The sequence below is a fragment of the Sulfitobacter sp. OXR-159 genome, from assembly GCF_034377145.1.
GTDB lineage: Bacteria > Pseudomonadota > Alphaproteobacteria > Rhodobacterales > Rhodobacteraceae > Sulfitobacter.
Genome location: NZ_CP139707.1, coordinates 617,945 through 839,845, shown reverse-complemented (window position 1 = coordinate 839,845; position 221,901 = coordinate 617,945). Strand labels below are relative to the sequence as shown.

230 protein-coding genes (2 of these 230 only partly in view) are annotated in these 221,901 nt (G+C 62.1%); 102 read left to right on the top strand and 128 right to left on the bottom strand.

Annotated elements, in window-relative coordinates; translation table 11 throughout:
• The 10 genes from T8A63_RS04150 to coxB form a co-directional block, all read right to left on the bottom strand.
• Nucleotides 1–1,072: the 5' portion of an FAD-binding oxidoreductase gene (locus T8A63_RS04150; RefSeq protein ID WP_322345056.1), read on the bottom strand. The gene continues 344 nt to the left of window position 1, outside the view; only the first 1,072 of its 1,416 coding nucleotides appear in the window; its start codon is at nt 1,070–1,072; its stop codon lies off the left edge, out of view.
• 135 nt (nt 1,073–1,207) lie between these two features.
• Nucleotides 1,208–1,792 carry a GNAT family N-acetyltransferase gene (locus T8A63_RS04145; protein WP_067621886.1) on the bottom strand — a complete coding sequence of 195 codons (585 nt, stop codon included), beginning with the start codon at nt 1,790–1,792 and terminating at the stop codon, nt 1,208–1,210.
• On the bottom strand, nt 1,792–3,054 hold the full coding sequence (locus T8A63_RS04140) for a M16 family metallopeptidase (RefSeq protein ID WP_067621889.1): 1,263 nt from the start codon (nt 3,052–3,054) through the stop codon (nt 1,792–1,794). The genes T8A63_RS04145 and T8A63_RS04140 overlap by 1 nt, the downstream gene beginning before the upstream one ends.
• On the bottom strand, nt 3,051–4,439 hold the full coding sequence (gene thrC, locus T8A63_RS04135) for a threonine synthase (RefSeq protein ID WP_067939899.1): 1,389 nt from the start codon (nt 4,437–4,439) through the stop codon (nt 3,051–3,053). Before thrC ends, T8A63_RS04140 begins: the two co-directional genes overlap by 4 nt.
• Nucleotides 4,440–4,443: 4 nt before the next feature.
• Nucleotides 4,444–5,130 (bottom strand): SURF1 family protein, encoded by a 687-nt coding sequence (locus T8A63_RS04130; RefSeq protein ID WP_132444370.1) that lies wholly within the window; start codon nt 5,128–5,130, stop codon nt 4,444–4,446.
• Between the two features lie 95 nt (nt 5,131–5,225).
• Nucleotides 5,226–6,032 carry a cytochrome c oxidase subunit 3 gene (locus T8A63_RS04125; protein WP_067621899.1) on the bottom strand — a complete coding sequence of 269 codons (807 nt, stop codon included), beginning with the start codon at nt 6,030–6,032 and terminating at the stop codon, nt 5,226–5,228.
• A 35-nt stretch (nt 6,033–6,067) separates the two neighbouring features.
• On the bottom strand, nt 6,068–6,643 hold the full coding sequence (locus tag T8A63_RS04120) for a cytochrome c oxidase assembly protein (protein ID WP_067621902.1): 576 nt from the start codon (nt 6,641–6,643) through the stop codon (nt 6,068–6,070).
• Nucleotides 6,643–6,810, bottom strand: a complete 168-nt coding sequence (locus T8A63_RS04115; RefSeq protein ID WP_067621905.1) for a cytochrome C oxidase assembly protein — start codon at nt 6,808–6,810, stop codon at nt 6,643–6,645. The genes T8A63_RS04120 and T8A63_RS04115 overlap by 1 nt, the downstream gene beginning before the upstream one ends.
• A complete protein-coding gene (cyoE, locus tag T8A63_RS04110) occupies nt 6,810–7,745 on the bottom strand; it encodes a heme o synthase (RefSeq protein ID WP_067939903.1) in 936 nt (311 codons plus the stop codon). The genes T8A63_RS04115 and cyoE overlap by 1 nt, the downstream gene beginning before the upstream one ends.
• 60 nt (nt 7,746–7,805) lie before the next feature.
• Nucleotides 7,806–8,723 carry a cytochrome c oxidase subunit II gene (gene coxB, locus T8A63_RS04105; RefSeq protein WP_322345055.1) on the bottom strand — a complete coding sequence of 306 codons (918 nt, stop codon included), beginning with the start codon at nt 8,721–8,723 and terminating at the stop codon, nt 7,806–7,808.
• Nucleotides 8,724–8,903: 180 nt separating this feature from the next.
• Here coxB and tldD point away from each other — a divergent pair, with 180 nt between their 5' ends.
• The 6 genes from tldD (at nt 8,904) to T8A63_RS04075 (ending at nt 16,659) form a co-directional block, all read left to right on the top strand.
• Nucleotides 8,904–10,325 (top strand): metalloprotease TldD, encoded by a 1,422-nt coding sequence (tldD, locus tag T8A63_RS04100; protein WP_322345054.1) that lies wholly within the window; start codon nt 8,904–8,906, stop codon nt 10,323–10,325.
• A 96-nt stretch (nt 10,326–10,421) separates the two neighbouring features.
• The gene (gene dprA, locus T8A63_RS04095) at nt 10,422–11,582 is read left to right on the top strand and encodes a DNA-processing protein DprA (protein ID WP_322345053.1); all 1,161 of its coding nucleotides are present in this window, start codon (nt 10,422–10,424) and stop codon (nt 11,580–11,582) included.
• A gap of 242 nt (nt 11,583–11,824) precedes the next feature.
• Nucleotides 11,825–14,497, top strand: a complete 2,673-nt coding sequence (gene topA / locus T8A63_RS04090) for a type I DNA topoisomerase (RefSeq protein ID WP_322345052.1) — start codon at nt 11,825–11,827, stop codon at nt 14,495–14,497.
• A gap of 151 nt (nt 14,498–14,648) precedes the next feature.
• Entirely contained in the window at nt 14,649–15,236 is a 588-nt protein-coding gene (locus T8A63_RS04085) for a L,D-transpeptidase (protein WP_322345051.1), read from the top strand.
• 95 nt (nt 15,237–15,331) lie between these two features.
• On the top strand, nt 15,332–16,036 hold the full coding sequence (locus tag T8A63_RS04080) for a CoA transferase subunit A (protein WP_067621994.1): 705 nt from the start codon (nt 15,332–15,334) through the stop codon (nt 16,034–16,036).
• Nucleotides 16,036–16,659: a CoA transferase subunit B gene (locus T8A63_RS04075; protein WP_322345050.1), complete on the top strand. Its 624-nt coding sequence runs from the start codon at nt 16,036–16,038 to the stop codon at nt 16,657–16,659. The genes T8A63_RS04080 and T8A63_RS04075 overlap by 1 nt, the downstream gene beginning before the upstream one ends.
• Before the next feature lie 55 nt (nt 16,660–16,714).
• On the opposite strand, the gene T8A63_RS04070 is transcribed toward T8A63_RS04075, so the two are convergent.
• Nucleotides 16,715–17,530, bottom strand: coding sequence for a lytic transglycosylase domain-containing protein (locus tag T8A63_RS04070; protein WP_322345049.1), 816 nt, complete (start codon nt 17,528–17,530; stop codon nt 16,715–16,717).
• A 358-nt stretch (nt 17,531–17,888) separates the two neighbouring features.
• On the opposite strand from T8A63_RS04070, the gene T8A63_RS04065 reads away from it, so the two are divergent.
• The 16 genes from T8A63_RS04065 (at nt 17,889) to T8A63_RS03990 (ending at nt 33,966) form a co-directional block, all read left to right on the top strand.
• Nucleotides 17,889–18,092 (top strand): Flp family type IVb pilin, encoded by a 204-nt coding sequence (locus T8A63_RS04065; protein WP_067940472.1) that lies wholly within the window; start codon nt 17,889–17,891, stop codon nt 18,090–18,092.
• 105 nt (nt 18,093–18,197) lie between these two features.
• Complete coding sequence (locus T8A63_RS04060) at nt 18,198–18,365, top strand: hypothetical protein (protein ID WP_322345048.1); 168 nt, start codon at nt 18,198–18,200, stop codon at nt 18,363–18,365.
• 142 nt (nt 18,366–18,507) lie between these two features.
• The gene (cpaB, locus tag T8A63_RS04055; protein ID WP_322345047.1) at nt 18,508–19,368 is read left to right on the top strand and encodes a Flp pilus assembly protein CpaB; all 861 of its coding nucleotides are present in this window, start codon (nt 18,508–18,510) and stop codon (nt 19,366–19,368) included.
• Between the two features lie 206 nt (nt 19,369–19,574).
• Nucleotides 19,575–21,002, top strand: a complete 1,428-nt coding sequence (locus T8A63_RS04050) for a type II and III secretion system protein family protein (RefSeq protein WP_067940469.1) — start codon at nt 19,575–19,577, stop codon at nt 21,000–21,002.
• 4 nt (nt 21,003–21,006) lie between these two features.
• Nucleotides 21,007–21,681, top strand: coding sequence for an OmpA family protein (locus tag T8A63_RS04045; RefSeq protein ID WP_236627384.1), 675 nt, complete (start codon nt 21,007–21,009; stop codon nt 21,679–21,681).
• 289 nt (nt 21,682–21,970) lie between these two features.
• A complete protein-coding gene (locus T8A63_RS04040) occupies nt 21,971–23,215 on the top strand; it encodes an AAA family ATPase (protein WP_067621975.1) in 1,245 nt (414 codons plus the stop codon).
• A gap of 23 nt (nt 23,216–23,238) precedes the next feature.
• Nucleotides 23,239–24,717, top strand: a complete 1,479-nt coding sequence (locus T8A63_RS04035; RefSeq protein WP_067940463.1) for a CpaF family protein — start codon at nt 23,239–23,241, stop codon at nt 24,715–24,717.
• 11 nt (nt 24,718–24,728) lie between these two features.
• Complete coding sequence (locus tag T8A63_RS04030; RefSeq protein ID WP_067621969.1) at nt 24,729–25,691, top strand: type II secretion system F family protein; 963 nt, start codon at nt 24,729–24,731, stop codon at nt 25,689–25,691.
• A 10-nt stretch (nt 25,692–25,701) separates the two neighbouring features.
• The gene (locus T8A63_RS04025) at nt 25,702–26,679 is read left to right on the top strand and encodes a type II secretion system F family protein (protein ID WP_260010018.1); all 978 of its coding nucleotides are present in this window, start codon (nt 25,702–25,704) and stop codon (nt 26,677–26,679) included.
• The gene (locus T8A63_RS04020) at nt 26,679–27,278 is read left to right on the top strand and encodes a tetratricopeptide repeat protein (protein ID WP_322345046.1); all 600 of its coding nucleotides are present in this window, start codon (nt 26,679–26,681) and stop codon (nt 27,276–27,278) included. The genes T8A63_RS04025 and T8A63_RS04020 overlap by 1 nt, the downstream gene beginning before the upstream one ends.
• 27 nt (nt 27,279–27,305) lie before the next feature.
• Nucleotides 27,306–28,157, top strand: coding sequence for a tetratricopeptide repeat protein (locus tag T8A63_RS04015; RefSeq protein ID WP_322345045.1), 852 nt, complete (start codon nt 27,306–27,308; stop codon nt 28,155–28,157).
• A gap of 3 nt (nt 28,158–28,160) precedes the next feature.
• Nucleotides 28,161–28,655, top strand: a complete 495-nt coding sequence (locus T8A63_RS04010) for a prepilin peptidase (protein WP_067621963.1) — start codon at nt 28,161–28,163, stop codon at nt 28,653–28,655.
• Between the two features lie 128 nt (nt 28,656–28,783).
• Nucleotides 28,784–30,091 (top strand): ATPase, encoded by a 1,308-nt coding sequence (locus T8A63_RS04005; protein WP_322345044.1) that lies wholly within the window; start codon nt 28,784–28,786, stop codon nt 30,089–30,091.
• A gap of 45 nt (nt 30,092–30,136) precedes the next feature.
• Nucleotides 30,137–32,590 (top strand): ligase-associated DNA damage response DEXH box helicase, encoded by a 2,454-nt coding sequence (locus tag T8A63_RS04000; RefSeq protein WP_322345043.1) that lies wholly within the window; start codon nt 30,137–30,139, stop codon nt 32,588–32,590.
• A 285-nt stretch (nt 32,591–32,875) separates the two neighbouring features.
• A complete protein-coding gene (gene pdeM, locus T8A63_RS03995; protein WP_300054541.1) occupies nt 32,876–33,547 on the top strand; it encodes a ligase-associated DNA damage response endonuclease PdeM in 672 nt (223 codons plus the stop codon).
• Complete coding sequence (locus tag T8A63_RS03990; RefSeq protein WP_322345042.1) at nt 33,544–33,966, top strand: PaaI family thioesterase; 423 nt, start codon at nt 33,544–33,546, stop codon at nt 33,964–33,966. Before pdeM ends, T8A63_RS03990 begins: the two co-directional genes overlap by 4 nt.
• Here the strand turns inward: T8A63_RS03990 and folD are convergent.
• From folD to ruvC, 17 genes are all read right to left on the bottom strand, one after another.
• A complete protein-coding gene (gene folD, locus T8A63_RS03985; protein ID WP_322345041.1) occupies nt 33,963–34,853 on the bottom strand; it encodes a bifunctional methylenetetrahydrofolate dehydrogenase/methenyltetrahydrofolate cyclohydrolase FolD in 891 nt (296 codons plus the stop codon). The two genes, T8A63_RS03990 and folD, sit on opposite strands and share 4 nt — an antisense overlap.
• A 74-nt stretch (nt 34,854–34,927) precedes the next feature.
• Nucleotides 34,928–36,604: a formate--tetrahydrofolate ligase gene (locus T8A63_RS03980; protein WP_322345040.1), complete on the bottom strand. Its 1,677-nt coding sequence runs from the start codon at nt 36,602–36,604 to the stop codon at nt 34,928–34,930.
• A 111-nt stretch (nt 36,605–36,715) separates the two neighbouring features.
• Nucleotides 36,716–37,300, bottom strand: a complete 585-nt coding sequence (locus T8A63_RS03975) for an MOSC domain-containing protein (RefSeq protein WP_132444356.1) — start codon at nt 37,298–37,300, stop codon at nt 36,716–36,718.
• Nucleotides 37,301–37,345: 45 nt separating this feature from the next.
• A complete protein-coding gene (locus tag T8A63_RS03970; RefSeq protein ID WP_322345039.1) occupies nt 37,346–37,999 on the bottom strand; it encodes a hypothetical protein in 654 nt (217 codons plus the stop codon).
• Nucleotides 38,000–38,147: 148 nt separating this feature from the next.
• Nucleotides 38,148–40,064 (bottom strand): ATP-dependent zinc metalloprotease FtsH, encoded by a 1,917-nt coding sequence (gene ftsH, locus T8A63_RS03965; protein WP_067942389.1) that lies wholly within the window; start codon nt 40,062–40,064, stop codon nt 38,148–38,150.
• 101 nt (nt 40,065–40,165) lie between these two features.
• Nucleotides 40,166–41,437, bottom strand: coding sequence for a tRNA lysidine(34) synthetase TilS (gene tilS, locus T8A63_RS03960; RefSeq protein WP_322345038.1), 1,272 nt, complete (start codon nt 41,435–41,437; stop codon nt 40,166–40,168).
• 6 nt (nt 41,438–41,443) lie between these two features.
• On the bottom strand, nt 41,444–42,304 hold the full coding sequence (gene ybgF, locus T8A63_RS03955) for a tol-pal system protein YbgF (protein WP_322345666.1): 861 nt from the start codon (nt 42,302–42,304) through the stop codon (nt 41,444–41,446).
• 73 nt (nt 42,305–42,377) lie between these two features.
• Nucleotides 42,378–42,908, bottom strand: coding sequence for a peptidoglycan-associated lipoprotein Pal (gene pal, locus T8A63_RS03950; protein WP_067624244.1), 531 nt, complete (start codon nt 42,906–42,908; stop codon nt 42,378–42,380).
• Between the two features lie 100 nt (nt 42,909–43,008).
• On the bottom strand, nt 43,009–44,355 hold the full coding sequence (gene tolB / locus T8A63_RS03945) for a Tol-Pal system beta propeller repeat protein TolB (RefSeq protein WP_322345037.1): 1,347 nt from the start codon (nt 44,353–44,355) through the stop codon (nt 43,009–43,011).
• Between the two features lies 1 nt (nt 44,356).
• Nucleotides 44,357–45,535, bottom strand: coding sequence for an energy transducer TonB (locus T8A63_RS03940; RefSeq protein WP_322345036.1), 1,179 nt, complete (start codon nt 45,533–45,535; stop codon nt 44,357–44,359).
• Between the two features lie 3 nt (nt 45,536–45,538).
• The gene (gene tolR / locus T8A63_RS03935; protein WP_067626442.1) at nt 45,539–46,012 is read right to left on the bottom strand and encodes a protein TolR; all 474 of its coding nucleotides are present in this window, start codon (nt 46,010–46,012) and stop codon (nt 45,539–45,541) included.
• Nucleotides 46,013–46,015: 3 nt separating this feature from the next.
• Complete coding sequence (gene tolQ / locus T8A63_RS03930; protein WP_067942529.1) at nt 46,016–46,711, bottom strand: protein TolQ; 696 nt, start codon at nt 46,709–46,711, stop codon at nt 46,016–46,018.
• Nucleotides 46,712–46,828: 117 nt separating this feature from the next.
• Entirely contained in the window at nt 46,829–47,227 is a 399-nt protein-coding gene (locus tag T8A63_RS03925; protein ID WP_322345035.1) for a YbgC/FadM family acyl-CoA thioesterase, read from the bottom strand.
• Nucleotides 47,224–47,841, bottom strand: a complete 618-nt coding sequence (locus T8A63_RS03920; protein ID WP_067942537.1) for a hypothetical protein — start codon at nt 47,839–47,841, stop codon at nt 47,224–47,226. Before T8A63_RS03920 ends, T8A63_RS03925 begins: the two co-directional genes overlap by 4 nt.
• A gap of 30 nt (nt 47,842–47,871) precedes the next feature.
• On the bottom strand, nt 47,872–48,891 hold the full coding sequence (gene ruvB, locus T8A63_RS03915; RefSeq protein ID WP_322345034.1) for a Holliday junction branch migration DNA helicase RuvB: 1,020 nt from the start codon (nt 48,889–48,891) through the stop codon (nt 47,872–47,874).
• Between the two features lie 46 nt (nt 48,892–48,937).
• Nucleotides 48,938–49,615: a Holliday junction branch migration protein RuvA gene (ruvA, locus tag T8A63_RS03910; RefSeq protein WP_322345033.1), complete on the bottom strand. Its 678-nt coding sequence runs from the start codon at nt 49,613–49,615 to the stop codon at nt 48,938–48,940.
• Complete coding sequence (gene ruvC, locus T8A63_RS03905; protein WP_067916382.1) at nt 49,612–50,118, bottom strand: crossover junction endodeoxyribonuclease RuvC; 507 nt, start codon at nt 50,116–50,118, stop codon at nt 49,612–49,614. Before ruvC ends, ruvA begins: the two co-directional genes overlap by 4 nt.
• A 353-nt stretch (nt 50,119–50,471) precedes the next feature.
• Between ruvC and T8A63_RS03900 the strand changes: the two genes are divergently transcribed.
• Nucleotides 50,472–50,690 (top strand): DUF1127 domain-containing protein, encoded by a 219-nt coding sequence (locus T8A63_RS03900; protein ID WP_269346704.1) that lies wholly within the window; start codon nt 50,472–50,474, stop codon nt 50,688–50,690.
• Nucleotides 50,691–50,787: 97 nt separating this feature from the next.
• Here T8A63_RS03900 and T8A63_RS03895 read toward each other — a convergent pair whose 3' ends face one another.
• The 4 genes from T8A63_RS03895 to T8A63_RS03880 form a co-directional block, all read right to left on the bottom strand.
• Nucleotides 50,788–51,132 (bottom strand): hypothetical protein, encoded by a 345-nt coding sequence (locus T8A63_RS03895; protein WP_067628411.1) that lies wholly within the window; start codon nt 51,130–51,132, stop codon nt 50,788–50,790.
• A 110-nt stretch (nt 51,133–51,242) separates the two neighbouring features.
• Nucleotides 51,243–52,115: a 50S ribosomal protein L11 methyltransferase gene (locus T8A63_RS03890; RefSeq protein ID WP_322345032.1), complete on the bottom strand. Its 873-nt coding sequence runs from the start codon at nt 52,113–52,115 to the stop codon at nt 51,243–51,245.
• Nucleotides 52,116–52,197: 82 nt separating this feature from the next.
• Nucleotides 52,198–53,430: an MFS transporter gene (locus tag T8A63_RS03885; RefSeq protein WP_322345031.1), complete on the bottom strand. Its 1,233-nt coding sequence runs from the start codon at nt 53,428–53,430 to the stop codon at nt 52,198–52,200.
• A gap of 258 nt (nt 53,431–53,688) precedes the next feature.
• Nucleotides 53,689–55,878, bottom strand: coding sequence for a primosomal protein N' (locus T8A63_RS03880; RefSeq protein WP_322345030.1), 2,190 nt, complete (start codon nt 55,876–55,878; stop codon nt 53,689–53,691).
• A 122-nt stretch (nt 55,879–56,000) separates the two neighbouring features.
• Between T8A63_RS03880 and fsa the strand changes: the two genes are divergently transcribed.
• Nucleotides 56,001–56,654: a fructose-6-phosphate aldolase gene (fsa, locus tag T8A63_RS03875; RefSeq protein WP_322345029.1), complete on the top strand. Its 654-nt coding sequence runs from the start codon at nt 56,001–56,003 to the stop codon at nt 56,652–56,654.
• A gap of 63 nt (nt 56,655–56,717) precedes the next feature.
• Here fsa and T8A63_RS03870 read toward each other — a convergent pair whose 3' ends face one another.
• Nucleotides 56,718–57,638, bottom strand: coding sequence for a nitrilase-related carbon-nitrogen hydrolase (locus T8A63_RS03870; protein ID WP_162931871.1), 921 nt, complete (start codon nt 57,636–57,638; stop codon nt 56,718–56,720).
• A gap of 269 nt (nt 57,639–57,907) precedes the next feature.
• Between T8A63_RS03870 and T8A63_RS03865 the strand changes: the two genes are divergently transcribed.
• From T8A63_RS03865 to T8A63_RS03855, 3 genes are all read left to right on the top strand, one after another.
• The gene (locus T8A63_RS03865; RefSeq protein WP_067623124.1) at nt 57,908–58,615 is read left to right on the top strand and encodes a DUF484 family protein; all 708 of its coding nucleotides are present in this window, start codon (nt 57,908–57,910) and stop codon (nt 58,613–58,615) included.
• Complete coding sequence (locus T8A63_RS03860; protein WP_322345028.1) at nt 58,612–59,556, top strand: tyrosine recombinase XerC; 945 nt, start codon at nt 58,612–58,614, stop codon at nt 59,554–59,556. Before T8A63_RS03865 ends, T8A63_RS03860 begins: the two co-directional genes overlap by 4 nt.
• A 107-nt stretch (nt 59,557–59,663) precedes the next feature.
• Nucleotides 59,664–60,092 carry a PACE efflux transporter gene (locus T8A63_RS03855; RefSeq protein ID WP_322345027.1) on the top strand — a complete coding sequence of 143 codons (429 nt, stop codon included), beginning with the start codon at nt 59,664–59,666 and terminating at the stop codon, nt 60,090–60,092.
• On the opposite strand, the gene meaB is transcribed toward T8A63_RS03855, so the two are convergent.
• Nucleotides 60,089–61,063, bottom strand: a complete 975-nt coding sequence (meaB, locus tag T8A63_RS03850) for a methylmalonyl Co-A mutase-associated GTPase MeaB (protein ID WP_322345026.1) — start codon at nt 61,061–61,063, stop codon at nt 60,089–60,091. The genes T8A63_RS03855 and meaB overlap by 4 nt on opposite strands.
• Before the next feature lie 80 nt (nt 61,064–61,143).
• Between meaB and hrpB the strand changes: the two genes are divergently transcribed.
• On the top strand, nt 61,144–63,567 hold the full coding sequence (gene hrpB / locus T8A63_RS03845; protein ID WP_322345663.1) for an ATP-dependent helicase HrpB: 2,424 nt from the start codon (nt 61,144–61,146) through the stop codon (nt 63,565–63,567).
• A 54-nt stretch (nt 63,568–63,621) separates the two neighbouring features.
• On the opposite strand, the gene msrB is transcribed toward hrpB, so the two are convergent.
• The 4 genes from msrB to T8A63_RS03825 all read right to left on the bottom strand — a co-directional run bounded on the left by msrB (nt 63,622) and on the right by T8A63_RS03825 (nt 66,149).
• Nucleotides 63,622–64,104, bottom strand: a complete 483-nt coding sequence (msrB, locus tag T8A63_RS03840; RefSeq protein ID WP_259945823.1) for a peptide-methionine (R)-S-oxide reductase MsrB — start codon at nt 64,102–64,104, stop codon at nt 63,622–63,624.
• Nucleotides 64,105–64,186: 82 nt separating this feature from the next.
• Nucleotides 64,187–64,741 carry a fasciclin domain-containing protein gene (locus T8A63_RS03835; protein WP_322345025.1) on the bottom strand — a complete coding sequence of 185 codons (555 nt, stop codon included), beginning with the start codon at nt 64,739–64,741 and terminating at the stop codon, nt 64,187–64,189.
• A 170-nt stretch (nt 64,742–64,911) separates the two neighbouring features.
• Complete coding sequence (locus T8A63_RS03830) at nt 64,912–65,604, bottom strand: anti-sigma factor domain-containing protein (RefSeq protein WP_322345024.1); 693 nt, start codon at nt 65,602–65,604, stop codon at nt 64,912–64,914.
• Nucleotides 65,601–66,149 carry a sigma-70 family RNA polymerase sigma factor gene (locus tag T8A63_RS03825; RefSeq protein WP_120351664.1) on the bottom strand — a complete coding sequence of 183 codons (549 nt, stop codon included), beginning with the start codon at nt 66,147–66,149 and terminating at the stop codon, nt 65,601–65,603. The genes T8A63_RS03830 and T8A63_RS03825 overlap by 4 nt, the downstream gene beginning before the upstream one ends.
• Before the next feature lie 240 nt (nt 66,150–66,389).
• Here T8A63_RS03825 and T8A63_RS03820 point away from each other — a divergent pair, with 240 nt between their 5' ends.
• From T8A63_RS03820 to T8A63_RS03805, 4 genes are read left to right on the top strand one after another with little or no spacing between them, the layout of a single operon-like run.
• Nucleotides 66,390–67,592 (top strand): FAD-binding oxidoreductase, encoded by a 1,203-nt coding sequence (locus T8A63_RS03820; RefSeq protein WP_322345023.1) that lies wholly within the window; start codon nt 66,390–66,392, stop codon nt 67,590–67,592.
• On the top strand, nt 67,589–68,368 hold the full coding sequence (locus T8A63_RS03815) for an HpcH/HpaI aldolase family protein (protein ID WP_322345022.1): 780 nt from the start codon (nt 67,589–67,591) through the stop codon (nt 68,366–68,368). The genes T8A63_RS03820 and T8A63_RS03815 overlap by 4 nt, the downstream gene beginning before the upstream one ends.
• Nucleotides 68,369–68,380: 12 nt before the next feature.
• Nucleotides 68,381–69,223, top strand: coding sequence for an NAD-dependent epimerase/dehydratase family protein (locus tag T8A63_RS03810; RefSeq protein WP_243262425.1), 843 nt, complete (start codon nt 68,381–68,383; stop codon nt 69,221–69,223).
• A 23-nt stretch (nt 69,224–69,246) separates the two neighbouring features.
• A complete protein-coding gene (locus tag T8A63_RS03805) occupies nt 69,247–70,479 on the top strand; it encodes a mandelate racemase/muconate lactonizing enzyme family protein (RefSeq protein WP_322345021.1) in 1,233 nt (410 codons plus the stop codon).
• An 88-nt stretch (nt 70,480–70,567) separates the two neighbouring features.
• On the opposite strand, the gene T8A63_RS03800 is transcribed toward T8A63_RS03805, so the two are convergent.
• Together T8A63_RS03800 and T8A63_RS03795 are read right to left on the bottom strand one after the other, a co-directional pair.
• A complete protein-coding gene (locus T8A63_RS03800) occupies nt 70,568–72,748 on the bottom strand; it encodes a thiamine pyrophosphate-dependent enzyme (protein ID WP_322345020.1) in 2,181 nt (726 codons plus the stop codon).
• A gap of 130 nt (nt 72,749–72,878) precedes the next feature.
• Nucleotides 72,879–74,102, bottom strand: coding sequence for an acyl-CoA dehydrogenase (locus tag T8A63_RS03795; protein ID WP_067630156.1), 1,224 nt, complete (start codon nt 74,100–74,102; stop codon nt 72,879–72,881).
• A 97-nt stretch (nt 74,103–74,199) separates the two neighbouring features.
• Between T8A63_RS03795 and T8A63_RS03790 the strand changes: the two genes are divergently transcribed.
• Both T8A63_RS03790 and T8A63_RS03785 read left to right on the top strand, forming a co-directional pair.
• Nucleotides 74,200–75,099: a LysR substrate-binding domain-containing protein gene (locus T8A63_RS03790; RefSeq protein WP_300054604.1), complete on the top strand. Its 900-nt coding sequence runs from the start codon at nt 74,200–74,202 to the stop codon at nt 75,097–75,099.
• Between the two features lie 89 nt (nt 75,100–75,188).
• On the top strand, nt 75,189–75,518 hold the full coding sequence (locus T8A63_RS03785; RefSeq protein ID WP_067630150.1) for a hypothetical protein: 330 nt from the start codon (nt 75,189–75,191) through the stop codon (nt 75,516–75,518).
• Nucleotides 75,519–75,601: 83 nt separating this feature from the next.
• Here the strand turns inward: T8A63_RS03785 and T8A63_RS03780 are convergent, their stop codons facing one another.
• Nucleotides 75,602–76,015, bottom strand: a complete 414-nt coding sequence (locus tag T8A63_RS03780; RefSeq protein ID WP_120351671.1) for a VOC family protein — start codon at nt 76,013–76,015, stop codon at nt 75,602–75,604.
• Between the two features lie 141 nt (nt 76,016–76,156).
• Nucleotides 76,157–77,713, bottom strand: coding sequence for a bifunctional metallophosphatase/5'-nucleotidase (locus T8A63_RS03775; protein WP_322345019.1), 1,557 nt, complete (start codon nt 77,711–77,713; stop codon nt 76,157–76,159).
• 129 nt (nt 77,714–77,842) lie between these two features.
• On the opposite strand from T8A63_RS03775, the gene T8A63_RS03770 reads away from it, so the two are divergent.
• From T8A63_RS03770 to arsC, 3 genes are read left to right on the top strand one after another with little or no spacing between them, the layout of a single operon-like run.
• The gene (locus T8A63_RS03770) at nt 77,843–78,193 is read left to right on the top strand and encodes a DUF952 domain-containing protein (protein ID WP_067630142.1); all 351 of its coding nucleotides are present in this window, start codon (nt 77,843–77,845) and stop codon (nt 78,191–78,193) included.
• Nucleotides 78,193–79,233, top strand: coding sequence for a quinone-dependent dihydroorotate dehydrogenase (locus T8A63_RS03765; RefSeq protein ID WP_322345018.1), 1,041 nt, complete (start codon nt 78,193–78,195; stop codon nt 79,231–79,233). Before T8A63_RS03770 ends, T8A63_RS03765 begins: the two co-directional genes overlap by 1 nt.
• A complete protein-coding gene (gene arsC / locus T8A63_RS03760) occupies nt 79,230–79,571 on the top strand; it encodes an arsenate reductase (glutaredoxin) (protein WP_322345017.1) in 342 nt (113 codons plus the stop codon). The genes T8A63_RS03765 and arsC overlap by 4 nt, the downstream gene beginning before the upstream one ends.
• Here arsC and T8A63_RS03755 read toward each other — a convergent pair.
• From T8A63_RS03755 to T8A63_RS03745, 3 genes are read right to left on the bottom strand one after another with little or no spacing between them, the layout of a single operon-like run.
• Nucleotides 79,568–80,905, bottom strand: a complete 1,338-nt coding sequence (locus tag T8A63_RS03755) for an MATE family efflux transporter (RefSeq protein WP_322345661.1) — start codon at nt 80,903–80,905, stop codon at nt 79,568–79,570. The genes arsC and T8A63_RS03755 overlap by 4 nt on opposite strands.
• A 37-nt stretch (nt 80,906–80,942) precedes the next feature.
• Nucleotides 80,943–81,455 carry a PaaI family thioesterase gene (locus T8A63_RS03750; RefSeq protein ID WP_067938682.1) on the bottom strand — a complete coding sequence of 171 codons (513 nt, stop codon included), beginning with the start codon at nt 81,453–81,455 and terminating at the stop codon, nt 80,943–80,945.
• Nucleotides 81,452–81,874 carry a PaaI family thioesterase gene (locus tag T8A63_RS03745; RefSeq protein ID WP_322345016.1) on the bottom strand — a complete coding sequence of 141 codons (423 nt, stop codon included), beginning with the start codon at nt 81,872–81,874 and terminating at the stop codon, nt 81,452–81,454. Before T8A63_RS03745 ends, T8A63_RS03750 begins: the two co-directional genes overlap by 4 nt.
• A 118-nt stretch (nt 81,875–81,992) precedes the next feature.
• Here T8A63_RS03745 and T8A63_RS03740 point away from each other — a divergent pair, with 118 nt between their 5' ends.
• The gene (locus tag T8A63_RS03740; protein WP_322345015.1) at nt 81,993–82,373 is read left to right on the top strand and encodes a MerR family DNA-binding transcriptional regulator; all 381 of its coding nucleotides are present in this window, start codon (nt 81,993–81,995) and stop codon (nt 82,371–82,373) included.
• A 9-nt stretch (nt 82,374–82,382) separates the two neighbouring features.
• On the opposite strand, the gene T8A63_RS03735 is transcribed toward T8A63_RS03740, so the two are convergent.
• Both T8A63_RS03735 and T8A63_RS03730 read right to left on the bottom strand, forming a co-directional pair.
• Nucleotides 82,383–82,607: a hypothetical protein gene (locus tag T8A63_RS03735; RefSeq protein WP_322345014.1), complete on the bottom strand. Its 225-nt coding sequence runs from the start codon at nt 82,605–82,607 to the stop codon at nt 82,383–82,385.
• Nucleotides 82,608–82,707: 100 nt separating this feature from the next.
• Entirely contained in the window at nt 82,708–83,475 is a 768-nt protein-coding gene (locus T8A63_RS03730; protein WP_322345013.1) for a helix-turn-helix transcriptional regulator, read from the bottom strand.
• A gap of 182 nt (nt 83,476–83,657) precedes the next feature.
• Here T8A63_RS03730 and T8A63_RS03725 point away from each other — a divergent pair, with 182 nt between their 5' ends.
• The 7 genes from T8A63_RS03725 to T8A63_RS03695 all read left to right on the top strand — a co-directional run bounded on the left by T8A63_RS03725 (nt 83,658) and on the right by T8A63_RS03695 (nt 91,577).
• Nucleotides 83,658–84,059, top strand: a complete 402-nt coding sequence (locus T8A63_RS03725) for a MerR family transcriptional regulator (RefSeq protein ID WP_067630105.1) — start codon at nt 83,658–83,660, stop codon at nt 84,057–84,059.
• A 69-nt stretch (nt 84,060–84,128) separates the two neighbouring features.
• Entirely contained in the window at nt 84,129–85,910 is a 1,782-nt protein-coding gene (locus tag T8A63_RS03720) for an acyl-CoA dehydrogenase C-terminal domain-containing protein (protein ID WP_067630102.1), read from the top strand.
• Between the two features lie 50 nt (nt 85,911–85,960).
• Nucleotides 85,961–86,173: a hypothetical protein gene (locus tag T8A63_RS03715; RefSeq protein WP_067630099.1), complete on the top strand. Its 213-nt coding sequence runs from the start codon at nt 85,961–85,963 to the stop codon at nt 86,171–86,173.
• A 17-nt stretch (nt 86,174–86,190) separates the two neighbouring features.
• Entirely contained in the window at nt 86,191–87,342 is a 1,152-nt protein-coding gene (locus T8A63_RS03710) for an acyl-CoA dehydrogenase family protein (protein WP_322345012.1), read from the top strand.
• Between the two features lie 137 nt (nt 87,343–87,479).
• Nucleotides 87,480–88,118, top strand: a complete 639-nt coding sequence (locus tag T8A63_RS03705) for a glutathione S-transferase family protein (protein WP_067630093.1) — start codon at nt 87,480–87,482, stop codon at nt 88,116–88,118.
• Nucleotides 88,119–88,136: 18 nt separating this feature from the next.
• A complete protein-coding gene (locus tag T8A63_RS03700) occupies nt 88,137–89,351 on the top strand; it encodes an acetyl-CoA C-acetyltransferase (RefSeq protein ID WP_067630090.1) in 1,215 nt (404 codons plus the stop codon).
• A gap of 21 nt (nt 89,352–89,372) precedes the next feature.
• Nucleotides 89,373–91,577 (top strand): 3-hydroxyacyl-CoA dehydrogenase NAD-binding domain-containing protein, encoded by a 2,205-nt coding sequence (locus T8A63_RS03695; RefSeq protein WP_322345011.1) that lies wholly within the window; start codon nt 89,373–89,375, stop codon nt 91,575–91,577.
• 201 nt (nt 91,578–91,778) lie between these two features.
• On the opposite strand, the gene T8A63_RS03690 is transcribed toward T8A63_RS03695, so the two are convergent.
• Nucleotides 91,779–92,420, bottom strand: a complete 642-nt coding sequence (locus T8A63_RS03690; protein WP_322345010.1) for a sulfotransferase family 2 domain-containing protein — start codon at nt 92,418–92,420, stop codon at nt 91,779–91,781.
• Nucleotides 92,417–93,349: a DMT family transporter gene (locus T8A63_RS03685; protein WP_260010091.1), complete on the bottom strand. Its 933-nt coding sequence runs from the start codon at nt 93,347–93,349 to the stop codon at nt 92,417–92,419. Before T8A63_RS03685 ends, T8A63_RS03690 begins: the two co-directional genes overlap by 4 nt.
• Before the next feature lie 94 nt (nt 93,350–93,443).
• Here T8A63_RS03685 and T8A63_RS03680 point away from each other — a divergent pair, with 94 nt between their 5' ends.
• Together T8A63_RS03680 and T8A63_RS03675 are read left to right on the top strand one after the other, a co-directional pair.
• Nucleotides 93,444–95,069 (top strand): AMP-binding protein, encoded by a 1,626-nt coding sequence (locus T8A63_RS03680; RefSeq protein ID WP_322345009.1) that lies wholly within the window; start codon nt 93,444–93,446, stop codon nt 95,067–95,069.
• Nucleotides 95,070–95,153: 84 nt separating this feature from the next.
• Entirely contained in the window at nt 95,154–96,167 is a 1,014-nt protein-coding gene (locus T8A63_RS03675; protein ID WP_322345008.1) for a hypothetical protein, read from the top strand.
• A 76-nt stretch (nt 96,168–96,243) separates the two neighbouring features.
• Here T8A63_RS03675 and T8A63_RS03670 read toward each other — a convergent pair whose 3' ends face one another.
• The 5 genes from T8A63_RS03670 to T8A63_RS03650 all read right to left on the bottom strand — a co-directional run bounded on the left by T8A63_RS03670 (nt 96,244) and on the right by T8A63_RS03650 (nt 101,401).
• Nucleotides 96,244–97,710 carry an SPOR domain-containing protein gene (locus tag T8A63_RS03670; RefSeq protein WP_322345007.1) on the bottom strand — a complete coding sequence of 489 codons (1,467 nt, stop codon included), beginning with the start codon at nt 97,708–97,710 and terminating at the stop codon, nt 96,244–96,246.
• A gap of 87 nt (nt 97,711–97,797) precedes the next feature.
• The gene (upp, locus tag T8A63_RS03665; RefSeq protein ID WP_322345006.1) at nt 97,798–98,439 is read right to left on the bottom strand and encodes a uracil phosphoribosyltransferase; all 642 of its coding nucleotides are present in this window, start codon (nt 98,437–98,439) and stop codon (nt 97,798–97,800) included.
• A 70-nt stretch (nt 98,440–98,509) separates the two neighbouring features.
• Complete coding sequence (locus T8A63_RS03660; RefSeq protein ID WP_322345005.1) at nt 98,510–99,700, bottom strand: phosphopentomutase; 1,191 nt, start codon at nt 99,698–99,700, stop codon at nt 98,510–98,512.
• Nucleotides 99,700–101,004 carry a thymidine phosphorylase gene (locus T8A63_RS03655; RefSeq protein ID WP_322345004.1) on the bottom strand — a complete coding sequence of 435 codons (1,305 nt, stop codon included), beginning with the start codon at nt 101,002–101,004 and terminating at the stop codon, nt 99,700–99,702. Before T8A63_RS03655 ends, T8A63_RS03660 begins: the two co-directional genes overlap by 1 nt.
• Nucleotides 101,005–101,008: 4 nt before the next feature.
• Nucleotides 101,009–101,401 (bottom strand): cytidine deaminase, encoded by a 393-nt coding sequence (locus tag T8A63_RS03650; protein ID WP_322345003.1) that lies wholly within the window; start codon nt 101,399–101,401, stop codon nt 101,009–101,011.
• A 220-nt stretch (nt 101,402–101,621) separates the two neighbouring features.
• Between T8A63_RS03650 and T8A63_RS03645 the strand changes: the two genes are divergently transcribed.
• Entirely contained in the window at nt 101,622–103,895 is a 2,274-nt protein-coding gene (locus tag T8A63_RS03645) for an NADP-dependent malic enzyme (protein ID WP_067940135.1), read from the top strand.
• A 58-nt stretch (nt 103,896–103,953) separates the two neighbouring features.
• Here the strand turns inward: T8A63_RS03645 and T8A63_RS03640 are convergent, their stop codons facing one another.
• The gene (locus T8A63_RS03640; protein WP_067267274.1) at nt 103,954–104,064 is read right to left on the bottom strand and encodes a malic enzyme; all 111 of its coding nucleotides are present in this window, start codon (nt 104,062–104,064) and stop codon (nt 103,954–103,956) included.
• Nucleotides 104,065–104,206: 142 nt separating this feature from the next.
• Nucleotides 104,207–104,968 (bottom strand): MipA/OmpV family protein, encoded by a 762-nt coding sequence (locus T8A63_RS03635; RefSeq protein WP_082849434.1) that lies wholly within the window; start codon nt 104,966–104,968, stop codon nt 104,207–104,209.
• 189 nt (nt 104,969–105,157) lie between these two features.
• Between T8A63_RS03635 and T8A63_RS03630 the strand changes: the two genes are divergently transcribed.
• The 3 genes from T8A63_RS03630 to T8A63_RS03620 all read left to right on the top strand — a co-directional run bounded on the left by T8A63_RS03630 (nt 105,158) and on the right by T8A63_RS03620 (nt 109,633).
• Nucleotides 105,158–107,050: a propionyl-CoA synthetase gene (locus tag T8A63_RS03630; RefSeq protein ID WP_322345002.1), complete on the top strand. Its 1,893-nt coding sequence runs from the start codon at nt 105,158–105,160 to the stop codon at nt 107,048–107,050.
• Between the two features lie 227 nt (nt 107,051–107,277).
• Complete coding sequence (locus T8A63_RS03625; protein WP_322345001.1) at nt 107,278–108,372, top strand: carboxynorspermidine decarboxylase; 1,095 nt, start codon at nt 107,278–107,280, stop codon at nt 108,370–108,372.
• A gap of 19 nt (nt 108,373–108,391) precedes the next feature.
• Nucleotides 108,392–109,633 carry a saccharopine dehydrogenase family protein gene (locus T8A63_RS03620; protein ID WP_322345000.1) on the top strand — a complete coding sequence of 414 codons (1,242 nt, stop codon included), beginning with the start codon at nt 108,392–108,394 and terminating at the stop codon, nt 109,631–109,633.
• 66 nt (nt 109,634–109,699) lie between these two features.
• On the opposite strand, the gene T8A63_RS03615 is transcribed toward T8A63_RS03620, so the two are convergent.
• Together T8A63_RS03615 and T8A63_RS03610 are read right to left on the bottom strand one after the other, a co-directional pair.
• Nucleotides 109,700–109,897 (bottom strand): CsbD family protein, encoded by a 198-nt coding sequence (locus T8A63_RS03615; RefSeq protein WP_067937510.1) that lies wholly within the window; start codon nt 109,895–109,897, stop codon nt 109,700–109,702.
• A gap of 142 nt (nt 109,898–110,039) precedes the next feature.
• A complete protein-coding gene (locus T8A63_RS03610) occupies nt 110,040–110,801 on the bottom strand; it encodes an NAD kinase (protein ID WP_067915860.1) in 762 nt (253 codons plus the stop codon).
• Nucleotides 110,802–110,982: 181 nt separating this feature from the next.
• On the opposite strand from T8A63_RS03610, the gene glyA reads away from it, so the two are divergent.
• Nucleotides 110,983–112,260 (top strand): serine hydroxymethyltransferase, encoded by a 1,278-nt coding sequence (gene glyA, locus T8A63_RS03605; protein WP_322344999.1) that lies wholly within the window; start codon nt 110,983–110,985, stop codon nt 112,258–112,260.
• Between the two features lie 269 nt (nt 112,261–112,529).
• On the top strand, nt 112,530–112,928 hold the full coding sequence (locus T8A63_RS03600) for a cupin domain-containing protein (RefSeq protein WP_067916484.1): 399 nt from the start codon (nt 112,530–112,532) through the stop codon (nt 112,926–112,928).
• Between the two features lie 18 nt (nt 112,929–112,946).
• Here T8A63_RS03600 and T8A63_RS03595 read toward each other — a convergent pair whose 3' ends face one another.
• On the bottom strand, nt 112,947–113,321 hold the full coding sequence (locus T8A63_RS03595) for a hypothetical protein (protein WP_067631224.1): 375 nt from the start codon (nt 113,319–113,321) through the stop codon (nt 112,947–112,949).
• Nucleotides 113,322–113,374: 53 nt separating this feature from the next.
• Between T8A63_RS03595 and T8A63_RS03590 the strand changes: the two genes are divergently transcribed.
• The gene (locus tag T8A63_RS03590) at nt 113,375–114,160 is read left to right on the top strand and encodes an alpha/beta fold hydrolase (protein WP_322344998.1); all 786 of its coding nucleotides are present in this window, start codon (nt 113,375–113,377) and stop codon (nt 114,158–114,160) included.
• A gap of 156 nt (nt 114,161–114,316) precedes the next feature.
• Nucleotides 114,317–117,676, top strand: a complete 3,360-nt coding sequence (gene carB / locus T8A63_RS03585) for a carbamoyl-phosphate synthase large subunit (protein ID WP_322344997.1) — start codon at nt 114,317–114,319, stop codon at nt 117,674–117,676.
• Between the two features lie 54 nt (nt 117,677–117,730).
• Here carB and T8A63_RS03580 read toward each other — a convergent pair whose 3' ends face one another.
• Genes T8A63_RS03580 through T8A63_RS03570 form a run of 3 tightly spaced genes read right to left on the bottom strand, consistent with a single transcriptional unit; the run spans nt 117,731 to nt 120,500 of the window.
• Complete coding sequence (locus T8A63_RS03580; protein WP_067631232.1) at nt 117,731–118,294, bottom strand: TadE/TadG family type IV pilus assembly protein; 564 nt, start codon at nt 118,292–118,294, stop codon at nt 117,731–117,733.
• Nucleotides 118,291–118,821, bottom strand: a complete 531-nt coding sequence (locus T8A63_RS03575; RefSeq protein WP_067631235.1) for a TadE/TadG family type IV pilus assembly protein — start codon at nt 118,819–118,821, stop codon at nt 118,291–118,293. The genes T8A63_RS03580 and T8A63_RS03575 overlap by 4 nt, the downstream gene beginning before the upstream one ends.
• Nucleotides 118,818–120,500 carry a Tad domain-containing protein gene (locus T8A63_RS03570; protein WP_322344996.1) on the bottom strand — a complete coding sequence of 561 codons (1,683 nt, stop codon included), beginning with the start codon at nt 120,498–120,500 and terminating at the stop codon, nt 118,818–118,820. The genes T8A63_RS03575 and T8A63_RS03570 overlap by 4 nt, the downstream gene beginning before the upstream one ends.
• A 418-nt stretch (nt 120,501–120,918) precedes the next feature.
• On the opposite strand from T8A63_RS03570, the gene T8A63_RS03565 reads away from it, so the two are divergent.
• Both T8A63_RS03565 and T8A63_RS03560 read left to right on the top strand, forming a co-directional pair.
• Nucleotides 120,919–122,043 carry a beta-ketoacyl-ACP synthase III gene (locus T8A63_RS03565; RefSeq protein WP_067631241.1) on the top strand — a complete coding sequence of 375 codons (1,125 nt, stop codon included), beginning with the start codon at nt 120,919–120,921 and terminating at the stop codon, nt 122,041–122,043.
• Between the two features lie 87 nt (nt 122,044–122,130).
• Nucleotides 122,131–122,712 carry a thymidine kinase gene (locus T8A63_RS03560; protein ID WP_269346804.1) on the top strand — a complete coding sequence of 194 codons (582 nt, stop codon included), beginning with the start codon at nt 122,131–122,133 and terminating at the stop codon, nt 122,710–122,712.
• Here T8A63_RS03560 and T8A63_RS03555 read toward each other — a convergent pair.
• The 5 genes from T8A63_RS03555 to T8A63_RS03535 all read right to left on the bottom strand — a co-directional run bounded on the left by T8A63_RS03555 (nt 122,709) and on the right by T8A63_RS03535 (nt 125,888).
• Nucleotides 122,709–123,659, bottom strand: coding sequence for a D-glycerate dehydrogenase (locus T8A63_RS03555; RefSeq protein ID WP_322344995.1), 951 nt, complete (start codon nt 123,657–123,659; stop codon nt 122,709–122,711). The genes T8A63_RS03560 and T8A63_RS03555 overlap by 4 nt on opposite strands.
• Nucleotides 123,656–123,994, bottom strand: a complete 339-nt coding sequence (locus T8A63_RS03550; RefSeq protein ID WP_067935119.1) for a tRNA-binding protein — start codon at nt 123,992–123,994, stop codon at nt 123,656–123,658. The genes T8A63_RS03555 and T8A63_RS03550 overlap by 4 nt, the downstream gene beginning before the upstream one ends.
• Nucleotides 123,987–124,802 carry a pyrroline-5-carboxylate reductase gene (gene proC, locus T8A63_RS03545; RefSeq protein ID WP_322344994.1) on the bottom strand — a complete coding sequence of 272 codons (816 nt, stop codon included), beginning with the start codon at nt 124,800–124,802 and terminating at the stop codon, nt 123,987–123,989. Before proC ends, T8A63_RS03550 begins: the two co-directional genes overlap by 8 nt.
• 31 nt (nt 124,803–124,833) lie before the next feature.
• A complete protein-coding gene (locus T8A63_RS03540; protein ID WP_067622761.1) occupies nt 124,834–125,334 on the bottom strand; it encodes a YbjN domain-containing protein in 501 nt (166 codons plus the stop codon).
• A gap of 311 nt (nt 125,335–125,645) precedes the next feature.
• Nucleotides 125,646–125,888 (bottom strand): accessory factor UbiK family protein, encoded by a 243-nt coding sequence (locus T8A63_RS03535; protein ID WP_322344993.1) that lies wholly within the window; start codon nt 125,886–125,888, stop codon nt 125,646–125,648.
• 94 nt (nt 125,889–125,982) lie between these two features.
• Here T8A63_RS03535 and lgt point away from each other — a divergent pair, with 94 nt between their 5' ends.
• The 5 genes from lgt (at nt 125,983) to T8A63_RS03510 (ending at nt 130,081) form a co-directional block, all read left to right on the top strand.
• Complete coding sequence (gene lgt / locus T8A63_RS03530; RefSeq protein ID WP_120351707.1) at nt 125,983–126,867, top strand: prolipoprotein diacylglyceryl transferase; 885 nt, start codon at nt 125,983–125,985, stop codon at nt 126,865–126,867.
• Nucleotides 126,864–127,922 carry a class I SAM-dependent methyltransferase gene (locus tag T8A63_RS03525; RefSeq protein ID WP_322344992.1) on the top strand — a complete coding sequence of 353 codons (1,059 nt, stop codon included), beginning with the start codon at nt 126,864–126,866 and terminating at the stop codon, nt 127,920–127,922. The genes lgt and T8A63_RS03525 overlap by 4 nt, the downstream gene beginning before the upstream one ends.
• A complete protein-coding gene (pgeF, locus tag T8A63_RS03520) occupies nt 127,919–128,674 on the top strand; it encodes a peptidoglycan editing factor PgeF (RefSeq protein WP_067622772.1) in 756 nt (251 codons plus the stop codon). Before T8A63_RS03525 ends, pgeF begins: the two co-directional genes overlap by 4 nt.
• A 270-nt stretch (nt 128,675–128,944) precedes the next feature.
• On the top strand, nt 128,945–129,088 hold the full coding sequence (locus T8A63_RS03515; protein ID WP_162931872.1) for a hypothetical protein: 144 nt from the start codon (nt 128,945–128,947) through the stop codon (nt 129,086–129,088).
• A 273-nt stretch (nt 129,089–129,361) separates the two neighbouring features.
• The gene (locus tag T8A63_RS03510; protein ID WP_322344991.1) at nt 129,362–130,081 is read left to right on the top strand and encodes a Hint domain-containing protein; all 720 of its coding nucleotides are present in this window, start codon (nt 129,362–129,364) and stop codon (nt 130,079–130,081) included.
• 1 nt (nt 130,082) lies between these two features.
• On the opposite strand, the gene T8A63_RS03505 is transcribed toward T8A63_RS03510, so the two are convergent.
• Nucleotides 130,083–130,583, bottom strand: coding sequence for an Lrp/AsnC family transcriptional regulator (locus T8A63_RS03505; protein ID WP_040700523.1), 501 nt, complete (start codon nt 130,581–130,583; stop codon nt 130,083–130,085).
• A gap of 215 nt (nt 130,584–130,798) precedes the next feature.
• Between T8A63_RS03505 and trxB the strand changes: the two genes are divergently transcribed.
• Nucleotides 130,799–131,803, top strand: a complete 1,005-nt coding sequence (gene trxB, locus T8A63_RS03500) for a thioredoxin-disulfide reductase (protein WP_322344990.1) — start codon at nt 130,799–130,801, stop codon at nt 131,801–131,803.
• A 193-nt stretch (nt 131,804–131,996) separates the two neighbouring features.
• Nucleotides 131,997–133,709 carry a bifunctional sulfate adenylyltransferase/adenylylsulfate kinase gene (locus T8A63_RS03495; RefSeq protein WP_300054686.1) on the top strand — a complete coding sequence of 571 codons (1,713 nt, stop codon included), beginning with the start codon at nt 131,997–131,999 and terminating at the stop codon, nt 133,707–133,709.
• 59 nt (nt 133,710–133,768) lie between these two features.
• Here T8A63_RS03495 and T8A63_RS03490 read toward each other — a convergent pair whose 3' ends face one another.
• The 3 genes from T8A63_RS03490 to T8A63_RS03480 form a co-directional block, all read right to left on the bottom strand.
• Nucleotides 133,769–134,647: a PhzF family phenazine biosynthesis protein gene (locus T8A63_RS03490; protein ID WP_322344989.1), complete on the bottom strand. Its 879-nt coding sequence runs from the start codon at nt 134,645–134,647 to the stop codon at nt 133,769–133,771.
• 79 nt (nt 134,648–134,726) lie between these two features.
• Complete coding sequence (locus tag T8A63_RS03485) at nt 134,727–134,945, bottom strand: DUF1150 family protein (RefSeq protein ID WP_007119022.1); 219 nt, start codon at nt 134,943–134,945, stop codon at nt 134,727–134,729.
• 4 nt (nt 134,946–134,949) lie between these two features.
• Nucleotides 134,950–135,363 (bottom strand): Hsp20 family protein, encoded by a 414-nt coding sequence (locus tag T8A63_RS03480; protein ID WP_067267324.1) that lies wholly within the window; start codon nt 135,361–135,363, stop codon nt 134,950–134,952.
• A 163-nt stretch (nt 135,364–135,526) separates the two neighbouring features.
• On the opposite strand from T8A63_RS03480, the gene T8A63_RS03475 reads away from it, so the two are divergent.
• The 3 genes from T8A63_RS03475 to T8A63_RS03465 all read left to right on the top strand — a co-directional run bounded on the left by T8A63_RS03475 (nt 135,527) and on the right by T8A63_RS03465 (nt 137,395).
• Nucleotides 135,527–135,751, top strand: coding sequence for a YdcH family protein (locus T8A63_RS03475; RefSeq protein WP_067267347.1), 225 nt, complete (start codon nt 135,527–135,529; stop codon nt 135,749–135,751).
• Nucleotides 135,752–135,846: 95 nt separating this feature from the next.
• Nucleotides 135,847–136,332 carry a 5-(carboxyamino)imidazole ribonucleotide mutase gene (gene purE / locus T8A63_RS03470; RefSeq protein ID WP_322344988.1) on the top strand — a complete coding sequence of 162 codons (486 nt, stop codon included), beginning with the start codon at nt 135,847–135,849 and terminating at the stop codon, nt 136,330–136,332.
• Nucleotides 136,325–137,395: a 5-(carboxyamino)imidazole ribonucleotide synthase gene (locus tag T8A63_RS03465; protein WP_322344987.1), complete on the top strand. Its 1,071-nt coding sequence runs from the start codon at nt 136,325–136,327 to the stop codon at nt 137,393–137,395. Before purE ends, T8A63_RS03465 begins: the two co-directional genes overlap by 8 nt.
• A gap of 2 nt (nt 137,396–137,397) precedes the next feature.
• Here the strand turns inward: T8A63_RS03465 and T8A63_RS03460 are convergent, their stop codons facing one another.
• Nucleotides 137,398–138,540, bottom strand: a complete 1,143-nt coding sequence (locus T8A63_RS03460) for an alpha-D-ribose 1-methylphosphonate 5-triphosphate diphosphatase (protein WP_322344986.1) — start codon at nt 138,538–138,540, stop codon at nt 137,398–137,400.
• Nucleotides 138,527–139,327, bottom strand: coding sequence for an alpha/beta fold hydrolase (locus T8A63_RS03455; RefSeq protein ID WP_150119971.1), 801 nt, complete (start codon nt 139,325–139,327; stop codon nt 138,527–138,529). Before T8A63_RS03455 ends, T8A63_RS03460 begins: the two co-directional genes overlap by 14 nt.
• A gap of 63 nt (nt 139,328–139,390) precedes the next feature.
• On the opposite strand from T8A63_RS03455, the gene T8A63_RS03450 reads away from it, so the two are divergent.
• Nucleotides 139,391–139,855 (top strand): NUDIX domain-containing protein, encoded by a 465-nt coding sequence (locus T8A63_RS03450; protein ID WP_067622796.1) that lies wholly within the window; start codon nt 139,391–139,393, stop codon nt 139,853–139,855.
• On the opposite strand, the gene T8A63_RS03445 is transcribed toward T8A63_RS03450, so the two are convergent.
• From T8A63_RS03445 to T8A63_RS03435, 3 genes are all read right to left on the bottom strand, one after another.
• Nucleotides 139,821–140,669: a DMT family transporter gene (locus T8A63_RS03445; RefSeq protein WP_322344985.1), complete on the bottom strand. Its 849-nt coding sequence runs from the start codon at nt 140,667–140,669 to the stop codon at nt 139,821–139,823. The genes T8A63_RS03450 and T8A63_RS03445 overlap by 35 nt on opposite strands.
• A 195-nt stretch (nt 140,670–140,864) precedes the next feature.
• Nucleotides 140,865–141,605, bottom strand: coding sequence for a sensor histidine kinase (locus tag T8A63_RS03440; RefSeq protein WP_067940563.1), 741 nt, complete (start codon nt 141,603–141,605; stop codon nt 140,865–140,867).
• A 70-nt stretch (nt 141,606–141,675) separates the two neighbouring features.
• Complete coding sequence (locus T8A63_RS03435) at nt 141,676–143,124, bottom strand: ABC transporter substrate-binding protein (protein WP_322344984.1); 1,449 nt, start codon at nt 143,122–143,124, stop codon at nt 141,676–141,678.
• Nucleotides 143,125–143,153: 29 nt separating this feature from the next.
• On the opposite strand from T8A63_RS03435, the gene T8A63_RS03430 reads away from it, so the two are divergent.
• Nucleotides 143,154–145,223 (top strand): sensor histidine kinase, encoded by a 2,070-nt coding sequence (locus T8A63_RS03430; RefSeq protein ID WP_322344983.1) that lies wholly within the window; start codon nt 143,154–143,156, stop codon nt 145,221–145,223.
• 23 nt (nt 145,224–145,246) lie between these two features.
• Nucleotides 145,247–145,675, top strand: a complete 429-nt coding sequence (locus tag T8A63_RS03425; RefSeq protein WP_067629591.1) for a response regulator — start codon at nt 145,247–145,249, stop codon at nt 145,673–145,675.
• A 112-nt stretch (nt 145,676–145,787) separates the two neighbouring features.
• On the opposite strand, the gene groL is transcribed toward T8A63_RS03425, so the two are convergent.
• From groL to T8A63_RS03410, 3 genes are all read right to left on the bottom strand, one after another.
• A complete protein-coding gene (gene groL, locus T8A63_RS03420; RefSeq protein ID WP_067629590.1) occupies nt 145,788–147,431 on the bottom strand; it encodes a chaperonin GroEL in 1,644 nt (547 codons plus the stop codon).
• Between the two features lie 64 nt (nt 147,432–147,495).
• Nucleotides 147,496–147,783: a co-chaperone GroES gene (gene groES / locus T8A63_RS03415; RefSeq protein WP_067267338.1), complete on the bottom strand. Its 288-nt coding sequence runs from the start codon at nt 147,781–147,783 to the stop codon at nt 147,496–147,498.
• A 166-nt stretch (nt 147,784–147,949) separates the two neighbouring features.
• Nucleotides 147,950–148,630, bottom strand: a complete 681-nt coding sequence (locus tag T8A63_RS03410; protein WP_322344982.1) for a DUF2161 domain-containing phosphodiesterase — start codon at nt 148,628–148,630, stop codon at nt 147,950–147,952.
• A gap of 64 nt (nt 148,631–148,694) precedes the next feature.
• Between T8A63_RS03410 and T8A63_RS03405 the strand changes: the two genes are divergently transcribed.
• A complete protein-coding gene (locus T8A63_RS03405; protein WP_322344981.1) occupies nt 148,695–149,099 on the top strand; it encodes a hypothetical protein in 405 nt (134 codons plus the stop codon).
• A gap of 107 nt (nt 149,100–149,206) precedes the next feature.
• Here T8A63_RS03405 and T8A63_RS03400 read toward each other — a convergent pair whose 3' ends face one another.
• Nucleotides 149,207–150,238 carry an IS110 family transposase gene (locus tag T8A63_RS03400; RefSeq protein ID WP_095587668.1) on the bottom strand — a complete coding sequence of 344 codons (1,032 nt, stop codon included), beginning with the start codon at nt 150,236–150,238 and terminating at the stop codon, nt 149,207–149,209.
• A 185-nt stretch (nt 150,239–150,423) separates the two neighbouring features.
• On the opposite strand from T8A63_RS03400, the gene T8A63_RS03395 reads away from it, so the two are divergent.
• From T8A63_RS03395 to T8A63_RS03365, 7 genes are all read left to right on the top strand, one after another.
• Nucleotides 150,424–150,606, top strand: coding sequence for a hypothetical protein (locus T8A63_RS03395; protein WP_322344980.1), 183 nt, complete (start codon nt 150,424–150,426; stop codon nt 150,604–150,606).
• Nucleotides 150,607–150,704: 98 nt separating this feature from the next.
• Nucleotides 150,705–151,625 (top strand): manganese-dependent inorganic pyrophosphatase, encoded by a 921-nt coding sequence (locus tag T8A63_RS03390; protein WP_322344979.1) that lies wholly within the window; start codon nt 150,705–150,707, stop codon nt 151,623–151,625.
• Nucleotides 151,626–151,675: 50 nt separating this feature from the next.
• Nucleotides 151,676–152,548 (top strand): TIGR01459 family HAD-type hydrolase, encoded by an 873-nt coding sequence (locus tag T8A63_RS03385; RefSeq protein ID WP_322344978.1) that lies wholly within the window; start codon nt 151,676–151,678, stop codon nt 152,546–152,548.
• A gap of 89 nt (nt 152,549–152,637) precedes the next feature.
• Entirely contained in the window at nt 152,638–153,081 is a 444-nt protein-coding gene (locus tag T8A63_RS03380) for a MaoC family dehydratase (protein WP_067940580.1), read from the top strand.
• Between the two features lie 62 nt (nt 153,082–153,143).
• Complete coding sequence (locus T8A63_RS03375; protein ID WP_322344977.1) at nt 153,144–154,076, top strand: bifunctional riboflavin kinase/FAD synthetase; 933 nt, start codon at nt 153,144–153,146, stop codon at nt 154,074–154,076.
• Nucleotides 154,073–154,543 carry a YcgN family cysteine cluster protein gene (locus T8A63_RS03370; protein ID WP_067629579.1) on the top strand — a complete coding sequence of 157 codons (471 nt, stop codon included), beginning with the start codon at nt 154,073–154,075 and terminating at the stop codon, nt 154,541–154,543. Before T8A63_RS03375 ends, T8A63_RS03370 begins: the two co-directional genes overlap by 4 nt.
• A complete protein-coding gene (locus T8A63_RS03365; RefSeq protein ID WP_322344976.1) occupies nt 154,543–155,577 on the top strand; it encodes a threonine aldolase family protein in 1,035 nt (344 codons plus the stop codon). Before T8A63_RS03370 ends, T8A63_RS03365 begins: the two co-directional genes overlap by 1 nt.
• A gap of 4 nt (nt 155,578–155,581) precedes the next feature.
• Here the strand turns inward: T8A63_RS03365 and T8A63_RS03360 are convergent, their stop codons facing one another.
• Nucleotides 155,582–156,379: an alpha/beta hydrolase gene (locus tag T8A63_RS03360; RefSeq protein WP_322344975.1), complete on the bottom strand. Its 798-nt coding sequence runs from the start codon at nt 156,377–156,379 to the stop codon at nt 155,582–155,584.
• A complete protein-coding gene (locus T8A63_RS03355) occupies nt 156,376–156,972 on the bottom strand; it encodes a 2-hydroxychromene-2-carboxylate isomerase (RefSeq protein ID WP_120351728.1) in 597 nt (198 codons plus the stop codon). The genes T8A63_RS03360 and T8A63_RS03355 overlap by 4 nt, the downstream gene beginning before the upstream one ends.
• Before the next feature lie 102 nt (nt 156,973–157,074).
• Here T8A63_RS03355 and T8A63_RS03350 point away from each other — a divergent pair, with 102 nt between their 5' ends.
• Entirely contained in the window at nt 157,075–158,094 is a 1,020-nt protein-coding gene (locus tag T8A63_RS03350) for a ribose-phosphate pyrophosphokinase (RefSeq protein ID WP_067629570.1), read from the top strand.
• Between the two features lie 80 nt (nt 158,095–158,174).
• On the opposite strand, the gene T8A63_RS03345 is transcribed toward T8A63_RS03350, so the two are convergent.
• The 7 genes from T8A63_RS03345 to T8A63_RS03315 all read right to left on the bottom strand — a co-directional run bounded on the left by T8A63_RS03345 (nt 158,175) and on the right by T8A63_RS03315 (nt 164,569).
• The gene (locus T8A63_RS03345) at nt 158,175–158,525 is read right to left on the bottom strand and encodes an H-type lectin domain-containing protein (RefSeq protein ID WP_322344974.1); all 351 of its coding nucleotides are present in this window, start codon (nt 158,523–158,525) and stop codon (nt 158,175–158,177) included.
• Between the two features lie 110 nt (nt 158,526–158,635).
• Nucleotides 158,636–159,076 (bottom strand): F0F1 ATP synthase subunit epsilon, encoded by a 441-nt coding sequence (locus T8A63_RS03340; protein ID WP_067629565.1) that lies wholly within the window; start codon nt 159,074–159,076, stop codon nt 158,636–158,638.
• 12 nt (nt 159,077–159,088) lie between these two features.
• The gene (atpD, locus tag T8A63_RS03335) at nt 159,089–160,513 is read right to left on the bottom strand and encodes a F0F1 ATP synthase subunit beta (protein ID WP_067629563.1); all 1,425 of its coding nucleotides are present in this window, start codon (nt 160,511–160,513) and stop codon (nt 159,089–159,091) included.
• 18 nt (nt 160,514–160,531) lie between these two features.
• Complete coding sequence (locus tag T8A63_RS03330) at nt 160,532–161,413, bottom strand: F0F1 ATP synthase subunit gamma (protein WP_067629562.1); 882 nt, start codon at nt 161,411–161,413, stop codon at nt 160,532–160,534.
• A gap of 15 nt (nt 161,414–161,428) precedes the next feature.
• Nucleotides 161,429–162,967, bottom strand: coding sequence for a F0F1 ATP synthase subunit alpha (gene atpA, locus T8A63_RS03325; protein ID WP_322344973.1), 1,539 nt, complete (start codon nt 162,965–162,967; stop codon nt 161,429–161,431).
• The gene (locus T8A63_RS03320; protein ID WP_067937220.1) at nt 162,968–163,528 is read right to left on the bottom strand and encodes a F0F1 ATP synthase subunit delta; all 561 of its coding nucleotides are present in this window, start codon (nt 163,526–163,528) and stop codon (nt 162,968–162,970) included.
• A 294-nt stretch (nt 163,529–163,822) separates the two neighbouring features.
• Nucleotides 163,823–164,569: a methyltransferase domain-containing protein gene (locus tag T8A63_RS03315; RefSeq protein ID WP_300054933.1), complete on the bottom strand. Its 747-nt coding sequence runs from the start codon at nt 164,567–164,569 to the stop codon at nt 163,823–163,825.
• Between the two features lie 63 nt (nt 164,570–164,632).
• On the opposite strand from T8A63_RS03315, the gene gloB reads away from it, so the two are divergent.
• From gloB to T8A63_RS03300, 3 genes are all read left to right on the top strand, one after another.
• On the top strand, nt 164,633–165,400 hold the full coding sequence (gloB, locus tag T8A63_RS03310) for a hydroxyacylglutathione hydrolase (RefSeq protein WP_322344972.1): 768 nt from the start codon (nt 164,633–164,635) through the stop codon (nt 165,398–165,400).
• A gap of 175 nt (nt 165,401–165,575) precedes the next feature.
• Nucleotides 165,576–167,897: an ATP-dependent Clp protease ATP-binding subunit ClpA gene (clpA, locus tag T8A63_RS03305; protein WP_067629557.1), complete on the top strand. Its 2,322-nt coding sequence runs from the start codon at nt 165,576–165,578 to the stop codon at nt 167,895–167,897.
• On the top strand, nt 167,894–168,844 hold the full coding sequence (locus T8A63_RS03300) for a M23 family metallopeptidase (protein WP_322344971.1): 951 nt from the start codon (nt 167,894–167,896) through the stop codon (nt 168,842–168,844). Before clpA ends, T8A63_RS03300 begins: the two co-directional genes overlap by 4 nt.
• A gap of 16 nt (nt 168,845–168,860) precedes the next feature.
• On the opposite strand, the gene T8A63_RS03295 is transcribed toward T8A63_RS03300, so the two are convergent.
• The 3 genes from T8A63_RS03295 to T8A63_RS03285 all read right to left on the bottom strand — a co-directional run bounded on the left by T8A63_RS03295 (nt 168,861) and on the right by T8A63_RS03285 (nt 172,599).
• Nucleotides 168,861–170,798: a peptidoglycan -binding protein gene (locus tag T8A63_RS03295; protein ID WP_322344970.1), complete on the bottom strand. Its 1,938-nt coding sequence runs from the start codon at nt 170,796–170,798 to the stop codon at nt 168,861–168,863.
• Nucleotides 170,798–171,997, bottom strand: a complete 1,200-nt coding sequence (locus T8A63_RS03290; protein ID WP_067941511.1) for a biopolymer transporter ExbB — start codon at nt 171,995–171,997, stop codon at nt 170,798–170,800. Before T8A63_RS03290 ends, T8A63_RS03295 begins: the two co-directional genes overlap by 1 nt.
• 71 nt (nt 171,998–172,068) lie before the next feature.
• On the bottom strand, nt 172,069–172,599 hold the full coding sequence (locus T8A63_RS03285; protein WP_067629545.1) for a gamma-glutamylcyclotransferase: 531 nt from the start codon (nt 172,597–172,599) through the stop codon (nt 172,069–172,071).
• 66 nt (nt 172,600–172,665) lie between these two features.
• Between T8A63_RS03285 and T8A63_RS03280 the strand changes: the two genes are divergently transcribed.
• Nucleotides 172,666–173,673, top strand: coding sequence for a DUF2125 domain-containing protein (locus tag T8A63_RS03280; RefSeq protein ID WP_322344969.1), 1,008 nt, complete (start codon nt 172,666–172,668; stop codon nt 173,671–173,673).
• 7 nt (nt 173,674–173,680) lie between these two features.
• Here the strand turns inward: T8A63_RS03280 and T8A63_RS03275 are convergent, their stop codons facing one another.
• The 5 genes from T8A63_RS03275 to T8A63_RS03255 all read right to left on the bottom strand — a co-directional run bounded on the left by T8A63_RS03275 (nt 173,681) and on the right by T8A63_RS03255 (nt 178,021).
• A complete protein-coding gene (locus tag T8A63_RS03275) occupies nt 173,681–174,475 on the bottom strand; it encodes an extensin family protein (protein WP_322344968.1) in 795 nt (264 codons plus the stop codon).
• Nucleotides 174,472–175,392, bottom strand: coding sequence for a prephenate/arogenate dehydrogenase family protein (locus T8A63_RS03270; protein WP_322344967.1), 921 nt, complete (start codon nt 175,390–175,392; stop codon nt 174,472–174,474). The genes T8A63_RS03275 and T8A63_RS03270 overlap by 4 nt, the downstream gene beginning before the upstream one ends.
• Nucleotides 175,392–176,474 carry a histidinol-phosphate transaminase gene (hisC, locus tag T8A63_RS03265; protein WP_322344966.1) on the bottom strand — a complete coding sequence of 361 codons (1,083 nt, stop codon included), beginning with the start codon at nt 176,472–176,474 and terminating at the stop codon, nt 175,392–175,394. The genes T8A63_RS03270 and hisC overlap by 1 nt, the downstream gene beginning before the upstream one ends.
• A gap of 188 nt (nt 176,475–176,662) precedes the next feature.
• Nucleotides 176,663–177,283, bottom strand: coding sequence for a 30S ribosomal protein S4 (gene rpsD / locus T8A63_RS03260; RefSeq protein WP_007118979.1), 621 nt, complete (start codon nt 177,281–177,283; stop codon nt 176,663–176,665).
• 168 nt (nt 177,284–177,451) lie between these two features.
• The gene (locus T8A63_RS03255) at nt 177,452–178,021 is read right to left on the bottom strand and encodes a DNA-3-methyladenine glycosylase I (protein WP_300054903.1); all 570 of its coding nucleotides are present in this window, start codon (nt 178,019–178,021) and stop codon (nt 177,452–177,454) included.
• 103 nt (nt 178,022–178,124) lie between these two features.
• On the opposite strand from T8A63_RS03255, the gene T8A63_RS03250 reads away from it, so the two are divergent.
• From T8A63_RS03250 to phbB, 3 genes are all read left to right on the top strand, one after another.
• A complete protein-coding gene (locus tag T8A63_RS03250) occupies nt 178,125–178,967 on the top strand; it encodes an EAL domain-containing protein (protein ID WP_067629534.1) in 843 nt (280 codons plus the stop codon).
• Nucleotides 178,968–179,131: 164 nt separating this feature from the next.
• Nucleotides 179,132–180,307: an acetyl-CoA C-acetyltransferase gene (locus tag T8A63_RS03245; RefSeq protein ID WP_067629601.1), complete on the top strand. Its 1,176-nt coding sequence runs from the start codon at nt 179,132–179,134 to the stop codon at nt 180,305–180,307.
• A 76-nt stretch (nt 180,308–180,383) separates the two neighbouring features.
• Nucleotides 180,384–181,106, top strand: a complete 723-nt coding sequence (phbB, locus tag T8A63_RS03240) for an acetoacetyl-CoA reductase (RefSeq protein ID WP_067942768.1) — start codon at nt 180,384–180,386, stop codon at nt 181,104–181,106.
• A 188-nt stretch (nt 181,107–181,294) separates the two neighbouring features.
• Here phbB and T8A63_RS03235 read toward each other — a convergent pair whose 3' ends face one another.
• The 3 genes from T8A63_RS03235 to T8A63_RS03225 all read right to left on the bottom strand — a co-directional run bounded on the left by T8A63_RS03235 (nt 181,295) and on the right by T8A63_RS03225 (nt 182,539).
• A complete protein-coding gene (locus T8A63_RS03235) occupies nt 181,295–181,459 on the bottom strand; it encodes a YdcH family protein (protein WP_082849498.1) in 165 nt (54 codons plus the stop codon).
• A gap of 100 nt (nt 181,460–181,559) precedes the next feature.
• Nucleotides 181,560–182,327, bottom strand: coding sequence for a tRNA1(Val) (adenine(37)-N6)-methyltransferase (locus tag T8A63_RS03230; RefSeq protein ID WP_067629532.1), 768 nt, complete (start codon nt 182,325–182,327; stop codon nt 181,560–181,562).
• Nucleotides 182,324–182,539, bottom strand: a complete 216-nt coding sequence (locus T8A63_RS03225) for a DUF2007 domain-containing protein (RefSeq protein ID WP_067629600.1) — start codon at nt 182,537–182,539, stop codon at nt 182,324–182,326. The genes T8A63_RS03230 and T8A63_RS03225 overlap by 4 nt, the downstream gene beginning before the upstream one ends.
• Before the next feature lie 55 nt (nt 182,540–182,594).
• Between T8A63_RS03225 and T8A63_RS03220 the strand changes: the two genes are divergently transcribed.
• Nucleotides 182,595–183,593, top strand: coding sequence for a polyprenyl synthetase family protein (locus tag T8A63_RS03220; RefSeq protein ID WP_067629597.1), 999 nt, complete (start codon nt 182,595–182,597; stop codon nt 183,591–183,593).
• On the opposite strand, the gene T8A63_RS03215 is transcribed toward T8A63_RS03220, so the two are convergent.
• The 4 genes from T8A63_RS03215 to soxR form a co-directional block, all read right to left on the bottom strand.
• Nucleotides 183,590–184,462, bottom strand: coding sequence for a 4-(cytidine 5'-diphospho)-2-C-methyl-D-erythritol kinase (locus T8A63_RS03215; RefSeq protein ID WP_300054889.1), 873 nt, complete (start codon nt 184,460–184,462; stop codon nt 183,590–183,592). The two genes, T8A63_RS03220 and T8A63_RS03215, sit on opposite strands and share 4 nt — an antisense overlap.
• On the bottom strand, nt 184,459–186,168 hold the full coding sequence (locus T8A63_RS03210; protein WP_322344965.1) for a tetratricopeptide repeat protein: 1,710 nt from the start codon (nt 186,166–186,168) through the stop codon (nt 184,459–184,461). The genes T8A63_RS03215 and T8A63_RS03210 overlap by 4 nt, the downstream gene beginning before the upstream one ends.
• 168 nt (nt 186,169–186,336) lie before the next feature.
• On the bottom strand, nt 186,337–187,989 hold the full coding sequence (locus T8A63_RS03205; protein ID WP_322344964.1) for an electron transfer flavoprotein-ubiquinone oxidoreductase: 1,653 nt from the start codon (nt 187,987–187,989) through the stop codon (nt 186,337–186,339).
• Between the two features lie 126 nt (nt 187,990–188,115).
• Nucleotides 188,116–188,571, bottom strand: coding sequence for a redox-sensitive transcriptional activator SoxR (gene soxR / locus T8A63_RS03200; RefSeq protein WP_322344963.1), 456 nt, complete (start codon nt 188,569–188,571; stop codon nt 188,116–188,118).
• A gap of 84 nt (nt 188,572–188,655) precedes the next feature.
• Here soxR and T8A63_RS03195 point away from each other — a divergent pair, with 84 nt between their 5' ends.
• From T8A63_RS03195 to T8A63_RS03185, 3 genes are all read left to right on the top strand, one after another.
• Nucleotides 188,656–189,036 (top strand): VOC family protein, encoded by a 381-nt coding sequence (locus tag T8A63_RS03195; protein ID WP_322344962.1) that lies wholly within the window; start codon nt 188,656–188,658, stop codon nt 189,034–189,036.
• A gap of 142 nt (nt 189,037–189,178) precedes the next feature.
• Complete coding sequence (gene greA, locus T8A63_RS03190) at nt 189,179–189,649, top strand: transcription elongation factor GreA (protein WP_067624274.1); 471 nt, start codon at nt 189,179–189,181, stop codon at nt 189,647–189,649.
• Nucleotides 189,650–189,663: 14 nt separating this feature from the next.
• Complete coding sequence (locus T8A63_RS03185) at nt 189,664–190,731, top strand: hypothetical protein (RefSeq protein ID WP_322344961.1); 1,068 nt, start codon at nt 189,664–189,666, stop codon at nt 190,729–190,731.
• A gap of 9 nt (nt 190,732–190,740) precedes the next feature.
• On the opposite strand, the gene T8A63_RS03180 is transcribed toward T8A63_RS03185, so the two are convergent.
• From T8A63_RS03180 to T8A63_RS03170, 3 genes are read right to left on the bottom strand one after another with little or no spacing between them, the layout of a single operon-like run.
• Nucleotides 190,741–192,504, bottom strand: a complete 1,764-nt coding sequence (locus tag T8A63_RS03180) for a bifunctional molybdopterin-guanine dinucleotide biosynthesis adaptor protein MobB/molybdopterin molybdotransferase MoeA (RefSeq protein ID WP_322344960.1) — start codon at nt 192,502–192,504, stop codon at nt 190,741–190,743.
• A complete protein-coding gene (mobA, locus tag T8A63_RS03175) occupies nt 192,501–193,103 on the bottom strand; it encodes a molybdenum cofactor guanylyltransferase MobA (protein WP_271693039.1) in 603 nt (200 codons plus the stop codon). The genes T8A63_RS03180 and mobA overlap by 4 nt, the downstream gene beginning before the upstream one ends.
• Before the next feature lie 4 nt (nt 193,104–193,107).
• Complete coding sequence (locus T8A63_RS03170; protein WP_416153230.1) at nt 193,108–193,992, bottom strand: formate dehydrogenase accessory sulfurtransferase FdhD; 885 nt, start codon at nt 193,990–193,992, stop codon at nt 193,108–193,110.
• Between the two features lie 55 nt (nt 193,993–194,047).
• Here T8A63_RS03170 and T8A63_RS03165 point away from each other — a divergent pair, with 55 nt between their 5' ends.
• Both T8A63_RS03165 and T8A63_RS03160 read left to right on the top strand, forming a co-directional pair.
• Complete coding sequence (locus tag T8A63_RS03165) at nt 194,048–194,773, top strand: AzlC family ABC transporter permease (RefSeq protein ID WP_067940609.1); 726 nt, start codon at nt 194,048–194,050, stop codon at nt 194,771–194,773.
• The gene (locus T8A63_RS03160) at nt 194,770–195,096 is read left to right on the top strand and encodes an AzlD domain-containing protein (RefSeq protein WP_067940611.1); all 327 of its coding nucleotides are present in this window, start codon (nt 194,770–194,772) and stop codon (nt 195,094–195,096) included. The genes T8A63_RS03165 and T8A63_RS03160 overlap by 4 nt, the downstream gene beginning before the upstream one ends.
• 9 nt (nt 195,097–195,105) lie before the next feature.
• Here the strand turns inward: T8A63_RS03160 and T8A63_RS03155 are convergent, their stop codons facing one another.
• From T8A63_RS03155 to T8A63_RS03135, 5 genes are all read right to left on the bottom strand, one after another.
• Nucleotides 195,106–195,714, bottom strand: coding sequence for a hypothetical protein (locus T8A63_RS03155; protein WP_067940613.1), 609 nt, complete (start codon nt 195,712–195,714; stop codon nt 195,106–195,108).
• 33 nt (nt 195,715–195,747) lie between these two features.
• Nucleotides 195,748–195,882, bottom strand: coding sequence for an aa3-type cytochrome c oxidase subunit IV (locus T8A63_RS03150; RefSeq protein WP_067625061.1), 135 nt, complete (start codon nt 195,880–195,882; stop codon nt 195,748–195,750).
• A gap of 155 nt (nt 195,883–196,037) precedes the next feature.
• A complete protein-coding gene (locus tag T8A63_RS03145) occupies nt 196,038–196,496 on the bottom strand; it encodes a DUF6173 family protein (RefSeq protein ID WP_067625065.1) in 459 nt (152 codons plus the stop codon).
• Nucleotides 196,497–196,499: 3 nt separating this feature from the next.
• Nucleotides 196,500–197,576 carry an MBL fold metallo-hydrolase gene (locus T8A63_RS03140; RefSeq protein WP_322344959.1) on the bottom strand — a complete coding sequence of 359 codons (1,077 nt, stop codon included), beginning with the start codon at nt 197,574–197,576 and terminating at the stop codon, nt 196,500–196,502.
• Nucleotides 197,576–199,303, bottom strand: a complete 1,728-nt coding sequence (locus T8A63_RS03135; protein ID WP_322344958.1) for an acyl-CoA dehydrogenase — start codon at nt 199,301–199,303, stop codon at nt 197,576–197,578. The genes T8A63_RS03140 and T8A63_RS03135 overlap by 1 nt, the downstream gene beginning before the upstream one ends.
• A gap of 158 nt (nt 199,304–199,461) precedes the next feature.
• Between T8A63_RS03135 and T8A63_RS03130 the strand changes: the two genes are divergently transcribed.
• Entirely contained in the window at nt 199,462–200,394 is a 933-nt protein-coding gene (locus T8A63_RS03130; protein WP_322344957.1) for an L-threonylcarbamoyladenylate synthase, read from the top strand.
• On the opposite strand, the gene T8A63_RS03125 is transcribed toward T8A63_RS03130, so the two are convergent.
• Nucleotides 200,391–200,945: a YqgE/AlgH family protein gene (locus T8A63_RS03125; protein WP_067628926.1), complete on the bottom strand. Its 555-nt coding sequence runs from the start codon at nt 200,943–200,945 to the stop codon at nt 200,391–200,393. The genes T8A63_RS03130 and T8A63_RS03125 overlap by 4 nt on opposite strands.
• 164 nt (nt 200,946–201,109) lie before the next feature.
• Between T8A63_RS03125 and T8A63_RS03120 the strand changes: the two genes are divergently transcribed.
• Nucleotides 201,110–201,922, top strand: coding sequence for a protein-disulfide reductase DsbD domain-containing protein (locus tag T8A63_RS03120; protein ID WP_322344956.1), 813 nt, complete (start codon nt 201,110–201,112; stop codon nt 201,920–201,922).
• Nucleotides 201,923–201,931: 9 nt separating this feature from the next.
• Here the strand turns inward: T8A63_RS03120 and moaB are convergent, their stop codons facing one another.
• The 3 genes from moaB to T8A63_RS03105 are packed head-to-tail and all read right to left on the bottom strand — an operon-like array spanning nt 201,932 to nt 203,842.
• Complete coding sequence (gene moaB, locus T8A63_RS03115) at nt 201,932–202,474, bottom strand: molybdenum cofactor biosynthesis protein B (RefSeq protein WP_067628922.1); 543 nt, start codon at nt 202,472–202,474, stop codon at nt 201,932–201,934.
• Complete coding sequence (locus T8A63_RS03110; protein ID WP_067938287.1) at nt 202,471–203,085, bottom strand: LysE family translocator; 615 nt, start codon at nt 203,083–203,085, stop codon at nt 202,471–202,473. The genes moaB and T8A63_RS03110 overlap by 4 nt, the downstream gene beginning before the upstream one ends.
• Nucleotides 203,078–203,842: a uracil-DNA glycosylase gene (locus T8A63_RS03105; protein WP_322344955.1), complete on the bottom strand. Its 765-nt coding sequence runs from the start codon at nt 203,840–203,842 to the stop codon at nt 203,078–203,080. The genes T8A63_RS03110 and T8A63_RS03105 overlap by 8 nt, the downstream gene beginning before the upstream one ends.
• A gap of 108 nt (nt 203,843–203,950) precedes the next feature.
• Here T8A63_RS03105 and T8A63_RS03100 point away from each other — a divergent pair, with 108 nt between their 5' ends.
• The 4 genes from T8A63_RS03100 (at nt 203,951) to plsY (ending at nt 207,628) form a co-directional block, all read left to right on the top strand.
• The gene (locus T8A63_RS03100) at nt 203,951–204,898 is read left to right on the top strand and encodes an aspartate carbamoyltransferase catalytic subunit (protein ID WP_322344954.1); all 948 of its coding nucleotides are present in this window, start codon (nt 203,951–203,953) and stop codon (nt 204,896–204,898) included.
• A 56-nt stretch (nt 204,899–204,954) separates the two neighbouring features.
• Entirely contained in the window at nt 204,955–205,488 is a 534-nt protein-coding gene (locus T8A63_RS03095; RefSeq protein WP_322344953.1) for a hypothetical protein, read from the top strand.
• Between the two features lie 251 nt (nt 205,489–205,739).
• Complete coding sequence (gene pyrC, locus T8A63_RS03090; RefSeq protein WP_067938283.1) at nt 205,740–207,020, top strand: dihydroorotase; 1,281 nt, start codon at nt 205,740–205,742, stop codon at nt 207,018–207,020.
• Nucleotides 207,020–207,628 (top strand): glycerol-3-phosphate 1-O-acyltransferase PlsY, encoded by a 609-nt coding sequence (plsY, locus tag T8A63_RS03085; protein ID WP_322344952.1) that lies wholly within the window; start codon nt 207,020–207,022, stop codon nt 207,626–207,628. The genes pyrC and plsY overlap by 1 nt, the downstream gene beginning before the upstream one ends.
• A 34-nt stretch (nt 207,629–207,662) precedes the next feature.
• Here the strand turns inward: plsY and T8A63_RS03080 are convergent, their stop codons facing one another.
• From T8A63_RS03080 to T8A63_RS03070, 3 genes are all read right to left on the bottom strand, one after another.
• Nucleotides 207,663–209,033, bottom strand: coding sequence for a glutamate--cysteine ligase (locus T8A63_RS03080; RefSeq protein WP_067628909.1), 1,371 nt, complete (start codon nt 209,031–209,033; stop codon nt 207,663–207,665).
• A 96-nt stretch (nt 209,034–209,129) separates the two neighbouring features.
• Nucleotides 209,130–209,660: a hypothetical protein gene (locus T8A63_RS03075; RefSeq protein ID WP_322344951.1), complete on the bottom strand. Its 531-nt coding sequence runs from the start codon at nt 209,658–209,660 to the stop codon at nt 209,130–209,132.
• A gap of 16 nt (nt 209,661–209,676) precedes the next feature.
• Nucleotides 209,677–210,396 (bottom strand): 16S rRNA (uracil(1498)-N(3))-methyltransferase, encoded by a 720-nt coding sequence (locus T8A63_RS03070; RefSeq protein ID WP_322344950.1) that lies wholly within the window; start codon nt 210,394–210,396, stop codon nt 209,677–209,679.
• Between the two features lie 12 nt (nt 210,397–210,408).
• Between T8A63_RS03070 and ubiA the strand changes: the two genes are divergently transcribed.
• The 4 genes from ubiA to T8A63_RS03050 are packed head-to-tail and all read left to right on the top strand — an operon-like array spanning nt 210,409 to nt 214,098.
• Nucleotides 210,409–211,383, top strand: coding sequence for a 4-hydroxybenzoate octaprenyltransferase (gene ubiA / locus T8A63_RS03065; protein ID WP_300054846.1), 975 nt, complete (start codon nt 210,409–210,411; stop codon nt 211,381–211,383).
• Between the two features lie 59 nt (nt 211,384–211,442).
• Nucleotides 211,443–213,368, top strand: coding sequence for an OmpA family protein (locus tag T8A63_RS03060; RefSeq protein WP_322344949.1), 1,926 nt, complete (start codon nt 211,443–211,445; stop codon nt 213,366–213,368).
• Nucleotides 213,355–213,678 (top strand): hypothetical protein, encoded by a 324-nt coding sequence (locus T8A63_RS03055; RefSeq protein ID WP_007118939.1) that lies wholly within the window; start codon nt 213,355–213,357, stop codon nt 213,676–213,678. The genes T8A63_RS03060 and T8A63_RS03055 overlap by 14 nt, the downstream gene beginning before the upstream one ends.
• Before the next feature lie 24 nt (nt 213,679–213,702).
• Nucleotides 213,703–214,098, top strand: coding sequence for a VOC family protein (locus tag T8A63_RS03050; protein WP_322344948.1), 396 nt, complete (start codon nt 213,703–213,705; stop codon nt 214,096–214,098).
• Nucleotides 214,099–214,107: 9 nt separating this feature from the next.
• Here T8A63_RS03050 and T8A63_RS03045 read toward each other — a convergent pair whose 3' ends face one another.
• The 9 genes from T8A63_RS03045 to T8A63_RS03005 all read right to left on the bottom strand — a co-directional run.
• The gene (locus T8A63_RS03045) at nt 214,108–214,551 is read right to left on the bottom strand and encodes a molybdenum cofactor biosynthesis protein MoaE (RefSeq protein ID WP_322344947.1); all 444 of its coding nucleotides are present in this window, start codon (nt 214,549–214,551) and stop codon (nt 214,108–214,110) included.
• Between the two features lie 3 nt (nt 214,552–214,554).
• Complete coding sequence (moaD, locus tag T8A63_RS03040; RefSeq protein ID WP_067937887.1) at nt 214,555–214,800, bottom strand: molybdopterin converting factor subunit 1; 246 nt, start codon at nt 214,798–214,800, stop codon at nt 214,555–214,557.
• On the bottom strand, nt 214,800–215,465 hold the full coding sequence (gene pgsA / locus T8A63_RS03035) for a CDP-diacylglycerol--glycerol-3-phosphate 3-phosphatidyltransferase (RefSeq protein ID WP_067628893.1): 666 nt from the start codon (nt 215,463–215,465) through the stop codon (nt 214,800–214,802). The genes moaD and pgsA overlap by 1 nt, the downstream gene beginning before the upstream one ends.
• Before the next feature lie 78 nt (nt 215,466–215,543).
• Nucleotides 215,544–217,412: an excinuclease ABC subunit UvrC gene (gene uvrC / locus T8A63_RS03030; protein ID WP_322344946.1), complete on the bottom strand. Its 1,869-nt coding sequence runs from the start codon at nt 217,410–217,412 to the stop codon at nt 215,544–215,546.
• A 285-nt stretch (nt 217,413–217,697) separates the two neighbouring features.
• On the bottom strand, nt 217,698–218,477 hold the full coding sequence (locus T8A63_RS03025; protein ID WP_322344945.1) for an SDR family oxidoreductase: 780 nt from the start codon (nt 218,475–218,477) through the stop codon (nt 217,698–217,700).
• Between the two features lie 12 nt (nt 218,478–218,489).
• Complete coding sequence (locus T8A63_RS03020) at nt 218,490–219,449, bottom strand: calcium/sodium antiporter (protein WP_416153229.1); 960 nt, start codon at nt 219,447–219,449, stop codon at nt 218,490–218,492.
• 167 nt (nt 219,450–219,616) lie between these two features.
• Entirely contained in the window at nt 219,617–220,414 is a 798-nt protein-coding gene (locus T8A63_RS03015) for a S49 family peptidase (RefSeq protein WP_322344943.1), read from the bottom strand.
• A gap of 60 nt (nt 220,415–220,474) precedes the next feature.
• Complete coding sequence (locus T8A63_RS03010; protein ID WP_067629772.1) at nt 220,475–221,236, bottom strand: ABC transporter permease; 762 nt, start codon at nt 221,234–221,236, stop codon at nt 220,475–220,477.
• Nucleotides 221,233–221,901 carry the 3' portion of an ABC transporter ATP-binding protein gene (locus tag T8A63_RS03005; protein WP_300054828.1) on the bottom strand. 261 nt of this gene lie beyond the right edge of the window, so only the last 669 of its 930 coding nucleotides appear in the window; the start codon falls outside the window, past its right edge; its stop codon occupies nt 221,233–221,235. Before T8A63_RS03005 ends, T8A63_RS03010 begins: the two co-directional genes overlap by 4 nt.

Here is a 221,901-nt window from a genome sequence, read left to right as displayed (position 1 = left end):
GGATCGCGCCGAGGGGCACTGAGATGTCGTGGCTTGAGACCGAGCCGATCAGGCGATTGGCCTCGGGGATGGTTTCGCGGATGGTCCAGAAGTCTTGGGCCTGCTGGGCGTTCTGCGCGATGAGGCCGTCGGAGACGAGGCCCGCGTCAAGCGCTGCGGCGAAGAGCGCCTCTAGCGCGGCGTCGGTGTCGATCTCTCCGGGGGTGCCGATGTCGATCAAGACGCTCCATTGCGGGGTTTCGGCGAAGGGTTGGCGGATGTTGGGCAGGGTTTCGTTAAGGAAATCGAAACCTCTGCGGTGCATCAGTTCGAAAGCGCTGATCATTTCGCCCAAGTGGTCCCGCGCGAGGGAGAGGAGCGTCAGCGCCGCGGCTGGGCTTTCGACGACCATCAACGCGGTGCCACTGCGGGCGGGGCGCGCATAGAGTTTGAGGGCGGCGGCGGTGATCACGCCGAGCGTGCCTTCGGCACCGATCAGCAGGTTGCGCAGATCGTAGCCGGTGTTGTTTTTGCGCAGGCGGGTGAGGCCGTGCCAAACTTGGCCGTCAGGCAGGACGGCTTCGAGGCCAAGGCAAAGGTCGCGGGCATTGCCATAGCGCAGCACGCCAGTGCCGCCTGCGTTGGTCGAGAGTGTGCCGCCGATCCGCGCGGTCCCTTCGGCAGCGAGGGACAGGGGAAAGAGGCGGTTTGCCTCTTCGGCGGCGGCTTGGACATCGGCGAGGATGACGCCCGCTTCGGCGACCAGTACGTTCTCTTCAGGCAGGACGGCGCGGATGCGGTTCATGCGCTCAAGGGAGAGGATCAGCGGTGCCGGGCCATCGCTGCTGATCTGCCCGCCAACAAGCCCGGTGCCGCCGCCATAGGGCACGACCGGCACGCGGGCGGCATGGGCGGCGCGGATCAGGGAGGCGACCTCTTCGGTGGTGCGCGGCAGGGCCAAGACGCCACCCTGCCCTGCATAACGGCCGCGGGGTTCTTCGAGGTAGCGCTGCTCGGGGTCGCGCAGCACATCGTCTGGCAGTTGTGCGCGCAGGGCGTCGATGAAGGCGGTGTCGGCGGGATTCAGTGTCATGGGCCTTTGATCCTGCGCGGGGCGCGCGGATGCAAGGGCAAAGCGCCGGAACGGCTGGGAGAATGCGGGGCGTGAGGCGGGGCAATAATGCCCCGGCGATGCTTGTATCAGCAGCGGAGCGCTCCGCGCAGAGGCTTAGCCTACGTCCGTGCGCCCGCGCCGATCTTTGCGCAGGGAGGCGTAGAGCACATGGGTCCGCCAGCGGCCATCGATTTGCAGATAGCTCTGCGCGACGCCTTCGTATTTAAAGCCCGCCTTTTCAAGCAGGCCGCGGGAGGCTTGGTTTTCTGGCAGGCAAGCGGCCTCGATGCGCGACAGGTCGAGCCGGGTGAAGGCCTGATGCACCGTCGCCTCTATCGCCTCGCGCATGTAGCCTTGGCGGGCGAAGGGTTCGCCCGTCCAATAGCCCAAGGTGCCGGATTGAGCAGGACCGCGGCGGATGTTGTCGAGGGTGATCGCACCGACGAGATTTTGATCGCTGCGCCGGATCAGGAAGAGCGGCATGGCGTTGCCCGAGGACACCGAGCGCTGCGCCCAATATACACGGTTGGTAAAAGCCTTGCGGGTCAGGTGATCCTCGGCCCATGTCGGCTCCCACGGGCGCAGGTAGTCGTTGCTGGCGCGGCGCAGGGCGGACCAGGCGCGGAAATCGGCATGGATCGGCGGACGCAGGGTCAGCCGTTCCGTTTCGATCCGCAGTTTGCGTCGCCCCAGCAGCATCAGGCGGCGCGTCTGCTGTGAAGCTCGTCGAGCGTTGGTGCGCTGTCGACCGGGCCGTAGAGGGCCAACGCCGCCGGAGCTTGGGTCGCCATGCGCTCGGCGAAATCGCGCACATCGCCGGTGGTGACGGCGTCGATCTGGGCCACGGTCTCTTCGAGGGGCGGAACGCGGTCCCAGATTTGGATGAGGCGGGCCAGACGTTCGGCGCGGTTCGAGGGGCTTTCCAGCCCCATCAGCAGCCCGGCTTTCATCTGGGCGCGGGCGCGGGCGACTTCGGCGGGGGACATGTCAGAGGCCGCGCGTTTCATCTCGTCGATGGTGATGTTTGCCAGTTCGGGCAATTGCTCGGCGCTGGTGCCGGCGTAGATCGTGGTCATGCCCGTATCGGCATAGGCACCGGCTTGGGCAAAGATCGTATAGCAAAGGCCGCGGTTCTCGCGGATCTCTTGGAACAGGCGCGAAGACATGCCGCCGCCCAAGGCAGAGGCGTAGATTTGGGCGATGTAGATGTCATCCGAGCGGTAGCCGGGGCTTTCAAAGCCAAGGGCGAAATGGGCCTGTTCAAGCTGCTTGACCTGCCGGAACTCGCCCCCGCCGAAACGGGCGCTGTCGATCTGGTAGAGCTTTTTCGAGGGCATGTCGCCAAAGAGGCTTTCGGCTAGTTTTACGATCTTGTCGTGGTCCACGGCACCGGCAGCCGAGAGGATCATCTGCTCGGGGCCGTAGTGGTCCGCGATGAAGCGTTGCAGATCGTCGCGCGAGAAGGCCGAGACACGTTCGGACGGGCCGAGGATGGTGCGGCCGATGGGTTGATCTGGATAGGCCTGCTCTTGGAGCCAGTCGAAGATCACATCGTCGGGCGTGTCGAGGGCTTGGCCGATCTCTTGCAGGATCACGCCGCGTTCGACTTCAACCTCAGAAGGGTCCAGCACCGGGTTGCGCAGTATATCGGCGATCACGTCGAGGCCGAGCGCCACGTCGTTTTCCAGCACGCGGGCGTAATAGGCGGTGACTTCGCGCGAGGTATAGGCGTTGATATAGCCGCCCACGTCTTCGATCGCTTCGGCGATTTGCAGCGACGAACGGGTGGCGGTGCCCTTGAAGGCCATGTGCTCAAGGAAATGCGCGATGCCGTTTTGTTGAGGCGTTTCGTGCCGTGCGCCTGCGTTCACCCAGACGCCGATGGCGGAGGAGGCGAGCCCCTCCATATGTTCGGTGACGATCCGGAAGCCGTTGGGCAATGTGGTCTGTTTGAGGCTCACGCGGGGAGGTTTCCTTTGATATGCGCTTTCAGCGCGTCGAGGTCATTGGGCAGCCGGGTGAAACGTTCTTCCCGGTCGAAAAGGTCCGCCATGCGCGGCGGCAGGGGCGGGCGAATGCCGGTGGCGGCTTCCACCGCGTCGGGGAATTTGGCCGGATGCGCGGTGGCCAGCGTGACCATCGGGGTGGCCGGATCGCGCAGCTCATCTGCGACTTTCACGCCAACGGCGGAATGTGGGCAGAGCAGCTCGCCCGTGGTGCGGCGGCGGTCGGTGATGGTGGCACTGGTTTCTTCTTCCGAGGCGCGGCCCGAGCGGTAGGTGTCTTGCAGCGCCTGCATGGCGCCTTGGGAGACATCGAAACCGCCCTGCCCCAATTCGTCCATCAGTTGCGCCACGGCCCCGGCGTCGCGGTCGTATGCATCAAAAAGGGCGCGTTCGAAATTGGACGAGACCTGGATGTCCATCGAGGGGCTGATTGACGGGGTTACGCCGCCTTTGTGGTAGCCTTGGCCTGAGAGACAGCGGTGCAGGATGTCGTTTTGGTTGGTGGCGACGACCAGATCGGCAATGGGCAGGCCCATGCGTTTGGCGATGTAGCCAGCAAAGATGTCACCGAAGTTGCCGGTGGGCACGGTGAAGCTGATTTCGCGGCCCGGTGCGCCGAGGCTGGTAGCGGCTGTGAAGTAGTAAACCACCTGCGCCAGCACCCTGCCCCAGTTGATTGAGTTCACCCCTGCCAGCCGCACGGAATCGCGGAAGTCGAAATCGTTGAACATGTCTTTCAGGCGCGCTTGGCAGTCGTCGAAATCGCCATCGATGGCCAGCGCGTGGACGTTGGACTCCGCTGGCGTGGTCATCTGGCGGCGCTGCACGTCAGACACCCGACCATGCGGGTAGAGGATGAAAACATCGACGTTATCAAGCCCCTTGAAGGCTTCGATCGCGGCCGAGCCGGTGTCGCCCGAGGTCGCGCCGACGATGGTCACCCGCTCGCCCTTGCGACCCAGAGCGGCCTGAAACATCTGGCCGATCAACTGCATGGCGAAGTCTTTGAACGCCAATGTCGGGCCGTGGAAGAGTTCTAGCAGGAAGTGGTTCGGAGCCAATTGCACCATGGGTGCGCGGGCGGTGTGGCCGAAACCCTCGTAGGCGCGGGCGATGATGGCGCGGAATTCGTCGTCGGTAAACGTGTCGCCGATGAAGGGGCGCATAACCGTAAAGGCGACCTCTTCGTAGCTTTGGCCCTGCATGGCGTTGATTTGCTCAGGCGTAAGCGTCGGGATGGTTTCGGGCACATAGAGCCCGCCGTCACGGGCAAGGCCGGTCAGCATCGCCTCTTCGAAGGACAGAACGGGGGCGGAGCCACGGGTAGAGATATAGCGCATAGGGTCAGTCGACTTTCGGCGTTGCAGGGGCGCGGCGGCGGCGCAGGAAAAGAACGGTCATCGCCAGCCAGATGGCGGCGAGGGAAAACCAGGTGATCGCATATTGCAAGTGATCGTTGGGGATACGGGCGGTATCCACGGGCAGCGGCGTGATCTTGGGGTCCGGCCCGCTGCCGTCGCGGACCACGACGAGGAGCGGCTCGGTGTTAAGCGTGTCAGCCATGACCTCCACATCCCGGGCGAACCAGATGTTGCTTTCGGTGTCGGCTTCGGGCGTGAAACTGTCGACCTCTTGGGGCCATTGCAAGTTGCCGGTCAGGGTGGCGCTGCCCGCGGGGGCGATGGCGTCTTTGTTCGCTGTGGCGGTAAAGCCGAGGTCGACGAGGATGCGGCGGCTATCCTCCAAGGTCATGGGCGCGATGACACGGTAGCCTGCGCCTTTCTGCTTCTGGCTGACCAGCACATGCAGCGCCTCGGCCCCGATCTCTCCGCTGACCGTGACGGGCAGATAGGCGTCGGCTTGTGGGTCAGGATCGCGGGGCAAGGCCACCGGAGCGGCGGTGATCCGGGCGTTGATATCGGCGATGATCGCCTCTTTCCATGCCAGTCGCTGCACCTGCCAGACCCCGAGTGCAACGAGGATGGCTGCCCCGCCAAGGCCGACGATGATGAAGAACAGGCTGCGCCGCATTCGAATCTCTCTGGCTGAAACGACAAACGCGCGAAGAGGGCTTCGCGCGTTTGGGTTTTACGGGTGTGGGGCGCGGATGCAACCCCGCCTTATGTTTAGGGCTGGCCCCACATGTAGACGGCAAAGAAGAGGAACAGCCAGACCACGTCAACGAAGTGCCAGTACCACGCCGCCGCCTCGAAGCCGACGTGGCGTTCGGGGGTGAAGTGGCCGCGCATGGCGCGCAGCAGGCAGACGAAGAGGAAGATCGTGCCGATCACAACGTGGAAGCCGTGGAAGCCGGTCGCCATGAAGAAGCTGGAGAAATACATATCGCCGCCGAAGGTCCAATCGTCATGGACCAGCAGTTCGTAGTATTCGTAAGCCTGCAACGCGGTGAAGAGCACGCCGAGGATCACGGCGATGGTCAGGCCCGAGATCAGGTCCCTGCGGTTGTTCTCATGCGCCAGCGCGTGGTGGGCCCATGTCACGGCACAGCCCGACAGCAGCAGCACCAGCGTGTTGATCAGCGGCAGGTGAAAGGCGTCAACCGCGTGGATTTCGGGCTGGACGTACTCTGAGCCGACATACTCATACATCGGGTAAAGGGCCTGTTTGAAGAAGGACCAGAACCACGCGACGAAGAACATGACTTCGGACATGATGAACAGGATGAAGCCATAGCGCAGGCCGATCCGCACCACACCGGTGTGATCGCCCACTTCGCTTTCAGAGACCACTTCGGACCACCATGCGAACATGACGTAAAGTGTGGCGACCAGCCCGCCCAAGAAGACGAAGGGCGTCATTCCGTGCATCCACAGGACGGCGCCCGCCAGCATGGCAAATCCGCCTACCGACCCCAAAAGCGGCCAGGTCGAGGGGGGGAGAATATGGTAGTCGTGGTTTTTTGCATGGGCCATGGTTGCGGGTCCCTCACCTTTGTTTAATCAGGTCGTTAATTCGTTGTTGTGGCGCTGTCCTGATCGAGGGCGGCATAGCCCTCGGGCAGGTCAATTTCGTAGAATGTATAGGACAGAGTGATGGTATGTACAAACTTCCCATCGCGGTCTTCGACCATTTCCGGATCGACGAAGAAGCTTACCGGCATCTGCACGCGCTCGCCCGGTGCCAGCACCTGTTCGGTAAAGCAAAAGCAGTCGATCTTTTCGAAAAACGGCCCGGCGGTATAGGGGGTCACGTTATAGCTCGCCTGCCCTGCGACCGCATGGTCGGTGGGGTTGTAGGCTTCATAGAAGGCCAGTCCGGTCTCGCCGATCCGCACTTCCATTTCACGCACCACGGGTTTGAACTCCCACGGCATGCCGTCGTTGAGCGAGCCGTCAAAGCGGACCTTGACGGTCTGGTCCAGCACATCCGCGCTGCCTGCCGATACCTGCCCCGGCGTCCCGCCGAAGCCTGTCACGCGGCAGAACCAATCGTAGAAAGGGACAGATGCCCAAGCCAAACCGCCCATCAGCACCACGACACTCACGGTTTGCATTACTGTTTTTTGAGGACCGGAAAGCGCCATTACTGGGTCACCTCACGCTGATTGGCCGGCAATTCAAAATCCGTTTGCGTGATCTTGACGTAGGTCAGCGCCATGATCAGCACCACGAAGGCACCCAGCATCAGGCCTACGCCGATATTGCGGCCCCGGCGGCGCTTGTGCAGTTCATGCTCAGGACGAAAGCTCATCACCAGCCCCCCAAACCAAAGGTACGCAGGGCGGCTTCGCCCAGAATCGCCCCGAAGTGCAAAAAGAGATAGGCCAGCGACAGGCGGAAGAACTTGCGCTCTTCGGCATAATCGTCACCCTCGGCCATGACCTCGTCCCGCTTCCAGATGCGGTAAGCGCCCAGCAGGAAGGCGGCGTTCAAGATCAGCGCCACGGCGAAGTAGAAGATCCCACCGATGGCGGTGAAGGCTGTGCCAATGGCCAGTGCGGCCAGCAGAACCGTGTAGACGAAGATGTGCAGCCGCGTCGCCGGACGGCCGTGGGTCACGGTCAGCATGGGCACTTTGGCATCGTCGTAGTCAGAGCGCATGAAGAGCGCCAGCGCCCAGAAATGCGGCGGGGTCCACATGAAGATTAGCGCGAACATCAGCCATGCCTCGACCGAGAAGCTGCCCGTCGCGGCGACCCAGCCGATCACCGGCGGAAAGGCCCCGGCGGCGCCGCCGATGACAATGTTCTGCGGCGTCAAACGCTTGAGCCACATGGTGTAGAACACGGCGTAGAACAGGATGGTAAAGAGCAACATCCCCCCCGCCAGAAGGTTGGTCGCCAGGCCCAGCATCATCACCGACAGACCCGACAGCGCCACACCGAGGGTCAGCGCCTCTCCGGGTTGGACCCGGCCCGAGGGGATCGGGCGCCCGCGCGTGCGGCGCATCACCGCGTCGATATCGGCATCCCACCACATGTTGAGCGCGCCCGAGGCGCCGCCGCCGATGGCGATGAATAAGATCGCGCAAAAGCCGATGACGGGATTGACCGAGACCGGCGCGGCCAACAGCCCCACGAAGGCCGTGAAGACGACAAGCGACATGACGCGCGGTTTCAGCAGGGCGAAGTAATCCCCCAGCTGCGCGTCGTATTCACGTGTTGGCGTATTGGTGATGTCAGTCATCCCGAACCTTCCAAGGGTAAACACGGGGCACGGGCCTGCGCCCTGCCCCGTGGCACTGGCTTACTTAGAGGCGACGGTCAGCGGCTGTTCGATGCCCGCATATTCCGCCTTGGCGTTGCCAAGCCATTCCGCATAGGCCTCTTCCGAGACGACTTTGACGGTGATCGGCATATAGGCGTGGGCCTGACCGCAAAGCTCGGAACACTGACCGAAGTAGACGCCTTCCTGTTCGGCGGTGAACCACAGTTCCGCCAAACGGCCCGGCACGCCATCCTGTTTCACGCCGAAGGCGGGAATGGTCCAAGAGTGGATCACGTCGCTTGCCGTGACCTGCACGACAATGGTCTTGCCCACGGGGATCACCACCGATGTGTCGGTGGCCAGCAGGAAGTCTTCGCGGGCATAGCCTTCGTCTTCGAGCTTGGCGACCATCGCGTCGTTCAACACGAAGGGGGTCACATCTTCGTCGCCGTCACCCAGCGTGGCCGGGGCACCGATCATGTAGCTGTCAAAGGCAATCTCTTCGTCGACATATTCATAGGTCCAGTACCACTGGTTGCCGATCGCCTTGATGGTGATGTCCGCTTCGGGGATTTCCTGCTGGCGGAACAGGATCGGCAGCGAATAGGCACCGATCAGCACAAGGACGAGAATCGGCAGGATCGTCCAAGCGATCTCAATCGGGGTGTGGTGCGTGAAGGACGAGGGGTTCGGGTTCCGCTTTTTGTTGTAGCGGATCATGACCCAGACGATCAGACCGGTCACGAAAATGGTGATCAGCGTGATGATCACGAGAATCAGGTAATCCAGATCGTGAATATCCTGCGCCAACCGCGTCACAGCGGGTTGAAAGCCTGTCTCGCCGTCAACAGGTCTGCCGATGACATCAAGCCCGTCAATGCGCAGGCTGTCCTGTGCCAATGCAGGCAGGGCGGCAAGGCTGGTCAAAAGACCGGAAAGGGGGAGTAGATGTTTCATATGTCGTCCTGATCTTGTGACCATTAAGAAGCCGATAAGGCACCCCAAACCGCTGCTGCGATCCGGTGCCGTTGTAATCCTGGGTGCTTACAATCATATTCTGCCTACAAGATAAAGTCACATGCTTGCGTCATAGAGCCGCGCGAGACAGTTTTGTGACAGCAAGCAAGGATACCCCCAATGAGCCGCGCGCATTTCACCCCCTTCGAGGCCGATCTGGACCGAGAAACCGCTCTGAGCGTGCTGCGCGAGGCTGTGGCCGGTGCCGATGACGGGGAATTATTCCTCGAACGCCGCCGCTCAGAGGCGCTGGTGTTCGACGACGGACGCCTCAAAACCGCCAGCTACGATGCCGCCGAGGGCTTTGGCCTGCGCGCCGTGCGTGGCGAAGTGGCAGGCTATGCCCATTCGACCGAACTGAGCGAAGCCGCCCTGCGCCGCGCGGCAGAAACGGCGCGGCTGGCGGTGGGCGATGGCGGCGGCACTTGGGCGGATGCTCCGCAGGCCAGCAACAAGCGGCTTTATACGGACGAAGACCCGATCGCGGGCCATGCCTTTCCGGTCAAGGTCGATACCCTGCGCGAGATCGACGCCTATGCCCGTAGCCTTGATGCCCGCGTGGTTCAGGTGAGTGCTACGATTGCCGCCAGCATTCAGGAGGTCGAGATCCTCCGCCCTGAGGGGCATTCAGTGCGCGACGTGCGCCCGATGACACGGGTCAATGTCTCGGTCATCGTGGAGCAAGACGGTCGCCGCGAGAGCGGCGGTGTCGGCGGCGGCGGGCGGATTGGGCTTGATGGTATGTTGGCCCCCGAAGACTGGCAGGCCAAGGTCCGCGAAGCCCTGCGCATCGCCTGCGTGAACCTCGAAGCCGTTCCTGCCCCCGCCGGCGTGATGGACGTGGTGCTTGGCCCCGGCTGGCCCGGCATCCTGCTACACGAAGCCATCGGCCACGGGCTGGAGGGCGATTTCAACCGCAAAGGCTCCAGCGCCTTTGCCGGGCTGATGGGCCAGCAGATCGCCGCAAAGGGCGTGACCGTGCTGGACGATGGCACGATCCCCGACCGACGCGGCTCGATCTCGGTCGATGACGAGGGCACCCCCTCGGCGCGCAATGTGTTGATTGAGGACGGCGTGCTGGTGGGCTATATGCAGGACCGTCAGAACGGGCGGCTGATGGGCGGAGCCTCGACCGGGAACGGACGGCGGCAATCCTATGCGCATATCCCGATGCCGCGCATGACCAACACCTATATGCTAGGCGGCGATGCGGCACCGGAGGACATCGTGGCCGACCTCAAAGATGGGATTTATGCCGTCGGATTTGGTGGCGGTCAGGTGGATATCACCAACGGCAAGTTCGTATTTTCCTGCACCGAGGCCTACCGCGTGCAAAACGGCAAGATCGGCGCGCCGGTCAAAGGGGCCACGCTGATCGGCGACGGGGCCACGGCGCTGCAGCAGATCCGCGCCATCGGAAATGACCCGACGCTGGACCCCGGAATGGGCAACTGCGGCAAGCAGGGCCAATGGGTGCCGGTGGGCGTGGGCCAGCCGACCCTGATGATCGGTGGGCTGACCGTGGGCGGGGCCGCGACCTGACGACACGCCTAAGTTGAATCGAATGGGTTGGAGAAAATTCATAGGTTGTTAAGCACTAAATCCTATACCTGATTCTGCAACGGACGGAGCTTCGGGATGACTGACAAGGACCTACATCCTTCTTCCACTCACCCCCCACTCCCACCCACCCAGGAAGATGAACAGTTTGCCCGGCTTCGTCTGTTGCGCTCACGCAGGGTGGGCATTTCCACCTACCGGCGTCTGCTGGATGAACATGGCTCTGCGATCAATGCGCTGAACGCCTTGCCCGAAGTGGCGCAGGCCGCAGGCATTTCGAACTATCGCATTTGCCCCGAAGGGGTTGTTCAGGCCGAACTCAATGCCGCCCGCACCGCCGGGGCACGGCTGCTGGTTCATGGACAGGCGCCCTACCCCGACCTATTGAATGATCTCGACGATGCCCCGCCCTTTTTGTGGGTGATCGGTGACCCATCCCTCCTCACCCGGCCTATGATTTCATTGGTCGGTGCGCGGAATGCCTCCTCGCTTGGGCTTCGCATGGCACGCACCCTCGCGGCAGAGCTTGGGGAGGCCGGGTTTGTCGTCGTCTCCGGCCTTGCGCGGGGCATCGACGCCGCTGCCCATTCCGCCGCGCTGGCCCATGGCACCATCGCCGTGCAGGCGGGCGGGGTCGACATTATATACCCAAGCGAAAATGCAGAACTGGCGGAACAGATCGCGGCGCAGGGGCTGCGCCTGTCAGAGCAACCAATGGGGCTGCAACCGATGGCGCGGCATTTCCCACGCCGCAACCGCATCATCTCTGGCCTGAGCCGGGCAACCGTGGTGGTTGAGGCGGCGGCCCGCTCGGGCAGTTTGATCACCGCACGCGATGCATTGGATCAGGGGCGCGACGTGCTGGCGGTGCCCGGCCACCCGATGGACGCGCGCGCGGCGGGCTGCAACATGCTGATCCGCGATGGCGCAGTGCTGGTCCGCTCCGCCGCTGACGTGTTGGAGGTTTTGCCGGAGTTGGCCACGCAGGGGCCCGAATTACCCCGACGCAAGCCCGCGCCGCCCCCACTTCGGGCAAAAACGCCTCCGCCAAACCGCGGCCCCGTCGCAAAGCTCCACGCGCAGATCCTCGCCCGCCTCGGCCCCGCCCCGGTCGCAGAGGATCAGTTGATCCGCGATCTGCAAGTGCCCAGCAGTGACGTGGCCCCTGCCCTGCTTGATCTTGAGATGGAGGGGGAAATTCAGCGTCAGCCGGGCGGGTTGCTAAGCCGTTCCGCCTGACGGCGTCGCACATTTCGGCCCGCTCAAACCATAGCTGCGCCGTGGCGCCTCCGCGAGGCACAGCCCCGGCCAAGGCGCCGCCGAAAGCCGCCCGTCAATAGCGGCAATACGGCCCATCCGCCCTGCCTAACCCCTGCGCGCCAAACCCCTCATCCGCAGCAGCCGCATTGACAAACACCCCCGCCATCCCACATGAGACAGCGCAAAGCCGCCCTCATTTTTGATCTAAGGTGCCTGTATTTATGCCCGTCGTCGTTGTCGAATCCCCAGCCAAGGCCAAAACGATCAACAAATATCTGGGCGACGATTACACCGTTCTCGCCTCTTACGGCCACGTCCGGGACTTGCCGCCAAAGGACGGATCGGTCGACACCGACGCCGATTTCGACATGAAATGGGAAGTCGCCTCCGACAGCAAGAAACACGTCAAAGCCATCGCCGACGCGCTGGCCAAAGACAACGCACTGATCCTCGCGACTGACCCCGACCGCGAAGGCGAGGCGATCAGCTGGCACCTGCAAGAGGCGCTGACCAAGCGCAAGTCGATCAAGAAAGACACGCCCGTTAGCCGCGTCGTCTTTAACCAGATCACCAAAAAGGCCGTGACCGAGGCGATGCAGAACCCGCGTCAGGTCGACATGCCGCTGGTCGAGGCCTATCTCGCCCGCCGCGCGCTGGACTATCTGGTGGGGTTCAACCTCTCTCCCGTGCTTTGGCGCAAACTGCCCGGCGCGAAATCCGCCGGACGTGTGCAATCGGTCACCCTGCGCCTGATCGTTGAGCGTGAGATGGAGATCGAGGCTTTCCGCGCCCGTGAATACTGGTCGGTAAAAGCTCTGCTCTCTACGCCGCGCGGCCAAGAGTTTGAGACACGCCTTGTTTCGCTTGCAGGCAAAAAGCTGGATCGCTTCGATCTGGCCGACGCCACGCAGGCCGAGATGGCCGTGCAGGCGATCACCAGCCGCGCGCTGAAAGTGATGAACGTCGAGGCGAAACCGGCCAGCCGCAACCCCTCGGCCCCTTTCATGACCTCGACCCTGCAGCAGGAAGCCAGCCGCAAATTCTCCATGGGCGCGCGCCAGACCATGTCGACCGCGCAGCGCCTTTATGAGGCCGGGCACATCACCTACATGCGGACCGACGGCATCGACATGGCGCCCGAAGCGGTGAGCATGGCGCGTGATGCGATCGCTGACCGTTTCGGCGCGGATTACGTGCCGAAAGAGCCGCGCATCTATAAAAACAAAGCGAAAAACGCTCAGGAAGCGCACGAATGTATCCGCCCCACGGATATGACCAAAGACGCGAAGACACTGAAGCTCGATGCCGATCAGGCGAAGCTTTATGACCTGATTTGGAAACGCACGCTGGCCTGCCAGATGGAAAGCGCCCGGCTGGAGCGCACCACGGTTGAGGTCGGCAGCGATGACGGTCAGGTTGGCCTGCGCGCCAATGGTCAGGTCGTGCTGTTCGACGGGTTCTTGCGGGTCTATGAAGAAGGCCGTGATGATGTGGTCGATGAGGACGACAAGCGTCTGCCACAGATCAGCCAAGGCGACGCGATGGACAAACGCGCCGTCACCCCCGAGCAGCATTTCACCCAGCCGCCGCCGCGCTATACCGAAGCCACGCTGGTTAAACGCATGGAAGAGCTCGGCATCGGCCGCCCCTCGACCTATGCCAGCATCGTCACCACGATTCAGGACCGCGAATATGTTCGCAAGGACGGCAACCGTCTGATCCCCGAGGATAAGGGCCGGCTGGTCACCGCATTTCTCGAAAATTACTTCCGCCGCTACATCGGCTATGATTTCACCGCCGATCTCGAAGACCAGCTTGATAAGGTCAGCGCGGGCGATGCCGCCTATAAGGAAGTGCTGCGTCGCTTCTGGCGTGATTTCTCGGCGGCGATTGCAGAAACATCCGAATTGCGCATCACCGAGGTCTTGGAGAAGATCAATGAGGTGCTCGAGCCCCATCTTTTCCCGCCGACCGAAGACGGTGGCGACCCCCGGCTTTGCCCCAATTGCGAGATTGGCCGCCTGTCGATGCGCACAGCGCGCTCGGGCGGGGCCTTTATCGGCTGTTCGAACTACCCCGAATGCCGTTACACCCGCCCCTTTGGCCCGCCCGATCCGGAGGCCGAAGCCTCGGCCATTCCGCCTGATGGCAAGCTTTTGGGTGAGGATCAGGGCGACGAAATCCGCGTTTTCAAGGGCCGTTTCGGGCCTTACGTCCAGCGCGGGCCGGTGACCGAGGAAAACAAAAAACCGCCGCGCCAGTCGATCCCCAAGGATTGGGTGCCCGAGGATTTGACGCTGGAACAGGGCGTGATGCTGCTGTCGCTCCCGCGTGAAATCGGCCCCCACCCCGAGGACGGCGTGATGGTCTGGGCCAATATCGGCCGCTACGGGCCTTACATCAAACACGCCGAAAGCACCTCGGACCGGGGCGGCACCAATGCCAACCTTGAGGGCATCGATGAGGTTTGGACCGTGGGCATGAACCGCGCGGTGCAGCTTTTGGCCGAGAAGGTTGCCAGCCGTGGTGGCCGTGGCAAGGCCGCAAAACCGATCCGCGAGATGGGCGATCACCCGGATATGGGCGGCGCGGTCAATGTCATGGAAGGCAAATACGGGCCTTACGTGAAGTGGGAAAAGGTCAACGCGACGATCCCGAAAGAGATCGAACCGGCAGACCTGACCATGGAACGCGCGGTCGAGTTGATCGAAGAGAAGCTCGCCAAGTCCCCCGCCAAACGCAAGGCGGCGACCAAGAAGGCACCGGCGAAGAAAGCCGCGGCCAAAAAACCCGCGGCAAAGAAGGCGGCAGCCAAGAAAGCGCCCGCCAAAAAGGCTCCGGCCAAGAAACCCGCCGCGAAGAAGCCGGCGGCGAAAAAGGCCGACAGCGCGTAATTACGCCGCCAGACCACAGCGGCCGCGCCGGGGATCGGCGCGGTTCCGCCTGTGGGCGGCGTTTACATCCAACATCATGAATATGTGATTTGCCATCTCCCTTCGATTTTCCGATCAGGGAGCCGGCAAGACCAATATGAAAGGCAGATAGATGTCAGGCATTAAATTCACCCGACGTGGCGTGATCGCCGCGAGCGGTGCGGCGCTGATGACCCCGCAGATCCTGCGCGCGCAGGAGTTTGGCCAAGCGGCCCGCGAGTTTTCCAACGAAGCCCCTGTTTCGCGCAATGCGTCGAGCTTTGCCACGCAGCGTTGGCAGGACCACTTTGACAGTCTTGGCAAAGGCGCGATCGTGGCCGACACCATCAGCCGCGCCCTGCATTATTGGAGCGCCGACGACCAGACCTACAAGGTCTACCCGACCTCCGTGCCCGCCACCGAAGAGCTGACCAAACGCGGCTACACCGAGATCGTGCGCAAGAAAGAGGGCCCCGATTGGACCCCCACCGCGTCGATGATGGAACGCTTCCCGCACTATAAATACATGCCGCCCGGCCCCGATAACCCGCTTGGCACCCATGCGATGTATCTCAGCTGGCCTGCCTATATCATCCACGGCACCCATGACACGCGCAAGATCGGACGCCGCTCCTCGGACGGCTGCATCGGTCTCTATAACGAGAAGATCGAAGAGCTTTTCGGCATGTGCCCCGTCGGCACGCAAGTGCGTATCATCTGACCCTTCTGGGCGGCCTCGCTGCGTAGCACCACGTAATTGACACTGCGACGACGCAGGGTCACATATGGCGCAACGAAACCAGAGGGAGGTCGCCCGTGAACAAAATCTATGGATCCGCCGCCGAAGCGCTGGAAGGCGTTCTGTCGGATGGCATGCTGATCGCCGCGGGGGGCTTTGGCCTTTGTGGCATTCCGGAATTGCTGCTGCAGGCGATAAAGGAAAACGGGGCCAAAGACCTCACCTTTGCGTCGAACAACGCGGGCGTCGATGATTTCGGCATCGGCATTCTGCTGCAATCGCGGCAGGTGAAAAAGATGATCTCCTCCTACGTGGGCGAGAACGCCGAGTTCATGCGCCAGTACCTCTCCGGTGAGTTGGAGTTGGAGTTCAATCCCCAAGGCACTTTGGCCGAACGCATGCGCGCGGGCGGTGCGGGCATCCCGGGTTTCTATACCAAGACCGGCGTCGGCACCCAGATCGCCGAGGGCAAAGAGGTCAAACAATTCCGGGGTGAGGATTACATCCTCGAAGAGGGCATCTTTGCCGATCTGTCGATCGTGAAAGCGTGGAAAGCCGACGACACCGGCAACCTTGTCTTCCGCAAGACCGCGCGCAACTTCAACCCGCCTGCCGCGATGTGCGGTAAGGTCTGCATCGTCGAGGTCGAAGAGATCGTCCCGCGTGGCAGCCTCGACCCCGATAAAATCCACCTGCCGGGCATCTACGTGCATCGCATCATCCAAGGCGATCACGAAAAGCGCATCGAAAAGGTCACGACACGCAAGCGGGAGGAAGCATAATGCCTTGGGATAGAGATCAGATGGCGGCGCGGGCCGCAGAGGAACTCGAAGACGGCATGTATGTGAACCTCGGCATCGGGATTCCGACGCTGGTGGCGAACTACGTTGGCGACAAGGACATCACCCTGCAGTCGGAAAATGGCATGCTGGGCATGGGCCCTTTCCCTTTTGAGGGCGAAGAAGACCCCGACCTTATCAACGCTGGGAAACAGACCATCACCGAGCTCAGCCGCACCGCCTATTTCGACAGCGCCATGTCCTTTGGCATGATCCGCGGCGGCAAGATCGCGGCGGCGATCCTCGGTGCCATGGAAGTGGCCGAGAACGGCGATCTGGCGAACTGGATGATCCCCGGCAAACTAGTCAAAGGCATGGGCGGCGCGATGGACCTTGTCGCCGGCGTCAAACGGGTCATCGTGGTGATGGACCACCAGAACAAAGCGGGCGAGTCAAAGGTGCTAAAGGAATGCACCCTGCCGCTGACCGGCAAGGGCGTGGTTGACCGGATCATCACGAACCTTGGCGTGCTCGACGTGGTCGAAGGCGGTCTGAAGATCGTTGAATGCGCCGATGGCGTGACCGAGGACGAGCTGCGCGCCGCGACCCAAGCGACCGTCGTTTAACAACCGCCCCGGCGGCCCCCCTCGGCGGCATCCGCCGGGGGCACAGCTTTCGCGATCAGTTCATCGCGGCAAAGACGCAGCCATCGCTGATCAGTTCCGGCGGTGTCAGGCAAAGCCCCTGCGCGACTTGAAAAGCGGCCAGCACCTTGGGCACGTAGTCGCGCGTCTCAGCAAAAGGCGGCACGCCCGCATGTTTGCGCACCGACCCCTCCCCCGCATTATAGCCCGCCAGTACGAGAATCGGATCGCGGTCGAACTCCCCCATCAGCCAATTAAGGTATTTGACCCCGCCTGAGATATTCTCGGCCGCGACCATACTGTCGCCCACGCCAAAGCGGGCAGCGGTATCGGGCATCAATTGCATCAGTCCAGCCGCCCCGGCCCGGCTTACCGCATCGGTACGGCCCGCCGATTCCACGCTGATCACCGCCAACACCAGTGCCGGAGAGACATTCGTGCCGACCGTGGCGCGCAGGATGTCCACCCCATTGCTGCGCGCGATATCTTGCAGGTGCTGCAGGCGCGGCGCGGGCACCTTGCCCGTTGAAAGCGCCGCCATCGCAGGCGCCAACCGCCCCGCCCCGCCGCGGTCTGCTGCGGGAGAGACCTTATCCCAGAACCATTCGAACTGCCCCGCATTCAAAGGCGCAATCGCGCCGCTTGGCGTGGCGGCCACGGCGGGGCCCGTGTCGACCTTTGCCGCGGCAGCTGCGCGTGCGGCTGGGTCGATTTGCACTGTGATGCGTTTGGCCCCCGTCTTGGGCGGGCCGACCCGTTTGGCGGAAAACTCAGGAAAGGGTTTCGGGCCCTCTGCCACAACGGCGGGGGCCATAAGGGCCGTGACCAGCGAGAATGCCAATATACGATACATGCCTGCTCTACCTTGCGTCTGACGCGCCTTTGTTCGGCAATATCTCACGAATCGTGGAATCGGGCCAGCGTTTGAGGCGGGGATCATGGCGATTTCGCCGCAATTACCCTCTCAGACGACGGGAAAGCGCAGCAGGAAGCTGCGGTATAACAAATAAACCTAGACTAAACAGAGGGTTAATAAGTTTCTGCAAGAAAAATGAGAACGGTCTGAAAAAGGCGCAGTTGCTGCCAAATTCGCGCCCCAATCTGACGGCTATATAGGGTCATACCAAGTCGGACAGCCTCAATGAGAGAACGAGGCAAACCGGACGGCGAGGTTAAAACCTTTTACTCAGTGATCCTTGGAGGGACATGACATGATGAACTTTATCAAAAACTTCCGCAAAGACGAAGACGGTGCCGTGACAGTTGACTGGGTCGTTCTGACCGCTGCAATCGTTGGTCTGGCTATCGTCGCGTTCAACGCAATTGGCGACAGCACAGGCACAATGGCGGGCAATATTGCTCAAGACATTACGACTTTTGAAACCACTGCCGATCGCACACCAGCGGCGAACTAAGCAGATCAGAGCTGGTCGGCTCTACGAACAATTGGGACCGCTTCCCAACCTGGGAAGCGGTCCTTTTGCATACCTAACGGTGTCGCTCAGCAAGCGGAGATACGCATGCGCAGCCATTTCAAGAAATTCTTCTGTGACCAAAACGGCGCCGTCAGCGTTGATTGGGTTGTCCTGACCGCCGGACTGGCGGGCCTAGCGATCTTGGTGCTGGGCCTATTCTCCGACAGCCTTGACGGGCTTGTCGAATACATCCGGGTCCAGCTGACCGCTTAAGACAACGGCGCCGTAAAAACGCACCACGGCAAGCTTCATCGCATCGCCGCCGTGGCGACCAAATCTCGCCATATTCGGCGGCTATTCTGCCGAGGTGATCAAAGCGGGCCAAGACTCGCTTCCATAGCAAAGAGGTGACGACATGCGAGCCGTATTCGGATTGGTTCTTTTGGTGGGCATAGCGCTTGCCGGCGGGGCCGTTTATCTGGCGAAAGACCGGATTTCACAGTATCAAACCGCGAACGCGCAGGCCCAAGCTGCGCTGGCGCAAGTGGTGCCAACCAAAACCGTTTGGGTGGCCGACAAGCCCCTGAAATACGGTCAGCCCCTCACCCGCGAAGATGTGCGCGCCGTGAAATGGCCCGAGAATGCCATCCCCGAGGGCACATTCTTTGAGGAAACCGTGCTGTTTCCGGAAAACACCAAAGAACAACGCATCGTGCTGCGCAACATCGAGAAAGATGAAGCGATCATGGCTGTGAAGGTGACCGAACCGGGCGAAGATTCCGGTCTGACCTCGCGTCTGGCACGCGGCATGCGCGCCTTTGCTCTTAAAGTCGACGTTTCCAGCGGCGTGTCGGGCTTCCTGCGTCCCGGCGACCGGGTGGATGTCTATTGGACAGGCCGCGTGAACGTGGGCAACCAATCCAGCAACGGCGATGTAACCAAACTGATCGAATCGGCTGTGCAGCTGATCGCCATCGACCAAAGCGCAGATGCGCTGGTGATGGGCGAAGCCTCAATCGCCAAGACCGTGACCGTGGCCGTGAACCCTCAACAGGTCGCCGCCCTTGCCCAAGCGCAATCAACTGGCCGTCTGTCCCTTGCTCTCGTCGGTACGAATGACGACACCGTGGCCGAGGCCATCGAAGTCGACCAACGCTCGCTTCTGGGCATCGAAGCGCAGGAAACCATCGCAGAGGTCGCCAAAGAAAAGGTCTGCACGATCCGCACCCGCCGCGGGGCCGAAGTGGTCGAACTGCCGATCCCCTGCACAAATTGATCCGATAACAACCTCTTGCTAAGCTAAAAAAGACGCCGCAGTCCCCCTGCGGCGTCTTATCCATTTTTCTGTTATGTTGCGAATAGCCCACATGCACAGCACCCCCGAAGAGCTTGATTCTTGCAATAAAATTTGAATTGCCGCAGAGTGCTGCCAAACGAGGGCGAAAAGACCCATCCCGAGGCGTGATCAAAAAGGCAGGTCACATGAAAATCGATAGATTTCTAAAAGCGGCCCTGCTGGGGCTGACACTGGGCGCGATGCCGATGGCATTGACCCTGCCCAGTTCAGCTGGCGCCGACACGCTGCGCGTCGTAAAACGCGGCACCAATTCCAGCCTCGACGTTCCGATGAACCGCGCTGTGGTGGTGGAAAGCGACATCCCATTCGCGGAGCTTAGCATTGCCAACCCCGGCATCGCGGATATCTCATCTTTGTCTGACCGCACGATCTATGTGCTGGGCAAATCTCCGGGTCTGACCACGCTAACGCTGCTAGACGCCGGGGGGCAGTTGATTACCAATGTCGATGTCCGCGTCGCAGCGGATGTGTCTGAATTCAAAGAACGTCTGCGCCAAATCCTACCGGGTGAGAAGATCGAAGTGCGCACCGCCAATGACGGCATCGTGCTGTCGGGCATCGTTTCGTCGACGCAGCGGCTACAACGCGCGCTTGATCTGGCCGAACGCTATGCGCCCGAGCGGGTCAGCAATCTGATGAGCGTCGGCGGCATTCAGCAGGTCATGATGAAGGTCCGCTTTGCAGAGATGCAGCGCAACGTGTCGAAATCGCTCGGCTCTTCGCTGGCCATCAATGGCGGGTCCGATTTCAGTGCGGGCACCGGCAGTACGAATACTTCGGGCGGGGTCGCAACCTCGCTTGGCGGCTCGATCCCTGGGTCGAACCAAAACGCAGGCGCGGTGCTTTTCGGCTTCAACGCAGGCTCGACCCAAGTGGGCATCCTGTTGGAAGCACTGGAAGAAAAAGGCGTCGTGCGGTTCTTGGCCGAGCCGAACCTCGTGGCGCTTTCGGGGCAAGAGGCCAAGTTCCTCGCCGGGGGTGAATACCCCGTCCCCGTGGCCCAGACCGGTGACACCATCGCCGTGGAGTTCAAACCCTTCGGCGTAGAGCTCGCCTTTATCCCGCGCGTCGTGGACAAGGATATCATCAACCTTGAAATGAACGCCGCCGTGTCCGCCATTGATGCCAGCAACAGCATCGCTTTGGGCAACGGCATCGAGATTTCCGCCTTCACCCGCCGCGAAACATCGACCACGGTCGAGATGCGCGACGGTGAAAGCTTTGCCATCGCGGGCCTTCTGACCGACGATTTCACCGACAGCACGCGGCAACTGCCGTGGATCGGCGATGTGCCGGTGCTGGGCGCGCTGTTCCGTTCGGCGGATTACCAGCGCAGCCAGACAGAACTGGTCATCATCGTCACCGCCCATCTGGTCACCCCGACCCGCGGCGAAGCGCTGGCCCTGCCCACGGACCGCATCAAGCCACCCTCTGAAAAAGACCTGTTCCTGCACGGGCGCACGGCGGACGGCACGCGCACCCCGAGCCGGGGTGCTGCGGGCGAGGTCGCCAAACAGGACTTCCGCGGCTCCTACGGTTATGTACTGGATTGATCCGATGACACACAGACATATCACGTTGATCGCTGGCACCGCGGCCCTCGCCGGGCTCACCGCCTGCTCTCCCAGCAATGATCCGGTCTATACACAGTTCTACCGCGAGGCAGGGTCGATCGTGGACACGGGCCAGTTCGGTAATGCCACGCTGCACAACCGGCAGGTCATGACAGGCGAAAAGCGTGTAACCTTTGATCTGGCGAATCGCTTTGCCAGCGAAGTCCGCTCTACCGTGACTTTCGCCTTTAACTCCGACCGGTTGGACGCCAATGCGCAGGCGATCCTGCGCCAGCAGGCCGGGTGGATTCGCCAATTCCCCGAGATGCGCTTCCGCGTCTATGGCCACACCGATTTGGTCGGCTCGCAGACCTATAACCGCGCCCTCGGGCTGCGCCGCGCGCAGGCTGTGGTGCGCTATCTCTCGACCTTGGGAATCAGCCCCAGCCGATTGGAAGCCGTTGTTTCCTTTGGTGAAACGCAGCCCCTGATCGTGACCCAAGGCCGCGAGCGCCGCAATCGCCGCACCGTGACCGAGGTCAGCGGCTTTGTGCACGGCCACCCGATGTTGCTGGATGGCAAATATGCGCAGATCATTTACCGCGAGTATGTGGCCAGCGCCGTGCCCCCCTCGCAACTGAGCGCCAGTGCCACCGTCGCAGGTGGTGGCGGAGAGTAGGGCAAGCCCTTCTTTCGACAAAAGAATATCCCCCCGCACCTTCGGGCCGCGGGGGTTTTTCGTCCCAGCCCGTCCATGGTCAATCGGGCGTGAATGAGCAGATCGTTTCAAGATACCCAACAATAGAGGCTTTTTGGCCCCAATCTCGCCCCAGTTGGGGGTGATATTCGATACAGAAGGATAAATGTGCCCGGCTCAAGGGCCGCGCATGAGGCAGAGGTCAGAGCGATCGCGGCGACAGAATATTGCCGCCCTCCGGCCAAACCGTTGATGTAAAGGACAAAAGGTCATGAGCAGCACTATGCCCCAACCCGAAGCAGCGCCGATCGTTGCCTGCACAATCAGCCGTGATGTACAGAACTTCGACCTCTTGATCGAAGACATGGAGGCCACTCTGGGCGAAAGCTGGGGCGATCTGGGATTCGCCGAAGCGCTGGCGTTCTTTGGCCAGCCCGAGGCTGAGGCGATGGAATTTGTCGCCCTCGCCATGGATGAGACCGACGAAGACAACCTCGTTTTGATGACTGAGATCATCACGCAGGCCAAGGCCCGCGACATCCGGGTGATTCTGATTGCCGAAGACATGACCCCTGCCGCGCTGCATTCGCTGCTGCGTCAGGGTGCGGATGAATTCGTCCCCTATCCGCTGCCCGAAGGCGAGTTGGCCCAGGCCATCGCCCGCGTCCGCGCCGGAGAGAACGCGCCCCCTGCCCCCGCAGCCGAGGCCAGCGCCCCGCAACTGAAGGCCGGCGCGCAAAAGGATGGCGCCCTGATCGTGGTGCACGGGCTGGCTGGTGGCACCGGGGCCACGACCCTTGCCGTGAACCTTGCGTGGGAGCTGGCCAATGCGGACAAGAAAAATCCGCCCTCGGTCTGCCTGCTGGATTTCGACCTGCAATACGGCTCTGTCGCGACCTTCCTTGATCTGCAACGGCGCGAAGCCGTCTATGAGATGATGTCCGACACGGAATCCATGGACGAGGAAATCTTTGGCCAAGCGTTGCAAACCTTCGAGGACAAGCTGCATGTGCTGACCGCCCCGGCGGAGATGCTGCCGCTCGATATCGTGACCAACGAAGACATTGACCGTATCCTCAACATGGCCCGCAACCAGTTCGACTATGTGATCGTCGACATGCCTTCGACGCTGGTGCAGTGGTCCGAAACCGTGCTGACCAGCGCGCATGTCTACTTTGCAATGCTGGAACTCGACATGCGCTCGGCCCAGAACGCGCTGCGCTTCAAACGGGCGCTGCAATCCGAGGAACTGCCCTTTGAAAAGCTGCGCTATGTGATGAACCGCGCGCCCAAATTCACCGATCTCAGCGCCAAAAGCCGGGTGAAACGGATGGCCGAATCGCTCAGCATCTCAATTGACGTGCAGCTGCCCGATGGCGGCAAAGCGGTGACGCAGGCCAATGACCATGGGCTGCCGCTGGCCAACTCCGCCCCGAAAAGCCCCCTGCGGCGCGAAATCGCCAAGCTGGCAAGCTCCATCCACGATCTCAAGGGCGAGCAGGCCAAAGCGGCCTAAGCCCCTAGCGAAAGAGCGTACCGATGTTCTCTAAATACAAAAAGCCAGCCTCCGCGACCGCGAAAGCCGCTGCTCCGGTCCGAGAGGCCAAGCCTGTCAAAAAGGTCGAGCCTGCCCCCGCGGCCCCGGCCACCGCGACTGCCGCCCCCGTCGAGGCGGCCAAACCGGTGTCGATGCGCCGGGCGGTCAAACCCGCCGCCGCTTCGCCCGAGGATCGCGAGGTCAAGCGCAAGCAGCGGATGAGTGAGATCAAGCTCGAACTGCACCGCGCCCTGTTGGACAACCTCAACCTCGCCGCGCTAGAGCATGCCTCTGAGGCCGATTTGCGGCAGGAAATCAACGATATCGCCGTCGAGGTTCTCTCGGAAAAGAGCATCGTGCTTAACCGCGAAGACCGCATGACGCTGAACTCCGAACTCTATGATGAGGTGACCGGCCTTGGCCCCCTAGAGACGCTGCTGAAAGACGACAGCGTCAACGATATTCTGGTGAACGGCCCGCAGCAGATTTTCGTCGAGCGGGACGGCAAGCTGCAGTTGACCGACGTGACGTTCAAGGATGAAAAGCACCTGCTGCGGATCATCGACAAGATCGTCTCGGCAGTGGGTCGGCGCGTGGATGAAAGCAACCCCTACGTCGACGCGCGCCTGAAAGACGGCTCGCGCTTCAACGCCATGGTGCCCCCCGTCGCGGTGGACGGCTCCTTGGTGTCCATTCGTAAGTTCAAGAAAGACAAGCTGGGCATCGACGATCTGGTGAATTTCGGGGCCTTCTCGGAAGAGATGGCCGCCTATTTGCAGGCCGCCGTGGCGACACGCCTGAACATCATCGTCTCAGGCGGTACGGGTTCGGGTAAAACCACTACGCTCAACGCGCTGTCGTCGTTCATTGCCAATGATGAGCGCATCCTGACCATCGAAGACACCGCCGAACTCCAACTCCAGCAGACCCATGTGGGCCGGATGGAAAGCCGCCCGCCCAACGTCGAAGGCAAGGGCGAAGTCTCTCCCCGCGACTGTCTGAAAAACGCCCTTCGGATGCGTCCAGACCGGATCATCGTTGGCGAGACGCGCGGCGAGGAGGTGATCGACATGCTACAGGCGATGAACACCGGGCACGACGGCTCCATGACCACGATCCACGCCAACTCGGCCCGCGATGGCGTCAGCCGTTTGGAAAACATGATCGCCATGGCCGGGATCGAAATGCCGCTCAAAGCCATGCGCAGCCAGATTTCCTCGGCTGTGAACCTGATCGTGCAGGCCAGCCGCTTGCAAGATGGCTCGCGCCGGATGACCTCGATCACCGAGATCACAGGCATGGAAGGCGAGGTGATCTCGATGCAGGAGATTTTCCGGTTCCAGCGCGTGGGCCTGACGCCCGAGAACAAGATCATCGGCCATTTCACTGCCACCGGCGTGCGCAGCCACTTCTCCGAGCGGTTCCGCATGTGGGGCTATGACCTGCCCGCCTCCATCTATGAACCCGTGGCGGCCCAGTAAGGATTGATGCAATGAGTGCCGAACCAATCATCTATGGTCTGATCTTCATCGGCGTCCTGGTGCTGGTCGAAGGGCTGTACCTTGTCGCATTCGGCAAATCCATCAGCCTCAACAGCCGCGTGAACCGCCGGTTGGAGATGCTGGAGAAAGGGGCCCGCCGCGAAGAGGTGCTCGACAAGCTGCGCAAGGAAATGCAGCAGCATATGAACGCCAAGTCGATCCCACTCTATTCTCTGCTGTCAGAACGTGCGCAGAAGGCCGCGATTGCCTTCACGCCGCAGCAACTTTTGATGATTATGGCCGGTTTGGCCGTCTTGGCCTTTCTGGGGCTGACCATCGGCACCGATACATCGGTGCCGGTGCGCGCCATGATGTCCGTCGGCATGGGCGTCGGCGCGGTGTTCTTTTGGGTGTCCCATAAAGCGGGCAAACGCATGGCGATGATCGAAGAGCAGCTTCCCGATGCAGTGGAACTGATGGTGCGCAGCCTGCGGGTGGGCCACCCGTTCTCCAACGCGATCTCGATCGTGTCGAAGGAAATCCAAGACCCGCTCGCCTCCGAATTCGGGGTGATCGCGGATGAAGCCGCCTATGGCCGTGATCTGGGCGAGGCGCTCAAGGATATGGCCGAACGGCTCGACATGCAGGATTTGCGCTTTCTGGCCGTGGCGGTGACCATTCAACAGCAATCGGGCGGCAACTTGGCCGAGATCCTCGCCGGTCTGGCCAAGGTGATCCGCGCCCGCTTCCGTCTGTTCCGCCGTGTCAAAGCGATCACGGCCGAGGCGAAATGGTCGGGCAAGTTCCTCTCAGGCTTCCCGCTGGCCGCGCTGGTGGTGATCAACCTTGGCGATCCGCATTACTACGACGAAGTGCGCGATCACCCCTACTTCATTCCTGCCTGTTTCCTTGTGGGCATCTTCCTTGTGCTGAACCTGTTTGTGATGCGCATCCTTACAAATATCAAAGTCTGAGAGGCCGATGATGGAATTTCTCAATCAGCTTAACGATCAGATCAACCAAGCCTTGGGGCCGATGGGCCTAATCATCATCGTCGGCACTTTGGGCGTCACCTTGGTGGCGATCACGCTAATGCTGATGCTGCGCCAGCCCGAAGACCCGCTGACCAAGCTCAAACGCACCAGCACGGCCCCCACGGGCGATAGCGCGCGCGAGAAGCTGCGCCAGTCCGACCAGAACGCGCAGTTGCAAAAGTTCGCCAAGTTTCTTGAGCCCGAAGACGTGGCCGAACTCAGCGCCAAACAATTGATGCTGCGTCAGGCGGGCTACCGGTCGCGCGATGCGGTGCGGCTCTACTACTTCGCGCAGTTTGCCCTTGGGATGCTTGGGCTGGTGGGCGGCCTGATCTACACCAATGTCTTGGGCGGCGGCGAAGGGATGACCACGCAGCAGACCATGATGTGGGCCATTGGCCCCGGTGCGATTGGGTATTACCTGCCCAAATACTGGGTCAAACGCCGTGTCGATTCCCGCAAAGAAGAGATCACCCGTGGCTTTCCCGACGCGCTGGATATGATGCTGGTCTGCGTCGAGGCGGGGCAATCGCTGGACCAATGTATCGTCCGCGTCGCCCGTGAGCTGCGCGCCTCCTACCGGGCCCTGTCTGAAGAGTTCGAGATGGTCGCCTATGAGATGAAGGCCGGCAAGGACAAGGTGTCGGTGCTCCACGACATGGGCGAGCGTTGCGGCGTGCAGGATGTCTCCTCCTTTGTGACCGTGCTGATCCAATCGGCGGCCTTTGGTACATCCATCGCAGACGCCCTGCGCGTTTATGCCGAAGAGATGCGCGACAAACGTGTGATGCGGGCCGAGGAAGCGGCAAACAAGTTGCCAACCAAGATGACCCTTGCCACTATGGGCCTTACCGTACCGCCGCTGTTGATCATTCTGGTCGGCCCCTCGGCACATGGCATCTCGAAATTGGGTCAGATGGGGAATTAATGACGGAGAAAATTCGGCGCAGCCTCGCCCGCGCTGTTTTTATCGGGCCGATCTTTGGCCTTGCTCTGGCCGCCTGTTCAACAGGCGGCTTTTCCGCGTTGCGCGGGGATCAGAAGCCCGAAAGCCTCTATGCCCCCGGCGTGAACCCGCGCGCAGAAGCTGTCGACGGCATCGAAGTGGGCCACAGGCTTATCGCGGCGGGACAGTATGAGCTGGCCATCAAATCCTTCAACCACGCCGCGCTGGATCACGGGCTAACGGGGGAAGTCCTCTCGGCTTTGGGCAGTGCCAACCTTGGGCTGGGGCGTTTGGGTCAGGCCGAAACCCTGCTGCGCCGCGCAGTTGAGAAGGACGCCGCCGAACCGGAAGTCTGGAACAACCTTGGCGTTGTGCTGATGGAAAGCGGCCAGACCGCCGAGGCCGAGCAGATTTTCCGCAAAGCCTATGCCCTCGATAATGGCGAAAGTGACGCAATCCGGGACAATCTGCGCTTGGCGCTCGCAAAAACGGAAAAATCTGTTATAACAGAAGTCAATGAAGATAATTACAAATTGGTGCGGCGCGGCAGCGGGGATTACCTGATCCGTCCGACACCATGACCCGGCAGAGCAGTAAAAGGACGCAAAATGCGCCATCCAATCATTCTGGCCGTCTGCATGGCAGGCGTCACCGCCCTTGCTGGCTGCGGTGAAAAAGATGCGAATGCCACCGTTGAGCGGGCCTTCAAGGACGTCAATGTGGTGGATGAAACCAACCTCTCCGACGTGATGCTTACCGTGGCCGACCCCAATGAGGCGGTGAGTTACTTTGCGCGGTCTGTCAAGGAAAGCCCCGACCGGATCGACCACCAGCGCGGGCTTGCCGCATCGCTCGTGCGGGCCAAACGCTCCACCGAAGCTGTGGGCGCATGGGACAAGGTCACCAAGATGAAGGGCGCCACGCCCGAAGACAGTGTGCAATTGGCCGATGCGCTGATCCGCTCGGGCAACTGGGCGCGGGCTGAGACGGTCCTCAACAGCATCCCCCCCACCCATGAGACATTCGCCCGCTACCGGCTCGAAGCCATGGTTGCCGACAGCAAGGAACAGTGGAGCCGCGCCGACAGTTTCTACGAAATCGCCGTTGGCCTGACCACGACCCCTGCCGCCGTGATGAACAACTGGGGCTACTCCAAACTAACCCGCGGTGATTACCCCGAAGCCGAGAGGCTTTTTGGCGAGGCGATCCGTCAGGACAACACGCTTTTCACCGCCAAGAACAACCTCATCATGGCCCGCGCCGCACAGCGCGATTACACCCTGCCCGTCATGCCGATGGAGCAATCTGAGCGCGCCCAGCTTTTGCACACGATGGCCCTGTCGGCGATCAAACGCGGCGATGTGGAAAACGGCAAGGGCCTGCTGCGCGAAGCGATCGATACGCACCCGCAGCATTTCGAAGCCGCCGTCCGGTCTTTGCGCGCGTTGGAAAACGGCTGAGCCATGGCGATCTCTGCCACGGCGGCCCTGTGGTTTCTGCCCTTCGTCCTGCCGATCTGCCTCTATGTCGCTTTCACCGACATGAAGCAGATGCGCATTACCAATCAGGCGGTCTTGGTGCTCATCGCGATCTTCGTGGTGTTGGGTCTGTTCCTGCTGCCCTTTGAAACCTATCTCTGGCGCTTGCTGAGCCTCGTCATCGTGTTGGTCATTGGCATCGTGCTGAACGCCGCTGGCGTCATGGGCGCAGGAGACGCCAAATTCGCCGCGGCTGCCGCGCCCTTTATCGCCATGGGTGATCTGCGTCTTTTGATGATGCTTTTCATGGCCACCCTTCTGGCCGCCGCTGCCACGCACCGCGGGGTGAAATACACCCCCCTGCGCCGCCTCGCGCCCGATTGGCAAAGCTGGCAGGAAACCAAGAAATTTCCCATGGGCCTCGCCCTTGGCACCACGCTGGGGCTCTATCTCATTCTGGGGGCGCGCTACGGAGTCTGAACGCGCCCTGCCCGCCGCAACTTTCTTTTATTGCGGAATAAGCGTCCACATTCACGCCATATTCAAGATTTACCCTGCAGTCTGACCGACAAGCCGCACCGCCGCATGCTTTGCCAAGGAAGCCATTGATGAACGCCCCGACCAGCACAGTGCTTGCCCCGCCGCCCCCCAAGCGGTTGGAGGATATGAAACTGCCCATCGTGATGATGCGCGACATCCTTCTGAAGACGATTTTTCGCAAGAACGTCGAAATGGTCAGCGATCTGGCCCAAGCGCTCTGCCTGCCGACCCAAGTCACGCAAGAAATGGTCGATCAAGCCCGCGGCCAGCGCCTGCTAGAGGCGACAGGCACGCTCAGCGCCACCAGCGGCAATGAAATGGGCTATCAACTGACCGATGCTGGCAAGGCGCGCGCCTTGGATGCGCTGGCGCAATCGGAATATTTCGGTGCCATGCCCGTCCCGCTTGAGGTTTACCGCGAGCAGGTCAAACGCCAATCCGTACGGAACCTGCAGATCACCCGCGATCAGCTCACCGGAGCCATGGGCCATCTGGTGCTGCCCGACAGCCTGCTGGACCACCTTGGCCCTGCCGTCTCTGCCGGGCGGTCGATCCTGATGTACGGCCCGCCGGGAAACGGGAAGTCGAGCATTTCCAACGGGATCCGCGACGCGCTTGGTGATAAGGTCTATGTCCCCCGCGCCATTGAATACGCGGGCCAAGTCATCACCGTCTATGATCCGATCGTGCATTCCTCCGCCGAGGCGGAGGTCCAAGACCCGACCTCCCTGCGCCGTATCACCCGTTATGACGCCCGCTATGTCTGCTGCGAACGCCCGACGGTCATCACCGGCGGTGAGCTGACGCTCGACATGCTCGATCTGGTGTACAACCCCACGGCGCGGACCTATCAGGCCCCGCTGCAACTCAAGGCCACGGGCGGTATTTTCATCGTCGACGACCTTGGCCGTCAGCAAGAGCCACCGCAAAGCATCATCAACCGCTGGATCGTGCCGCTTGAGGAAAGCAAAGACATCCTCGCCCTGCAGTCGGGTGAAAAATTCGAGGTGCCCTTCGACACGCTGGTGATCTTCTCCACCAACTTCCACCCGAATGAGATTTTTGATCAAGCAGCCCTGCGGCGTATCTTCTTCAAGATCAAAATCGACGGCCCGAACCAAGAGAACTTCCTCAAGATCTTTGCCATGGTCGCCCGCAAACGCGGCATGCCGCTGGACGAGGCGACGCTGGTCCATCTGCTCAAGGTGAAGTACCCAACCATCGACAACGTCTATGCGAACTATCAGCCGAACTTCCTAATCGACCAGATGATCGCGATCTGTGATTTCGAAGGCATTCCCTATCAGATGAACCCCGATCTGGTGGACCGCGCATGGGCCAATATGTTCGTTCGCGATGAGGTGATCGTTAAATAGCCCCAGCCGCTGGCACCGCGCCCTGCCGATGCTACATTGGGTGTCATGCGCGCCCTACCCACCAAATTCGCCGATTGGTTTGCCCAGAACGGCTGGTCCCTGCACCCGCACCAGCAAGAAATGCTGGACCGTGCCGATGCCCCCGCCCTGCTGCTTATCGCGCCGACAGGCGGTGGTAAAACACTGGCCGGTTTTCTGCCCACCCTCGTTGATCTGGCCGAGCAAGAGCACGAGGGGATGCACACGCTCTACATCTCCCCCCTCAAAGCGCTGGCTGCGGATATCAAACGCAACCTGACCCGCCCGGTTGAGGAAATGGGCCTGCCCATCCGTATCGAAGACCGCACCGGCGACACCTCGCAATCGCGCCGCCGCCGCCAGCGCGCCGACCCGCCGCATATCCTGCTGACCACGCCGGAAAGCCTCGCTCTGCTGACTTCCTACGAGGACGCGGCCCGCACCTTTCGCGGGCTCAAGCGGGTGGTGATCGATGAAATCCACGCCCTCGCCGAAAGCAAACGCGGCGACCAGCTGATGCTGGCGCTCACCCGGTTGCAGGCCATCTGCCCCGGCCTCAAACGGGTGGGCCTCTCGGCCACGGTCGAAGACCCTTCGGCCATCGCCCACCTCATGGCCCGCCACCCCGACCCTTGCGAAGTGCTGCTCGCCGATCCGGGCCCCGCCCCCGACATCCAGATGCTGCACACCGAGGAAGCCCCGCCTTGGGCCGGGGGCGGCGCTGCCTATTCAATTCCAGCGGTGCTTGAGCAAGTGCGCCAACACAAGACGACGCTGATCTTTCACAACACCCGCGCGCAGGCCGAGATTTTCTTTCACAACCTCTGGCTCGCCAATGAAGACGCCCTGCCGATCGCCATCCACCACGGGAGCTTGGATCGCGCCCAACGCGAAAAGGTCGAAGCCGCCATGGTGCGCGGCGATCTGCGCGCCATCGTCTGCACCGGCACGCTTGATCTTGGCATCGACTGGGGCGACGTCGATCTCATCATCCAGATCGGCGCCCCCAAAAACGTAAAGCGGCTGGTCCAACGCATCGGCCGCGCCAACCACCGCTACAACGCGCCCTCCAAGGCGCTTTTGGTGCCTGCCAACCGCTTTGAGGTGGTCGAATGCGTGGCCGCGCTGGAGGCTGTCCTCGAAGGCGCGCTCGACGGCGACCCGCGCGGCCCCGGCCCGCGCGATGTGCTGTGCCAACATATCCTCATCGCCGCCTGCGCAGGCCCCTTTGACGCTGACGACCTCTTCGCACAGGTCCGTTCCGCCGGGGCCTACGCCGCCCTGTCCCGCGCCGACTTCGACGCCTGCCTCGACTTCTGTGCCACCGGCGGCTACGCCCTGCGCGCCTACGACCGCTGGCAACGCCTGCTGCAACGCCCCGACGGCCAGTGGCAACTGCGTGACCCGCGCGCCGCCCAACGCATCCGCATGAACATCGGTACGATCCAAGATACCGATAAGCTGAAGGTCCGCATGAAACGCAACCGCGGCGGCAAACCCTTAGGGGAGATCGAAGAAGGCTTTGCCGCTACGCTGACCAAGGGCGACACCTTTCTAATCGGCGGTCAGATCGTCCGCTACGAAGGCCTGCGCGAAACCGTTGTCGAAGTCAGCCGCAACGCCGCAAAAAAGCCCAAGGTGGCCACCTTTGGAGGCACGAAATTCGCCACCTCCACCCAGCTTTCGGCCCGCGTGCAACAGATGTTCACCCAAGACAGTTGGCCCGAACTGCCGCGCCACACCGCTGAATGGCTGACCTTGCAACGTGAGGTCAGCCAATTGCCACAGCCCGGCACGCTGCTGGTCGAAAGCTTTCCCCATGACTTTGCCGAACAAACGGTCTTCTACGGTTTTGCCGGCCGCAACGGTCAGCAAACGCTGGGCCTTCTGCTGACCAAACGCATGGAAGACCTCGGCCTGCGCCCCTTGGGCTTCGTAGCAACAGACTATGCCACGCTCATCTGGGGCCTCTCCCCCGTCGACGACCCCGCGCCGCTGCTCGACCCCAGCGTGCTGCACGAGGGTCTCGACAGTTGGCTTGCGGGCAATGCCGTGATGAAACGCACCTTCCGGGCCGCGGCGACCATCGCAGGGCTAATCGAACGCAACAGCCCCCAAACACGCAAATCCGGACGACAAACGACCTTTTCCAGCGATATCCTCTACGACACGTTGCAGCGTTATGAGCCGGATCATCTGATGCTCGACATCACCCGCGAGGAAGCCTTGAGTGGTCTGGTGGATTTCGGCAGGATCGAAGAGATGCTGGACCGCATCGCCGGGCGCATCACCCACCGCAAACTGACCCGCGCAAGCCCGCTCGCTGCACCGCTGTTTCTGGAAATGGGCCGTGTGCCTGTCGAAGGCGCTGGACAGGAACGCATGCTGGCGGAAGAAGCCGAACGACTGATGGAAGCCTCCGGCCTCGCGCAGCTCACCCCGCCGTCCTCGGATCAGCCGCCTTGGCGAGATAGGCGTTGAACACCGAGGTTTCGCGGGCGGAAAGGGTCTGCAAGGTATTTAAAAAAGGATGAAGATATTAAGAGTTCTTTAACCCACGCCGCGCATGTTGATCCCGCGGTACAGGCTGAGGAGCCGATGACCGCAAAGGATGAAGGCGCGTCTCCGGTCAGGTTAACGCCCGGCTGCGGGGCGCGTTTTCTACCTTTCATCCTTTCTTAAATACCACTGCGCTGCCGTTTCCGGTCTTCTGACAATCGCGTTTGACCCCTTGCCAAATCAGCAGCGATCTCCGATGAACAAAGGATGAACGGACTTAAGTTTTCATTCGCCGGGGCGGGGCTGACTGCGCTTGGTTCTGGCGCGCTTTGGTGGCGCGAAAGAGATTTGCTTTGTGTGAGCGACCTTCATTTGGGCAAGTCGGAAAGGATCGCGCGGCGCGGCGGGTCGGCATTGCCGCCTTATGAGACCCGCGATACGTTGAACCGTCTGGCAGCGGATCTGTCCTTTACGCAGGCGCGGCATGTGATCTGCCTTGGCGATAGTTTCGACGACCTTGGCGCGGCGCAGGCGCTGCCGGAGGAAGAACGGTTGTGGATACTGGGCCTCCAAGCCGGACGGCGGTGGGATTGGATTGAGGGCAATCATGATCCCGGCCCCGTAGGCTTGGGCGGCACGCATTTGGGAGAGATAGCGCTCGGCCCGCTGACCTTTCGGCATATCGCCGCGAGCGAGGGCCGGGGCGAGGTGTCGGGGCATTATCATCCTAAGGCATCGATCCGTGCGCGGGGCCGCAGCATCTCGCGTCCGGCCTTTCTGTTTGACAGCAAGCGGCTGATCCTGCCTGCATATGGCACCTATACCGGCGGGCTGCGCAGCCAGTCGCGGGTGCTTTGTGATTTGATGGGGCCGGAAGCCTGCGCGGTGCTGACAGGCGCGCAACCAGTGGCGATCCCCATGCCCGGAAAGGCGCGATGATGGACCAGATTGAACGCCGGGTGCGGGAGAGCTTTGCCAAGCAGACCATGATGCAAACCTTGGGGGCGGAGATTATCGACGTGCAGCCCGGTTTGGTCCGGGTCACGGCACCGGTCCTGCCCGGCGCGATGCAGCAGCAGGGTTTTGGCCATGCGGGACTGACATTTTCCATCGGCGATTCCGCGGCTGGTTATGCAGCGTTGAGCATGCTGCCGCCGGAGGTTGATGTCGTCACGTCTGAGATCAAGATCAACCTGCTGGCCCCCGCCCGTGGGGACCGGCTGATTGCCACGGGCCGGGTGGTGAAACCGGGCCGGCGGCTTTGCGTGGTGACCGCAGAGGTGCATGCGGAAACGGATGGCGCGGCCAAGCTCATCGCCATCCTGCAGGGCACCATCGTGCCTGTGCCTGCCGCTTAGGCGGTCAGCCCTTCGGGTTCTTCCAACCCGTTGGCGCGGCAGCAGGCGGTGACCGTATTGGCCAGCAGGCAAGCGATGGTCATTGGCCCGACGCCGCCCGGCACGGGGGTGATGGCCCCGGCGCGTTGGCTGGCACTGTCGAAATCCACGTCGCCGACCAGTTTGGTTTTCTCGCCAGTCTCAATCCGGTTGATGCCCACGTCGATCACCGTGGCGCCCTCTTTGATCCAATCGCCCGGCACCATTTCGGGGCGCCCCACGGCGGCGACGACGATATCGGCGCGGCGCACCACCTCTGGCAAGTCGCGGGTGCGGCTGTGCGCGATGGTCACGGTGCAGCTATCCTTCAAGAGCAACTGCGCCATCGGTTTACCCACGATGTTTGAGCGGCCGATAACCACCGCGTTCATCCCCGACAGATCCCCATGGTGGTCCCGCAGCATCATTAGGCAGCCAAGCGGGGTGCAGGGCACCATGCTTTTCTGCCCCGTGCCCAGCAGCCCGACGTTGGAGATGTGGAAACCGTCCACGTCCTTGGCGGGCGAGACGGCATTGACCACGCGGGCTTCATCAAGATGATCCGGAAGCGGAAGCTGTACGAGAATGCCGTGTATCTCGGGGTCGTTGTTCAGCGCGTCGATCAGCTTGAGCAGGTCGTCTTGATCCACAGTCGCGGGCAGCTTGTGTTCGACCGATTTCATGCCGACCTCGCGGGTCATTTTGCCCTTGGAGCGGACGTAGACCTGGCTTGCCGGGTCTTCCCCCACCAGCACCACGGCAAGGCCCGGCGTGATGCCGTGATCCGTCGTCAGCCGGGCGACATGGCCCGCCACCTTGTCACGCACCGTTGCTGCAAAGGCTTTGCCGTCGATGATTGTCGCTGCCATATCCGTCTCACTTTCGCTCGCTGCAGGTTGAACACGCCCTACATCACCGCGACGGCGGGTCATTGCAACCCGCCTTAGAACAATCCCTCCACATCGCCATCGGCGTTGAGCTTGATTGCCTCCGCAGATGGCACCCGAGGCAGGCCCGGCATGGTCATGATCTCTCCGCAAATCACGACAACGAACCCGGCCCCCGCCGAGAGCCGAACCTCGCGGATGGGCACGCCGAAGCCTGTGGGCGCGCCGCGCAGATCGGGGTCGGTCGAGAAGCTGTATTGGGTCTTGGCCATGCAGACTGGCAGGTCGCCATAGCCCTGTGCCTCCCAGTCTTTCAACTGATTGCGCACCTTCTGATCGGCCAGCACCTCGTCGGCGCGGTAGATGCGTTTAGCGATGGTCTCGATCTTTTCGAAAAGCGGCATCTCGTCGGCATAGAGCGGGGCAAAGTTCGCGTGATCACCATCGGCAATCTCGGCCACGCGGGTGGCAAGATCGGCAGAGCCTTCGGAACCCAACTCCCAATGGCGCGACAGGATCGCCTCGGCCCCTTGGGCCGCGACATAGTCTTTGACCGTGGCCACTTCGGCGTCGGTGTCGGTGACGAAATGGTTGATCGCCACGACCACGGGCACGCCAAAGGATTTTACGTTCTCGATATGGCGGCCAAGGTTGGCGCAGCCTTTTTGCACCGCCTCTACATTTTCCGTCCCGAGATCCGCTTTCGCCACGCCGCCGTTCATCTTCATCGCCCGCACCGTGGCCACAACCACGACCACCGATGGCGCGAGCCCCGCCTTGCGGCACTTGATGTTCATGAATTTTTCGGCCCCGAGATCGGCACCAAAGCCCGCCTCTGTCACCACGTAATCCGCCAGTTTCAGCGCTGTGGTCGTGGCAATGACCGAGTTACAGCCGTGCGCGATATTGGCAAATGGGCCGCCATGCACGAAGGCCGGGTTATTCTCCAGCGTTTGGACGAGGTTGGGTTGCATTGCGTCTTTCAAGAGCACAGTCATGGCCCCATCCGCCTTGATGTCGCGGGCATAGACCGGGCTGCGGTCGCGGCGGTAGGCCACGATCATCGCGCCGAGGCGCTCTTGCAGATCGCTGAGGTTCTTGGACAGGCAGAGGATCGCCATGACCTCGGAAGCGACGGTGATGTCGAACCCCGTCTCGCGCGGGAAACCGTTGGGCACGCCGCCCAAGGATGCGGTGATCTGGCGCAGGGCGCGGTCGTTCATGTCGACCACGCGCCGCCAAACGACGCGGCGGGTGTCGATCTCAAGCTCGTTCCCCCAGTAGATGTGATTGTCGATCATCGCCGCCAGCAGGTTGTGAGCGCTGGTGATGGCATGAAAGTCGCCGGTGAAATGGAGGTTCATCTCTTCCATCGGCACGATCTGGGCATAGCCGCCGCCTGCTGCCCCGCCCTTCATCCCAAAGTTCGGCCCGAGGGAGGCTTCGCGGATGCAGACCGCCGCCTTTTTGCCGATCCGGTTCAATCCATCGCCGAGCCCAACAGTGGTGGTGGTTTTGCCCTCTCCCGCTGGCGTGGGGTTGATCGCGGTGACGAGGATCAACTTGCCGTTCGGCCGGTCTTGGACGGAATCGATGAACGTCTGGCTTACCTTTGCCTTGTCATGGCCATAGGGCAGCAGGTCGTCGCTGGAGATGCCCAGCTTTTCGCCGATCTCTTGGATAGGGCGTTTCGCCGCTTCGCGGGCGATTTGAATGTCGGTTTTGAAAGCCATGAGAATCCCCTGTTGCCGTTAGTGGCGATTTTTATTCCTTAGCCATAGCGCGACAAGGCCCCGACGGGGGGCCGTGTTTCCGACACTCAAGCATCGCGAAACGGCGCGCGGTCAGCCGAGGTGCGGCCAGACGGGCTGGTTCGGCACGAAAAGCGTCAACCTGTCGCCCACGGCCAGCGGCCCTTCCCGCTCGACCCAAGCGGTCACGCCGCGTTTGCCCTGCGCGGCGGGTTTGAAGCCCTTGCCATGGCCGGGGGCGTCAACCTCAATCTCACGCGCGGGCAGATTGCAGGGGCCATTTTCGATATCCACCACCAAGGTGGCGCCATGGGCGTTTTGCAGCCGCGATCCGGGCGGGACGAGCGTAAAGTCCGGGATGCCTTTGAGGATAATCGACGCGCCCAGCAGGGTCGGGTCAAGCTCAGGCAGGTCCATGGCGGCGGCAATCTGCGCCATCTCTTCGGCCGAGAGGATAGACAACTGGCGGGTATTGCGAATTTCCGTGCCCTTAGGATGCAGGTTGCGCACGCGGACGCAGGCCGGACGGGTCAGCCCGGCGTGGAAATCCCCCTCAAAGCCTGCATAGGTCGCCCGCGCCTGATCCATCGCGACCGAGCGGATGTTTTCGCGATCCTGAGGGACCATGCCCAGCCAAGTGATTTCGGCGACATGGTCTGTCTTGCGTAGCTCGGGCATCGTGCGGTCCTTCGGGGTGGTTTGGGTGACTGCTGAACCCTAGGCTCACTGTCGGATCAAATGCACCTTAAATCCGCCACCGCTCAATGAGGCCTTGGTGAGGGTGCCCGCGGTATAGACAAGCGCCATCCCGAAGGATTTTAGATAAAAGGGAGAGACATAGCCCGGCCCCATGACAACGCGGTAAGACATATCGCAATGCACGGCAGGGCCTTCCTCACGGACCTCTTGGGTCGCGACTTGGACCACGCGGCGGCCATCGTAGAGCGCCAGCGGAGAGGGGCAGCTATTGCCGGTGGCAAGGGCGGCGAAAAGCTCAGGCGGGAAAAGAACGCCGGGCGGCACCGCTTTGGCATCCGACAGTTCCGTCATTTCCGAAGACGGCGTGATTTCAACCGAAGTGACCCGCCCCGCCGTTCGGTCAATCGCGATATCGCGCGTCTCGCTGCCCCGGTTCGCACCCAGATAGCTGGCCGTGTTCCCGTTAGATTGGGTGACCGCGTTGAAGCTGCCGTTCTTGATGCCGAAAGGAGCGTTGTTGAGAGACAACAAAAACGCGGCGTTCCGGCTTTGACCGTTGAACTGCAACGTGCCCAACTGACGCCCGCCCAATGCCACGGCGTAGGTTAGCGGATCGGCCCAAGCCGGACCGCCAGTAACCGCAAAGAGAACGGCAAGGGCAGAAAGGATGCGGCGCATAAGACCCCCGGCAGGTTAGGAATTCCACCCCTGTCTAACGCGCTGGCGGCTGTGAAGCGATAGGGGAAATTCCGCCCATTGCCCAAGGGTCAGCCCAAAACGAAAAAACCCCGCCGAAGCGGGGTTTTTCATAGGGTCGCAGGCCGGATCACACCGAAGGTTCAGGCTCCATTCCGCCATCCTTCGGCGGGGTTTTCTTGCCCTTCGCCTTGGGGATCGCGGTGACGCTGGGTGCGCTGCCCGCGTCGGAGTTGTCGTCATCGGAGTCTTCGGCAGGCGGCAGACCATCCATGACACGTTTGATCTCATCGCCGGTGAGGGTCTCATATTCCAGCAGACCTTGGGCCAGACGCTCGAACTCCACCTCTTTCTCCGAGATGATTTTCATCGCATGGTCATAGCCGTCTTGGATGAACTGCTGCACCTCTTTTTCAACCAACTCCTTGGTGTTGGCCGAGACGGAGAACCCAGCGGTATTGCCCTGATAGCCCTGCGCGGCTTCGGAATAGTCGATGTTGCCGACCTTATCGGACATGCCCCATTGCAGCACCATCGCACGGGCCAGAGCGCTGGCCTGCTGGATGTCGCCCGCCGGGCCGTTGGACACGGAATCGGGGCCGTATTTGTGGATTTCCGCCGCCTTGCCGGCCATGGCCATGGCCAAACGCTGGTGGCATTCGTCCTTGAACATGTTCAGCCGGTCGATTTCGGGCAGGCTCATCACCATGCCAAGCGCGCCGCCGCGCGGGATGATCGTGGCTTTGTAGACCGGGTCGCATTTCGGCAGCGTCATGCCGACCAGCGCGTGACCGGCTTCATGATAGGCGGTCATCTCCTTCTGCTCGGCGGTCATCACCATCGAGCGGCGCTCTGGCCCCATCATCACCTTGTCCTTGGCCTGTTCGAAATCGACCATGGTGACGAAACGGCGGCCGACACGGGCAGCCATCAGAGCGGCCTCATTCACCAGGTTCGCCAAATCCGCGCCCGAAAAGCCCGGCGTGCCGCGCGCGATGATGCGCAGGTCAACATCCGGCCCCAGTGGGGTCTTGCGCGCGTGGACCGAGAGGATCTTCTCGCGACCTTTGATGTCGGGGTTCGGCACGGTCACCTGACGGTCGAAACGGCCCGGACGCAGCAGCGCGGGGTCAAGCACGTCACGGCGGTTGGTCGCGGCGAGGATGATGACACCTTCGTTGCTCTCAAAACCGTCCATCTCGACCAGAAGCTGGTTCAAGGTCTGCTCACGCTCGTCGTTGCCGCCGCCATAACCGGCACCCCGGTGGCGACCCACGGCATCGATCTCGTCGATGAAGACGATACAAGGGGCATTTTTCTTGGCCTGTTCGAACATGTCGCGCACGCGGGACGCGCCGACGCCTACGAACATCTCGACAAAGTCGGAGCCGGAGATAGTGAAGAAGGGCACGCCCGCCTCACCCGCGATGGCGCGGGCCAGCAGCGTCTTACCGGTGCCCGGAGGGCCCACCAGCAACGCGCCTTTGGGGATCTTGCCGCCAAGGCGCGAGAATTTCTGCGGGTTGCGCAGGAATTCGACGATTTCCTCAAGCTCTTCCTTGGCCTCATCGATGCCCGCCACGTCGTCAAAGGTCACGCGGCCCTGCTTTTCGGTCAGCATCTTGGCCTTGGATTTGCCAAAGCCCATCGCCCCGCCTTTGCCGCCGCCCTGCATGCGGTTCATGAAGTAGATCCACACACCGATCAGCAGCGCGATGGGCAGAAGCGACATCAGGAAAGTCTGGAAACCAGACTGTTGCTGCGGACGCGCTTTGACCGGAATATCGTTGGAGATCAAAAGCTGGGTCAGCTCGGCATCGCCGGGTTTGATCGTCAGGTAGTCGGCGCCATCCGCCTTGCGGAACCGAACCTGCTCGCCATCCAATGTCACATTACGGACATCACCATCCTGTACGGAGGTGACGAATTCGGAATAGCTGACCTCGTTGTTTTGCAGCGACCCGCTGGACCCGCTGAACAGGTTGAACAGCGCCAGTACCAGCAACATCAGGACAACCCAGAAGGCGAGGTTACGAACATTTCCCAAGGGAATTCTCCTAAATTCACACGGCCGCGGGCAAGTCCCGCGACCCAAGGGGCGCCCGTTCGGGCAACCACCACACTAAGATAGACATGATGCGCTCATGTTCAATGCGATAATGGCGCGGTTTCGTTGCATTCCGCGCCGCTTTCGCGCTGGACATGCCATTTCTCGACCAGCCCGGCAAGGGGCGCTGCAAGCAGGCGCGCGCCCTCCCAGATCGCCGGGGTCGACAACAGCATAGCACGGGGCCGCCCAAGGCGGCGCCAATCGGGGCATTGGGCAAGGCCCTCGGCCCCCAAGGCCCGCAATTCAGCGCCCTGCGGCAGCCCCTCTGGGGGCGTCGCACGCCAGCGCCGGTCCCAAAGCTGATCCGCAGGCACCCGCAGGTCGCGCACCGCGTTATATTCCCGAAAGACCCAGATTTCACCGCGCCGAAGCAGCGCCTGACAGCCCCCCAGCGTGGCCGCCTGCCCCTCGGCCAACCCCGCGATCAGGGCCGCCACGGGGCCGCGGCGCGGGGGGTAGGTGCCGCCGTTGACCTGCCCAAGCGCATGAATCATCAAGCGGCGGCGGATCTCTTCGGGCGCGGCAAAAAAGCCCTCGGCCTGCATCACCTGTGCGCCCGCCTCCATGCGCAGAATATCGCCTGCCGTTCTGTCGGTCTGGCTTTTCAGCGCCTCCCGGGCGGTGGCCATGTTGCGCGCCACCTCGGCCAAGGCCTCTACGTCGATGCCAAGCGGCGCGAGGGCGGCAAGACTTTGACGGGTTTGAATGCGGGCGAAACGCGGGTCATCGTTGCTGGGGTCGTCGACCCACTCAACGGCCGCGCGCCTCAGATGCCCTCGCAATGCCTCACGTCGGGCAAAAAGCAGCGGGCGCAGCCATATGATGCCGTGCCGCTTGCTGCGCGGCGCCATGGCCGACAGGCCGTCCACCCCCGACCGGCGGGCCAATCGCATCAGCACCGTTTCGGCCTGATCGTCCGCCGTATGGCCAAGCGCCACGCAGGGCAGCCCGCGCCGCTCTGCCCAATCGGCCATCAGCCGATATCGCGCCTCACGCGCCGCGTTTTGCAGGTTGCCTTGCCCGTCCCACCCCCGCCAGCGCAGTGTTTCATGCGACAAGCCCAGAGCGCTGGCACGTCGCGCGACGAAGGCGGCCTCTCCGGCGGCTTCGGGGCGCAGACCATGGTCGACAGTCACGGTTTCAAGATCTGTGCCCGCCGCTGCCGAAAGCCCATGCAACAGCGACAGCAGAGCCATGGAATCGCCCCCGCCCGAGACTGCAACGCCTAGGCGAGGGGGCAGCGTACCGCCCAGCCCCGCCAGCAGCCCCTTGGCCAGCGCTGCATCAGCCGTCGCGGCAGGCGCAGTCATCAGCGGTTAGGAACAACCCAGCGTCTGGCGCTGCGCTTCGGCTTGGCTCACCTGCGGGGCGCCCGGGAAACGCACGGCAACCTCCGCGAGGGTCACGCAGGCCTCTTGTGTTTGCTCCAACACGCCAAGCGCGCGCCCCAACTCAAACAGCGACTTGGGGGCCACTGGCCCTTCGGGATCGGTGCTGAAGGCCGCGAGATAGGCACGAGCCGCTTCGCGGTTGTCGCCCAAACCGGTCAGCGCTTCGCCGCGGCGCATCTCGGCTTCGGCGGCTAGCGGACCACCGGGGTAGGTCTGACTGAAGGTCGCAAAGAGATCGGCGGCGCTGCGAAAGTCACCGTTTGCGAGCGCCCCCTGCGCCCGCTCGAAATCGGTCTTTTCGCTGACCGCCAGCTCTGCCTCGTTGATGGGGGTGATGATGCCGTTTGAAGGTGCTGCGCCACCGCTGCCGGGGGTCATCTCAACCACCTCGCGGTCGGCTTCGGGGGCGGGTGCGACCACGGTTGGAGCCTCCCCTCCGCCGAGGGTCGAGGTCTCTCCGAGCGCGCCCAGATCGCCGCCTTCAAGCTCGACCAAACGGTATTCCAGATCCCCGATCCGGTTGGTGCCATCGGCCACGATCCGGTTGATCCGGTTCTCCATCTCCTCGGTCTTGGAGGTGAGGCGTTGCAATTCGCTTTCCATGGTGCCGACACGCTCAAGCACAGAGCTGCCGCCGGTCTCAACCGAGCCGCCGCCCGTGGTCGAAAGTTCGCGGCGCAGCTTTTGCACCTCGACACTGAGCACGGTCAACTGCTGGCGGATGTCCGCCAGCGTCTGATCGTTGTCCTGCGCCATAAGCGCGGCGGGGGCGGTCATCAGCCCCATCACCGCCACGAAGATATATCGCTTCAGCACATCGGCCTCCTTGGATTGGTCATTGCTTGGGCTGGCGCCGCAATTAGCTGGTCAGTGCGCCACCGGCCAGAACGGTCACGGCACGGCGGTTTTTGGCATAGCAGGCCTCTTCCGAGCAGATCTCGATCGGGCGCTCTTTGCCATAGCTGATGGTCTTGAGGCGCGATGCCGCAACACCGCGGGAAATCATATACTCGCGCACGGCATTGGCACGACGACCGCCAAGCGCGATGTTGTATTCACGGGTGCCCTGCTCATCCGCGTGACCTTCGATCACGGCTTGATAATCCGTATTGGTCTGCAGCCAAGCCACCTGCCCGTCGAGCGTGGCACGGCCTTGGTCGGTCAGCGTGGATTGGTCCACGAGGAACAGCACCCGGTCGCCGACAGCCTGCTGGAAATAGGCGGTGGAGGTGGGGTCGTTCGCGCTGCCCGGCACCACGCCGGCGTTGACCCCTGCGCCTGCATTGGCCCCGGCGCCGCCCATGCCATCGGCACCAAAACGGTCGGGGTTTGTACAGGCCGACACGGCCAATGCGGAAATCAAAAGCGTGCTGGTCAAAATGCGTTTCATGGGGGTCTGCCTTCTCTGTGGTGGCGTTGTTGTTGCTGGTGTTAACACAGGCGCGAGATCATTGGAATTGCCCGCGCCCGTATGGGAGGTCTGGAAAACGTTACTGCTGCAGCGGTGACCAAGAGGGGTCAGAGCCGCCTTCGGGCGTGCGCACCGGCTTGAGGTTGCGCCCCGAAATATCGACCGAATAGAGCGAGGACGACCCGCCCGCCCCTTGGGTTTCGCGGGCGAACATGATCACCCGGCCATTGGGCGCCCAAGTCGGACCTTCATCAAGGAAGGACGCGGTCAGCAGGCGCTCTTCGGAGCCATCAAGACGCATCACGCCGATGTGGAAACGGCCCTTGTTCTGCTTGGTGAAAGCCACCAAATCCCCGCGCGGCGACCAAACGGGCGTGCCATAACGCCCTTCGCCAAAGGAAATTCGCGTCGCCTCTCCGCCTGTGGCGGGCATGACGTAAAGCTGCGGACTGCCGGAACGGTCGCTCTCAAAGACGATCCTGCTGCCATCGGGAGAGAAGCTGGGCGCGGTCTCAATGGCGGGGGTATTGGTCAGCCGCACTGACTGGCCGCTGTTGATATCCATCGAAAAGATGTCGGTATTGCCGCCTTGGCTCAGCGAATAGACAACCGTTTGACCACTGGGCGAGAAGCGTGGCGCAAAGGCCATGGAGCCTTCGGCGCTTTGCAGCGCGCGGCGTTGGACGGTGCCGATGTCCAGCACATAGATGCGCGGAAAACCGCTTTCATAGCTGGTGTAGAGCACCCGGTCACCGCTGGGAGAGAATCGCGGGGCAAGCACGATGGAGCCTGAATCGGTCAGGTACTTCAGGTTGGCCCCGTCGTAGTCCATTACCGCCAAACGCTTCTGGCGGTCGTCCTTCGGCCCGGTTTCGGAAACAAAGACAACACGGCTGTCGAAATAGCCGCCCTCGCCGGTGATCCGGCTGTAAACCGCATCGGCCACCTTATGCGCCATGCGGCGCCAGCCATCGACGGTGCCGCTGAATTGCAGACCGCCCTGCCCGTTGCTGTCGAGCAATTCCTCGCCCGAGAAGACATCGTAGACGCGGAACTTCACATTCACGCTGTTGCCGGTGACATTGACCGCCCCGGTGATCAGCGCCTGCGCGTTGATCGCTTTCCAGTCGGCATATTCCACCGGCGCGTTAAAGTCGCTGACGGTCGAGATATAGGCGCTGGCCGGGATTTCGCGGAAAAGGCCCGTGCCGGTCAGGTCTTCTGAGACGACGCGCGCCAGATCGACGGCCAGTTGCCCGGCCTCACCGCTTTCAGGCTGAAAGCTGGGCACGGCAAAGGGCAAAGGCTCAATCGTCGGGTCGTCGATCACGATGCGCAGCGGTTGGGCCTGCGACGCATTGGGGGCCAGGGTGAACGTGGCCGCCGTGGCGCAGAGCGCCAGTAGTCCCAGAAGTCTAGTCAGCATGTTATCGGCTCCTCATTGGGTCGAATGTCATCTCGATGTCTTGCCATTGGCTGTATTTTTCCTGCGGCAGTTTGTAACCGCTGCTGCCGCAACGAATGACCGCGCGTTTCGCGGCTTCAAAGGCCTGACGTGCGGCGGTGTCGCTGCCACCGCTGGAACTCAGCAGGCGGATCGAACTGGCCACGGGCGTGCCGTCGGTGTTCATCTGCATGCCGACAACGACCGTGGTACGCGCCGCTTCGGTCGACAGCGCGCCGATGTTCCAGCAGGCCGATACCGCGACGCGCAGAGACTCGCGCTCACCCGATGACAGCGGCGGGCCGCTTGGCACAGGCGCGGTTGTCTCAGGCTGGCCCAAGACTTCGCTCAGCGCATCCGCGATGGCATCTTCGGTCGAGCTGGAGGTCGTGGGTTCCTCAACGGGCTCCGGGGTTGGCTCAGGCTCGGGCGTTGGTTCGGGCGTCGGGGCGGGCGCTGGCGTCTCGGCGGGTTCTTCCGGTGCCTCGGCCACCTCGACAGGCGGCGGCGGTGTCGGGCGGCGGCCCGGCGGACGCGCAGAAGCCGCCGGCGCTTTGTCGGCTTCGGTGACGATCTCGGTCGTGCTGTCCTCAGGCGTGCGGGCCTCTTGCGGCTCTTCCACGACGGTTTCCGCCTCGGCTTCGGCATCTGGTGCTACGGCGGGCTGCTCGTCCAGATCGGGGCGCAGTTCGGGGTCAGGCTGCTCTACCGGTTCTGGGGCCACACGCGGCGCTTCGCGCGGGCGGGCTTCGGGCGCGATTTCGGGCACCAGCACGGCGGTATCGCCCACCGGCTCGTTCATCTCGGGCGGCGTGTCATCCACTTGGGTCTGCGGCGGCAACTCCAGTTCCGTCACCTCGGGGGGGAGGTCTTCGGGCGGGGTTTCGGTCTGCACCGGCTCTGGCTGTTCGATCTGCGTGTCCGGCTCTGCCGTCACTTCGGGGGTCTCTTCGCTTACCTCCGGCGGCGCGGGCTGGGCCACTTCGGTGGCCGACGCGGGCGGCTGCTGGGCCGCGACCAGCGCGTCATATTCGGCGGCCGAGATCACCGAGACCTCGGTCATCTCAACGGGCTCAGGCTCGGAGGTGAAGATGCTTCCAAACAACAGCCAGCCGATAAGACCCAGATGCCCGGCACCTGATATGTAATGCCCGGTATGCACCGCTCAGCCACCCGACGTGTCGCTGCCGTCCAACGCCGGGCCACCGATGTCGGTCACCAGACCGATGTTGGAAAAGCCGCCTGCGTTGAGCGCGCCCATGACTTCCATGACCTGCGCATAAGACACTTTGCCATCCGCGCGCAAAAACACCCGGTCGCTGGCCCGTTCAGAGGCGATCGCCCGCAGTTTGGTGATCAGTTGGTCGCGGGGCGTGTCGGTGGTTTGGATTTGCACGGCCCCCTCGGCGGTGAGCGTAACGGTCAGCGGCTCTTCCTGCTCGGATGGCAGGGCCGTGGCGGCGGTCTTGGGCAATTCCACCGGCACGCCCACAGTCAGCAGCGGAGCCGCGACCATGAAGATGATCAAGAGCACCAGCATCACATCGACGAAAGGCGTGACGTTGATCTCGGCCATCGGCTGTGCGCGTCCGCGACGCCGCCCCTTGCCACCTTGTTTTTTCATGACACCTGCGCCCATGGCTTAGCTGTCCAACTGGCGGCTGAGGATGGTGGCGAATTCGTCCGAGAAGGCCTCGTAATTGCCAAGGATGCGGTCGCTGTCGGCGCTCAGTTTATTGTAGAACACAACCGCCGGGATCGCGGCCAGAAGGCCGATACCGGTCGCCAGCAGTGCCTCGGCAATACCGGGGGCGACGACGGCGAGGTTGGTGTTTTGTTGCGCGGCGATCTCAATGAACGAGTTCATAATGCCGAAGACCGTCCCGAACAAGCCGACAAACGGTGCAGTTGAGCCCACCGTCGCCAAGACCGGCAGCCCCTTTTGCAAACGCTCAGCTTCTTTTGAGATCGCCACATCCATGGAGCGGTCAATCCGTGCGGTGGCGCCGGGGATCAACGCGCCATCTTCGCGGTGCGAGCGGCGCCATTCCGACATGCCAGCGGCGAAGATTTTTTCTGAGGGTCCATCCGGGTCAGCGCCGATGGTGTCAAAGAGCCCGTCGAGCGGCTCGCCCGACCAGAACGCCTGATCGAACTGCGCGGCCTCAGCACGGGCTTTGCGGTACTGGATGGTCTTTTGAACGATGATCGACCAAGACCAGAAAGAGGCCCCGATCAGCATGATCATTACAAGTTTGACCGTGACTGTCGCCTTCGCGAACAGACCCCACAGGGAGAAATCAATCCCCTGTGCCAATGCCAGCGTCTCTGCTTCCATTTAACTATGCTCTTTTACTGCCGCCCCTTTGGGGCATTCTGCCTCTGGGCCCTATTTTCCGGCCTCTATTTGGAGCAAAGCTAACGGACTGCAACCGAGATTGCCAGAATTATGGTATCAGGCCGCAGGATCGCCGTCCGACAGGCGGAGTTTCGCTGGCAAACGGGTGGGTTTCCCGGCCGTGGTCATGCAAACGGCGGTGACTTTGGCGCGAAAGATGACCTTGCCATCGCGTAGCACGTCTTGGTCAAACACCCAACGCACCGGCCCTTCGGCCTGATGGGTGGTCTGCACCTCCAACCGGTCGCCAAAGCGTGCAGCACCCAGATAATCCGCCTCTACCCGCGTTACGACAAAGACCAGCCCTTCGTCTCGCATGGCGCGTTGATCAAGGCCAATCTGTTCGACGATATCCGACCGAGCCCGTTCGATATAGCGCAGGTAGTTGGCGTAGTAGACCACGCCCGCCATGTCGGTGTCTTCGTAGAAAATGCGGACCGGAAAGCTATGGCTCATGCCGACACCCGCGCGGCGAGGCGCAGCGCATGGCTTGCGTCATTGGCGGCGGGCGGCATCACCGGATCATAGGCGGCGCGGATCACGTCGGCCACTTCGGGGCGCAGCACCAGCGCCTCATCGGCCAGCGCCAGCGGCGACTGCTCGGCAAAGGCGTCCTCGGACCAGAGCAGGATGACCTGCACCGCTTGGCTCAGCGCCAAGACTTGCGCCGACATCTCGCGCAAACTGTCGTCCATGCGCAGGAAGACAAAGGCCGCCTTGATCGCGCCGTTTTCTTCAAAGCGGAAGAAACGGTACTGATTGGCCCCAGCGGCCTGCAAGCGTTCGACCTGCCCTGCGAGATCGGGCACCAGCCCGTCCATCCCCGGCACGTCCAAAAGCTCTGCCCAATCGGCGAAGAAGAACATCATCAGATTGCTGCCCAGTTCGGGATCGGTCTCGACCATGTCGTGTCCGGCGAGCTTGGCAACAGCCTCAAGCGCGCCTTTCACCACTGGCAGCGCCGCCTCTTCGATCCCAAAGGCCACCGGCGCAATGGGGCGGCCCCAGCGGGCAAAGGCGAACTGCCCATCGCGGCGGGTGAAAAGGGTCTCGATCTGCTCTGCGGTCATCGTCATCTGTCTTACCTTCGCTCCGGGGCGTCAGTCAAAAAGGTCGCTCTGCCCTTTGGGCGCGGCCATGCCGAGATGGCTCCACGCCTTGGCCGCCAACATTCTGCCGCGCGGGGTACGCTGGATCAGCCCTTGCTGCAACAGGAACGGCTCGATCACCTCCTCCAGTGCGTCACGGCTTTCCGACAGCGCGGCGGAGAGGGTTTCGATCCCCACCGGGCCGCCCTGATAATTCTCTGCGATCAGTTTGAGGTAACGGCGGTCCGCGCCATCAAGGCCCAGATGATCGACCCCGAGCCGCGTCAGGGCCATGTCGGCCAAATCGCGGGTCACGCGGCCATCGCCCTCAACCACCGCGAAATCCACCACCCGGCGCAGCAGGCGGCCCGCGATGCGCGGCGTGCCGCGGGCGCGTTTCGCAATCTCGCGGGCACCGCCTTCGTCCGCGGGCGCACCCAGTTTGCGAGCATTGCGGTCGACGATGATGTAAAGCTCGTCTTCGGTGTAGAATTGCAGCCGGGTCGGGATGCCGAAACGGTCGCGCAAAGGCGTGGTCAGCAGGCCCATGCGGGTGGTGGCCCCGACCAGCGTGAAGGGCTGCAACTCAATCCGCACGGTCCGCGCGGCGGGGCCTTCGCCGATCACCAGATCAAGCTCGAAATCTTCCAGCGCGGGGTAAAGCACCTCTTCCACAGCGGGGTTCAGCCGGTGGATCTCGTCGATAAACAACACGTCACGCGCTTCGAGGTTGGTCAGGATCGCCGCCAGATCGCCCGCCTTGGCCAATACCGGGCCAGAGGTCATGCGAAAGCCCACGCCCAATTCCCGCGCCATGATCTGCGCCAGTGTGGTTTTACCTAAGCCCGGAGGCCCGTGAAACAACGTGTGATCCATCGCCTCGCCACGCTGGCGGGCGGATTGGATGAAGACGGCAAGGTTCGCCCGCGCCTCGGCTTGGCCGACAAATTCCGCCAGCATCTGTGGCCGCAAAGCGCGGTCAAAGTCTTCGGGCATCGGCTCGGGCCGCACGGTGGGGTCAATGTCGGTCATAGGGCCTCGTTATGGCGCAGGGCGGAGGGTTCTGCCAGAGGGGGTATCACCCCTTGGGCGCCAACAGCTTGAGCGCCGCGCGGATCAGCGTCGGCGTGTCCGCCTCTGGCATCTCGCCCGCCGCCTGCGCCACAGCGCCCGCCGCGTCACCGGGACCGTAACCAAGGTTGCCAAGCGCCGAAAGCGCCTCGGACTGAGCCGAAGCATTCGGCGCGGCGGCTTTTGGCGCGGGGCGTGGGGTGGCGGCTTCGATCACGGTCTCATCGGCGGCGGCCTGCGCCTCTCCCAGAGCGTCGGCCACGGTGCCGGTCATCGCCATCACGCCGGGAGCCTTGTCCTTGAGATCAAGCACCAGGCGCTGTGCGATTTTGGGGCCAATGCCCTTGGCGGCCTTTACCGCGTTCCAATCGCCAAGCGCGATTGCGCGGCTCACGCCATCCGGGCCGAGCGTTCCGAGGATTGCCAGCGACGCCTTTGCCCCGACCCCCTGAACCGAGGTCAGCAACCGGTGCCATTCCTTTTCCACCAGCGTTTGAAAGCCAAAGAGTTGCATCAGGTCTTCGCGCACCACCAGATCGGTATAAAGCGCCACGACTTCGCCCACACCGGGCAGCGCGGCCATGGTCCGGTCAGAGACATAGACAAGGTACCCCACACCGCGCACGTCGATCAGCACATGGTCGGCGGCACGGTAGTCAATGCGGCCCGAGAGTTTGCCGATCATGCGCTCGCCCTCGCCACCGCTTGCGCGAGGGTGCTGGCCCCGCCGTGATGCGCGTGACAGATCGCGATGGCCAGCGCATCGGCGGCATCCGGGCCTGCAATCTCGATCCCCGGCATCTGCATCTTCACCATATGCGCCACCTGTCCCTTATCCGCGTGGCCCACGCCGACCACCGTTTTCTTGACCTTGTTGGGGGCATATTCGCCCACCGTCAAACCAAACTGCGCGGGCACCAGCATCGCGATGCCCCGCGCCTGACCCAGCTTCAGGGTCCCGGCCCCGTCTTTGTTCACGAAAGTCTGTTCAACCGCCGCCGCCTGTGGCTGCCACATGGTCAGCACGCGCGTCAGCTGCCCGTGCAAAGACAAAAGCCGCGCGCCAAGGTCGTCGCCTTCGGAATGACAGATGCCATTGGCCACATGGGCGATTCGGCTGCCCGACACGTCGATCACGCCCCAGCCCAGATTGCGCAGCCCCGGATCTATGCCGATCACCCGTATCATCTCTGCCCTCGATAAAATTGTTGCTTTTTTGGTGCACTAGCACGAAACGCGAACATCGCAAAGCCCTGATGCGCGGCGGGCGCTTTACGACATGCATCCTGTCGCTTTTGAACCGCGGTGTCGGATTGCGCCTCTCCATGCTGCAAAACCGACATCAGGAAGCCGGAAATTTTCCCGTAAAGATAGTGGGTTAGCCGTCATTTCGACCTATGCACAAAACGCAAGGCACGCTGTCGTTTTTGAGGGATTGCGCGGGGCGCTTTTCAGGCATAATTGCCGAAAATCACGTTTTGCAGGTCGCGCTTTCCTCCCCCCCTGCAGACACAACCGACGATCAAACAAAGGACGGCCCCATGGCAGCTTTCGACACCACCCGCACCGCTTACGGCTCCACCTCGGCCGTCACACGTATTTTTGGTTTTTTCGGCGCGTTCTTCGCGGCGGTCGAAGATTGGCAAGACAGCCGCGCGACCCGCAAGGCGCTGTCGGACCTGACCGACCTTGAATTGCAGGACATCGGCTTGATCCGGGGTGACATTGACCTCGTCGCACAGAACCACTTTGTTCGCTAAGCCTGCGCCCTGCCCGTATCGAAACCTACCCGAACAAAAAGCCGCAGCGGAAGGCATCCGCTGCGGCTTTTTTATGTCAAGAATCAGTGACTTAAGATCACCGCATGATCGGGCCGGTCAGCCCGGCTACTGTCTTGGTCAGCGGGTCGATGGCCATCATTTTGGCGCCGATCTGCTCTAGGTTTGAACCATTGGCCAGCCGCGACAGGCGTTCGTTATAGGTCACCGGGCCGATCGCGGCGAGTGTGAAGGCTTTGAAGCCGAAAAATACCAGAACGATCAGGAAAAACCCCATCATCGGGAAACCCCGACGGGCACGTTTCGGCAAGACGGAGATCAACCCGTCGCGCCCGACGCGGGTGACATATCCCCGTTCCATCTTCCGATGCTTGCGCCCCAGAAGTTCGATCCGTTTCGCGAATTGAGCGTGTCCTTCAGCCATCACAGCCTCCGTAGCAATCCGGCCCCCACCGTTTGCTGCCAATTTGAATAAAGGCAAATTGTGGCAACAAAGCGGCAAAAGGGTCAAATGCAACGAAAATGAGGCGTAAATTATGCGTTATTTTGCAACGTTAGTGTCGTCCAGTCACCAATGCTCTCACGGTGCATCAGATTGATGCCAGATCGTGCATAAACCTCGATCACCTCATCGGCCTGCTCGTTCAGAAGGCCCGAGAGAATCGCATAGCCCGCCGGTTGCAGCGCCCCGGCCAAATCCGGGGCCAAGGCGACCAGCGGCCCTTTGAGGATATTGGCAAAGACCAGATCAAAGGGAGCAGCTTCGGCCAATTGAGGATGATCAAAGCCTGCGGCCTCGACACAGGTCACGCGGCCCGACAGATTGTTCGCATCGACATTGGCCTGCGCCACTTCGACCGCGACCTCATCGATGTCACTGGCCAATACCGGCTCGGGCCAGATGCGCGCGGCGGCCATGGCCAGCACGGCAGTGCCGCAGCCGATGTCGACAACCTTCTTGCCATGGAACCCCTCGCCAGCCAGACGGTCCAGCGCGCGCAGGCAGCCCAATGTCGTGCCGTGGTGCCCGGTGCCAAAGGCCATGGCGGCTTCGATCAGCAGCGGCTCGCAGCCTTCGGGCACCTTGTCAGCATCATGGCTGCCGTAGACGAAAAAGCGGCCCGCCTCGACGGGGGCCAGCTCGCGGCGCACATGGGCGACCCAGTCGGTTTCGGGCAGTTCAGAGACGGTGAAATCCTTCGCGCCCATCGCCTTGGCCAGCACCGCCAGCGCGGCCGTATCGGGTGCTTCTTCGAAATAACCGCCGACTTCCCACAGGCCCGAGCCGTCTTCGACCTCAAACACGCCAACGCCGGTGGGCTCGGGGATTAGCCGCTCCATCGCTTCGCCCAACGCATAGGCGGGGTCGCGGCCCGTGAGGGTAGTGAGGGCGGTAAAAGTGGGCATGGCGCGGTCCTTTGCTGCGGTGCGGTTGTGCTTCGCCTAGGGCCGCGCGCGTGTCGGGTCAAGCCATGCTGGGTTTCGCGGCCTATTCGGCGGCCTGCGGCACAGCAGTTTGAAAGATCGTCTCATGCCCCGGTGCCGGGTGGCGCGGGATCAACAGTGACAGCATCAGCGACACTGCCGCCATCCCTGCGGCAAGGAAGAACACCGCCGCAGGCGAGACGAGCCAAAGCAGGCCGAGCCCGACTGGCAGGAACACCGCCGCGATGTGGTTGATGGTAAAGGCCACCGCCGCCGTTGGTGCGATATCTGCGGGGTCTGCGATCTTTTGAAAATAGGTCTTCAGCGCCAATGCGAGGGCAAAGAACATGTGATCCAGCACATAAAGCGTTGCCGCAATCACCACACCCCAGCCAAGGTAATAGACGCCGCCGTAAGCAAGGAAGACGATGATCAGCCCGACATATTCAACGGTCAGCGTCCGGCGCTCGCCGAAATGACCCACCGCGCGGCCCATCAGCGGGGCAAAGATCATATTGGCGACAAGGTTGATGAGATAGAGCATGGTGATCTCATGCACTTCAAAACCGAAGCGTTCGACCATCATAAAGCCCGCGAAGACCACGAAAATCTGCCGCCGCGCGCCTGACATGAATTGCAGCGCGTAATAGAGCCAGTAGCGCTTGCGCAGGATCATCTTTTTGTTCTGCACCGTGGGCGCTTCGAACTGTGGATAGGCCAGCATGGCGATGATGGCCACGGCAACGGTGACGCCGCCGCCGATCATGTAAACGATGCTGTAGCTGAGGTTCAGCGTTTCCCACAGCGCCATGATCGCCAGATAGGCCACCAGCGTCGCCAGCGATCCAGCCGCCATAAGCCAGCCGATCATGCGCGGCGCGTCTTCGATCTTAAGCCATTGAAGTTGCAGCGATTGATTCACCGTCTCGTAGTAATGAAAGCCGATCGAGCTGAGCATGGTGATCGTCAGGATGCCGCCCATGGAGGGGAAATATGCGGTAATCGCGGTGGCTGCGCCGAGCAGGACCAGCGACACCAGCCCCAGCACCTGTTCGCGCACAAACAGCAGAATCGCGATAACCCCGATGGCCAAAAAGCCGGGAATTTCGCGCACCGTGTGCAGCAGGCCAATGTCGGACCCGTCGAAGTCTGCCACCTCGATGACGAAGTTATTCAGCAGCGCCGACCACGTGTTGAACGCGATGGGCATGGCCAGCGCCATGAGGAACAGCAGAGCCACGGGGCGGCGCCAGAACGGCAGGCGCTTGGCCTCTTCGAGGGTGATATAGCGGGTCATGGGAATTTATTACGCCGGGGTTTTGGGAATGGCGAGAGAAAAGGCGGGGCTCTAACGCGTCTTTCTTCCCCCAGCTCGGAATCAAGCCGCAGGCGCCGGGCCATCGCCTGCCCCCCCCCGGGTAGGCGATTTGGTGAGGCTGGGTGGGACATTGCCAAAGCACATCATGTCGAGCCATAAAGTGGCAGCGACAAACGGTTGGATCGCCGACCCGCGGGCAGGCGCTGGCCCTCGTTTCCAACCCACCGCCTTTGAGCCTCAATAAAAACTCTGCGGATCGATATCCACGGCCAACCGCAAATCCCCCTTCAGCCGCAGCGCACCAACCCACTTGCTCAGCGCCTCCTGCAGCGCCACGCCCTTATCCGCCTTGACCAACAACCGCACCCGATGCCGCCCGCGCACCCGGGCGATCGGCGCGGGCGCGGGGCCAAAGACCTGCGCCCCCACCGCCCGCAACGGCCCGTCATGCCGCGCCAGATGGTTGCCCAAATCAAACACCGCTGCCGCATCGCTGCCGCTGAGGATGATCCCTGCCATACGGCCGTAAGGCGGCACCCCGGCCTGCCGTCGCTCGCCCGCCTCGGCGGCCCAGAACTTCTCCTCCTCGCCCGCCAAGATCGCCCGGATCACCGGATGCTCGGGCTGATAGGTCTGCAACAAGGCCGCCCCCGGCGCTTCGGCCCGCCCTGCCCGGCCCGCCACCTGCCGCATCAGTTGAAACGTCCGCTCCGCTGCCCGCAGGTCCGACCCGGTGAGTCCGAGATCAGCATCAATCACCCCCACCAGCGTCAGCTTGGGAAAGTTGTGCCCCTTGGCGACCAGCTGCGTGCCGATGATGATGTCCGCCGCCCCTTCGGCGATGCCCGCGATCTCGGCCTTCAGCGCCCGCGCCGAGCCGTACATGTCCGAACTCAGGGTCGCGATCCGCGCGTCGGGCCAGAGCGCAGCCGCTTCCTCTCCCAGCCGCTCTACGCCGGGGCCGATGGGGGCGAGCTTGCCTTCGACCTCGCAAGAGGGGCAAACCTCGGGCATGGGCTTGGTCTCGCCGCACTGGTGACAAACGAGGCGTTTCAGAAACCGATGTTCCACCATCCGCGCATCGCATTGATCGCAACCGATCTGTTCGCCACAGGCGCGGCAGAGCGTGATCGGCGCATAGCCGCGACGGTTGATGAACAGCATCGCCTGTTCGCCGCGCTCCAGCCGCGCATCGACCTCGCGCTTCATCTCGCCCGAGATCCATTTATCCCCCGGCAAACCCGCCTGCCGCATGTCAATCGCGCCCATCTTCGGCATCACCGCCGGACCAAAGCGCGAGGTCAGTTCCAGCCGCCGATACTTGCCCGCCTCTGCATTGGCCCAAGTCTCAAGACTGGGCGTCGCACTGGCCAGCACCACCTGCGCCCCGCAGATTGACGCGCGCAGCACCGCCATGTCGCGGGCGTTATAAAGCACCCCATCCTCTTGTTTGTAAGACGTGTCATGCTCTTCATCCACGACGATCAGCCCGAGGTTCTGGAACGGCAGGAACAGCGCCGAGCGCGCACCGATCACCAGTTGCGCGTTGCCCTCGCCCACCATGCGCCAGATGCGGCGGCGTTCGGTCATGGTGACACCGGAATGCCATTCGGCAGGCTTCGCGCCAAAGCGCTCCTCGACCCGGTCGAGAAACTGTTCGGTCAGCGCGATTTCCGGCAGGAGCACCAGCGCCTGCCGCCCGGATTGCACGGCGGCGGCGACGGCTTCGAGATAGACCTCAGTCTTGCCCGATCCGGTGACCCCGCGCAGCAGGGTCGTGCCATAGGTCTCTGCCTTGATCCCTTCGCGCAAAACCGCCGCCGCTGTCGCCTGATCCTCGGTCAGTGCCTTGCCGGGCAACGATGGATTCAGCCGCCGAAACGGCAGATCGCGGGGGCTTTCCTCTTCGCGCACGGCACCTTGATCGACCAAACCTTTGACCACCGAAGAGGTGACCCCGGCCATCTCCGACAACTCCTTCAGCGTGAAGGCCAGATCGCTATATTCTTCCAGCACCGCCATAACCCGCTGGCGCGCGTCGGTCATGCGGGTCGGCACGCCGTCGCCCGCGCGGTAGATCTTGCGCATCGACGGCGGATCGCCCAAGCCCGGCGCACGCGTGGCCAGCCGCAGCATCGCGGGCAGCGGGGTCAGCGTATAGGCGGCGGACCGCAGCAAAAACTCGCGCATCTCATCGCGCATCGGCGGGGCGTCCAGCACGCGGATCACATGGCGCACCTTGTTGATGTCATAGTCCCCGGCCCCCGGCCCCCAGACCACGCCCATCACCTTGCGCGGGCCCAATGGCACCTCGACAAACGCCCCCGCATGGCAGCCACCTTCGGGCGCGCGATAGTCCAGCGCGCGGCCCAAAGGCTGGGTGGTCATCACCGACAGCAACTCGCCATGATGGTAGAATTCAGCCATGTCTGCCGCATGCTCCGTGTCACTTGGGGGAATTGAGGCTTTAAGCATCGCAGATCATGCGGTAAAGCCAAGGCAAGCAATTGACCTGTTAGCGATCACATTCCAACCCGGAAGGAAAGCCCATGAAATTCTTCGTAGATACCGCCGAGATCGACGCCATTGCCGAACTCAATGACCTTGGCATGGTCGACGGCGTGACAACTAACCCCTCCCTGATCCTGAAATCAGGCCGCAACATCCTTGAGGTCACCAAAGAGATTTGTGACCTCGTCGACGGCCCCGTCTCTGCCGAAGTGGTGGCGCTGGAAGCCGACGCGATGATCGCCGAAGGCCGCAAACTGGCCGAGATCGCCGACAACATCACCATCAAACTGCCGCTGACATGGGACGGGCTGAAAGCCTGTAAAGTGCTGTCCGGCGAAGGCCGTATGGTGAACGTCACGCTCTGCTTCTCGGCGAACCAAGCGTTGATCGCGGCCAAGGCGGGTGCGACATTCATCTCGCCCTTTATCGGGCGTCTGGACGACATCAACCTTGATGGCATGGAGCTGATCCAAGACATCCGCACCGTCTATGACAATTATGGGTTTGAGACACAGATCCTCGCCGCCTCCATCCGCAGCCCGAACCACGTGCTGGAAGCCGCGCGCATCGGTGCCGACGTGATGACCGCGCCGCCAGAAGTGATCAAGAAACTCGCCGCGCATCCGCTGACCGACAAAGGTCTGGAGCAGTTCATGGCCGATTGGAAAAAGACCGGTCAGAACATCCTCTGATCCGGCCTTCGCGCCAAGACATCAAACCCCTTCCGCCCTTGGCGGAGGGGGTTTTTCTTTGCCCTATGCGGCGTTGCCTTCGACGGTCAGGTGATCGCCCGACCACAGGCCGGGGCGCACCTCGGCCTCGGCCGCGCCTGCGCGGATGCGACGGCACTGCCCCACGGGAATCGCCGGAGCCTGCAACACCAGATCCATGCCCTGCGCCGCCGTCTGGGGCGGCAAGGCCGCGTGCATCCCGTCCAAGGCCACCGACACATCGCAGGGCAGATAGACGCTCGCCCCGCCCACGCCGGTATCCTCTTGCCAGGGGGTCAACGGCGCGCCGACCGCGCCGACACAGCACACGGCGGTTTGCAATTCGATCGCCCGCGCCCGTGCACAGCTAAACACGCGGTTGTAGCCGGTGATCATGTCGGTCTTGGCGGGGATGATCACCAGATCAAGGTCCAGCTCGCCCAGTTTCGACCAAAGCGCGGTATATTCCGCATCCAGACAGATCGCGATGACACAGCGCAGCCCGTTCCAGTCGAACAGGTTGATCCCGGTGCCCGCGATGGTCACGCCGCTGGCGCCATTTGCCTCAAGCGGCGTCAGGCTCAGTTTGTTTTGAACTTGCATCCCACCATCCGGCGTCAGGAACCACGCCTGATTGAGATACCCCTCGGGCGCGTCGACCGATGGAAAGGCCACAGGAAATGTGCCGGGCAGCAGGGCGACGCCTGTCTGCTCCACCATGCGGCGCATCGGGTCGAGCGCCAGCGCGGCGGTCTGCGCGAGCCAGCCCAGTTGCTGCTCTGCGGGCAGGTCCGCCGGGGCAAAGCTCAGCCATTGTGCGCAGCAAAACTCAGGCATCACCAAAAGCTGCGCCTCGCGCGCGGCGGCTTGTTGCAGACGCAGTTCCACACTGGCAAGCCAGCTTTGCAGCGAATCCGGCGTGACCTGAAGGTTGGCGGCCCAAAGATCGACAGAGACATGTTCCATGTAAGATTTCCTCTCCCGGCAAGGGCCATTTCGCCGCATCCGGGGGTATGCAGCAGGCTTCGATCAGGCGCGCGTGCCTTGCGGCTGAAATCCGCGCGTCGACCGGGGCCAACACACCCGCGCCGCTTTTGTTCCCGTGGGCTTCGTTCTACATCCCGGCCTGACGCAAGGCGGCAACAAAGACCGCAGGCGTCAAGACCCGTGACCAATTGGGGGCAGATCTTGACGCCCCACCATGCTATGACACCGCAAATCAAAAAGAGACGCCCATGAGCAGCAGCCCCAAAATCGACGACGCCCTGCGCGAGGCGATCATCTCCGCGCCCGATGTCATCCTTGACGACAGCGATGTGATGCAGGCGTTGATTGCAGCGAATGAGAAGGCCATGGGCGGCAACATCGTCGACCTGCGCGGCATCGCGATGGAGCGTTTGGAAACCCGGCTTGATCGGTTGGAAGACACCCACCGCAGCGTCATCGCCGCGGCCTATGAAAACCTCGCCGGGACCAACCAGATCCACCGCGCGATCCTGCAAATGCTGGACCCGGTGGAGTTTGAGACCTTTCTGCGCAATCTGGGTGGCGAAGTTGCCGACATTCTGCGCGTCGACGCGGTAAAACTGGTGCTGGAATCGACCCAGAACGACAATGATCCGGCAGTGCAGCGTTTGGGCGATGTGCTGACCGTGGCCGAGCCGGGCTTTATCGACGACTATCTGTCTCAAGGGCGCGGCGGCATGGTGCGTCAGGTGACCCTGCGCGCACTTCAAGACGGTTCTGAGGCGCTGTATGGCACCAAGGCGGGCTGGATCCGTTCTGAGGCCTGCCTAAAACTCGATTTCGGCACAGGCCGCCTGCCCGGCCTTCTGGTCATGGGGGCCGAAGACCCGCATATGTTTGGCCCGCAGCAAGGCACCGATCTGCTCACCTTCTTTACCGGCGTGTTGGAACGCACCATGCGCCGCTGGCTGTCTTGAGCGAGAAGGCAAATCCGCTACTGATCAGCCCCGCCGCGCGGGACGCGCTGCAAACGTGGCTGGCGCATCAGAGCGCCTTGAAGGACGCAGCGGAGAATACGATCATCGCCTATCGGGGCGATGTGACCGAGTTCTTAACCTTCATGACCCTGCATAAGGGCGACACCCAAGGCCTTGGCGCGCTGGCGAAAATCACCATCAGCGACATGCGCGCTTGGATGGCCAGCACGCGCAGCGGCGGTGTCGGCTCTCGCTCCGTGGCGCGCAAGCTTTCGGCGGTGAAAGCCTTTTATCGCTGGCTGGCCGAGCGAGAGGGGTTCGAGCCCACCGCCGTTCTGCTTGCCCGGTCGCCCAAGTTTCAGAAAAAACTCCCCCGCCCGCTGGCCGAAGACGCCGCCCGCGCGCTGATCGACTGCGTCGAAACCCAAGCACGCGCCCCATGGGTCGCGGCGCGCGATGTGGCTGTGCTGACGATGCTGTGGGGCTGCGGCTTGCGGATTTCCGAGGCGCTCGCCCTTAAAGGTGGCGATGCGCCCCTGCCAAATAGTCTGCGCATCATCGGCAAAGGCGGTAAGGAACGGGTTGTACCGGTCTTGCCCGCCGCCCGTGCTGCCGTCGAAGATTACCTCGCCCTCTGCCCCTACCCGCAAGAGCCGCAGTCCCCGCTGTTTCGTGCCATTCGCGGCGGCGTTTTGGGCGCGCGGGCCGTGGCGCAGGTGATGGCCGATGCGCGGATGCAACTGGGCCTTCCGGCGACGGCCACCCCCCATGCCATGCGCCACAGCTTTGCCACGCATCTGCTCGACGCGGGCGGTGATCTGCGCGCGATTCAGGAACTGCTGGGCCATGCGTCGCTGTCGACCACGCAGGCCTATACTGCCGTGGATACCGCGCGGCTGATGGAAGTCTATAACAATGCCCACCCCAAGGCGGGGCGCTGACCCTCTTGCACCCTGCGGGCCAATCGCCATATTAAGCCCAAGCGAGGACGACCTCCCCCATTTGGGCAGCCACTCGGGACGACCCGACCAATACCGGGACCGCCCCCATGCGCAGTACTGCAGACCGCATCCGCCACGCCATCAGCTTTGAAGTTCTCGCCCTGTTGATCGTCACGCCCATGGGCGCTTGGCTGTTTGACAAGCCACTGCATGAGATTGGCGTCGTCACCATCGTCAGCGCCAGCATCGCGACGGGGTGGAACTACCTTTACAACCTTGGGTTCGACCACGCGCTGCGCCGCCTGCGCGGCACGGTGCGTAAGACGGTGCCGATCCGGGTGCTTCACGCCGTGACCTTCGAGATCGGCCTGCTATTTGTGCTGATGCCCTTCATCGCGTGGTACCTGAGCATCTCGCTGATGGAGGCCTTCCTGATCGACGTGAGCTTTGCGCTGTTCTACCTGATCTACGCCTTCGTCTTTAACTGGGTCTACGACGTGATCTTCCCGGTGCCGGAGCCTGTCCGCCCGTCCTAATCGGCCCGCAGGCGGCGGACGAACTCAGCCGCCGCCTCTGCCGGATCGCGCGCGCCCTCGGCCACGGCGTCACTGAGCCGTGCCAGATCGTCCTTCGCCTGTGGTGTCTCCAACTGCGCCAAAAGTCGGTGCTTCACATCCTGCTCGAACCAATAGCGCGCCTGTGCGGCGCGGGTTCGGTCCCAAAAACCATTTGCGCGCCGCCATTCGATTAACTCCTGCAGCGCGGCCCAAGTCTCGTCCAGCCCGTTTTCCTCCAACGCCGAAACCGCCGTGGCGCGGGGAAAGCCTTCTGGGTCTTGCGGGCGTTTACGCAGCAGGCGCAGGGCACCGGCGTAGTCGGCCCGGGTGCGCGCGGCGGTGGACTTCAGATCACCATCTGCCTTGTTGATCACGATCAGATCGGCAATCTCCATAATGCCGCGTTTCACGCCCTGCAACTCATCCCCGCCCGCTGGGGCCAGCAGCAAAACGAATGCGTCCGACATCTCGGCCACCACCGTCTCGGACTGGCCAACGCCCACAGTCTCGATCAGCACCACGTCGAAACCCGCCGCCTCGCAAAGCCGCACCGCTTCGCGCGAACGGCGCGCGACGCCGCCCAAATGCGTCTGGCTGGGCGACGGCCGAATGAAAGCGCGCGGCTCACGGCTGAGCCGGTCCATCCGCGTCTTGTCACCCAAGATCGACCCGCCAGTGCGCGCCGAACTGGGGTCCACCGCCAGCACCGCCACGCGCTTGCCCTGCCCCGTCAGCGTCATGCCAAAGCTTTCGATGAAGGTGGATTTGCCCACCCCCGGCGTGCCTGAGAGCCCGATGCGCAGCGCCTGCCGGTCGGTCGGCAGCTTCGCCAGCAGGTCCGCCGCCGCCGCACGGTGATCCGCACGGCCCGATTCCACCAGCGTGATCGCCCGCGCCAGCGCGCGGCGCTCGCCTGCTATGATGCCCTTGGCCAGATCGTCGATATCCATGGGCCAACTTTTGCGGGGGTGGCGCGGAATTGTCCATCCCCACCCTTGGCGCGGCGGCGGCTTTGCCCGATAACCGCGCCATGTCCAACGCTGATTTCGCCCTGCCCATCGACGCCGTTCTGCCTGACGTGATCGCCGCCCTGCGCGACACGGGCCGCGTGGTGCTGCAAGCGCCCCCCGGTGCGGGCAAGACGACCCGCGTGCCGCTGGCGATGCTCGACGCTCGCCTGACCAAGGGTCGCATCCTGATGCTGGAGCCGCGCCGCCTCGCCGCCCGCGCCGCTGCTGCGCGTATGGCGGAAAGCCTTGGCGAAGAGACCGGCCAGACGGTCGGTTTTCGCGTGCGCGGCGCTTCGGCGGTGTCGAAAAATACCCGCATCGAAGTCGTCACCGAGGGAATCTTGACCCGCATGTTACAAGACAACCCCGATCTGCCCGGCATCGGCGCGGTGATCTTTGACGAGTTCCACGAACGCTCCCTCAACGCCGATCTTGGCCTCGCGCTTTGCCTCGAAGTCGCGGGTGCCTTGCGGGACGATCTGCTTCTCGTCGCCATGTCCGCCACACTTGATGCCGCCCCGGTGGCAGAGTTGATGGAAGCCCCCATCGTCACCTCCGAGGGCCGCAGTTTTGAGGTGGTGCCGCGCTGGCTCGACAAGCCGATGGGCAAGCAACGGCTTGAGAATGCGGTGGCCGACCTGACGCTGACGGCGCTCGCCGAAGCCCCCGGATCGGCGCTGGTCTTCTTGCCGGGCGAAGGTGAAATCAAGCGGGTCGAGGCGCTGTTGCGTCCTGCGCTGCCGCCGGATTGCACCTTGGCCCCGCTCTTCGGCGCGCTGGAATTCAAAGCGCAGCAGGCCGCCATCGCGCCTGTGCGGTCGGGGCGGAAGGTCGTGCTGGCGACCTCCATCGCGGAAACCTCGCTCACCATCGAAGGCATTCGCATCGTCGTCGACGCTGGCCGCTCGCGCCGCGCGCTGTTCGACCCGGCCTCTGGCATGTCGCGGCTGGTGACCGAACGTGTGAACCGCGCCGAGGCCACCCAACGCGCGGGCCGTGCCGGACGGGTCGAAGCGGGTGTGGCCTACAAGCTCTGGACGCGCGGCGAAGAAGGCGCGCTCGCCGCCTTCCCCCCAGCCGAGATTGAGGCGGGGGACCTCACCGGCTTCGCGCTGGAACTGGCGCTTTGGGGCGCGCAGGCCGAAGAATTAAGCTTTGTCACCCCGCCCCATCCGGGCCGTTTGGCCGAAGCGAAGGCGGTTTTGCGGATGCTCGGCGCGTTGAACGACACGGGCCGCATCACCGACCATGGCCGCAAATTGTCCAAGCTGCCCCTGCACCCCCGTCTGGCGCATATGGTGGCCCGCGGCGGGCCGCGTGCGCCGCTGCTGGCCGCACTTTTGGCAGAGCGTGACCCGATGCGCGGCGCGCCGGTGGACCTGTCGCTCAGGATGGATGCATTGGACGGAAAGCGCAGCGCCACCCCGCCCCATGCCCCGACACTGGCGCGGATCAAGGCCGAGGCCAAGCGGCTGGGCCGGATGACAAAGGGCGACGGACCGGACGGACTGGGCGTGCTGGCGGCCCTTGCCTATCCAGACCGCGTTGGGCTGCGCCGCAAGGGCGAGGCGCCGCGCTATGTCCTATCGGGCGGCAAGGGCGCGATCCTGCCCGCGGCCGACCCGATGGCAGGCACGCGATTGCTGGTGGCCACCGACCTTGACGGCGACCCGCGAGAGGCGCGTATCCGGCAGGCGGCGCTGATCTCGGACGCTGAGTTGCGCAGCACTTTTGCCGACCAAATCCATTGGCAGGAGGTCTGCATCTGGTCGCGCCGCGAGGGGCGTGTGCTGACCCGGCGGCAGGAGGTGTTCGGTGCGCTGGTACTCGAAGACCGCACATGGCCCGATGCGCCCGCGGATGCGGTGGCGGTCGCGATGCTTGACGGTGTGCGGCAATTGGGGCTGAACCCCGGCAAGGCGGCGGCGCTGTTTCTGGCCCGCGCCCGGTTGATGCCCGCGCCCTTCCCCGATTTCAGCGAAGCGCATCTGATGGACACGCTGGACGACTGGCTGCTGCCGCATCTGGCCGGTGTGCGCAGCACTGGCGATTGGAAAGCGTTCGACATCACCCCGGCGCTCAAGGCGCGGCTGACGTGGGAGCAACAGCAAGAGTTGGACCGCAACGCGCCCGCGCATTTCGAAACCCCATTGGGGCGGCGCGTGGCGATCGACTACAGCGGTGAGACCCCCGGCATCGCCCTGCGCCTGCAAGAGATGTTCGGCGTTACCCGGCATCCAACGGTCGGCGGGCAGCCATTGCAGGTCACCCTGCTGTCCCCCGCTCAGCGCCCGGTGCAGGTCACGATGGACATCCCCGGATTTTGGGCAAGTTCCTACGGCGATGTGCGAAAAGACATGCGCGGGCGCTATCCCCGCCACCCGTGGCCCGAAGACCCCACGGTCGCGGACCCGACCCTGCGGGCCAAACCGCGCGGCACCTGAAACGACAACGCGCGCCGAAAGCGGCGCGCGGTCTAATCGTCAGAGCGTCCGTACTCAGGCGGCGGTGAATTTCAACGAGACGCCGTTAATGCAATGCCGCTTGCCCGTAGGCTCGGGCCCGTCATCAAAGATATGGCCCAGATGGCTGCCGCAACGGTCGCAATGCACCTCGGTCCGGCGCATGAAAAAGCTGTTGTCGGACATCGTCTCGACCGCATTTTCTAGCGGTTGGTAAAAGCTCGGCCAGCCGGTGCCGCTTTTGAACTTAGTCGCGGCATCGTAGAGCGGCTGGTCACAGCCCTTGCAAATGAACGTCCCGGCGCGCGTCTCATCATTCAGGGGGCTGGTAAAGGCGCGCTCCGTATCGCCTTCGCGCATGACCGCATACTCGGTATCGCTCAGCATGGCGCGCCACTCGGCCTCCGTTCGCTCAACCTCAAAATCGCCTTCGACATAGGCTGCCAAAGCGCCGCGTGCGCCCAATCCGATGGCGGTGGCGCCCAGAAAGGTCGATGTCAGAAAATGACGTCTGTTCATGGTGTTACTCCTCGCGTTCGGATTAGGTCAACGCCGGACCAGCATGGAGGTACTGGTCCAGCCACATCGTGCGGGTTGCCTATTACTTGGGCACCAGCACGCTGTTTACAACATGGATGACGCCGTTGGACTGGTTCACATCTGCGATAGTCACGCGCGATGCATTGCCGCTCTCGTCGATGATGTAGACGTTGTTACCCTTCACCTGCGCCGACAGCGCGTCGCCGGACACGGCGTTAAAGTGGTAGAACCCATCGCTGGAGGCGCGCGCCTTGGCGGCGATGTCGGCAGCAGACCAGTTGCCCGCGACCACATGCGCAGTCAGCACTTTGGTCAGCATGTCTTTGTTCTCGGGCTTGAGCAGCGTGTCGACGGTGCCAGCGGGCAGCGCATCAAAGGCGGAATTGACCGGGGCGAAAACGGTGAAAGGACCTTCGGAGGCCAGCGTGTCGACCAGACCGGCGGCCTTCACAGCGGCGACCAGTGTGGTGTGATCGGCGGAGTTCACGGCGTTCTCGACGATGTTCTTGTTCTCGAACATGGGCGCGCCGCCCACTTCGGGATTGGCAGCGACGGCACCGGTGGCCAACAGGGCGACAGTGGCGGTCGCGGCGGCAAATGTCTTGAGCGTTTTCATCTGGTTTCCTCCTCAGATGCCCCCCGTTGTGGGCGGCGATACTGGACCCACGGGCCAAGAGTGAGAGGAGTTTCAGAATGGTTCAAAAAATTCGAAATAAAGTTGTAGCGCGTTGTTTCACCCTAGAAAATCGAAACGCCCCACTCGATCAGAGAAGGGCGTTTCGGGGTCTAAAGTTCGGCGACGGTACCGGCAGCCATGATGGTGCCGGTGGGGGCGCCGTCAGGTGCGCCGCCCGGTGGCTCATCCGTGATGGCCAGTGTGATTTGCGCGGCCTCGGGTGCCAAATCGGCGGGCAAGACCACGCGGTTGACTTCACCCTCAGGCAACACGCCCAAAGAGATCGGCGCGCGGTCCGGCAGGATGGCCCAAAGCTCCAGCACGCGGCCTTCGGGTGCGGTGCCCGAGACCCGGCGCAGCGCGATATCGCCGCGCGACATGTCCATGACGGCCAGCAGTTCCAGCGCGCTGTCTTCGGCGGCCATGCGGGTGGCATAGACCTCGCCCGGCGACTGAACCGGTGCCTCGCGCAGCACCGGCAAGGCAAGGAAGGCCACGGTGGCGAGTGCCGCAACCGATATCACTTGCCAGAGCCAGAGGCGCTGCATCAACGGCACCTGCCGCGCAGCGAAAAGCCGCGACATCAGCGTGCGGCGTAGTTTCGCAGGCGGGGCGACGGGCGCGATATCGTCGGTCATCGCCACGAAACGCTCCTGCCAATCGGCGACGCTGCGGGAAAAATCACGGTCTTGAAGTAGGCGCGCGCGCGCCGCCACACGGTCTTCGCCTTCCAGCAGGCCCAAGGCCACTTCGGCGGCCAGAAGATCGTCGTCTCCGGCTGGAATGATGGGGGTGTCACTCATGCGCTCATACACTCCCGCAGGCTCATCAACCCGCGACGCAGCCAAGTGCGCATGGTATTGAGCGGCACGTTGAAACGCTGCGCAAGGTCGGCATAGCTGTCGCCGTCGAGATAGGCACCGCGCACTGCGGCACTGCGATCTGCCTCAAGGTCGTCCAGACAGTTGCTGAGGCGCGTGGCCTCGGACGCGGCCACGGCGGATTGCTCGGGGTTCGGCCCCGGCGCGGCCAGTTCCAGCCCCGGCGTATCAATATTCTGATGGCCTTTGCGGGTGGCGCGCAGCCGGTCGATCGCAGTGTTGCGCGCAATGGTGATCAGCCACGTCATCGGCGACAGGCCATTGGCCTGATAGCGGTCGGAATGGTTCCAGATTTTGACGAAACTGTCCTGCATGGCGTCCTCTGCTGCGGCCCGTGTATCCAACACACGCAGGCAGACCCCGAATAGTTTCGCAGACACCCGATCATAAAGCGCCTCAAAGGCGGCACGATCCCCCAATGCAACCTGTGCAATCAGACGCTCAATCTCTTCACGGTCGCTGTCCAAGGGCCACTCCTTCGGGCGGTGATGTCTTTTGCGGCACAGCAATCATGGTGCGACAGCCGCTACAAAAGTCAACGATGCAATAGAACCGCATCTTTCGAATGCCACCCTGCCCCATCCTTGGGCCGTCGCGCAACCCATCGCGGAAAAACGAAAAATCGCCCTGCCGTTCACAAAGATTGCAGGCTCTGGATGCTTAGGCTACCCACAATTCAGAGGGGAATGCGCAAAGGGAGACTGTGCATGCAAAACGCGCTTGAGACGTCATATGACGTGGTGATCGTGGGCGGGGCCATCTACGGCTCGGCACTGGCTTGGTGGCTGACCAACACGCCGGGATTTGACGGCGAAGTGCTGGTGGTGGAGCGTGACCCCACCTATGAGTTTGCCTCAACCAGCCACACAAATTCCTGCATCCGCCAGCAGTTCACCGCGCCGGTAAACATCCAGATTTCGCAGTTCGGGGCCGAGTTTATTAAGAACTTCCGCCACTTCATGCATGACGATCCCGAGGTGCCGGAACTGACGCTGCAAAGCTTTGGCTACCTCTACCTTGCCGACACGCCCGAGTTTGCCCAGACCCTTCGCGAGGCGCAGAGTATTCAGGCCTCCATGGGCGCGCATACCCAGCATATGACCAAGGATGAAATCGCCGCGCGCTATCCGTTTTACATGCTCGACGACGTGATCGCGGGCAACCACAACACGGTGAACGAAGGCTACTTCGACGGCGGCACCATGTTTGACTGGTTCAAACGTATGGCCAAGCGGCGGGGCGTGACCTTTATCCATGACGAGGTGACGGGCATGACGCTGAACGCGGCTGGCAGCGCCGTGTATGCGGTAACGTTGAAATCCGGCGCAAAGGTCTCCTGTGGCACGGTGGTCAACGCCTCTGGCCCCCGCGCGGCAGCGACGGCGCAGATGGCGGGCATCACCCTGCCCGTCGTGCCACGCAAACGCTACACCTTCATCTTTGACGCCGCCGAGCCGCTAGAGATGGACCTGCCGCTGACCATCGACCCCAGCGGCGTGCATATGCGCCAAGAGGGCAAATATTATATGGCCGGTTGCCCGCCCGAAGATGACTATGACGCGGCCTATGACGATTTCACCTTCGACCATTCGATCTGGGAGGAAAAAGTCTGGCCCATCATCGCCACCCGCGTACCGGCCTTTGAGCGGGTTAAGGTGATCAACGAGTGGGTCGGCCACTACGCCTTCAACACTGTGGATCAAAACGCAATCGTCGGGCGGCACGACAAGGTCGAAAACTTCGTCTTTATGAACGGATTTTCCGGCCATGGGTTGCAGCAAGCCCCCGCCATCGGGCGCGGCACGGCTGAGTTGATTACCCATGGCGCCTATCGCACGCTAGACCTCACGCCGCTGGACTACGCGCGGATCGTGCGTTCCGAGAAATTCATCGAAAAGGCCGTGATATGAAGCACCCCGAGAATACATTCCTGACGGCCATCCGCGCCGGGAAAAAGCAACTGGGCCTCTGGGTCTCCCTCTCGGATGGCTATGCCGCCGAGGTGGTGGCCCATGCGGGCTATGACTGGGTGATGCTGGATATGGAGCACGCGCCGAGCGACATGAAATCGGTGCTGGGGCAGCTACAGGCATTCTCGGGCAGCGACACAACGGCGATGGTGCGGCCCGATTGGAACGATGCGGTCAAGGTCAAACGCCTGATGGACCTCGGCGCGCCGGGGCTGCTGTTTCCGATGGTGCAATCGCCTGAAGAGGCCCGCGCCGCCGTGGCCGCCTGCCGCTACCCGCCGCGCGGTGTCCGGGGGGTGGCCGGGCTGAACCGCGCCAACCAGTTTGGCCGGGTCGAGGATTACAACACCGAAGTTGAGAACCAGACCGCCATCCTGATCCAGCTTGAAACCCGCGCCGCCGTCGAAAACGCCGCCGCCTTTGCTGAGGTTGAGGGGATCGACGGCATCTTCTTTGGCCCCGCCGATATCGCTGCTGACATGGGCCATCTGGGCCAGACCCTGCACGCGGAGGTCTGGGAGGTGATCCGCCCCGCAGCCAAGCTGCTGATGGACAAGGGCATTCCCGTGGGCACGCTGGTCACCGACCCCGATTTCGCCGCCGAACTGCTGAACGAAGGCTTCACCTTTGTCGCCTGTGGCACGGATGTGGGTCTTTTGGCCAAAGGGGCCGATGCCCTGCGCGCCCAAGTGCGCGACAAGATTTCTGAGACGTGAAAGGAAGATGTTATGAAATTTAAGAAACTGGTCCTGACAGGTGCTGCCGGTCGGCTTGGCTCTTACCTGCGTGAGCCGCTGGCCGCGATGTGCGAAGAATTGGTCAGCTCCGACATCGCCGAGGACATCGGCAAACTCTATGACGGCGAGCGCTATCAGAAGGCCGATCTGGCAGAATACGATCAGGTCGCCGCCCTGATGGAAGGGGCCGACATGGTGGTGCATTTCGGTGCCATCGTGGACGAAAAACCCTTTATGGAGCTGCTCGGCCCGAACTTCGTCGGCTCTTACAACGTGTGGGAAGCGGCCTATCAAGCAGGCGCACGCCGCGTCGTCTATGCCTCCTCGATCCATGCCGTGGGGATGCACAAGAAATCCGATTTCATCGGCATTGACGCCCCCCACAAGCCTGACACATTCTACGGCCTCGCCAAATGCTTCACCGAAGACCTCGGCTCAATGTATTGGGACAAACGCCAGCTTGAATCCGTGCATCTGCGCATCCTGAGTGCCGCGCAGGTCAACAACTCCCGCGCGCTCGGCTCGTGGCTAAGCTATGACGATCTGATCCAACTGGTGACCCGCGCGGTCGACACCCCCTCGGTCGGTTTCTCGGTCATCTACGGTGTGTCGAACAACGACCGCGCGCCGGTAGACAATTCCAAGGCGTCCTTCCTCGGCTACCGGCCCAAGGACAACGCCGAGCAATTCGCCGAAAAAGTGCTGGCCGAAGAAGGCCCTGTCGACATCACCGACCCCGGCCAGATGTGCCACGGCGGCCCCTTCGCCAAGGTCGATCTGGGCGAAAGCGGCATCGCGCAGATGACCATCGTCGACGACAAAAAAGAGACCTGATCAGGCTCCGAGGAGGGACCGTCATGAAGCTACAAGACCTCGATATCATCGTGACGGCCCCGCCCGCCCCCGGCTGGGGCGGGCGCTATTGGATACTGGTCAAAGTAACCACCGACACCGGCGTGACCGGCTGGGGCGAATGCTATGCCGCCAGCGTCGGGCCCGACGCGATGCGCGCGGTGATCGAGGATGTCTTTGCCCGCCACATGCAGGGCGAAAACCCCGAGAACATCGAGCTGATGTTCCGCCGCGCCTATTCATCGGGCTTCACCCAGCGGCCAGACCTGACCGTCATGGGCGCGTTTTCGGGGCTAGAGATCGCCTGTTGGGACATCCTTGGCAAAGACCGCGACCGTCCGGTGCATGCGTTGATCGGCGGGCGCACCAATGACCGGGTGCGCGGCTATACCTACCTCTACCCGCTGCCGCATCACAGCATGGCGGAGTTTTGGACCTCGCCCGAGATGGCAGCGGAATCGGCGGCAGATTGCGTGGCACGCGGCTATACGGCGGTGAAATTCGACCCCGCTGGCCCCTATACGCTGCGCGGCGGGCATATGCCTGCGATGTCGGATATCAGCACCTCGGCGGCGTTCTGCAAAGCCATCCGTGAGGCCGTTGGCGACCGTGCCGATCTGCTCTTTGGCACCCATGGACAGTTCACCACCGCAGGCGCGATCCGGCTGGGCCAAGCGATCGAACCCTACAGCCCGCTCTGGTACGAAGAGCCGATCCCCCCAGACGCGCCTGAGCAGATGGCCAAGGTCGCGCGCGGCGTGCGCATTCCTGTGGCAACGGGCGAGCGGTTGACGACAAAGGCCGAGTTCGCGCCTCTGTTGCGCGCCGGTGCGGCAGAGATTTTGCAACCGGCGCTTGGCCGCGTGGGCGGTATCGCCGAGGCCAAAAAGATCGCCGCCATGGCCGAGGTCTATAACGCGCAGGTGGCACCGCATCTCTATGCTGGGCCGGTGGAATGGGCGGCGAATGTGCAGCTTGCTACCGCGATCCCGAATATCCTGATGTGCGAATGTATTGAGACGCCGTTTCATGACCAGCTGATCAAAGGGTCAATCCGGGTGGAGGATGGCTTCATCACCGCCCCCGATGCGCCCGGTCTGGGGATCGAGGTTGATGAAGACCTTGCCCGCGCGCATCCCTACACAGGCGATGGCCTGCATCTTGAGATGCGCGAAGCGCCTTGTGACTATGTGAATGGGAATAATTTTCAGGGCGGTGCGCCTGCAGAGAGCCACTAGGCGCGCAGGGCTATGGGCCACGGAAGACCGAGGGCCATAGCCTGCCTGCGGGTCGGCGCCTGCCGCTTGAATCCGGTCCGGGTGGCACCTACGCCCTCCCCAACAACTCCCGCGCCGCTGCAACGATCCCCTCGCGCGAGGGCAGGGTCGCCGCATAGGCCGGACCCGTGGCGATAAAACTGTCCTCCGCCGTTAGCCGCGCAAAGCGCTCAACGCCGCGCTCTGCCATCAGCGCCATCAACGCTTCGGCCTGCCCGCCCGTCCTGCGGCATTCGTCGACGATCAGCACAGGCCGATCCCCGATTGCTGCCAACAGTGCCTCTTCCGGCAGTGGGGCCAACCAACGCAGGTCTATCACCCGTGCCTTGACGCCTTGCTCCGCCAAATCATGCGCAGCCTGCTGGCTCAGATAATGCCCGTTGCCATAGCTCACGATCGCCAAATCGGCCCCCTCGCCCGTGACACCAACCTCGCCCAGACCAATCCGCTGGTCTGGTGCCGGATAATTCCGCATCCAGCCGCCGTCCCCGGCCTCCAACAAATCCCGCATCGGGTAGAGCGCAATCGGCTCGACAAAAACCACCACCCGCTGCTCCTCGCGCGCCAAACGGTGCGCCTCGCGTAGCATCATCGCGGCGTCATCCCCAGCCGAGGGGCAAGCAATGATGATCCCCGGAATGTCACGCAGCACGGCCAGCGAGTTGTCATTGTGGAAATGCCCGCCAAAGCCTTTCTGATAGCCCAAACCGGCGATGCGCAGTACCATCGGATTGGTCCATTGCCCGTCCGAGAAGAACGGCAGGGTGGCCGCCTCGCCGCGCAACTGGTCTTCGGCATTGTGCAGATAGGCGAGGAACTGGATCTCAGGCATCGGCACGAAACCGTTATGCGCCATACCGATAGCGAGACCCAGAATGCTCTGTTCATCCAACAGCGTGTCGATCACACGCCCCGGCCCAAACCGGCCCTGCAACTTTTGTGTCACGCCATAGACCCCGCCCTTACGGCCGACGTCCTCGCCCATCAACATGGTCTCGGAATGCGAGAGCATCAGATCATGCAGCGCCCAGTTGATCAGCCGCGACATCGGCTGCGGGTTGTCCATTTGCGCCATGTCGCTGCCAAAGGTTTCGGCCCGCACTTCCGCGCTCGGCCCATTGCTCGGCGCGCAGTCGCGTTTGGGCGGCACGAGGCTCGCCATCACATCGGATGCCGTCTTGAGACGCGGGCGTTTGATCACCTCTGCCGCCGCTTTCGCCACGGCATCTTGGGTCTCGCGGTAAATCTCCAGCGCCTCATCGGCGTTCATTCCGGCCTCCACCAACAGGCGCGCGGAATGCAGCAGCGGATCATTCGCCTCATCGGCCTCGACCTCTGCACGCGGCAGATAGGAAGTCGCCACATCCGCCCCCGCATGACCATAAAGCCGCACGGTGCGCAGATGCAGGAAGGCAGGCTTGCGGTGCACCCGCACGTAATCCGCCGCCTCTTTCGCCGCTGCATAGGCCGCATGAAGGTCCAGCCCATCGCCCTCAAAATACTTCAAGCCCGGACGGGCAGACATGGAGGCCTTGATCCATCCCGTCGGTGTCTTGGTTGAGATCCCGATGCCATTGTCCTCACAGACGAAAAGCAGCGGCAGCGGCACGCCCTGAACGGCGGTCCAGCAGGCGGCATTGATCGCGCCCTGCGCGGTGGAGTGGTTTGCCGAGGCATCGCCGAAACTACACATGGCAATCGCATCGCGTGGCAAGATTGCGTGCTCGGGCCGGTTGCGCCGTGCCATGCCGATGGAATGCGCGGCCCCCACGGCCTTGGGCAGGTGGCTGGCAATGGTCGAGGTCTGCGGCGGGATCATCAGCGGGCGCGAGCCCAGCACCTTGTGCCGCCCGCCACTGATCGGATCCTCAGCCGAACAGGCGAAACTCAGGAGCATATCGCGCAGCATGTCCTGCCCCTCGGCCTGATCGGCCCGGGCGATCTGGAACGCCGCATCACGGTAGTGCAGGAAGGCGATGTCATCGACCCGCAGCGCCGCCGCCACCGCCGCCATGCCTTCGTGCCCGGACGAGCCGATGGTGTAAAACCCCTGCCCCTCTTTCTGCATCACACGGCTTTGCAGGTCGAGCGCGCGGCTCAGCACCTGCGCGCGGTACAACTGCTCTAGCGCGGCACGATCAAGCGCCTTTTTGTCGGAGGTGGAAACGGGAAAATCCCCCGCCGCGACGCGACGGAGGAAGTTCTCATGAACGATGGCAACGCGGTCCATGGGGCCTCTTGGAATAGGAAGTAATCGCACTCGGCGAAAGCATTTCGGCCAGAAAGAAAGGCGCCGCCTCTCGTTCTGGCCATAAGTATTTGAGAGTGGCCGGGGGAACAGTTCCCCCCATTGCCGGTCTTTAGAAGAACGCCTGCAGGCCAGTCTGGGCGCGGCCCAAGATCAGGGCGTGCACGTCATGGGTGCCCTCATAGGTGTTCACCGTCTCAAGGTTCATCATGTGACGGATCACTTGAAATTCACCCGAGATGCCGTTGCCGCCGTGCATGTCACGCGACATGCGCGCCACGTCGAGCGCCTTGCCACAGTTGTTGCGCTTGACGATCGAAACCATCTCAGGCGCGGCATTGGCGGCATCCATCAAACGACCCACTTGCAGCGAGCCCTGCAGGCCGAGCGAAATCTCGGTCATCATGTCGGCCAGCTTCTTCTGGAAAAGCTGGGTCTGGGCCAGCGGCTTGTTAAACTGTTTGCGATCCAACCCGTATTGCAGCGCGGCGTGCCAGCAAAATTCCGCAGCACCCATCGCACCCCAAGAGATGCCGTAGCGCGCGCGGTTCAGACAGCCAAACGGCCCCTTCAGCCCCTGCACGTTGGGCAGCAGCGCGTCTTCGCCCACTTCGACGCCATCCATCACGATCTCGCCGGTGATCGAGGCGCGCAAGGACAGCTTGTTGCCCACTTTCGGCGCGCTCAGGCCCTTCATGCCCTTCTCCAGCACGAAGCCGCGGATCTTGCCGTCATGCGCCTCGGACTTGGCCCAGACCACGAAGACATCGGCGATGGGGGAGTTCGAGATCCACATCTTGGAGCCGGTCAGCTTATAGCCATTCTCGGTCTTCACGGCGCGGGTTTTCATGCCCGCAGGATCGGAACCCGCGTCAGGCTCGGTCAGACCAAAACAACCGATCCATTCGCCCGAGCAGAGCTTCGGCAGATACTTTTGGCGCTGCTCTTCGGAGCCATAGGCATAGATCGGATACATCACGAGGCTCGCCTGCACCGACATCATCGACCGGTAGCCGCTGTCGACCCGTTCAACTTCGCGCGCGACGAGGCCGTAGGAGACATAGCTGCCGCCCAGCCCGCCGTATTCCTCGGGGATGGTGACACCCAAAAGGCCCATCTCGCCCATCTCGCGGAAGATTTCGGGGTCGGTCTTTTCCTCGGCAAAGGCTTCGATGACGCGCGGTTGCAGCTTTTCCTGCGCATAGGCACGGGCGCTGTCGCGGATCATGCGTTCGTCTTCGCTCAACTGGCTGTCGAGGCGGAAGGGATCCTGCCAATCGAAGGTGCCAAGATCGGGTTTGTCCTTGGCGCGCAGCTTGGGGGCGTCTGCAGTCATGATGCATCCTTTCGGGTGATGTGATTTGCGGCAGTATTGCAAATTGGCGGCGCAAACTCTATCGCTGCTTTGTCCTGAGTTCATGAGAAAAAGTCATATGATCGCGCCGCGCCGCTTCCTGCCTTCGATCTCGGCCCTGCTGTCTTTCGAGGCTGTGGTGCGGCTGGGCACCGCCACGGCGGCGGCGCAGGAATTGAACCTCACGCAGAGCGCGGTAAGCCGCCAAATCAAAACGCTGGAGGAACAACTGGGCGTGTCGCTGATGATCCGACAGGGGCGGCGGCTGAGCCCGACGCAGGCGGGATTAGATTATGTAACGCAGGTGCGCGACATCCTGAACCGGCTGGCGCAGGCCTCGGTTTCGGCCCGGACGAACCCCACGGGCGGCACGCTGGATCTGGCGATCTTGCCCGCCTTCGGCATGCATTGGCTGGCCCCCCGGTTACGCGATTTCGCAAGAGATCATCCTGAGGTGACAGTCAACCTCTCAACACGGTTGCGGCCCTTCGCCTTTGCAGGCAGCCGATTCGACGCCGCCATTCATTTTGGTCATGAAGACTGGCCCGGCGTGCGCTATCTGCCGCTTTTGCCGGAAACGGTGGTGGCCGTCTGTGCGCCTGATTTACTGGCCGAACCTTTGGAGGATGCGCGCGATGTGCGGCATCTGCCGTTGCTGCATCTGGAAACCCGCCCGCGCGGGTGGGCGCGGTGGCTATCATCGTTGGGGGTAACCGATGAGCCGCCCGGCGGGATGATGTTCGACCAATTCTCGACCATGGCGCAGGCGGCGATCCACGGGCTGGGGGTGGCACTGCTGCCGACCTTTTTCGCCCGCCCCTACCTGCGCGACGGGCAATTGGTGCTGGCCGCGTCGCAAACCACGCAGAGCATCGGCAATTACTATCTCGTCTGGCCCGAAGACCGTGATGAGACCGCCGCCCTCGGGTCTTTCCGCGGCTGGCTCGCCCAGCAGGCGGAGCCCGCGACAGAGAAATAATTCAGCCCGAACCGGCCAAAGTTATGCCGCATTTACCTCGTATAAAACCGGCTAACCTGCCCGCATCGGGCGATCCAAAGGAGCAGATGATGCTAAGTTCATATCGCAAAAGCGCCGGTGCTCTGGCCCTCGCCCTGAGCGTTTGCGCAGCCAGCGCCATGGCCGAGAACCGCAATGTGCTGATTGTTGACGGTGCCTATTTCCCAGCGCTTTCACATGTGCAGCCGGGCGATCAAGTGGTCTTTACCAACAATGCCACGGGCAGCCACACGATCACCGGTGAAGGCGATGCCTGGACCAGTGACGCGATCCCCGTGAACGGGAGCTACACGCTTGACATCACGGCAGAGACCCCGACGACCTTCAGCGGCCAGACCTTGGAAGAGCCTGCCTTTGAAGGGGCGATCAGTTTCGACTAACCGGCCCCGCGGTTGCGCGGCCCATTCAGACCTACCAAAGCCCCGCCCTCAACCGCGGGGCTTTGGTGTTTCATCGCTGAGCCTTACTGAGCAAAGACACGTTCCATATCGGCAAAGCCTTTGACCTCGATCGGGTTGCCCGAAGGGTCGCGGAAGAACATGGTCGCCTGCTCGCCCGGCTCCCCTTCGAAACGCAGCGACGGTTCGATCACGAAATCAACCTTCGCGCCTTTCAGCCGCTCGGCCAGCGCCTTCCAATCGTCCATCTGCAAGACCACCCCCAGATGCGGCATCGGCACCATATGCTCGCCCACCTTGCCGGTGGCTTCTGTGGCGAAAGGCTCCCCCAGATGCATCGAAATTTGGTGGCCAAAGAAGGAATAATCGACCCAAGTCTCGGTCGAGCGGCCCTCGGTGCAGCCCAGCACATCGCCGTAGAAGGCGCGGGTCTCATCAAGGTCGCGGACGTTATAGGCAAGGTGGAAGGGGGTCAGCATGGGTGGTCTCCTATCTATCTGCTGCCCTGTGTAGCCTGCCCGGTAGAAGGTGCAAGAGCGCGACGTTCCTCTCGGATCATCAAATTAAAAGGGCGCGCCCCTTGCAGGACGCGCCCTTTCCGGTCAGGTCATAACCTGTCGTTACTTCATGGTGATACGACCGTCGGGATAGGGCTTATAGGTGCCATCCTTGGCCAGATACTCAGCCGTGACATCCGCCAGATCAGGGCCATAGTCATAGGCATTGGCGGCGTCCTTGAACATCGCGTAACCATCGCCGCCATTGCGAACGTAGTTGTTCGAGACTGCCCCATAGGTCTTTTCGAGGTCAATCGGCTCACCTGCCACCATCACATCGCTGATCCGGCTGCCAGCTTCGGCCTTGGGGTCAAAGGCAAAGGACATGCCCGCCACTTGCGGGAAACGGCCGGCCCCCTCTTCATGCTGGCTCACGCCGTTTTCCAACGCCTCGATCAGCTGCGCGCCGGTGACTTGGAAGGTTGACAGCGTGTTTTGGAACGGCAGCACGGTGAGGACTTCGCCCATGGTCACCTCACCCGCGTCGATGGAGGCACGCAGCCCGCCCGAGTTCGCAATCGCCACGTCGATGCCCTGATCCTTCACCCGGTCGAGCATCGCATCAGCCACAAGGTTGCCCATTGAACATTCCTGTGCGCGGCAGTTGCCGCGTTCACCATCAATCGCCTCAGCGGTTTCAGCGACGACGCGATTGCGGATTTCCTCAAGCGGCTTGGCAGCTTCGGCGATACGGTCAACGGTGGGCTGATCCTCGGTCACAGCCGCGTCCATGATCAGCGGCTCGCCCTCGGCCTTGGTGATATTACCCTCATCATCGAAGGTCACATTCAGCTCACCCAAGAATTTGCCGTAGGCATAGGCCTGCACGATCGCGGTCTCACCCACCATCGTCGGATAGGGGCCCTCGGCACGCTCGTTCGTGTTGCTAAGCAGCGTGTTGGTGTGGCCGCCCACTATCACATCGACGCCCGTTGTTTCTGCCGCAACCTTTTGGTCGACGCCATAGCCCGAGTGGCTGAGCACGATGATCTTGTTCACGCCTTTGGCGATTAGCAGATCGACCTCCCCCTGCACCGCTGCGACCGGGTCAGAAAAGGTGACATTGTCGCCGGGGCTGGCGAGCTCATGGGTATCCTCTGGGGTCAGACCGATCAGGCCAATTTTTTCTCCCCCCTTCTCGATCACGGTGGATTTGGCCAGCTTGTCGGCCAGAAGCGGTTCGCCCGAGACATCGGCGTTGGACATCAGCACCGGGAATTCCACCGCATCCATAAACCCGCGCAGAACTTCGGGGCCATCGTCGAATTCATGGTTGCCCACGGTCATCGCGTCATAGCCCATCTGGTTCATCATCTCAGCGGCGAGTGTACCCTTGTACTGGGTGTAAAATAGTGTGCCCTGAAACTGGTCACCGCCATCCACAAGGATACTGTTGCCCGCCCGCTCGCGTGCCTCGGCGATCGCGGTCATCAGACGGGCAGAGCCGCCGAAACATTCGCCAGCGGTATTGTCCTCGGCGCTGCAGGGGCCGTCATATTTGCTGATCGGCTCAAACCGATCATGGAAATCATTGGTGTGTAAAATGGTCAGATTATATTCAGCCGCCGCCATGCCACTGGTCAAAGCCAGCGCTGCGGTCGCGGTCAGGAATTGTTTCATGATAGTTCCCCTGTTGGTTGTTATGCCGGTATCGTGGCGCGGGGTTTGGTCTGTGTCAAAGGTCATATCACCTGCCCTATGGTCACCCGCGGGTCTTGACCCCGCCCCGCCCGGCGGGCATCAGAAGTCATGCTGATTTTTAAGATATTCCGCGCCGACGAATGGGCGGCGCTGCGCAAGAACGGGGTCTCTGACGGGGCGCCGATTGATGTCACCGATGGCTACGTGCATTTCTCCACCGCCGAACAGGCCGAGGAAACCGCCGCCAAGCATTTCAAAGGCGAAGAGGGTCTGTTCCTACTCGCTCTTGAGGCCGAAAGCTTGGGCGATGCGCTGAAATGGGAGCCGTCGCGGGGCGGTGCGCTTTTCCCGCATCTCTACCGCCCGCTCAAGATCGAAGACGTGGTCTGGGCACAGCCCCTGCCCTTGGTGGATGGCGCTCATGAATTCCCCGCCGGTCTGGGCGCAGCAAGCGCATGATGCCGGTGATCGAAAAAATGGGCCTTAACGCGCTGCACCGGATTGACCCCGAAGCGGCGCATGGGCTGGCGATCCGGGCTTTGCGGGCGGGTTTGGCCCCGGCCCCCGGGCCGCAGACCTCTGCACGCTTACACACAACGGTTGCTGGGCTGGATCTGCCGAACCCCGTCGGGCTGGCCGCGGGTTTTGACAAGAACGCGACCGCGGTCGCCCCGCTTTCCCGCGCCGGTTTCGGCTTTATCGAAGTGGGCGCCGCCACGCCCCTGCCCCAGCCCGGCAACCCGCGCCCGCGTCTGTTTCGCCTGACCGAAGACCGCGCCGCGATCAACCGCTTCGGCTTTAACAACGAGGGGATGGAGGCGATCTGCGCCCGGCTTTCGCGCCGCGGCGCCGGTGTGCCGGTGGGGCTGAACCTTGGTGCGAACAAGACCAGCCCAGACCGCGCTGCCGACTTTGCCCGGGTGATGACCGCCGCGCGCAATCACGTCGATTTCGCGACGGTCAACGTTTCCTCCCCCAACACCGAGAAGCTGCGCGATCTTCAGGGCAAGGCGGCGCTTTCCGCCCTGCTCGAAGGGGTGATGGACGTGCGCGGTGCCACGCCCGTTTTCCTGAAAATCGCCCCCGATCTCAGCGAAGCCGAGATTGAGGATATGGCCGAGGTTGCTCAAAATTCAGGCGTCGCTGCCATCATTGCGACCAATACCACGCTCGACCGGACGGGTCTTGCCAGCGCCCATGCGGCTGAGGCGGGCGGCCTCTCAGGTGCGCCGCTGTTTGAGCGGTCGACTCGCGTCTTGGCGCGGCTGGCGGGGCTAACGGATATTCCGTTGATCGGCGTTGGCGGGGTGTCGGATGCGCAGACCGCCTATGCCAAGATCTGCGCCGGTGCCTCGGCGTTGCAACTCTACACCGCGCTAGTCTTTGGCGGTCTTGGACTGGTGCGCGAGATCACCACGGAGCTTGATGCGCTTTTGGCGCGCGATGGTTTCGCCACCGTGGCCGAGGCCGTGGGCAGCAAACGCGAGGATTGGCTTTGATCACCCTGTGGCACAATCCGCGCTGTTCGAAATCGCGGCAGGCGCTGGCCTTGATCGAAGAGGCGGGCGTGGACGTGAGCCTCCGGCATTACCTCGAAGACGCCCCGACGCGGGATGAGATCATCGCCGCCCGCGACGCTCTTGGCCTCCGCGCGATTGAGATGATGCGGACTGGCGAGAAGGTGTTCAAAGAGATGGGTCTGACCAAGGACAGCCCCGAAGAGACGCTGATCGACGCCATGGCCGCCCATCCAATCCTGATCGAACGCCCCATCGCCTTTGGCCAAAGCGGCGCCGTGATCGGGCGACCGCCGGAAGCGGTGCAAAGGCTGCTCTAGCCCGCCGCGCGTTCCAGTGCCGGATAGCGCAGCCCGAGTGTGATGCCCCGCACCACGAAGGACACCAAGAGCGAAATCCACAGCCCGTGATTGCCCATACTTGGCACCAGCAGCAGCGCCACGGCGACATAGAACAGGAACGACACCAGCATCATATTGCGCATATCGCGCGACCGGGTGGCCCCGATAAAAATTCCATCCAGCATATAGGCCGCGCAGCCCAAGATCGGGGCCGCAACCATATAGGGCAAATAGACCCGCGCAAGGTCTTGCACCTGTGGCGCCTTGGCCATCAGATCAATGATCCCCCCACCCGAAACGGCAAAGACCAGCGCCAGCGCCAAGCTGACCAGCAGCGCCCAAGCGGAGGTCAGCACCGCCCCGCGCCGCAGGACATCACGCTGCCCCGCGCCGCAGGCCCGGCCAATGATCGCCTCGGCGGCAAAGGCGAAACCGTCCAGCCCGTAGGAGGTGATCATCAGGAATTGCAGCAGCACCTGATTGGCCGCCAGCGTCACATCCCCCAAGCCCGACCCCATGAAGAGGAAGGAGACAAAGATCGCCTGCAACAGCAGTGAGCGGATCAGGATGTCGGTATTCACCCGCATCATGCGCGTCCAGCGCGGTCCGTCAAAGACCTGCACCCAATCGCGCCAGGCAGGTTGCGCAAAGGCGGCACGGCAGAACCACAGCCCCAAGGCCGCCCCGCTCCATTCCGCGAGGAAGGTGGCAATCGCCACGCCCTCGACACCCCAGCCAAGGCCCAGCACGAACCACAGGTCCAGCAGAATGTTCAGCCCGTTCATCCAGACCTGCAGTACCAGCACCGCACGGCTGCGCTCCTGCGCGATGAGCCAGCCGGTGATCGCATAGATCGAGATGGCAGCAGGCGCGGACCAGATGCGGATCGCCATATATTGCCGCGCCAGCCCCTCCACCTCCGGTGATCCGGGGGCGAGTTGAAACGACGCCCAAAAGAGCGGCAGTTGCAGCGCCATCAGCGCCAGTCCGGCGCCCGCGCCGATCAGCAGCCCGCGTGTCAGCAGCGCCGCGACCTCGCCCTCTTCGCCATTGCCCGCCGCCTGCGCGGCCAGGCCAACGGTGCCCATCCGCAGAAAGCCAAAAATCCAGTAAAGCGCCGACAGGATGATCGCCCCCAGCCCCACCGCGCCGATGGGTGCCGCGGCCCCCATCTGCCCGACCACGCCGGTATCGACCGCGCCGAGGATCGGCACGGTGGCGTTGGAAATGACAATGGGAACGGCGATCTTAAGCACGCGGCGATGGGTCACCACATCGCGCGCCACCAGCGTGCCACGCTTAACCGCGCGCACCTCTGCCTCGCTGAGCGGCTCGGCTTCGGCTTTAAGGTCAGCCACGCCGCTGCGGCATCAGGAAATGGCCCGTGGCCTGAGCGAAAATGCGGCTGCGGTTGTCCTGCCACGCCTCAACATGAACAGAGGCATAGCGCCGCCCCGACCGGTTGATCCGCGCCCGTGCATAGGCATCGCGCGGCAGACCGGAGCGCAGGTAATCCACGGTGAAATCGATCGTTTTGGGCAGCCGGGGCAAATGATCGGCATCCAGATTGTCCAGATCAAGCGCGCCGCTTTCCATGTCCTCCCAGATCAGCCCCCAGCTTAGGGTGATGATCGCGGTCACCTCCAAGAAGGCCGCCGTTGCCCCGCCATGCAACGCAGGCAGGATCGGGTTGCCGATCAACTGTTCGGAAAAGGGCATGATGCCTGTCAGCTCATCCCCACGGCGCTCAAACTCGATGCCCAGAAAGCGGATATAGGGCACACCTTCGACCATGGCGCGCAGCACCCCGTCGCGGCGTTGCTTGATCACCTGAACCGGCTCTGGCTTGCGATGTTTGGTCATTTGTGGCCCTCCACGGTGAAGGTTCCGGTGGCAGTGGCGACAAGGTTCTCGGCATCCTCATCCGTCGCCGTGGCGCGCACAAAGGCGACCGAGCGGGTCACGTGATAGCAGGTCGCGCGGGTGGTGATCGTCTGGCCCGGCGTGGCGGCGCGCAGGTATTCGATCCGCAGATCCATGGTGGCGGTGGCCGAGGGATTGCTGGGGTGGCTCATCACCGCCGCGCCACAGCAAGTATCCATCAGGGCCGAGACCGCCCCGCCGCTGATCACCCCGGTTTTGGGGTCGCCCACCAGTTTGTCATCATAGGGCATGGTGATCACGGCAGAGCCATCGCCCAACTCCTGCAACTCCATCCCGAGCGCCATGGAATGGGGCAGCGCCTGAATGAACTGTCGCGCCATTTTCAACTTGTCTGACATGCAGCCCACCCCTTTGCGTCTGGTTTTGACCTTTATCATGGGGGGATGGCGAAAGGGCAAGACCACCTGTTGCGCATCCCCGCGCGTGACCATAGTTTGCCTGAAGGGAGTAGATGCTTTGGACGATGAACGCCTGACATTCAAAGAGATGTGCGCGGCATTTGACGTGACGCCACGGACGTTGCGCTATTACGAGTATATCGAATTGCTGCAACCGCAACGCGAGGGGCGCTCTCGGTTCTATGGCCCGCGCGAACGCGCCCGGATGAAGCTGATCCTGCGCGGCCGCAAGTTCGGCTTTGCGCTGGAAGACATCCGGCAGTGGCTGTTGATCTATGAAAAAGAGGGGACCGAGGCGCAGATGCGCACGTGGGTCACCATGGCAGATGGTCAGCTAGAAGAACTGGCCGAGCAGCGCCGCCAGTTGGACGAAGCCATGGCGGAACTGCAAAAGCTGCGCGACGACACCGCCGCGGCAATCGCTTCGAAAGAGGGCTGACCTGCAGCCTCAGCGGCTGCCGGGCTGCGACAACTGCGCGATCAGCATCTGCAAATCCGCGGTGATGCGGATGAGGTCTGAAACCACATCGGGGCTCGCATCGCCCGCCAGATCGAATGCGCTGTTCTCGATGGTTTCGGAAGCGGCTTTCAAATCCGCGACCACGCGTAGGCGCGTCTGCGCATCGGAACCGTTGCCAGCCCCATTCCCTGTCTGTTCTTGTTTTTGTGACATGCTTCGAACCTCTTTGGGTGAAGGACCCGCACCTACAGCCGGTCCGACGCAGGGTCATGTCACGCAGTCACGCGACAATGACGCGGGGTCAGCATACCGCCTAGGGCGGGCCTTCCTTCGGACGGCGCAGCAGCCCCGCGCCCAAGCCCCGGATGGCGGCGGTGGTGCGGTCGTTCACATCAAGCTTGGAGAAGATCCGCCGCACGATCGTATCGACCGTATGAGGCGAAATCCCCAGTATTTCGGCAATGACGCTGTTGCTCTTGCCGGTGGCGATCCACTCCAGCACCTCAACTTCGCGCGGAGAAAGGCCGAAATCGCGTGCCGATTGGCTTTCGGCCAAGGCGCAATAGCGCAGATGCGCGATTTGGGCCGCGCTGAGAAGTTTGTACAAGGCCCCCGGCGACAGACGCGCCTGTTTGGCGGCAAACCCCAGCCCCACAACGGCGGAATCCCCGCCCGGGCCATGCACTTTGAGGGAGATGCCGTCATTCGGGTAGCGCCGCATGAACCCCTTCATATAGACGCTTTCCGCAGGGGTCAGCCGCGCCGCGCCCGCCACATCCGACCAGTACAGCGGCATCACCTGTTGTCGGGCCAGCGCTTCGACAGGGCTTTCGCGCAGCTTCTCTACATCCAGAAATTGCGAATGCCACTGCGGCCCCTCCGCGCCGTTGCCGTTGCCGTTGAACTTATAGAGGATCGCAGGCGCGCCGGGGCTGTCCCCGTGATAGCTGACCAGATCAATCCCAAGCCCTTGATAATAGCCTAGACCACAGGCCAAAATACCCGCAGCGGAGGTGGCGTTCTGCGCGCAGTGGACCAGTTCGTCCAGCGTTTTCGGCCCGTTTTGATCGAGGTTTGCCATCTCCTACCCACTTTGATGCCCAAGCCCATCGGGGGCGGGGGCGCCCCGCCTGTCCCAACCTACAGGAAATCCCCCGCGTATAAAGTGACGCAACGTATCGCTTACGTCAACGTCAACTCCCGTTGTATCAGCAAGGTCAGCCCCCAACTGAAGTCTCGAAACGACGATTGGAGAGTGAAGAGATGACCGCCGACACGCTGACCATTCGCCAGATGTGCGACGCTTTTGAAGTGACCCCGCGGACCCTGCGGTTCTACGAAGCGAAAGAGCTGCTCTTTCCGTTGCGCGAGGGCCAAAAACGCCTTTTTACCAAAAGCGACCGTGCCCGGCTCAAGCTGATCCTGCGCGGCAAACGCTTTGGTTTCAGCCTCGAAGAGATCCGTCAGTTGCTCGACCTCTATCACATGGGCGACCAGCAGCAGACGCAAATCGCCGCAGCCTATGAAATCGCCCGCGCCCGTCTGGCCGACCTCGAATCGCGCCGCGAAGAGCTGAATGAAGCAATCGAAGACCTTAAAGACCAGTTAAAATGGGGGGAAAAGATGATCTCCTCCATGAACCAACCCCGCCGCGCCGCTGAATAAACGCAGCCGAATAACCCCGGCGGCAAGGCCCGCACCCACATCCATAAAAAGACGACCCGGAGAGCAAAGATGCCCAGTTACACAGCCCCCACCAAAGACCTGCAATTCGTTCTGCACGACGTGCTGAAAGTGACCGAAAGCAAGACCCCCGGCTATGATGAGCTGGAGCCTGATTTCACCTCCGCCATTCTTGAAGAAGCAGGCAAGCTGACCTCCGAAGTCCTCGCCCCGCTGAACGCCGTGGGTGACCAAGAAGGCTGCCGCTTGGAGAACGGCGTCGTCTATACGCCCAAAGGGTTCAAAGAAGCCTTTGAAAAGGTGAAAGAAGGCGGCTGGACCGGTCTTGATATGCCCGAAGAATACGGCGGGCAAAACATGCCCTATGTCCTCGGCACCGCCGTGGGCGAAATGTTCTCCGCCGCGAACCAAGCCTTCACCATGTATCAGGGCCTGACCCACGGCGCGGCCTCGGCGATCCTCGCCCATGGTACCGACGCGCAGAAAGACACCTATCTGCCCAAGATGGTCTCTTGCGAATGGACCGGCACCATGAACCTGACCGAGCCGCATTGCGGCACCGATCTGGGCCTGATGCGCACCAAAGCCGCGCCACAGGATGACGGCAGCTACAAAATCTCCGGCCAGAAAATCTTCATCTCGTCGGGTGAACACGACATGGCCGACAACATCATCCATCTGGTGCTCGCCAAGATCGAAGGCGGCCCCGAAGGCATCAAAGGCGTGTCGCTCTTCATCGTGCCCAAGTTCATGGTGAACGAAGATGGCTCTTTGGGTGAGCGCAACGGCGTCTCCGTCGGCTCCATCGAAGAGAAGATGGGCATCCACGGCAACTCCACCTGCGTGATGAACTACGACGGTGCCACCGGCTATCTGCTGGGGACCGAGCACAAGGGCATGCGCGCCATGTTCACCATGATGAACGAAGCCCGCGTCGGCGTCGGCATGCAGGGTCTGGCACAGGCCGAAGTCGCCTATCAGAACGCTGTGATCTACGCCAACGACCGCCTGCAGGGCCGCGCCGTGACAGGTGCTGTGGCCCCTGAAAAGCCCGCCGATCCGCTGATCGTCCACCCCGACATCCGCCGCTCGCTGATGGACCAAAAAAGCTTTGTCGAAGCCGCCCGCGCCTTCATCCTTTGGGGCGCCACGATGATCGACGCCGCCCACCGCGCCGAGGATAAAGACGCCGACGGCCTCGTCTCGCTGCTGACCCCCGTCATCAAAGGCTTCCTGACCGACCAGGGCTACGACATGACCGTGAAGGCCCAGCAGGTCTACGGCGGCCACGGCTATATCGAAGAATGGGGCATGTCCCAGTTCACCCGCGACGCCCGCATCGCCCAAATCTACGAAGGTGCCAACGGCGTCCAGGCGCTCGACCTCGTGGGCCGCAAACTGGCCCAAGACGGCGGCAAACATGTGATGGCGTTCTTTGATCTGGTCAAAGGCTTCATCAAGGACAACGCGGGCCAAGATGCCGAATTCGACGCGGCCTTCCTCGACCCACTCAAGGCGGCCAGCAAAGACCTGCAATCGGCGGGCATGTACTTCATGCAGAACGGCATGAAGAACCCCAACCACGCGCTAGCCGGATCCAACGACTTCATGCATATGTTCGGCCATGTCTGCCTTGGCCTGATGTGGGCCAAGATGGGTCTGGCGGCGAAAGAAGCATTGAAGAACGGCAGCGGCGACGCCACGTTCTATGAGACGAAGCTGGCCACAGGGCGCTACTATATGGCACGGCAGCTGCCCGCCACGGCGTTGCACCTGACCCGCATCCAATCGGGCGCGGATACTGTCATGGCGCTGGAGGCCGCAAACTTCTAAAACGGGTGGTGGGGGCCTGTCCCCCACCCTGCCCAACACCCGGAGAGACCATGCCCAAACGCTTCCGCCTGACCCGCCGCTTCCCCGTCGCCATGACCGAAGAAGGCTACCGCAGGCTCAAGAAGTTCAGCACGGATGCAGGTCTTGATGAAGGGGAAGCGCTGTCGTTCCTGTTCGAGAATTTCAACTCGGTCATGAACGAAGAAAACCTGACCGCGCGGCTGCGCCTGTTCAACGCCGAACTGGAAAGCCGCAAACGCTGAACCCTGGGGAGGGGCGGATGACGCAAGGCAAAACATCCAGCTGGATGACCGACGAACACCAGATGATCGCCGATATGACGGCGCAGTTCATCAACGCCGAATGGGCGCCCAAGTTCGAGAAATGGCGCAAGCAAGGCCAGATGGACCGCGAGACTTGGGCACAGGCGGGTGAACTCGGCCTGCTCTGCCCCTCGGTGCCCGAAGAATATGGTGGTGCCGGCGGTGATTTCGGCCACGAAGCCGCCATCCTGATCGAAGGCTCCCGCGCCAACCTCGCCTCGTGGGGCCACGGCATCCACTCCGGCATCGTGGCGCATTACATCCTCGCCTATGGCACCGAAGATCAAAAGAAACGCTGGCTGCCCAAGATGGTCTCGGGCGAGTTGGTCGGCGCGCTGGCCATGACCGAACCCTCTACCGGATCGGACGTGCAGCGGATCAAAACCAAGGCAATTCGCGACGGCAACGCCTATAAGCTCTCGGGCCAAAAGACCTTCATCACCAACGGCCAGCACGCCAATCTGATCATCGTCGCCGCCAAAACCGACCCCAAGGAAGGGTCCAAGGGCGTCTCCCTCGTTGTCGTCGAAACCGACGGAGCGCAGGGTTTCCAGCGCGGCCGCAACCTCGACAAGATCGGCCTGCACGCCGCCGACACCTCGGAACTGTTCTTCGACAATGTCGAAATTCCACCAGAAAACATCCTCGGCCAAGACGAAGGCCAAGGCTTCTACCAGATGATGCAACAACTCCCGCAAGAGCGCCTGATCATCGGCTGCGGTGCGGTCGGCGCCATGGAAGGCGCCGTGGCGCGCACGATTCAATACTGCAAAGAACGCGAAGCCTTCGGCGGCCCGCTGACACAGTTTCAGAACACCCGCTTTCAACTGGCCGAAGTGAAAACCAAGACTGCCGTATCGCGTGCTTTCCTCGACGAATGTATCACCGAACACCTGCGCGGGGAACTCAGCGTCGATAAGGCCGCAATGCAGAAATATTGGCTCACTGACACCCAGGGGGAAGTGCTCGATGTCTGCTTGCAACTGCACGGTGGCTACGGCTTCATGCAGGAATATGCGGTCGGCGAAATGTGGGCCGACGCGCGGGTGCAGCGCATCTACGGCGGCACCAACGAGATCATGAAGGAACTGATCGCGCGCAATCTCTGACCACGCGCCCAGCCCCGACCGCCGCGCAGAGGTATTTAAGAAAGGATGAAGATAAGGGCGCAAGACCCCCTCTTCATCCTTTGCCAAATACCGTCCGACCGTGCCGCGAACGACGACAGATTAAGGAGGAATGATACATGACCATCCAGCTTTACTGCTTTGGCGAATCCGGCAACGCTTATAAGGCCGCGCTTGCCTTGGAACTCTCTGGCTTGGACTGGGAGCCGGTGAAGGTCGACTTTTTTGGCGGCCAGACGCGGCAGCCCGACTATCGCGCGCAGATCAACAACATGGGTGAGGCCCCGGTGATGATCGACGGCGATCTCCGGCTCACGCAATCGGGCGTGATTCAGGATTACGTCGCGGAAAAGGCGGGCAAATTCGGCGGCGGCGACGCGACGGAACGGCGTGAAATAATGCGTTGGGTGCTATGGGATAACCACAAGCTGAGTGGTGTTGCTGGGATGACTCGTTTCTTGATGAATTTCCTGCCCGAAGACAAACGCCCCGCCGAGGTTATTGCCTTTAGCCAAGGGCGGCTCAAGGCGGCGTACGGCGTGCTGAACGACCATCTCGACGGCCGCGATTGGATCGTGGGCGACGAATTGACCAACGCGGACCTTAGCTGCTGCGGGTATCTTTATTACCCCGAGCCTTTTGGCTTTGACCGCAGCGACTGGCCCCATATCGACGCGTGGCTCACGCGTTTGAGCGAAACACCGGGCTGGAAGGCCCCATACGACCTGATGCCCGGCAGCCCTGCTGACCGCGCCTGACCCTCGGAGGACATGAACATGACCCAAGACGTTTACATCTACGACGCGATCCGCACCCCACGCGGCAAGGGCCGCAAGGACGGCGCGCTGCATGAAGTCACCTCGCTGCGGTTGTCGGCACAGACATTGAACGCGCTGAAAGAGCGCAACAACCTTGAAGGTCATGCCGTTGAGGACGTGATCTGGGGCAACGTCACGCAGGTGATGGAACAGGGCGGCTGTCTGGCACGCTCAGCGGTGCTGGCGTCCGATTTGGACGAGCGTATCCCCGGTTTGGCCATCAACCGTTTCTGTGCCTCCGGCATGGAAGCCGTGAACCTTGCTGCCAACCAAGTTAAAGGCGGCGCGGGCAATGGTTATATCGCTGGCGGTGTCGAGATGATGGGCCGTGTCGCGATGGGCGCTGACGGTGCCGCGATTGCCGTGGACCCGACGCTGGCGATGGAGAAATACTTCGTGCCGCAGGGTATATCGGCCGATATCATTGCCACCGAATTCGGTTTCACCCGTGACGAGGCCGACCAGTTGGCCATGCAGTCCCAGCAGCGCGCGGCGCGGGCTTGGGAAGAGGGCCGCTTTGACAAATCCGTCATCACCGTACGTGATCAGAACGGCCTCGCGATCCTTGACCGTGACGAATACATGCGCCCGCAGACCGACATGCAGTCGCTTGGCGGCCTGAACCCGGCGTTCCAGCAGATGGGTGAGGTCATGCCCGGCTTCGACAAGGTCGCGCTGATGAAATACCCGCATCTGGAGCGGATCAACCACATCCACCACGCGGGCAACTCGTCGGGCATCGTCGACGGTGCTGCGGCTGTTTTGATCGGCAACAAAGAGTTCGGCGAGCAGCACGGGCTGAAGCCCCGCGCCCGCATCCGCGCCACCGCCAAGATCGGCACCGATCCCACCATCATGCTGACCGGCCCCGTGCCGGTGACCGAGAAGATCCTCAAGGACAACGGCATGACCATCGGCGACATCGATCTGTTTGAGGTCAACGAGGCTTTTGCCGCCGTGGTCCTGCGCTTCATGCAGGCCTTTGATGTGGACGACAGCAAAGTGAACGTGAATGGCGGCGGCATCGCCATGGGCCACCCTCTGGGCGCCACCGGTGCCATGATCATCGGCATTCTGCTCGATGAGATGGAGCGCGCTGACAAGGAAGTGGGGCTCGCCACGCTCTGCATCGCCTCCGGCATGGGTGCCGCCACCATCATCGAGCGCGTGTAAGCCGCGTAAGGGAGCAAGAGAATGACCGATTTTACATTGAATAAAGACGCCGACGGCATCGCCACGATCACATGGGACGTGCCGGACAAAAGCATGAACGTGATGTCCTTTGACGGGTTGCGCGATCTGGAGAAGCATATCGACGACGCGCTGGCCGATGACGCCGTGAAGGGCATCGTCATCACCTCGGGCAAGGAAGGGTCTTTCGCCGGGGGGATGGACCTGAACCTGCTGGCCAAGATGAAGGAAGACGCGGGCGACGATCCGGCCAAGGGGCTTTTCGAGGGCACGATGCAGATGCACGCTCTGCTGCGCAAGATCGAGCGCGCGGGCATGGACCCCAAGACCAACAAGGGCGGCAAGCCCGTGGCCTGCGTGATCCCCGGCACCGCCGCGGGCATCGGGCTGGAACTGCCGCTGGCCACGCATCGCACCTTTGCGGCGGATAACCCGAAGGCGCGGATTGGCCTGCCGGAAATCCTTGTGGGCATCTTCCCCGGGGCCGGTGGCACCACGCGGATGGTGCGCAAGCTCGGCGCGATGGCGGCCTCGCCCTTCCTCTTGGAAGGCAAAATGGTCGCCCCTGCTGCTGCCCAGAAGGCCGGCATTATTGATGAGGTCAGCGAAGACCCGATGGCCGCGGCACGCGACTGGGTGCTGAATGCCAAGGACGCCGATATGGTGAAGCCATGGGATGCCAAGGGTTATAAAATGCCCGGCGGCGCGCCTTATCATCCGGCGGGTTTCATGACGTTCGTCGGCGCCAGTGCGATGGTCAACGGCAAGACACAGGGCGTTTACCCGGCGGCCAAGGCGCTTTTGTCGGCGGTCTACGAAGGCGCGCTGGTGCCTTTCGACACGGCTCTGAAAATCGAAGCGCGCTGGTTCACCAATGTGCTGATGAACCCCTCCTCGGGCAATATGATCCGCTCGCTCTTCCTTAACAAAGAAGCGCTGGAGAAAGGTGCCGTGCGCCCCGAAGGCGTGCCGGACCAGCGCGTGAAGAAACTGGGCGTGCTGGGTGCGGGCATGATGGGCGCGGGCATTACGCTGGTGTCGGTTCAGGCGGGCATCGAGGTCGTGCTGATCGACCAAACCCAAGAAGCCGCCGACAAGGGCAAGGCCTATTCCGCGAGCTATTTCGACAAGGGCATCGCCCGGAAGAAATCGACCGAAGAGAAGAAGGCCAAAGCGCTCGACTTGATCACCGCGACCACCGATCTGGATGCGCTCAAGGGCTGCGACCTGATCATCGAAGCGGTGTTTGAAGACCCCAAGGTCAAGGGCGAGATGACCCAGAAAGTCGAAGCCGTGATCCCCGAGGATTGCATCTTTGCCTCCAACACCTCGACCCTGCCGATCACCGATCTGGCGAAGGCGTCGAGCCGTCAGGAGCAGTTCATCGGCATCCACTTCTTCTCTCCGGTCGAGAAGATGTTGCTGGTGGAGATCATCAAGGGGAAGGAAACCGGCGACCGGGCCGTGGCCAAGGCGCTCGACTATGTGCGCCAGATCCGCAAGACGCCGATCGTGGTCAATGACGCGCGCTTCTTCTATGCCAACCGCTGCATCATTCCCTACATCAACGAAGGTGTGCGCATGGTGCAGGAGGGTGTTGAGCCTGCGCTGATCGAGAATGCGGCCAAGCTCGTCGGCATGCCGCTTGGGCCATTGCAGTTGATGGATGAGACCTCGATCGATCTGGGCGCCAAGATTGCCCGTGCCACCAAGGCGGCGATGGGTGATGAGTACCCCAACGACGATATCGACCCGCTGGTGTTCTGGATGGAGAAAGAGGGCCGTCTGGGCCGCAAAGCGAACGCCGGTTTCTACAGCTATGACGCCAAGGGCAAGCGGATTGGTCTGTGGCAGGGCATGGGCGACAAATACCCCGTGGCCGAGGAACAGCCCGATCTGATCGAAGTGCAGCACCGTCTGCTGTTCTCGCAGACGCTGGAAGCCGTGCGCGCACTGGAGGAAGGCGTGTTGATGGACATCCGTGAGGGTGACGTCGGTGCGATCCTTGGCTGGGGCTTTGCGCCTTGGTCCGGCGGTCCGCTAAGCTGGCTCGACATGATCGGCGCGCCCTATGCGGCGGAGCGTTGTGATCAGTTGACCGAGAAGTTCGGTGAGCGGTTTACTTGCCCCGAGTTGCTGCGCGAGATGGCCCAGAAGAACCAGAGTTTTTACGGTCGGTTCAACCCGGACGCCAGCAAGGCAGCATAAGAGATCGGGGCGCTTCGGCGCCCCTTTTTCGTAGAGGTATGAGGGCCATCGCCTGCCTGCGGGTCGGCGATCCAAGGTGGCCTCGTGCCACTTTATGGCGCAGCAGTGATGTGTGCCCGTAAAGTACCGCCCAGCCTCGCCAAATCGCCTAACCGGGGGGCGGGCAGGCGATGGCCCGGCGCCTGCGGCTTGATTCCGGGCCTAGGGGCCGTCGTCAGCGTAACCAAATCGCGCGATATCCTCGGCGCAAACCTCCGCCACAATATCGCGCAACTCAGGCGTATAGGCCGCAGCCCCTGCTGAGGCATTCACTCGCGGCAATTCCAATTCAAAACCCAGATGCTCGAACAACGGCTGCGCATCCGCTGGGAAATACTCCAACCGGATATAGAGATTACAGTGTTCCCGCCCCGCCGCATCCGCCATATACCGCCGCGCGGGCCAAGCGCGCAGGCTGGCCCGCGTCTGCGGATGCCGCAAAAACCCCGCGAAATCCGACTGCTTCGCCAGACCCACCGCCGGATGGTCGAACCCCTGCCTGCGCAGCCAGCGATAATAGCTCGCCACCCGGTCCCACGGGTTGCGCACCAGCGTGAAGCAAAACAACCCGTCCAACTCCTCAGGCCGCAGCAGCCCGTCGACATCCGCCAGCGTTGAGTGTTTCCAGAGCCGCCCCGCCGCCTGCACGCCTTGCAACCGCCGCCGCCGTTTCAGCGCCTTCGGCGTGTCACCCAGCATCAGGTCGTCCTTCATCGCCCGCCCTTCCAAAGCCAGCGCGAGCGAGGTGCCCCCCGTTTTGGGGATATGCACAAAGACATAGCGACGGCCCCGGCTGATGATCACTCCACCGCCTCCGGCGCGCGCAAGGTAGATGGCTCATCACTGCGCAGCGCGATGACCGCCCCCGCCAGTGCAATCAACGCCATGCCCGCAAAGCCCATGGGCGGCACCTGCTGGTCCCATAGGACATAGGCCCAGAAGCTGGCGAAAATCAGCAGGGAATACTCAAAAATCGCCACATGACCGGCCTCGCCCAATTGGTAGCCGCGCACCAGAAACCCGATGCCGATGAGCGAGCCTACCGCCTGCACCGCGATCCAGAACCACATCGCGCCATCCAGCGGCCCCCATGTGCGGCTGACGAAACCTTCGGGCCCTGCCACCTCCGCACCCGGCAAAACCATGACACCGATGCCGCCCATGACCGCCAACATGCCGAAAAAGCCTGCGGTCATGACCATCGTGCTCTCCCCCTCGCACCATGCCCGCGTCGCCACGGCCCCGATCGCATAGAGCGCCCCGGCCAAGAGCGGCAGAAAGGCCACGGGGTCAAGATCGCTCGGGTCGGGGCGGATCACCATCAACGCCCCGGCAAAGCCCACCGCCACGGCCCCCCACCGCCATGGCCCGACGCGCTTGCCTTGAAACAGGGCCGAGATCATCAGCACGAAGAGCGGCGAGGTGAAAAGCCCGGCCACCACCACGCCGATGGGCAAAAAGGCCAGACAGCCGAAATAGATCAACATGGCCCCGGCCTGAAATAGGCTACGCCCCGCCACGGCCCAGAACCGCCTTGGCCGCAGGATGCCGAAACCAAGGGCCGCCAGCACCATCAGAATGGCCACCGCCATAACACCGCGCACAAAATGAAACTGCCAGAGCGAGCCGCGCTCGGTTATGAAGGGAACGAAGTTATCCGTAAGCCCCAAAGCCGCCATACCGCTCACGGCGCAAAGCGCCGCCAAGCCTGATTTCACCGCTGCGTCTTGCATCTGCCCTCCTTTTCGCTTCTGCCCTCTTTTCAAAGTCACGTCGCGGCAGCAATACTCAACCCCAAATCGCAACCAATGCCTTGGGAGGGGTCACATGGGGTGGATGACGGATGAGCGCGGGCTTGAAAAATGCGCAGCAAATTTTGTGGCGCTAACGCCACTGTCGCATCTGCGCCGGGCGGCAGAGGTCTTTGCCGGGCAAACCGCGGTGATCTACGGTGACCACCGCGTCACCTATGCCCAGTACCATGACCGCTGCACCCGCCTTGCCGCCTTGTTGGCCGAGATCGGCGTGGCTCCGGGCGACGTGGTCGCGACCCTGATCCCCAACCTGCCCGCGCAGGCCGAGGCGCATTTTGGCGTGCCTGCCTGCGGGGCCGTGCTCAACACCATCAACATCCGCCTCGACCCTGAAACGGTGGCCTATATCCTCGACCACGGTGGGGCCAAGGTGCTGCTCGTCGATACCGAATTCCTGGCGCTGGCCGAAGAGGCCTGCGCGCGGATGGACGGCACATGCCCTGCGATCATCGAAGTGCCCGACCCCGCCGTCGGCTTTCCGGCCAGCGGGCGACATCCGCAATACGAAGACCTGCTGGCCGAGGCCAATCCGAACTTTAGCTGGATCATGCCCGACGACGAATGGGAGAGCCTCGCGCTGAACTATACCTCCGGCACCACCGGGCGGCCCAAGGGCGTGGTCTATCACCACCGCGGGGCCTATCTGATGACCATGGGCACGGTCGTCTCTTGGCAGATGGTGCTGCGCCCGGTCTTCATGCAGATCGTGCCGCTGTTTCACTGCAACGGCTGGAACCACACTTGGATGATGCCGCTCTTGGGCGGCACGCTGGTCTGCTGCCGCGACATCACGGCGGGCGCGATCTATGACGCCATCGCGGATCACGGCGTCACCCATTTCGGCGGTGCGCCCATCGTGCTGAACATGCTGGTCAACGCCAGCGCAGAAGACCGCCGCGCCTTCGATCACCGCGTCGAGGTTTTCACCGCAGGCGCGCCGCCAGCCCCCGCAACCCTGTCGAAGATTGAGAAACTGGGTTTCAACGTCACGCAGGTCTACGGGCTGACCGAGACCTTTGGCCATGTCACCGAATGTCTGTGGCAAGGCGATTGGGACGGGCTGCCCGAGGCTGAGCGCACCGGGATCAAAGCCCGCCAAGGCATCGCCATGCCGATGATGGAAGAGATCACGGTGATGGACGCCGAGATGGCCCAGACCCCGCGCGACGGCACCGCACAGGGCGAAATCATGATCCGCGGCAATGCGGTGATGAAAGGCTACCTCAAGAACCCCGAGGCCACCGCCGAAGCCTTTGCGGGCGGTTACTTCCATTCCGGCGACATCGCGGTGCAGCATCCCGACGGCTATATCCAGATCGCCGACCGCGCCAAGGATATCATCATCTCCGGCGGAGAGAATATTTCAAGCGTTGAGGTCGAAGGCGTGCTGATGGGCCACGGCGCGGTCAATCTGGCTGCCGTGGTGGCCCAACCGCATGAGAAATGGGGCGAGGTGCCTTGCGCATTCGTCGAGTTGAAGCCGGGGTCGGAGGCCAGCCAAGAGGAACTCATCACCTTTGCCCGCGAACGTCTTGCCGGGTTCAAAACGCCCAAGCGGGTGGTTTTCGGGGAGTTACCCAAGACCTCCACCGGGAAGATCCAGAAGTTCGAGTTGCGCAAGCAGGCGGCGGACCTCTAAGGCGGGGCATTATGTCACCTGCCATTGCTGATCCCGCAGCGCGTGGTAGAGTGGCGAAAACTGACAGGCCCGCAGCAGAACCCCATGACCGCCTTGACAAAATACGCCCGGCTCGAAGCGACGGGCCTTTGGCGCGCCACGCCCGATGCGCAGCGGCGCGAGGTGATCGTCTCTATCGGTGATGCGACACTGGTGATCAGCGATCTCAAAGATCAGGCGCTGACCCATTGGTCGCTGGCTGCCGTCGACAGGACCAATCCCGGCCAGTCACCCGCGCTCTATCATCCGGACGGCGATCCGGGAGAGACGCTGGAACTGCCCGACAATGAAACCGAGATGATTGAGGCCATCGAAAAGCTGCGCCGCGCCATTAACCGCAGCCGCCCGAAGCCGGGCCGCTTGCGGTGGGTGGGCATGGTCGCCTCTGTCGCCGTGGTGGCGGCGCTGGCGGTCTTTTGGATGCCCGGCGCGCTGCGCGATCACGCGATCAAAGTGGTCCCCGAGGTCAAGCGCGTCTCATTGGGCACGGCGCTGCTGAAGCGGCTTGAACGGGTGTCCGGCCCCGCCTGCGAAAGCCCCGGCGGCAGTGCCGCGCTGTCGCGGCTCACCAAACGCTTGGAGGTGGGGCGCGTGGCGATCCTGCCCGATATGACCCGTGCCAGCCTACATCTGCCGGGGCGTCTTATCGTACTCGACCGCGCGGTGCTGGAGGATTACGAAGAACCCGATGTTGCTGCGGGCTATGTGCTCACCGAAGATGTGGCACGCAGCGAACATGACCCGCTGCGCGCGCTGCTAGAGGCCGTGGGCCTGCGCGAAAACTTCCGCCTGCTGACCACCGGCGATATCTCTTCGGAAGCGCTGGACGCCTATGCCGAGCAACTGCTGATGCGCCCCGCCGCGACACCGAAAGTCGACGCCCAGTTGGCACGTTTTGCCAAGGCCGAGTTGCGCAGCAAACCCTATGCCTTTGCCCGCGACATCACCGGCGAAAGCACCCTGCCCCTAATCGAAGGCGACCCGATGAACGGCAAGCTGACCGCGCCGCTGATGTCGGATGCCGATTGGCTGCGACTGCAAAGCATCTGCGGCGGCTGACTGAACGATCCGCCAAAGAAAAAGGCCAGCCGGGGGGACACCACGGCTGGCCTTTTTGCTTGTCCTTGCAACGCGCTTAGCGGCGCAGATAGGCGTCCCGGTATCCCGCCCGGCGCAGCTGACCAAGCGCCGCTTGGGCCGAGCCACCCGCGATGGGGCCTGCCTGAACGCTGTGATAGGTCTTGCCGCCGCGTGTCTGTTTGCCGATGCGGGCAGGCATGCCCATGGATGCGATCTGACGCGCTGCGCGCTGCGCATTGGCAGGGCTACCAAAGACACCAACCTGCACATAGCCTGCCTTGGTGCTGACCTGCGCTGCCGGGGCCGACCGGCTGGAATAGACCGGTGCAGCCTTCACCGGCGCGGCCTTCACCGGCGCTCTCTTAACCGGGCGGGCATCGCGGTGGATCGGCGCGGCATTGCGGTAGCGCAGAACACGTTTCACCACTTGGCCGTCCCGTTCAACAATCTTGACCACCCCCAGCTTGCGGCGCTGCGTTTCGATATCGAGATAGGGGTAGATCAGCGGTACTTTGGCGGTCACATCTTCGCCAGTGGCCTTGTTCACCAAACGGCGCGGCACGGTCTGGGTCCAGACCAGCAGCATATCGGCGCGGCCTTCCAAGGTCTGCTCGGCGCGGTGCGGGTTCAGACGGTCGTCCTCCCAGACCTTACGATAGCCGTGGGGAACTTTGACGTTTGTCGTGTTCAATCGGTTGATCGCCACATGTTTCGGCACGATCCGTGTTTGGGTGCCCACGGCCCGGGCAAGCGGCGCGCTGACCACCGGCGCCGCAACCACGGCGGGGGCGACGACACGTGCGGGCGCTGCGGCCACGCCGGGCATCATCCCTGCGCTACGGTAAGGCTGAGGGGCCGTGCCGCGCTGTGGGGTGGTGGGCGCAAGACGGCCTGTCACGATAGGTTCGGCCTGCGGGCCACAACGCACGCTATAGCCATCCCCCCGCCGCATATAGCGCTGCGACAGAGGCGAAGCGCCGGGGCAAGCGGTGACGAACCCAGCCGGTGCCGGAGCAGCCAGAGCGACGGGTCGGCTCGGCACCACGGGCACGGGGCGCGGTGCGGTTTCGCGCACGACTTTGGGGGCGGATGCGCGAACCGGGGCCGGAGCCACACGGCGCACCACCTTTTGCGGTGCGGGCCGGGCCACGGGGGCTTGCGGTTTCACCTTGGGCGCTTGCACTTCGGCGACGCGGGTCGGCGGCGTTTTGGCGGGGGCGGCTTCGACCTTGGTCTTCGCTGCTGTTGTCGCCTGTGCAGCCGCCACTTGCACGCCGTTCGTGGGCTGGAAACCACAGATCTGCTGGCGCGCGCGGCTCATGCGGGGGACCCATGACACATCGCCGTCGATGCCCGCACGGATGAACACACATCCCGCGCTGTCGACATATTGCTTGCCCTTGTAGGAAGACGGCGGAAACTCCGCTGGCTGGCTGCGGCTGTCTTGCGCTTGGGTCTGCGATCCGCCGACGCCCAAAGCGGCCACGATCACTGCCATGGCAATACTTTTGGTAAGTGTCATCTAATGCCCCCACACTATCTAGTAGAACGATGCCTCAGCGCGCGGCCTGAGTAAAGCACCACGCGCTGAATAGCGAAACTTACCGGATCACTTTGTGCCGAACATCCGGTCGCCCGCGTCGCCCAGACCCGGAATGATATAGCCCTTCTCGTTCAGCGCCTCATCCAGCGAGGCCGTGACGATGCGCACGTCCGGATGCGCGGCCTTCATCGTGGCCACACCTTCGGGCGAGGCGAGCAGACAAAGGAAGATGATGTTGGTGGCGCCCGCCTGTTTCAGCAGGTTGATCGCCGCGACCGAGGAGTTGCCGGTGGCCAGCATCGGATCCACGGCGATGACCAGACGATCTTCCATCGCCTCGGGCACCTTGAAGTAATACTGCACCGGCTGCAGCGTCTCTTCGTCACGGTAAAGACCAACAAAACCGACCCGTGCCGAGGGGATCAGCTCCAGAACCCCGTCCATCAGCCCGTTGCCCGCGCGCAGGATCGAGATCAGCGCAAGCTTCTTGCCGTCGAGCGTCGGCGCGTCCATCTCCTGCATCGGGGTCTCGACCCGTTTGGTCGTCATCGGCAGGCCGCGCGTTACCTCATAGGCCAAAAGCTGGCTGATCTCGCGCAGCAATTGCCGGAAGGCGGCGGTCGAGGTGGTTTTGTCGCGCATGATGGTCAGCTTGTGCTGCACCAGCGGATGGTCAACGATCGTCAGATGATTGGGGGTATCGGTCATGCGGCAGGCTCCTTTATTTGCCTCGCTTCTAGCCGCACAAGCGCCCCGCTCGCAAGCAAAGGCTGCGCGGCTAGGCTGGCACCTCTACCCCCAGATGCCCGGCGACAAGCGCTGCCACATCAGCAAAACCGATCTGCCCCAGCTCCCCTGCCGCGGTTCCGGCGACCAGCACCGGCACCCTTTCGCGGGTGTGATCGCTGCCCGCCCATGTCGGATCATTGCCGTGATCCGCCGTCACGACCAGCATGTCCCCCTCGCGCAGCGCGGCAATCACCTTGCCGATCTCGGTGTCGAACCACTCCAACGCGCGGGCATAGCCCGACACATCGCGGCGGTGACCGTAAAGGCTGTCGAACTCCACGAAATTGGCGAAGGTCAGGCTGCCGTCTTCGGCCTCATCCAGCAGATCATGCAGATGTTCCATCAGCTTGGCATCCGGCCCTTTGCGCAATTCATCAATGCCTTGCATGGTAAAGATGTCGCCGATCTTGCCCACCGCGTAGACCCGCCCACCGGCGTTTTGCACCCAATTGGTCAGCACTGGTTTCGGCGGCATGATGGCATAGTCGCGGCGGTTCGCGGTGCGCTGGAATGCACCCGGTTCGCCGGTGAAGGGCCGTGCGATGACACGGCCCACCTTCATCTCATGCAGGCGGGGTGCGATGTCTTCGCAAAGCTTCAGCAAACGGTCGAGGCCAAAGGTCTCTTCATGGGCGGCGATCTGGAAAACACTGTCGGCTGAGGTATAGCAGATCGGCCAGCCGCTCCCGCAGTGTTCCGCCCCCAGCCGTTCGATGATCGCCGTGCCGGAGGCGTGGCAATTGCCCAAGATGCCATCGGTGCCCGCCAGCCGCGCGACCTCTGCGGTCAGGTCTGCAGGAAAGGCGGGAGTCTCATCGGGGAAGTAATGCCAAGCCCATGGCACCGGCAGCCCGGACAATTCCCAATGGCCCGAGGGGGTGTCTTTGCCCTGCGAAACCTCCGTCGCAGCCCCCCAGAGGCCTTCGGCCGCAGCACTCAAACCAGGCGCTTCCATCCCGCTGGCGAGCGTCAGCGCGGCACCCAGCCCCAACCGGTCAAGATGCGGCAGGGCAAGCGGTCCGCTCCGCCCCTCTTCTGCCTCTCCCGCGGCACAGGACTGCGCGATATGGCCCAGCGTGTTCGCCCCGGTATCGGGCAGATCGCCGTTAAAGAAATCCCCCGCGTCCGGCGCGCCGCCGATGCCCACGGAATCGATCACGACCAAGAATGCACGTCCCATCAGCCGATCCTTTCCAAGATCAAATCCGGCGCTTTGACCGGCGTATCGCCAAGCGTGATTGCCGCCAGAACCGCCGCTTCCGCCGCATCCGCAGCCGCGTCCCCCGCCGCATGGATCAGCGCCAAGGGCTGGCCCGCACGGACCTCATCGCCCAAGCGCAGCACTTCCGACAGGCCTACTGCCGGGTCGATCTGGTCCGCCTCGACCACCCGGCCCCCGCCGAGATTGACCACCGCCATGCCGAGTGCCGCGCCGTCGATCTCGCTGACGGTGCCGCCGCGCGGCGCAGGCACAGCGCGGATCACCGGAGCTTTGGGCAGGATGCGCCCCCAGTTTTCGGCGAAATCGGCGGGCGCGCCCATGGCGCTCAGCATGCGGGTGAAATGTTCCAATGCGCGGCCATCGCGGACCGCCGCGCGCAGGGCATCGGCCCCCGCCTCGGCACTCGCGGCCAGTCCTCCATTGGCGAGCAGACCGCCCCCCAGTTCAGCCGTTACATCAAGGATTGGCCCGGTGGCCGCTCCGGTTAACACCCGCATCACCTCGGCCACTTCCAGCGCGTTGCCAAGGCTCGGCACCAGCGGCTGGTTCATATCGCTGATCACCGCCGTCGTCGGGCAACCCGCCGCCGTGGCGGTGCCGCTTAGTGCTTCGGCCAAGGCGCGCGCCTGCGACAGTTCCTTCATGAAAGCGCCCGAGCCGACCTTTACATCCAGCACCAACCCATCCAGCCCAGCGGCGAGCTTTTTCGACAGGATCGAGGCGGTGATCAGATCGAGCGAATCCACGGTCGAAGTCACATCCCGCACCGCATAAAGCCGCCGGTCCGCCGGGGCGATGTCGCCGCTGGCGCTGACAATGGCGCAGCCCACGTCCCGCACGACCGCGCGAAACTGCGCCTCTTCCAACTGCGTGCTAACGCCGGGGATCGCCTCGAGCTTATCCAGCGTGCCGCCCGTGTGCCCCAAACCCCGGCCCGAGATCATCGGCACGTAAGCGCCGCAAGCCGCCAGCGCCGGGGCAAGGATCAGCGACACGCAATCGCCCACGCCGCCGGTGGAGTGTTTGTCGAGCACGGGACCGTCCAAATCCCAGTCCAACACCTGCCCCGAATCGCGCATCGCAAGGGTCAAGGCCACCCGGCCCGGCTGGTCCAACCCATTGAGGCAGATGCCCATGGCAAAGGCCCCGGCCTGCGCGTTACTGACACGGCCATCGGCCAGCGCGCCTGCCATCCAAGTCAGGGCCTCTGCATCCAATGCCTCACCATGGCGCAGCCGCGCCAGAATATCCCGCGCGCTCATACGGTTAACCCTGCATATGGGCAGCGCCAAAGGCCCCCGGCAGCAAATCGCCCATGGTCATCTGCTGCTCTTTGCCCGCCACGGTCGCCATGGTCACCGACACCTTGTCGCCCGAAAACTCCGCCAATTTCTGGCGGCAGCCGCCGCAGGGCGTCACCGGCATATCGCTGCCCGCCACCACATAGACCTCGGCGATGTCACGCTCGCCCGCTGCGACCATGGCGGCAATCGCCCCAGCCTCGGCACAGGTGCCCTGCGGGTAGGCGACGTTTTCGACATTGCAGCCGCTGAATACCGCGCCCGACGCCGTGCGGATCGCCGCACCGACCTTGAAATTCGAATAGGGCGCATGGGCGTTTTCCCGCACCAACACAGCCGCGTCGCGCAAATCAGTCATTAGGCTCTCCCTTTTCTCGGACTATAGAAAATTGCCCCGCCCTGTGCGATGCAAAACCACATGCCCCCTCAATTGCCTCTTAAAGCCTGCGCAAAATGGCCCGCAAGGGCGACGCTGGCGCAAAGCCACCCGCCGCCAAGACCGACCCGCTCAAATGCCGCTTTGCTTGCGCGCAAAAATTAGTTTAACGCTAAACCATTATTCGGGAGGAGCATGAACGATGTCCGACACCCCCAACTTGCGCCAAGCTGCATTGGACTACCACGAACACCCCCGGCCCGGTAAGCTGGAGGTCCGCGCGACCAAACCGCTGGCCAATGGCCGCGATCTGGCACGCGCCTATTCGCCCGGCGTGGCCGAGGCTTGTATCGAGATCAAGAACGACCCGGATACTGCCGCCCGCTATACCTCGCGCGGCAATCTGGTGGCCGTGGTCACCAATGGCACTGCGGTGTTGGGGCTGGGCAATATCGGCGCGCTGGCGTCGAAACCGGTGATGGAGGGCAAGGCCGTGCTCTTCAAGAAATTCGCCAATATCGATTGCTTCGACATCGAGCTGGACCAAGCCGACCCCGAAAAGCTGGCCGAGATCGTCTGCGCGATGGAGCCAAGCTTCGGCGCGATCAACCTCGAAGACATCAAAGCCCCCGATTGTTTCGTCGTCGAGAAAATCTGCCGCGAGCGGATGAACATCCCCGTCTTCCACGATGACCAGCACGGCACCGCCATCGTCGTCGGCGCGGCAGCGAAAAACGCGCTGCATGTGGCAGGTAAGAAGTTCGAGGACATCAAGATCGTCTCGACCGGCGGCGGCGCTGCGGGGATTGCTTGCCTGAACATGCTGCTGAAACTGGGTGTAAAGCGCGAAAACGTCTGGCTGTGTGACATCAACGGGCTGGTCTATGAAGGCCGGACCGAGGACATGAACCCCAGCAAAGCGGAATATGCGCAGAAGTCCGACCTGCGTACGCTGGACGATGTGATCGACGGGGCGGACCTCTTCCTTGGTCTCTCCGGCCCCGGCGTGCTGTCGCCTGAAATGGTCGCGAAGATGGCCAAGCGCCCGATCATCTTTGCGCTGGCGAACCCGACGCCCGAAATTCTGCCCGATCTGGCTCGCGCCGTGGCACCCGACGCGATCATCGCCACCGGGCGTAGCGATTTTCCAAATCAGGTCAACAACGTGCTGTGTTTCCCCTTCATCTTTCGCGGTGCGCTGGATGTGGGCGCGACCACGATCAACGACGAGATGAAGATCGCCTGTATCGACGGTATCGCCGCCCTCGCACGCGCCACGACGAGCGCGGAGGCGGCAGCGGCCTATCAGGGCGAGCAACTGACTTTTGGCGCGGAATACCTAATCCCGAAACCCTTCGATCCGCGCCTCATTGGCGTGGTCTCTTCCGCCGTGGCCAAGGCCGCGATGGAGACGGGCGTGGCAGCGCGGCCCATTGAAGACCTCGACGCTTACAAACGCAAACTCGATGGGTCGGTGTTCAAATCGGCGCTAATTATGCGCCCGGTTTTCGAATCCGCCCGCTCCTCCCCCCGCCGTCTGGTCTTTGCCGAAGGCGAGGACGAGCGCGTGCTGCGCGCTGCGCAAGCGATCATCGAAGAGACGGTGGAACGGCCCATCCTCATTGGCCGCCCCGAGGTGATCGAACGGCGCATCGAAAAGGCCGGGTTGAACCTGCAACTGGGTCAAAACGTCGATCTGGTGAACCCCGAGAACGACCCCCGCTACCGCGACTATTGGGAGACCTATCACAGCCTGATGTGCCGTCGTGGTGTCAGCCCCGACATCGCCCGCGCCATCATGCGCACAAACACCACCGCCATCGGCGCGGTCATGGTGCACCGCGGAGAGGCCGACAGCCTGATCTGCGGCACCTTTGGCGAGTTTGGCTGGCATCTGAACTACGTCAATCAGGTGCTGGGCCGCGACGGTTTCCGCCCGCACGGCGCTTTGTCGATGATGATTCTCGAAGACGGACCGCTGTTCATCGCGGACACCCAAGTGAACCTGCACCCCACCCCCGAACAGATCGCCGAGATCGCCATCGGGGCTGCCCGCCACGTCCGGCGCTTTGGCATTGAGCCGAAAGTCGCGCTTTGTTCGCAAAGCCAGTTTGGCAATCAGGGCGAAGGGTCGGGCAAGCGCCTGCGCGCGGCGCTGCAAATCCTCGACGCAGGCAACCACGATTTCGTCTATGAAGGCGAGATGAATATCGACACCGCGCTTGATCCAGAATTGCGCGCGCGGCTGCTGCCCTGCAACCGGATGGAAGGGGCCGCCAATGTGCTGGTCTTCGCCCATGCCGACGCGGCCTCGGGTGTGCGTAACATCCTGAAAATGAAGGGCGATGGGCTTGAGGTTGGGCCGATCCTGATGGGGATGGGCAACCGGGCGCATATCGTGTCGCCCTCGATCACCGCGCGCGGGCTGCTTAACGTGGGCGCCATCGCGGGCACCCCGGTCGCGCATTACGGCTAAGCCCCCAAGCAAAACGCCGCCCCCTTCGGGGGACGGCGCTACGTGGTCGGGGATAGGTTTATTTACGGGGCGTGGCGGGCTTGATGTCCGCGACGGAGGACGGAGCCTTGGCGGCGGGTTTTGCCGCGGCCTTGGCTTGCTTCTTCTTGTTGCCGATTTTGTCACCCATGGTCGGGCCCTTTGTCATGCGAGGGGCGCTGGCCTCATGCCGCGCCTAACCTCATCATGACAAGAATCCTGCCGCAAACTGATCCGTTTTCGACCGAGATGTCGCAAACAACGCGCCGCCCCGAGAGGCGGCGCAATGCCGCTTAGAACCGCCAGTTAAACGCGCGGCTCACGCCGATGCGCATGGTCCATTGATCATCAGAACCGGCCTGCGTGATCGGGCTGTCGGCGGCGTCATTCAGCAGACGTTGATAGGCCACGGCCCCCTCAAGCGCCCATGCCTCATCCAGACGGTAGGTCGCCTGCACTTCGACGCCCGCGCCCAGCAGACCGCCTTCGGCCTCATAGGCCGCCAAGGTCGGTGTGGCCGTGTCGACGCCGAAATAAGTGTCGGCGTAGGTGTCATTGCCAAGGCTGAAACGCGGGCCTGCAGTGATGGTCCAACGCTCATCGGGGCGGAAAATTACGTCAGCGCCGATGTCGCCGGTCACGCCTTCATGCCCGCCAAACCCTTGACGCACTTTGCCGAAGACCTGCCAGTTCACCTCGCGGTAGACCACGCCGAAACCAAGTTCGACCGCCGCATCGATGTCCTCAAGCCCCGCCAGTTCGGGGTGATCGGAACTGTCACGCTCGCCCAGATAGCGGAACGCGCCAGTAAAGCCGAAACCGGTTTTGGGCGCTTCACCGATGTTGGTGCCGATCTTGCGCCCGCCCCATTCGAGCGAGCCAAAGGTAAAGGCCAAATCCGGCGTCGCGCGGTAGCTGCTGGCGCCCGGATAATCCGGTGCCGCCCCCACCCCGCCGCGCAGGGCGAAGTTGAAGGAACGGTCCTGCGCCGCAACCGGCAGCGCGGCAACCATGGCGAGGCAGGAAGCAAGGGGCAGAGAAAGGGCGAGACGCATGTGGGCAGGCTCCAAAGGTAATAGGGTTTCGGGGCAATCTAGCATGACGCGCCGCAACTGACAGGAACAATAGCGATCCGCTTGCCGAAATCTTTCTAAGCGGCCAGAGTGGCTGGAAATATTTGCGCGTCAGTACAGCTATACCCGGCCCGCGGGTTTGCCGCACAGTGCAACAGGAGGAGGAACACCATGGGATACCGCGAAACCTACGACCGCTGGCAGGCCGATCCGGAAGCCTATTGGCTGGAGCAGGCCGAGGCGATCGATTGGGACATCGCGCCGACGCGCGCGCTGTATGACCGGGGCGACCATATCTATGAGTGGTTCGCGGATGCCAGTGTAAACACCTGCTACAACGCTGTGGACCGCCATGTCGAACAGGGCAACGGCAAGCGCGTGGCGATCATCTATGACAGCCCGATCACTGGCAATAAATCGACCCTGACCTATAGCGAGTTGCAGGCCCATGTGGCCTCCCTCGCCGGCGCGCTGGTGGCGCAAGGTGTGGAAAAAGGCGACCGCGTGGTGATCTATATGCCCATGGTCCCCGAAGCGGTGGAGGCGATGCTGGCCTGCGCACGGATTGGCGCGATCCATTCGGTGGTGTTTGGCGGTTTTGCCTCAAGCGAGTTGGCGGTTCGGATCGACGATTGCAAACCCAAGGCGATCATCGCCGCCTCCTGCGGGGTCGAGCCGTCGCGCGTGGTCGATTACAAACCCTTGCTGGACGGGGCCATCGAACAGGCCACGCACAAACCCGACACCTGCATCATCCTGCAGCGCGGCCAGAAACCCTGTGAGTTGAACCCCGAGCGGGACATCGACTGGTACGCCGCTCAAGACGGCGTGCGCCCGGCCCCATGCGTTCCGGTTGAGGGGAACCACCCGGCCTATATCCTCTATACCTCTGGCACCACCGGCGCGCCCAAAGGCGTGGTGCGGCCCACCGCGGGGCATCTGGTGGCACTGAACTGGACCATGAAGAACGTCTACAATGTCGAACCGGGCGAGGTGTTCTGGGCCGCCTCTGATGTGGGCTGGGTCGTGGGCCACAGCTATATCTGCTACGCGCCACTCATTGCCGGGAACACCACTGTCATCTTTGAGGGCAAGCCCGTGGGTACCCCGGATGCGGGCACCTTCTGGAGGGTGATCGAAGAACATAAGGTCGCCAGTTTCTTCACCGCCCCCACCGCGATCCGCGCCGTGAAACGCGAAGATCCCAAGGGCGAGGAGATCAAGAAATACGACCTGTCGAGCCTGCGTGCGCTTTACCTCGCGGGGGAACGGGCCGATCCCGATACCGTCGAATGGGCGCAGGAGAAACTGGGCAAGCCGGTCTACGATCACTGGTGGCAGACCGAGACCGGCTATACCATCGTCGGCAACCCGGCGGGGCTTGAGGCGCTGCCGGTCAAGGTCGGCTCGCCCACCGTGCCGATGCCGGGCTATGACGTGCAGATTTTGGATGACCGGGGCGAACCGCTCCCTGCCGGAGAGTTGGGCGCGATTGCCATCAAGCTCCCCCTACCCCCCGGCACCCTGCCCGGCCTGTGGAACGCCGAAGACCGCTTTCGCAAATCCTACCTCGCCACCTTCCCCGGCTATTATGAGACTGGCGATGCGGGGCGGATTGATGAGGACGGCTATGTCTGGATCATGGCGCGCACCGATGACGTGATCAACGTCGCGGGCCACCGGCTGTCGACCGGCGCGATGGAAGAGGTCTTGGCGGGCCACCCCGATGTGGCCGAATGCGCCGTGGTGGGGGTCAGCGATGACCTTAAAGGCCAGTCGCCCGTCGGCTTCTTGTGCCTCACCAAAGGCGTCGACCGACCGCATGAGGAAATCGTCGCGGAATGCGTCACCCGAATGCGCGAACAGATCGGCCCCGTTGCCGCCTTTAAACAGGCCGTGGTGGTGGACCGCCTGCCCAAAACCCGCTCGGGCAAGATCCTCCGCGCGACCATCGTGAAAATCGCGGATGGGGAGGATTTCAAGCCGCCCGCGACCATCGACGACCCGGCAATCTTGGACGAGATTCGTGACGCGCTGAAAGGCATCGGCTACCCGCAAAGCTAACCAATCAGACCTATGGCGGTGGACCTTTGCAGGACTGGCGCTAAACTCAGACCCAAGGAAACGCGCGTGCCGTCCAGCCCGCGCGTTTTTTTACAATTGCGTTGCTTGCGCGAAATATGCGAAGCGCCACCGGAAATGCCCCCAAGCGGGGCCAACCACGACAGCACATTCAGTGGGTCTTTTCCCTCCCGGAGCTTGCCCTCCGGCCGCGCAGAAAGGTTTTCGACGTGCAGACACCCTATTACCTGATCGACAAGGCCAATCTCCGCGACAATATGGAGAAGATCGCCCGCCTGCGTGCCCTCTCAGGCGCGCGTTGCCTGCTGGCGCTGAAGTGTTTCGCCACTTGGTCGGTCTTCGATTTCATGTCCAAGTATATGGATGGCTCGACCTCATCATCGCTCTATGAGGTGCGGCTGGGGGCCGAGAAATTCCCCGGTGAGACCCATGCTTACTCCGTCGCCTATGCCGATCACGAGATCGACGAGGTGCTGGGCCACGCCGACAAGATCATCTTCAATTCCATCGGCCAGCTCGATAAGTTCGACACCCAATCCTCGGGCCACATCCGCGGCCTGCGCGCGAACCCCGGCGTCTCGACCTCGGAGTTCGATCTGGCCGACCCCGCGCGGCCGTTCAGCCGTCTGGGCGAGCACGACCCGGCAGCAATTGACGCGGTCGCAGATCGGATCACCGGGCTGATGTTCCACAACAACTGCGAGAACGATAGTTTCGAGCGTTTCGACGAGATGCTTACCCTGATCGAAGACCGCTTCGGCGCGGTGCTGCACAAGATGGACTGGATCAGCCTCGGTGGCGGCATCCATTTCACGGGCGTGGACTACCCGCTTGATGATCTGGCGCTGCGGCTGAAATCCTTCGCCGAAGCCTTTGGCGTGCAGGTCTACCTAGAGCCGGGTGAGGCCGCGATTACCGGGGCTGCGACGCTGGAGGTCACGGTGCTCGACACGATGCACAACGGTAAGAACCTCGCCATCGTCGACAGCTCGATCGAGGCACATATGCTCGACCTGCTGATCTACCGCGAACCGGCCAAGATCGCGCCCGGCACCGGCGACCACGAATGGATGATCTGCGGCAAGTCCTGCCTTGCGGGCGATATCTTTGGCGAGTTCCGTTTTGACGCGCCGCTAAAGGCGGGCGACCGCATCTCGTTCCAAGACGCTGCCGGTTACACGATGGTCAAGAAAAACTGGTTCAACGGCGTCAAAATGCCCGGCATCGCAGTACGCGAGTTGGACGGAACCACCCGAATGGTGCGCGATTTCGACTATGACGATTTCGCCGCTGCCCTGTCGTGACAAGAAAGAGGTCAACACTATGAAACGCAATGTTCTTATCATCGGCGCGGGCGGCGTCGCACAGGTTGTGGCGCATAAATGCGCGCAGAATAATGATCGTTTGGGTGAGCTTCATATCGCCAGCCGCACGGTTTCCAAATGCGAGGCGATCATCGCCAGCGTGCATGAGAAAAACGCGATGAAACAGGACGGCGTGTTCAAGGCGCACGAAGTCGATGGCATGGACACCGCCGCTGTCGCCGCCCTGATCAAGGAAACCGGCTGCCAGATCGTGATCAACGTGGGCTCGCCTTTCGTGAACATGACCGTGCTGCAGGCCTGCATCGACACCGGTGCCGCCTATATCGACACCGCGATCCACGAAGACCCCCGCAAAATCTGCGAGACCCCGCCGTGGTATGGCAACTACGAATGGAAGCGCCGCGAGGCCTGCGCCGAGGCGGGTGTGACCGCGATTCTAGGGGCTGGCTTTGATCCGGGTATGGTCAACGCCTTCGCCCGTTTCGCAGTTGATGAGTTCATGGACGAGGTCAAATCCATCGACATCGTCGACATCAACGCAGGCGACCACGGCAAGTATTTCTCGACCAACTTCGACCCTGAGATCAACTTCCGCGAGTTCACCGGCACCGTCTACAGCTGGCAGGAAGGCGAGTGGAAAGAGAACAAGATGTTCGAAGTCGGCCGCGAATGGGATCTGCCCGTCGTCGGCAAGCAAAAGGCCTATATGTCGGGCCATGATGAGGTGCATTCGCTGGCCGCGAACTACCCCCACGCCGACGTGCGTTTCTGGATGGGTTTTGGCGATCACTACATCAATGTGTTCACCGTCTTGCAGAACCTCGGCTTGCTCTCCGAACAGCCTGTGACCACCGCCGAAGGGCTTGAGGTCGTGCCGCTGAAAGTGGTGAAGGCCGTACTCCCCGACCCGTCGGGCCTTGCGCCGAACTACATCGGCAAAACCTGCATCGGTGATCTGGTGAAGGGCGTGAAGGACGGCGAAGAGGTTGAGGTTTTTGTCTATAACGTGGCCGATCACAAGGACGCCTATAACGAGGTCGGCAGCCAAGGCATTTCCTACACCGCAGGCGTGCCGCCCGTGGCCTTTGCGATGCTGATCGCCGATGGCACCTATGATGGCGGCACCATGGTCAATGTCGAAGAACTGGACCCGAAACCGCTGTTCGGTCTGCTGGATGACATTGGCCTGCCGACCCGCGTGAAAGACGACAAGGGCGACCGCGCTTGGCACGAGGCCTGAGCCTCTCTTGAAACGTAAAAGGCGACCCCCAAGAGCGTCGCCTTTTTTTAATGCCAGCTACGAAAATCAGTATTTCGCAGCGAAGTCATCGACTTGACGCTCGGCCTCATCTTTGGCGATGCCATAGCGTTCTTGAATCTTACCCACCAACTGCTCGCGGTTGCCGCGCGCTTCGGTGATTTCATCATCGGTCAGATCACCCCATTGCGATTTCACCGCGCCGGTCATCTGGTTCCAATTGCCTTCGATACGGTCCCAATTCATGTCAGGTCTCCTTTCATAGGCTGTGAAGATGCGGGATTGTCCCGCTCTTGCAGGTACAACGCTGGCGCGAAGTCAGGGTTCCCTGCCCGAGGAGCGCAGAGGCGGAAAGACGCCGTCTGCAGGGCCGCAGTGACGGGGGACGTTAGTTGAACTGTTCCGAGATCAACCGCTCTTCCAACCCATGACCGGGATCGAAGAGGATCCGATGGCTCACGCTTGGATCCGAAGAGACCTCAACCGTGGTCACATCGCGGTGCGATTGCCCGTCGGCATCCGCCATCACAGGGCGTTTTTGCGGCTCTTGCACATCAAAGCGCACCGTCGCCCGTTTCGGCAGCAACGCCCCGCGCCAGCGGCGTGGGCGAAAGGCCGCAATCGGGGTCAAGGCCAGCACATCCGACCCAATCGGCAGGATCGGCCCATGCGCGGAGTAGTTATAAGCGGTGGAGCCCGCAGGCGTCGCGACCAGCGCCCCGTCGCAGACCAGTTCTTCCATCCGCTGCCGCCCATCTATCGTGATGCGCAGCTTGGCCGCCTGCGGCCCCGCGCGCAGCAAGGACACCTCATTGATCGCAAGCGCGGTTGAGATGGTCCCGTCGATATGGGTGGCGCGCATGACCAGAGGGTTAATCACCGCCTCTTCCGCCGCCGCCAGCCGCGCTTGCAAGTCGCCCTCGCGGTAGGCATTCATCAAAAAGCCGATGGTGCCGCGGTTCATCCCATAGACCGGCGCGTCCATATCTTGGGTGCTGTGCAGCGTATGCAGCATAAAGCCGTCCCCGCCCAACGCTACGATCACCTCGGCCTTTCGCAGAGGCACATCACCATAACGCCCGATCAAAGCGGCCCGCGCCGTCTGGGCCACGCTGGCGCGGCTGGCCACAAAGGCAATTTTCATGGACATGGCTGCTGGCTCATCCCGGCGAAGTTTCCGATCATCGGCGTTTGGGGCCAAAACAATCACATTATTCCGCGCGCCACCAGTGTTGACGCACATATCTTGCAACCTGTCGGTTTACAGCCTTCACCTCGGCCCGCGTTTCCGATAGGCAACACGCGAAACCAGCCCCAATGAGGATCCCCTGATGTCCGATTTCTTCACCAAATCTCTTGCTGATTCCGACCCGGCCCTCGCCGCTGCGATTGATGCCGAACTGGGCCGCCAGCGCGACGAGATCGAGTTGATCGCCAGTGAGAACATCGTCTCTGCTGCGGTGCTTGAGGCGCAGGGCAGCATCATGACCAATAAATACGCCGAAGGCTATCCGGGCCGTCGGTATTATGGCGGGTGCGAGCATGTCGACGTGGCCGAGAACCTTGCTATCGAACGCGCCTGTGCGCTGTTCGACTGCGCATTCGCCAACGTCCAGCCGAACTCGGGCAGCCAAGCGAACCAAGGTGTCTTTACCGCGCTGCTGCAACCCGGCGACACCATTCTGGGTATGAGCCTTGATGCCGGGGGTCACCTGACCCACGGGGCCAAGCCGAACCAATCCGGCAAATGGTTCAACGCCGTACAATACGGTGTGCGCAAACAGGACAACCTGCTGGATTACGACCAAGTTGCCGAACTGGCGGCTGAGCATAAGCCCAAGATGATCATCGCCGGTGGCTCCGCCATTCCACGCCAGATCGACTTTGCCAAAATGCGTGAGATTGCCGACAGCGTGGGCGCCTACCTGCTGGTCGACATGGCCCATTTCGCGGGCCTCGTGGCTGCGGGTGAGCACCCCTCCCCCTTCCCGCATGCGCATGTGGCGACGACCACGACACACAAGACCCTGCGCGGCCCGCGCGGCGGCATGATCCTGACCAATGACGAAGCGATCTCGAAAAAGATCAACTCGGCGATTTTTCCCGGCATTCAGGGTGGCCCCCTGATGCATGTGATCGCAGCCAAGGCCGTGGCCTTTGGCGAAGCGCAGCGCCCCGAGTTCAAAGCCTATGCCAAACAGGTCATCGCCAATGCACAGGCCCTGTCGGATCAGTTGATCAAAGGCGGCCTCGACACCGTGACTCATGGCACCGACACCCATGTGGTGCTGGTCGATTTGCGCCCCAAAGGCGTGAAGGGCAATGACACCGAGAAGGCTCTGGGCCGGGCGCATATCACCTGCAACAAGAACGGCGTGCCGTTTGATCCCGAAAAGCCGATGGTAACCTCGGGCATTCGTCTCGGCTCCCCCGCAGGCACGACGCGCGGCTTCGGTGAGGCCGAGTTCCGCCAGATCGCCGATTGGATCATCGAAGTGGTCGACGGGCTTGCGGCCAATGGTGCTGAAGGCAATGCCGAGGTTGAGGCGAAAGTCGCCGCCGAAGTGGAAGCGCTGTGCCAGCGTTTCCCGATGTATCCGAACCTGTAAGCAATTGGGCCCTCGCAGCGATGCGGGGGCCTTTCTTTGCCCGGAATCAAGGCGCCCTGCGCCGCCGGGCAGCGCCCGACCGCCCCATGGGCGGGCGCTTCTGCGACGAAGCACGTCAAATCACCCCCACATCAAACTTGAGAAATAAAGTGGTCTCGGCGCGGTTGCGATGCCCACCCGCGGTCGGGCGCTACCCTCTGATGCTCTGTCACGCTCCCCCTTGCCGATCCCCCCTCCCCGCGCCACATTCTTCCGCAAAGGAGAACCGCATGATCATTCACCCCAAAGGCAGCCGCCCCTCTGAGCCCGGCCCCGAAGATTACTTCACCGGAGAGGTCGAGATGGCCCCGCTGATCTCTGCCCCGGCCCCCGCCCGCCTGCGCGGGGTGACGGTGACCTTCCAGCCCGGAGCGCGCACAGCGTGGCATGTCCACCCCTTGGGCCAGACCCTGATCGTCACCGAAGGCACCGGCCGCGCCCAGACCGAAGGCAGCCCGGTGCAAACGCTTAACAAAGGCGATGTCGTCTGGTTCGGCCCCGGAGAGAAACACTGGCACGGCGCCGCGCCAGACAGCGCCATGACCCATATCGCCCTGCAAGAGGCGCAGGTCGGCGAGGCTGTCGAATGGATGGAAAAGGTGACGGACGCGGATTACGACCCGGCCTAAGCCCTTGGGCGCGGCGGCTTAAACGTAGCCGCGCCACCAAAGCCAGATCACGAAGCCCACGAAAACCACGAGGATGTTAAAGGCCACCACCGCCAAACGATCCAGAATGATCCCGCGCCGCCGGGCCTTGGGGTCGATCTCACGCAAATGCGCCGTGACCCGGTTGAAGGCCGCCCAAACGGGGGCATCCTCCAGCTGGCGGGCGATATGAGGGTTGGCGACCAGATGTTCGGTCTTGCTCAGCAACACCCCATCGCCGCGAATGCCGCGCGGCAGTTCCGGCCCGGCGCGGTGAAACGCCTCGCGCAGATCGCGGGCTTTGATGCGCAGCCTGTCCTCGAACAGGGGGCGCAGCGCCTCGGCGCGGGTGTTGAAATCTTGGCGGTCAATCATGCGCGCATCTAATCGCTCTGGTCCCCGGGCTGCAATGCCCGTAATTTGACCGCATGTTGAATTACACCGAATATGGCGAAGCCGCCGCCGACCGTCCGTCCCTGTTTATCGTTCATGGCCTCTATGGCTCTGGCCGCAACTGGGGCGTCATCGCGAAACGTCTTTCCGACAATCGCCACGTCGTCACGGTGGACATGCGTAACCACGGCAGCAGCCCGCATCACGACACCCATAGCTATCCCGAGATGGCGCAGGATCTGGCCGAGGTAATCACGCATCTGGGCGGCCCGGTGGACATCTGCGGTCACTCCATGGGCGGCAAGGCGGTGATGATCCTGGCGCTGACCCAGCCCCATCTGCTGCGCCGGGTGATCGTCGCCGATATCGCGCCCGTCACCTATGGGCACACACAGCAGATGTTCATCGACGCCATGCGCGGCGTGGACCTCACCCAGATCGAACGCCGCTCGGACGCCGAAGCGCAACTGGCCACAGCCGGGGTAGAGCGCGCGTTGCAGAGTTTCTTTACCCAATCGCTCGACGTGCCCGGAAAACGCTGGCGGCTGAACCTCGACGCGCTAGAGGCTGAGATGCCCAAGATCATCGGCTGGCCTGATGATGTGAGCGGGCAATTTGCCGGGCCGACTCTGTTCCTCTCGGGGGGGGCCTCGGACTATGTTCAGCCCGAACATCGCGAGGCGATCAAGGCGCTTTTCCCGCAAGCGCGCTTTGCCAAAATCCCCGGCGCGGGGCATTGGCTCCACGCGGAAAAACCGCGCGAGTTCGAGGCGACGCTGCGCATCTTTCTAAACGCCGAAGGCGCCCCGCCTGTGGGCTGACCCCATCCGCCCCGCCAGATCGCCCCAGCACAGCGCCCGCAAGGGTTGAACAGACGGCCCCGCCCTTATTTATGGGGCCGTCAAAGCCATTCCCCCCTTGCAGCCCGTGCCGCCATCCCTATAAGGCAGGACAATTTGCAAAATTAGGGGGCCGCCATGCCGAAACGTACCGACATCCAGTCGATCATGATCATTGGTGCGGGGCCGATTGTCATCGGACAAGCCTGCGAGTTCGATTATTCCGGCGCACAAGCCTGTAAAGCGCTGAAAGAGGAAGGCTACCGCGTCATCCTCGTCAACTCCAACCCGGCCACGATCATGACCGATCCAGGGCTCGCCGATGCCACCTATATCGAGCCCATCACACCCGAGATCGTCGCCAAGATCATCGAAAAAGAGCGCCCCGATGCGCTGCTGCCCACCATGGGCGGCCAGACGGGCCTTAACACCTCGCTCGCGCTCGAAGAGATGGGCGTGCTTGAGAAATTCGGCGTCGAGATGATCGGTGCCAAGCGCGAAGCCATCGAGATGGCCGAAGACCGCAAACTCTTCCGCGAGGCGATGGACCGTTTAGGCATCGAAAACCCCAAAGCCACCATCGTCACCGCGCCCAAGCGCGAGGACGGCAAGAAAGACCTCGCCGCTGGCGTGAACCTCGCCCTTGAGGCGCTGGAATACGTCGGCCTTCCCGCGATCATCCGCCCCGCCTTTACCATGGGCGGCACCGGCGGCGGCGTGGCTTACAACCGCGAGGATTACGAATTCTACTGCCGCTCGGGCATGGATGCCTCGCCGATGGGGCAAATCCTCGTCGATGAGTCGCTGCTGGGCTGGAAAGAATACGAGATGGAAGTGGTGCGCGACACCGCCGACAACGCCATCATCGTCTGCTCGATCGAGAACATCGACCCGATGGGCGTGCATACCGGCGACAGCATCACCGTGGCCCCGGCCCTGACGCTCACGGACAAAGAATACCAGATCATGCGCAACCACTCGATCGCCGTGCTGCGCGAGATCGGAGTAGAGACCGGCGGCTCCAACGTGCAATGGGCCGTGAACCCCGCCGATGGCCGCATGGTCGTGATCGAGATGAACCCGCGCGTTTCGCGCTCCTCGGCGCTGGCGTCCAAGGCGACCGGCTTCCCGATCGCCAAGATCGCGGCGAAGCTTGCCGTGGGCTTCACGCTGGATGAACTCGACAACGACATCACCGGCGTCACGCCCGCGTCTTTCGAGCCGACCATAGACTATGTGGTCACCAAGATCCCGAAATTCGCCTTTGAAAAATTCCCCGGGGCCGAGCCTTACCTCACCACCGCGATGAAATCGGTGGGCGAGACCATGGCCATTGGCCGCACCATCCACGAGAGCCTGCAAAAGGCGCTGGCCTCGATGGAATCGGGCCTCACCGGTTTTGACGAAGTGGCCATCCCCGGTCTCAACGACGATCTGCCCGGTGATGCGCCTGAAAACATGGCCGCGTTGATCAAAGCGGTTTCGGCCCCCACACCCGACCGCATGCGCACCATCGCCCAAGCCATGCGCCACGGCATGAGCGATGAGGACCTGCACGCGCATACGATGTTCGACCCTTGGTTCCTCGCCCGTATCCGCGAGATCATCGAGGCAGAAGAAGCCATCCGGGCAAGCGGCCTGCCAACCGAGGGAGATAGTTTCCGCGACCTCAAGATGATGGGTTTCACCGACGCCCGCCTCGCCATGCTGACCGACCAGAGCGAGGCCGCCGTCCGCGACGCGCGGTTGGGGCTTGGGGTCAAGGCGGTCTTCAAACGCATCGACACCTGTGCCGCCGAATTCGAGGCCCAAACGCCTTACATGTATTCGACCTATGAGGCCCCGCTGATGGGCGAAGCGGAATGCGAGGCGCGGCCCTCGGACCGCAAAAAGGTCGTGATCTTGGGCGGTGGCCCGAACCGCATCGGGCAAGGCATTGAGTTCGACTATTGCTGTTGCCACGCCTGTTACGCGCTCACCGACGCGGGCTATGAGACCATCATGGTCAACTGCAACCCCGAGACGGTTTCGACCGACTATGACACGAGCGATAGGCTGTACTTTGAGCCGCTGACCTTTGAACACGTCATGGAAATCCTGCGCGTCGAGCAGGAGAACGGCACGCTGCACGGCGTCATCGTTCAGTTCGGCGGCCAGACCCCCTTGAAGCTTGCCAATGGCCTGCAAGAGGCCGGCATCCCGATCCTTGGCACCACGCCCGACATGATCGATCTGGCCGAAGACCGCGAGCGTTTCCAGCAGCTTGTGCTGAACCTTGGCCTGAAACAACCACACAACGGCATCGCCCATTCCGACGCCGAGGCGATGGAAATCGCCAAGGAAATCGGCTTCCCGCTGGTGATCCGCCCCTCCTACGTTCTGGGTGGCCGCGCGATGGAGATCGTCCGCGATCAGGCCAGCCTTGAGCGCTACATCACCAATGCGGTGGTCGTGTCCGGTGACAGCCCCGTGTTGCTCGACAGCTACCTCTCGGGCGCGGTGGAACTGGATGTCGACGCCCTTTGCGACGGCGAGAATGTCCATGTCGCGGGCATCATGCAGCATATCGAAGAGGCGGGCGTTCACTCCGGCGACAGCGCCTGCTCCCTGCCGCCCTACTCGCTCCCGCGCGAAATCATCGCAGAGGTCGAAGAGCAGACCCGCGCGCTGGCAAAGGCGCTTAACGTCGTGGGCCTGATGAACATCCAGTTCGCAGTGAAAGACGGCGAGATCTACCTCATTGAGGTCAACCCCCGCGCCTCGCGCACCGTGCCCTTCGTGGCCAAGGCGACGGACAGCGCCATCGCCTCCATCGCCGCGCGGATCATGGCTGGGGAGCCGCTCAGCAACTTCCCGCAGCGCCCGCCCTACCCCGATCAGGCCGCATATGAAGACACCCTTCCGCTGGGCGATCCGATGACATTGGCCGACCCGAATATGCCGTGGTTCTCGGTCAAAGAAGCGGTTCTGCCCTTCGCCCGTTTCCCCGGCGTCGACACGCTTTTGGGGCCGGAAATGCGCTCCACCGGCGAGGTCATGGGCTGGGACCGCGACTTCCCCCGCGCCTTCCTCAAGGCACAGATGGGCGCTGGCAACCCACTGCCGCGCAACGGCTGTGCCTTCCTCTCTGTCAAGGACGCCGACAAGGGCCAAAATATGCTGGAGGCCGCGGAAATCCTGCTGGACCAAGGCTTTACCCTGATCGGCACCCGCGGCACCGCGGAATGGCTCACTGCCAATGGCCATGCCTGCGATGTGGTGAACAAGGTCTACGAGGGACGCCCCGACATCACCGACATGATGAAAAACGGCGATGTACATCTGGTGATGAATACCACCGAAGGCGCGCAGGCGGTCGAAGACAGCAAGTCGATCCGCTCTATCGCGCTTTACGACAAGATCCCCTACTTCACCACCGCCGCAGGCGCCCATGCCGCGGCACTGGCGATCAAGGCGCAGGCCGAGGATGCAATCGGTGTGAAAGCGCTTCAGGGGTAAGAAATCGGGGCTGTCCATTGGGCAGCCCCTTTTTTCAGGCGGCGCAGTGCCCGCTTAGCTGATGACGCACCTTATCCAGCAAAGCTGGGGCGCGAAACGCATCCTTGTGGCATGCGACACGCTGACCTCTTTGGCCTCCAAGCCGATCTGCGCAATCGGTTCGTGGGTAAAACTTGTCTCGACCAGCACCAGACGGTCGCCATCGGCCATCAGCGGCACGCGCTCACGCGAGAGACCGGCGATAAAGTCGAGATCGAGCAGGCTGTCCAGACCGACCCCCTGCGAGAAATCCACCGCGAGGATCCGACGGCCCAGACTGTCACAGTCCAGAATGCAGCGCACCTGAGTGATCCGCAAAGAGACCTCATACCCGGTGAGCTGCTCTGCGACCGATTGCAGCCCCAATAGGTCAGCGGCGGTGATTGGCGTCGTCTGGCGCGACAGGCTGTCGGCGATGACGGCGGTGGCATCGGTCGCCATCCCGCGCACCCGAAAGGCATCCGTGAAGGTCAGCATCGCCATGATCGACCAAACCAGCAAAGGCAGCAGCACCAAGAAGGCAATCGTCTGGCTGCCCTCTTCGGACTGGAAAAAACGCTCTAAAGAAATCGCCCTCATCCGCGTGGCTCCGTTACGAAAGCGGTGGTGACCCGCACGCCGTATTGCCCGTCGGACCCTTCGGGCAGTTGACGGCCCAAACCGGTCCCCGGCAAAAGCGGCTCAAAAAGTCGACACACCCGCATCATCATCAGATTGTTCTGCTGCCCGGGCAGGAAGCCGTTTGCCGGGTCGAAATCTTCGTCCCGGTCCACGCAAGGTGCAGGCCCGCCCAAGTCGGCCCAATCGGCAATCGGCATGGCGCGCATCTCGATCCGGATATTTTCTAGGCAGCCCGCATCAAAGACCGAACGCTCGCAAATCAGCGCCTTCATCGCGTCATAGCCCGGCGTGGCGCCAGTCGCCAGACGCACGTCCCGCACGGCCAAATTGGTAGCACGGCGCAGCATGATCTCCCGCGCGCTCCACAGACCGGTCTCAAGCGCAAGGAAGAAGAAGTAAAAGACCAGCGGCAACAGGATGACGAACTCAACGGTGACCCCGCCCGCCTCGGACCGGCGAAAGCGGTCTTTGAGAAAGCGGATCATTTCGTCAGCCTCAGCATAGAGATGGACGCGGCGATCATGTCGAATGCGGTTTGGATTTCCAAACCCTGAACGTCGAAGTAATGGGCCTCGGATGAGGCGCAATCTTTCAGGAGGTTGAGTGAATTCGTGTTATCGACATCCATGCCGATGGAATAAATAACAACCCCCGCGGCATTAGCCACGCCGCAAATTTGGCGGAGGCGTCGGTCTTTTTCCGTAGCATCAACCGTCCACTGAACATAGTCGCGATAAAGCGCCGCGCGGTAACTCCAATAGTTATCGAAGCGCCGCCCGTACATGTTGTAGCCATAGTAATAAGGTGACATTTCCGCCCAGACTTCGGGCCAATCGAGACGCTCTTCACTGGCCCGGTTCGCAAAGCGGTAGCCTGAGTTGTTGGCGATTGTGTCAGTGCTCCACATGCGCTGGCTTCCAAATGGATGCTGAGCATAGAAATAGGCTTCGGGATAAGTTCTGTCGCCGTCGTTCTCAGACCAGTTCTCCGAAGATTCTACAGTGTAATACGTGCTGCTACCGTAGGTCGTTCTGATCAAATCTGATCGACCCGATGCGAATTCGGGTTTCAAGCGATATTCCTCGCGGTTCTCCCCGTCGGTCATTAGCACCAATACCTTCATGCTATTGTCGGCACCATAGACATGAGGACGCCCCTGAAATGCCGGGTCGATCTGGCCCGCGGCGATCAATCCCGAAACGGGATCTTGTGCCGATGGGTCTAGCAGGGCGAGCCCCCATTTTGCTCCCATATCGATTGAAGTCGAACCCAAACCGGTGAGCGCGGAAATTTGGGTCTTTAACTCGGCAGGGGAACTCGACAGAGGTGTCACCGCAAAACCCCCATCGAAACGGCACACCCACTGTCCTGTCATCGGCGTCCAAGTGGAGTCGCTGCCAATGAGGAAATGACCGGTGCGCTGCAATTCCGCCCTCGTGTTGATCCCTAGATTGGTGAAGTCGCTCGCATCAAAGTCGACGCAATGTGAATAGTCATGCTCCTGAGTGGCCGTATACTGGCCCAACAACGCCGAGCCGGGGTTCACCTTGGTCGAATACGGAACGAGCGAAATCGATACACGCCCCTCTTCGGAATCGCTCAGGATCGTCTCAACAAAATCACTGGCCGCATTTTTGAGCAGGTCAAGTTTGATCATCCTACTGCCGTCGCTGGACCTTTCCGTCATCGACCCCGACACGTCGAGCACGAGCGAAATCTCGATATCTTCCACCCGCTCGGTCGCCTCTGACGTGATCGTCATGCCGAGCGTGTCGATGTCGAAAAATCGAAAGAAATAGGTGTTCAGCCCGGCGGGAAGCGAGGCTTCGACCGTCCGCCCCACCAAAATGCCGCCGATCTTTTCTTCGCTCGTGTCGATCGCCACCTCGGAGGGGTCAAGCCCCGCAGACGTCAGGTAGCTGCGCACGACCTCTTCGGGGTCGAGGTTTTGCGACAGGCTGGCCGCGGCCAGCACGGCGTTGTCGAGGTGGGTCTGAAATGTGGTCCGCGTCCGCTCGTGGTTCGCCAGATCCACGGCCAGACCGCCAAAGATCGTAATGCCGAAAAACACGACCAACATAAGGACCAGCATCCCGCCGGCCTCGTCCTTGGAAAAACGCTTCACCCGATCGAAAAGCATTCGACTAATAACTTTGCGCCTCATGACACCTCTCTTTTTCGGAGGTTGAATTCGTGAGCAAATTCTGTGCTCTAGGCTGCGGCATCCGTCATTGATGGACCTGTAAATCACGCGCCGAAATGGCCGCCGCCCTCAAAAAAAATCTGTCTGTTCTCGTTCAATTAATGATTGCTAACGAGCGATCACTGCGCCCTGCCGGTTGCATAGTCAAGCCAGCGCGCATCGTCATAGGCGATCAAATTTTTCAACTGTAGCGGCATTCACACGCCTGCCACCTCAAAGCCGTGGCAAGTCCCGCGCGGTTTCGCTAAAGTATGAAACCTGCACCTTGCTGCCCCTGCATCAGAGTGCGCCGACCATGACAACGGCCCCTTGCAATTCCACCGGGGCTGCTCAGCTTTAGTAGACCAGCCACGCCGTTGGAGAGAAAGGGATCACACCGATGTATCAAGCCGCCATCACCGGCACGGGCGTTTTCACGCCTCAGCAGACCATCACCAACGCCGAACTGGTCGAAGCCTTCAACGCCTATGCCGACCTTTACAACGCCGAGAATGCCGAGGCGATCGACGCAGGCACCCTAGAGGCCAAGGCGCATTCCTCGGAAGAGTTCATCGTCAAAGCCAGCGGCATTGAGCAGCGCTATGTCATGGACAAATCCGGCGTGTTGGACCCCAATGTCATGCACCCCCTGCTGCGCCAGCGCGCGGATGAGGAACCCTCCCTAATGGCGGAAATGGCGGTTGATGCTGCGCAAAAGGCGCTCGCTGCCGCTCGAAAGTCCGCCGATGATGTGGATGCGGTGATCTGCGCGGCTTCCAATCTTGAGCGCGCCTACCCCGCCGTGGCCATCGAAATTCAAGAGCTTCTGGGCGTGAAGGGTTTTGCCTTCGACATGAACGTAGCCTGTTCTTCGGCCACATTCGGCATTCAGGCGGCGGCTGATATGATCCGCTCCGGCTCCATCCGCTCTGCCTTGGTGGTGAACCCGGAAATTTGTTCGGCTCACCTCGAATGGCGCGACCGGGATTGCCACTTCATCTTTGGCGATGTCGCCACCGCCACTCTGCTGGAGCGTGCCGAAGATGTCGAAGGCCCCTGTTTCGATGTCATCTCTACCCGCTGCGCGACTGAGTATTCTAACAACATCCGAAACAACAATGGCTTCCTCCGCCGGTCCCGCCCCGACGGGCTGAGCGACCGACGCGACATGCAGTTCATGCAGAATGGGCGCAAAGTGTTTAAGGAAGTGTTGCCCATGGTGGCCGATCATATCGGCGGGCATATGGCCGACAATGGGCTGGAGTCCGACGACCTTAAACGCATTTGGCTGCATCAGGCGAACAAATCGATGAACGATTTCATCGGGCGCAAGGTGCTGGGCCGGGAGCCTGAGCTAGGCGAACAGCCCAACATTCTGCAAGACTACGCCAACACCTCCTCCGCTGGGTCGATCATCGCTTTTGCTAAGAATTCCGATGACCTGCAAGACGGGGACACGGGGCTGATCTGCTCTTTCGGGGCGGGCTATTCCGTTGGATCGGTGATCGTTAAAAAGCGCGGTTAACCGCCCGCACCTTGCCCCGCCCGCCTGCGAGATCGAGGCGGGGTTTCTATCTTGATCCGCTGTCATGGGCGGCGTAACACCCTGCCCATGGCAAAGCTCTACTTCAATTACTCCACCATGAACGCTGGCAAATCCACGGTGCTGCTGCAGGCGGCGCATAACTATGTGGAGCGCGGGATGGTGCCCTATCTGCTGACTGCGCAGTTCGACAATCGCGCGGGCGAAGGGCGCATCGCCTCGCGCATCGGCATCGGGCAAGAGGCCGATACCTTCGCCCCGGGCGAAGACCTTCTGGCCAAGATCGAAAGCCGGTTAGAGCAAGGCCCCTGCGCCTGTATCTTTGTCGATGAGGCGCAGTTTCTTGAGGTTGAGCAGGTCTGGCAACTGGCCCGCGCGGTGGATGATTTGGGCGTGCCGATCATGTGTTTTGGGCTGCGGGTCGATTTCCGGGGTGAGCTTTTCCCCGGCTCGGCCACGCTGCTCGCGCTGGCCGATGAGATGCGCGAAGTGCGCACCATTTGCCATTGTGGGAAGAAAGCCACGATGGTCGTCCGCCGCGACGCCGAAGGGCAAGCGATGCGGGATGGCGCACAGGTGCAGATCGGCGGGAACGAGACCTATGTCTCACTCTGCCGCAAACACTGGCGCGCCGCCGTGGGTGACGGTTAAACTCGGTTCGGCGGGGTCTCTCCGTCAATGAAGGCTTGTAGATTGGCCACAGCCATCAGCCCCATATCGACGCGGACCTCATGCGCCGCCGTGCCCAGATGCGGCAGCAGCACAACATTGTCGAGATCGCGCAGCGCCTGCGGGACTTTTGGTTCAAATTCATAGACATCCAAACCCGCGCCGCCGATGCGCCCCGCTTGCAGTGCTTCGATCAATGCGGCCTCCTGCACCACATCGCCGCGGGCGATGTTGATCAGATGGGCATGGGGCTGCATCGCCCCGAGCACGGTTTCATCAATCAAATGCCGTGTCTCGCCGCCGCCGGGCACGGCAATAACAAGCACATCTACGGCTTCGACCAGCGCAGTCAGGCTTTCGACACGGGAAGCGGGGAAATCGAGGTCTTTCTCACTGCGGTTAAAATAACTGACCTGCATCTCGAACCCATAGTGACACCGCCGCGCGATGGCCTGCCCGATCCGGCCCATGCCGACGATGCCGACCCGCTTGCCGGTCAGGTGCAGCCCCAGCATCTGCGTCGGGTGCCACCCTTCCCATGCGCCCGAGCGGACCAGCCGCTCCCCTTCGGCGGCACGGCGGGCGGACATCAGCATGAGTGTCATGGCGACATCCGCCGTGGCATCGGTGACGGCGCCGGGGGTGTTGGTCACCTCCACCCCCGCGGCGCGGGCCGCGGCGGCGTCGATATGGTTATACCCAACGCCGAAATTCGCGAGGATCTTGCAGCGCGGAACGGGCACATCGGCAAAGACTTCGGCCGAGAATACATCCCCCAAGGTCGGCATTACCCCGTCATAGTCGCGCAAAGCCGCGCGCATTTCCGCGGCCGAGAGGGGCGCGGTTTCCTCGCGAACGGTTACTTCGCAGCCCGTGAAGGTGCTAGTGACCTCTTTGGGCAAGGGTCTGGCAATCAGTATCTTTTTCAATGCATCCGCCCTCCTTCGGGCACTTTTTGATCGGGCGACAACAGCACGATCTCTCCGTCCTTATCCGGTAGGCCAAGCACCAGCACCTCGGACATGAAAGGCCCGATCTGGCGCGCGGGGAAGTTCACCACGGCCATGACCTGCCGCCCCACCAGCGTTTCGGGTGTATAATGCGCCGTGATCTGGGCAGAGGTCTTACGCTCCCCGATCTCAGCGCCGAAATCCACCCAGAGTTTGATCGCCGGTTTGCGCGCTTCGGGAAAGGCTTCGGCCCGAGTCACGGTGCCGACGCGAATGTCGACCTTGAGAAAATCGTCAAAAGTGATCTCAGCCATTGGCCAACTCCCGCGATCTGTCTGCGGCAGCGGCCACAGCGCGTTTCAACAAGGGCGGGAAGCCTTCGGCCTCATCCATCAGCACCTCAAGCGCCGCTTGGGTGGTGCCATTGGGGCTGGTCACGTTGACGCGAAGCTGGGCGGGGTCTTCTTCGGCCTGCATCGCCAGCGCCCCTGCCCCGGCCACGGTCGCCTTGGCCAATTGCATGGCCAGTTCTTCGGGCAAGCCTTGTGCCACACCGGCGGCGGCCATGCATTCGATCATGTGAAAGACATAGGCCGGGCCCGAGCCGCTGACCCCCGTGACCGCGTCGATCTGCGCCTCTTCCGACAGACGCACAATCTCGCCCACGGCACTGAGCAGGGTCTCAGCCTCATCCAAAGACCGGCTGCCCGCCTTGGCGTTGCCAACGATGGCGGTGATCCCTTTGGAAATGGCAGCGGGGGTATTGGGCATGGCCCGAACGATGGGTGTGTCGCCGCCGAGGACGCTTTCGAAATAGCCGATGGTGGTGCCCGCCGCGACGCTGACGAAAAGCGTCTCCCCATTGCCCATCGCCTGAAGCGTCGGCAGCGCATCCGCCATCATCTGCGGCTTGACCGCCACCAGCACCACCGCTGGCGCAGCAGGCAGATCGGCGTTCAGGTTCACGCCCGTGCTTTGCAGCCAATCGGAGGGCTTGGGGTCCACCACCCAAACCGAGCTTGCAGGCAGTCCCTTTGCCAGCCAGCCTTCCAACATGGCCGATCCCATTTTGCCACAGCCCAGCAAAACCAAGCCGTCGCGCGCCACTCTGCCGTCTTTCATCGTCATCCCCCGAAGTTGTTCGGGGACTTTGTTACGCCCGGCCGTAAGCCTCTGCAATGGCGACATCCATCGCGGCCTTGGGGGTTTGATCGCCCCAGACGAGCAATTGCAGCGCGGGGTAGTAGCGTTCGGCGCTCATGACAGCGGCACCGATCATCGTATCAATCTGCTCTGGCCCCGCGACCTGCCCACCGGCCAGCACCAAGCCGTAACGGTAGACCATCAACTGCTGATCCGGCCAGAAACTGAACGCCCCCGCCCAGCATTGATCGTTGACGAGGTTTAACAATTCGTAAAGCTGCGGAAGTTTTTCGGCAGGCGGCTCCATCTCGAAGGTGCAAATCAGGCGCAGCGTTTCGTCATAGGCAGACCATGCCAGCGTTATCGAATATGTTCGCCATTGCCCTTCGACAGCCATGGCGATCTGGTCATCCGCCACGCGGTCGAACTCCCAATCATGGTGCGCCGCGATATTTTCAACGATATCAATCGGGTGAACGTCTTCTTCAAGGTAATGCTCGGACAGGGCCATTTCGCCACCTCTCAATCTGTTCCACGGGGCGGGACGTGGCCCACCATTCATGGAAGCCTGCACAAATAGGCGTGTAGGTTCACATCACCTATACAAGATATGGTGCTTCTAGCGGAACAGTCTGGCAAGGTTTTTCTTGGGGATAACCACAATTGATAGGGGATAACCGCAATAACTTGTGGGTAAATCGCGGAAAACGTCTACAATTTGGAGAGAGGTGCTGCGCCGGGGCAAGATTAGCCTCTGTCGGCGCGGAGGATCGCCGCCCCAACCTTGGGGGCGGCAGATCAGATTTGGCCTGGGCTCGGGCCTCAGCCCTTGGTTTCGAGCTTGTCGAGCCGCACTTTCAGCGCTTCGTTCTCTTCGCGGGCCTTTTGCGCCATGGCACGCACCGCGTCGAATTCTTCGCGGGTGACAAAATCACGATCAGCGAGCCAACGGTCGAGCATGCCCTTCATGGCAGTCTCGGCCTCATCCTTGGCACCTTGGGCGACGCCCATCGCGTTTGTCATCATCTGTGATACGTCATCGAAAAACTTGTTACGGGTCTGCATGTCTGGCCTCCGGAGGTTTGTTAGCCTCTATATGGGGCGCGAAGCCCTTACTCGCAAGGTTGACTTCCCCGCGCGGCCTTGTTCAATCAGCACCATGATAGCCATGCTCCCCTTCCCCGATATCGCGCCGGAAATCTTTTCGGTTAACCTGTTTGGTGCCACCTTCGCGCTGCGCTGGTATGCGCTGGCCTATATCGTGGGCATTCTGCTGGGCTGGCGCATCGCCACCGCGGCGGTCAAACGCCCACAACTGTGGAAGAATGACACGCCCGTCATGAAGCCCGGTCAGGTCGAGGACCTGCTCTTTTGGGTTATTCTGGGCGTGATCCTTGGCGGGCGGTTGGGCTATGTGCTGTTTTACCAACCGGCCTATTACCTGTCGAACCCCGCCGCCATCTTGCAGCTTTGGGAGGGCGGCATGTCCTTCCATGGTGGGGCGCTTGGGGTCATTCTGGCCGGGCTCTTCTATACTTGGCGGCATCGCATCCCGGTGATTTCAACCGGAGATATGGTGTGTTTGGGGTTGGCGCCGGGCCTGTTTCTGGGGCGGCTGGCGAATTTCATCAACGCCGAGCTCTGGGGCCGTCCGACCGATCTGCCTTGGGGCGTGGCCTTCCCCGGCGAGGCAGCGCAGTTCTGCCCCGACGTGGCCGGCATCTGCGCCCGGCACCCCTCGCAACTCTATGAGGCGCTGCTGGAGGGGCTAGTCTTGGGCGGCGTGCTGATCTGGATGGCATGGAAACGCGGCGCGCTGAAAATGCCCGGCCTGATCGGCGGCACCTTCCTTGCGGGCTATGGCGCGGCACGTTTCGCGGTTGAGTTCCTGCGCCAGCCAGATGCGCAATTCGTCACCCCCGGCAACCCACTGGGGCTGGCGTGGCATATCGGCGGCTGGGGGCTGACCATGGGGCAGATCCTGTCGCTGCCGATGATCGCCGTAGGCATCTTTTTGATCATTCGGGCGCGGCGGCAGGCATGAGCCTGAAGGACCATCTGCTGGCGCGGATCGCCTTGGAAGGGCCGATGCGGCTGGACGATTATATGCAGTCATGCCTGCTGCATCCCGACTGGGGCTATTACACGACCCGCGCGCCCTTTGGCGCAGAGGGGGATTTCATAACGGCGCCGGAGATCAGCCAGATGTTTGGCGAGTTGATCGGCCTGTCGCTGGCGCAAAGCTGGCTGGATCAGGGTGCGCCCGCGCCTTTCACGTTGGCCGAGCTTGGGCCGGGGCGCGGCACATTGATGGCCGATATGCTGCGCGCCTGCGCGCAGGTGCCGGGATTTCTGGCGGCTGCGAAGATTACGCTGGTCGAAGCCTCCCCCGCTCTGCGCGACGTGCAGCGTGAGACGTTGCAAGGCCATGACGTCACTTGGTTAGATAGCGCTGCAGACTTGCCCGAAGCGCCGCTTTTCCTGATTGCGAACGAGTTTTTTGACGCGCTCCCGATCCGCCAGTTCATCCGCCAAGGCGCGGGCTGGGCGGAGCGGCGGGTCGGCGCGGCAGAGGGCGCGCTGACCTTCGGCCTTGGGCCTGTGACCCCGCAGCCCGCCCTCACGCACCGGCTGGAGGATACGAAGGACGGCGATCTGGTCGAGCTTTGCGCCCCGGCGGCAGAGATCATGCAACAGATTGGCAGCCGCATCGCAGCCCATGGCGGCGCTGCGCTGATCGTCGACTATGGCGATTGGCGGGCCTTGGGCGACACCCTGCAAGCCTTGGCGAACCACGCCCCCGTAGACCCGCTGGCCAGCCCCGGCCATGCCGATCTGACCGCTCATGTCGATTTCGAGGCGCTCGCCCTCGCCAGCCCCTGCCCCCATAGCCGCGTCGTCACCCAAGGCGTTTTTCTTGAGCGTTTGGGCATCACCCCCCGCGCGCAGAAATTGGCCGAACTCCTGACCGGTGACGCGCTTGGCAGCCACATTGCCGCACATCGGCGGTTGACGCACCCGGCGGAAATGGGAAACCTGTTCAAAGTAATGGGGCTCTACCAAAAAGGTCAGACCCCGCCCCCGGGGACAGAAGTATGACGCTCGAAATTCTCACATCAGATGCGCTTGCCCCTCTGCGGCACGGGTTCTTCACCCGCCGTGGCGGCGCGTCATCGGGGGTGTTTTCCGGGCTGAACTGCGGCAGCGGCAGCTCGGACCAGTCCGAGATTGTGCGCATCAACCGCGCCCGCGCCGCCGAGGCGATGGGCCTGCCCGCTGACCACCTTGTCGGGGTGCATCAGGTCCACTCTGCCACCGTCGTCACCGTGACTGAACCGCGCGACGACAAGCCCCGCGCCGATGCGCTGGTGACCAAAACCCCCGGCATCGCCCTGTCGATTCTGACCGCTGACTGCCAGCCCGTGCTCTTTGCGGATGCGCAGGCCGGTGTGGTCGGCGCGGCCCATGCGGGCTGGCGCGGCGCGCTTGATGGGATACTTGAGGCGACCGTCGATGCGATGGTTGATCTGGGCGCCACGCGCGAAAAGATCACTGCGGTGATTGGCCCCTCGATCAGCCAGCGCGCCTATGAGGTCGGGCCAGAGTTTCTTGACAACTTCATGAGCGCCGACCCAGAGTTTGCCCGTTACTTTGCCCAAGGCGAAGGTGACCGTCTGCATTTCGACTTGCCGGGCTTTGGCCTGAACCGTCTGCGCGCGGCGGGTGTGGGTCATGCGGAATGGACGCGGCATTGCACCTATGCCGACGCCACGCGATTCTATTCCTACCGGCGCACGACCCACGCCAAAGAGGCCGACTATGGCCGCCTGCTCTCGGCCATCACGCTCTGAACGGGGCAAGATTGGGGCGAGGGTCGCCCGTTTCATGCCGCATTACTGTCGCTAAACTGGACGCAATCGCATCCGTTTTGCTCAATTGTTTCCTGATCTGGCGATAACTGTAGGATTTTAAACACTTTATAGATTGTGGCCTACGCGCCCCAAAGCGCCCAACTTAGCCGTCAAATTCGCGCAAGTTTCTCACCCATCGTCAAAAACCGGCCCGATTGCACTGCGATAGTGAATCCAACGATGCCCGCATGACCGAAGAGGAACCGAGCCATGAAAAAGAACCCGCGCTTCATCAAGTCCGTCGTCGAGACTGCCGCAAAGACGGACACCGTCATGCCATGGGCGCGTGGCGCGCGCCGCGCTGCCTTTATCGCAAAGCGCGCTGGCAACGCTCCGGTCCGCAAGACCGCCTGAAAAGTTTCCCCCGGTACCGGCGCCAAAGTGTCCGGTACAAATGACCGCCCCTCGGGACGTTGATTCGTCTCGGGGGGCGTTTTCATGCAAATATGGCAGCCAAAAGCCGGGCCAAGAAACATACCGCGATTTTAGCCGAAATTGGCGCGGGATAGGCTGTGAATATCCCGGATATTTTGACAATTCCGGCAGAACATGGCGAATTACCTGTCAGTCCGCGCCCAAAAAGGGCCGCGTTCCGCCCCGCTGCGCCGGGTAGATAAGGGGTTTCGCATGACACAGACCGCCGCCACCGATCTGGAAGTTCCGCCGCCTGTGCCAATGCGCAGCTATGAAGTTGCCGCCCTGCGCGCCGATGGTTCGCTCTATATCGGGCAAGACACTGCGCCCGCCGCGCCGCTTTTCGAATCCGCCTTTGCGGCCTTCGCCCGCGGGACGCTGATCCAGACGGTGCAGGGCGACATCGCCATTGAGGACCTTCAGCCCGGCGACATGATCAACACCTCATCGGGGGAACCGGCGCGATTGATCTGGATCGGGTCCAGCAGCTTTATCCCGGCGGACAGCGGGCGGCGGCTTTCGCTGATCCGCATCATGCCCGACAGTTTCGGAGAGGGGCGCCCCAGTTCGTTCCTCACCCTTGGGCCCGCCGCACGGGTACTACACACGCCGCCTCACCTGCGGGCAGAGGCGGGCAGCGCCCGTTTGCTGACCCCGGTTCGCGCGTTTTTGGATGGAGTCAACGTGATTGAGGTCGCCCCGCCGACCCCGGTGCGCCTGTTCCATATTTGCCTGTCGCGCCATGCGGCGATCAAGGCAGGCGGGTTGGAGATGGAGACCTTTCACCCCGGTGCGCAGGCTCTGCGCGACGCCGCGCCCAGCCTTCGGGATCGGTTTCTGTCGATGTTTCCGCAGATCGCGCATGCGACCGATTTCGGCCCCCTTGCCCATCCCCGCGCGCCTGAAACCACAGAAGACAGTCCAAAGGACTGATTCAGGGCGCGGTCGACAGCCGCGCTTCCAAAACGTCAAAGGGTACGCCGGGATCATCCTTGGCCCCACGGATCACAAGGCTCGTTTTTACGCTTTCCACATTCGGCGTCGTCAGCAATTGCCCCGTGAGGAAACTTTGAAAGCTCGACAGGTCCGGCGCCACGCATTTCAGGATGAAATCAACCTCACCGTTGAGCATATGGCACTCGCGCACCAACGGCCAACCGCGACATTTCTCTTCAAAAGCGCTCAGATCGGCCTCGGCCTGACTGGCAAGTCCGACCATGGCGAAAACCTGCACCTCAAAGCCCAGTTCGCGCGCATCAACATCGGCGTGATAGCCTTTGATGTAGCCTTGTTCTTCCAAGGTGCGGACCCGGCGCAAACAGGGCGGCGCAGAGATGCCCACGCGCTTGGCCAGTTCGACATTCGTCATCCGGCCATCCGATTGCAATTCGGCCAAGATCATCCGGTCGATCGGATCTAGTCGTGTACCCGCCATATCATCCTCAGTGAATTTTCGATTCTTATAGCAGCCTGCGTGGTACGCGCAATAAAGTTTCACACAAGCGCAATAATCTTTGTCTCGGCCCTCAAACCGAACCAGCCGCCCGGTCACGCAAGCGTAATGGCAAGGCGGTGACGGTGGGGGTTTAACGGCTTCCCCGCTATCGCTATATGAGGCAGACAATATCAATGACAGCCCGGGGGCGCCAGATGGCCGAGACACGTAAAACCAAGGTACTGATCATCGGCTCCGGCCCTGCGGGCTATACCGCCGGGGTCTATGCAAGCCGCGCCATGTTGGAGCCGATCCTCGTTCAAGGGATTGAGCCCGGCGGCCAGCTGACCACCACCACCGAGGTCGAGAACTGGCCCGGCGACAGCGAGGTGCAAGGCCCCGACCTGATGATCCGCATACAGGACCACGCCAAGGCGATGGGCACCGAGATCATCGGCGACATCATCACCGATCTTGACCTCTCAAGCCGTCCGTTCCACGCCAAAGGCGATAGCGGCACGACCTATGTCGCCGACGCCGTGATCCTTGCCACCGGGGCGCGGGCCAAATGGCTGGGGCTGGAGAGCGAGGAAAAGTTCAAAGGGTTCGGCGTGTCGGCCTGCGCCACCTGTGACGGCTTTTTCTACCGGGGCCAAGAGATTGTGGTGATCGGCGGCGGCAACACCGCCGTGGAAGAGGCGCTGTTCCTGACCAACTTCGCCTCCAAGGTCACGTTGATCCACCGCCGTGATGAACTGCGCGCTGAAAAAATCCTGATCGACCGACTGATGAAGAACCCAAAGATCGAGCCGCTGTGGTTCCACGAGCTTGAGGAAGTCTATGGCACCGACAGCCCGCTGGGTGTCGAAGGCGTGAAGGTTAAACACGTTAAGACCGGCGAAATCACCGATATCCCGGCCAAAGGTGTCTTTGTGGCCATCGGTCACGCGCCCTCGAATGAATTGGTTAAGGACACGTTGGAGACCCACATGGGCGGCTATGTCGTGACCAAACCAGACAGCACCGAAACCTCCATTCCGGGGGTCTTTGCCGCGGGCGATCTGACGGACCACAAGTATCGCCAAGCGGTGACAAGCGCTGGCATGGGCTGCATGGCCGCGCTGGAAGCTGAGCGTTTTCTGGCCGAAGTGGGCGATGATGAGGGCAAAGACACCTCCCTTCCGCTTGGCTATGGGGCCGAAGTGAAGGAAGACGTTTAAGTCAACCGAAGGCGCGGCGGAGATAATTCTGGTTTCCGCCGCCCTTGCACACCCGAATTGCAGGCCATCCCGAGATCACAGGATAACAGCCTTTAACGATACGATCCCCCCTAGAACTATAGACTTTTTACGCCTTTTGCAGCTATGGCAGCCAAGACCGAAGCCGCCTGCCCCCTGAAGAAAAGTGATAGTTATGATGCCCAGCAACCTCGCGCCAATCCCCGAACTCTATGTCTCTTACGAGTCTGCGCAGAAACTGAAGATCGAAGCCGGCAATTTGGTGAGCCTTGATCTCACTCCGCGTCAGATCTGCGATCTGGAGCTTTTGATGAACGGCGGTTTCAACCCGCTCAAAGGTTTCCTGTCCGAGGAAGACTATGACGGCGTGGTCGAGAACATGCGGCTGGCCGATGGCAGCCTCTGGCCCATGCCGATCAACCTCGACGTCAGCGAAGCCTTCGCCGAAAAGCTGGAACTGGGTCAGGACATCGCCCTGCGCGACCAAGAGGGCGTGATCCTTGCGACCATGACCATCACCGACCGTTGGACCCCAAACAAGGCACGGGAGGCCGAGAAGGTCTTTGGCGCGGATGACGACGCGCATCCGGCGGTGAACTATCTGCACAACCAAGCGGGCAACGTCTATCTCGGCGGTCCGGTGACCGGCATCCAGCAGCCCGTGCACTATGATTTCCGTGCCCGTCGCGACACGCCTAACGAGCTGCGCGCCTATTTCCGCAAGCTGGGCTGGCGCCGCGTGGTGGCCTTCCAAACCCGCAACCCGCTGCACCGCGCGCACCAGGAACTCACCTTCCGTGCCGCCCGTGAGGCGCAGGCCAACCTGCTGATCCATCCGGTCGTCGGCATGACTAAACCGGGCGATGTCGATCACTTCACCCGCGTGCGCTGCTATGAGGCGGTGCTCGACAAATACCCTGCCGCCACCACCTCGATGAGCCTTTTGAACCTCGCCATGCGCATGGCTGGCCCGCGCGAGGCCGTCTGGCACGGGCTGATCCGCAAGAACCACGGCTGCACACATTTCATCGTGGGTCGCGACCACGCTGGCCCCGGCAAGAACTCCGCCGGTGAAGATTTCTATGGCCCCTATGACGCGCAGGACCTCTTCCGCGCGCATCAAGAGGAAATGGGCATCGAAATGGTCGATTTCAAACATATGGTCTGGGTGCAGGAACGCGCTCAATATGAGGCCATGGATGAAATCGAGGACAAAGACAGCGTCACCATCCTGAACATCTCGGGCACCGAGCTGCGCCGCCGCCTGCGCGAAGGGCTGGAAATCCCTGAGTGGTTCTCCTTCCCCGAGGTCGTCAAGGAACTGCGCCGCACCTCGCCGCCGCGCTCGAAGCAGGGCTTTACCGTCTTCTTCACCGGTTTCTCCGGCTCGGGCAAATCCACCATCGCCAACGCGCTGATGGTCAAGCTGATGGAGATGGGCGGTCGCCCTGTGACGCTGCTGGATGGCGATATCGTGCGGAAGAACCTCAGTTCTGAGTTGGGCTTCTCTAAAGAGCACCGCGATCTGAACATTCGTCGCATCGGCTATGTCGCTTCCGAGATCACCAAGAATGGCGGCATCGCCATCTGTGCGCCGATCGCGCCCTATGCCACCACTCGCCGCGCCGTTCGAGAGGATGTGGAGAACTTTGGTGCCTTCGTTGAGGTGCATGTCGCGACCTCCATCGAGGAATGCGAACGCCGCGACCGCAAGGGGCTCTACAAGCTGGCGCGCGAAGGCAAGATCAAGGAATTCACAGGCATTTCCGACCCTTATGACGTACCGCAGAACGCCGAACTGGTGCTGGAGACCGAGAATGTTGAGGTCGACAACTGTGCCCATCAGGTGTTGCTGAAGCTCGAAAACATGGGGCTGATCGCGGGGTAAACCGTTCAGCTTTTGCCAAGAACAACGCAGCCCTTCGGGGCTGCGTTTTGCGTTTCGGCTCAGGCCACATCGGGCATGAAGACCTGCCCCGACATCACAACACGCCCCTGCCCCGCCACACGCACACCGGTGATCGCATCTCGGGGGCCAAGCACCTCAACCTCTGCCCGGCCGGGCCGACCCATGAGATGCCCCTGTTCGGCGACAAATCGGGGGCTATCGATCAGCCCCCGCGCCCAGAGATAGGCTGCCATAGCGCCTGTCGCCGATCCGGTGAAAGGGTCTTCGGCGGGGCTGGGCGGGGCCAATAGCAGCCGCGCATAGGTATCGCCCGCCGAAGTTGCGCCGTCGAGTGTTACCCAAAAAGGCTCCATCATATCGCTGTCTTGCCCCAGATGGGCGTTGTAGTCCGCCAGCGCCCGGGAATCGAGTTTCAGCCCTTCCAGCGCCGCGCGGCTGCGCAAGACCGTGATGCAAAAGGGCAGCCCGGTAGAGACCACCTGCGGCTGCCCGATGATATCGCCTGGCTCCAAACCGCCCACGTTTGAAACCAGATCGACAGGCACTTCGACCCCGAAAACAGGCGCGATCTGCGTCATTGCGATCTGGGCACCGCGGACCTCTATCTCCACCATACCCGCGCCCGTCTCCAGCCGCAGCGGCCCTTCACCGATCAGCCCGCGATGGCGCAGGGCCGCGACGGTGGCGATGGTCGGATGGCCGGCAAAGGGTATCTCTCGGCTGGCGAGGTAGTATTTCACCTTGAAGTCTGCGATCTCGGACGGCCCTGTAAAGGTGCATTCTACCAAAGATGTCTCACGCACATAGGCCGTGCACAGGTCATCAGGCAGCACCGCCCCGCCATGCACCACGGCACAGCCATTGCCGCCAAAGACCTGATCGGTGAAAGCATCCACCCAGTCGAAATCGAATTCCATACGCCCGCTCCCAATAACAAAAGGCCGCAGCGGACTGCGGCCTTGCATCGGGCTTAGCGTATCGTCGTGCCGCGCGGCGTCAATGCACCATCACTGGCCGGTAGTCATGCTCTCGCGCCAGCGAGAAAGCGAGTTTCTGATCGCCGACCAGCGCCAGTTGCTGCCCTTCGGCATCGTGAACGGCATAGAGAAGCTCAAGCCCCTCGGCCTGATCGCGCACTTCGCGCGGCAGATCGGCGACAGCGATGGTTTTGACATAGACCATACGGTCATTTCCGTGGGTGATTGCGTCTTGCATGATGTTACCCCTTCTTGATCTTGATGGTTTGAACCACCGTTTCAGGCTTGGCGCGGGTCAGGTCGACATGCAGCAGACCATTCTCCATAACGGCTTCGCCCACATCGACCCCATCGGCCAGTACGAACGAGCGCTGAAACTGTCGCGCAGCGATCCCACGGTGCAAAAACACCCGATCTTCGCCATCGTCAGACTGACGCCCACGGATCACGAGCTGTCTATCCTCAACTGTTATCGAGAGATCCTGTTCCGAAAAACCCGCAACCGCCAGTGTGATCCGGTAGCTGTAATCAGAGGTCTGCTCGATGTTGAACGGCGGATAACCTTCGTTTCCGGCCTTGGCGCTGCGTTCCAGCACCCGTTCCAATTGTTCAAACCCCAGCATGTGAGGGTAAGAGGCAAGCGTTAGTTTCGTCATGCGACACGTCCTTATCAGGTCAAGCGACAGTGTTTCACAGGCCCCGCAACCGGCAGCCCGTTGCATTGAATATGGGGGAGCTTTCTTGCCTGCGCAAGGGCTATGCCAAATGATCTCAAGCGCTTATATTCAAGGTTCAGCTGCCCAACGGAATCACCTACCCATGAATGCCCCTACCGATCTGTCGATGAAAACGGACGAAGTGCTGCGTGTTGAACTTGAGGTCTTCCGACGGGAACATCGCGATCTAGACGACGCCATCCATGCGCTGGTTGAACGCGGCACGGGCGATCAACTGACCCTACAACGGCTGAAAAAGCGCAAGCTGCGGCTCAAGGATCTTATCGCCCAGATCGAAGACCGTCTGACCCCCGACATTATCGCCTAAACCTTGATCTCTGTTGCCTGCGGCAATCATCGTTGCCACATGGGCCGGGATGGGTATAGTGCGCGCTCTGATCCACCAAGAGAAGGCCCTGCGCAATGACCACGCCCCCGGTTGGCATCATCATGGGGTCCCAGTCCGACTGGGCCACCATGCGCGAAGCAGCAACCCTGCTGGAAGAGCTTAACATCCCCTATGAGGCGCGCATCGTGTCCGCCCATCGCACGCCAGACCGGCTGTGGGACTATGGCAAAACGGCGGTGGACCGTGGCCTGCAAGTGATTATCGCAGGCGCTGGCGGTGCGGCGCATTTGCCGGGCATGATGGCCTCCAAAACCCGCGTGCCGGTGATTGGCGTGCCGGTGCAGACCAAAGCGCTCTCGGGAGTGGATTCGCTTTATTCCATCCTGCAAATGCCACGCGGCTTTCCAGTGGCGACGATGGCGATCGGATCGGCAGGTGCAGCCAATGCAGCCTTGATGGCGGCGGGCATCCTTGCCTTGCAAGATGCGGAACTGGCCAAGCGGTTGGACGATTGGCGCGACGCGCTGAGCGCCTCAATCCCCGAGGTGCCGCATGACTGAACCACTGCAAACCGGCGCCACCATCGGCATTCTGGGAGGTGGCCAATTGGGCCGTATGCTCTCTGTCGCCGCCGCGCGGCTCGGCTTTCGGACCCATATCTTTGAGCCGGGTGCCAACCCGCCCGCTGCCGATGTGGCCCATGCGGTGACCACCGCGGGCTATGACGACCACAAAGCGCTGGAGGCTTTCGCCCGCGCCTGTGACATCGTGACCTTCGAGTTTGAGAACATCCCCACCGAGGCGCTCGACGTGGTGGAGGCGATCACCTCGATCCGCCCGGGCCGCGAAGCCCTGCGCATTTCCCAAGACCGGCTAACCGAGAAAACCTTCCTCGGTGACCTTGGCCTGAAAGTGGCCCCTTTCGCCGATGTAATTGACGCCGCGACCCTGAAAGCCGCCGTGGCACAGATCGGCACGCCTGCGATCCTCAAGACCCGCCGTTTCGGCTATGACGGCAAGGGCCAAGCGCGGCTGAAAGGCGATACCGACCTCGACACCGCTTGGGCCGAGATGAACGGCGCGCCTTCGGTGCTCGAAGGGTTCGTGAACTTTAGCGCCGAGATTTCCGTCATCGCCGCGCGCAGCGCCACGGGCGAAGTCGCCTGTTTCGATCCCGGTGAGAACGTCCACCGTGACGGCATCCTGCACACCACCACCGTCCCGGCAAAGATCAGCAACGCGCAGCGCACCGATGCGGTCTTGCTCGCCGGTCGGGTGCTTAACGCGCTTGAGTATGTCGGCGTCATGGGGGTTGAGCTTTTCGTCACCCCGCAGGGGCTGATCGTGAACGAAATCGCCCCGCGGGTGCATAACTCGGGCCATTGGACCCAGAATGGCTGCGCGATCGACCAGTTTGAGCAGCACATCCGCGCCGTCGCAGGCTGGCCCTTGGGCGATGGTCAGCGCTATGCGGATGTGGTGATGACCAACCTCATCGGTGACGATATGGACCGCGTGCCAGAGCTTGCCCGCGCGCGCGACACCGCGCTGCATCTCTACGGCAAGGCCGAGGTGAAACCGGGCCGCAAGATGGGCCATGTGAACCAGATCATTCGCGCCTGAAGTCAGGCGACGAAACGCTCCGCAACCGCGCCGGACATGAAGCTTACCCGCCCCGCCACGAAAGTGGCGGCGACGCGGCCCGTGGTCTTGTCCAACACAACGATATCCGCGCGTTTGCCCGGCGCCAGCGTGCCACGATCGGTAAGCCCCAGCACCTGCGCCGGCCCGGATGAGACCAGCGCCCATGCCCCCGCAAGGTCGAGCAGCCCGCTTTGCGACAGCATCAGGGCGGCACGGCGCGGCGAAGGGTAATGATAGTCTGACGCCAAGGCGTGACACAGCCCCATGCTGATCAGATCCAGCGCTGACAGGTTGCCGTTATGCGACCCGCCGCGCACCACATTGGGCGCGCCCATGATCACCGCATCGCCCGCCCCATGCGCGGCCTCGGCGGCCTCCTGCGTTTCGGGAAATTCTGCCAGTGTCACACCCCGCGCCCGCCACAGACCGCGCCCCTCGGCGGTCTGATCATCATGGCTACCCATTTTGACCCCGCGTTGCGCCAGTTCTGCACACAGTCGATCCAAGGCCGCTGGCACTTCATCGCGCCGAGCGTGCATCTCCTGCATTTGAGCCAAATGGCTCTCGGGGCTACGCCCAGCCTTCAGCGCCTGCCCCACCAGCCGTTTCGGCATCTTACCCGCCGCCAAGCGGTCGTGCGGCAGATGATCGTTGAACACCACATAGCCCACGCCCCACTCCGCCATACGCTGCGGCAGACTGTCGTAGAGGTCGAGAATATGGGTCTCAAAGCGCAACTGCGGGCGAATATCCGTGACCAATTCCGGCGCCGTGTCGCGGATGCCGCTAAAGACCTGATCGGCAAATTCCAGCCCCCGCAGGCCGCCCTCCCAACTGACGAATTGGGCCAAAACAGCTGTGGTCATGCCGTTGGCCGCCAGTTCCGCCTCTGCGGCAACCAGCCCTTCGGAAAGCTGCTTCATCGCCCCGCGGCGCGGTGCCAGATGCCGCTCGAACGCATCGCCATGCAGATCGACAATTCCCGGCAGCACTTGGAAGCCAGTCAGGTCAACACTCCGCCCCACCGGGCGGTCATTAATCACCCCTTCGGCAAAAGACAGCGGCGCGCGGCTAAGCCCTTCGGGATGCAGAACCTCTGCGTTCATCAGGTCAAGGTTTGGCATCGTCCCCTCCCAACCCCGGCAGGCACCCGCCTTCGGGGCAGCCAATCGCGTTCAATACGCCATCGATAAAGGTCATCGACCGGTCAAAACTGCCGGTTTTCAAAAACGCCATGGTCTGGGCGATAACGCGCGGGTTGTTCATCATGAAAGTGTGGGTCACGGGCAAGACGATATGCTCTTTCATTCCCGCAACACGGGTCGACGCGACCGAGACTTTCCCGTCATCCGGACCCGGCAAAAGGCTTGAGAAATAAGGGTTTAGAGACTGTGACCCCGCAATCACGCCCAACTCAAACGGCACAGGCGGCAATTGGTTCGGGAGCGCCCCATCCCCGGTGCCGATCTCGGCCCCGGCCGGGCCGTTCAACCACTCAAAGGCGGGGTTCTCGACCAATTCGTCGACCACTTCGCTGCCGTGATTGGGCGGCCCCAGCATCACCACGCGGCCGACACGGTCGGCGCCAGCCTCTGCCACCCATTTGCGCACCAGAATACCACCCATAGAATGGGTCACGAAATCAATCTGCGCGGTGCCACAAGCGGCAACCGCCTGTGGCAAGGTCTGCTTGGTCAACTCAGCGATATTGGCCTCGGTTGAGGGATAGCCGGGGCGCACCACGCGGTACCCTTCGGCGGCCAAGGCGGCCTCCATAACAGCGAAAGACATCTCGGTTCGTGCCAGCCCATGCAGCAATACAACACAGCGGCCCGCAGCCGTTTCAGCCGCCGCAGGCAGAGGAATCGCCAGCCAAATCGCGGCGATCAGCAAGGTGAGAGGTTTCATCATGCCCTCCAGATAGACTGATTGGCGGGACTGTGAAATGGTCTTGGCGCGTTACCTGACAAAAGTATGCCGATGCCCCGCCCCTGCCCCCGATTAGCCGCCCGCGCTGTCTTGTTGCACGAGGACCGCCTCCTGCTGGTCAATGCCTATGCCGACAATCGACTGGGTTTGATGTGCGCCCCCGGCGGTGGAGTAGAGGCCGGCGCCTCCCTGCCCGACAACCTGCGCCGCGAGGTGTTCGAAGAGACGGGCCTGACAATCTCGGTCGGCGCGCCCTGTCTGGTCAACGAATTCCACGATCCCAGCGGCGATTTTCATCAGGTGGATATCTATTTCAGGTGCCATATCCTCGGCCCCGCCCAGATCGCGTCAGACTGGAAGGATCACGAAGCCATCGTCACCCGACATCAATGGGTCACCAAATCCGAATTGGCGCAGATTCCACACAAGCCCGACAGTCTCGGCGCGGTCGCCTTTGGTCCGGCGGAGGCGGCGATTACCTACGATCCGTTGGAGCCGATCTTGCGCTGATCGCCCAAGCAATCCCGCCCAGAACCAACGCCGTCGCGATAAGCAGCGTGAGGTTCAGCGGTTCACCTAAAAGCAGCGCGCCAGCAAGAATGGCGATGATCGGCACGCTAAGCTGCGCCACTGCTGCCGTGCCACCGTCGATCCGGGCCAGCACCGCATACCACAATGCGTACCCAAGGCCGGAAGTTACCCCACCGCAAAGCGCGCCCAACAGCAGGCCCGTCATACTGAAATGCGACCCTGTCAAAGCGGGCAGGATAAGCATGAAAGGCAGGCAGAGCAGAAAATTCGCCGAAGTCGCCGCCAAGGGATCGCCAGATGTGCGACCAATGATCGTATAGGCGGCCCAGCCCATCCCCGCGGCGACCATCAATCCAGCGCCCATGATATCTGCTGAACCCTGCCCATCCGGCCAAAGAACAAGCACCAATCCGGCAAAGGCCGCGGCGGCGCCCGTGATTTGCCGCGCGGTGGGGGCCGCGCCGGTCATCGCGGCGTAGGTAAACATGGTAATCTGCACGACACCAAAAAGAATAAGCGCGCCGAGCCCGGCATCCAACGTCAGATACGCGAGGCTAAAACCAATCATATAGACAGCAAGGCTGACAGCGCCGCCGATCCTGTTGCGTCGCAAGAGCGGCAGCCGCCCGCCCCGTAGCGCCACCATGATCCCCAAAATCAGAGCACCTGCGGCGACGCGAACGAGCGCAAAGCCCGCAGGATCAATATGCCCACCGTCGACTGCCATCCGTGTTAAAATGGAGTTTGCCGCAAAAGCGCACATGGTGAGAGCGGAGAGAAGGAAAAGCTGCATGACCATTCGCTTAGCCCTCCTACCCAACTGCGCCAAGTGCCGATTCTCCTCTACATAGCAATCTAACCGGGTCGTGATGACAAACCCCCTCGATTTGACCAGCGCGATTGGATGAGGCGATCAAATCAGCGCATCATCACGACAGGTGAAACCTGGTGCGCTTGCCAGGGTCATTCGAGGTTCATGTTGCACTGCCTATATTGCACCCTCCAAACGCACCTCTACCGACGTACCGCGTTCGGCACCGGTCGAAATCAAACAGGCATGTCCGCCATAATTCCCGGCGATCTTTCGAACCAAAGCCAACCCAAGCCCGGAGCCTTCCACCTCGTCCCGGGATCGCAACGTGGTCATCGGCTTGAAAACACGCTCGTGAAATCGCGGATGAATCCCCGGCCCATCGTCTGAAACGGTCAACATTAGGTCAGACCCTTCGCGCCATGCCGCCACCTCGACCCTTCCTGGAAACTTGTCATGATGCTTGATCGCGTTTCCGATCAATGCCGAAAAGAGCGTGTGAAGGTCTGCTTCATCAATATGGAATGAGCCGCAACCAAAGTCATGATTAATCCGGAAACCACTGGACGGCCCAATCTCCTTTACCGCAGCATCGAATGTCTCTTGGAGACTAACCTCTTGCGGATTCGCCATCTTCCCTGCACGGGAATACTGCAAAAGATCGTACAGCATCCGATCCAAACGCTGCGTATGCCGTTTCATCAGGGCTATGGAACTATGCACCGAAGGACTTACCTCAAGCCCAGACTCCTCGATATCCTCGGCAATCCATTCTGGTAGTTCCAATAGCGCGCGGATGGAACCACGCAGATCATGGCTCACCAAATGGATAAACTCCTCTGCGTCCGGCGCCGTATTTGGCGGTTCCCTCGAAGGGATTTCAACGTCGAGGGACGAATATAGCTGGGGATGGGTCATATCACTGACGCCCTACGCATGACCGTTGAACAGAGCCCCGCAGCTGCCGGATCAAAGAATAAGGCTGCCATTACGCGATATCCCGCAGCAAACGGCGCGCATTCGGTGGATACTTTTGGCGAAGCCGCGCCCAACGTTGTATTTGCTTCTCGCGCCCCGCTCGGCTGGTGATAAGCTGCCACTGCTGCGCCACACGGCTTAGGGCTATTTTCGGCGCAACCTCGCCCTGCAGCGCCCGATCCAACCCTCTTCCCAAAGCCTGAAAATACTCAGATTGCCCTTTTAGGTAGAAATCTGGAATTGCCCCGTCAAGCGACGCACGATGCACCTTGAGAAACGATTTTGAATAAGCATCTTCAACGCCCGGATCGCTGTAGTGTTCCTTTCGGTAAGGGTCAAAAAAGCCATCTGCCTGGCGAACGGCCAGTGTCGACATCTCAGGTGTGACGGCGAAGAGAGCAAATAAATAGGCAAGTTCCTTCTGTGCCGATGTCGCGCTGACGACAAAGCTCCACCCCCAGTTGAAATAGGGTGTTGCAAGGAGTTCCCCCCCAACTTTCCCACCGGGCGTTGGGCCATAAATCATTCGCCCTCTCATCGGCGACCGAGGAGAGTTCAGATATTTCTGCGTACCACCCCAGCCAATATTGCAATAGACATCGCCTTTCGCGTAACGCGCCCAGTTTTCGAACAGCCCAAGGTTAGAGGTATCGGGGACGAGGCTGTCTGTAATCGTAATCAATTCCTCCAACGCCGCTACACCCGGGTCTTCAGCGATTTGCGGGGTCATATCGGGGGACAAAGGCCAGTACCCTTTGGCGTGAAATCGAATCCACCACTCCCACGCCAGATACCCCGGCGTGCGAAACAACAACCCGCCATATCGACCAGCTTCTGGCGCATGAAAAAAACGTATTTGCCGATCCAGCTCCGCCCAAGTCTCTGGCATAGCAAGTGGATAACCGAAGCGATCAGCATAGCGCGCCTGTTCATTCGGGTCATGAAGCATTTCGCGATGGTAAAACATCACATAGGCGTCGCCATCTGTTTGGAAACCATAGGTCTGACCGTCAAACCTATCCCCTTCCTGATAGAGCATAGGGTCGCGAAATCCCGTCGGCTCATAGCGTGCGGCGTAGTCATCCAAAGCGTGGATTGCCCCTGCGGCAACGAGGTCTGCCACCCCAAAGGTCGCAGGCAGGGCAACGTCATATTTCGCCTCCCCAAGTACACTATTTAGCATTAGCTCCGCGTTGATCTGATCGACATGCACCTCTTGAAGTTCGACTTTCACCCCGGTTCGCTCCGTAAACACCGCCGCGACCGGTTCAAGATTGGCACGTGACCCTTCCGGAAGCAGCACAGAGAGCGTTCTGGCATCTTCAACCAAACCACGGGCTTGCGCGGCCACCTTTATATCAATCGTCTCCCCAAATACCGGACCGGCGATAAGCGTGCTAAGACCGGCACCCAGGCCGATAGAGAACCTTCGCCTTGTCAACCTGCGCCCGCCAAACACACTGCAATCCTCCAATCAGCGGGTGGGGGATGACCCCCTCTCGCTTTGATGAACCCGGTTTTAGAGCCGTGGCGATTAACATTGCGTTAATTGGTCCCAGCTATTCAGTCAGCATGGTTACGATGCATCCCCCATGGTCGCTGCGGCAGTTTCTCGGCAGTCGTATCAGCACCCGCCTAAGGGCAGCGCTCCTTCTCGTGGCGGCCATTATTGGCGTTGCGGGATGGGCTGCTACGGGTCAGATGCGATCTGTGCTGGTCAGTCACGCTCATTTGAGCCAATCGGCCCTTCCTACATTGGCTATTTCCCAGCAAATTGAGCGGTCCTTGAACGGTGTATTCCTTTCGATTGAGCAGCTTAATCAATTAGATACCTCCGTGTCGCCAGATACGCTCGGGAAAGACATCACAACAAAAATCGACAAAACTTTTGAGCTTTTAGAAAATCTGAAGACAATGGAGATCGCGCTCCCGCTGGCAGCGCGGCTGGAGGGACGGCTGCATATGGCGCGGCGGGCATCTGATGCGACAGTTTTCAGCCTTCAGGAAATGCGGCGCGCCGAGGGCCAGATCCTCACAACGCTTGATCTTGTCGAGCAAATCCAAGTACAGAATCATACTATTATTGATGAGTTAGCCTACCGACTTTCACGGCAAACCGAAGCCCTGCTGAGTGAAGTCTCAGGAAGCTTTGCATCCGGTGATGTTGCCCCAGAAAATCGCCCTTCAGGCTTTCCCGACATGTTGTTGAGCGCAATTAATCTCAATGACATTCGGCTAAGTCTCGACACGCTTATTAACATCATCAATTCACAAGGGCTACAGAACCAACTTCTTCAACTTGAGCGCGCACGACTTCTTGTCGAAGAGCATTTCCAGGATGCCATCACCCGGTTACCGCGCATTCATGAAGCAGCCAGTAGACGGTCGCTGGCCCGCCAAATCGACGCGCTGCGCGACGTGCTGCTTGATCCCGAAAAGGGCTTCTTCGCACATTCAACGGCACGTCTGCAGTTTCACGAGAGCGTTCAAACGCTGCAAGCCGAACACCTGCCCATGATCGTGGGGATTTCCGACACATCCTCTGATCTTACTCAGAACATTTTGCGGCGGGTGGATCTCGCGACAGATGCGCTGCGCGACACCATCCATCGGGTCATATGGACTGTTGGCCTCACCGTTGGAAGCGCGCTTCTCGTGATTGCCCTTACCAACGGCTTTGTTGTTGAGCGGCAGTTTAACCGTCGCATCAATCGATTGACCAATTCCGTCACGGCTATCGCTCAGGGTGACCTTGATCACCCCGTCACCGTGCGAGGGCAGGATGAACTAGGAGAGATGGCACGTGCATTAGTTGTGTTCCGCACAACTGCGGAAGAGTTGCGGCGCTCGAACATCGAGCTCGAGAAATTCGCCTATGTGGCCGCCCACGACCTGCGCTCTCCCCTCCGTGCGGTGCATGAACTAAGCCTTTGGGTCCTTGAGGATGAGGAAAATGCGCTGACTGCGGAAAGCCGAAGCTATTTGCTTATGTCACAACAACGGATCGATCGGCTTAACCGCCTTCTGAACGATCTTTTGGACTACGCCCGGGCAGGACAGGATCAACCAGCGCCAGAGCCGGTGCACCTTGCCCGATTAGTGGCAGACCTTGCCCGCTATACCGACACGGAGGGTCGGTTTAAAATTAGCTTTGCCGGGACAAACCAGATCATCGACGTACAGCTTACGCCGTTGCAGCAGATTTTGGGCAACCTAATCTCAAATGCAATCAAACACCATGACCGGGATCATGGCACCATCCATGTTAATGCCGAGGTGCAGCAGGACCGTGTTGTTCTAAGCGTGCGCGATGACGGGCCTGGAATAGAACTTCGGCACCAAGAGAAGATATTTGAACTGTTTCAAACACTTAAATCTCGTGATGAGGTTGAAGGGAGCGGCTTGGGCCTCGCCATCGTAAGCAAGCTTGCGTCTCACCAGAAAGGGAAGATCACGCTGGTCTCCGACCCCAACAAAAAGCGCGGATCGACCTTTGTTGTGGAGCTTCCATTGGCAACGCGAACGCACCGCAATCTGGCCGTGGCGGCGGCGGCGTGACCCAAGCCGAAAAGGAATATTGGATGAAAACGACGCCCGCGAAATTTCTTATCGTAGACGATGACAAAGTCAGCGTGATGGCCATGCAACGGGCGATGCGCAAGTTGAAGATCGTCAACGAAACGGCGGTTTGTCACGACGGGCAACATGCGCTCGAATTTCTAGCGGAAGAGGTGAAGCGGCATGGGCGATTGCCGCCCTATATCGTCACACTTGACCTCAACATGCCGCGCATGGGCGGGCTTGAGTTCTTGGAAGTTGTCCGAGCCGATCCGGCGTTGGAGCGGATGGTGGTTTTTGTCTTCACCACCTCCGATATGCCCACGGACGTGCAATCCGCCTATAGCAAGAATGTCGCGGGCTATATCGTTAAGGAAAACCCGTCGGAGACCTTTGCCAATGCGCTTGGCATGCTCAATGCCTATTCTCGGATCGTAGAGTTGCCAGCTTGATCACCGTGAGAACCAGATAAAGGGCCATCGAACCCGGATAGTCACTGCCTTTTAACAGAAAGAGGCGCGCCATTGCTGGCACGCCTCCTGAACTTTAGCCAATAGGGCTGGCTTACATCATGCCGCCCATGCCGCCCATGTCGGGCATGCCGCCGCCGGCGGGTGCGCCGTCTTTAGCAGGCTTGTCGGCGACCATCGCTTCGGTGGTGATCAGCAGACCAGCGATCGAAGCCGCGTCTTGCAATGCTGTACGCACCACTTTCGCCGGGTCGATGACGCCGAACTTGAACATGTCGCCATATTCTTCGGTCTGCGCGTTGAAGCCGAACTTCAGGTCGTCGCTTTCGCGGATTTTGCCGGCAACAACCGAACCGTCCACGCCAGCGTTCTCAGCGATCTGACGCAGCGGTGCTTCCAGTGCTTTGCGCACGATGGAGATACCGACGTTCTGATCGTTGTTGTCGCCTGTCAGGCCTTCGAGCTTTTTGCCGGCCTGAACCAGAGCAACACCACCGCCTACAACGATACCTTCCTGAACAGCGGCACGTGTCGCGTTCAGGGCGTCGTCAACGCGGTCTTTGCGCTCTTTCACTTCGACTTCGGTCATGCCGCCGACGCGGATCACGGCAACACCGCCTGCCAGTTTGGCAACGCGCTCTTGCAGCTTCTCACGGTCGTAGTCGGAGGTGGTTTCTTCGATCTGGTTACGGATCTGAGCAACACGTGCTTCGATCTCGGCCTTCTCGCCTGCGCCATCAACGACAGTGGTCTCGTCTTTGGTGATCGCGACTTTCTTGGCAGAACCCAGCATGTCCATGGTCACGGACTCAAGCTTCATGCCCAGATCTTCGGAGATCACCTGACCACCGGTCAGAACCGCGAGGTCTTGCAGCATGGCTTTGCGACGGTCGCCGAAGCCCGGTGCCTTCACAGCAGCAATCTTCAGGCCGCCACGCAGTTTGTTCACGACGAGTGTCGCCAGGGCTTCGCCCTCAACGTCTTCGGCGATGATCAAAAGCGGTTTCTGGGACTGGATCACTTGCTCAAGCAGCGGAACCATCGGCTGAAGGCTCGACAGTTTCTTCTCGTGCAGCAGGATGATCGCGTCTTCCAGCTCGACAGTCATCTTGTCGGAGTTGGTGACGAAATAGGGGCTCAGGTAGCCACGGTCGAACTGCATGCCTTCGACGACATCGGTCTCTGTTTCCAGACCTTTGTTCTCTTCGACGGTGATAACGCCCTCGTTGCCGACTTTCTGCATCGCGTCCGCGATCTGACGGCCGATCTCTTTTTCGCCATTGGCGGAGATGGTGCCGACCTGTGCGACTTCGTCGCTGTCGGATACGTCACGGGCAGCGGCTTTGATCGCTTCGACGACCGTGGCAGTTGCCAGATCGATACCGCGCTTCAGGTCCATCGGGTTCATGCCAGCGGCTACCGATTTCATGCCTTCTTTGACGATGGCTTGGGCCAAAACAGTCGCGGTGGTAGTGCCGTCACCTGCTTCGTCGTTGGTCCGGGAAGCAACTTCCTTGACCATCTGTGCGCCCATGTTTTCGAACTTGTCTTCCAGTTCGATTTCCTTCGCCACGGATACACCGTCTTTGGTGATGCGCGGTGCGCCGAAGGATTTGTCCAGAACCACGTTCCGGCCTTTGGGGCCGAGTGTGACTTTCACCGCATCGGCGAGGATGTTCACACCCTTGAGCATCCGGTTGCGGGCATCGGTGTCAAATTTGACGTCCTTAGCAGCCATGTTGTCTTCTCCTAAAATCTTGGATTGATGTGAGCGTCTTCTAAGGGTCGGCAAGCCGGGTGGCTTACGCGATGATCCCCATGATGTCGCTTTCTTTCATCATCAGCATTTCTTCGCCGTCGACGGTGACCTCTGTGCCGGACCATTTGCCGAACAGGATTTTGTCGCCGGGTGCGACGGCCATTTCGATCAACTCGCCGTTGTCTTTGCGTGCGCCGGTGCCCACGGCAACGACTTCACCCTCGGAAGGCTTTTCTTTGGCGGAATCAGGAATGATCAACCCGCCGGCGGTTTTTTCTTCGCTTTCGGTACGCTTTACCAGCACACGGTCATGAAGCGGTTTCAATGCCATCTTTGCAGCTCCTTAAGGCTCAAAGTTACTCTTCCAAGCCACCCCCTCCGGGCGAGGGGTGCAGCCGTTAGCACTCAACCCTTGTGAGTGATAACGAGGCATAGCTAAGCAGCAGTCTGCGTCCTGTCAACAACGGCGTTGAAAAATTTTGCGTCGATTGGAACCGTTAACCAGCGCCCAGAATGCGCCCCGCCGTGGCTACGGCTTCGGCGCCTGCTGGGGTCAGCCCGTAAATGCCTTTGTCGACCTTTTCAAACCAACCGTAGTGGTCATCCCGCATCATGCGGGTTGCCGCCGAGACACCGGTTGCGCGGGCCACATGCGCGCCTTTGCTTGCGCCGGCTTCGAACAGATAGACCGCGATTTTCAACGCATCCTGACGGTAGGCGGTCACCAGCCCCGCGCGGGTTTGGCCGCCATCATTGGGATCCCCCTGCCGCCGCGCGAATTCACGCAAAAGCATCGCCGCCCGTTTGGCATTCTTGCGCGGCGCATAGGGGCCGGGATCGCAATGCACCTCAACCAATCCGTCCGACAGCCGCACTGTAATCAGCCCCAACCCCAGCCGCCGCGCCAGCGTGACGTTGTCCTTCACCGCCTTGGCAAAGCGTTTGCCCGGTTGCCGCACAACGGCGAGGTAGACATCATCCGACACCTTCAACCGCGCCAGACACTGATGAAACAGCGCCAGCGAAAAGCCGAGCTTTAACTCCACCACCACCGGCGGCTCCGCCCCACGCACTGCTACCACATCTGCCGCGCCGACTTCGGCTTTAACCACATAGCCTTGATCCTCAAGGAAAGCCTTGATCGGCGGGTAAAGATCTGTTTCGCGCGGGTTGCTCATGGCGCGCAACTTGCCCCATCGCGCGGCGCTATGCAAAGGGGCCGCGCGGCCCTAGACTGACGCGATGACCCGCGACGAATTTAACGCTTTCTGCGCCGCCCTGCCCCGAACAACCCATGTCGTGCAATGGGGCAATGCGGATGTCTGGAAGGTGGGCGGCAAGGTCTTTGCCATCTGCGGCTGGGCCGAGGATGCGCCCGCTTCCGTAATGGGGCGGGCCTCTGTCAAGGGTTTCGGGCAAGTCAAAAATCCCGGCGAAGATCTCAACTTTCACCGAGTTTTAAGGCACAGATTCAGAAGCTTTCTTTTTCTTTTTCACTGCACCCGCACGTCAGGACTGAAGGACACCCCTTGCACGGGCTTCGCTCTTCCGTCCGTAGTCAGCCGCATGGCTGCCACTCTATGCCTGGTCCAAATCTGGTCCTGGGTGCCCATCTTTTACGCGTATTCAGCGTTAGCCGATAACTAGCGGGCTTTCGGCATCTCCAGGAACCTCGTCCCGGCAAGGGACCTCGTCGTACCTGTCGTCAGGTGCAGTGCGTTCCTCCGTCAGATCAAGTTCTGGAATTATTTTACTCAGACCGTTGCCGGGGAGCTCTGCACATGGCGGAATGGTGTGCCGTCTCGCCACATGCGGTGCAATACAACGCCAATACGCCGCGCAAGTGCAATCAAGGCCCGTTTCGATCCACGCCGATGGGCCACTCTGAGCGCCCAGGCCTGGAGCCAGTTTGGTGACCCACGGTGCATCAAGATCATCGCCGCTTGATACAAGGCCGTTCGAAGGGCCCGGTCACCGGCTCGAGTAATTTGCCCGACAATGTCCATCTCTCCGGATTGCGTACGTCTCGGCGTCAGCCCCACCCACGGACCAACATCCTTCGATCGCGCGAACCGGGTCGGATCGTCGATCGCGGATTTGACCGTCAGGGCGACGATCCGACCGACGCCTGGCATCGTCATCATCAGACGGCAAACGTCGTCTTGTTTTGCCAGATCCGCGATTGTCGCATCCAATTCAGCCAACTCGGCGCGCAACTGCGCACGCGCGCGCAAAAGGGCCTCTGTCGACGCCGACAGGATTTCATTCTGCTCAACCAGTTCCCTCACCCGGGCCTCGTACCTGATCCGGGTGACGTGTCCCAGCTTCAGACCGAAGTTCCGCAAAACACCCCGCATGGAAAGCTCAAGGTTGATGATGGCCTGCTGAACTGACTTGCGCGCTGTCAGCAACGCGCGGATTTCCTGGGAGGACACCGATTTGCGGTGCACGGGCCTGTACCATCCCATTTGAAGCAAGCGCGCAATGCCCTGAGCATCGCGCCGATCGGTTTTGATCGGCATGGCTTTCAAAGCGGCTTTCACCAACCGCGTTTCCATCAAGACCACGTCAAGTCCGGCCTCTTCGATGCCCTTACTCAGCCATTGGGACAGTGGTCCGGCTTCAAGACCGATCGCATCGACCGCGTACGGCAATGACGTCATCGCACGCACCAGCGCCTCAGGCTCGCTGGCGGCCTCCAACTCCTCAACAACCTTCCCTTGCGGCCCCAGCACACAAATCGCCGTGCTTGTCAGAGATACATCTAGTCCGATAAATACATTCATGTCGTTGCCCTTCTATTCTCAGGAATTGAGGCGCATGGAAACATACGACCTCGTAGACGCGCTGCAGGCGCATCAAGGGCAACGGCACTCCACATCATGCTGTCAAGCAAGCGAAACGTGCTCGATTCGCCGACAGCCCCATTACGGCATCTTTTACTTTCAAGGTGACTGAACTGGGGTTTGAGGTGCTTTCAGACAGCCCCGGACTGCGTCCCGCTCCCTATCTGGCCTCACGCGGGTTAAAATGGATACAGCATTACGCCGAACCCGGCCTAGGCGAAGACAGCCTGCGCGACCACATACGTGCCTCCTATGACATGATCGCCGCCGCCCTTACAAAAAAGAAGCGCGCGGAACTGGGCCTCTAGACTCTCCACGCAATGCCGCAATGCGGCAGGCGCGCGTGACAAGCCTATTCAACCTGCTATAAGGCCCGCAAATCCACCGAATAGACAGGACCGCCCCGATGACAACCCTTGTTTTTGGCCATAAATCCCCCGACACCGACAGCACCGGCAGCCCGATCGTTTGGGCTTGGTATCTCAATGAGATCAAAGGCATTCCCGCTAAACCGGTCCTGCTGGGCGAGCCGAACACCGAAGCGCTGTTCATGCTCGACAAATGGGACCTTGATAAGCCCGAAATCCTGACCACGCTTGAGGCCGACACCAAGGTTGTCATCGTCGACACCAACAACCCCGCCGAACTGCCCGACAACATCAATGACGCCGATATCACCGGCATTATTGACCACCACCGTCTGGTGGCCGGGCTCGAAACACGCGGACCGATTGAGATCAACATCCAACCGCTCGCCTGCACCGCGACCATCATGTTCAAGATGATCGGCAAAGACTGGGCGCAGGCCCCGCGCGGCGTAAAGGCAGCGGCCCTGTCCTGCATCCTGTCAGACACGCTGGAATTCCGCAGCCCGACCACCACGCAAGAAGACCGCGCCATTGCCGAAGACATCGCGCGGGACTTGGGCGTCGATATCAGCGACTATGCGGCCGAAATGTTCGCGGCGAAATCCGATGTGTCGTCCTTCAGCGAGGCGGAACTGCTGCGCATGGACAGCAAGGAATTCGACCTCGACGGCACCAACCTGCGTGTGAGCGTGCTGGAAACCACCTCCCCCGCGCCACTGCTGGAGCGCAAAGACGCACTGATGGCTGAGATGCCGAAAGTGGCCGAGGCCGACGGTGCCGCGCAGGTGCTCTTGTTCATCGTCGACATCCTGAAAGAAGAGGCGACGCTGCTGGTGCCCAACGACATGGTCAAACATATCGCCGAGCAGAGCTTTGGCGCTGAGGTCTCCGGCGACACGGTCGTGCTGCCCGGTGTGATGAGCCGTAAAAAGCAGATCATCCCGAACCTCAAGATGTAAGCCAATCGGGCGGGCCAAGTGCCCGCCCTCGCTTTTTGAAAGGCCGCACCATGACCCGCATTATCTCTGCCCTGCCCGACGTATCCGATCAATACGACGCGCTGTTCGTCGACCTCTGGGGCTGCGTGCATGACGGGCGCAAAGCGCTGCCCGATGCGGTGGCGGCCTTGCAGGCCTATCGCAAGACCGGCGGCAAGGTCGTGCTGGTCACCAACTCCCCCCGTCCGCGCACGGGCGTGGAGAAACAGCTACAGCAATTCGGCGTCCCGGAAGACGCATGGGACAGCATCGCCACCTCGGGTGATTCCGCGCGGTCTGCCATGTTCCGCGGCGCGGTGGGCGAAAAGGTCTGGTTCATTGGCCACCCCGCTGAGCGCAAGTTTTTCGAGCCGCTGGCGATCCTCGAAAACCCGGTACAAGTCGAAACCGTCGGGCTGGCCGAAGCCGAAGGCATCGTCTGCACCGGCCCGGTCGACCCGATGGCCGACCCCGAGATCATGCGCCCCGAGTTCGAACAGGCCATCGCCCGCGGGCTGAAACTGCTCTGCGCCAACCCCGATATCGTCGTGGACCGGGGCGAAGTGCGCGAATGGTGCGCCGGGGCACTGGCCGCGCTCTATACCGAGATGGGCGGCGAGAGCCTCTATTTCGGCAAGCCGCATGGCCCGATCTACGATCTCGCCCGCCGTCGCCTTGCAGCGCTTGAGGTCGACATCCCCGACAGCCGCATCCTTGCCATCGGAGACGGCATCCTGACGGACGTCAAAGGCGCGATGGACGAAGGCATCGACTCGCTGTTCATCACCGGGGGTCTGGCCGCCGCGGAAACCGCGACCACCGAGCAACCCGACGAAGACAAGCTCCGCGCCTATCTTGATCGCGAAGCCTCGGCCCCAACCTACGCAATCGGATTTCTCCGCTAACTCAGAAATGACTTGATTTTCTGCAGTTGCGAAGTAATAAAGTTGCAATAGGACGCACTCTGGCGTCACTTTGTTACCAAGGAGCCGTCATGTTGGACAATATGCCACGCGGGACGATCTGCATCGAAGACATCGAAATCGGGATGACTCGCCATCTGCGTAAGGTCGTGACCGATACCGATATCGAAATGTTCGCGCAGGTTTCGACCGATCATAATCCGGTGCATTTGGATGACGACTATGCCCGCGACACGATCTTTGAAGGGCGCATTGCCCACGGCATGCTAACGGCGGGCCTAATCTCGGCGGTGATTGGCGAACAACTTCCCGGTCATGGCACGATCTACCTCGGGCAATCGCTCAAGTTCCTCGGCCCCGTGCGTCCCGGCGACATGGTGCTGGCCGAAGTCACCGTGACCGACATGGACATCGCCAAACGCCGTGTGAAAATGGACTGTCGCTGTTCGGTCGATGGCAAACCGGTGCTCGCCGGTGAGGCGACGGTGCTCGCCCCCTCCGCCAAGCTGGACTGAGCGGGCGGTTTTCGCCGCCTGAGCATCTTGCCCTTGCGCCGCCGCGCAGCTAGGCAAGGCACATGCGGATCATCCGAGATTATCAATTCGTCGACCTTGCAGATCGCGGTGCCACCGCCGCGATTGGCAATTTTGATGGCGTGCACCTTGGCCACCGCTCGGTGATCGAACTGGCGCAACGCGCCGCCCCCGATGCGCCCCTTGGCGTCGTCACCTTCGAGCCGCATCCCCGCGAATATTTCGCCCCCGATGCCCCGCCCTTCCGCCTGATGGGCCGCGAATCCCGCGCGCATCGGCTGGAAAAGATCGGCGTTAAGCGGCTCTATGAGCTGGCATTCAACAGCACACTGGCCAGCCTGAGCCCCGAGGCATTCGCCCGCGACGTGCTCCACGACGGGCTGGGGCTTGCGCATGTGGTTGTCGGCGCTGACTTCTGCTTTGGGAAGGGCCGCGCAGGCACGGTGGAAGATCTCGTCCGTTTCGGCGCGCAATATGGTTTCGGCGTCACCATCGCCCCGCTGATGGAGCGCGATGACCTCACCGTGTCCTCAACCGCGATCCGCGAAGCGCTGACCCGTGGTGAAACCCGCGAAGCGGCGGCGATGCTGGGTCACTGGCACCGCATCGACGGACCGGTGATCTCGGGCGAGCAGCGCGGGCGCGAGTTGGGCTTTCCTACCGCAAACATGTCGATTGACGGGCTGCACCCGCCTGCCTTTGGTGTCTATGCCGTGTTGGTGGATGTGCTCGCGGGGCCGCATAAGGGCAGCTATCACGGTGCGGCCAGCATTGGTGTGCGGCCCATGTTCGGTGAGAACAAAGCCAACCTGGAAACCTATCTCTTTGACTTCAAAGGTGATCTCTACGGCGCGCCGCTGTCTGTCGGGCTGGTCGAACACCTGCGCGGCGAAGAAAAGTTTGACAGCCTCGACGCGCTGATCACCCAGATGGGGGCCGACTGCGACCGCGCTCAAACCATTCTGGCGGCGCTATGAGCGATCCGATACCCCGCAAGGGCCTGACCCCGAAATTCTGGGAGAAGAAGCCGCTCAAAGAGATGTCGCAGACCGAATGGGAGGCGCTTTGCGACGGTTGCGGTAAATGCTGCCTGAACAAGCTTGAAGACGAGGACAGCGGCGAAGTGGCCCTGACCCGCGTCGCCTGCCGCCTGTTGGACGACAGCACCTGCCGCTGTGTGCATTACGAAAACCGGCATGAGTTTGTGCCCGACTGCATCGTGCTGCGTCCCGACAACCTTGACACCCACGCTTATTGGATGCCGCAGACCTGCGCTTACCGCCTGCTCTGGGAGGGTAAACCGCTGCCTGAATGGCACCCCCTGCTGACCGGCACCCCCGACAGCGTGCATGACGCCGGGGTCAGCGTGCAATTTGATACCGTGTCCGAATTTGATACCCCGTTCGAAGAATGGGAAGACCATATTATCAAGGAGCCCACCTGATGTTTTTCGCCTCTGACAACGCCGGCCCCGTCCACCCCAAGGTGATGGAGCGCGTGATCGCGGCCAATAGCGACTACGCCATGCCCTACGGCAAAGACCCGATCATGGATGAGGTCCGCGCGCAGATTCGCGAACAGTTTGAGGCACCTGAGGCGGAGGTCTACCTCGTCGCCACCGGCACCGCGGCCAATGCGCTGGCGCTTGCCTGCTATACCCAGCCGTGGCAGACGATCTTCTGCTCCAAGGTCGCGCATATCGAAGAGGATGAGTGCAACGCGCCGGAATTCTACGCAGGTGCGGCCAAGCTGACGCTGGTGGAGACTGAAGACAAGATGACCCCCGACGCCCTGCGCCGCGCCATCGTCGCGCGGGCGGCGGGCGATGTGCACACGCCCCAACGCGGCCCGGTGTCGATCACACAGGTGACAGAACGCGGCGGGGTGCATAGCCTTGAAGAGTTGCATGCGCTGACAGCGGTGGCCAAGGAATACGACCTGCCCGTACATATGGACGGCGCGCGTTTTGCCAATGCGGTGGTGGCTTTGGGCTGCACCCCGGCTGAGATGACGTGGAGATCGGGCGTTGATGTGGTCAGCTTCGGCGGCACCAAGAACGGCTGCATGGGGGTCGAGGCGGTGGTCTTTTTTGACCCCAAAAAAGCATGGGAATTCGAGCTGCGCCGCAAGCGCGGGGCGCATCTGTTTTCCAAACACCGTTTTCTGTCGGCGCAGATGGCGGGCTACCTTGCGGATGGGGCTTGGCTGGAAACGGCCAAGACGGCCAACGCCAATGCGGCGCATCTGGCCCAAGGGCTGCGCAAAGCGGGGGCGGAATTCCTACATGAGCCTGCGGCAAACATGATCTTTGCCCGCTTCCCCCGCGCCATTCACCGCAAGTTGCATGACGCAGGCGCGCGCTATTACCTTTGGGATGGCACGCTGGAGGGCGACGATGACGAGATGCTGGCCGCGCGGATGGTCTGCGACTGGTCGATCAGCCGTAACCAGATCGACCAGTTCCTAAGCCACTTCTAAGCAGTCACGCCAGCGGCACGTCGTTCAGGAAATCGCGTATCGCTTCGGCGACTTCGGCGGGGTGCGTGATCGGCACCATATGCCCTGCCCCGTCGACTGAAACCCGCCGCGCGTTCGGCAGACGGCGCATCAGCGACGCATTGATCGCATGCGCCGCTTTGGGCGACCCGCTCCCCTCCAGCAGCAGTGCGGGCATCGACGCGCGGTCGAACATGCCCGGCGCCAGCAACCCGGCGCTGTCCTCTCCTAGAAAAGGCGAAGAGGCGGGGATGAAACCGATCCGATCCACCATGTAGGCGCGGGTCGGTTCGGGAATTTGGTCCCATTTCGTGCCATCGCCCCAGACCCGGTTAAACAGCCGCGCGGCGGTCTCCTTGTCGCCCTCGGCCAAGGCGGCCTCAAATGCCGCGTTCTGTTCATTGTATTCGGCCATCGCGTCAGGATCGTCCTGTTTGGCGGCGGCGAAATAGACTGGCTCAATCAGGGTAATGCTGCGCACCAATTCGGGATGTTCAATTGCCAGCCGCAGCGCCACGGTCGCACCAAAGGAATGGCCAATCAGATCCATCGGCGCTTCGAGCAAGCTGAGCGCCATGTCGGTTGCCACGTCGTGAATATTGCCCTGCCCGTCCCAATCGCCAGAACGTCCGTGCATCGGCAGATCGAAGGCCCGTAGGGTGAGCTCGTCAGACAAAATGGCCCCGATGCCACGCCACGCGCCAGAATGCGCCAGTGAGCAATGGATCGCCAGCGCCGGGCGCGGGCCGTGACCGAAACGGCGCGCGTTGACCTCTGGGATCACAGCTTGCCCCCGAGGTGCAGATCAAGATCTTCCAAACGGTCCTGTCCCCAGAACCGCTGATCCCCAACGATATAGAAGGGGGCGCCAAAGACACCTTGAGTGACGGCTTCCTCAAGGTTGGCGGCATAGGTCTCGGCCCCCTGCAGCAAGCCGCTGTTCGCCAGATCGGGGTCAAAACCGGCCTCTTCCAAACAGGCCCGGACCACATCGTCATGGCCGATGTCCTTTTCCTCGGCCCAGACGGCGCGGGTGATGGCATGGGTCAGCTTGCCCAGATCACCGCCCCCGGCATTCTGCGCGGCGATCACCGCATAGGCCGCAGGCGCGCCGTTGGTGGGCCAATGCGCGGGCTTGAGGTTGAAGGGCAGACCCAGCTTGCGCGCCTGACGCGGCAGGTCTTGCGCGCGGTACTCATTGCGGCTGGGGTGACGCTCTGCCGGGGGCATGCCGCCCGTCCGCGGGAAGGCCGCGATAATGTCGAAAGGCTTGTACACGATCTCAGCACCGTGCTTTTCGGCGATCTCCTCAAGCCGATTCCCGGCGAGGTAGCAATAGGGTGACAGGGTCGCGAAAAAATAGTCGATCCGGGCCATTTGGCTCTCCTTCGGGGGCGGTGCAGCTTTGCCCGACCGTAAGCGCATGCTAAGCGGTGTCAACGTCACGAATCTGCAACCTACCGCTGCCCCGGAGCCCCTATGCCACGCACTTCAGAACCAAAACTGATCTCAGGCAATGCCAATATGCCGCTTGCCAAGGCCATCGCGCGGCGCATGTCGCTGCATCGCGGCGTTAACGTGGGGCTCGTCGATGCGCGGGTCGAACGGTTCAACGACGGCGAGATTTTCGTCGAAGTTTATGAGAACGTGCGCGGCGAGGATATGTTCATCATCCAGCCCACGTCGAACCCCGCGAACGACAACCTGATGGAACTGATGATCATGGCCGACGCGCTGCGCCGGTCCTCGGCGGCGCGTGTGACGGCCGTTTTGCCCTACTTCGGCTATGCCCGGCAGGACCGCCGCACCAAAGCCCGGACGCCGATCACCGCCAAGATGGTCGCCAATATGCTGACCGGCAGCGGTATTGAACGGATCCTGACGATGGACCTGCATGCGGCGCAGATTCAGGGCTTCTTCGATATCCCGGTCGACAACCTCTACGCCTCGCCGATCTTTGCACTGGATATCAAGGACGCCTTTAAGGACCAGATGGACGATCTGATGGTCGTCAGCCCCGATGTGGGCGGCGTGGCCCGTGCGCGTGAACTGGCCAAGCGGATCAACTCCCCCCTGTCGATCGTCGACAAACGCCGCGAGAAGGCGGGCGAAGTGGCCGAGATGACCGTGATCGGCGACGTGAAGGGCAAGACTTGCCTGATCGTGGACGACATCTGCGACACCGCAGGCACGCTGTGCAAAGCTGCCGAAGTCCTGCTGGAGAATGGCGCGAAGGAAGTGCACTCCTACATCACCCACGGTGTCATGTCCGGCCCTGCGGTTGAGCGGGTCGAGAACTCGGTCATGAAATCGCTGGTCATCACCGACAGCATCGCGCCGACCCCTGCGATCAAGAAGGCGCCGAACATCCGCATCGTCCCGACCGCGCCGATGTTTGCCCAAGCGATCTTGAACATCTGGAACGGCACCTCGGTCTCTTCGCTGTTCGAGGCGGAAACGCTCGGCCCGATCTATGACGGGATGTACGCGGCAAACTAAGCCGCAGGCTGTGATCTAGGGCTGGCCTCCGCGGGCCGCCCTCCCCCTGCTGGGCCGCTCTCTCTCACCGAGCGATGCACCTAGCCGACGACCCAGTCGTCATCCCCCCCCACCGCGCCAATCGCTGTCCATGCCAAACGCGCCCGTGCAACGCGGGTGTCGCCCCATGTGCGGAACACCATGTCAAAGCCGCTCTCGGTCACCGCCTCGGCGCCGATATCGGCGCGGGTGACGGTGCTGGCGTCGATGTCCCAAAGCGACATGCTCACCTGAACATGCGGCGGCTCCCGGAAGGGTTCTGAAAAGCTGATCCGGCGGCGGCGTTCGCGCTGGCCCTCGCCCGTCCACATCGATCCGCCGTCTTCGAACTCAGAGAACAGCATGACATCGCCACTGTCCACGCCGATCGTATGGGTGCGAAGTCGTTTCATATTGGGCGCCTGCCTGCATTTACGGTCATCAGGCAATGATGCCGCAGCAGAAGGGAGCATAAAAGCAAAAAGCCCCGCCGAGGCGGGGCTTTTCACTGATTTTCAAAGCATTACAGGCTGGGCTGTTTGCTCGACAATCCGATGTGATCGCCAACGGCAACCATATCGGCCAGAAGCTTGGCTGCGTCATCCACGGGACCGGGTTCGTTTTCCCAGTTGTCCTTGGCGCGGGTGTAGACGGCATGCGCCTCTGCCACCATGCTGTCCATCTGTTCCTGCGTCATGTCGGCACGCGCCACGGCACGTTCCGCCAGCACAGACACGCCGCCCTGACCGCCGATTTCGGCGAAACCGCCGGTCACGACATATTCAGACGTGCCCTCCGGCCCTTCCACGCGCAGAAGGCCCGGACGCAGGGTGGTGATGGTGGGTGCATGATCGGCCATGGCCGTCATGTCACCCTCAGTGCCCGGAATTTGCACGGCCGTCACCTGCATCGATGCCAGCCGCCGTTCCGGCGAAACGAGGTCGAATTGCATTGTGTCTGCCATTGTCAGCGCTCCTTAAGCGGCGTCTGCCGCCATTTTCTCGGCTTTCGCCTTCACGTCTTCGATGCCACCAACCATGTAGAAGGCACCTTCGGGCAGGTGATCGTACTCACCGGCAACCACGGCCTTGAACGACGCGATGGTTTCTTCCAGCGGCACCTGAACACCGTCGGAGCCTGTGAACACTTTCGCCACGTCGAAGGGCTGGCTGAGGAAACGCTCGATCTTACGCGCACGTGCCACGGTCAGTTTGTCTTCTTCGCTCAGTTCATCCATGCCGAGAATGGCGATGATGTCCTGAAGCGATTTGTAGCGCTGAAGCACCTGCTGCACGTCTGTCGCCACCTTGTAGTGCTCGTCGCCGATGATCAGCGGGTCGAGCAGACGCGAGGTGGAGCCAAGCGGGTCAACCGCCGGGTAGATGCCCTTTTCCGAGATCGAACGGTCGAGAACCGTTGTCGCGTCGAGGTGCGCAAAGGAGGTCGCAGGCGCCGGGTCGGTAAGGTCATCCGCAGGGACGTAGACGGCCTGCACGGAGGTGATCGAACCGGATTTGGTCGACGCAATCCGCTCCTGCATCACGCCCATGTCGGTCGCCAGCGTTGGCTGGTAGCCCACAGCCGAAGGAATACGGCCCAGCAGAGCGGACACTTCGGAACCGGCCTGCGTGAAGCGGAAGATGTTGTCGACGAAGAACAGAACGTCGGAACCGGATTCGTCGCGGAACTGCTCGGCCAGTGTCAGGCCGGTCAGGGCGATCCGCATCCGCGCACCGGGAGGTTCGTTCATCTGACCGTAGACCAGCGCAATTTTCGAATCGACGAGGTTGTCAGGGACGATAACGCCGGATTCGATCATCTCGTGGTAAAGGTCGTTGCCCTCACGGGTACGCTCACCCACGCCCGCGAACACCGACAGACCGGAGTGCACTTTGGCGATGTTGTTGATCAGTTCCATGATGAGAACCGTCTTGCCCACGCCGGCACCGCCGAAGAGACCAATTTTACCACCCTTGGTGTAAGGCGCCAGAAGGTCGATGACCTTGATGCCTGTCACGAGGATTTGTGTCTCGGTGGACTGCTCAGCGAACTCAGGCGCTTCGCCGTGAATGGCGCGTGTCGCGTCAGAGTTTACCGGACCCTGTTCGTCAACCGCGTCGCCGGTGACGTTCATGATACGGCCCAGTGTGGCGTTGCCCACGGGCACGCGGATCTGGTCGCCTGTGTCTGTCACGGCCTGACCGCGCACCAGACCTTCGGTCGCGTCCATCGCGATGGCGCGAACCGTGTTTTCGCCAAGGTGCTGCGCCACTTCGAGAACCAGCGTTTTGCCCTGGTTTTCGGTGTGCAGCGCGTTGAGAATCTCCGGCAGGTCGCCTTCGAATTGAACGTCAACGACAGCGCCGATGACCTGTGTGATTTTACCGACAGCATTTGCCATGTCGTTTCTCCGATTTGCTTACAGCGCTTCCGCGCCGGAAATGATTTCGATCAGCTCGTTGGTGATGACAGCCTGACGCGAGCGGTTGTACTGGATGGTCAGTTTGTCGATCATCTCACCCGCGTTGCGTGTGGCGTTGTCCATCGCCGACATCCGCGCACCCTGCTCGGACGCGCCATTCTCCAGCAGAGCCGAGAAGATCGCCGTGGCGACCCCGCGCGGCAGAAGGTCGGCCAAGACCGCCTCTTCGCTGGGTTCATAGTCGAACAATGTGGACGCACCGCTGTCTTCGTCCGCGTCTGCTTCGAATTTGGCCGGGATGATCTGCTGCGCCGTCGGCGTCTGCATCACCACGTTCACGAACTTCGCATAGAAGATCGTCGCCACGTCAAATTCGCCCGCGTCAAAGCGGTTTAGCACGTCCTGCGCGATGTTTTGCGCATCACCATAGCCGATCTTTTTGACTTCGCTGAGGTCAACGTGACCGACCAGATGGTCGCCCAAGTCACGCCGCAGCGCATCACGGCCTTTTTTGCCAACGGTGAGGATTTTCACCTCTTTGCCCTGGGCCAGCAGTTCACGCGCATGGGCTTTCGCCTTCTTCGCGATGTTGCTGTTGAAGCCGCCGCACAGCCCGCGTTCGGCGGTCATGACCACCAGCAGATGCACTTTGTCTTCACCCGTGCCGCTGAGCAGCTTGGGCGCGCTGTCGGAGCCGCCGACACTGGCCGCGAGCCCTGCCATCACGGCATTGAACCGCTCAGTATAGGGACGCGAAGCCTCGGCAGCCTCCTGCGCGCGGCGAAGTTTCGCCGCGGCAACCATTTGCATGGCCTTGGTGATCTTGCGGGTCGATTTGACCGACGCGATCCTGTTCTTCAGGTCCTTGAGATTTGGCATTGCCTTATCTCCCGTTTAAGCGAAGTCGGCGGCGAAACCGTCAATGGCGGCTTTGATCTTCTCTTCCAACTCGCCTTTGACCTTGCGGTCATTGTTGGTGATGTCCTTGAGAAGGTCGTCGTGCTTGCTGCGCAGATGCGCCAGCAGGCCTGCCTCGAAACGGCCAACCTCCGACACGTCCACCTTGTCGAGATAGCCGTGTGTACCGGCGTAGATCACGCAGACGATTTCCGAGTTGGTCAGCGGCGCGTACTGCGGCTGCTTCATCAGTTCGGTCAGACGTGCACCACGGTTCAGCAGCTGCTGAGTTGCGGCGTCAAGGTCGGAGCCGAACTGAGCAAAAGCTGCCATTTCGCGGTACTGAGCCAGCGACAGTTTCACCGGGCCAGCCACGCTCGACATCGCTTTGGTCTGAGCCGAGGAGCCAACGCGCGAAACCGACAGACCGGTGTTCACGGCAGGACGGATGCCTTGGTAGAACAATTCGGTCTCAAGGAAGATCTGACCGTCGGTGATCGAGATCACGTTGGTCGGAATAAACGCGGACACGTCGCCACCTTGGGTTTCGATGATCGGCAGAGCCGTCAGCGAGCCGTTGCCAGCTTCGTCACCCAGCTTCGCGGAACGCTCAAGCAGGCGGGAGTGGAGATAGAAAACGTCGCCCGGGTAAGCTTCGCGGCCCGGCGGGCGGCGCAGCAGCAGGGACATCTGACGGTAGGACACGGCCTGCTTGGAAAGGTCATCATAGATGATCAGCGCGTGGCGGCCGTTGTCGCGGAAATGCTCGGCCATCGCGGTCGCGGCATAGGGTGCGAGGAACTGCATCGGTGCAGGCTCGGACGCGGTCGCGGCCACAACGATGGAGTAATCAATTGCGCCGGTTTCTTCGAGCTTTTTCACAAGCTGAGCAACGGTCGAACGCTTCTGGCCGATGGCGACATACACGCAGTACATCTTTTTGCCTTCGTCGTCGCCAGCAGCGGCGTTAACCTGCGCTTGGTTCAGTATCGCGTCGAGGGCGACAGCGGTTTTACCGGTCTGACGGTCACCAATGATCAGCTCACGCTGGCCACGGCCGATTGGGATCATCGCGTCAACGGACTTGAGGCCAGTCGCCATCGGCTCATGCACCGATTTACGCGGGATGATGCCCGGCGCTTTGACGTCGGCGATGCCGCGCTTGGTGGCGCCAATGGGGCCTTTGCCGTCAATGGGGTTACCCAGACCGTCAACAACGCGGCCCAGCAGTTCGTCACCGATTGGCACGTCCACGATGGAGTTGGTGCGCTTGACGGTGTCGCCTTCTTTGATGTCACGGTCGGAACCGAAGATAACAACACCGACGTTGTCCGCTTCGAGGTTCAGGGCCATGCCCTGAATGCCGCCGGGGAATTCGACCATTTCACCGGCCTGAACGTTGTCCAGACCATAGACGCGGGCGATACCGTCACCGACGGAGAGAACGCGGCCCACTTCGGCGACTTCGGTTTCCTGACCGAAATCCTTGATCTGGTCTTTCAGGATCGCAGAAATCTCTGCTGCTTGGATACCCATTTATCCGACCTCTTTCATTACATTCTGGAGGGAATTGAGCTTGGAACGGATCGACGTATCGATCATTTTCGAGCCCACTTTGACGACAAGACCGCCGATGAGGCTTTCATCAACGGTCGCATGAAGTGATACTTTTTTGCCGGTGGAGGCATTGAGCGACTTGGTCAGCTTGTCCGACTGCGTCTTAGTCAGCGCCTTGGCCGTGGTGACATCAGCGGTGATCTCGCCTTTGGCTTCGGCAATCGTTTCGCGCAGCGCTTTGACCAGCGCGGGCAGCACAAACAGACGACGCTTTTGCGCCATCAGCGCCAGCGTGTTCGCCATGGTCTTGGTCAGGCCCATCTTGTCGGCCAGCACTTTGATCGCCCCGGCCTGCTGATCGCGGGTATAGAGCGGCGAAGAGATCAGGCGCTGAAAGTCATCGCTGTCGGTCAAGGCCGCTTCAAGCGCGGTAAGATCGCCCTCGATGGCATCGACCTGATTGGCCTCGCGGGCCAGATCATACACGGCTGTCGCGTAGCGTTCCGCGATGCCGGTGGAAATGGAAGCAGGTTCGGACACGTCCATCCTCTCGTTCAATAAGCGCCGGATATGCGAAGATGTCGCGTCACCAGCAGTTGGCGCGGCTTGAAGTTACCCAAGACGTCTAAATCAGGGGCGATGTAGCAGACAGGTTCACGCCCGGCAACACAGTATAGGCAGGTAATGTCCCGGCGTGCTGCAATATTGCAAGGGCGGCGGCCTGTCGCGGCTCTTTGCCGCAGAAAAATGCTGGCTTTGTCACCACGGATGGGCGGACAGGCGAATCCTCCGCCGCTCACTTTAGGCCCTAAGTCTACATTGCTCTGGGGGGGCTTAGACCGGTTTAGCCTGCGGCTCAGTCATGCCCTCCAGCACCCCGATGGCGCGCCTTGCGGTGCTGCGCTGCGGACGGCCTCGTGGTGGATAGACCAGTTTCGTGGCCTCCACCAAGATCGCACCGCCGCCCATCATCGTTGGCATTTGGCGACCGATTTTCTCAAACAAAGGCGCTGATTTCATCCAGATTCGCTGCTGTGAAGGGAACTGGAACAGTGCGCCAAGATGCCTTTCGGGAAGAAACTGATGTTTGCGGAGCTGCGTTTCCAACTGCCCCGGCGAATAGGGCCGCCCATAGCCGAATGGCGTTCGATCCCGCCGCGCCCACATGCCCGCCCGGTTCGGCACGATGAACAGCGCCTTGCCCCCCGGCCCCAGTACGCGCCAGCATTCATCCAACAATTCACTTGGCCGTTCCGACGTCTCAAGCCCATGCATCAACACCAGTTTGTCCACCGCCCCCGTCTCTACCGGCCAAAGCGTCTCTTCGGTCAGGACCGAAGTATTGGGCATGCCCGCGGGCCAAGGCATCACGCCCTGCGGGCCGGGCATCAGCACCATCACGCGCCGGGCGTCAGCCAGATAGGGCCGCAGCAGGGGGGCTGCAAAGCCAAAGCCGACGACGGTTTGCCCCTTCGCCTCTGGCCAAAGCTCCAACAACCGCCCGCGCAAGGATTTCTGCGCGGCACGCCCCAACGCGCTGCGATAATAGAAATTGCGCAGATCCTGTACATCAAGATGCATTGCAGCCCGCCTTGGTGAGTGTCACTCTGACCCGACCATAACAACACAGCGAGGTAAGACGCCATGGCCTTTGATCTGGTCACGATTCCCTGTCTGTCGGACAACTACGCTTTCCTGCTGCGCGACCATGACAGCGGCGCTGTGGCGCTGATCGACGTACCCGAAGCCGCCCCGATCATGGCAGAGCTTGACCGCCGCGGCTGGACGTTGAGCCAAGTCTGGTTGACTCACCACCACCCCGACCATGTCCAAGGGCTGGCCGAACTGCTGACCCGCTTCCCCGCCGAGGTGATCGGGGCCAAGGCCGATGCTCACCGCCTGCCCCCGCTAGACCGCGACGTGGCAGAGGGCGACACCGTTGAACTTGGCGCACTAAAGGCCGAGGTGCTGGATGTTTCAGGCCACACCGTCGGCCATATCGCCTTTCACGTGCCGGATGCCAAAGCGGCCTTTACCGCCGACAGCCTCATGGCGCTTGGCTGTGGCCGCCTGTTCGAAGGCACGCCCGCGCAGATGTGGGACAGTCTACAAAAGCTGGCCGCCCTACCCGGCGATACGACGATCTGCTCGGGCCACGAATACACCGCCGCCAACGCAAAATTCGCCCTGACCGTTGATCCGCAGAACCCGGCGCTTATATCAAGGGCCAAGGACATCGACAGCGCCCGCGCCAAGGGGCAGCCGACCGTCCCCTCGCCGCTTTCACTGGAACTAGAAACCAATCCCTTCCTGCGCCCGGGCGATCCCGCCATTCGCGCGACATTGGGGATGCCAGACGCCACCGACACAGAAGTGTTCACCGAAATCCGCAGGCGCAAAGACCAGTTCTGAGTGCCTGCAATCATGGCCCAAAGTCCTCGCTCACGGCAAATGTGACCGATTCGGACCAGAATCTTCTTGAAGATGGGCGATGATCAACCAAACTCTAATACTATGAGGCCATGGTCGGACCGGGGCCTGAGATATCTCAGCACCTCACCGACCCCGATCGAAAAGGAGCACGCCCGTGCCTTCATTCTCGACTACACTTGAGCAGGCAATCCACGCGGCCCTCGCGCTGGCAAACGCCCGCCGCCACGAATTTGCAACGCTCGAACATCTGCTGCTGGCCTTGCTCGACGAACCCGACGCCGTGCAGGTCATGAAAGCCTGTTCCGTTGATGTCTCTGACCTGCGCGAAACACTGGTCGAATTCGTCGACGATGATCTGAGCAACCTGATCACCGACATTGACGGTTCCGAAGCGGTGCCCACGGCGGCCTTCCAGCGCGTGATCCAGCGCGCCGCGATCCACGTGCAATCCTCGGGCCGGACCGAAGTGACAGGCGCCAACGTGCTGGTCGCCATCTTCGCCGAACGTGAAAGCAACGCCGCCTACTTCCTGCAAGAACAGGATATGACCCGCTATGACGCGGTGAACTTCATCGCCCACGGCGTCGCCAAAGACCCGGCATATGGTGAATCCCGCCCCGTCACAGGCGCACCAGAAGCCGAAGAAGAGGCCCAAGGCGTCACCGATGGCGACAAGAAGGAATCCGCGCTGGCGAAATACTGCGTGGACCTCAACGCCAAATCCCGCGAGGGCGATATCGACCCGCTGATCGGCCGCGAGGGTGAGGTTGAGCGCTGCATTCAAGTGCTCTGCCGCCGCCGCAAGAACAACCCGCTGCTGGTGGGTGATCCGGGCGTGGGCAAAACCGCCATCGCCGAGGGGCTGGCACGCAAGATCGTCGCCGGCGAAACGCCCGAGGTATTGGCCAACACCACGATCTACTCGCTCGACATGGGCGCGTTGCTGGCTGGCACCCGCTACCGCGGCGATTTCGAGGAACGGCTCAAAGCTGTCGTGACCGAGCTGGAAGAACATAAAGACGCGGTGCTTTTCATCGACGAAATCCACACCGTGATCGGTGCCGGTGCCACTTCAGGCGGCGCGATGGATGCCTCCAACCTGCTGAAGCCCGCGCTTCAGGGCGGCAAGCTGCGTACCATGGGCTCCACCACCTATAAGGAGTTCCGCCAGCACTTTGAGAAAGACCGCGCGCTGTCGCGCCGGTTCCAGAAGATCGACGTAAGCGAGCCTTCGGTCGAAGACGCCACCAAGATCCTCAAGGGTCTGAAACCCTATTTCGAGGAGCATCACAGCGTCAAATACACCTCCGACGCGATCAAGACCTCTGTCGAACTGGCGCACCGCTATATCAACGACCGCAAGCTGCCTGACTCAGCGATCGACGTGATCGACGAAGCGGGTGCCGCACAGCATCTCGTGGCCGCCTCCAAGCGCCGCAAGACCATCGGCACCAAGGAGGTCGAAGCCGTGGTGGCCAAGATCGCCCGCATCCCGCCGAAAAACGTCTCCAAGGACGACGTGGTGGTGCTGAAGGATCTGGAAAGCTCGCTCAAGCGGGTGGTCTTTGGGCAGGACGATGCCATCGTGGCGCTGTCTTCGGCCATCAAACTGTCCCGCGCGGGCCTGCGCGAGCCGGACAAACCCATCGGCAACTACCTCTTCGCCGGACCAACCGGTGTGGGTAAAACCGAGGTGGCCAAGCAACTGGCCGACACGCTGGGCGTGGAACTGCTACGCTTCGACATGTCGGAGTATATGGAGAAACACGCCGTCTCTCGTCTGATCGGTGCCCCTCCGGGCTATGTCGGTTTTGATCAGGGTGGCATGCTGACCGATGGCGTGGACCAGCATCCGCACTGCGTGCTGCTGCTCGACGAGATGGAGAAGGCGCATCCGGATGTCTACAACATCCTGTTGCAGGTGATGGACCACGGCAAGCTGACCGATCACAACGGCCGCACAGTGGATTTCCGCAATGTGGTACTGATCATGACCTCCAACGCTGGTGCTTCCGAGCAGGCGAAAGAGGCCGTGGGCTTTGGCCGCGAACGTCGCACCGGTGAAGACACCGCCGCGATTGAGCGGACCTTCACGCCGGAGTTCCGCAACCGTCTCGACGCTGTCATCAGCTTCGCACCGCTGCCGAAATCGGTGATCCTGCGGGTGGTCGAAAAGTTCGTGCTGCAACTCGAAGCGCAACTGATGGACCGCAACGTGACCATCGAACTCAGCAAGAAGGCCGCCGAATGGCTTGCCGACAAGGGCTACGACGACAAGATGGGCGCCCGCCCCTTAGGCCGCGTGATCCAAGAGCACATCAAAAAGCCGCTGGCCGAGGAACTGCTCTTTGGCAAACTGGCCAAAGGCGGTGTGGTCAAGGTTGGCGTCAAGGACGACGCGCTGACGCTCAAGGTCTTGGGCACCGAAAGCAAGCGCCTGTCAGGTGATCGGCCCCCGCTGCTCACCGCGGAATGATCACACGGGCCGCGCTGGCCCTGATCCTCTCCTCCGCCAGCCCTGCGCTGGCGGAGGATGTGCAACTGGCCTTCCCGCTGGATTGCACCCTCGGGCAGGATTGCCACATCCAACAATATATGGACCAAGACCCAAGTGCCGCGGCGCACGATTACCGCTGTTCGAGGCTGACCTATGACGAACACAAGGGCACCGATTTCGCCCTACCCGACCGCGCAGCGATGGCGGCAGGTGTCACCGTTCGCGCAGCGGCGGCTGGCGTGGTCAAAGGGCTGCGAGACGGCATGGCCGATGGCGCGCCACTCTCGGAAGTCCAAGGGCGCGAATGCGGCAACGGCGTGGTCATCGACCTTGGCCGCGGGTGGGAAACACAGTACTGCCACCTGAAACGCGGCTCACTGCGCGTGACGGACGGGCAAGAGGTCGCTGTCGGCGACGCTCTCGGGCTGGTCGGCCAGTCCGGCAAGGCCGCCTTCCCGCATCTTCACCTTTCGCTGCGCCACAATGGCAACCCGGTTGATCCATTCGCCCCCGAAGGCAACGGCTGCGAGGAACCAGCTGTGTCTCTCTGGCAAGACACCCCGCCCTACCGCCCCGGCGGGCTGATCGCGCTCGGCTTTGCGAACCGCATTCCCAGCTATGATGAAATCAAGGCGGGCGATGCCAATCACGACACCCTCCCCAAGGATGCGCCTGCCTTGGTCATCTACGGTTACAGCTATGGCACCCAAAAGAACGACGTGCTGCGCCTCAGCCTTGCGGGGCCAAGCGGCACCGTGATCGAAAGGGATGTGGTGCTAGAGAAACCGCAGGCGCAGTCGTTTCGTGCCATCGGCAAACGCGCCGCCGCCGGAACATGGCCCGCCGGGCGCTATCGCGGCACGGTTACCCTGCTGCGCGATGGCCGGGTGATTGACGAAAAGACCGGCGCGTTGACGCTGCAATAGACCGGCTTTCCCCCGCTCACTTTTCGGTAAATTTAAGCTCGATCCGCCGGTTCTGCGCCCGCGCGGCTTCGGTATTGCCCTCGGCCACGGGCTGGTACTGGCCAAAGCCATTGGCCGCCAAACGATCCGGCGCGATGCCAAGGAAGTTGACCATATATTTGACCACCGACAGCGCCCGCGCTTGGCTCAGTTCCCAATTGTCCGCGAACGCCCCAAAGCCGGAAAGCGGCACATTATCGGTATGGCCATCGACACGGATCACCCAGTCGATCTCTGCCGGGATCTCGTCTACCACGCTGCGCAGAATGCCCGCCACCTTGGCAATCTCGCCTTGCCCGTCTTGGCTCAGCACCGCACTGCCCGGCCCGAAAAGCACCTCGGAAGAGAAGACAAACCGGTCGCCTTCGATCCGCACGCCCTCCTGATTGCCCAGAAGGTCACGCAACCGGCCAAAGAATTCCGAGCGGTACTGGGCGAGGTTCTTGCTCTCCTCCTCCAGCCGCTTGCGCTCTGCCGCTTCGAGCTCGGCGCGACGCCGTTCCTCTGCCGCCACCCGTGCCAGCGCTGTGTTCAACTCGGACCCGAGCGATTGCAACTCAACCGATCTCGCCGCATCCCGCGCCACGGCATCGTCGAGCAGCGCCTGTAGGTTGCCCAGTTGCGCGCGCAGCTCCGCGACCTGCTGGTTCAGCAATTCGGTCTGACGCTGGGCCTCGGCGCTGACCGCCTTCTCGTCGGCCAAGGTCGCTTCGGCCTGCGCCAGTAGAGCGGCGCGGCGCTCGGCGGCGGTGGTCTTGTCCTCGGCCAGCGTTTCAGCGGCAAGCTTTGCCGCCAGCGCCTGCGCCAGACGTTCGCGCAGATCCGACTGCGAGCCGCTCAGCGCTTCGCCCTCTTGTTCAAGGCTCTGCACGCGGGCCAGCGCCTCGGCCAAGCGGGCATTCAACGCCTGCTCGGTCACCTCCGCCTGCGACAGTTGTGCGCGCAGGTCCTCTTCGGTGCCCTCTGCCGCGTCCAACTCTTCGGCCAGCGCGGCACGCTCGGCCTCCAGACCTGCTCCGCTTTGTTCAGCCGTCTCCAACCTCAGCAGAGCTGCGGCGAGTTCACTGTCCAGATCGCTTCGCGCCGCGCGCGCGGCGGCCAGCAAGGTCAAGGTGTCTTCGGCCTTCTTGCGCTGCGCCTCAAGCGAGAGGGTCATGGCTGTCAATTCCGCATCCGCATCCTCAAGCCGGTCGCGCAATGCCTGCGCCGCTGCGGCTTCGGCCAGACGGGCGGCTTCCTCGGCGCTGAGCGCCTCTTCGGCCTCTGCCACCTCGGCGTTGAGTGCTGCGACCTCCGCCTCGGATTCAGCGTTTTGGGCACGCAGATCGGCCACCAGCGCATCCAACGCCTCGCGCTTTGCCGCGGCCAGCCGGGCCGTTTCCGCCTGCGCGTCGATCTCTTCCCGCGCGGTGCTCAGCGCGAGGTTCAGCGCCTCTTGCTCATCCAGCAGCGCGGCTTCGCGGTCTTCCAAGCTTCCGATGCGCGCCTGATCTTCGGCCTGCGAAGCCAGAAGGGCCGCCACCCGCGCCTCGAACCCGGTGATCTCGGCCTCGGCGGCCTGCAACGCGGCCTCTTGGGCGTCGCGTTCAGAGGTCAGCCCGGCGATCACCGCTTCTTGGCGCGACACCTCATCGCGGGCATCGTTCAGTGAGGCATTCAGCGCGCCAAGCCGGGCCTCCAGCCGCGCGGTGGTGCGTTCCTCGACGCCAAGCGCTTGGGCAAGGGCCGCGACCTCTCCGGCCAATTCGTTCAACTCGCTCTCTTGGCCGCTGATGCGTTCGGTCAGGACGAATTGCACGACCATAAAGATCGTCAGCACGAACATCAGAACCAGCAAAAGCCCGGTCATTGCATCGACGAACCCCGGCCAGATCGAGCCCTGAAACCGTGCGCCTGTCCGCCGGGAAAGTGCCATTACTGGTCCCCGCCACCGGGGACATCGCCGGCCCGCAGGCGACGGGCCTCAGGCGCGCGCTGCCCGGAAAGCGCCTTGGCCAGCAGTGAGATATCCTTGCGGAATTCGGCCATCGTCTCTTGCCGCCCGGCAGAAATCTCTTCGAGAATGCGCAGCATCTGCACGTCGATTGAGCGCAGCCGCATCCGGCTTTCCGCGTCGATCCCCTCGCCCGCCACTTGCCCTTCGAGCACGGCAATCAACCGGTCTTGCCCGTCGGCCACCCGATCAAGCGCGCTGTTCGTCGTCGTGTCATGCTCCATCCGCGTGGTCATCCGGTCAACGGCATCGGCAAGCTTGCCCAGCTTGTCGTCCACCATGGCGCGGCTGACGTCGGACTGGGTGAACATCTGCTGCATCTCGGCCATCTGTTCGACCATCTGGTCCATCACGCTGGCCATGATATTTTGGTCGCCCACATCGTCGCCCGAGGTCAGCCCGACCCGCGTGATGGAGCTCAACCAATCTTCGAGCTCTTGGTAGAAACGGTTCTGACCGTGGCCCGCAAAAAGCTCCAACAGCCCGACGACGAGAGAACCCGCAAGCCCCAAAAGCGATGAGCCAAAGGCCACGCCCATGCCGCCTAACTGCGCCTCAAGCCCGGTCATCAGGCGACCAAAGACATCAACCCCTGCCTCCCCCTCGCCGGGGGCGAGCGAGCGGATCGTGTCGACCACAGCGGGCACGGTCGTAGCAAGCCCGTAGAAGGTGCCGAGAAGACCGAGGAAAATCAGCATGTTGACGATGTAGCGCGTGATCTCGCGTACTTCGTCAATACGTGATGCAACGGAATCAAGGATCGAACGGGTTGAGGCCGTGCTGACCTGCATCCGCGCACCGCGTTGGCGCAACAGCGACGCCAAAGGCGCCAGCAGCTGTGGCGGTTGCGCGTCGGGTTCGGCGTTGTCGGCGGCGAAATCCTCGATCCAGCGGACCGAGCCGATCAGCTGCGTCACCTGATAGAAACAGGCCAGCACGCCGACGACGAAAACAAAGATGATGACCCCGTTAAGCCATGGGTTCGCGGCAAAGATCGGCAGCACACTGGGCAGGGCCAAAAAAGCGCCCACGCCGGTCAATGCCAATACGATCAGCATCAGAGAAATCTGACGCACCGGTTGTGAAAACTGCGGTTTTGCCTTGCGGTCTGGCTGTGCCATGCGGCCTTTCCTGACCCTCTATTCTGCTCTTGGTGCAGCTTACACTGAAACGGCGCGGAGTTGCCAAGTTTTTATGAGGCTAAAGCCTTAACGCGATCATGCAACCACTCCAACGCGGGGTCATGCAAGCCCACTTCGGAAAGATGCACGGCAGTGTTGATTAAATACTCGGTATTTGGCCCGCGGCCGCCTACGGCGCGTGCAATGATCTGGGCCTGTTCTTCCAGTGGCAAGCCGCCGCAATATTGGTCATGCGCCGCGTCGATCACATAGGTCACCGCCTCCACGTCGCGGCCATCGGTCAGATGCACGGTGAGGTTTTTCTCGACATAGGCCGAGGAGATCAGCTCACGTTCGCGCAGATAGTCCAGCGTCTGCGCCTCCTGCCCCGGAGCCACGCGCATCGCCATGCCTTCGCAGGCCGACCGGACAGATTCGTCGAGCGCCAGCACCAACCCCGGCTGCTCCACCGTGCCGCGGTGGTGGATCGAGCGCATGCAGAACGACCGCGCATAGCCCGGCAGCGTGGCGATCACGCTTTCCGCCACCTCAAAACCCGGGTTCCACAAAAGGCTGCCATAGCCAAATACCCACATTGTCATCCTGCTGGTCCTTTCTGCTGGCCTTCGGTAAACCGCATCTGAAGCACGATTTGAAGGGCTATCGAAATGCGGAAACTGGTTTGGCTGCTGATTGTGCTCGCCGTACTTTGGGGCGCGTGGTGGGCCACTGCGACGACGCAGATGCAAAGCACCCTGACCGGCCTGCTCGACACCCGCCGCGCGGCGGGGTGGGAGGTGACGCTCAAGGACATCAGCAAATCGGGATTCCCCCTCGCCTTGCAAAACCGGCTGAGCGGGCTTGCCGTGGCGGCCCCCGCCCGCAGCTTGGCATTTGAGGCCCCGCAGCTTGATCTTTCCGCCCCGGTCTGGTGGCCCGGCGACCTTTCTGCGCGCGCCTCGGTCGCAAGCGCCGCGCTGCCTGCGGGCGCGCTGCCTTTGACGCTGAATATACGTGACCTGCGTGCCGATCTGGCGCTGCACCCCGGGACCACGCTTCAACTCGAAGCGATTGAGTTCCGCAGCACGCATCTTGAGGTCAATGGCCCCGACGGGCTGTTGCTGGAAGCCGAAGAGCCCCGGATGCGGGTCACGCAGTCTTCGGGCGCGGCGCGGGACTATGACATTGCCTTGTTGCCCGGCGGAATTACCCCCGGCCCGCTGCTGCGCAAGGTTCTGGGGGACGGCGCGGTGCAGCCCGGCGGGCAGCCGATCCTGTCTGCGCGGATGGCCGTGACCTTTGCCCGTCCGCTGGATCGTCACAGCGCGGTGGCGGGCACCCTGCCGCAGATCGACGCGCTGACGGTTGAGAATGTCGATGCCGCATGGGGCGACGTGGCTCTGGGCGCCGAAGGCGCGCTGACCTTTGATGCCGAGGGCATTCCCGACGGGGTGCTAAGCCTACGGGTCACCAATTGGTCCAAACTGCTTGATGCGGGCGAACGTGGGGGTTTCCTGCCGCCCTCCATGCGCGGGCAGGTGAATACCATGCTGCGGCTGTTGGAGGCGCGGGGCAGCACGCCGGGCGGTCTGGATCTTGATCTGGTCTTTGCCGATGGGCAGATGGTCCTTGCGGGCCTTCCGCTTGGCCCGGCACCGCGATTGATCCAGCCCTAAGCGGCCCTTAGCGGCAGTAGCTGCCGCTGCGATACCGCGCCGTGTCGAAATGGAAATGGTCTTGGTGATAGCGGTCCGCTTCTGGCCCAAGCACCGTGCCGAACGGCCCGCAAGCACCCCGGTGCATCCGCCGCATCGCCTTGCTGCTGCGGCGGGCGCGCCAGCCTTTTAACACGGTGATCAAGCTGCCGTCCGCCAGTTCAAACCCGGAGATATCAATCGCGCGGCCCTTACCGTGCTCGGATATCTTGCCGCCTTTGCGGTTGTTCCGCGTCCGGCAAGCGTAATGCGCCGCGACCCTTAGCTCTTTCAGCCCGCCGCCCTGCCCCGCCAAAGCGGGCACCGCCGACTGGCGCACCCATGTGTCCAGCGCCTTGGCCGTGGTGCAATCCATCACCGCGGCATTGCTGAGCTTGATGCCTGAGACGGAGCGCACTTTGACCGCGTTCTCGACCCCGCAACCGTTGATCTTGCCGGGCACCCGGCCCACCGGCGTGCCCTGTATTGCCAAGTCTCCGCAGACCGCGCCCTTGGCCAACATCTGCCGACGTGCGCGGGCGGCTTTCTCGATCTTGCGGCTACGCAGCGCGGGGCGAAGCGAGGTTTCCATCCCCCGCCCCCCTTCAGCGGCAGCACGGCCGGCGGGGTCACGCTTGGGCTGTTCAATCGCGCCCGAGGGCACGACGATCAGCGGCAAGGTATCCCCATTGTCCCGCGGGACCGGGCGTGGCGAACTGTCCGGCCCCGCAGCGAGGGCGACTTGCCCCAGCACGATCAGCGGCAGGACAGCCCAGCCCTTCATGACTTGCGTGCCCCCCGGCCAAAGTCGGGCGCGTCGGTGTCCTGCCCCGCCTCGATAATGCCGCGCCTTATTGCGCGGGTGCGGGTGAAATAAGCGTGGAGGTGATCGCCGTCGCCAGTGCGGATCGCGCGTTGCAGGGCAAAAAGTTCTTCGGTGAAGCGGCCAAGGATCTCCAGCGTGGCGTCCTTGTTGGTCAGGAACACATCGCGCCACATGGTTGGATCGCTCGCTGCGATGCGGGTGAAGTCCCGAAAACCGGCGGCGGAATATTTGATGACTTCGCTGTCGGTCACCCGGCGCAGGTCGTCGGCCACGCCCACCATCGTATAGGCGATGAGGTGCGGCGCATGAGAGGTGACCGCAAGCACCAGATCGTGATGCTCGGCGTCCATCTCTTCTACATTGGCACCCGCCCCTTCCCAAAGCGCACGCAGCCGCGCGATGGCGTCCTTGTCTGTCCCCTCGACAGGGACCAGCAGACACCAACGGTTGTCGAAAAGCTCGGCAAAGCCGCTGCGCGGGCCGGAATGCTCGGTTCCTGCCAGCGGGTGCGCGGGGATGAAATGCGCGCCTTCGGGCAGATGCGGCCCCACCTGCGCGATCACGTCGGCCTTGACCGAGCCCACATCCGTCACCGTGGCACCGGGGGCCAGATGCGGCGCGATTTCGGCGGCGACGGCCCCCATGACGCCGACCGGTACGCAGAGCACCACCAGATCGGCGCCCCTAACGGCTTCGGCGGCGCTGTCGCAGACCCGGTCGCAGAGGCCGATCTCGCGCGCCGTGGCGCGGGTCTCGTCGCTACGGGCATAGCCTGAGACTTCGCCCGCCAGCCCGCCGCGTTTCATCGCCCAGAAAAGCGACGAGGCGATCAGCCCCAGCCCGATCAGAGCGACCCTGTCATAGACCTGCGCCATCAGCTGCCTCCCTTAAATTGCCGCACCGCATGGACCACGCGGCGGCAGGCGCTTTCGTCGCCTACGGTGATGCGCAAGCAGTTGGGCAAGTTGTAACCAGCCACCCGGCGCACGATCAGACCTTGGGACTTGAGGTAGTCGTCACAGGCCTCGGCCTCGGCCTGATTGGCGAAACGGGCCAGCACAAAATTGGCAAGCGATACATCCGAGGGCACGCCGATCTCGGCCAGCGCATCGGCGAGCCATGTCCGCCAACGGGCATTCTCGGCCCGGCAATGATCGGTATAGGCGCGGTCGCGGATCGCGGCCTCGGCGGCGGCAAGTGCGGCCTGCGAGAGGTTGAAAGGCCCCCGCACGCGGTTCAGCACGTCGATCACATGGGCGGGTCCATAGCCCCAGCCGATGCGCAGACCGCCCAGCCCGTAGAGCTTGGAAAAGGTGCGCGTCATCACCACGTTGTCGCGGCGGTCCACCAGTGCGGCCCCGCCGTCATAGCCCTCGACATATTCGGCATAAGCGCCATCGAGCACCAAGAGCGCCTGCGGCGGCAGCCCTTCGGCCAGCCGTTCGATCTCGGCCAGACCGATCATCGTGCCGGTGGGGTTGTTGGGGTTGGCGATGAACACCAACCGCGTCGCATCGGTACAGGCGGCGAGGATGGCATCTACATCGGTCACCCGCTCACGCTCGGGCACCTCCACGGGCGTGGCGCCCGCGGCGAGGGCAGAGATGCGGTACATGGCAAAGCCGTGTTCGGTGTGCACCACTTCGGTCCCCGGTCCGGCATAGGCTTGGCAAAGGAAGGCGATGATTTCATCCGAGCCCGCGCCGCAGATGATCCGCCCCGCATCAAGGCCCAGTACCTCGGCGATGGCGGTGCGCAGCGCGCTATGATCGGAAGACGGGTAGCGATGCAGGTCATAGGCCGCGCGGCGATAGGCTTCGACGGCGGCAGGGCTTGGCCCCAGCGGGTTTTCGTTCGAGCTGAGTTTGACCACGTTATCAAGGCCCGCGACATGCGCCGCACCCCCTTGGTAAAGGTCAATCTCCATAATGCCCGGTTGCGGTGCGATCTGTGTCATCTCGCTCTTTTCCTCACGCTACTGCCGCCCTTCTATCGGGGCGACAGCGGTGATGCCAGAATCATTCTGCATCCGCGCGTCCGCCGGACAGCCTGTTGCATCGCTGCGTCCCGGCCCAGCCCCGCGCAAAGAAAAAGGCCGCGCGGTTTGCACCACACGGCCTTTCGATTGTCGACTGGCGAAGAAACTTAGTTCTTCGCGTAGAATTCCACGACGAGGTTCGGCTCCATCACAACCGGGTATGGCACGTCGGACAGGCCGGGTGTGCGCACGAAGGTTGCTGTCAGCTTGGAGTGATCTGTCTCAAGGTAGTCAGGCACGTCACGCTCGGGCAGCTGAACCGCTTCCAGAACGGAAGCCAACTGCTTGGAACGGTCACGCACTTCGATGACGTCACCCTCTTTCACGCGGTAGGAGGGGATGTTCACTTTTTTGCCGTTCACACGAACGTGGCCGTGGTTCACGAACTGGCGCGCAGCGAAAACGGTCGCGACGAACTTGGCGCGGTACACAACGGCGTCCAGACGACGCTCCAGCAGACCGATCAGGTTTTCACCTGTATCGCCTTTAACACGCTCGGCTTCGCCGTAGATGCGACGGAACTGCTTTTCGGTCAGGTCGCCGTAGTAGCCCTTGAGCTTCTGCTTGGCGCGCAGCTGGATACCGAAATCGGAAATCTTGCCCTTACGGCGCTGACCGTGCTGGCCGGGGCCGTATTCACGACGGTTCACCGGGGACTTCGGACGACCCCAGATGTTTTCGCCCATGCGGCGGTCTAGTTTGTGCTTGGCAGCTGTGCGTTTGGTCACGGCTGTTCTCCTTTATAAGGCCCCGAGGGGCGGTAAAGGGCGTTGTCCTTTGGCCGAAGCCCGACAGGCTTCCCCTTGCGGGGTCCACCAACACCAATGAAGGGGCGCTTATACGGTGCCTTGGCCGGGAGTCAACGGGGGATTTCAGCGAAGACGATACGCCCTGCCTTAACGCGCCATCGCCGCACAGGGGCCGTGTCGGTGGCAGGTCAGAATATGATCGTTCACCAGCCCGCAGGCCTCCATCCACGCATAGGTGATCGTCGGTCCGCAAAATTTAAAACCGGCTTTCTTCAGGTCTTTGCTCACCTGTTCTGACAGCGCAGTTTTCGGCGGCACCTCAGCCTGTGTGGCAAAGCCGGGCTGTAACGGCACCCCATCCACATAGCGCCACATGAAGCTGTCAAAGCCCTCGCGTGCCTCCAGCTCCTGCCAAGCACGGGCATTGGTAATCGCGGCCTCAATCTTGCCCCGATGGCGGATGATGCCCGGATCGCCCAGCAGGCGCGTGACATCCGCCTCGCCCCACTCGGCAATCTGATGCGGATCAAACCCGGCGAAAGCGGCGCGAAAGTTGTCGCGTTTTTTAAGGATCGTGATCCAGCTTAGCCCGGCCTGAAATCCGTCGAGGATGAGCTTTTCCCACAACGCACGGCTGTCATATTCGGGCACACCCCATTCGGTGTCATGATAAGCTTGGTAAATCGGGTCATCCCCGGCCCAGTCACAGCGCTGCATCTTAACCCTCCCGCGTGATCCACCGCGGAAATCACCGCTGATTAAGACCGTGTTATCACCTTTGCGCCCATACCCACGGCAGGACAGAAAGAAGAGTACCGCCGTGCCCCGTCGATTCCAACGCCCTATCGCCGATATCCCCCCCGGAGGGGACAGCCCGCTTAACCATGCGATAACGCAACGCGATGCCGCGACCCTAGAAATGGTGCGCGACGCCGTGGCGCACCGTCAGACCCTGCTGGCCTTCCAGCCGGTCATGCGGGCCAGCGATCCGACGTCCATCGCCTTTCACGAGGGGTTGATCCGCCTGCTTGACCCCACTGGCCGCGTGATTCCGGCCAAGGATTTCATGCCGGTCATTGAAGATACAGAAACGGGTCGGCAGGTGGATGTTCTGGCCCTGCGCCTTGGCCTGAACGCGCTGCACCACCACCCCGGATTGCGGCTGTCGATCAATATGTCGGCCCGTTCCATCGGGTATCAGGAATGGACCCGCGTCTTGCGCCACTGGCTGGCCCGCGACGCGACCTTGGGCGAACGGCTGATTCTAGAGATTACCGAAAGCTCGGCCATGATGGTGCCGGAACTGGTGGCGAACTTTATGGATCAATTGCAGCCCTATGGCATTTGCTTTGCCATGGATGATTTCGGCGCGGGGCAAACCGCGATCCGCTATTTCAAGGATTTCTACTTCGACATCCTGAAACTTGACGGACAGTTCATTCGGGGCATCGCGACAAACCCCGACAACCGCGCCCTGACCGCCGCGCTGATGTCGATCGCCACACATTTCGACATGCTCACCGTGGCCGAATGCGTGGAGAACGCGGCTGACGCAGCGGTCCTGGTCGAGATGGGTGTCGACTGTTTGCAGGGCTACCATTTTGCCGCCCCCACGACCCGGCCCGCCTGGCTTGGGTTCGACCGCATGCGCGCCACAGGCTGACCGGGTAAAGAGGGTAACGCCATGTCGGCAGCGTGCCGCTGCCTGCTCAGTTGCCGCATTGCAGCGCATCCGCTATCACTACCTTAGAGGGACGGGAGCGCCCACGCCCGACGATGGCGCGTGTCGGTGTGCCCCCGCCCAACAAGGTAGAGGAAAGTCACATCATGACCAATGTCGTCATCGCATCCGCCGCCCGTACCGCCGTGGGCAGTTTCGGCGGGGCGTTTGCCAATACACCCGCCCATGATCTGGGTGCCGCCGTTCTAAAAGAACTGGTGGCCCGCGCCGGGGTCGACCCGTCCGAAGTCTCTGAGACCATTTTGGGGCAGGTGCTGACCGCCGCTCAAGGCCAGAACCCCGCGCGTCAGGCGCATATCAATGCGGGCCTGCCGAAAGAAAGCGCCGCTTGGGGCATCAACCAAGTCTGTGGCTCGGGCCTGCGCGCCGTGGCATTGGCGGCCCAGCACATCCAACTGGGGGATGCGAACATCGTCGCCGCTGGCGGTCAGGAGAATATGACCCTCAGCCCCCACGCGCAGAACCTGCGTGCGGGTCAGAAGATGGGCGATCTGCAGTTCATCGACACGATGATCCGCGACGGTCTGTGGGATGCCTTCAACGGCTACCACATGGGCCAAACCGCCGAAAACGTCGCCGAAAAATGGCAGATTTCCCGCGACCAGCAGGATGAATTCGCCGTCGCTTCGCAAAACAAGGCCGAGGCCGCGCAGAAAGCTGGCAAATTCGCGGATGAGATCGTCGCCTACACGATCAAAACCCGCAAAGGCGAGACTGTCGTTGATCAAGACGAATACATCCGCCATGGGGCCACGATGGAAGCCATGCAAAAGCTGCGCCCTGCCTTTACCAAAGACGGCTCGGTCACTGCGGCCAACGCTTCGGGCCTGAACGACGGTGCAGCCGGTGCCCTGCTAATGAGCGCGGATGACGCCGAAAAGCGCGGCATCACCCCGTTGGCGCGCATCGCCTCCTATGCCACGGCAGGTCTCGACCCGTCGATCATGGGCGTCGGCCCCGTCTATGCTTCGCGCAAGGCGTTGGAGAAAGCCGGCTGGAAACCAGAAGACCTCGACCTTGTGGAAGCCAACGAAGCCTTCGCCGCGCAGGCCTGCGCCGTGAACAAGGAAATGGGCTGGGATCCGGAAATCGTGAACGTCAACGGCGGTGCAATCGCGATTGGCCACCCGATCGGCGCTTCCGGTGCGCGCGTGCTCAACACTCTGCTGTTCGAAATGCAGCGCCGCGGGGCCAAAAAAGGTTTGGCGACGCTGTGTATCGGCGGCGGTATGGGTGTTGCCATGTGTCTTGAGCGCCCCTAAAACTACAGTTGGCGCGCAATTTTGTTGCGCGCCAAAACATGCAATTGCAAGAACATTACCTTGAGGGAGGGATTATATGTCACGCATCGCTTTGGTCACCGGGGGAAGTCGCGGGATTGGCGCGGCCATTTCGACCACGCTGAAAGACAAAGGCTATACCGTCGCCGCCACCTATGCCGGCAATGACGAGGCCGCCGCGAAATTCACCGAAGAGACCGGCATCAAGACTTATAAATGGAACGTGGCAGATTACGACGCCTCCAAAGCCGGGATCGAACAGGTCGAGGCCGATCTTGGCCCCATCGAGGTGGTTGTCGCCAACGCAGGCATCACCCGCGATGCGCCTTTCCACAAGATGACCCCCGATCAGTGGAATGAGGTCATCGCCACCAACCTCACCGGGGTGTTCAACACGATCCATCCAGTCTGGCCCGGCATGCGTGAGCGGAAATTCGGCCGTGTCGTCGTGATCTCTTCGATCAACGGCCAGAAAGGTCAGTTCGCCCAAGTGAACTATGCCGCGACCAAGGCGGGCGATCTGGGCATTGTGAAGTCATTGGCCCAAGAGGGCGCGCGCGCAGGCATCACCGCCAATGCGATTTGCCCCGGCTATATCGCGACTGATATGGTCATGGCCGTGCCCGAGAAGGTCCGCGAAAGCATCATCGCGCAGATCCCCGCGGGGCGTCTGGGGGAGCCTGAGGAAATCGCCCGCGCGGTGGCCTTCCTCGTCTCTGACGACGCGGGCTTCATCAATGGTTCGACCATCTCAGCCAATGGCGCGCAATTCGTCGTTTGATCGACGCCAGCATGGAATCGAAAAGGCCAGCCCCTCGACGGGCTGGCCTTTTTCATTGCGGCGGGAGGGGCCGTTCACCCGTCACGCTCAGTATCGCTTCTGGCATCCGCCTGCCCTACGCAAAGGCTGCCGCCCCGCCCCAGCGAAACGACAGCCCTCGAATGAAAATCTCAATTCACGGGTGAGAGTCAGCTCGACAGGCGGCTAATCTCCTCCTTCAGGCGCAGTTTTTCCTTTTTCATGGAAGCCACTTGTAAATCGTCCATACCGGGGGCGCGTTGCGCGGTTTCCACCGCCTCACTCATCGCCTGATGCTTCCGCTTCAGGGTGTCCAGATGTGCGTTCAAAGCCATACAATCCTCCATGATTGGTGTGTGGAATTTCAGTGGACCACAGCGCGACCCACAAGTCACGCAGCACCGCAGCATAGGGGTGAAGTTGGTAAAAAAACGCTTAAGAAGTAGGATAAGTCAGTGGCGCCCCGCGACGCAGGACCGCTTCAATTTCCGGCACATAGCTGTTGCCATCCGATTCATGCCGCGCGCCAAGGTGCATAGCGTAGCTGTGATAGAGCCGAAAAGCACCGCGGCCATTCTTGCGGGCACGCAAGAGAATCAACTCCGGCATTCGCCCCGCGCGCGAGGCCAGAGGCAGCACTTCGACCGATCCCATCTCATGTGGAAGGGCGGCCAGAATCTCGGGCAGCCGTTCTGCGCGGTGGATAAAATGTGCCTGCCCTTTGGGTTTGAGCCGCCGCGCCGCGGTGCGGACCCATTGCCGCAGCGGCGTGGCTTCGCCCAAAGCGGTCTCTCGTCCCGGATCGCGGGACTGAACCGAGGCGGCGCGGTCGAAATAGGGCGGATTGGCCAGAACGTGGTCAAATTGTCGCTGGCGCAGATGCAGGGGCATGTCGGTCAGATCGGCCTCGACCACCTCAAGCGCCGCGCCGCCATTGCGCCGCGCGAGTTCGGCGTAGGCAGGTTGCAGTTCACACCCCGTCAGCGTCAGTCCCGGCACCCGCGCGCCCAGACAAAGCACCGCCGCACCGACCCCGCAGCCCAATTCCAGCACGCTTTGCCCCGCCGTGGCCTCAATGCTCGCGGCCAGCAAAACAGGGTCCACCCCGGCGCGGTAGCCCCGCCCCCGGCGCGGCTGCCAGAGGTGCAACTTGCCGCCCAGAAAGGCGTCACAGGTCAGGTCATCTTCGGCAAAACGGGTCACAGCCCCAGCGGAATCTCATTATCGCGCATTACCCGCACAGCGGCGTCATGGTCATCGGGGTGCACCATCAAGCGGCGCGGGAAAATCCCGATGCCGCCTTCGAGCACGCTCATGTTTACGTCCATTTCAAAGCAGTCTATATCCTCCCCCCTGAGAAGGGCGGTGGCAAAGGCGATGATGGTCATGTCGGTGCTGCGCAAAAGTTCCTTCATATCAAAGATGTAGAGCCGGATCACCGGCATGTCGAGCGGGACGCGGGAAATGATGATGAAAAGTGATGCAACGGCCAAACCGCACGACCGCATGGCGGCCTATCTGAGCGATGATATGGCGGCAGTCAGCGCCCTGATCCGTGAGCGGATGGCGTCAAAACACGCGCCCCGCATACCCGAAGTCACCGCCCATCTGGTCGAGGCTGGCGGCAAGCGCCTGCGCCCGATGCTGACACTGGCCGCGGCGCGGATGTGCGGCTACGGCGGCCCCTACCACGTCCATCTGGCCGCTACGGTGGAGTTCATTCACACCGCGACGCTGCTGCATGACGATGTGGTGGACGAAAGCGCTCAACGGCGAGGGCGGCCTACGGCGAACCTTTTGTGGGACAACCAGTCGTCGGTGCTGGTCGGCGATTACCTTTTCGCGCGCAGCTTTCAGTTGATGACCGAACCGGGCTCGATGCCTGTGATGCGCATCCTGTCCAATGCTGCTGCGACGATTGCAGAGGGCGAGGTGTTGCAACTGACCGCAGCGCAGAACCTTGCCACGGATGAACAGGTTTACCTGCAAGTCGTGCGCGGCAAGACGGCGGCGCTGTTCTCGGCTGCGACCGAAGTGGGCGGCGTAATTGCCGACGCGCCAGAGGGTCAGGTCAAAGCGCTTTACGACTATGGGGACGCGCTTGGCATCGCCTTCCAGATCGTTGACGATCTATTGGACTATCAAGGCGATACAGGGGCGACGGGCAAAAACGTCGGCGACGATTTCCGCGAGCGCAAACTGACCCTGCCAGTGATCAAAGCCGTTGCCAAAGCCGATGAGACCGAGCGCGCGTTTTGGGTACGCACCATTGAAAAGGGCAAACAGGAAGAGGGCGATCTCGACCATGCGCTGATGCTTTTGGGCAAACACGATACGCTGACGGCAACACAGCGCGATGCGCGGGACTGGGCAGAAAAGGCCCAATCGGCCCTTGCCCCCCTGCCCGACCATGAGTTGAAAGACATGTTGATCGATCTGGCCAACTACGTCGTCAGCCGGATCAGCTAAGCGGCCAAGATCGGCGCGGCGGCGACCCACCACTGGGGCGCGGCACTGCTGATGCGGTGGGCCGCGTCCTCGGCCTGCGACGCGGTGGCGTAGAGACCGAAACAGGTCGCGCCCGAGCCGGACATCCGCGCCAGCGCCGCATCGCTCAGCGCCTCCAGACAGGCCCCGATGATCGGCTCCCGCGCGATGGCGGGCGCGGCGAGGTCATTGCGCTGTTCGCCCAGAAAATCGATGAATTCAGTAAAGCCCGTGAAGGTCGGGATCACCTCCGGCATCGGCGGTTGGTTCTTATCGGTCAGGGCTGCGAAAACGGCAGGCGTGGGCACATCGACGCTGGGATTCACCAGCACCATATGGCAGGGCGGCAACGGCGAAAGCGGCGTGAGGATCTCCCCCACCCCCTGCATCCGCTGCGGGCCGCGCGTCAGGCAGACCGGCACATCCGCCCCGAGCCGCGCCGTGTCTGCGGGCAATGGGACGCCCCAATGCGCGGCAAGCAGGTCCAAGGCCGCCGCCGCATCGGCAGAGCCGCCGCCGATCCCTGCCGCCGCGGGCAGGTGTTTCTCCAGATGCAACGCGGCACAACGGCCCGCGCCCGCATCCAGCATTTCTGCCGCGCGCAGGACAAGGTTGCGGGCATCGGTCGGCACCCCTTCGGCCCGCGGGCCGCTCACGCTGAGGGTCAGGGCGTCGGCAGCCGCCACATGCAGCGCATCGCCCACGCCCGCCCGCACCACCAGCGAATCCAGCAGGTGATAGCCGTCAGCGCGCTGGCCGGTGCAATGCAGGGTCAGGTTCACCTTGGCCCAAGCCATCCGCGACGCCGCAGCGCCGGGACCAGCGGGTGCCCCTTCGTTCGAAAGGTTCATTCGTCTGCAGCAACCTTCAGCGGGGCCGCACCCTCTTCGGACAGCACGGCATCGAGCCCGACTTCCAGCTTGCGGCGCATCCGCTCGGGGTCAGCCTCGGAATCCGCATCCGTCAGGTCCACGAAAGACAGCGCCCGACGCCACTGGAACTCGGCCTCCCGCTGGCGGCCCACGGCCCAGTAGACATCGCCGAGGTGGTCGTTCACCACAGGGTCCACCGGCTCCAGTTCCACCGCGCGCTCCATCTGCTCGACCGCCTCTTCGTAGCGGTCCAGACGGTAGAACACCCACCCCAGCGAATCGACGATATAGCCACTGTCGGGGCTGGCCGCGACGGCGCGTTCGATCATGTCCAACGCCTCGTCCAAGTTGCGCTGCTGTTCAACCAGCGAGTAGCCGAGGTAGTTCAACACCTGCGGCTGCTCTGGGTTCAGTTCAAGTGCGGCGCGGAAATCGGATTCTGACCCCTCCCAATCACCGCTGCGTTCTTTGGCGATGGCACGGGCGTAGAACAGCACCCAGCGGGCGCGGGCGGTTTCAGGCGTCAACGCGAGCGCCTCGTCGTAGGACGCGATGGCCGCCTCATAGTCTTCCTCGGCGCGCAGCATGTCGCCCAGCGTGGAATGCACCACCGCCAGTTCCCCATGACTGCGGGCGAGTTGCTCCAGCACTTCGATGGCCTGCGCCGTCTTGCCCGAGCGCCGCAGCGCATCGGCGCGGCCCAATTCCGCAGCGTGATAGGCGGGGCTGTCGGCAGGCAGGGATTTGTACTCGGCAATCGCCAGATCATGCTCGCCGAGGTTCTCCAAAAGGCTGGCCGTCAGCAAAAGCGCATCGACATGATCGGGGCGCAGATAGCGCGCGATGCGCGAGTAGAGCAGCACATAATAGTCCCCCGCCGCCTCATTGCGCAGGACGGCGGCGAAGGTGAAAAACACCTCGGCCATGCCCGCTTGGGCGTCGGGCATATGGCTGAAGGGGGCCGGGGCCTCTTGCTGCAGGGCCCCGATCAACCGCGCGATTTCGGGATCGGTATCTGCGCCAAAGCCGTCCGAGAGCACGGCCAGTGCATCGTCGCTGCGCCCCAGTTGGCCAAGGATCTCGGCATGGGCCATGACCCCGCGCCGGGTCTGGCCCGCAGCACCCGCCGCGCCACTGTCAAAGATCGCCTCAGCCCCTTCGAAGTCACCCACACTCGCTAGCGCGAGGGCCTTGTGATACATCACAAAGCCCTGCATCCCGGCCTCTTCGCTCAACCCGTCAAATGCGGCCATTGCGGCGGTGACATCGCCTGCGCCCATATGCGCCCAAGCCTGCACCAACCCGCCGACCCAAGGGCCGATGGAAGATGTGTCCCGCTCTAGCAGGGCCTTGTAATCACCCTCTTTCGCCATGGCGGCCACGAGGGTCATCTCGGCCACTTGGCTCTTGGTGCCGAGGGTGATCATGTTGCGCGCCAGCGGCAGCGCCTTATCCACCCGCCCAAGCGAGAGATAGGACAGCACCGCGCTTTCCATCAGTTCGATGTTCTTGGGATCACGGGCCAGCGCCTCGGTGTAGTAGCGCGCGGCCTCGGGGTAATCGCTGTTCACGGCGGCATGCCGCCCGGCCAGATAGGGGCCCGCGATCGACTGCGCCATCAGTGGCGCAGAAAGGCCGATGCAAAGCGCCGCAACGCTGGTGAAACCTAGGACATTCCGAAACATGCAAACCGCCTCATATCGCTTTGCGCTCAGGCTATCATCTCTGTGCCCGGACGCAATGGCGGGGCCGCGATGAGGCATGCAGCCGACAGGATTTCGCCGATTCAGACAAAGAAAGGACCGACACGCCCTCGCATGCCGGTCCTTTGATTGTGCCTGTTGGCGACCCGTTTACATGTTTGGATAGTTTGGCCCGTCGCCGCCCTGCGGGGTGGTCCAGACGATATTCTGCGTCGGGTCTTTGATGTCGCAGGTCTTGCAATGGACGCAGTTCTGGAAGTTGATCTGGAACCGCGTCTCGCCGGTTTTCTCATCCTCGACGAACTCATAGACCCCCGCCGGACAATAGCGGGCCGAGGGGCCGGCGTATTTCGGCAGGTTCACCTCGACCGGAATGCTCGGGTCTTTCAGCTTGAGGTGCGCAGGCTGGCTTTCCTCGTGATTGGTGAACGAGAAGGCCACGTTGGTCAGACGGTCAAAGCTGAGTTTGCCATCGGGCTTGGGGTAGTCGATCTTCTTGTGCTTATCCGCAGGCTCAGTCGCTTCGGCGTCTGATTTGCCATGGCTCAGCGTGCCCAAAAGCGAGAAGCCGAGCGTGTTGGTCCACATGTCAAAGCCACCAAGCGCCAGCGAAGCGGTGAGCCCGTATTTCGACCACAGCGGTTTGACGTTGCGCACTTTCTTGAGGTCTTCGGCAATCGGACCTTCGCGCACATCCGTCTCATATTCGGTCAGCTCATCACCGCCCCGCCCTGCTTGGATCGCGGCATAGGCGGCCTCAGCCGCTGCCTTGCCCGAGAGCATGGCGTTGTGGTTGCCCTTGATGCGCGGCACGTTGACCATGCCGACCGAGCAGCCCAGCATCGCCACGCCGGGGGCCACCATCTTGGGCATCGACTGATAGCCGCCTTCGGTGATTGCCCGCGCGCCGTAGGCGACACGTTTACCCCCCTCGAGCAACTCGGCCACCATCGGGTGATGCTTGAAACGCTGGAATTCCATGTAAGGGAAGACATGCGGGTTTTTGTAGCCAAGGTGAACGACGAATCCGACGTAAACCTGATTGCTCTCAAGGTGATAGATGAAAGACCCGCCGCCCGCGTTGCTGTTCAGCGGCCAGCCCATCGTGTGGGTGACGGTGCCTTCTTTGTGCTTGGCGGGGTCGATCTCCCAGATTTCTTTCATGCCGAGACCGTATTTCTGCGGCTCTTTGCCCTCGTCCAGCCCGTATTTCGCGATCACCTGTTTGCTCAGGCTGCCGCGCACGCCTTCGGAGAGGAAGACATATTTGCCGTGCAACTCCATGCCCGGCTCATAGCTGGGGCCGGGGGTGCCGTCGGCCTGGCGGCCCATCTCACCGGCGACAACGCCTTTGACCTCGCCATTTTCGCCGAACACAAGTTCAGAGCAGGCCATGCCGGGGAAGACTTCGACGCCCAGTTCCTCGGCCTGTTCGGCCATCCAGCGGCAGACATTGCCCATGGAGACAATGTAGTTGCCGTGGTTTTTCATCAGCGGGGGCATGGGAAATTCGGGGATGCGCAGCTTGCCCGCCTCGCCCAGGAGGTAAAAGTTGTCTTCTTTCACCGGCACGTTGATCGGCGCGCCTTTTTCTTTCCAGTCGGGGATCAAGGCATCCAGCCCGCAGGGATCAAGCACCGCGCCCGAGAGGATATGCGCGCCCACTTCCGAGCCCTTCTCCAGCACCACGACATTGCAATCGGCGTCCAACTGCTTGAGCCGGATCGCAGCCGACAGGCCAGCAGGCCCGGCGCCGACGATCACAACGTCATATTCCATCGCTTCGCGTTCAATCTCGGCCATCGTGGTGCTCCCTCACGGCAAATTCGGTTTGGATTTGGCTAAACCAGAGCCACGCGCAATGCAATCACGACCCTGCGTTTATTGCGCAAAACATGGCCTCAGCGACATAACATGACGCGCGACCTGTCAGGCCGCCGGTTCGTCCCCCATCAGATAGCGCGGTCCGGGGCCTTTTTCACCTGCTTGGTCGATAGGATTGTAAAGCGCGCAGGCCTCTAAGCTCAGACAGCCGCAGCCGATGCAGCCGTCAAGATTGTCACGCAGCTTGTTTAAGGTGGCGATGCGCGCGTCGAGGGCGGCGCGAAAGCCTTCGGAAATGCGGGTCCAATCGGCCTTGGTGGGCGTGCGCCCGCCCGGCAAGCGGTCCAACTCAGCCTTGATCTGTGGCAGGGTGAAACCGAATTGCTGGGCGATCATGACGAAACTCAGCCGCCGCAGATCGGCCCGGTCAAACCGCCGCTGCCCACCGGCGTTGCGCCACGGCGCGATCAACCCCTGCGCCTCATAGTAGCGAATGGCCGAAACGGCGAGCCCGGTGCGCTTGGCCAAAGCCCCGATCGACAGCCCCTCATTCACCGCCATTTCGCCCTCATAAATCCCTTGACCTAAAGTTAGGTTTAACAATTACGCTCAGATGGCACAAGCGATCACAAAAGGATAAACGCCATGCCCGCGCAACTTGAACATGCCAATTTCACCGTCTCTGACCCCGCCGCCACCGCCAATTGGATGCGCGAAGTCTTTGGCTGGCACCTGAGATGGGAGGGCGACGCCATGGCCGGGGGCCATACCAAACATGTCGGCACTCAGGCGCATTACGTCGCGCTCTACAATCCCGGCAAGGCGGGCACTCTCATGAACACCAGCTACGAAACTATCGGTGCGCTCAACCACATCGCGGTCGTGGTGGATGACCTCGAGGCCACCGAAAAAGCCGTGCTGGCGCAGGGCTTCACCACCGGAAACCATGCCGACTATGAGCCCGGACGGCGGTTTTATTTCCACGATGCGGACGGGATCGAATATGAGGTCGTGCAATACGATTGACGGCAGTCAACCGCCGACCCAGAGGCCGTTAGGCTCTTGCAATTGGCGGGCAGTTTGGGTCAGGTATCTGCCAAGTTAACACGCAATTGGCCGCCCCCCGGCGAAAACCCGGGTGCGGCCCTCATTATGTAGGCACACCGCCATGGAAAAGATCCCGATGACCCGCGACGGTCACACCGCGCTCGAAGTCGAACTCAAGCAGCTCAAGTCGGTTGAACGGCCCGCCATCATCAAGGCCATCGCCGAAGCGCGCGAACATGGTGACCTGTCGGAAAATGCCGAGTATCATTCCGCCAAGGAAAAGCAGTCTTTCATCGAAGGCCGCATCAAAGAGCTTGAGGGCGTGATCTCGCTCGCGGATGTGATTGACCCCAAGAAACTGTCGGGGTCGATCAAATTCGGGGCCACGGTGACGCTGGTGGATGAGGACACCGACGAAGAGAAAACCTATCAGATCGTTGGTGAATATGAGGCCAATATCGAAAAGGGCTTGCTGAACATCAAGTCGCCCATCGCCCGCGCGCTGATCGGCAAGGACGAAGGTGATTCCGTCGAGGTGCGCACCCCCGGGGGGCAAAAATCCTATGAGGTTCTCAAGATCGTTTACGCTTGACCGGGAAGGCTGACATGGCAGAGCCCGACGCTTCGACACCCCAAGATCAAGCCCCCCGCGCCCCGCGCGGTGGGAATGGCGCCGCACGGCCCGCGCCATTAGGCGTTTATGACCGTCCCAGAACCAATAGCATCACCGAGATTGAGATCATCGCGGGAGCGCTCTCGGCGCTTTGGCTACTTGGCACGGCGGTCTATTTCACCTTCATCGCCGCAGAGGTGCCGGAAGGGGCCAATGACGGGGGGCTGCGCGGGCTGCTGATCCTGTTGGTGGTGATCTTGCCGGTCGCGATGATCTGGGTCGGGGCCACCGCCGCCCGTGCCGGGCGGGTCATGCGTGAGGAAATCCAACGCCTACAGGCCGCGATTGACGCCATCCGGTATTCCTATATTTCGCAACAGCAGGGCAACAAACCTGCGGGCGACAGCAACATCGCGCGCAAGCTTGATGAACTCGCCGCCAGCGCCCGCAAGACCGAGATCGCTTTGGCCGGGCTTCAGGGCCGCGACGAGACTGCGCGCCCCGTCACCCCAGCCCCCGCGCCCACACCGCCCGCCGCCGAAGACCAGCCGACGCTGGCGCTTGGCACGCAGGTGGGCGACAAGACACAGCCGCTCTCTGCCGAGGATTTCACCCGCGCGCTTAACTTCCCCGAAACGGCGGAAGACCAAGCCGGGTTCGACGCGCTGCGCCGGGCGTTGAAAGACCGCTCCGCCTCGCAACTGGTGCAGGCCGCGCAGGACGTGCTGACACTGCTCAGCCAAGACGGCATCTATATGGACGACCTGCGCCCCGATCGCGCGCGCCCCGAGGTCTGGCGGCAATTCGCCAGCGGTGCGCGGGGCCGCACGATCGCGCCTTTGGGCGGCATCCGCGACCGCTCTTCACTGGCACTGGCCAATGCGCGTATGCGGCAAGACCCGATCTTTCGCGATGCCGCGCATCACTTCCTGCGCCGGTTTGACCGGACCTTTGCCGAGTTCGAGAAACAGGCAACGGATGAGGAAATCTCATCGCTGGCTGACACCCGCACCGCCCGCGCCTTCATGCTGCTGGGCCGTTGTGCGGGCACCTTCGACTGACACGCGGCCTTAGCTGGTAAAACTGCCGTAGGGAATAAAGCGTACAGTGTCGCCCGGCTTGATGTCGCGCGCGGTCTCGTCCAACTCGACCAGCCCTTCGGCCCAGCTTAGCCCGCTGATACGCCCCGATCCTTCGGAGGCGAAAACCTCGGCCCGGCCATCGCGCATCCGGGCGCGCAGGTATTCGCGCCGCCCGGCCTTTTTGCGTTTCTCAAAGGCGGCAGGCACATCAAAGCCCTGCGGTTCCTGCCAGCCGCCCCCGGCAAGCAGCGCCATGGCGGGCCGCGCGAAAATCAACGAACAGACCATCGCCGCCACCGGATTGCCTGGCAGCCCGAAAACCGGCACGCCTTGCCACAGGCCAAGCGCCAAAGGCCGCCCCGGCTTCACCGCGATCCGCCAAAGCTGCATCGCTCCCGCCTCGGTCAACAGGGCCGAGACGTGGTCTTCGTCCCCCGCCGAGGCGCCGCCGCTGGTCAGGATCACATCCACCTGCCCCGCCGACGCGTCGAGCCGATTGCGCAGGGTGGCACGGTCGTCGGCCACGCGACCCAGATCGACCGCCTCGTGCCCAAAGTCCGCCGCGAGTTGCAGCAGCATCGGACGATTGGCGTCGTAAATCTGACCGTCGCGGGCCGTCTCGCCCATCTCGACCAATTCGTCGCCGGTGGAGATCACGCCGACCTTCAATCGCTTGCGTAGGCGCACCTCTGCCACACCTGCTGCCGCCATCAATGCCAGTTCCGCCGGACCAACGCGCGTGCCTGCGGCGAGGATCACATCGCCGGCTTGTACATCCTCTCCGGCTTTGCGGGTGTTCGCCCCCTGTTTCACCGGCCCGTGAAACCGCAACATGCCGCCCTCGGCGGTCACGTCTTCTTGCAGGATCACGGTATCTACGCCCTCAGGCAGCGCCGCGCCGGTCAGCACGCGGATCGCTTGGCCCGCAGGCACTGCGCCGGGGCGATCCCCCGCCGCTGCACGGCCCGGCACCAGCGGAAGCTCATGCAACCCTTCGCCGCGCCCACCGGCAAAACCGTAGCCATCGACCGCCGTGTTCGGCAGCGGCGGGTTGGCGCGGATGGCTGTGACATCTTCGGCCACGATACGCCCCCCGGCATCGGCGGCGGGAAAGGTTTCCGCCCCCGTCACAGGGTGGAGGCGCTCTTTCAACAGCGCCAGCGCATCATCCACCGGGGTCCAATGCACGCCGGGTGGGAGGGCAAAGCAATCGTTGCGCAGGGGCGGGGGTGCGGTGGTGGCAGGTGCCGTTGGGGCGGCGATCAGCCCCACTTCGCGCAGGATGAAATCGGCAATCGCACGGGTGTCGTTCAGATCAAAAACAGGTCGGTCCATCTCAAGCGCCACGTCGCTGGCCACCGCCCGCACCGTCGGGTCATCCGGCGCGATCAGCGCGTTTCCGGTCTCGGCCCGATGGGCTTCGACCTTGGGATGTCCGTCGCGTTTGTAGCCTTCGATCAGCACCAGATCGACAGGCGAAAGCCGCGCCAGATGCGCCTCCAGCGGCGGCTCTTCGGCCCCGCGCAACTCATGCATTAAGGCAAAGCGCGCGCCGGAGGCCAAGAGCACCTCCCGCGCGCCCGCGATGCGGTGGCGGTGGCTGTCCTTGCCGGGGTGGTCCACGTCGAAGGTGTGATGCGCATGTTTGACGGTCGAGACGGTGAAGCCGCGCCCGGTGATCTCGGCCACCAACCGCTCCATCAATCCGGTCTTGCCCGCGTTCTTCCAACCGACGACACCGTAAACCCTCATGCCATCGCCTCTGCTTTCGCCAAATCCTCGGGCGTGTTCACGTTGAAGAAAGCGGCCTCATCGGGGAACAGCGCCTCGCGCCCGTCGTGCTGTTCGGTCCAGAGCACCACCTTGCGCAGCCCGCCCGCCAAGGCGCTGCGCAGATCGTCCCGCAACGCCACGGGCCAGAGGCCAAAGGTCGGATGCCGCGCCGTGCCGCGTTTGGCATCCGGCGTCGCGGCCAAGGCGAGCGGATGGGCCATATCATCAGCGGCGAGTAGCAGACGGGGAACCAGATCACAGGGGAAGAAAGGCGTATCGGCAGCGGCGGTCACAATCGTATCTGCCCCCTGTTCGGCGGCCCAGTCGAGCCCGGCCAGCACGCCCGCAAGCGGCCCGGCGAAACCCTCGATGCTATCGGCCAGCACCGGCAGGCCCAGATCCGCAAAGCGCGCCGCATCGCCATTGGCATTGAGCGCAAGTCCCGCGACCTGCGGCTCCAGCCGGTCGATCACCGAGGATAGCAGCGTGCCCTGCCCCAGCGGCAGCAAGCCCTTATCACCGCCGCCCATACGGGTCGCCTGCCCGCCCGCCAGAATGACGCCAAGTGGTTGTTTCATCGCTTTATTCCTTCGCGCCTTTGCGCCCGCTTTTGCGCGGCTCCTCGGCCACGGTGGTCGGATCCGCGTCGCGGATCAACCGCCCCTCGCCCGCCAGACAGGTAAATCGCTGCCCGCGCATCCGCCCGATCAGCGTAAGATTCACCTGCTGCGCAATCTCCACCCCCCAAGCGGTGAAGCCCGAGCGGGACGCTAGCACCGGAATGCCCATCATCGCCGTCTTGATCACCATCTCAGATGTCAGCCGCCCGGTGGTATAGAGCACCTTATCCTCGGCCCCGACCCCTTCGGAGAGCATCCATCCGGCGATTTTGTCGACCGCGTTGTGACGGCCCACATCCTCCATATAAACGAGTGGCCGGTCGCCTTGGCACAGCACGGTGCCGTGGATCGCCCCGGCCTCCAAATAAAGGCTCGGCGTGCGGTTGATCTTGGCTGCCAGCGCATAGAGGTCGGATGTGCGCACCGGCGTGTCGGGCAGACGTACATCGGCCAGCCCCTCCATCATATCGCCAAAGACGGTGCCCACGGCGCAGCCGCTGGTCCGGGTCTTGCGCTGCATCTTGTCTTCGTAATCAGTGGCGCGTTTCGTGCGAACGACGACGGTCTCAAGCTCTTCGTCATAGTCGACGGCGGTGATCTCTTCGTCCGGGCGCAACATCCCCTGATTGCGCAGAAAGCCGAGCGCCAGATAGGCCGGATAGTCGCCGATGGTCATGGCGGTTACGATCTCTTGCCGGTTGAGGAATATCGTCAGGGGGCGTTCTTCGACCACATTGATCGCCACCTCTGCGCCGGTGTGATCCACGCCAGAGACATTCCGCGTCAGTCGAACAGCAGTGGGATCGGGGGCGATCAGATAATTGCTAAGTTCATTGTCGCGGGCCAATTGTATCCCCTTCCGGTTAGGTCTAAGCCTTTGACATTATATTTAAGAGTTCGTCATGGCCATCACCACCACCAAATCCGCCTATCGCAAAGGTATCGTTGACGCATTGCCCTTTGTGTTGGTGATCATCCCCTTCGCCTCTCTCTTTGGTCTATTGGCGACAGAGGCCGGGTTGAACGTATTCGAGACGCTGACATTCTCTATCGTGGTGATCGCCGGGGCCGCGCAATTCACGGCGCTGCAACTGTTGCAAGAAGACGTACCCACGGCCATCGTGCTGGCCTCGGCGCTGGCGGTGAACCTGCGCATGGCGATGTATTCGGCCTCTCTGACCCCTTGGATCGGCGGCGCCCCGATCTGGCAGCGGGCACTGGCGGCATATATGACGGTGGATCAATCCTATGTCGCTTCCATGACCCAATATGAGCGTGAGCCAGAGATGACCGTGCCGCAGCGGATGGCCTATTTCTTTGGGACCGTGACGCCGGTGGTGCCGCTTTGGTATATCTTCACGTTGATCGGCGCGATGGTCGGCTCCAGCGTGCCGGACAGTTGGGCGCTGGACTTTGCCATTCCGATCACCTTTCTGGCCATGATCGCACCGATGTTTCGCACGCTGGCCCATGTGGCGGCGGCACTGGTCGCGGTGGTTGTGAGCCTTATCGCTGTCGATGTGCCCTATGCGCTTGGGCTGATCATCGCGGGGCTTGCTGGCATGATCACCGGCGCGCAGGTCGAGGCGTGGATGGAACGGCGCAAACCCGGGAGCACGGCACGATGATCGACAGAACCTCACTTTGGATCGTGATTATTGGGCTCGGGCTGGGCAGCTTTTTCCTGCGCTTTGTCTTTACCGGATTGGTCGGCAACAAGCAGATGCCCGCGTGGCTGTTGCGGCATCTGCGTTATACCGCCGTGGCGATTCTGCCTGCGCTGGTGGCACCGCAGGTAATTTGGCCCTCGGGCACGGACGGGCAGTTCGACCTGCCGCGTGTGACTGCGGCGGTGGTCACGCTGGGTGTGGGACTGGCGAGCAAGAACGTGCTCGCCGCGATCCTGTCAGGGGCCGCGGCGCTTTATGGGATGCTCTATCTGGTGGGGTAAGCGCGTGCGCTACTGGCGGGCCAGTTGCGCCGCACGCAGGGCGTCGATCACGTCGCCCTCATCGTCTTCGTAGTATTTCGCCGTGGTCACGCCCGGCAGGGTCTCAAACCGCTCTTGCAGTTTGACGGGATAGAAGGTCGACCCAACGCTTTGAAAACCGGGGATTTGGCTAAGAATACCGCTGGTGGCATTGGCGCAAAAGGCGCCGGGCACCGCCCCGTTGGAGGTCACCAACTGAAGCGCCCGCTCGGCTACTTCGGGGCTGACCGGGATTTCCTGACTGACCACGTGAAAGGTGCTGCGGGCATGGGCGGATTTATAGGCCTGCAGCCACGCGGGCGTCACCCCATAGAGCACATCGCCCCGCTCGGCCATCCGCGCGTCCCGGAACGATCCGGCGGGGTCAAAGATCACCCGCTGGGAGCCGTTTACCATCAGGGCAGTATGGCCGCCGCTGCCGGTGCGGTTGTTCACCATGGTCATCAAAGTGAGGGAGGGCGGCTCGGGCGAGCGATAGGCCGCACGCGCCACGACGTCGGGCGGGCTATCGGGGCTTTGATCCACCGAACAGCCAGCCAGAACGCCTACCAGCGCAATCGCCGTCAAGAAAGTTTTCAAAGGGTTACCCTCTCACGCAGGGATAGGGCGTGATCAACCGGCAAAGATCGCCAGCAGAACCAGGATCGCCAGGATGACAACGGCGCTGCGCGTCACGAAGGTCATGAACCCGTCAAAGGTCTTTTGCTGTGGTTCGTAATTCATGCTGCCGTGTTCGTGTTCAGCCATTTTCGTCTCCCTAAGACAATCTGTTGGCGCTGATTAACCTATTCGTAACACCCTGTCACGGGGGGATGATAATCAGAAAACCATACTAGCAATACGGGAAACTGCGCGTTATAGGGGAATCTTGCACCTGCACGCACGCGAAAGAATCGTGCAGGTCAGGTCTCTTCCAGATCGGCGACCAAACGAAAGCCGATCCTTTGCGGTGCGGCATCGGGCACTTTCTTTGGCAGGGCCCGCAACATCACGTTTAACTGCCCCACATGCTGCACCAATTGCGCCCGCGCCCCTGCCGGATCGACGCCGTAAAAAGTGATGATGTCGGGGTCGAAATACCCCATGCCTTCGATCCGCAGCACCCCGGCGTCGCCCCCGGCAAAGCCAATCGCCGCCTCATGGTCGTTGTCGAGCTTTTCTTCAAAATTCTTGAGATAAAGCACGACCCGCTCATAGGCCCATTGCGCGGGCGACTTCTGTTTCACCGGCTTGTCAGTTACCGATTTGGGCAGCGGCTGGTCGCCTGACTTGGGCTGATCCGCGCCTGTATGCACCTCATGCATGCGCGGCAATGCGGCCTCCTCATAGGCTTCGGCCGCCGTTTTCACCTCATCGCCCATCGCTCACCCCTTGCGCTGATACACCCATGCGCCGTCTGCCTCACGCAGCACGCGCGTGGCCTCTCCGGCTTGGTAAAGGTGGCTCAGATGGGCGACGGCTTCAACCAGTGCGAGGCCATATTCCGCCTCGCCAATGCTGCGCTTGAACAGCGGCGCGAAACATTCCGAGGCCGATTTCGGCGTGTCGATATAGGCCAGCAGGCGGCGCAGGGCGCTGTGGTGGTTCTCGATCAACTGCTTGAGCCGCGTCGGCAGGCCGGTGAAGGGCAGTTTGTGCCCGCCAAGTACCAGATGATCCTCGCGGGCCAAGGGCAGGAAACGCTCGCAAGCCTCAAGCCATTCGCCGATGGGGTCGGCCATGGGCTCCGTCGGGTAGACGCCGATGTTGGGGCTGATGGAGGGCAGGATTTGATCCCCCGCGATCACCAAATTGTCATCCCGGCTCCAGAAGGTGGCGTGTTCGGGCGCATGGCCATTGCCGATATGCACATCCCAATCGCGCCCGCCCATACGGATCACGTCATCCTGCCGGATCCGGGTGAAGCCTAGCGGCAGCGGGGCCACCACGTCGGAAAAATTGAAAGGTCGTTCGTTGGCGCGTTTGTCGTAGAGTTCCGCCGCCATGCCCGCTTTACGATAAAACGACAGGGATTCGGCGACCGGCACCTCTTGCACGTCCAGCGTCAGCATCCGCGCGGTGAGCCATGCGGTCCGTGTGGTGACCAGTTCCGCGCCATGCTCCGTCTGCAACCAACCGGCAAGGCCGATGTGATCGGGGTGATGATGGGTGACGACCACGCGCGAGATCGGTTTGCGGCCCAGCGGTCCGGCCATCAGCCCCTGCCAGATGTCCTTTGCCCGGCGCGAAGCGAAACCGGTGTCGATCACCGTCCAGCTGTCACCTTCGTCCAGCGCATAGACGTTGACGTGATCCAGCTTCATCGGCAGCGGCAGGCGGAACCAAAGCCCCCCCGGCGCCACTTCTATCGCCTCCCCCTCGGCGGGGGGCACGTCCCATGGATAGCGCAGCCCCTTGGGCGGTTTCGGCGTGGTGGCGGAGAGGGTGGCCTGTTCTGTCATCAGCTTCTCAGGTCTTCGACATCAAGCGCATAGAGGTCTTCGGCCCCCGCCTGCGCATGGGCCAGCAGCCCCTGATGCTCGGGCAAGAGGCGTTGGATGTAAAATCGCGCCAGCTTTTCACGTGCACCGCTGCCGCCTGCGGCTTTCTCGGCCATGGCGGCTTGCAAATGCAGATGCCCGCCCAGCACACGGGCAAAGGCGCGCAGGTAAGGCACGGCCCCGGCGAAGCGTTCGTTCATGTCCTTTTGCGCGGTCATCCATTCAGTCGCTTCGCGCAGGGTCTCGCTGGCTTGCCAGACGGCATCGGCCATGCGCGGGAACGGGTCGCGTGCAGTCTCGGCATCGGCTTCGATCTCATCCAGCAGCCGGTTCGCCGCCTCGCCGCCGTCCATCATTTTGCGGCCCACAAGGTCCATCGCTTGAATGCCGTTGGTGCCCTCATAGATCGCCGTGACACGCACATCGCGGCTGAACTGCGCGGCGCCGGTTTCCTCGATAAAACCCATGCCGCCGTGCACCTGCACACCCATCTCGGCAACGCTCATGCCTACGTCGGTCCCAAAAGCCTTGGTGATTGGCGTCAGGAAGGCTGCCCGCGCCGCCCATTCGTCGCCCTGCCCGGCGCGCGCCATATCGCTGGCATAGGCACAGCTCAGCGCGATGGCACGAGAGGCAAAGATATCGGCTTTCATGCTCAGCAGCATCCGGCGCACGTCGGCGTGATCCACGATGGTCCCGGTGCCACCCTCAACAGGCGACCGCCCCTGCTTGCGCTCCAGCGCGTAGTCCAGCGCCAGTTGATAGGCCCCTTCGGCCGCGCCGATGCCCTGCTCCCCCACGCCAAGCCGGGCGTTGTTCATCATGGTGAACATTGCCGCCATGCCGCCACCCTCGCGGCCAATGATCCAGCCGGTGGCATTGTCATATTGCATCACCGCGGTGGGAGAGCCGTGCAGGCCCATCTTATGCTCAAGGCTGACCACGCTCACGCCATTGCGCTGACCCGGCTCCCCATTCTCATCCGGAATGAACTTCGGCACGAGGAACAGGCTGATCCCCTTGGTGCCCGCAGGTGCGCCCGGCAGGCGGGCCAACACCAGATGGCAGACATTGCCCGCAAAATCATTATCGCCCCAAGAGATATAGATTTTCTGGCCCGAGACCGCAAAGGTGCCGTCGCCATTGTCTTCCGCCCGGCTGCTGAGCGCACCCACGTCCGAGCCCGCCTGCGGCTCGGTCAGGTTCATCGTGCCGGTCCATTCGCCCGAGATCAGCTTGGGCAGGTAGAGGGTCTTGATCGTGTCGCTTGCGTGATGCTCCAACGCTTCGATCTGGCCTTGGCTCATCAGGGGCGCAAGCTGCAAAGACAGGCAAGCGCCGCTCATCATCTCGTTGACTGCGCTGGTCAGGGTCATCGGCAGGCCCATGCCGCCGAACTCAGGGTCGGCCGACATGCCGATCCAACCGCCCTCGGCAATCGCGGCAAAGCCTTCGGCAAAACCGGGAGAGGTGCGCACGATGCCGTTCTCCAACTTCGCGGGATGCAGATCACCGCCGCGTTGCAGCGGGGCCAGCACATCATCGCAAAGCCGCCCCGCCTCGGACAGGATCGCCCCGGTGACGTCTTCACTGGCTTCAGAAAAACGGTCGGTGGCACGGAGCGTTGCGAAATCCAGTACGTCCTCAATGAGAAAACGGTAGTCATCCACGGCGGCGCGGTACGGCATATCATATCCTCCTGAAAGGCGCGCTTGATCTGGCAAGCCTGACATGGCCCTGATAAAGGCTGGTTTATGTTGCCGCCAGCATGAAATGCCCGGCCGCCCCCCGCAACCCAAACGCGGCGTCACGGGATGCTGCAGGATTAGACAGGATTAGCCCTGCTATGACCGAGACGCTGCCCCCCACGGCTCAAGGCATCGCCCGCGCGGCGAAGCTGCTGCAAGACGGTGCGCTGGTCGCTCTGCCGACCGAGACGGTCTATGGCCTTGGCGCGGATGCCCGCAATGGGGAAGCCGTCGCGGGCATCTATGCCGCCAAGGGGCGGCCCAGCTTCAATCCGCTGATCGTGCATTTGCCGGATATCGAGACGGCCAAACGATACGTTAAGTGGACGGACGAGGCCGACCGGTTGGCGCAGGCCTTTTGGCCCGGCGCGCTGACATTGGTCTTACCGCTCAAACCCGACAGCGGGCTGTCGTCACTGGTCACGGCGGGATTGCCCAGCCTTGCGGTGCGCGTGCCAGCCCACCCCACCATGCGGCAGGTCTTGCAGGCACTCGATGGTCCCGTGGCCGCGCCCTCGGCCAACCCCTCGGGCAAGATCAGCGCGACCACGGCTGCGCATGTGCTGGCGGGCCTCGACGGTAAGATCGCGGCGGTACTGGATGACGGCGCCTGCACTGTTGGTTTGGAAAGCACGATCCTCGGTCTGAACGGTCCCCGCCCCGCCCTGCTCCGCGCAGGCGGCCTGCCGAGTGAGGCGATTGAAGCGGCGCTCGGACAAACGCTCGAGATCGTAGATGGGGCAGAGATCATCGCACCGGGGCAGTTGGCCTCCCACTACGCCCCCGGCGCGGCTGTGCGGTTGGATGCAGAAACGGCCGGGCCGGGCGAAGTGCTGCTTGGCTTTGGGACGATGATCTGTGATCTCAACCTCTCACCTGCTGGCGATTTAACCGAGGCTGCGGCGAACCTTTTCGACCATCTGCACCAGCTTGACGCGACCGGTCAGCAAATCGCTGTGGCACCGATCCCCAATCACGGGTTGGGCCGCGCAATCAACGACCGTCTGGCCCGCGCCGCCGCGCCGCGCTAGGCATGGCCGGCTGAGGCCGAGAGCCCCAAGGGGTCGATGCCAAGCGTTTTGAGCGCCGCGCCCCATTTCTCAGCATCCGGCAGGTCAAAGATCACCTCTGGCGAGGCTTCGCAGGTCAGCCAGCCGTTCTGCGCAATCTCGCCCTCCAGCTGCCCCGGCCCCCAGCCCGCATAGCCCAGCATCAACTGCGCGCGCTCTGGCCCCTTGCCGGTCGCGATGTCTTCTAGGATGTCGCGCGTGGCGGTCAGCGCAATGCCATCGCCGACCCGCAGCGTTTCAAGGGCAGAGCGGTATTCATCGGAATGCAGCACAAAGCCACGCCCCGTCTCGACCGGGCCGCCGAAATGCACCGCCAGAGATTTCGCCTGCGGCGGCGTGTCATCGACCAATTGATCCAGCACATCCGAGAGGCGCAGTTCCGGGGCGGGTTTATTGACCATCAGCCCCATGGCGCCCTGTTCTGAATGCGCGGAAAGATAGATCACGGAATGGGCGAAACGTGGATCGCCCATGCCCGGCATCGCGACCAGCAGCTTGCCCGTCAGTTCCATTGTCTGACCCGTCAACGCCCACCTCCTGAAGGTAACCTTTCTTTGAACATGGCCGCTTGCGCCCCACAAAACAAGAGATGCCGCCCGCCGCCCGTCCCATCGGCGAAACATGGATAATGCAAATGTGACTTGGCAGGCGCAGATGGATACCCCATCAAGACCCCATGAATATATCGCGCCTCTTCTCCGCCGTTCTTTCCTGCCTTGCCCTTGCCCTGCCTGCCGCCGCACAGGACGGTGTCGGCACGCCGTTGCAGGGTGATCTGCTCACGGGTTGGCAACAGTCTGACGGGCGGCGGGTGGCGGCGATCCGGCTGCGCATGGCACCGGGGTGGAAGACCTATTGGCGCAGCCCCGGTGACGCAGGCATCCCGCCAGAGTTCGACTGGTCCGGCTCGGACAACCTGCGCGACGTGCAGATCACATGGCCCGCGCCCAAGGTCTTTGACCAAGGCGGGGTGAACTCCATCGGCTATGCGCGCGAAGTCATCCTGCCGCTGACCATCACGCCGCGCCGCCCCGGTGCCCCGGTAAGCTTGGACGCCAGCATCGACCTTGGCGTGTGCAGTGACATCTGCCTGCCGCAAACCATCCACCTGCGCGCCCTGCTCGACACCCGTGGCAGCCAGCCCACCCCGGCCATCGCCGCCGCTTTAGCAGCGCGACCCTATTCCGGTGCCGAGGCTGGATTGAAAAGCGCCCAATGCAGCCTGCGCCCCACCGCGCGGGGGCTGGAGATCGAAACCCGGCTGGCCCTGCCCTCTGCCGGGGGTAAGGAGACCGTGGTCATTGAGCCCGGCAACCCCAACATGTGGATGAGCGAGATGGACAGCCAGCGGTCGGGCAATACGCTTGTCGCCAGCGGCGAGATGATCGCCGAGAACGGCACGGCGCTGGCACTCGACCGGTCCGCCATTCGGATCACGGTGATCGGCAAGAACCACGCGGTCGAGATCACGGGCTGCACCTCTGGCTAACCTACGGCGCTACTTGCGGCGCTGATGCTCGTCCAACCGGGGCATGATCTCAACGAAATTGCAGGGCATGTGGCGGTAGTCCAACTGCTTAAGCAGGATGCCGTCCCATGCGTCTTTGCAGGCCCCCGGGCTGCCCGGCAGCGCGAATAAATACGTTCCCTGCGCAACGCCACCCGTCGCCCGGCTTTGCACCGCGCTGGTGCCGATCTTCTCCATCGAGATCATGGTAAAGACCGTGCCGAAAGCATCGATCTCTTTCTCATAGACATCGCGGTGCGCCTCGACCGTTACGTCGCGCCCGGTAAGGCCGGTGCCGCCGGTGCTGATCACCACGTCAATCTCAGGGTCCGCGCACCAGTCGCGCAGTTGCGCCGCAATGGCGGGGCGGTCGTCGGTCACGATCTCGCGCGCGGCCAGCACATGGCCCGCCGCTTCGATCCGTCCGACCAGCACATCACCCGAGCGGTCCTCGGCCAAGCTGCGACTGTCCGAGACGGTCAGCACAGCGATTCTTACGGGAATAAAATCCCGGCTGTCGTCGATCCTGCTCATGTCCGCTCCATCATAGCCAAACGCGCGGCCAGTGCCACGAAAATACCGCTGCTGATCCAGCCGAGCACACGCCCGCCCCCAGCCAGCCGCCGCCCGATGCCAGCGGCAAATACCCCAACTGCGCCGTTGATGACAAAACCGCCCAAAGCCAGCACCGCGCCAAAGGTTAAGAACTGCGCCAAGACCGGCCCGGCCTCGGGCACCACGAATTGCGGCAGAAAGGCCAGCACGAAAAGGATCACCTTGGGGTTGGTCAAATTGACGATGAACCCGGTATTAAAAGCGCGCCAGCCGCCCATGCCGGGCGTCGTGTCGCGCGGCTTTCCGGCCTGTCGCAGCGTTTGAACCGCAAGCCACAGCAAATAAGCCACGCCGAGCCAGCGGATCAGATCAAGCGCCCAAGGCAGCGCCGCCACCAGCGCACCAAGGCCAAGCCCCGCCAGCGTCACATGCACCAAAGCGCCCGCTGAAATCCCCGCACTCGCCGCCAGCGCGGCACGCGGGCCCGAACGCAGCCCCTGCCCAAGGCAAAACATCATATCCGCCCCCGGCGTGAGGTTCAGCGCCAAGGCGGCAGGCACGAAAGCCAGAAGGGTCAGCGCATCAACCATCGCGCAATTTCGCCTGAACGCTGAGCAGATCGGCCCAAGCCTCGCGCTTGGCCTCGGGATTGCGCAGAAGGTAGCCGGGATGCACCATCGGCATGCAAGAGAGATCGGCGGCCTTGGTCCAATTGCCACGCAACCGCATGATGCTGCGTTTTTCCAGCAGTGATTGGCAGGACCAATTGCCAAACAGCACCAGCACCTTGGGCTTGGCCAACTCGATATGACGCTGCACAAAGGGGCGCATCATCGCAATCTCATCCGGTTTCGGGTCGCGCCCCTGAGGTGTGCGCCACGGCAGGATGTTCGACAGATAGACATTGCGGTCCCGCCCCATGTCGATCGCCGCCAGCATCCGGTCGAGCATCTCACCGGTACGCCCCACGAAAGGCTTGCCCGCGCGGTCTTCGTCGCGGTCGGGGGATTCGCCAAAGATCATCAAAGGCGCGCCCGGCACCCCATCGGCAAAGACCAGATTGCGCGCACCCTTGTGAAGCTCGCAATGTTCGAACCCTTGGACCGCGGCGCGCAACTCTTCCAAGGTCTGCGCGCCCCGCGCGGCGCGGCGGGCCAAGGCGACGGGGTCGGGCGTTTCCGACGCCTGCAAAGGCTGGGGGCCCTTGCCAATCTTGGCACTGGCTTTGGGCGGGCTTGCGGGCACCTCATAGCGGTTGACCGGCGCGTCGCAAATCGCCTCGGTCGCGCCAAGCTCAACCTGCCACGCCAGCATCTCTGCCGCCTGATGATAATCGAATGATTCCATGGCCCCAGCTTACGCTCTGCGCGCGGGGGGCGAAATGCCCTATCGCTGCGCTTTACGCGCCAACCCACCCGCGCCTATAAGGCGGCAACAGCAGAAGGGACCGCCACCATGTCATTCGCCCATCGCCACCTGCTTGGCATCGAACAACTCTCGCAGTCCGACATTACCACCCTTCTGGATTTGGCCGACACCTATGCCGACCGCAACCGCCAGCCGAACAAGCATTCGGACGCGCTGCGTGGGCTGACGCAGATCAACATGTTCTTTGAAAACTCTACCCGCACGCAGGCGAGTTTCGAGATCGCGGGCAAGCGTCTTGGCGCGGATGTGATGAACATGGCGATGCAGGCCAGCTCGATCAAAAAGGGCGAGACGCTGATCGACACGGCGATGACGCTGAACGCAATGCACCCCGACCTGTTGGTCGTGCGCCATCCACAATCCGGCGCGGTGGACCTTCTGGCCCAAAAGGTGAACTGCGCGGTGCTCAACGCGGGCGACGGGCGGCATGAGCATCCCACACAGGCGCTGCTGGATGCGTTGACGATCCGCCGCGCCAAGGGTAGGCTGCACCGCCTCAGCATCGCGATTTGTGGCGACATCGCCCACAGCCGCGTGGCGCGGTCGAACATCCTGCTGCTTGGCAAGATGGAGAACCGCATCCGCCTTGTCGGCCCGCCGACCCTGATGCCCAGCCAAATCGACCAATTTGGCGTCGAAGTCTTTGACGACATGAAAAAGGGGCTCGAAGGTGTCGATGTGGTGATGATGCTGCGCCTCCAGAAAGAGCGGATGGACGGCGGGTTCATCCCCTCCGAGCGCGAGTATTACCACCGCTACGGGCTGGATGCCGAAAAGCTCGCCCATGCTAGCCCCGACGCCATCGTCATGCACCCCGGCCCGATGAACCGCGGGGTTGAGATTGACGGCACGCTGGCCGATGATATCAACCGCTCGGTGATCCAAGATCAGGTAGAGATGGGCGTCGCCGTGCGCATGGCCGCGATGGACCTGCTGGCGCGCAACCACATCGCCGCCCAGCCCGACGCGATCTGAGCGGAACCCCAATGGGCCAAGCGGCGTTTTCCTGAGAACAGTTAAAGGAAGCCGTCATGCCCCATACAGAAGTCGCCCCGCAAGAAGCCGGCAAGGTCCGGGTCTACACCCTCTCGCTCTCGGATGACAAAGCGCGGGCCATGCGGGATGATGAGACCGCACAGGCCGCCGCCCTTGGGATTGAGCGGATCAACGCGGCCTATACAGAGGTCTTTCGGGTGGCCGACCTCGATCAACTGGGGCTTGCGGGCTATCTGCGCGACGGCAATGGCGTGAACCCCGATCAGATTGAGAAAGACCGCAGCAAGCTTGCCGCGCTCGACGGCTGGGTGATGATCGTCTACTCCCGCGCTTTCGCCGGACAGTCGCTGCAACTGGCTCCTATCCCGGCGCTGACCCATATCGGCACCTATACCGAATGCGGCCCCGACACGCCCGTGCAAGCGATGGAAGCCGAAGCCGCCCAGCCCTACACCGGCATCCCCCGCGTCTCTCCGGCTGAGCCTGCAAAGGGCGGTGGCGGCAAGACGATGGTGATCGTGGCCGTTGTCGCGCTGATCCTGCTGGTCATCTGGTGGCTGCTGGCCTAAGGCGAAAACCGCTGGCACCCTTGGTGCTGGCGGGTTACATCTGGCCCATGCAAGAACCTGAACACGATCCCAAGATGTCTGGCCGTATTGCGATGGTCGCCCTTCTGGTGGCTTTTGGCGTGGTCGGTATGATGATTTGGATCGGCGGTTAAGGGCGACACCTGCCTCAGAAAACCGCGAAAACCGCTTGGTCTGGGGGGCGATTTGGGGCATGACAGCGGCGCAGCTGCTATCGCATCAAAGGCCCGTCCATGACCCAGTTCTTCACCAATCTGCGCCTTCTTGACCCTCAGGCGGGCACGCTTGAGCCCGCCGCGGTTTTGGTTCGCAACGGGGTAATTGCCGAAGTTTTGGCCAGTGACGCCACAACGCCCGACGGCGCGGAGGTGATGGATTGCAGCGGCCATATCCTCGCCCCCGGCATCGTCGATATCGGCGTGAAAGTCTGCGAACCAGGCGAGCGGCATAAGGAAAGCTACCGCTCTGCCGGGCTGGCAGCGGCGGCGGGTGGGGTGACAACGATGGTCACGCGCCCTGATACCGATCCGGCCATCGACAGCCCCGAAACACTCGAATTCGTCACCCGCCGCGCCAATGAGGCCGCCCCAGTGAATGTGGTCCCCATGGCCGCGCTCACCAAAGGCCGCGAAGGGCGCGAAATGACCGAGATCGGTTTTCTGATGGATGCAGGCGCCGCTGCCTTTACCGATTGCGACCGCGTTGTGACGGATACCAAAGTCTTCTCCCGCGCGCTCACCTATGCGCGCAGCCTTGGCGCGCTGGTCATCGCGCACCCGCAGGATCCGGGGCTGAGCAAGGGGGCGGCTGTCACCTCCGGCAAATTCGCCTCGCTGCGCGGTCTGCCTGCCGTGTCGCCCATGGCCGAACGCATGGGACTGGACCGCGACATTGCCCTGATCGAGATGACCGGCGCGCGGTATCACGCAGACCAGATCACCACCGCACGCGCCCTGCCCGCGCTGGAGCGCGCCAAGCGCAACGGGCTCGACATCACCGCGGGCGTGGGCATCCACCACCTGACGCTGAACGCACTGGATGTGGCCGACTACCGGACCTTCTTTAAGGTGAAGCCCCCGTTGCGCGACGAGGAAGACCGCATCGCCGTGGTCGAAGCCGTCGCCAGCGGCCTCATCGACATCATCTGCTCCATGCACACCCCACAGGATGAAGAAAGCAAACGCCTGCCGTTTGAGGAAGCCGCCAGCGGCGCGGTCGGGCTGGAAACACTGCTGCCCGCCGCCCTGCGACTGGTCCATGCTGAGATGATGGATCTGCCCACGCTCTGGCGTGCGCTGTCGCTGAACCCGGCCAAACGGCTCGGCCTGCCCGGCGGGCGGATCGCCGTGGGGGCGCCTGCGGATATGGTGCTGTTCAACCCCGACGCGCCCTTCGTGTTGGACCGCGCGACGCTGCGGTCAAAATCCCGCAACACGCCCTTTGACGGGATGCGGATGCAGGGTAAGGTCATGGCAACTTATGTAGCAGGCTCCTGCGTTTACGAGGCGAATTGATGCCCCCTATCGACACTTCTATTGAAATGATCCTCTTTTGGGCGCTGGCGGGCTATATCATCGGCTCCATCGCTTTTGGCATGTTGTTGGCGCGGCTGATGGGGCTGGGCAACCTGCGCGATATCGGGTCGGGCAATATCGGCGCGACCAATGTGCTGCGCACCGGCAACAAAAAGGCTGCAGCGCTGACGCTATTGCTGGATGGGGCCAAAGGGGCCGTGGCAGTGCTGCTGGCCCGGGCCTTTGCGGGCGAAGATGCCGCGCAGGCGGCGGCGCTTGGCGCGATGATTGGCCATTGCTATCCGATCTGGCTTGGCTTTCGCGGCGGCAAAGGCGTCGCGACCTTTTTGGGCCTCATGCTGGCGCTGGCATGGCCTGTCGGGCTGGCGTGTTGTGTGGTCTGGCTGATTACGGCGGCAGTCTCGCGCATCTCGTCCCTTTCGGCGCTGGCAGCAGCGGCAAGCTCAACCTTTTTGCTGGTGTTCCTCGGCTATGGAGAAATGCTGCTTTTGGGCATCGCCCTGACGCTGCTGATCTTTTGGCGGCACCGCGACAACATTCGCCGCATTCGAAGCGGTACGGAATCGCGGATTGGTCAGAAGGGCTGACACCGCCCGAAGGCGGCATCAGCCAATTCATGTTTCAGTAGGAATATTCGGCGTAGATACGGCTCAGATCGCCGTTCCATGGCCCATGATAATCCGCCAGCAGATCATCCGCAGGCACGCGGCCCGTCTCGATACTATCGCGCAGGGCGTTGAGGAAATGCGTCTCATCCGGGACCAGCCCGCCTGCGCCGGGACGGGCGCGGGCTTTCAAACCGGCCTCTGACAGGGCCACCGCCTCGCGGGCCAGATCATGCATCTTTAGCCCGCCAACCTCGGCCTGAAGGCCGTGGGTCGAGGCCGCGATGCGCAGTTCTTCCCGCGTCTCTGCATCCCAGTCCTTGACCAAATCCCAAGCGCCATCCAACGCGCTCTGGTCATACATCAGCCCGACCCAGAAGGCCGGAAGGGCGCAAAGACGCCGCCACGGGCCGCCATCGGCACCGCGCATTTCGATGAATTTCTTCACCCGCGCCTCGGGGAAGAGCGTGGTCAGATGATCGGCCCAATCGCTCAGCGTCGGCTTCTCGCCGGGCAGCGCAGGCAGCTCGCCCTTCAGAAAATCGCGGAAGGACTGGCCAAGTGCGTCGATATATTTGCCATCGCGGTAGACAAAATACATCGGTACATCGAGCGCATATTGCACCCAAGCCTCAAACCCAAAACCCTCGTCAAAGACGAAAGGCACCATCCCAGTGCGGGCATCATCCAGATTGCGCCACACCAACCCGCGGGTGGATTTCACGCCATTGGGCTTGCCGTCGAGGAAGGGTGAATTGGCAAAAAGCGCATTGGCGATGGGCTGCATCGCCACGGCCACGCGCATCTTTTGCACCATGTCGGCTTCACTCGCGAAATCTAGGTTCACCTGCACGGTGCAGGTGCGGCGCATCATGGTGGTGCCCATGGTGCCGACCTTTTGCATATAGCCGTCCATCAGCTTGTAACGGCCCTTGGGCATCAAATCCATCTGCTCATGCGACCACTCGGGCGCGGCGCCCAGACCGATGAAGCCCACGCCGATCTCATCGGCCACATCTTTGACCTCGCGCAGGTGGGTGTTCACCTCATCGCAAGTTTCATGGATGGTTTCGACCGGCGCGCCCGACAGCTCCAACTGCCCGCCCGGCTCAAGACTGATGTTCGCACCCTCTTTTTCCAGCCCGATAAGCTTGCCACCCTCTTCGACCGGCGCCCAGCCGTGACGGTCACGCAGCCCTTCCAGCATCACCCGGATTGAGCGGTCGCCCTCATAGGGCAGCGGCTTATGAGTATCAGTGCAATAGCCGAATTTCTCGTGTTCTGTGCCGATGCGCCAATCTTCTTTTGGCTTGCAGCCGTCGGCCAGATACTGCGCCATTTGGTCATGATGTTCGATCGGGCCGCCGCCGGATTGAGGAATGGACATTTGCGAGGGCTCCGTTTTGAAGGGTCGTCTTGGGTGTCTTCTAAGGTGACGACTTGGCGTCGTGTTTAGCAGGGATGGGCGGATTTGCCGGGGCTGTCAATGCAGCAACACATGCGCCGGGCGCAGCGGCGCGCGCTCCCAGATCACAACGGCGTCATGGCGGGTCTTGCGCAACTCAAAGAGCATCCGCTCGGTGCGCAGGCCCGGCAGGGCGGCGAAAGCGTCAAAAAGCGCCTCGGAGCCAGCGGCATTCACCGGGATCAGCAGGGGCGCTTTATCGTCGCGCGGCTCAAGCCGCCAATGGGCTGGAAACATCTGTCGGTCGAGGCTGAGCCGCTGCAGTTCGCGCAGAGCGACCGTGCCGCCGGTCAGCGGGCCGAAATAGGAGATCTGCCCCTCGACAACCTGAACGGCCCCCGCCCCGTCACCTTCACCGCGAAAACGGGCACGTTGTACGCCGATCCAGATCAGCGCCGCGCCCCCGGCAAGCGCCGCATAGCCCGGGACCGCCAGCAAAAAGCCCGGCCCGGCCACCAGCCAGAGCCCAAAGAGCATCAGCCCGCCGCCGACAATCGCCTCGCGCCAGCGCCAAAGCTGGTCGCGGGCGCCTTGGCGCAGGAAACTCATTGGGTCATCCTTTGCATCACCAATCTCCCAAAGCCTGCTGCCACATGGTCATCGCCGCCACCGCCGCCGTATCGGCCCGCAGGATGCGCGGCCCCAGTGTGACGGCGTGGGCATGATCAAACCCGTGCAAGCGCTTGCGTTCTCCTTCCGAAAACCCACCTTCGGGACCGATGAGAATGGCCCATGGTCCGCCTGTCCCCGTGGGAAGCGCGCCGCTCTCTCCGGCTAAAGCCTCATCGCAGAACATGATCTGCCGGGTGCTGTCCCATTGATCCAGCAGCCGCCCTAGCTTCACTGCCTCGGCCACCTCGGGCACATAGGTGCCGCCGCATTGCTCTGCCGCTTCGACCGCATGGGCCTGAAGGCGCGGCTGCTGCACGCGGCCTGCGTTGGTGAAGTCGGTCATCACCGGGACAATGCGCGAGGCGCCCATCTCGGCGGCTTTTTCAACAATAAAATCTGTCCGGGTCTTTTTGATCGGCGCGAAAAGCAGCCACAGATCCGGCGGCATCTGCAACGGGCGGGTCTGTTCGACACAGGTCAGAACCCCGCCGCGTTTGCCCGCCTCAGCGACCTCGGCTAGCCATTCGCCATCGCGCCCGTTGAACAAAAGCACCCCGGCCCCGACCGACAGCCGCATCACCCCAAAGAGATAATGCGCCTGCTCGCGCGCCAAAGGAACCGTTTGCCCCTGCCCCAAGGGCTGATCTACATACAATCTGATTTTCGCATTCATGGGGCCAGATATATGCACAACCAGCCGCCTTCGCCAGATGCTACGCCCGATGCGCCTGTTGCCGATGCTGTGACCGACAATTGGGTCGACCGTTACGCCCCTGCCGGGCTGCGCCCCTACCTGCGGCTGAGCCGTGCGGACCGGCCCATCGGCACATGGCTGTTGCTGCTGCCCTGCTGGTGGGGGTTGAGCCTTGCGATCCTGTTTGACCAATCGCCACGGTGGGAGGATCTGTGGATCTTCGCAGGCTGCGGCATCGGCGCCTTTCTGATGCGAGGGGCGGGCTGTACGTGGAACGACATCACCGACCGCAACATCGACGGCAAGGTCGCGCGCACCCGCTCGCGACCGATCCCTTCGGGGGCGGTCACGGTAAAACAGGCGCTGGCGTGGATGGTGGGGCAAATGCTGCTGGCGCTGCTGATACTGCTTTCCTTTAACCAAGCGGCCATTGCCATGGGTGTCCTGGCGCTGCTGCCGGTGGCTGTCTATCCCTTCGCCAAACGGTTCACATGGTGGCCGCAGGTCTTTCTGGGCCTCGCCTTTAACTGGGGCGCGATGCTGGCTTGGACGGCGCATGCGGGCACGTTGCACGCGCCCGCCGTGGTGCTCTACCTCGCCGGGATCGCTTGGACGCTGTTCTATGACACAATCTACGCCCATCAGGATGCCGAGGATGACGCGCTGATCGGGGTCAAATCCACCGCCCGGCTCTTTGGAGAGAATTCTGGCAAATGGCTGCGGCGCTTCCTCATGGCGACTGTCGGTTTGATGGGGATCGCCGTGATCTATGCCGGCCTGCCAGAGGCTTCGGTGCTGGCGCTGGCGATTGCGCTTGGCGGGCCTTGGGCCATGGGATGGCATATGGCGTGGCAATTGCGCGGGCTGGACACCAAAGACAACGCCAAGCTCTTGCAGCTCTTTCGCGCCAACCGCGATACCGGCATGATCCCGCTGTTGTTTTTCGCAGCAAGTCTTCTGGCCTGATTGCACCCCCGGCAGGACGCGCGTATCAAGTCTTGAGCTTAACAACCAGAAGGCCGCCCATGCGCCTCTCCGCCATTTTCATGATCGCCCTGACCTTTGCAGCCGCAGGGGTGGTCTCTCTCGTGGCGGCAAGCTTTTCGGTGCAGTTGATCGAGGATACTTCTGAAATCGGTGTGCGTGACGCGCTGGACGATCAGGGCATGACATGGGCCGAGGTGCAGGCCGATGGTCTGCAAGTCACCCTCGCCGGGATCGCCCCGACCGAGGCCGTGCGTTTCCGCGCCCTGTCGACCGCAGGCACCGTGGTCGACGCCGCTCGCGTGATCGACGAGATGGAGGTCGAGGCCCAATCCGGCATCGCCCCGCCGCGTTTCTCTGCCGAGGTTCTGCGCAATGATGCGGGCATCTCGATCATTGGCCTGATCCCCACCAGCACCGACCGCGAGGCGGTGATCGACGCCTTTGGCGACATGGCCGGTGACGCCACGGTAACCGACCTGTTGGAATCCGCAGACTATCCAGCCCCCGAAGGCTGGGAAGACGCGCTGAACTTTGCGGTGCGTGCCATGGCGGACCTGCCCCGCGCCAAAGCCTCGGTCGATGCGGGGCGGGTGACGATTACCGCCATCGCCGACAGCGCCGCCGCCAAGGCGCAGATGGAGCGCAAACTGCAGCGCGCGGCCCCGCCCAGCCTGCGGCTGCGGCTCGACATCGCAGCACCCCGCCCGGTGATCACCCCCTTTACCCTGCGGTTTGAGATCGACGCGGAAGGCGCGCGTTTCGATGCTTGCTCTGCCGATACCGAAGCCGCCGCCAACCGCATCCTGAAAGCGGGCATCGCCGCCGGCGCGTCAGAAAGTGCCGATTGCACCATCGGTCTGGGTGTGCCCAGCCCGAACTGGGGCCGCGCCGTGGCGCTGGCCATCGAAGCGCTGAGCCGCGTGGGCCAAGGCGCCATTTCTTTCGCGGATGCAGACATTACATTGCTGGCCGCACCCGGCACTGAGTCCAACACCTTCGACCGCGTTGTGGGCGAGTTGGAAAACGCCCTGCCGGATGTTTTCGCCCTGACTGCGAAACTGCCGAAAGTCGAAGACCCCGACGCAGGCCCGCCCGAATTCACCGCCACCCTCTCGCCCGAGGGGCAGGTGCAACTGCGCGGACGGCTCTCGACCGAGGGGCTGCGCGATCTGGCGGACAGCTACGCGAAATCGCATTTCGGATCGGCCAATGTCTATACCGCCGCACGTCTGGACGAGACCCTGCCGGACGATTGGGCCACCCGCGTCCTGACCGGGCTGGAGGCCATGGCCTCGCTCGCCAACGGCTCTGTCAACGTCACGCCCGACCGGCTTGAGGTGATGGGCAACACCGGCAACAAGGATGCGAACACCACCGTTGCCTCACTCTTGGCCGACAAGCTGGGCGAAGGTGCGGATTACAGCATCGACATCACCTATCAAGAAAAGCTCGACCCCATCGCGGGTCTGCCCACACCCGAAGAATGCGAAGCCGAGATTCGCGAAATCCTGAAAATCGGCAAGATCACTTTCGAGCCGGGCAGCGCCACGATCGACGCGGCCGCTCTGGGCACGATGGATGATATCGCCGAGGTGCTGAAACGCTGCGGTGACATCCCGCTGGAAATTCAGGGCTACACCGACAGCCAAGGCCGCGAATCGATGAACCTGTCGCTGTCGCAAAGCCGCGCTGAATCGGTTCTGAACGAATTGCGCGCCCGCCGGGTGCTGACCTCGTCCTTCCTTGCCAAAGGCTATGGCGAAGAAAACCCCATCGCCGACAACAAGACCGAGGAAGGCCGCGAAGCCAACCGCCGCATCGAATTCCGCCTGATCCAACCTGAGTCTGAGACGCCCGAAGACGAAACAGCGCTGGAATCTGCGGAAGAAACGGGCGATACCACGGCAGAAGAGATCGGGGAATCCGACGAAACCGAAGAAGGCAGCGGTGATGAGCAGAACTGAGTTTGTCCTGGCAACAGCCATCATTCTTTTCGTGGCCTTCTGCATGGGATGGTTCGCCAATTGGCTGCTGAACCGCTTCACCCGTGTGGCCGCCGATGATGTGGCCCAGCTTGACCGGATGAGCCAAGAGCTGCACGAGGCCGAAGAAACCCGCGATCAGGCGATCACCTATCTGCAGCAACGCGAAGCCGAACTGACCAACCAGCTTGCCCAGACCGAGGCAGAGTTGCGCGCCGCGATGGACGGCCTGCGCGACGCCCGTCACGAGGCCGAAGAGATGCGCGCCTATATCGAGCGTCAGAAAGCCTAACCCTACGCCCTTCCGGAGGCTCCCATGGCCAAACTCGCCCATTCCATGATCCGCGTCCTTGATGAGGCGGCATCGGTGAAATTCTACGAAGACGTTTTCGGGCTGAAGATTGCGGACCGTTTGGATTTCGACAGCTTCACCCTGATCTACCTGCGCGACGCTGCGGGCGATTTTGAGCTGGAACTGACGGTCAACAAGGACCGCGACACGCCCTATAATCTGGGTGACGGTTATGGCCATCTGGCCTTTGTGGTCGAAGACCTCGAAGCCGCCCGCGAGACTGCGATCAAAGCCGGTGCCGCCCCGCGTGACATCGTCGATTTTCGCCCTGCGGGGGAGACTGTGGCGAAGTTCTTCTTTGTGGCGGACCCTGATGGCTATCAGATCGAAGTCATAGAAAAAGACGGGCGCTTCGCCTAAAGCGGTCGCTTACCAGCGCTCTAGCGCGGCCTCATCTTCGTCTTTCGCAGCGACCCACGCCTCCCCCTCAGCCGTGATCTCGCGCTTCCAGAATGGCGCGCGGGATTTGAGGTAGTCCATCAAAAACTCCGCCGCCTCGAATGCGCTGCGGCGATGCCGCGCTGCCGTGGCGACCATCATGATCTGTTCGCCCGGCACCAGACGCCCATGGCGGTGGATCACCAGCGCATCTTGCAGATCGAACCGCGTAACGGCCTGCTGCGCAATCTCGCTCAGCGCCTTTTCGGTCATGCCGGGGTAATGTTCGATCTCCATCGCGCTCAGCGTGCCTGCATCATTGTCGCGCACAACGCCGGTAAAGGTCACAATCGCACCGCTGCCGCCCTCGCCCTTGGCGAAACGTGCGGTTTCCTCGGCCAGATCAAAGGGCGCTTCCTGCACCAAAACGCGCATGGGTCAGCCCCCGGTCATCGGAGGGAAAAAGGCCACTTCGCGCGCGCCATTCAGCGGGGCGTCGAAATCGGTCAACTCCTGATCCACAGCCACGCGCAATGCGGAGAGGTCAGAAAACGCCATCTCGTAACGCTCCTCTCGGCCACGTAATTCCTCGACCAGTTCAGCCACAGTCGCGGCGGTGCTTTCCACCTGTTCACGCGGCAGACCGATGCGTTCGCGAACCCATGCAAAATAGAGGACATCCATTAGATTGGCTCCTTCAGATGTGGCAGCGCCTTGCGCAGGTAGTCAAAGCCGGTGATGGCGGTCAGCACCGCGGCGATCCACAGCAGGACCAGCCCCAACAGCCCGGCCCATTCCATCCCGGCGAGCTTCCAACCCAGCCCCAGAGTATCTTCGACCTCGCCATCAAGGATCGCTTCGATCATCTGCTGGTCCATGCCGAAAACGCTCATCCCAAGATAATGTTCGAACACGCCTTGCGAGAACAGCACGGCGATCGCGATCATCTGCAGGGTCGTCTTCCACTTGGCCAGTTGGGTGACCTTCAAAGTGCCCGCCACGTCGCCCAGATATTCACGCAGGCCCGAGACAAAGACTTCCCGAAACAGGATCAGCGTGGCGGGCAGCACCAGCCACGGCGACCAGCTGGAAAAGGCCACGATCACCATCAGCGCGATCACGACCATCGCTTTGTCGGCAATCGGGTCGAGCATGGCGCCCAGTTTGGTTTCCTGCCCCCAAGCGCGGGCAAGATAGCCGTCAAACCAATCCGTCACCGCCGCCCCGACAAAGAGCACCAATGCGAACCAGTCGGCGTAGGGCCGCGTAAAATAGAGAAACATGACCGCCACACCGGGGGCCGCGACCAGCCTGAGCAGGGTCAGGATATTGGGCAAATTCCATTTCATGACGTTATCCTATCTTGCGCCGTTCGCGGCTGAAAGGACGAAACCGCGCCAGCGGCCTGCCCTTCGGCGGACGCATACCTAACCCTTTTCATGGAAGTAGCCATAAATTGTCTCTGCCAGCGCATCCGACACCCCTTCGACGGCCTTAAGATCACTGAGGTTCGCGCGGCCCACCGCCTTGGCCGAGCCGAAATGCGCCAAAAGCGCGCGTTTGCGCGCAGCCCCGACGCCCGGCACATCATCGAGCGGCGTGGCACTGACACCCTTGGCGCGTTTCGCGCGGTGGGTGCCGATGGCGAAACGGTGCGCCTCGTCACGCAGCCGCTGCACGAAATAAAGCACCGGATCATTGTGCCGCAGCGCCATGACGCGCTTGCCGACACGGTGGAACTCTTCCTTGCCCGCATCCCGATCAATACCCTTGGCGACGCCGACCATCGGAATGTCCTGCACCCCATGCTGCGCCATAATAGAGGCCACGGCGCTCACCTGCCCGGCGCCCCCATCAATCAGCAACAGATCGGGCCAAAGCCCACGGCTGCGGTCTGGGTCTTCTTTAATCAGGCGTTTAAACCGGCGGTGCAGCACCTCTTTCATCATGCCAAAGTCATCACCGGGGGTCAGGTCATCGCCGCGGATGTTGAACTTGCGGTACTGGTTTTTCATCATCCCTTCGGGGCCCGCGACAATCATCGCGCCCACCGCATTGGTGCCTTGGATGTGCGAGTTGTCGTAAACCTCGATCCGATCGGGCGGTTTTGGCAGATCAAAGGCATCGGCCAGCCCTTGAAGCAGCTTGGTCTGGGTCGCTGTCTCGGCCATCTTGCGGGCTAGGCTTTCGCGCGCGTTGCGCAGGGCACCGTCGACCAGTTCGGCTTTCTCGCCCCGCTGTGGCACCAACAGTTCCACCTTGCGACCGATCTTGCCGCTCAGCGCTTCGGCCATCAGATCGGGGTTTTCGATCTCATTGCTCAGGATCAACTGCCGCGGCGGCTCGCGGGTGTCGTAGAACTGGCCGATGAAAGCCTCCAGCACCTCGGCGGCGTCTACATCGGCCCCGACGCGGGGGTAGTAATCCCGGTTGCCCCAATTCTGGTTGGCGCGAATGAAGAAGACCTGCACGCAGGCCTGTCCGCCCTCCATATGGAGCGCGATGATGTCGGCCTCGTTCACCCCTTGCGGGTTAATGCCTTGGGCCGTTTGCACCTGCGTCAGCGCCTTGATCCGGTCGCGCAGAGCGGCGGCGCGTTCAAACTCCATCGCCTCAGATGCCTCGGCCATGTCCTGCGCCAGACGGCCCTGAATCTCGGTCGATTTGCCACTCAGAAACCGCTCCGCATCACGGACGGTCTGGCGGTATTCCTCGGCCGAGATCTTGCCGACGCAGGGGGCCGAGCAGCGTTTGATTTGGTGTTGCAGACAGGGCCGTGTGCGGCTGTCGAACATCGCATTGGAACAGTCCCGCAGCAGGAAGACCCGCTGCAACTGGTTGAGCGTCCGGTTCACCGCGCCCGCGCTGGCGAAGGGGCCATAATAGCTGCCCTTTTCCTTCTTCGCGCCGCGGTGTTTCTTGATCTGCGGATAGTCGTGATCAGCGGTGACAAGGATATTGGGAAAGCTTTTGTCGTCGCGCAGCAGCACGTTGAACTTGGGCTTGAGCTGCTTGATCAGGTTCTGTTCGAGAAGCAGCGCCTCGGTTTCCGTCTTCGTGGTCAAAAACATCATCGAAGCGGTATTGGCAATCATCCGCGAAATGCGGCCCGAATGCCCCGTCGGCCGCGCATAGGACGACACCCGCGCGCGCAGGTTCTGCGCCTTGCCAACATAGAGCACGCGGCTCTCCGCATCGAGCATCCGGTAGACGCCCGGCGAGGAATCGAGCGACTTCAGATAGGCCTGAATCACTTGGCGGCCTTGCGGCGGTGGGCTGTCGTTTGGCGTGGTCATCTCAGGCGCTGATTCTCGTGCTTCGCTGCAATAGGACGGCAATGGGGGCAAGCTTTAACATGTCCACTGAAGATGTGGATAACTCTGCCGATAACTTCTGGGCATCTTGGATTTCTCTTTGTTTTTAACATGGTTCGCTGATTTGCCTATTTTTTAGGCAAGGCCGTAATATACTGATTTCGCTCACTCTTTTGTTTACCGTGAAACAAGCCCCTGAAAACAAAAGGGTTTCGGTAACACTTTGGTTACATAGATTAACGAGGTGCAAAACTTCCCGCATGGCCATCAGTTTCGGGGGCTTTTAGGGCTTGTATCCCACTGCAAATGTTCGCCGCCATCGGTGCAGATAAGCTGCCCTGTGACGCCCGGCGAATCGATGAAATAGCCCAGTGCCGCCGTGATATCCTCTGGATTTGCCCCCCGGCCCAAAACCGTGCCGCGGCGCTGCGCGGCAAAGTCTTCGGCGTCTTGGTGCGTGCCTTGTAACGTGGGGCCGGGACCGATGCCATTGACCCGGATCGCCGGGGCCAGCGCCTGCGCAGTGGTGCGCGTCATTGCCCAAAGGCCCATCTTGGCGATCGTATAGGTGGTGTATTCCGGCGTCAGGTTGCGCACCCGCTGGTCCAGCATATTGACGATCAAACCGCGCGCACGCGGCTCGCCCCCGGCGTCGACCTCGGGCATCAGCCCCTGCCCCGCCATCGCCTGCGTCAACACGAAGGGCGCCCGCAGGTTGCTGCCCATATGGCGGTCCCAGCTTTCACGGCTGGCGCTCGCGATATCGTCCTGCTCGAATATCGAGGCGTTGTTCACAAGGCAGGTGATCGGCCCGCCAAGCGCCTCTGCCGCGCGGGGCAACAGCGCCCCGGCTGCGGTATCGTCCAAAAGGTCGGCTTGCAGGGCCACGGCGCGACGGCCCATGGCCGTAATCTCAGCGGCGGTTGCTTCGGCCCCGGCACGCGAGGTGGCGTAATGCACCGCCACGTCAAAGCCCCGCTGCCCGAGATAGAGCGCCATGGCGCGGCCCAGACGTTGCCCGGCTCCGGTCACCAATGCCCGCCGCATCTGCCGCCCTCCTCAGATCAGGATGATTACCAAATAAAGCCCGTAAAGCGCGCTCAGCGCCACACCCCAAAGCCGCGTGATATCGCGCCCCAGATAGACGAAGGGGATCAGCAGCAGTGACGCGCCCAGCATCACCCACAGGTCGATCCGCAAGAAGGCTTCGTCGACCGAAATCGGACCGACAAGGCTTGCGATGCCGATAATAGCCAGCAGGTTGAACATGTTCGAACCAATGACGTTCCCAAGCGCCACATCCGCCTGACGGCGCAGTGCGGCCATCACCGTGGTCGCCAGTTCAGGCAGCGACGTGCCCACTGCCACCAGTGTCAGGCCGATCACCGTGTCGCTGACACCGTAGGTCTGGGCGATGAGCGTCGCATTATCCACCAAAAGGCTCGCACCCAAGGGCAAGCCGATCAGCCCAAGGATCAGGAACAGTGCAATCTGCCAGCCCGCCATGTCGGGGTCGGCGCCTTCGGGCTCTTCCTCTTCCTCAACCTCCCCGCTGCGGCAGGCGCGGCGGTGATCTTTGGCATCGCCGAAAGCGTCGTAGAGCATATAGGCCAGACCGGAGAGCAGGATCAGCCCCGAGATCCAGTCGAACACACCGCGGAAGGCCAACGCGATAAAGAGCAGCGAGGCCGCGATCATCTGATTATAGGTCTTGTGCGTGCTGCATTCGGAGGTGTGCATCGTCGCCAACAGCGCGGGAATGCCCAGCACCATCAGGATGTTAGCCGTGTTCGACCCGACGACATTCCCAAGCGCCAAACCCGGCGCGTTGTCCAAGATCGCCTTAACCGAGATCAGCAGTTCCGGCGCAGAGGTACCAAAGGCCACGATCGTCAAACTGACGATCAGCGCGGGCACCCCAAGGCGCAGCGACAGATTCACCGCCCCTTTGACCAGAGCATCCCCCGCAAACAGCAGGATCACGAGGCCAAGCCCCGAAAGTAGCCACGGCATCAGCATTAACGCCCTCCCTTACAGGCACAATCGCCTTTGCCAATGCGGTAACGTCCGCAGTCACGACATTTGGTCCGGGATAGGCGTTTGCCCCCCAGCCAATGCATTTTTCCAAACCAAGCGAGCAGGCCCATGGCCACCAGAAACAGCAGAACAATCTTGAAAACCATGGGCTAGAGACCAAACCGCGCATAGGCCGCGCGTTCCTCTATGCCCTGCACCGCGTCCTGCACCATCTGCACGCCAAAGCGCGACAGAAGCCCGCGTTTCACGCCGTAGCGGCGCAGTTTCACCTTGTCACCAAAGCGCTCTTTCAACAGCGGTTTCAGATGGCCGACACCGTCGATCAAGCCCAGTTCGGCGGCGCGTTTCGCCAGCCAGATTTCCCCGGTAAAGAGGTCTTGCCCCTCGGGCAATTTGCCCGCACGGCGTGTCTTCACATGGTCGATAAAGTTTTCATGAATATCTTCGAGCAGCGTTTTCAGCCGCGCGACATCTTCGGGGTTTTCCGGGCGGAAGGGGTCGAGCATGGATTTGCTCTGCCCTGCCGTATAGACGCGCCGCTCGACCCCATGCTCGCGAATGAACTCATGCACCCCAAAGGAGGCCGAGATCACCCCAATGGAGCCCACAACCGAGCTTGGGTCCGCGTAAATCTCATCCGCCGCAGCCGCCAGCCAATAGCCGCCTGAGGCCGCGACATCTTCGACAAATGCGATAACGGGGATGTTCTTTTCCTCCGCCAACCGCCGAATACGCGCGCCGATCAACGACGATTGCACCGGGCTGCCACCGGGAGAGTTAATCTCCAACGCGACAGCGGCAGGCTTGCCCTTGGCAAAGGCCTTTTCGATGACCGGAGCCATGGTCGCATCGTTCAACACCGCGCGGCCCTGCGAGCCGATCATGCCGGAAAGCCGGATCACGGAAACGCTGGGCGGGGATTTAAGGAAGGGCAGCCGAATTCTCATTCTTCTCATGTAGAACGCCCACCCGGTGCAAACAAGGCGGGCGCAGAAGTTTCGCAGCCCTCAGGCCCGCAGACGCCAGCCGGTGCGGAAAATCCACCAGATCACACCGAGGCAAAGCGCCGTAAACAGCGCGATTGCCGCAAGGCTGGTCAGGATCGGCACATCGGCAGAGCCGAAAAATGCCCAGCGGAAACCTGAGATCAGATAGACCACCGGATTGAAGTGCGAGATCACCTGCCAAACCGGCGGCAGCATCGAGATCGAGTAGAAAGACCCGCCAAGGAAGACCAGCGGCGTGACGATCAAGAGCGGCACAAGTTGTAACTGCTCAAAATTCCCTGCCCAGATGCCGATGATAAAGCCCATTAGCGCGAAGCTGATACAGGTCAGGATCAGGAAAGCGACCATGGCGATGGGATGCTGGATGGTTATATCGACAAAGAAAAACGCCGTAATCAGGATGATCGTGCCGATGAACAGCGCCTTGGTGGCCGCCGCACCGACATATCCGATGACGATCTCGAAAAAGTTGATTGGGGCCGAGAGCAATTCATAGACCGTGCCGATAAATTTCGGGAAATAGATGCCGAAAGAGGCGTTTGAGATCGACTGCGTGATGACGCTGAGCATGATCAGACCCGGCACAATGAAGGCGCCATAGCTCACACCCTCGACCTCTTCGATCCGGCTGCCGATGGCTGCGCCGAAAACAACGAAGTAGAGCGAGGTCGACAGCACCGGAGAGATGATACTCTGCGTGATGGTTCGGAAAAACCGTGCCATCTCGAACGCGTAGATGGCTTTGATCGCGGTCCAGTTCATGCCGCATCCTCCTTGAGCAGATCGACAAAGATATCTTCCAGACTGCTTTGCCGTGTCGCCACGTCTTGCAGCACCAGACCGCTTTCGGCCACTTTGGAGAGCAGCTTGGTGATGCCGGTCCGCTCGGCGTTGGTGTCATAGGTATAGATCAGGGACCGACCATCGGCGGACAACTCCACATCGGGCGACTGCAGCGCCAGCGGCACGTCGGTGATCGGCTCGGTGAGCTGCACTTCAAGTTGCTTTTTGCCCATCCGCGCCATCAGCGCGTCTTTCTCTTCGACCAGCAGCAATTCGCCCTTGGCGATGACGCCGATCCGGTCCGCGATGGCCTCGGCCTCTTCGATGTAATGGGTGGTCAGGATGATCGTCACGCCAGAGGCTTTCAGCCCCGCCACGATCTCCCACATGTCCTTGCGCAGTTCCACGTCGACGCCCGCGGTAGGCTCGTCCAGAAACAGCACCTTTGGGTCATGCGACAGTGCTTTGGCGATCAGCACGCGGCGTTTCATCCCACCCGAAAGCTCACGGATCTGGCTGTCTTTCTTGTCCCAGAGCGAAAGTTGACGCAGGATTTTCTCCAGCACCGCCTCATCCGCCGGACGGCCAAACAACCCGCGCGAGAAGCGCACGGTGTTCAGCACCTTTTCAAACGGTTCAAGGTT

What these genes read in the sequence shown, in the direction of transcription:
- T8A63_RS04145 (WP_067621886.1), bottom strand. Translation starts at nt 1,792, where the DNA reads ATGCTGCTGGGGCGACGCAAACTGCGGATCGAAACGGAACGGCTGACC.
- thrC (WP_067939899.1), bottom strand. Translation starts at nt 4,439, where the DNA reads ATGCGCTATATCTCTACCCGTGGCTCCGCCCCCGTTCTGTCCTTCGAA.
- T8A63_RS04130 (WP_132444370.1), bottom strand. Translation starts at nt 5,130, where the DNA reads ATGCGGCGCAGCCTGTTCTTCATCATCGTCGGCCTTGGCGGGGCAGCC.
- T8A63_RS04125 (WP_067621899.1), bottom strand. Translation starts at nt 6,032, where the DNA reads ATGGCCCATGCAAAAAACCACGACTACCATATTCTCCCCCCCTCGACC.
- T8A63_RS04120 (WP_067621902.1), bottom strand. Translation starts at nt 6,643, where the DNA reads ATGGCGCTTTCCGGTCCTCAAAAAACAGTAATGCAAACCGTGAGTGTC.
- T8A63_RS04115 (WP_067621905.1), bottom strand. Translation starts at nt 6,810, where the DNA reads ATGAGCTTTCGTCCTGAGCATGAACTGCACAAGCGCCGCCGGGGCCGC.
- cyoE (WP_067939903.1), bottom strand. Translation starts at nt 7,745, where the DNA reads ATGACTGACATCACCAATACGCCAACACGTGAATACGACGCGCAGCTG.
- coxB (WP_322345055.1), bottom strand. Translation starts at nt 8,723, where the DNA reads ATGAAACATCTACTCCCCCTTTCCGGTCTTTTGACCAGCCTTGCCGCC.
- tldD (WP_322345054.1), top strand. Translation starts at nt 8,904, where the DNA reads ATGAGCCGCGCGCATTTCACCCCCTTCGAGGCCGATCTGGACCGAGAA.
- dprA (WP_322345053.1), top strand. Translation starts at nt 10,422, where the DNA reads ATGACTGACAAGGACCTACATCCTTCTTCCACTCACCCCCCACTCCCA.
- topA (WP_322345052.1), top strand. Translation starts at nt 11,825, where the DNA reads ATGCCCGTCGTCGTTGTCGAATCCCCAGCCAAGGCCAAAACGATCAAC.
- T8A63_RS04085 (WP_322345051.1), top strand. Translation starts at nt 14,649, where the DNA reads ATGTCAGGCATTAAATTCACCCGACGTGGCGTGATCGCCGCGAGCGGT.
- T8A63_RS04075 (WP_322345050.1), top strand. Translation starts at nt 16,036, where the DNA reads ATGCCTTGGGATAGAGATCAGATGGCGGCGCGGGCCGCAGAGGAACTC.
- T8A63_RS04070 (WP_322345049.1), bottom strand. Translation starts at nt 17,530, where the DNA reads ATGTATCGTATATTGGCATTCTCGCTGGTCACGGCCCTTATGGCCCCC.
- T8A63_RS04065 (WP_067940472.1), top strand. Translation starts at nt 17,889, where the DNA reads ATGATGAACTTTATCAAAAACTTCCGCAAAGACGAAGACGGTGCCGTG.
- T8A63_RS04060 (WP_322345048.1), top strand. Translation starts at nt 18,198, where the DNA reads ATGCGCAGCCATTTCAAGAAATTCTTCTGTGACCAAAACGGCGCCGTC.
- cpaB (WP_322345047.1), top strand. Translation starts at nt 18,508, where the DNA reads ATGCGAGCCGTATTCGGATTGGTTCTTTTGGTGGGCATAGCGCTTGCC.
- T8A63_RS04050 (WP_067940469.1), top strand. Translation starts at nt 19,575, where the DNA reads ATGAAAATCGATAGATTTCTAAAAGCGGCCCTGCTGGGGCTGACACTG.
- T8A63_RS04045 (WP_236627384.1), top strand. Translation starts at nt 21,007, where the DNA reads ATGACACACAGACATATCACGTTGATCGCTGGCACCGCGGCCCTCGCC.
- T8A63_RS04040 (WP_067621975.1), top strand. Translation starts at nt 21,971, where the DNA reads ATGAGCAGCACTATGCCCCAACCCGAAGCAGCGCCGATCGTTGCCTGC.
- T8A63_RS04035 (WP_067940463.1), top strand. Translation starts at nt 23,239, where the DNA reads ATGTTCTCTAAATACAAAAAGCCAGCCTCCGCGACCGCGAAAGCCGCT.
- T8A63_RS04030 (WP_067621969.1), top strand. Translation starts at nt 24,729, where the DNA reads ATGAGTGCCGAACCAATCATCTATGGTCTGATCTTCATCGGCGTCCTG.
- T8A63_RS04025 (WP_260010018.1), top strand. Translation starts at nt 25,702, where the DNA reads ATGGAATTTCTCAATCAGCTTAACGATCAGATCAACCAAGCCTTGGGG.
- T8A63_RS04020 (WP_322345046.1), top strand. Translation starts at nt 26,679, where the DNA reads ATGACGGAGAAAATTCGGCGCAGCCTCGCCCGCGCTGTTTTTATCGGG.
- T8A63_RS04015 (WP_322345045.1), top strand. Translation starts at nt 27,306, where the DNA reads ATGCGCCATCCAATCATTCTGGCCGTCTGCATGGCAGGCGTCACCGCC.
- T8A63_RS04010 (WP_067621963.1), top strand. Translation starts at nt 28,161, where the DNA reads ATGGCGATCTCTGCCACGGCGGCCCTGTGGTTTCTGCCCTTCGTCCTG.
- T8A63_RS04005 (WP_322345044.1), top strand. Translation starts at nt 28,784, where the DNA reads ATGAACGCCCCGACCAGCACAGTGCTTGCCCCGCCGCCCCCCAAGCGG.
- T8A63_RS04000 (WP_322345043.1), top strand. Translation starts at nt 30,137, where the DNA reads ATGCGCGCCCTACCCACCAAATTCGCCGATTGGTTTGCCCAGAACGGC.
- pdeM (WP_300054541.1), top strand. Translation starts at nt 32,876, where the DNA reads ATGAACGGACTTAAGTTTTCATTCGCCGGGGCGGGGCTGACTGCGCTT.
- T8A63_RS03990 (WP_322345042.1), top strand. Translation starts at nt 33,544, where the DNA reads ATGATGGACCAGATTGAACGCCGGGTGCGGGAGAGCTTTGCCAAGCAG.
- folD (WP_322345041.1), bottom strand. Translation starts at nt 34,853, where the DNA reads ATGGCAGCGACAATCATCGACGGCAAAGCCTTTGCAGCAACGGTGCGT.
- T8A63_RS03980 (WP_322345040.1), bottom strand. Translation starts at nt 36,604, where the DNA reads ATGGCTTTCAAAACCGACATTCAAATCGCCCGCGAAGCGGCGAAACGC.
- T8A63_RS03975 (WP_132444356.1), bottom strand. Translation starts at nt 37,300, where the DNA reads ATGCCCGAGCTACGCAAGACAGACCATGTCGCCGAAATCACTTGGCTG.
- T8A63_RS03970 (WP_322345039.1), bottom strand. Translation starts at nt 37,999, where the DNA reads ATGCGCCGCATCCTTTCTGCCCTTGCCGTTCTCTTTGCGGTTACTGGC.
- tilS (WP_322345038.1), bottom strand. Translation starts at nt 41,437, where the DNA reads ATGACTGCGCCTGCCGCGACGGCTGATGCAGCGCTGGCCAAGGGGCTG.
- ybgF (WP_322345666.1), bottom strand. Translation starts at nt 42,304, where the DNA reads ATGGGGCTGATGACCGCCCCCGCCGCGCTTATGGCGCAGGACAACGAT.
- pal (WP_067624244.1), bottom strand. Translation starts at nt 42,908, where the DNA reads ATGAAACGCATTTTGACCAGCACGCTTTTGATTTCCGCATTGGCCGTG.
- tolB (WP_322345037.1), bottom strand. Translation starts at nt 44,355, where the DNA reads ATGCTGACTAGACTTCTGGGACTACTGGCGCTCTGCGCCACGGCGGCC.
- tolR (WP_067626442.1), bottom strand. Translation starts at nt 46,012, where the DNA reads ATGGGCGCAGGTGTCATGAAAAAACAAGGTGGCAAGGGGCGGCGTCGC.
- tolQ (WP_067942529.1), bottom strand. Translation starts at nt 46,711, where the DNA reads ATGGAAGCAGAGACGCTGGCATTGGCACAGGGGATTGATTTCTCCCTG.
- T8A63_RS03925 (WP_322345035.1), bottom strand. Translation starts at nt 47,227, where the DNA reads ATGAGCCATAGCTTTCCGGTCCGCATTTTCTACGAAGACACCGACATG.
- T8A63_RS03920 (WP_067942537.1), bottom strand. Translation starts at nt 47,841, where the DNA reads ATGACCGCAGAGCAGATCGAGACCCTTTTCACCCGCCGCGATGGGCAG.
- ruvB (WP_322345034.1), bottom strand. Translation starts at nt 48,891, where the DNA reads ATGACCGACATTGACCCCACCGTGCGGCCCGAGCCGATGCCCGAAGAC.
- ruvA (WP_322345033.1), bottom strand. Translation starts at nt 49,615, where the DNA reads ATGATCGGCAAACTCTCGGGCCGCATTGACTACCGTGCCGCCGACCAT.
- ruvC (WP_067916382.1), bottom strand. Translation starts at nt 50,118, where the DNA reads ATGATACGGGTGATCGGCATAGATCCGGGGCTGCGCAATCTGGGCTGG.
- T8A63_RS03900 (WP_269346704.1), top strand. Translation starts at nt 50,472, where the DNA reads ATGGCAGCTTTCGACACCACCCGCACCGCTTACGGCTCCACCTCGGCC.
- T8A63_RS03895 (WP_067628411.1), bottom strand. Translation starts at nt 51,132, where the DNA reads ATGGCTGAAGGACACGCTCAATTCGCGAAACGGATCGAACTTCTGGGG.
- T8A63_RS03890 (WP_322345032.1), bottom strand. Translation starts at nt 52,115, where the DNA reads ATGCCCACTTTTACCGCCCTCACTACCCTCACGGGCCGCGACCCCGCC.
- T8A63_RS03885 (WP_322345031.1), bottom strand. Translation starts at nt 53,430, where the DNA reads ATGACCCGCTATATCACCCTCGAAGAGGCCAAGCGCCTGCCGTTCTGG.
- T8A63_RS03880 (WP_322345030.1), bottom strand. Translation starts at nt 55,878, where the DNA reads ATGGCTGAATTCTACCATCATGGCGAGTTGCTGTCGGTGATGACCACC.
- fsa (WP_322345029.1), top strand. Translation starts at nt 56,001, where the DNA reads ATGAAATTCTTCGTAGATACCGCCGAGATCGACGCCATTGCCGAACTC.
- T8A63_RS03870 (WP_162931871.1), bottom strand. Translation starts at nt 57,638, where the DNA reads ATGGAACATGTCTCTGTCGATCTTTGGGCCGCCAACCTTCAGGTCACG.
- T8A63_RS03865 (WP_067623124.1), top strand. Translation starts at nt 57,908, where the DNA reads ATGAGCAGCAGCCCCAAAATCGACGACGCCCTGCGCGAGGCGATCATC.
- T8A63_RS03855 (WP_322345027.1), top strand. Translation starts at nt 59,664, where the DNA reads ATGCGCAGTACTGCAGACCGCATCCGCCACGCCATCAGCTTTGAAGTT.
- meaB (WP_322345026.1), bottom strand. Translation starts at nt 61,063, where the DNA reads ATGGATATCGACGATCTGGCCAAGGGCATCATAGCAGGCGAGCGCCGC.
- hrpB (WP_322345663.1), top strand. Translation starts at nt 61,144, where the DNA reads ATGTCCAACGCTGATTTCGCCCTGCCCATCGACGCCGTTCTGCCTGAC.
- msrB (WP_259945823.1), bottom strand. Translation starts at nt 64,104, where the DNA reads ATGAACAGACGTCATTTTCTGACATCGACCTTTCTGGGCGCCACCGCC.
- T8A63_RS03835 (WP_322345025.1), bottom strand. Translation starts at nt 64,741, where the DNA reads ATGAAAACGCTCAAGACATTTGCCGCCGCGACCGCCACTGTCGCCCTG.
- T8A63_RS03830 (WP_322345024.1), bottom strand. Translation starts at nt 65,604, where the DNA reads ATGAGTGACACCCCCATCATTCCAGCCGGAGACGACGATCTTCTGGCC.
- T8A63_RS03820 (WP_322345023.1), top strand. Translation starts at nt 66,390, where the DNA reads ATGCAAAACGCGCTTGAGACGTCATATGACGTGGTGATCGTGGGCGGG.
- T8A63_RS03815 (WP_322345022.1), top strand. Translation starts at nt 67,589, where the DNA reads ATGAAGCACCCCGAGAATACATTCCTGACGGCCATCCGCGCCGGGAAA.
- T8A63_RS03810 (WP_243262425.1), top strand. Translation starts at nt 68,381, where the DNA reads ATGAAATTTAAGAAACTGGTCCTGACAGGTGCTGCCGGTCGGCTTGGC.
- T8A63_RS03805 (WP_322345021.1), top strand. Translation starts at nt 69,247, where the DNA reads ATGAAGCTACAAGACCTCGATATCATCGTGACGGCCCCGCCCGCCCCC.
- T8A63_RS03800 (WP_322345020.1), bottom strand. Translation starts at nt 72,748, where the DNA reads ATGGACCGCGTTGCCATCGTTCATGAGAACTTCCTCCGTCGCGTCGCG.
- T8A63_RS03795 (WP_067630156.1), bottom strand. Translation starts at nt 74,102, where the DNA reads ATGACTGCAGACGCCCCCAAGCTGCGCGCCAAGGACAAACCCGATCTT.
- T8A63_RS03790 (WP_300054604.1), top strand. Translation starts at nt 74,200, where the DNA reads ATGATCGCGCCGCGCCGCTTCCTGCCTTCGATCTCGGCCCTGCTGTCT.
- T8A63_RS03785 (WP_067630150.1), top strand. Translation starts at nt 75,189, where the DNA reads ATGCTAAGTTCATATCGCAAAAGCGCCGGTGCTCTGGCCCTCGCCCTG.
- T8A63_RS03780 (WP_120351671.1), bottom strand. Translation starts at nt 76,015, where the DNA reads ATGCTGACCCCCTTCCACCTTGCCTATAACGTCCGCGACCTTGATGAG.
- T8A63_RS03775 (WP_322345019.1), bottom strand. Translation starts at nt 77,713, where the DNA reads ATGAAACAATTCCTGACCGCGACCGCAGCGCTGGCTTTGACCAGTGGC.
- T8A63_RS03770 (WP_067630142.1), top strand. Translation starts at nt 77,843, where the DNA reads ATGCTGATTTTTAAGATATTCCGCGCCGACGAATGGGCGGCGCTGCGC.
- T8A63_RS03765 (WP_322345018.1), top strand. Translation starts at nt 78,193, where the DNA reads ATGCCGGTGATCGAAAAAATGGGCCTTAACGCGCTGCACCGGATTGAC.
- T8A63_RS03750 (WP_067938682.1), bottom strand. Translation starts at nt 81,455, where the DNA reads ATGACCAAACATCGCAAGCCAGAGCCGGTTCAGGTGATCAAGCAACGC.
- T8A63_RS03745 (WP_322345016.1), bottom strand. Translation starts at nt 81,874, where the DNA reads ATGTCAGACAAGTTGAAAATGGCGCGACAGTTCATTCAGGCGCTGCCC.
- T8A63_RS03735 (WP_322345014.1), bottom strand. Translation starts at nt 82,607, where the DNA reads ATGTCACAAAAACAAGAACAGACAGGGAATGGGGCTGGCAACGGTTCC.
- T8A63_RS03730 (WP_322345013.1), bottom strand. Translation starts at nt 83,475, where the DNA reads ATGGCAAACCTCGATCAAAACGGGCCGAAAACGCTGGACGAACTGGTC.
- T8A63_RS03725 (WP_067630105.1), top strand. Translation starts at nt 83,658, where the DNA reads ATGACCGCCGACACGCTGACCATTCGCCAGATGTGCGACGCTTTTGAA.
- T8A63_RS03720 (WP_067630102.1), top strand. Translation starts at nt 84,129, where the DNA reads ATGCCCAGTTACACAGCCCCCACCAAAGACCTGCAATTCGTTCTGCAC.
- T8A63_RS03715 (WP_067630099.1), top strand. Translation starts at nt 85,961, where the DNA reads ATGCCCAAACGCTTCCGCCTGACCCGCCGCTTCCCCGTCGCCATGACC.
- T8A63_RS03710 (WP_322345012.1), top strand. Translation starts at nt 86,191, where the DNA reads ATGACGCAAGGCAAAACATCCAGCTGGATGACCGACGAACACCAGATG.
- T8A63_RS03705 (WP_067630093.1), top strand. Translation starts at nt 87,480, where the DNA reads ATGACCATCCAGCTTTACTGCTTTGGCGAATCCGGCAACGCTTATAAG.
- T8A63_RS03700 (WP_067630090.1), top strand. Translation starts at nt 88,137, where the DNA reads ATGACCCAAGACGTTTACATCTACGACGCGATCCGCACCCCACGCGGC.
- T8A63_RS03695 (WP_322345011.1), top strand. Translation starts at nt 89,373, where the DNA reads ATGACCGATTTTACATTGAATAAAGACGCCGACGGCATCGCCACGATC.
- T8A63_RS03685 (WP_260010091.1), bottom strand. Translation starts at nt 93,349, where the DNA reads ATGCAAGACGCAGCGGTGAAATCAGGCTTGGCGGCGCTTTGCGCCGTG.
- T8A63_RS03680 (WP_322345009.1), top strand. Translation starts at nt 93,444, where the DNA reads ATGGGGTGGATGACGGATGAGCGCGGGCTTGAAAAATGCGCAGCAAAT.
- T8A63_RS03675 (WP_322345008.1), top strand. Translation starts at nt 95,154, where the DNA reads ATGACCGCCTTGACAAAATACGCCCGGCTCGAAGCGACGGGCCTTTGG.
- T8A63_RS03670 (WP_322345007.1), bottom strand. Translation starts at nt 97,710, where the DNA reads ATGACACTTACCAAAAGTATTGCCATGGCAGTGATCGTGGCCGCTTTG.
- upp (WP_322345006.1), bottom strand. Translation starts at nt 98,439, where the DNA reads ATGACCGATACCCCCAATCATCTGACGATCGTTGACCATCCGCTGGTG.
- T8A63_RS03660 (WP_322345005.1), bottom strand. Translation starts at nt 99,700, where the DNA reads ATGGGACGTGCATTCTTGGTCGTGATCGATTCCGTGGGCATCGGCGGC.
- T8A63_RS03655 (WP_322345004.1), bottom strand. Translation starts at nt 101,004, where the DNA reads ATGAGCGCGCGGGATATTCTGGCGCGGCTGCGCCATGGTGAGGCATTG.
- T8A63_RS03650 (WP_322345003.1), bottom strand. Translation starts at nt 101,401, where the DNA reads ATGACTGATTTGCGCGACGCGGCTGTGTTGGTGCGGGAAAACGCCCAT.
- T8A63_RS03645 (WP_067940135.1), top strand. Translation starts at nt 101,622, where the DNA reads ATGTCCGACACCCCCAACTTGCGCCAAGCTGCATTGGACTACCACGAA.
- T8A63_RS03640 (WP_067267274.1), bottom strand. Translation starts at nt 104,064, where the DNA reads ATGGGTGACAAAATCGGCAACAAGAAGAAGCAAGCCAAGGCCGCGGCA.
- T8A63_RS03635 (WP_082849434.1), bottom strand. Translation starts at nt 104,968, where the DNA reads ATGCGTCTCGCCCTTTCTCTGCCCCTTGCTTCCTGCCTCGCCATGGTT.
- T8A63_RS03630 (WP_322345002.1), top strand. Translation starts at nt 105,158, where the DNA reads ATGGGATACCGCGAAACCTACGACCGCTGGCAGGCCGATCCGGAAGCC.
- T8A63_RS03620 (WP_322345000.1), top strand. Translation starts at nt 108,392, where the DNA reads ATGAAACGCAATGTTCTTATCATCGGCGCGGGCGGCGTCGCACAGGTT.
- T8A63_RS03615 (WP_067937510.1), bottom strand. Translation starts at nt 109,897, where the DNA reads ATGAATTGGGACCGTATCGAAGGCAATTGGAACCAGATGACCGGCGCG.
- T8A63_RS03610 (WP_067915860.1), bottom strand. Translation starts at nt 110,801, where the DNA reads ATGTCCATGAAAATTGCCTTTGTGGCCAGCCGCGCCAGCGTGGCCCAG.
- glyA (WP_322344999.1), top strand. Translation starts at nt 110,983, where the DNA reads ATGTCCGATTTCTTCACCAAATCTCTTGCTGATTCCGACCCGGCCCTC.
- T8A63_RS03600 (WP_067916484.1), top strand. Translation starts at nt 112,530, where the DNA reads ATGATCATTCACCCCAAAGGCAGCCGCCCCTCTGAGCCCGGCCCCGAA.
- T8A63_RS03595 (WP_067631224.1), bottom strand. Translation starts at nt 113,321, where the DNA reads ATGATTGACCGCCAAGATTTCAACACCCGCGCCGAGGCGCTGCGCCCC.
- T8A63_RS03590 (WP_322344998.1), top strand. Translation starts at nt 113,375, where the DNA reads ATGTTGAATTACACCGAATATGGCGAAGCCGCCGCCGACCGTCCGTCC.
- carB (WP_322344997.1), top strand. Translation starts at nt 114,317, where the DNA reads ATGCCGAAACGTACCGACATCCAGTCGATCATGATCATTGGTGCGGGG.
- T8A63_RS03580 (WP_067631232.1), bottom strand. Translation starts at nt 118,294, where the DNA reads ATGAGGGCGATTTCTTTAGAGCGTTTTTTCCAGTCCGAAGAGGGCAGC.
- T8A63_RS03575 (WP_067631235.1), bottom strand. Translation starts at nt 118,821, where the DNA reads ATGATCCGCTTTCTCAAAGACCGCTTTCGCCGGTCCGAGGCGGGCGGG.
- T8A63_RS03570 (WP_322344996.1), bottom strand. Translation starts at nt 120,500, where the DNA reads ATGAGGCGCAAAGTTATTAGTCGAATGCTTTTCGATCGGGTGAAGCGT.
- T8A63_RS03565 (WP_067631241.1), top strand. Translation starts at nt 120,919, where the DNA reads ATGTATCAAGCCGCCATCACCGGCACGGGCGTTTTCACGCCTCAGCAG.
- T8A63_RS03560 (WP_269346804.1), top strand. Translation starts at nt 122,131, where the DNA reads ATGGCAAAGCTCTACTTCAATTACTCCACCATGAACGCTGGCAAATCC.
- T8A63_RS03550 (WP_067935119.1), bottom strand. Translation starts at nt 123,994, where the DNA reads ATGGCTGAGATCACTTTTGACGATTTTCTCAAGGTCGACATTCGCGTC.
- proC (WP_322344994.1), bottom strand. Translation starts at nt 124,802, where the DNA reads ATGAAAGACGGCAGAGTGGCGCGCGACGGCTTGGTTTTGCTGGGCTGT.
- T8A63_RS03540 (WP_067622761.1), bottom strand. Translation starts at nt 125,334, where the DNA reads ATGGCCCTGTCCGAGCATTACCTTGAAGAAGACGTTCACCCGATTGAT.
- T8A63_RS03535 (WP_322344993.1), bottom strand. Translation starts at nt 125,888, where the DNA reads ATGCAGACCCGTAACAAGTTTTTCGATGACGTATCACAGATGATGACA.
- lgt (WP_120351707.1), top strand. Translation starts at nt 125,983, where the DNA reads ATGATAGCCATGCTCCCCTTCCCCGATATCGCGCCGGAAATCTTTTCG.
- T8A63_RS03525 (WP_322344992.1), top strand. Translation starts at nt 126,864, where the DNA reads ATGAGCCTGAAGGACCATCTGCTGGCGCGGATCGCCTTGGAAGGGCCG.
- pgeF (WP_067622772.1), top strand. Translation starts at nt 127,919, where the DNA reads ATGACGCTCGAAATTCTCACATCAGATGCGCTTGCCCCTCTGCGGCAC.
- T8A63_RS03515 (WP_162931872.1), top strand. Translation starts at nt 128,945, where the DNA reads ATGAAAAAGAACCCGCGCTTCATCAAGTCCGTCGTCGAGACTGCCGCA.
- T8A63_RS03510 (WP_322344991.1), top strand. Translation starts at nt 129,362, where the DNA reads ATGACACAGACCGCCGCCACCGATCTGGAAGTTCCGCCGCCTGTGCCA.
- T8A63_RS03505 (WP_040700523.1), bottom strand. Translation starts at nt 130,583, where the DNA reads ATGGCGGGTACACGACTAGATCCGATCGACCGGATGATCTTGGCCGAA.
- trxB (WP_322344990.1), top strand. Translation starts at nt 130,799, where the DNA reads ATGGCCGAGACACGTAAAACCAAGGTACTGATCATCGGCTCCGGCCCT.
- T8A63_RS03495 (WP_300054686.1), top strand. Translation starts at nt 131,997, where the DNA reads ATGATGCCCAGCAACCTCGCGCCAATCCCCGAACTCTATGTCTCTTAC.
- T8A63_RS03490 (WP_322344989.1), bottom strand. Translation starts at nt 134,647, where the DNA reads ATGGAATTCGATTTCGACTGGGTGGATGCTTTCACCGATCAGGTCTTT.
- T8A63_RS03485 (WP_007119022.1), bottom strand. Translation starts at nt 134,945, where the DNA reads ATGCAAGACGCAATCACCCACGGAAATGACCGTATGGTCTATGTCAAA.
- T8A63_RS03480 (WP_067267324.1), bottom strand. Translation starts at nt 135,363, where the DNA reads ATGACGAAACTAACGCTTGCCTCTTACCCTCACATGCTGGGGTTTGAA.
- T8A63_RS03475 (WP_067267347.1), top strand. Translation starts at nt 135,527, where the DNA reads ATGAATGCCCCTACCGATCTGTCGATGAAAACGGACGAAGTGCTGCGT.
- purE (WP_322344988.1), top strand. Translation starts at nt 135,847, where the DNA reads ATGACCACGCCCCCGGTTGGCATCATCATGGGGTCCCAGTCCGACTGG.
- T8A63_RS03465 (WP_322344987.1), top strand. Translation starts at nt 136,325, where the DNA reads ATGACTGAACCACTGCAAACCGGCGCCACCATCGGCATTCTGGGAGGT.
- T8A63_RS03460 (WP_322344986.1), bottom strand. Translation starts at nt 138,540, where the DNA reads ATGCCAAACCTTGACCTGATGAACGCAGAGGTTCTGCATCCCGAAGGG.
- T8A63_RS03455 (WP_150119971.1), bottom strand. Translation starts at nt 139,327, where the DNA reads ATGATGAAACCTCTCACCTTGCTGATCGCCGCGATTTGGCTGGCGATT.
- T8A63_RS03450 (WP_067622796.1), top strand. Translation starts at nt 139,391, where the DNA reads ATGCCGATGCCCCGCCCCTGCCCCCGATTAGCCGCCCGCGCTGTCTTG.
- T8A63_RS03445 (WP_322344985.1), bottom strand. Translation starts at nt 140,669, where the DNA reads ATGCAGCTTTTCCTTCTCTCCGCTCTCACCATGTGCGCTTTTGCGGCA.
- T8A63_RS03440 (WP_067940563.1), bottom strand. Translation starts at nt 141,605, where the DNA reads ATGACCCATCCCCAGCTATATTCGTCCCTCGACGTTGAAATCCCTTCG.
- T8A63_RS03430 (WP_322344983.1), top strand. Translation starts at nt 143,154, where the DNA reads ATGACCCCCTCTCGCTTTGATGAACCCGGTTTTAGAGCCGTGGCGATT.
- T8A63_RS03425 (WP_067629591.1), top strand. Translation starts at nt 145,247, where the DNA reads ATGAAAACGACGCCCGCGAAATTTCTTATCGTAGACGATGACAAAGTC.
- groL (WP_067629590.1), bottom strand. Translation starts at nt 147,431, where the DNA reads ATGGCTGCTAAGGACGTCAAATTTGACACCGATGCCCGCAACCGGATG.
- groES (WP_067267338.1), bottom strand. Translation starts at nt 147,783, where the DNA reads ATGGCATTGAAACCGCTTCATGACCGTGTGCTGGTAAAGCGTACCGAA.
- T8A63_RS03410 (WP_322344982.1), bottom strand. Translation starts at nt 148,630, where the DNA reads ATGAGCAACCCGCGCGAAACAGATCTTTACCCGCCGATCAAGGCTTTC.
- T8A63_RS03405 (WP_322344981.1), top strand. Translation starts at nt 148,695, where the DNA reads ATGACCCGCGACGAATTTAACGCTTTCTGCGCCGCCCTGCCCCGAACA.
- T8A63_RS03400 (WP_095587668.1), bottom strand. Translation starts at nt 150,238, where the DNA reads ATGAATGTATTTATCGGACTAGATGTATCTCTGACAAGCACGGCGATT.
- T8A63_RS03390 (WP_322344979.1), top strand. Translation starts at nt 150,705, where the DNA reads ATGACAACCCTTGTTTTTGGCCATAAATCCCCCGACACCGACAGCACC.
- T8A63_RS03385 (WP_322344978.1), top strand. Translation starts at nt 151,676, where the DNA reads ATGACCCGCATTATCTCTGCCCTGCCCGACGTATCCGATCAATACGAC.
- T8A63_RS03380 (WP_067940580.1), top strand. Translation starts at nt 152,638, where the DNA reads ATGTTGGACAATATGCCACGCGGGACGATCTGCATCGAAGACATCGAA.
- T8A63_RS03375 (WP_322344977.1), top strand. Translation starts at nt 153,144, where the DNA reads ATGCGGATCATCCGAGATTATCAATTCGTCGACCTTGCAGATCGCGGT.
- T8A63_RS03370 (WP_067629579.1), top strand. Translation starts at nt 154,073, where the DNA reads ATGAGCGATCCGATACCCCGCAAGGGCCTGACCCCGAAATTCTGGGAG.
- T8A63_RS03365 (WP_322344976.1), top strand. Translation starts at nt 154,543, where the DNA reads ATGTTTTTCGCCTCTGACAACGCCGGCCCCGTCCACCCCAAGGTGATG.
- T8A63_RS03355 (WP_120351728.1), bottom strand. Translation starts at nt 156,972, where the DNA reads ATGGCCCGGATCGACTATTTTTTCGCGACCCTGTCACCCTATTGCTAC.
- T8A63_RS03350 (WP_067629570.1), top strand. Translation starts at nt 157,075, where the DNA reads ATGCCACGCACTTCAGAACCAAAACTGATCTCAGGCAATGCCAATATG.
- T8A63_RS03345 (WP_322344974.1), bottom strand. Translation starts at nt 158,525, where the DNA reads ATGAAACGACTTCGCACCCATACGATCGGCGTGGACAGTGGCGATGTC.
- T8A63_RS03340 (WP_067629565.1), bottom strand. Translation starts at nt 159,076, where the DNA reads ATGGCAGACACAATGCAATTCGACCTCGTTTCGCCGGAACGGCGGCTG.
- atpD (WP_067629563.1), bottom strand. Translation starts at nt 160,513, where the DNA reads ATGGCAAATGCTGTCGGTAAAATCACACAGGTCATCGGCGCTGTCGTT.
- T8A63_RS03330 (WP_067629562.1), bottom strand. Translation starts at nt 161,413, where the DNA reads ATGCCAAATCTCAAGGACCTGAAGAACAGGATCGCGTCGGTCAAATCG.
- atpA (WP_322344973.1), bottom strand. Translation starts at nt 162,967, where the DNA reads ATGGGTATCCAAGCAGCAGAGATTTCTGCGATCCTGAAAGACCAGATC.
- T8A63_RS03315 (WP_300054933.1), bottom strand. Translation starts at nt 164,569, where the DNA reads ATGCATCTTGATGTACAGGATCTGCGCAATTTCTATTATCGCAGCGCG.
- gloB (WP_322344972.1), top strand. Translation starts at nt 164,633, where the DNA reads ATGGCCTTTGATCTGGTCACGATTCCCTGTCTGTCGGACAACTACGCT.
- T8A63_RS03300 (WP_322344971.1), top strand. Translation starts at nt 167,894, where the DNA reads ATGATCACACGGGCCGCGCTGGCCCTGATCCTCTCCTCCGCCAGCCCT.
- T8A63_RS03295 (WP_322344970.1), bottom strand. Translation starts at nt 170,798, where the DNA reads ATGGCACTTTCCCGGCGGACAGGCGCACGGTTTCAGGGCTCGATCTGG.
- T8A63_RS03290 (WP_067941511.1), bottom strand. Translation starts at nt 171,997, where the DNA reads ATGGCACAGCCAGACCGCAAGGCAAAACCGCAGTTTTCACAACCGGTG.
- T8A63_RS03285 (WP_067629545.1), bottom strand. Translation starts at nt 172,599, where the DNA reads ATGACAATGTGGGTATTTGGCTATGGCAGCCTTTTGTGGAACCCGGGT.
- T8A63_RS03280 (WP_322344969.1), top strand. Translation starts at nt 172,666, where the DNA reads ATGCGGAAACTGGTTTGGCTGCTGATTGTGCTCGCCGTACTTTGGGGC.
- T8A63_RS03275 (WP_322344968.1), bottom strand. Translation starts at nt 174,475, where the DNA reads ATGAAGGGCTGGGCTGTCCTGCCGCTGATCGTGCTGGGGCAAGTCGCC.
- T8A63_RS03270 (WP_322344967.1), bottom strand. Translation starts at nt 175,392, where the DNA reads ATGGCGCAGGTCTATGACAGGGTCGCTCTGATCGGGCTGGGGCTGATC.
- hisC (WP_322344966.1), bottom strand. Translation starts at nt 176,474, where the DNA reads ATGACACAGATCGCACCGCAACCGGGCATTATGGAGATTGACCTTTAC.
- T8A63_RS03255 (WP_300054903.1), bottom strand. Translation starts at nt 178,021, where the DNA reads ATGCAGCGCTGTGACTGGGCCGGGGATGACCCGATTTACCAAGCTTAT.
- T8A63_RS03245 (WP_067629601.1), top strand. Translation starts at nt 179,132, where the DNA reads ATGACCAATGTCGTCATCGCATCCGCCGCCCGTACCGCCGTGGGCAGT.
- phbB (WP_067942768.1), top strand. Translation starts at nt 180,384, where the DNA reads ATGTCACGCATCGCTTTGGTCACCGGGGGAAGTCGCGGGATTGGCGCG.
- T8A63_RS03235 (WP_082849498.1), bottom strand. Translation starts at nt 181,459, where the DNA reads ATGGCTTTGAACGCACATCTGGACACCCTGAAGCGGAAGCATCAGGCG.
- T8A63_RS03225 (WP_067629600.1), bottom strand. Translation starts at nt 182,539, where the DNA reads ATGAAGGAACTTTTGCGCAGCACCGACATGACCATCATCGCCTTTGCC.
- T8A63_RS03220 (WP_067629597.1), top strand. Translation starts at nt 182,595, where the DNA reads ATGAAAAGTGATGCAACGGCCAAACCGCACGACCGCATGGCGGCCTAT.
- T8A63_RS03215 (WP_300054889.1), bottom strand. Translation starts at nt 184,462, where the DNA reads ATGAACCTTTCGAACGAAGGGGCACCCGCTGGTCCCGGCGCTGCGGCG.
- T8A63_RS03210 (WP_322344965.1), bottom strand. Translation starts at nt 186,168, where the DNA reads ATGTTTCGGAATGTCCTAGGTTTCACCAGCGTTGCGGCGCTTTGCATC.
- T8A63_RS03205 (WP_322344964.1), bottom strand. Translation starts at nt 187,989, where the DNA reads ATGGCCGAGATTGAACGCGAAGCGATGGAATATGACGTTGTGATCGTC.
- soxR (WP_322344963.1), bottom strand. Translation starts at nt 188,571, where the DNA reads ATGGCGGTGAATGAGGGGCTGTCGATCGGGGCTTTGGCCAAGCGCACC.
- T8A63_RS03195 (WP_322344962.1), top strand. Translation starts at nt 188,656, where the DNA reads ATGCCCGCGCAACTTGAACATGCCAATTTCACCGTCTCTGACCCCGCC.
- greA (WP_067624274.1), top strand. Translation starts at nt 189,179, where the DNA reads ATGGAAAAGATCCCGATGACCCGCGACGGTCACACCGCGCTCGAAGTC.
- T8A63_RS03185 (WP_322344961.1), top strand. Translation starts at nt 189,664, where the DNA reads ATGGCAGAGCCCGACGCTTCGACACCCCAAGATCAAGCCCCCCGCGCC.
- T8A63_RS03180 (WP_322344960.1), bottom strand. Translation starts at nt 192,504, where the DNA reads ATGAGGGTTTACGGTGTCGTCGGTTGGAAGAACGCGGGCAAGACCGGA.
- mobA (WP_271693039.1), bottom strand. Translation starts at nt 193,103, where the DNA reads ATGAAACAACCACTTGGCGTCATTCTGGCGGGCGGGCAGGCGACCCGT.
- T8A63_RS03165 (WP_067940609.1), top strand. Translation starts at nt 194,048, where the DNA reads ATGGCCATCACCACCACCAAATCCGCCTATCGCAAAGGTATCGTTGAC.
- T8A63_RS03160 (WP_067940611.1), top strand. Translation starts at nt 194,770, where the DNA reads ATGATCGACAGAACCTCACTTTGGATCGTGATTATTGGGCTCGGGCTG.
- T8A63_RS03150 (WP_067625061.1), bottom strand. Translation starts at nt 195,882, where the DNA reads ATGGCTGAACACGAACACGGCAGCATGAATTACGAACCACAGCAAAAG.
- T8A63_RS03145 (WP_067625065.1), bottom strand. Translation starts at nt 196,496, where the DNA reads ATGGGCGATGAGGTGAAAACGGCGGCCGAAGCCTATGAGGAGGCCGCA.
- T8A63_RS03140 (WP_322344959.1), bottom strand. Translation starts at nt 197,576, where the DNA reads ATGACAGAACAGGCCACCCTCTCCGCCACCACGCCGAAACCGCCCAAG.
- T8A63_RS03135 (WP_322344958.1), bottom strand. Translation starts at nt 199,303, where the DNA reads ATGCCGTACCGCGCCGCCGTGGATGACTACCGTTTTCTCATTGAGGAC.
- T8A63_RS03130 (WP_322344957.1), top strand. Translation starts at nt 199,462, where the DNA reads ATGACCGAGACGCTGCCCCCCACGGCTCAAGGCATCGCCCGCGCGGCG.
- T8A63_RS03125 (WP_067628926.1), bottom strand. Translation starts at nt 200,945, where the DNA reads ATGGAACTGACGGGCAAGCTGCTGGTCGCGATGCCGGGCATGGGCGAT.
- T8A63_RS03120 (WP_322344956.1), top strand. Translation starts at nt 201,110, where the DNA reads ATGAATATATCGCGCCTCTTCTCCGCCGTTCTTTCCTGCCTTGCCCTT.
- moaB (WP_067628922.1), bottom strand. Translation starts at nt 202,474, where the DNA reads ATGAGCAGGATCGACGACAGCCGGGATTTTATTCCCGTAAGAATCGCT.
- T8A63_RS03110 (WP_067938287.1), bottom strand. Translation starts at nt 203,085, where the DNA reads ATGGTTGATGCGCTGACCCTTCTGGCTTTCGTGCCTGCCGCCTTGGCG.
- T8A63_RS03105 (WP_322344955.1), bottom strand. Translation starts at nt 203,842, where the DNA reads ATGGAATCATTCGATTATCATCAGGCGGCAGAGATGCTGGCGTGGCAG.
- T8A63_RS03100 (WP_322344954.1), top strand. Translation starts at nt 203,951, where the DNA reads ATGTCATTCGCCCATCGCCACCTGCTTGGCATCGAACAACTCTCGCAG.
- T8A63_RS03095 (WP_322344953.1), top strand. Translation starts at nt 204,955, where the DNA reads ATGCCCCATACAGAAGTCGCCCCGCAAGAAGCCGGCAAGGTCCGGGTC.
- pyrC (WP_067938283.1), top strand. Translation starts at nt 205,740, where the DNA reads ATGACCCAGTTCTTCACCAATCTGCGCCTTCTTGACCCTCAGGCGGGC.
- plsY (WP_322344952.1), top strand. Translation starts at nt 207,020, where the DNA reads ATGCCCCCTATCGACACTTCTATTGAAATGATCCTCTTTTGGGCGCTG.
- T8A63_RS03080 (WP_067628909.1), bottom strand. Translation starts at nt 209,033, where the DNA reads ATGTCCATTCCTCAATCCGGCGGCGGCCCGATCGAACATCATGACCAA.
- T8A63_RS03075 (WP_322344951.1), bottom strand. Translation starts at nt 209,660, where the DNA reads ATGAGTTTCCTGCGCCAAGGCGCCCGCGACCAGCTTTGGCGCTGGCGC.
- T8A63_RS03070 (WP_322344950.1), bottom strand. Translation starts at nt 210,396, where the DNA reads ATGAATGCGAAAATCAGATTGTATGTAGATCAGCCCTTGGGGCAGGGG.
- ubiA (WP_300054846.1), top strand. Translation starts at nt 210,409, where the DNA reads ATGCACAACCAGCCGCCTTCGCCAGATGCTACGCCCGATGCGCCTGTT.
- T8A63_RS03060 (WP_322344949.1), top strand. Translation starts at nt 211,443, where the DNA reads ATGCGCCTCTCCGCCATTTTCATGATCGCCCTGACCTTTGCAGCCGCA.
- T8A63_RS03055 (WP_007118939.1), top strand. Translation starts at nt 213,355, where the DNA reads ATGAGCAGAACTGAGTTTGTCCTGGCAACAGCCATCATTCTTTTCGTG.
- T8A63_RS03050 (WP_322344948.1), top strand. Translation starts at nt 213,703, where the DNA reads ATGGCCAAACTCGCCCATTCCATGATCCGCGTCCTTGATGAGGCGGCA.
- T8A63_RS03045 (WP_322344947.1), bottom strand. Translation starts at nt 214,551, where the DNA reads ATGCGCGTTTTGGTGCAGGAAGCGCCCTTTGATCTGGCCGAGGAAACC.
- moaD (WP_067937887.1), bottom strand. Translation starts at nt 214,800, where the DNA reads ATGGATGTCCTCTATTTTGCATGGGTTCGCGAACGCATCGGTCTGCCG.
- pgsA (WP_067628893.1), bottom strand. Translation starts at nt 215,465, where the DNA reads ATGAAATGGAATTTGCCCAATATCCTGACCCTGCTCAGGCTGGTCGCG.
- uvrC (WP_322344946.1), bottom strand. Translation starts at nt 217,412, where the DNA reads ATGACCACGCCAAACGACAGCCCACCGCCGCAAGGCCGCCAAGTGATT.
- T8A63_RS03025 (WP_322344945.1), bottom strand. Translation starts at nt 218,477, where the DNA reads ATGCGGCGGGCATTGGTGACCGGAGCCGGGCAACGTCTGGGCCGCGCC.
- T8A63_RS03020 (WP_416153229.1), bottom strand. Translation starts at nt 219,449, where the DNA reads ATGCTGATGCCGTGGCTACTTTCGGGGCTTGGCCTCGTGATCCTGCTG.
- T8A63_RS03015 (WP_322344943.1), bottom strand. Translation starts at nt 220,414, where the DNA reads ATGAGAATTCGGCTGCCCTTCCTTAAATCCCCGCCCAGCGTTTCCGTG.
- T8A63_RS03010 (WP_067629772.1), bottom strand. Translation starts at nt 221,236, where the DNA reads ATGAACTGGACCGCGATCAAAGCCATCTACGCGTTCGAGATGGCACGG.